Annotated in this window: 227 protein-coding genes, 1 tRNA gene, 1 other RNA gene, 1 pseudogene, 1 riboswitch and 6 other annotated features (2 of these 237 cut by a window edge); of the genes and pseudogenes, 39 read left to right on the top strand and 191 right to left on the bottom strand. The window is 44.6% G+C overall.

All coding sequences use genetic code 11. The features are described from left to right. The 16 genes from AC2EXB_RS08365 to AC2EXB_RS08290 form a co-directional block, all read left to right on the top strand. Positions 1 to 437: the 3' portion of a hypothetical protein gene (locus AC2EXB_RS08365; protein WP_483604385.1), read on the top strand. It extends 175 nt beyond the left edge of the window; the window shows 437 of its 612 coding nt (coding positions 176–612); the start codon falls outside the window, past its left edge; it ends in the stop codon at positions 435 to 437. Positions 438 to 536: 99 nt separating this feature from the next. Continuing rightward, the gene (locus AC2EXB_RS08360; protein ID WP_483604384.1) at positions 537 to 2,168 is read left to right on the top strand and encodes a phage tail tape measure protein; all 1,632 of its coding nucleotides are present in this window, start codon (positions 537 to 539) and stop codon (positions 2,166 to 2,168) included. Between the two features lie 933 nt (positions 2,169 to 3,101). After that, complete coding sequence (locus AC2EXB_RS08355) at positions 3,102 to 4,532, top strand: zinc-ribbon domain-containing protein (protein ID WP_483604383.1); 1,431 nt, start codon at positions 3,102 to 3,104, stop codon at positions 4,530 to 4,532. Between the two features lie 147 nt (positions 4,533 to 4,679). Next, complete coding sequence (locus AC2EXB_RS08350) at positions 4,680 to 11,318, top strand: transglycosylase SLT domain-containing protein (protein WP_483604382.1); 6,639 nt, start codon at positions 4,680 to 4,682, stop codon at positions 11,316 to 11,318. Further along, positions 11,318 to 12,097: a distal tail protein Dit gene (locus AC2EXB_RS08345; RefSeq protein ID WP_483604381.1), complete on the top strand. Its 780-nt coding sequence runs from the start codon at positions 11,318 to 11,320 to the stop codon at positions 12,095 to 12,097. The genes AC2EXB_RS08350 and AC2EXB_RS08345 overlap by 1 nt, the downstream gene beginning before the upstream one ends. A gap of 30 nt (positions 12,098 to 12,127) precedes the next feature. Beyond that, on the top strand, positions 12,128 to 15,151 hold the full coding sequence (locus tag AC2EXB_RS08340; RefSeq protein ID WP_483604380.1) for a phage tail spike protein: 3,024 nt from the start codon (positions 12,128 to 12,130) through the stop codon (positions 15,149 to 15,151). 24 nt (positions 15,152 to 15,175) lie between these two features. Further along, positions 15,176 to 15,367 carry a hypothetical protein gene (locus AC2EXB_RS08335; RefSeq protein WP_483604379.1) on the top strand — a complete coding sequence of 64 codons (192 nt, stop codon included), beginning with the start codon at positions 15,176 to 15,178 and terminating at the stop codon, positions 15,365 to 15,367. A gap of 45 nt (positions 15,368 to 15,412) precedes the next feature. After that, a complete protein-coding gene (locus tag AC2EXB_RS08330) occupies positions 15,413 to 15,799 on the top strand; it encodes a hypothetical protein (RefSeq protein ID WP_483604378.1) in 387 nt (128 codons plus the stop codon). Continuing rightward, on the top strand, positions 15,796 to 16,047 hold the full coding sequence (locus tag AC2EXB_RS08325; RefSeq protein WP_483604377.1) for a hypothetical protein: 252 nt from the start codon (positions 15,796 to 15,798) through the stop codon (positions 16,045 to 16,047). The genes AC2EXB_RS08330 and AC2EXB_RS08325 overlap by 4 nt, the downstream gene beginning before the upstream one ends. Further along, positions 16,040 to 17,152, top strand: coding sequence for a peptidoglycan-binding protein (locus tag AC2EXB_RS08320; RefSeq protein ID WP_483604376.1), 1,113 nt, complete (start codon positions 16,040 to 16,042; stop codon positions 17,150 to 17,152). The genes AC2EXB_RS08325 and AC2EXB_RS08320 overlap by 8 nt, the downstream gene beginning before the upstream one ends. A gap of 34 nt (positions 17,153 to 17,186) precedes the next feature. Beyond that, on the top strand, positions 17,187 to 17,630 hold the full coding sequence (locus tag AC2EXB_RS08315; protein ID WP_483604375.1) for a DUF1617 family protein: 444 nt from the start codon (positions 17,187 to 17,189) through the stop codon (positions 17,628 to 17,630). A gap of 81 nt (positions 17,631 to 17,711) precedes the next feature. Then, positions 17,712 to 18,107: a hypothetical protein gene (locus AC2EXB_RS08310; RefSeq protein ID WP_483604374.1), complete on the top strand. Its 396-nt coding sequence runs from the start codon at positions 17,712 to 17,714 to the stop codon at positions 18,105 to 18,107. Continuing rightward, positions 18,094 to 18,480, top strand: coding sequence for a hypothetical protein (locus AC2EXB_RS08305; protein ID WP_483604373.1), 387 nt, complete (start codon positions 18,094 to 18,096; stop codon positions 18,478 to 18,480). Before AC2EXB_RS08310 ends, AC2EXB_RS08305 begins: the two co-directional genes overlap by 14 nt. A 114-nt stretch (positions 18,481 to 18,594) precedes the next feature. Further along, positions 18,595 to 20,886: a tail fiber protein gene (locus AC2EXB_RS08300; protein ID WP_483604372.1), complete on the top strand. Its 2,292-nt coding sequence runs from the start codon at positions 18,595 to 18,597 to the stop codon at positions 20,884 to 20,886. Between the two features lie 12 nt (positions 20,887 to 20,898). After that, positions 20,899 to 21,159, top strand: coding sequence for a hypothetical protein (locus AC2EXB_RS08295; protein ID WP_483604371.1), 261 nt, complete (start codon positions 20,899 to 20,901; stop codon positions 21,157 to 21,159). A 1-nt stretch (position 21,160) separates the two neighbouring features. Then, positions 21,161 to 21,322 (top strand): hypothetical protein, encoded by a 162-nt coding sequence (locus AC2EXB_RS08290; RefSeq protein WP_483604370.1) that lies wholly within the window; start codon positions 21,161 to 21,163, stop codon positions 21,320 to 21,322. A gap of 345 nt (positions 21,323 to 21,667) precedes the next feature. Here AC2EXB_RS08290 and AC2EXB_RS08285 read toward each other — a convergent pair whose 3' ends face one another. From AC2EXB_RS08285 to comGA, 5 genes are read right to left on the bottom strand one after another with little or no spacing between them, the layout of a single operon-like run. Continuing rightward, a complete protein-coding gene (locus AC2EXB_RS08285; RefSeq protein WP_483604369.1) occupies positions 21,668 to 21,994 on the bottom strand; it encodes a recombinase zinc ribbon domain-containing protein in 327 nt (108 codons plus the stop codon). Then, positions 21,969 to 22,157: a hypothetical protein gene (locus AC2EXB_RS08280; RefSeq protein ID WP_483604368.1), complete on the bottom strand. Its 189-nt coding sequence runs from the start codon at positions 22,155 to 22,157 to the stop codon at positions 21,969 to 21,971. The genes AC2EXB_RS08285 and AC2EXB_RS08280 overlap by 26 nt, the downstream gene beginning before the upstream one ends. A gap of 33 nt (positions 22,158 to 22,190) precedes the next feature. Beyond that, positions 22,191 to 22,442: a competence type IV pilus major pilin ComGC gene (locus tag AC2EXB_RS08275; protein ID WP_483604367.1), complete on the bottom strand. Its 252-nt coding sequence runs from the start codon at positions 22,440 to 22,442 to the stop codon at positions 22,191 to 22,193. 11 nt (positions 22,443 to 22,453) lie between these two features. Then, positions 22,454 to 23,497 carry a competence type IV pilus assembly protein ComGB gene (gene comGB / locus AC2EXB_RS08270; protein ID WP_483604366.1) on the bottom strand — a complete coding sequence of 348 codons (1,044 nt, stop codon included), beginning with the start codon at positions 23,495 to 23,497 and terminating at the stop codon, positions 22,454 to 22,456. Continuing rightward, positions 23,451 to 24,494, bottom strand: a complete 1,044-nt coding sequence (gene comGA, locus AC2EXB_RS08265; RefSeq protein ID WP_483604365.1) for a competence type IV pilus ATPase ComGA — start codon at positions 24,492 to 24,494, stop codon at positions 23,451 to 23,453. The genes comGB and comGA overlap by 47 nt, the downstream gene beginning before the upstream one ends. Positions 24,495 to 24,873: 379 nt before the next feature. On the opposite strand from comGA, the gene AC2EXB_RS08260 reads away from it, so the two are divergent. Beyond that, positions 24,874 to 25,116 (top strand): DUF2626 domain-containing protein, encoded by a 243-nt coding sequence (locus AC2EXB_RS08260; protein ID WP_052651758.1) that lies wholly within the window; start codon positions 24,874 to 24,876, stop codon positions 25,114 to 25,116. A 66-nt stretch (positions 25,117 to 25,182) separates the two neighbouring features. Here the strand turns inward: AC2EXB_RS08260 and AC2EXB_RS08255 are convergent, their stop codons facing one another. Further along, the gene (locus AC2EXB_RS08255) at positions 25,183 to 25,815 is read right to left on the bottom strand and encodes an MBL fold metallo-hydrolase (protein ID WP_483604364.1); all 633 of its coding nucleotides are present in this window, start codon (positions 25,813 to 25,815) and stop codon (positions 25,183 to 25,185) included. 143 nt (positions 25,816 to 25,958) lie between these two features. Here AC2EXB_RS08255 and AC2EXB_RS08250 point away from each other — a divergent pair, with 143 nt between their 5' ends. Then, a complete protein-coding gene (locus AC2EXB_RS08250) occupies positions 25,959 to 26,138 on the top strand; it encodes a DUF2759 domain-containing protein (protein ID WP_052651760.1) in 180 nt (59 codons plus the stop codon). Positions 26,139 to 26,223: 85 nt separating this feature from the next. Here AC2EXB_RS08250 and AC2EXB_RS08245 read toward each other — a convergent pair whose 3' ends face one another. The 13 genes from AC2EXB_RS08245 to AC2EXB_RS08185 form a co-directional block, all read right to left on the bottom strand. Beyond that, positions 26,224 to 28,176 carry an LTA synthase family protein gene (locus AC2EXB_RS08245; protein WP_483604363.1) on the bottom strand — a complete coding sequence of 651 codons (1,953 nt, stop codon included), beginning with the start codon at positions 28,174 to 28,176 and terminating at the stop codon, positions 26,224 to 26,226. Between the two features lie 164 nt (positions 28,177 to 28,340). Beyond that, on the bottom strand, positions 28,341 to 28,532 hold the full coding sequence (locus AC2EXB_RS08240; RefSeq protein ID WP_052651762.1) for a YqgQ family protein: 192 nt from the start codon (positions 28,530 to 28,532) through the stop codon (positions 28,341 to 28,343). Next, on the bottom strand, positions 28,529 to 29,104 hold the full coding sequence (locus tag AC2EXB_RS08235) for a 5-formyltetrahydrofolate cyclo-ligase (RefSeq protein ID WP_483604362.1): 576 nt from the start codon (positions 29,102 to 29,104) through the stop codon (positions 28,529 to 28,531). The genes AC2EXB_RS08240 and AC2EXB_RS08235 overlap by 4 nt, the downstream gene beginning before the upstream one ends. A 64-nt stretch (positions 29,105 to 29,168) precedes the next feature. Beyond that, entirely contained in the window at positions 29,169 to 29,318 is a 150-nt protein-coding gene (rpmG, locus tag AC2EXB_RS08230; protein WP_036809376.1) for a 50S ribosomal protein L33, read from the bottom strand. Between the two features lie 162 nt (positions 29,319 to 29,480). Further along, on the bottom strand, positions 29,481 to 30,140 hold the full coding sequence (gene phoU / locus AC2EXB_RS08225; protein ID WP_235199076.1) for a phosphate signaling complex protein PhoU: 660 nt from the start codon (positions 30,138 to 30,140) through the stop codon (positions 29,481 to 29,483). A 16-nt stretch (positions 30,141 to 30,156) separates the two neighbouring features. Further along, complete coding sequence (gene pstB, locus AC2EXB_RS08220) at positions 30,157 to 30,975, bottom strand: phosphate ABC transporter ATP-binding protein PstB (protein WP_235199075.1); 819 nt, start codon at positions 30,973 to 30,975, stop codon at positions 30,157 to 30,159. A gap of 28 nt (positions 30,976 to 31,003) precedes the next feature. Continuing rightward, complete coding sequence (gene pstA / locus AC2EXB_RS08215) at positions 31,004 to 31,882, bottom strand: phosphate ABC transporter permease PstA (protein ID WP_483604361.1); 879 nt, start codon at positions 31,880 to 31,882, stop codon at positions 31,004 to 31,006. 1 nt (position 31,883) lies between these two features. Beyond that, positions 31,884 to 32,810: a phosphate ABC transporter permease subunit PstC gene (gene pstC, locus AC2EXB_RS08210; RefSeq protein WP_483604360.1), complete on the bottom strand. Its 927-nt coding sequence runs from the start codon at positions 32,808 to 32,810 to the stop codon at positions 31,884 to 31,886. Between the two features lie 70 nt (positions 32,811 to 32,880). Then, a complete protein-coding gene (locus AC2EXB_RS08205; RefSeq protein ID WP_483604359.1) occupies positions 32,881 to 33,855 on the bottom strand; it encodes a PstS family phosphate ABC transporter substrate-binding protein in 975 nt (324 codons plus the stop codon). A gap of 191 nt (positions 33,856 to 34,046) precedes the next feature. Continuing rightward, positions 34,047 to 36,239, bottom strand: a complete 2,193-nt coding sequence (locus AC2EXB_RS08200) for a peptidoglycan D,D-transpeptidase FtsI family protein (RefSeq protein ID WP_483604358.1) — start codon at positions 36,237 to 36,239, stop codon at positions 34,047 to 34,049. 111 nt (positions 36,240 to 36,350) lie between these two features. Beyond that, positions 36,351 to 36,959 carry a superoxide dismutase gene (locus tag AC2EXB_RS08195; RefSeq protein ID WP_483604357.1) on the bottom strand — a complete coding sequence of 203 codons (609 nt, stop codon included), beginning with the start codon at positions 36,957 to 36,959 and terminating at the stop codon, positions 36,351 to 36,353. 110 nt (positions 36,960 to 37,069) lie between these two features. Continuing rightward, positions 37,070 to 37,549 carry a DUF456 domain-containing protein gene (locus AC2EXB_RS08190; RefSeq protein ID WP_235199070.1) on the bottom strand — a complete coding sequence of 160 codons (480 nt, stop codon included), beginning with the start codon at positions 37,547 to 37,549 and terminating at the stop codon, positions 37,070 to 37,072. A gap of 191 nt (positions 37,550 to 37,740) precedes the next feature. Then, positions 37,741 to 39,372 (bottom strand): Na/Pi cotransporter family protein, encoded by a 1,632-nt coding sequence (locus tag AC2EXB_RS08185; RefSeq protein WP_483604356.1) that lies wholly within the window; start codon positions 39,370 to 39,372, stop codon positions 37,741 to 37,743. A 170-nt stretch (positions 39,373 to 39,542) separates the two neighbouring features. Between AC2EXB_RS08185 and AC2EXB_RS08180 the strand changes: the two genes are divergently transcribed. The 3 genes from AC2EXB_RS08180 (at position 39,543) to AC2EXB_RS08170 (ending at position 41,992) form a co-directional block, all read left to right on the top strand. Continuing rightward, a complete protein-coding gene (locus AC2EXB_RS08180) occupies positions 39,543 to 40,052 on the top strand; it encodes a DUF1189 family protein (RefSeq protein WP_483604355.1) in 510 nt (169 codons plus the stop codon). 215 nt (positions 40,053 to 40,267) lie between these two features. Continuing rightward, positions 40,268 to 41,389, top strand: a complete 1,122-nt coding sequence (gene ispG / locus AC2EXB_RS08175; protein WP_235199067.1) for a flavodoxin-dependent (E)-4-hydroxy-3-methylbut-2-enyl-diphosphate synthase — start codon at positions 40,268 to 40,270, stop codon at positions 41,387 to 41,389. 12 nt (positions 41,390 to 41,401) lie between these two features. Next, the gene (locus tag AC2EXB_RS08170; protein WP_483604354.1) at positions 41,402 to 41,992 is read left to right on the top strand and encodes a hypothetical protein; all 591 of its coding nucleotides are present in this window, start codon (positions 41,402 to 41,404) and stop codon (positions 41,990 to 41,992) included. Positions 41,993 to 42,166: 174 nt separating this feature from the next. Here the strand turns inward: AC2EXB_RS08170 and AC2EXB_RS08165 are convergent, their stop codons facing one another. From AC2EXB_RS08165 to AC2EXB_RS08140, 6 genes are all read right to left on the bottom strand, one after another. After that, the gene (locus tag AC2EXB_RS08165) at positions 42,167 to 42,346 is read right to left on the bottom strand and encodes a hypothetical protein (protein WP_483604353.1); all 180 of its coding nucleotides are present in this window, start codon (positions 42,344 to 42,346) and stop codon (positions 42,167 to 42,169) included. Positions 42,347 to 42,431: 85 nt separating this feature from the next. Beyond that, entirely contained in the window at positions 42,432 to 42,842 is a 411-nt protein-coding gene (locus AC2EXB_RS08160) for a Fur family transcriptional regulator (RefSeq protein WP_235199064.1), read from the bottom strand. Next, a complete protein-coding gene (locus AC2EXB_RS08155; RefSeq protein WP_235199063.1) occupies positions 42,839 to 43,693 on the bottom strand; it encodes a metal ABC transporter permease in 855 nt (284 codons plus the stop codon). Before AC2EXB_RS08155 ends, AC2EXB_RS08160 begins: the two co-directional genes overlap by 4 nt. After that, on the bottom strand, positions 43,686 to 44,459 hold the full coding sequence (locus AC2EXB_RS08150; protein WP_483604352.1) for a metal ABC transporter ATP-binding protein: 774 nt from the start codon (positions 44,457 to 44,459) through the stop codon (positions 43,686 to 43,688). The genes AC2EXB_RS08155 and AC2EXB_RS08150 overlap by 8 nt, the downstream gene beginning before the upstream one ends. Before the next feature lie 184 nt (positions 44,460 to 44,643). Continuing rightward, entirely contained in the window at positions 44,644 to 45,537 is an 894-nt protein-coding gene (locus tag AC2EXB_RS08145; RefSeq protein ID WP_483604351.1) for a deoxyribonuclease IV, read from the bottom strand. A gap of 13 nt (positions 45,538 to 45,550) precedes the next feature. Further along, positions 45,551 to 46,846, bottom strand: a complete 1,296-nt coding sequence (locus AC2EXB_RS08140; protein WP_483604350.1) for a DEAD/DEAH box helicase — start codon at positions 46,844 to 46,846, stop codon at positions 45,551 to 45,553. 125 nt (positions 46,847 to 46,971) lie between these two features. Between AC2EXB_RS08140 and AC2EXB_RS08135 the strand changes: the two genes are divergently transcribed. Together AC2EXB_RS08135 and AC2EXB_RS08130 are read left to right on the top strand one after the other, a co-directional pair. Next, a complete protein-coding gene (locus AC2EXB_RS08135) occupies positions 46,972 to 47,949 on the top strand; it encodes a 4-hydroxy-3-methylbut-2-enyl diphosphate reductase (protein ID WP_235199060.1) in 978 nt (325 codons plus the stop codon). A 95-nt stretch (positions 47,950 to 48,044) separates the two neighbouring features. Beyond that, positions 48,045 to 48,575 (top strand): DNA topology modulation protein, encoded by a 531-nt coding sequence (locus tag AC2EXB_RS08130; protein WP_483604349.1) that lies wholly within the window; start codon positions 48,045 to 48,047, stop codon positions 48,573 to 48,575. Positions 48,576 to 48,589: 14 nt separating this feature from the next. Here the strand turns inward: AC2EXB_RS08130 and AC2EXB_RS08125 are convergent, their stop codons facing one another. From AC2EXB_RS08125 to ccpN, 8 genes are all read right to left on the bottom strand, one after another. Next, a complete protein-coding gene (locus AC2EXB_RS08125; protein ID WP_483604348.1) occupies positions 48,590 to 49,699 on the bottom strand; it encodes a Nif3-like dinuclear metal center hexameric protein in 1,110 nt (369 codons plus the stop codon). Continuing rightward, complete coding sequence (locus AC2EXB_RS08120) at positions 49,659 to 50,399, bottom strand: tRNA (adenine(22)-N(1))-methyltransferase (protein ID WP_483604347.1); 741 nt, start codon at positions 50,397 to 50,399, stop codon at positions 49,659 to 49,661. Before AC2EXB_RS08120 ends, AC2EXB_RS08125 begins: the two co-directional genes overlap by 41 nt. Before the next feature lie 60 nt (positions 50,400 to 50,459). Next, the gene (gene cccA, locus AC2EXB_RS08115) at positions 50,460 to 50,855 is read right to left on the bottom strand and encodes a cytochrome c550 (protein WP_483604346.1); all 396 of its coding nucleotides are present in this window, start codon (positions 50,853 to 50,855) and stop codon (positions 50,460 to 50,462) included. 129 nt (positions 50,856 to 50,984) lie between these two features. Continuing rightward, positions 50,985 to 52,124: an acyl-CoA dehydrogenase gene (locus tag AC2EXB_RS08110; protein ID WP_483604345.1), complete on the bottom strand. Its 1,140-nt coding sequence runs from the start codon at positions 52,122 to 52,124 to the stop codon at positions 50,985 to 50,987. A 130-nt stretch (positions 52,125 to 52,254) separates the two neighbouring features. Then, positions 52,255 to 53,412 carry an RNA polymerase sigma factor RpoD gene (rpoD, locus tag AC2EXB_RS08105; protein ID WP_235199055.1) on the bottom strand — a complete coding sequence of 386 codons (1,158 nt, stop codon included), beginning with the start codon at positions 53,410 to 53,412 and terminating at the stop codon, positions 52,255 to 52,257. A gap of 33 nt (positions 53,413 to 53,445) precedes the next feature. Beyond that, complete coding sequence (gene dnaG, locus AC2EXB_RS08100; RefSeq protein ID WP_483604344.1) at positions 53,446 to 55,248, bottom strand: DNA primase; 1,803 nt, start codon at positions 55,246 to 55,248, stop codon at positions 53,446 to 53,448. Between the two features lie 252 nt (positions 55,249 to 55,500). Next, positions 55,501 to 56,304, bottom strand: coding sequence for a pyruvate, water dikinase regulatory protein (locus AC2EXB_RS08095; RefSeq protein ID WP_483604343.1), 804 nt, complete (start codon positions 56,302 to 56,304; stop codon positions 55,501 to 55,503). A gap of 10 nt (positions 56,305 to 56,314) precedes the next feature. After that, complete coding sequence (gene ccpN, locus AC2EXB_RS08090; protein ID WP_251472790.1) at positions 56,315 to 56,953, bottom strand: transcriptional regulator CcpN; 639 nt, start codon at positions 56,951 to 56,953, stop codon at positions 56,315 to 56,317. Positions 56,954 to 57,265: 312 nt separating this feature from the next. Here ccpN and AC2EXB_RS08085 point away from each other — a divergent pair, with 312 nt between their 5' ends. Beyond that, positions 57,266 to 58,642 carry a glycine--tRNA ligase gene (locus AC2EXB_RS08085; protein WP_235199054.1) on the top strand — a complete coding sequence of 459 codons (1,377 nt, stop codon included), beginning with the start codon at positions 57,266 to 57,268 and terminating at the stop codon, positions 58,640 to 58,642. A gap of 177 nt (positions 58,643 to 58,819) precedes the next feature. Here AC2EXB_RS08085 and recO read toward each other — a convergent pair whose 3' ends face one another. From recO to lepA, 21 genes are all read right to left on the bottom strand, one after another. Beyond that, positions 58,820 to 59,614 (bottom strand): DNA repair protein RecO, encoded by a 795-nt coding sequence (gene recO / locus AC2EXB_RS08080; protein WP_235199053.1) that lies wholly within the window; start codon positions 59,612 to 59,614, stop codon positions 58,820 to 58,822. Between the two features lie 12 nt (positions 59,615 to 59,626). Next, entirely contained in the window at positions 59,627 to 60,544 is a 918-nt protein-coding gene (era, locus tag AC2EXB_RS08075; protein WP_483604342.1) for a GTPase Era, read from the bottom strand. After that, entirely contained in the window at positions 60,528 to 60,938 is a 411-nt protein-coding gene (locus AC2EXB_RS08070) for a cytidine deaminase (protein ID WP_235199051.1), read from the bottom strand. The genes era and AC2EXB_RS08070 overlap by 17 nt, the downstream gene beginning before the upstream one ends. A gap of 19 nt (positions 60,939 to 60,957) precedes the next feature. Continuing rightward, positions 60,958 to 61,311 (bottom strand): diacylglycerol kinase family protein, encoded by a 354-nt coding sequence (locus tag AC2EXB_RS08065; RefSeq protein ID WP_483604341.1) that lies wholly within the window; start codon positions 61,309 to 61,311, stop codon positions 60,958 to 60,960. Next, a complete protein-coding gene (ybeY, locus tag AC2EXB_RS08060) occupies positions 61,298 to 61,780 on the bottom strand; it encodes an rRNA maturation RNase YbeY (protein ID WP_483604340.1) in 483 nt (160 codons plus the stop codon). Before ybeY ends, AC2EXB_RS08065 begins: the two co-directional genes overlap by 14 nt. A 14-nt stretch (positions 61,781 to 61,794) precedes the next feature. After that, complete coding sequence (locus AC2EXB_RS08055) at positions 61,795 to 63,921, bottom strand: HD family phosphohydrolase (protein WP_483604339.1); 2,127 nt, start codon at positions 63,919 to 63,921, stop codon at positions 61,795 to 61,797. 214 nt (positions 63,922 to 64,135) lie between these two features. Further along, positions 64,136 to 65,095 (bottom strand): PhoH family protein, encoded by a 960-nt coding sequence (locus AC2EXB_RS08050; protein WP_235199048.1) that lies wholly within the window; start codon positions 65,093 to 65,095, stop codon positions 64,136 to 64,138. A gap of 146 nt (positions 65,096 to 65,241) precedes the next feature. Next, positions 65,242 to 65,727 carry a hypothetical protein gene (locus AC2EXB_RS08045; RefSeq protein WP_235199047.1) on the bottom strand — a complete coding sequence of 162 codons (486 nt, stop codon included), beginning with the start codon at positions 65,725 to 65,727 and terminating at the stop codon, positions 65,242 to 65,244. A gap of 26 nt (positions 65,728 to 65,753) precedes the next feature. After that, positions 65,754 to 66,743, bottom strand: coding sequence for a flotillin-like protein FloA (gene floA / locus AC2EXB_RS08040; protein WP_235199046.1), 990 nt, complete (start codon positions 66,741 to 66,743; stop codon positions 65,754 to 65,756). 4 nt (positions 66,744 to 66,747) lie between these two features. Next, on the bottom strand, positions 66,748 to 67,515 hold the full coding sequence (locus AC2EXB_RS08035; RefSeq protein ID WP_483604338.1) for an NfeD family protein: 768 nt from the start codon (positions 67,513 to 67,515) through the stop codon (positions 66,748 to 66,750). Between the two features lie 300 nt (positions 67,516 to 67,815). Further along, positions 67,816 to 67,989 carry a 30S ribosomal protein S21 gene (rpsU, locus tag AC2EXB_RS08030; protein ID WP_052651799.1) on the bottom strand — a complete coding sequence of 58 codons (174 nt, stop codon included), beginning with the start codon at positions 67,987 to 67,989 and terminating at the stop codon, positions 67,816 to 67,818. Positions 67,990 to 68,083: 94 nt separating this feature from the next. After that, a complete protein-coding gene (deoC, locus tag AC2EXB_RS08025; RefSeq protein WP_251478775.1) occupies positions 68,084 to 68,752 on the bottom strand; it encodes a deoxyribose-phosphate aldolase in 669 nt (222 codons plus the stop codon). Positions 68,753 to 68,791: 39 nt separating this feature from the next. Next, complete coding sequence (gene mtaB / locus AC2EXB_RS08020; RefSeq protein ID WP_483604337.1) at positions 68,792 to 70,126, bottom strand: tRNA (N(6)-L-threonylcarbamoyladenosine(37)-C(2))-methylthiotransferase MtaB; 1,335 nt, start codon at positions 70,124 to 70,126, stop codon at positions 68,792 to 68,794. A gap of 15 nt (positions 70,127 to 70,141) precedes the next feature. After that, positions 70,142 to 70,879 (bottom strand): 16S rRNA (uracil(1498)-N(3))-methyltransferase, encoded by a 738-nt coding sequence (locus tag AC2EXB_RS08015; RefSeq protein ID WP_251478771.1) that lies wholly within the window; start codon positions 70,877 to 70,879, stop codon positions 70,142 to 70,144. 12 nt (positions 70,880 to 70,891) lie between these two features. Then, on the bottom strand, positions 70,892 to 71,833 hold the full coding sequence (prmA, locus tag AC2EXB_RS08010; RefSeq protein ID WP_483604336.1) for a 50S ribosomal protein L11 methyltransferase: 942 nt from the start codon (positions 71,831 to 71,833) through the stop codon (positions 70,892 to 70,894). Between the two features lie 15 nt (positions 71,834 to 71,848). Further along, complete coding sequence (gene dnaJ, locus AC2EXB_RS08005) at positions 71,849 to 72,967, bottom strand: molecular chaperone DnaJ (RefSeq protein WP_483604335.1); 1,119 nt, start codon at positions 72,965 to 72,967, stop codon at positions 71,849 to 71,851. Positions 72,968 to 73,085: 118 nt separating this feature from the next. Next, positions 73,086 to 74,918, bottom strand: a complete 1,833-nt coding sequence (gene dnaK / locus AC2EXB_RS08000) for a molecular chaperone DnaK (RefSeq protein WP_251478767.1) — start codon at positions 74,916 to 74,918, stop codon at positions 73,086 to 73,088. Between the two features lie 22 nt (positions 74,919 to 74,940). Continuing rightward, on the bottom strand, positions 74,941 to 75,543 hold the full coding sequence (gene grpE / locus AC2EXB_RS07995) for a nucleotide exchange factor GrpE (RefSeq protein ID WP_483604334.1): 603 nt from the start codon (positions 75,541 to 75,543) through the stop codon (positions 74,941 to 74,943). 19 nt (positions 75,544 to 75,562) lie between these two features. Continuing rightward, positions 75,563 to 76,594: a heat-inducible transcriptional repressor HrcA gene (hrcA, locus tag AC2EXB_RS07990; RefSeq protein WP_483604333.1), complete on the bottom strand. Its 1,032-nt coding sequence runs from the start codon at positions 76,592 to 76,594 to the stop codon at positions 75,563 to 75,565. Between the two features lie 167 nt (positions 76,595 to 76,761). Beyond that, the gene (gene hemW / locus AC2EXB_RS07985; protein ID WP_483604332.1) at positions 76,762 to 77,901 is read right to left on the bottom strand and encodes a radical SAM family heme chaperone HemW; all 1,140 of its coding nucleotides are present in this window, start codon (positions 77,899 to 77,901) and stop codon (positions 76,762 to 76,764) included. A 56-nt stretch (positions 77,902 to 77,957) separates the two neighbouring features. Then, positions 77,958 to 79,787, bottom strand: a complete 1,830-nt coding sequence (lepA, locus tag AC2EXB_RS07980) for a translation elongation factor 4 (protein WP_483604331.1) — start codon at positions 79,785 to 79,787, stop codon at positions 77,958 to 77,960. A gap of 220 nt (positions 79,788 to 80,007) precedes the next feature. Between lepA and rpsT the strand changes: the two genes are divergently transcribed. Next, complete coding sequence (rpsT, locus tag AC2EXB_RS07975) at positions 80,008 to 80,259, top strand: 30S ribosomal protein S20 (protein WP_235199037.1); 252 nt, start codon at positions 80,008 to 80,010, stop codon at positions 80,257 to 80,259. A gap of 46 nt (positions 80,260 to 80,305) precedes the next feature. Here the strand turns inward: rpsT and holA are convergent, their stop codons facing one another. Beyond that, a complete protein-coding gene (holA, locus tag AC2EXB_RS07970) occupies positions 80,306 to 81,337 on the bottom strand; it encodes a DNA polymerase III subunit delta (protein WP_483604330.1) in 1,032 nt (343 codons plus the stop codon). A gap of 156 nt (positions 81,338 to 81,493) precedes the next feature. On the opposite strand from holA, the gene AC2EXB_RS07965 reads away from it, so the two are divergent. Next, a complete protein-coding gene (locus AC2EXB_RS07965; protein WP_036806444.1) occupies positions 81,494 to 81,628 on the top strand; it encodes a YqzM family protein in 135 nt (44 codons plus the stop codon). A 20-nt stretch (positions 81,629 to 81,648) separates the two neighbouring features. Here the strand turns inward: AC2EXB_RS07965 and AC2EXB_RS07960 are convergent, their stop codons facing one another. The 12 genes from AC2EXB_RS07960 to AC2EXB_RS07905 all read right to left on the bottom strand — a co-directional run bounded on the left by AC2EXB_RS07960 (position 81,649) and on the right by AC2EXB_RS07905 (position 91,119). Continuing rightward, the gene (locus AC2EXB_RS07960; protein ID WP_483604329.1) at positions 81,649 to 83,862 is read right to left on the bottom strand and encodes a DNA internalization-related competence protein ComEC/Rec2; all 2,214 of its coding nucleotides are present in this window, start codon (positions 83,860 to 83,862) and stop codon (positions 81,649 to 81,651) included. Between the two features lie 83 nt (positions 83,863 to 83,945). Continuing rightward, positions 83,946 to 84,536: a ComE operon protein 2 gene (locus tag AC2EXB_RS07955; protein ID WP_235199034.1), complete on the bottom strand. Its 591-nt coding sequence runs from the start codon at positions 84,534 to 84,536 to the stop codon at positions 83,946 to 83,948. A gap of 82 nt (positions 84,537 to 84,618) precedes the next feature. Next, positions 84,619 to 85,218, bottom strand: a complete 600-nt coding sequence (locus AC2EXB_RS07950) for a helix-hairpin-helix domain-containing protein (protein WP_483604328.1) — start codon at positions 85,216 to 85,218, stop codon at positions 84,619 to 84,621. 158 nt (positions 85,219 to 85,376) lie between these two features. Further along, complete coding sequence (locus tag AC2EXB_RS07945; protein WP_483604327.1) at positions 85,377 to 86,102, bottom strand: class I SAM-dependent DNA methyltransferase; 726 nt, start codon at positions 86,100 to 86,102, stop codon at positions 85,377 to 85,379. Continuing rightward, on the bottom strand, positions 86,099 to 86,437 hold the full coding sequence (rsfS, locus tag AC2EXB_RS07940; protein WP_483604326.1) for a ribosome silencing factor: 339 nt from the start codon (positions 86,435 to 86,437) through the stop codon (positions 86,099 to 86,101). Before rsfS ends, AC2EXB_RS07945 begins: the two co-directional genes overlap by 4 nt. After that, complete coding sequence (gene yqeK, locus AC2EXB_RS07935) at positions 86,430 to 87,008, bottom strand: bis(5'-nucleosyl)-tetraphosphatase (symmetrical) YqeK (RefSeq protein ID WP_235199030.1); 579 nt, start codon at positions 87,006 to 87,008, stop codon at positions 86,430 to 86,432. Before yqeK ends, rsfS begins: the two co-directional genes overlap by 8 nt. Further along, on the bottom strand, positions 86,962 to 87,564 hold the full coding sequence (locus AC2EXB_RS07930) for a nicotinate-nucleotide adenylyltransferase (protein ID WP_483604325.1): 603 nt from the start codon (positions 87,562 to 87,564) through the stop codon (positions 86,962 to 86,964). Before AC2EXB_RS07930 ends, yqeK begins: the two co-directional genes overlap by 47 nt. Continuing rightward, entirely contained in the window at positions 87,561 to 87,860 is a 300-nt protein-coding gene (gene yhbY / locus AC2EXB_RS07925; RefSeq protein ID WP_483604324.1) for a ribosome assembly RNA-binding protein YhbY, read from the bottom strand. The genes AC2EXB_RS07930 and yhbY overlap by 4 nt, the downstream gene beginning before the upstream one ends. Further along, entirely contained in the window at positions 87,847 to 88,674 is an 828-nt protein-coding gene (gene aroE / locus AC2EXB_RS07920) for a shikimate dehydrogenase (RefSeq protein WP_483604323.1), read from the bottom strand. Before aroE ends, yhbY begins: the two co-directional genes overlap by 14 nt. A gap of 10 nt (positions 88,675 to 88,684) precedes the next feature. Next, a complete protein-coding gene (gene yqeH / locus AC2EXB_RS07915) occupies positions 88,685 to 89,788 on the bottom strand; it encodes a ribosome biogenesis GTPase YqeH (RefSeq protein WP_235199026.1) in 1,104 nt (367 codons plus the stop codon). Next, positions 89,785 to 90,315: a YqeG family HAD IIIA-type phosphatase gene (locus tag AC2EXB_RS07910; RefSeq protein WP_260107751.1), complete on the bottom strand. Its 531-nt coding sequence runs from the start codon at positions 90,313 to 90,315 to the stop codon at positions 89,785 to 89,787. Before AC2EXB_RS07910 ends, yqeH begins: the two co-directional genes overlap by 4 nt. A gap of 30 nt (positions 90,316 to 90,345) precedes the next feature. Then, positions 90,346 to 91,119, bottom strand: a complete 774-nt coding sequence (locus AC2EXB_RS07905) for a phosphatidylserine decarboxylase (protein ID WP_483604322.1) — start codon at positions 91,117 to 91,119, stop codon at positions 90,346 to 90,348. A gap of 247 nt (positions 91,120 to 91,366) precedes the next feature. On the opposite strand from AC2EXB_RS07905, the gene pssA reads away from it, so the two are divergent. Next, positions 91,367 to 91,906, top strand: a complete 540-nt coding sequence (gene pssA, locus AC2EXB_RS07900) for a CDP-diacylglycerol--serine O-phosphatidyltransferase (RefSeq protein WP_235199023.1) — start codon at positions 91,367 to 91,369, stop codon at positions 91,904 to 91,906. Between the two features lie 58 nt (positions 91,907 to 91,964). Here the strand turns inward: pssA and mtnN are convergent, their stop codons facing one another. From mtnN to cymR, 15 genes are all read right to left on the bottom strand, one after another. Further along, entirely contained in the window at positions 91,965 to 92,669 is a 705-nt protein-coding gene (mtnN, locus tag AC2EXB_RS07895) for a 5'-methylthioadenosine/S-adenosylhomocysteine nucleosidase (RefSeq protein WP_483604321.1), read from the bottom strand. Positions 92,670 to 92,720: 51 nt separating this feature from the next. Then, positions 92,721 to 93,437 (bottom strand): DUF1510 family protein, encoded by a 717-nt coding sequence (locus tag AC2EXB_RS07890; protein ID WP_483604320.1) that lies wholly within the window; start codon positions 93,435 to 93,437, stop codon positions 92,721 to 92,723. A gap of 132 nt (positions 93,438 to 93,569) precedes the next feature. Then, entirely contained in the window at positions 93,570 to 94,046 is a 477-nt protein-coding gene (greA, locus tag AC2EXB_RS07885; protein ID WP_235199022.1) for a transcription elongation factor GreA, read from the bottom strand. A 78-nt stretch (positions 94,047 to 94,124) separates the two neighbouring features. Further along, complete coding sequence (gene udk, locus AC2EXB_RS07880) at positions 94,125 to 94,748, bottom strand: uridine kinase (RefSeq protein ID WP_251478739.1); 624 nt, start codon at positions 94,746 to 94,748, stop codon at positions 94,125 to 94,127. Positions 94,749 to 94,773: 25 nt separating this feature from the next. Beyond that, positions 94,774 to 95,391 (bottom strand): O-methyltransferase, encoded by a 618-nt coding sequence (locus AC2EXB_RS07875; protein ID WP_483604319.1) that lies wholly within the window; start codon positions 95,389 to 95,391, stop codon positions 94,774 to 94,776. Between the two features lie 92 nt (positions 95,392 to 95,483). Further along, positions 95,484 to 96,608: an endolytic transglycosylase MltG gene (mltG, locus tag AC2EXB_RS07870; RefSeq protein ID WP_483604318.1), complete on the bottom strand. Its 1,125-nt coding sequence runs from the start codon at positions 96,606 to 96,608 to the stop codon at positions 95,484 to 95,486. A gap of 221 nt (positions 96,609 to 96,829) precedes the next feature. Next, a complete protein-coding gene (locus tag AC2EXB_RS07865) occupies positions 96,830 to 97,138 on the bottom strand; it encodes a DUF1292 domain-containing protein (protein WP_235199019.1) in 309 nt (102 codons plus the stop codon). Between the two features lie 13 nt (positions 97,139 to 97,151). Then, positions 97,152 to 97,568 (bottom strand): Holliday junction resolvase RuvX, encoded by a 417-nt coding sequence (gene ruvX, locus AC2EXB_RS07860; RefSeq protein ID WP_483604317.1) that lies wholly within the window; start codon positions 97,566 to 97,568, stop codon positions 97,152 to 97,154. Between the two features lies 1 nt (position 97,569). Further along, positions 97,570 to 97,836 carry an IreB family regulatory phosphoprotein gene (locus AC2EXB_RS07855; RefSeq protein ID WP_052651832.1) on the bottom strand — a complete coding sequence of 89 codons (267 nt, stop codon included), beginning with the start codon at positions 97,834 to 97,836 and terminating at the stop codon, positions 97,570 to 97,572. Between the two features lie 89 nt (positions 97,837 to 97,925). Continuing rightward, positions 97,926 to 100,550 (bottom strand): alanine--tRNA ligase, encoded by a 2,625-nt coding sequence (gene alaS / locus AC2EXB_RS07850; RefSeq protein WP_483604316.1) that lies wholly within the window; start codon positions 100,548 to 100,550, stop codon positions 97,926 to 97,928. A gap of 92 nt (positions 100,551 to 100,642) precedes the next feature. Then, positions 100,643 to 100,849 (bottom strand) — a binding site (T-box leader). A gap of 212 nt (positions 100,850 to 101,061) precedes the next feature. Continuing rightward, the gene (gene recD2, locus AC2EXB_RS07845) at positions 101,062 to 103,542 is read right to left on the bottom strand and encodes an SF1B family DNA helicase RecD2 (protein ID WP_483604315.1); all 2,481 of its coding nucleotides are present in this window, start codon (positions 103,540 to 103,542) and stop codon (positions 101,062 to 101,064) included. A gap of 25 nt (positions 103,543 to 103,567) precedes the next feature. After that, positions 103,568 to 104,227, bottom strand: a complete 660-nt coding sequence (locus tag AC2EXB_RS07840) for a tetratricopeptide repeat protein (RefSeq protein WP_483604314.1) — start codon at positions 104,225 to 104,227, stop codon at positions 103,568 to 103,570. 14 nt (positions 104,228 to 104,241) lie between these two features. Next, positions 104,242 to 105,360, bottom strand: a complete 1,119-nt coding sequence (mnmA, locus tag AC2EXB_RS07835; RefSeq protein ID WP_483604313.1) for a tRNA 2-thiouridine(34) synthase MnmA — start codon at positions 105,358 to 105,360, stop codon at positions 104,242 to 104,244. A 14-nt stretch (positions 105,361 to 105,374) separates the two neighbouring features. After that, positions 105,375 to 106,508, bottom strand: coding sequence for a cysteine desulfurase family protein (locus AC2EXB_RS07830; protein WP_483604312.1), 1,134 nt, complete (start codon positions 106,506 to 106,508; stop codon positions 105,375 to 105,377). Positions 106,509 to 106,521: 13 nt separating this feature from the next. Then, positions 106,522 to 106,938, bottom strand: a complete 417-nt coding sequence (cymR, locus tag AC2EXB_RS07825; RefSeq protein ID WP_251478705.1) for a cysteine metabolism transcriptional regulator CymR — start codon at positions 106,936 to 106,938, stop codon at positions 106,522 to 106,524. 133 nt (positions 106,939 to 107,071) lie between these two features. Between cymR and AC2EXB_RS07820 the strand changes: the two genes are divergently transcribed. Further along, complete coding sequence (locus AC2EXB_RS07820) at positions 107,072 to 108,361, top strand: replication-associated recombination protein A (RefSeq protein ID WP_483604311.1); 1,290 nt, start codon at positions 107,072 to 107,074, stop codon at positions 108,359 to 108,361. 179 nt (positions 108,362 to 108,540) lie between these two features. On the opposite strand, the gene AC2EXB_RS07815 is transcribed toward AC2EXB_RS07820, so the two are convergent. The 4 genes from AC2EXB_RS07815 to hisS form a co-directional block, all read right to left on the bottom strand. Next, entirely contained in the window at positions 108,541 to 109,305 is a 765-nt protein-coding gene (locus tag AC2EXB_RS07815; protein ID WP_235199012.1) for a tRNA threonylcarbamoyladenosine dehydratase, read from the bottom strand. 277 nt (positions 109,306 to 109,582) lie between these two features. After that, positions 109,583 to 109,767, bottom strand: a non-coding RNA gene (gene ssrS, locus AC2EXB_RS07810) — 6S RNA. Positions 109,768 to 109,812: 45 nt separating this feature from the next. Further along, positions 109,813 to 111,597 (bottom strand): aspartate--tRNA ligase, encoded by a 1,785-nt coding sequence (gene aspS, locus AC2EXB_RS07805; RefSeq protein ID WP_483604310.1) that lies wholly within the window; start codon positions 111,595 to 111,597, stop codon positions 109,813 to 109,815. 3 nt (positions 111,598 to 111,600) lie between these two features. Then, positions 111,601 to 112,881, bottom strand: coding sequence for a histidine--tRNA ligase (gene hisS, locus AC2EXB_RS07800; protein ID WP_483604309.1), 1,281 nt, complete (start codon positions 112,879 to 112,881; stop codon positions 111,601 to 111,603). Between the two features lie 53 nt (positions 112,882 to 112,934). Then, positions 112,935 to 113,183, bottom strand: a binding site (T-box leader). 167 nt (positions 113,184 to 113,350) lie between these two features. On the opposite strand from hisS, the gene AC2EXB_RS07795 reads away from it, so the two are divergent. After that, positions 113,351 to 114,898, top strand: coding sequence for an N-acetylmuramoyl-L-alanine amidase family protein (locus AC2EXB_RS07795; RefSeq protein ID WP_483604308.1), 1,548 nt, complete (start codon positions 113,351 to 113,353; stop codon positions 114,896 to 114,898). A gap of 192 nt (positions 114,899 to 115,090) precedes the next feature. On the opposite strand, the gene dtd is transcribed toward AC2EXB_RS07795, so the two are convergent. From dtd to ruvA, 13 genes are all read right to left on the bottom strand, one after another. Next, complete coding sequence (dtd, locus tag AC2EXB_RS07790; RefSeq protein ID WP_483604307.1) at positions 115,091 to 115,531, bottom strand: D-aminoacyl-tRNA deacylase; 441 nt, start codon at positions 115,529 to 115,531, stop codon at positions 115,091 to 115,093. 9 nt (positions 115,532 to 115,540) lie between these two features. Continuing rightward, a complete protein-coding gene (locus AC2EXB_RS07785) occupies positions 115,541 to 117,733 on the bottom strand; it encodes a RelA/SpoT family protein (protein ID WP_483604306.1) in 2,193 nt (730 codons plus the stop codon). Between the two features lie 102 nt (positions 117,734 to 117,835). Further along, complete coding sequence (locus AC2EXB_RS07780; protein ID WP_483604305.1) at positions 117,836 to 119,377, bottom strand: glycosyl hydrolase family 28-related protein; 1,542 nt, start codon at positions 119,375 to 119,377, stop codon at positions 117,836 to 117,838. Between the two features lie 73 nt (positions 119,378 to 119,450). Continuing rightward, positions 119,451 to 119,963, bottom strand: a complete 513-nt coding sequence (locus AC2EXB_RS07775) for an adenine phosphoribosyltransferase (RefSeq protein ID WP_251478686.1) — start codon at positions 119,961 to 119,963, stop codon at positions 119,451 to 119,453. Next, complete coding sequence (gene recJ, locus AC2EXB_RS07770; protein ID WP_483604304.1) at positions 119,954 to 122,299, bottom strand: single-stranded-DNA-specific exonuclease RecJ; 2,346 nt, start codon at positions 122,297 to 122,299, stop codon at positions 119,954 to 119,956. The genes AC2EXB_RS07775 and recJ overlap by 10 nt, the downstream gene beginning before the upstream one ends. A 204-nt stretch (positions 122,300 to 122,503) precedes the next feature. Further along, entirely contained in the window at positions 122,504 to 122,848 is a 345-nt protein-coding gene (locus AC2EXB_RS07765) for a LapA family protein (protein WP_483604303.1), read from the bottom strand. 89 nt (positions 122,849 to 122,937) lie between these two features. After that, positions 122,938 to 125,214 (bottom strand): protein translocase subunit SecDF, encoded by a 2,277-nt coding sequence (gene secDF / locus AC2EXB_RS07760; protein ID WP_483604302.1) that lies wholly within the window; start codon positions 125,212 to 125,214, stop codon positions 122,938 to 122,940. Positions 125,215 to 125,279: 65 nt separating this feature from the next. Beyond that, complete coding sequence (locus AC2EXB_RS07755; RefSeq protein ID WP_235199005.1) at positions 125,280 to 125,600, bottom strand: post-transcriptional regulator; 321 nt, start codon at positions 125,598 to 125,600, stop codon at positions 125,280 to 125,282. 138 nt (positions 125,601 to 125,738) lie between these two features. Then, a complete protein-coding gene (yajC, locus tag AC2EXB_RS07750; RefSeq protein ID WP_235199004.1) occupies positions 125,739 to 126,014 on the bottom strand; it encodes a preprotein translocase subunit YajC in 276 nt (91 codons plus the stop codon). A 34-nt stretch (positions 126,015 to 126,048) separates the two neighbouring features. Next, entirely contained in the window at positions 126,049 to 127,191 is a 1,143-nt protein-coding gene (gene tgt, locus AC2EXB_RS07745) for a tRNA guanosine(34) transglycosylase Tgt (RefSeq protein WP_235199003.1), read from the bottom strand. Continuing rightward, a complete protein-coding gene (gene queA / locus AC2EXB_RS07740) occupies positions 127,188 to 128,240 on the bottom strand; it encodes a tRNA preQ1(34) S-adenosylmethionine ribosyltransferase-isomerase QueA (protein ID WP_235199002.1) in 1,053 nt (350 codons plus the stop codon). Before queA ends, tgt begins: the two co-directional genes overlap by 4 nt. Before the next feature lie 25 nt (positions 128,241 to 128,265). Further along, on the bottom strand, positions 128,266 to 129,264 hold the full coding sequence (gene ruvB, locus AC2EXB_RS07735) for a Holliday junction branch migration DNA helicase RuvB (RefSeq protein WP_483604301.1): 999 nt from the start codon (positions 129,262 to 129,264) through the stop codon (positions 128,266 to 128,268). A gap of 19 nt (positions 129,265 to 129,283) precedes the next feature. After that, a complete protein-coding gene (ruvA, locus tag AC2EXB_RS07730; RefSeq protein WP_483604300.1) occupies positions 129,284 to 129,880 on the bottom strand; it encodes a Holliday junction branch migration protein RuvA in 597 nt (198 codons plus the stop codon). Positions 129,881 to 130,006: 126 nt separating this feature from the next. Here ruvA and AC2EXB_RS07725 point away from each other — a divergent pair, with 126 nt between their 5' ends. Then, complete coding sequence (locus AC2EXB_RS07725) at positions 130,007 to 130,540, top strand: transcription repressor NadR (RefSeq protein ID WP_251478669.1); 534 nt, start codon at positions 130,007 to 130,009, stop codon at positions 130,538 to 130,540. A 217-nt stretch (positions 130,541 to 130,757) separates the two neighbouring features. Here the strand turns inward: AC2EXB_RS07725 and pheA are convergent, their stop codons facing one another. From pheA to AC2EXB_RS07595, 26 genes and pseudogenes are all read right to left on the bottom strand, one after another. Then, the gene (gene pheA / locus AC2EXB_RS07720; RefSeq protein ID WP_483604299.1) at positions 130,758 to 131,627 is read right to left on the bottom strand and encodes a prephenate dehydratase; all 870 of its coding nucleotides are present in this window, start codon (positions 131,625 to 131,627) and stop codon (positions 130,758 to 130,760) included. A gap of 15 nt (positions 131,628 to 131,642) precedes the next feature. Beyond that, positions 131,643 to 132,095: an ACT domain-containing protein gene (locus tag AC2EXB_RS07715; RefSeq protein WP_285835964.1), complete on the bottom strand. Its 453-nt coding sequence runs from the start codon at positions 132,093 to 132,095 to the stop codon at positions 131,643 to 131,645. Positions 132,096 to 132,176: 81 nt separating this feature from the next. Then, positions 132,177 to 133,466 carry a GTPase ObgE gene (gene obgE / locus AC2EXB_RS07710; protein ID WP_483604298.1) on the bottom strand — a complete coding sequence of 430 codons (1,290 nt, stop codon included), beginning with the start codon at positions 133,464 to 133,466 and terminating at the stop codon, positions 132,177 to 132,179. A 1-nt stretch (position 133,467) separates the two neighbouring features. Further along, complete coding sequence (locus tag AC2EXB_RS07705; RefSeq protein ID WP_483604297.1) at positions 133,468 to 133,980, bottom strand: Spo0B domain-containing protein; 513 nt, start codon at positions 133,978 to 133,980, stop codon at positions 133,468 to 133,470. A 147-nt stretch (positions 133,981 to 134,127) separates the two neighbouring features. Continuing rightward, positions 134,128 to 134,418: a 50S ribosomal protein L27 gene (gene rpmA / locus AC2EXB_RS07700; RefSeq protein ID WP_008431505.1), complete on the bottom strand. Its 291-nt coding sequence runs from the start codon at positions 134,416 to 134,418 to the stop codon at positions 134,128 to 134,130. A 13-nt stretch (positions 134,419 to 134,431) separates the two neighbouring features. Further along, positions 134,432 to 134,761, bottom strand: coding sequence for a ribosomal-processing cysteine protease Prp (locus AC2EXB_RS07695; protein ID WP_483604296.1), 330 nt, complete (start codon positions 134,759 to 134,761; stop codon positions 134,432 to 134,434). Between the two features lie 3 nt (positions 134,762 to 134,764). After that, the gene (rplU, locus tag AC2EXB_RS07690; protein ID WP_235198996.1) at positions 134,765 to 135,073 is read right to left on the bottom strand and encodes a 50S ribosomal protein L21; all 309 of its coding nucleotides are present in this window, start codon (positions 135,071 to 135,073) and stop codon (positions 134,765 to 134,767) included. A 14-nt stretch (positions 135,074 to 135,087) separates the two neighbouring features. Then, positions 135,088 to 135,171: a sequence feature (ribosomal protein L21 leader region), on the bottom strand. Between the two features lie 170 nt (positions 135,172 to 135,341). After that, a pseudogene (locus AC2EXB_RS07685) lies at positions 135,342 to 136,052 on the bottom strand (nuclease-related domain-containing protein); the annotation flags it as partial. 12 nt (positions 136,053 to 136,064) lie between these two features. Then, positions 136,065 to 136,280 (bottom strand): hypothetical protein, encoded by a 216-nt coding sequence (locus AC2EXB_RS07680; RefSeq protein ID WP_483604295.1) that lies wholly within the window; start codon positions 136,278 to 136,280, stop codon positions 136,065 to 136,067. Positions 136,281 to 136,379: 99 nt separating this feature from the next. Next, positions 136,380 to 137,180: a septum site-determining protein MinD gene (gene minD, locus AC2EXB_RS07675; protein WP_235198994.1), complete on the bottom strand. Its 801-nt coding sequence runs from the start codon at positions 137,178 to 137,180 to the stop codon at positions 136,380 to 136,382. A gap of 1 nt (position 137,181) precedes the next feature. Next, positions 137,182 to 137,847 (bottom strand): septum site-determining protein MinC, encoded by a 666-nt coding sequence (gene minC, locus AC2EXB_RS07670; RefSeq protein ID WP_235198993.1) that lies wholly within the window; start codon positions 137,845 to 137,847, stop codon positions 137,182 to 137,184. Between the two features lie 34 nt (positions 137,848 to 137,881). Beyond that, the gene (mreD, locus tag AC2EXB_RS07665) at positions 137,882 to 138,427 is read right to left on the bottom strand and encodes a rod shape-determining protein MreD (RefSeq protein WP_483604294.1); all 546 of its coding nucleotides are present in this window, start codon (positions 138,425 to 138,427) and stop codon (positions 137,882 to 137,884) included. Continuing rightward, positions 138,424 to 139,308 (bottom strand): rod shape-determining protein MreC, encoded by an 885-nt coding sequence (gene mreC / locus AC2EXB_RS07660; protein WP_235198992.1) that lies wholly within the window; start codon positions 139,306 to 139,308, stop codon positions 138,424 to 138,426. Before mreC ends, mreD begins: the two co-directional genes overlap by 4 nt. 14 nt (positions 139,309 to 139,322) lie before the next feature. Beyond that, positions 139,323 to 140,351 (bottom strand): rod shape-determining protein, encoded by a 1,029-nt coding sequence (locus AC2EXB_RS07655; protein WP_052651868.1) that lies wholly within the window; start codon positions 140,349 to 140,351, stop codon positions 139,323 to 139,325. 89 nt (positions 140,352 to 140,440) lie between these two features. Further along, positions 140,441 to 141,136 carry a RadC family protein gene (radC, locus tag AC2EXB_RS07650; RefSeq protein ID WP_483604293.1) on the bottom strand — a complete coding sequence of 232 codons (696 nt, stop codon included), beginning with the start codon at positions 141,134 to 141,136 and terminating at the stop codon, positions 140,441 to 140,443. Next, positions 141,123 to 141,737, bottom strand: coding sequence for a Maf family protein (locus AC2EXB_RS07645; protein ID WP_483604292.1), 615 nt, complete (start codon positions 141,735 to 141,737; stop codon positions 141,123 to 141,125). Before AC2EXB_RS07645 ends, radC begins: the two co-directional genes overlap by 14 nt. A gap of 196 nt (positions 141,738 to 141,933) precedes the next feature. Then, positions 141,934 to 142,689, bottom strand: coding sequence for a prepilin peptidase (locus tag AC2EXB_RS07640; RefSeq protein ID WP_483604291.1), 756 nt, complete (start codon positions 142,687 to 142,689; stop codon positions 141,934 to 141,936). 149 nt (positions 142,690 to 142,838) lie between these two features. Beyond that, positions 142,839 to 143,801 carry a LysM peptidoglycan-binding domain-containing protein gene (locus AC2EXB_RS07635; protein WP_483604290.1) on the bottom strand — a complete coding sequence of 321 codons (963 nt, stop codon included), beginning with the start codon at positions 143,799 to 143,801 and terminating at the stop codon, positions 142,839 to 142,841. Beyond that, the gene (locus AC2EXB_RS07630; protein WP_483604289.1) at positions 143,798 to 144,562 is read right to left on the bottom strand and encodes a PilN domain-containing protein; all 765 of its coding nucleotides are present in this window, start codon (positions 144,560 to 144,562) and stop codon (positions 143,798 to 143,800) included. Before AC2EXB_RS07630 ends, AC2EXB_RS07635 begins: the two co-directional genes overlap by 4 nt. A 2-nt stretch (positions 144,563 to 144,564) precedes the next feature. Continuing rightward, a complete protein-coding gene (gene pilM, locus AC2EXB_RS07625) occupies positions 144,565 to 145,503 on the bottom strand; it encodes a type IV pilus biogenesis protein PilM (protein ID WP_483604288.1) in 939 nt (312 codons plus the stop codon). A 39-nt stretch (positions 145,504 to 145,542) separates the two neighbouring features. Next, complete coding sequence (locus AC2EXB_RS07620; protein ID WP_483604287.1) at positions 145,543 to 145,992, bottom strand: prepilin-type N-terminal cleavage/methylation domain-containing protein; 450 nt, start codon at positions 145,990 to 145,992, stop codon at positions 145,543 to 145,545. Positions 145,993 to 146,126: 134 nt separating this feature from the next. Continuing rightward, complete coding sequence (locus AC2EXB_RS07615; protein ID WP_483604286.1) at positions 146,127 to 147,338, bottom strand: type II secretion system F family protein; 1,212 nt, start codon at positions 147,336 to 147,338, stop codon at positions 146,127 to 146,129. 3 nt (positions 147,339 to 147,341) lie between these two features. Beyond that, positions 147,342 to 148,382, bottom strand: a complete 1,041-nt coding sequence (locus AC2EXB_RS07610; protein ID WP_483604285.1) for a type IV pilus twitching motility protein PilT — start codon at positions 148,380 to 148,382, stop codon at positions 147,342 to 147,344. A 2-nt stretch (positions 148,383 to 148,384) separates the two neighbouring features. Beyond that, positions 148,385 to 150,043, bottom strand: a complete 1,659-nt coding sequence (locus tag AC2EXB_RS07605) for a GspE/PulE family protein (RefSeq protein ID WP_235198981.1) — start codon at positions 150,041 to 150,043, stop codon at positions 148,385 to 148,387. Positions 150,044 to 150,065: 22 nt separating this feature from the next. Beyond that, positions 150,066 to 151,550: a VanW family protein gene (locus AC2EXB_RS07600; protein ID WP_483604284.1), complete on the bottom strand. Its 1,485-nt coding sequence runs from the start codon at positions 151,548 to 151,550 to the stop codon at positions 150,066 to 150,068. A 1-nt stretch (position 151,551) separates the two neighbouring features. Then, on the bottom strand, positions 151,552 to 151,941 hold the full coding sequence (locus AC2EXB_RS07595) for a hypothetical protein (RefSeq protein ID WP_483604283.1): 390 nt from the start codon (positions 151,939 to 151,941) through the stop codon (positions 151,552 to 151,554). Positions 151,942 to 152,282: 341 nt separating this feature from the next. Here AC2EXB_RS07595 and AC2EXB_RS07590 point away from each other — a divergent pair, with 341 nt between their 5' ends. Genes AC2EXB_RS07590 through AC2EXB_RS07580 form a run of 3 tightly spaced genes read left to right on the top strand, consistent with a single transcriptional unit; the run spans position 152,283 to position 155,086 of the window. Further along, positions 152,283 to 152,699 carry a prepilin-type N-terminal cleavage/methylation domain-containing protein gene (locus tag AC2EXB_RS07590; protein WP_235198978.1) on the top strand — a complete coding sequence of 139 codons (417 nt, stop codon included), beginning with the start codon at positions 152,283 to 152,285 and terminating at the stop codon, positions 152,697 to 152,699. Beyond that, the gene (locus AC2EXB_RS07585; RefSeq protein WP_483604282.1) at positions 152,686 to 153,225 is read left to right on the top strand and encodes a PulJ/GspJ family protein; all 540 of its coding nucleotides are present in this window, start codon (positions 152,686 to 152,688) and stop codon (positions 153,223 to 153,225) included. The genes AC2EXB_RS07590 and AC2EXB_RS07585 overlap by 14 nt, the downstream gene beginning before the upstream one ends. 46 nt (positions 153,226 to 153,271) lie before the next feature. Beyond that, positions 153,272 to 155,086, top strand: a complete 1,815-nt coding sequence (locus AC2EXB_RS07580; protein WP_483604281.1) for a DUF7305 domain-containing protein — start codon at positions 153,272 to 153,274, stop codon at positions 155,084 to 155,086. A 42-nt stretch (positions 155,087 to 155,128) separates the two neighbouring features. Here AC2EXB_RS07580 and AC2EXB_RS07575 read toward each other — a convergent pair whose 3' ends face one another. Together AC2EXB_RS07575 and AC2EXB_RS07570 are read right to left on the bottom strand one after the other, a co-directional pair. After that, positions 155,129 to 156,832, bottom strand: coding sequence for a sensor domain-containing diguanylate cyclase (locus AC2EXB_RS07575; RefSeq protein WP_483604280.1), 1,704 nt, complete (start codon positions 156,830 to 156,832; stop codon positions 155,129 to 155,131). A gap of 48 nt (positions 156,833 to 156,880) precedes the next feature. Then, complete coding sequence (locus tag AC2EXB_RS07570) at positions 156,881 to 158,077, bottom strand: bifunctional folylpolyglutamate synthase/dihydrofolate synthase (RefSeq protein WP_483604279.1); 1,197 nt, start codon at positions 158,075 to 158,077, stop codon at positions 156,881 to 156,883. Between the two features lie 73 nt (positions 158,078 to 158,150). Here AC2EXB_RS07570 and AC2EXB_RS07565 point away from each other — a divergent pair, with 73 nt between their 5' ends. The 3 genes from AC2EXB_RS07565 (at position 158,151) to AC2EXB_RS07555 (ending at position 161,048) form a co-directional block, all read left to right on the top strand. Further along, positions 158,151 to 159,014 (top strand): ATP-grasp domain-containing protein, encoded by an 864-nt coding sequence (locus AC2EXB_RS07565; protein WP_483604278.1) that lies wholly within the window; start codon positions 158,151 to 158,153, stop codon positions 159,012 to 159,014. Continuing rightward, positions 159,011 to 159,796: an ATP-grasp domain-containing protein gene (locus tag AC2EXB_RS07560; protein WP_483604277.1), complete on the top strand. Its 786-nt coding sequence runs from the start codon at positions 159,011 to 159,013 to the stop codon at positions 159,794 to 159,796. Before AC2EXB_RS07565 ends, AC2EXB_RS07560 begins: the two co-directional genes overlap by 4 nt. A gap of 160 nt (positions 159,797 to 159,956) precedes the next feature. Continuing rightward, positions 159,957 to 161,048, top strand: coding sequence for an NAD(P)-dependent alcohol dehydrogenase (locus AC2EXB_RS07555; RefSeq protein WP_483604276.1), 1,092 nt, complete (start codon positions 159,957 to 159,959; stop codon positions 161,046 to 161,048). Between the two features lie 603 nt (positions 161,049 to 161,651). On the opposite strand, the gene AC2EXB_RS07550 is transcribed toward AC2EXB_RS07555, so the two are convergent. The 25 genes from AC2EXB_RS07550 to AC2EXB_RS07430 all read right to left on the bottom strand — a co-directional run bounded on the left by AC2EXB_RS07550 (position 161,652) and on the right by AC2EXB_RS07430 (position 188,312). After that, a complete protein-coding gene (locus AC2EXB_RS07550) occupies positions 161,652 to 164,288 on the bottom strand; it encodes a valine--tRNA ligase (protein WP_483604275.1) in 2,637 nt (878 codons plus the stop codon). 542 nt (positions 164,289 to 164,830) lie between these two features. Then, positions 164,831 to 165,052, bottom strand: a binding site (T-box leader). 22 nt (positions 165,053 to 165,074) lie between these two features. Continuing rightward, positions 165,075 to 166,124, bottom strand: a complete 1,050-nt coding sequence (locus tag AC2EXB_RS07545; protein ID WP_483604274.1) for an AbrB family transcriptional regulator — start codon at positions 166,122 to 166,124, stop codon at positions 165,075 to 165,077. A 189-nt stretch (positions 166,125 to 166,313) separates the two neighbouring features. Beyond that, complete coding sequence (gene hemL / locus AC2EXB_RS07540) at positions 166,314 to 167,600, bottom strand: glutamate-1-semialdehyde 2,1-aminomutase (RefSeq protein WP_483604273.1); 1,287 nt, start codon at positions 167,598 to 167,600, stop codon at positions 166,314 to 166,316. Further along, positions 167,601 to 168,581, bottom strand: a complete 981-nt coding sequence (gene hemB, locus AC2EXB_RS07535) for a porphobilinogen synthase (RefSeq protein WP_235198968.1) — start codon at positions 168,579 to 168,581, stop codon at positions 167,601 to 167,603. Further along, the gene (locus AC2EXB_RS07530; RefSeq protein WP_483604272.1) at positions 168,562 to 169,281 is read right to left on the bottom strand and encodes a uroporphyrinogen-III synthase; all 720 of its coding nucleotides are present in this window, start codon (positions 169,279 to 169,281) and stop codon (positions 168,562 to 168,564) included. The genes hemB and AC2EXB_RS07530 overlap by 20 nt, the downstream gene beginning before the upstream one ends. Then, positions 169,274 to 170,203, bottom strand: coding sequence for a hydroxymethylbilane synthase (gene hemC, locus AC2EXB_RS07525; RefSeq protein ID WP_235198966.1), 930 nt, complete (start codon positions 170,201 to 170,203; stop codon positions 169,274 to 169,276). The genes AC2EXB_RS07530 and hemC overlap by 8 nt, the downstream gene beginning before the upstream one ends. 17 nt (positions 170,204 to 170,220) lie before the next feature. Beyond that, positions 170,221 to 171,051 carry a cytochrome c biogenesis protein CcsA gene (gene ccsA, locus AC2EXB_RS07520; RefSeq protein ID WP_235198965.1) on the bottom strand — a complete coding sequence of 277 codons (831 nt, stop codon included), beginning with the start codon at positions 171,049 to 171,051 and terminating at the stop codon, positions 170,221 to 170,223. Positions 171,052 to 171,135: 84 nt separating this feature from the next. Beyond that, positions 171,136 to 172,503 carry a glutamyl-tRNA reductase gene (hemA, locus tag AC2EXB_RS07515; RefSeq protein WP_483604271.1) on the bottom strand — a complete coding sequence of 456 codons (1,368 nt, stop codon included), beginning with the start codon at positions 172,501 to 172,503 and terminating at the stop codon, positions 171,136 to 171,138. Positions 172,504 to 172,917: 414 nt separating this feature from the next. Then, complete coding sequence (yihA, locus tag AC2EXB_RS07510; RefSeq protein ID WP_235198963.1) at positions 172,918 to 173,499, bottom strand: ribosome biogenesis GTP-binding protein YihA/YsxC; 582 nt, start codon at positions 173,497 to 173,499, stop codon at positions 172,918 to 172,920. Next, the gene (gene lon / locus AC2EXB_RS07505) at positions 173,496 to 175,823 is read right to left on the bottom strand and encodes an endopeptidase La (protein ID WP_483604270.1); all 2,328 of its coding nucleotides are present in this window, start codon (positions 175,821 to 175,823) and stop codon (positions 173,496 to 173,498) included. Before lon ends, yihA begins: the two co-directional genes overlap by 4 nt. Positions 175,824 to 175,959: 136 nt before the next feature. Then, positions 175,960 to 177,231 carry an ATP-dependent protease ATP-binding subunit ClpX gene (gene clpX, locus AC2EXB_RS07500; protein WP_251478603.1) on the bottom strand — a complete coding sequence of 424 codons (1,272 nt, stop codon included), beginning with the start codon at positions 177,229 to 177,231 and terminating at the stop codon, positions 175,960 to 175,962. A gap of 213 nt (positions 177,232 to 177,444) precedes the next feature. After that, on the bottom strand, positions 177,445 to 178,758 hold the full coding sequence (gene tig, locus AC2EXB_RS07495; RefSeq protein ID WP_235198961.1) for a trigger factor: 1,314 nt from the start codon (positions 178,756 to 178,758) through the stop codon (positions 177,445 to 177,447). 103 nt (positions 178,759 to 178,861) lie between these two features. Next, positions 178,862 to 179,842 (bottom strand): tetratricopeptide repeat protein, encoded by a 981-nt coding sequence (locus tag AC2EXB_RS07490; protein WP_483604269.1) that lies wholly within the window; start codon positions 179,840 to 179,842, stop codon positions 178,862 to 178,864. A gap of 92 nt (positions 179,843 to 179,934) precedes the next feature. Beyond that, entirely contained in the window at positions 179,935 to 180,339 is a 405-nt protein-coding gene (gene spx, locus AC2EXB_RS07485; RefSeq protein WP_483604268.1) for a transcriptional regulator Spx, read from the bottom strand. Further along, on the bottom strand, positions 180,339 to 180,992 hold the full coding sequence (locus AC2EXB_RS07480) for a TetR/AcrR family transcriptional regulator (RefSeq protein WP_483604267.1): 654 nt from the start codon (positions 180,990 to 180,992) through the stop codon (positions 180,339 to 180,341). The genes spx and AC2EXB_RS07480 overlap by 1 nt, the downstream gene beginning before the upstream one ends. 147 nt (positions 180,993 to 181,139) lie before the next feature. Next, positions 181,140 to 181,439, bottom strand: a complete 300-nt coding sequence (locus tag AC2EXB_RS07475; RefSeq protein ID WP_483604266.1) for a TIGR04104 family putative zinc finger protein — start codon at positions 181,437 to 181,439, stop codon at positions 181,140 to 181,142. 115 nt (positions 181,440 to 181,554) lie between these two features. Next, positions 181,555 to 181,628: transfer RNA gene (locus AC2EXB_RS07470), tRNA-Arg, on the bottom strand. Positions 181,629 to 181,767: 139 nt separating this feature from the next. Continuing rightward, positions 181,768 to 182,373 (bottom strand): XTP/dITP diphosphatase, encoded by a 606-nt coding sequence (locus tag AC2EXB_RS07465; protein ID WP_483604265.1) that lies wholly within the window; start codon positions 182,371 to 182,373, stop codon positions 181,768 to 181,770. After that, positions 182,370 to 183,119, bottom strand: a complete 750-nt coding sequence (gene rph / locus AC2EXB_RS07460) for a ribonuclease PH (protein ID WP_483604264.1) — start codon at positions 183,117 to 183,119, stop codon at positions 182,370 to 182,372. The genes AC2EXB_RS07465 and rph overlap by 4 nt, the downstream gene beginning before the upstream one ends. 76 nt (positions 183,120 to 183,195) lie before the next feature. Then, complete coding sequence (gene racE, locus AC2EXB_RS07455; protein WP_483604263.1) at positions 183,196 to 183,999, bottom strand: glutamate racemase; 804 nt, start codon at positions 183,997 to 183,999, stop codon at positions 183,196 to 183,198. Between the two features lie 16 nt (positions 184,000 to 184,015). Beyond that, the gene (locus tag AC2EXB_RS07450; protein WP_235199283.1) at positions 184,016 to 184,468 is read right to left on the bottom strand and encodes a MarR family winged helix-turn-helix transcriptional regulator; all 453 of its coding nucleotides are present in this window, start codon (positions 184,466 to 184,468) and stop codon (positions 184,016 to 184,018) included. Positions 184,469 to 184,543: 75 nt separating this feature from the next. Next, a complete protein-coding gene (locus tag AC2EXB_RS07445; RefSeq protein WP_483604262.1) occupies positions 184,544 to 185,008 on the bottom strand; it encodes an acyl-CoA thioesterase in 465 nt (154 codons plus the stop codon). A 130-nt stretch (positions 185,009 to 185,138) separates the two neighbouring features. After that, positions 185,139 to 185,909: a succinate dehydrogenase iron-sulfur subunit gene (gene sdhB, locus AC2EXB_RS07440; protein WP_235198953.1), complete on the bottom strand. Its 771-nt coding sequence runs from the start codon at positions 185,907 to 185,909 to the stop codon at positions 185,139 to 185,141. 18 nt (positions 185,910 to 185,927) lie between these two features. Then, the gene (sdhA, locus tag AC2EXB_RS07435; protein WP_235198952.1) at positions 185,928 to 187,676 is read right to left on the bottom strand and encodes a succinate dehydrogenase flavoprotein subunit; all 1,749 of its coding nucleotides are present in this window, start codon (positions 187,674 to 187,676) and stop codon (positions 185,928 to 185,930) included. 45 nt (positions 187,677 to 187,721) lie between these two features. Beyond that, entirely contained in the window at positions 187,722 to 188,312 is a 591-nt protein-coding gene (locus tag AC2EXB_RS07430) for a succinate dehydrogenase cytochrome b558 subunit (RefSeq protein WP_311195664.1), read from the bottom strand. A 222-nt stretch (positions 188,313 to 188,534) separates the two neighbouring features. Between AC2EXB_RS07430 and AC2EXB_RS07425 the strand changes: the two genes are divergently transcribed. After that, on the top strand, positions 188,535 to 188,936 hold the full coding sequence (locus tag AC2EXB_RS07425; protein WP_235198950.1) for a YslB family protein: 402 nt from the start codon (positions 188,535 to 188,537) through the stop codon (positions 188,934 to 188,936). Positions 188,937 to 189,007: 71 nt separating this feature from the next. Here the strand turns inward: AC2EXB_RS07425 and AC2EXB_RS07420 are convergent, their stop codons facing one another. From AC2EXB_RS07420 to zapA, 13 genes are all read right to left on the bottom strand, one after another. After that, complete coding sequence (locus tag AC2EXB_RS07420; protein ID WP_483604261.1) at positions 189,008 to 190,222, bottom strand: aspartate kinase; 1,215 nt, start codon at positions 190,220 to 190,222, stop codon at positions 189,008 to 189,010. Positions 190,223 to 190,367: 145 nt separating this feature from the next. Next, a riboswitch (Lysine riboswitch) is annotated at positions 190,368 to 190,541 on the bottom strand. 37 nt (positions 190,542 to 190,578) lie between these two features. After that, positions 190,579 to 192,375, bottom strand: a complete 1,797-nt coding sequence (uvrC, locus tag AC2EXB_RS07415) for an excinuclease ABC subunit UvrC (protein WP_235198948.1) — start codon at positions 192,373 to 192,375, stop codon at positions 190,579 to 190,581. Between the two features lie 49 nt (positions 192,376 to 192,424). After that, the gene (gene trxA / locus AC2EXB_RS07410; protein ID WP_483604260.1) at positions 192,425 to 192,739 is read right to left on the bottom strand and encodes a thioredoxin; all 315 of its coding nucleotides are present in this window, start codon (positions 192,737 to 192,739) and stop codon (positions 192,425 to 192,427) included. A gap of 398 nt (positions 192,740 to 193,137) precedes the next feature. Next, positions 193,138 to 194,103 carry an electron transfer flavoprotein subunit alpha/FixB family protein gene (locus tag AC2EXB_RS07405; RefSeq protein WP_235198947.1) on the bottom strand — a complete coding sequence of 322 codons (966 nt, stop codon included), beginning with the start codon at positions 194,101 to 194,103 and terminating at the stop codon, positions 193,138 to 193,140. 177 nt (positions 194,104 to 194,280) lie between these two features. Beyond that, the gene (locus AC2EXB_RS07400; protein ID WP_235198946.1) at positions 194,281 to 195,054 is read right to left on the bottom strand and encodes an electron transfer flavoprotein subunit beta/FixA family protein; all 774 of its coding nucleotides are present in this window, start codon (positions 195,052 to 195,054) and stop codon (positions 194,281 to 194,283) included. 20 nt (positions 195,055 to 195,074) lie between these two features. After that, positions 195,075 to 195,848 (bottom strand): enoyl-CoA hydratase, encoded by a 774-nt coding sequence (locus AC2EXB_RS07395; protein ID WP_235198945.1) that lies wholly within the window; start codon positions 195,846 to 195,848, stop codon positions 195,075 to 195,077. Positions 195,849 to 195,865: 17 nt separating this feature from the next. Beyond that, on the bottom strand, positions 195,866 to 196,450 hold the full coding sequence (locus tag AC2EXB_RS07390; protein ID WP_483604259.1) for a TetR/AcrR family transcriptional regulator: 585 nt from the start codon (positions 196,448 to 196,450) through the stop codon (positions 195,866 to 195,868). Between the two features lie 148 nt (positions 196,451 to 196,598). Beyond that, positions 196,599 to 198,290: an AMP-binding protein gene (locus AC2EXB_RS07385; RefSeq protein ID WP_483604258.1), complete on the bottom strand. Its 1,692-nt coding sequence runs from the start codon at positions 198,288 to 198,290 to the stop codon at positions 196,599 to 196,601. A gap of 240 nt (positions 198,291 to 198,530) precedes the next feature. Continuing rightward, on the bottom strand, positions 198,531 to 198,944 hold the full coding sequence (locus tag AC2EXB_RS07380) for a DUF350 domain-containing protein (protein WP_235198942.1): 414 nt from the start codon (positions 198,942 to 198,944) through the stop codon (positions 198,531 to 198,533). A 22-nt stretch (positions 198,945 to 198,966) separates the two neighbouring features. Continuing rightward, positions 198,967 to 201,327 carry an endonuclease MutS2 gene (locus AC2EXB_RS07375; protein WP_483604257.1) on the bottom strand — a complete coding sequence of 787 codons (2,361 nt, stop codon included), beginning with the start codon at positions 201,325 to 201,327 and terminating at the stop codon, positions 198,967 to 198,969. Positions 201,328 to 201,339: 12 nt separating this feature from the next. Continuing rightward, positions 201,340 to 203,043: a DNA polymerase/3'-5' exonuclease PolX gene (polX, locus tag AC2EXB_RS07370; RefSeq protein ID WP_483604256.1), complete on the bottom strand. Its 1,704-nt coding sequence runs from the start codon at positions 203,041 to 203,043 to the stop codon at positions 201,340 to 201,342. 62 nt (positions 203,044 to 203,105) lie between these two features. Beyond that, positions 203,106 to 203,642, bottom strand: coding sequence for a CvpA family protein (locus tag AC2EXB_RS07365; RefSeq protein WP_235198940.1), 537 nt, complete (start codon positions 203,640 to 203,642; stop codon positions 203,106 to 203,108). A 5-nt stretch (positions 203,643 to 203,647) separates the two neighbouring features. After that, on the bottom strand, positions 203,648 to 203,908 hold the full coding sequence (gene zapA / locus AC2EXB_RS07360; RefSeq protein ID WP_235198939.1) for a cell division protein ZapA: 261 nt from the start codon (positions 203,906 to 203,908) through the stop codon (positions 203,648 to 203,650). An 84-nt stretch (positions 203,909 to 203,992) separates the two neighbouring features. On the opposite strand from zapA, the gene rnhC reads away from it, so the two are divergent. Continuing rightward, positions 203,993 to 204,925 (top strand): ribonuclease HIII, encoded by a 933-nt coding sequence (gene rnhC / locus AC2EXB_RS07355; RefSeq protein WP_483604255.1) that lies wholly within the window; start codon positions 203,993 to 203,995, stop codon positions 204,923 to 204,925. A gap of 152 nt (positions 204,926 to 205,077) precedes the next feature. Here rnhC and pheT read toward each other — a convergent pair whose 3' ends face one another. The 8 genes from pheT to AC2EXB_RS07315 all read right to left on the bottom strand — a co-directional run bounded on the left by pheT (position 205,078) and on the right by AC2EXB_RS07315 (position 212,802). Continuing rightward, positions 205,078 to 207,480: a phenylalanine--tRNA ligase subunit beta gene (gene pheT, locus AC2EXB_RS07350; RefSeq protein WP_483604254.1), complete on the bottom strand. Its 2,403-nt coding sequence runs from the start codon at positions 207,478 to 207,480 to the stop codon at positions 205,078 to 205,080. A 14-nt stretch (positions 207,481 to 207,494) separates the two neighbouring features. Further along, positions 207,495 to 208,532 (bottom strand): phenylalanine--tRNA ligase subunit alpha, encoded by a 1,038-nt coding sequence (gene pheS, locus AC2EXB_RS07345; RefSeq protein ID WP_483604253.1) that lies wholly within the window; start codon positions 208,530 to 208,532, stop codon positions 207,495 to 207,497. A gap of 37 nt (positions 208,533 to 208,569) precedes the next feature. Continuing rightward, positions 208,570 to 208,797, bottom strand: a binding site (T-box leader). 43 nt (positions 208,798 to 208,840) lie between these two features. Further along, the gene (locus AC2EXB_RS07340; protein ID WP_483604252.1) at positions 208,841 to 209,608 is read right to left on the bottom strand and encodes a TrmH family RNA methyltransferase; all 768 of its coding nucleotides are present in this window, start codon (positions 209,606 to 209,608) and stop codon (positions 208,841 to 208,843) included. 190 nt (positions 209,609 to 209,798) lie between these two features. Further along, a complete protein-coding gene (locus AC2EXB_RS07335) occupies positions 209,799 to 210,248 on the bottom strand; it encodes a small multi-drug export protein (RefSeq protein ID WP_483604251.1) in 450 nt (149 codons plus the stop codon). Continuing rightward, a complete protein-coding gene (locus AC2EXB_RS07330) occupies positions 210,245 to 210,745 on the bottom strand; it encodes a hypothetical protein (protein ID WP_483604250.1) in 501 nt (166 codons plus the stop codon). Before AC2EXB_RS07330 ends, AC2EXB_RS07335 begins: the two co-directional genes overlap by 4 nt. Beyond that, positions 210,735 to 210,950 (bottom strand): helix-turn-helix transcriptional regulator, encoded by a 216-nt coding sequence (locus tag AC2EXB_RS07325; RefSeq protein ID WP_235198929.1) that lies wholly within the window; start codon positions 210,948 to 210,950, stop codon positions 210,735 to 210,737. The genes AC2EXB_RS07330 and AC2EXB_RS07325 overlap by 11 nt, the downstream gene beginning before the upstream one ends. Positions 210,951 to 211,156: 206 nt before the next feature. Next, on the bottom strand, positions 211,157 to 212,245 hold the full coding sequence (locus AC2EXB_RS07320; RefSeq protein WP_483604249.1) for a M42 family metallopeptidase: 1,089 nt from the start codon (positions 212,243 to 212,245) through the stop codon (positions 211,157 to 211,159). A gap of 71 nt (positions 212,246 to 212,316) precedes the next feature. Beyond that, positions 212,317 to 212,802 (bottom strand): dUTP diphosphatase, encoded by a 486-nt coding sequence (locus tag AC2EXB_RS07315; RefSeq protein ID WP_483604248.1) that lies wholly within the window; start codon positions 212,800 to 212,802, stop codon positions 212,317 to 212,319. A gap of 90 nt (positions 212,803 to 212,892) precedes the next feature. Between AC2EXB_RS07315 and AC2EXB_RS07310 the strand changes: the two genes are divergently transcribed. Next, on the top strand, positions 212,893 to 213,273 hold the full coding sequence (locus AC2EXB_RS07310; RefSeq protein WP_483604247.1) for a sigma-w pathway protein ysdB: 381 nt from the start codon (positions 212,893 to 212,895) through the stop codon (positions 213,271 to 213,273). 1 nt (position 213,274) lies between these two features. On the opposite strand, the gene AC2EXB_RS07305 is transcribed toward AC2EXB_RS07310, so the two are convergent. The 18 genes from AC2EXB_RS07305 to pnpS form a co-directional block, all read right to left on the bottom strand. Further along, a complete protein-coding gene (locus AC2EXB_RS07305) occupies positions 213,275 to 213,547 on the bottom strand; it encodes a DUF1294 domain-containing protein (RefSeq protein WP_235198924.1) in 273 nt (90 codons plus the stop codon). Positions 213,548 to 213,832: 285 nt separating this feature from the next. After that, a complete protein-coding gene (rplT, locus tag AC2EXB_RS07300; protein ID WP_052651989.1) occupies positions 213,833 to 214,192 on the bottom strand; it encodes a 50S ribosomal protein L20 in 360 nt (119 codons plus the stop codon). 180 nt (positions 214,193 to 214,372) lie between these two features. Beyond that, positions 214,373 to 214,573, bottom strand: coding sequence for a 50S ribosomal protein L35 (rpmI, locus tag AC2EXB_RS07295; protein WP_033541514.1), 201 nt, complete (start codon positions 214,571 to 214,573; stop codon positions 214,373 to 214,375). A gap of 28 nt (positions 214,574 to 214,601) precedes the next feature. Next, positions 214,602 to 215,108, bottom strand: a complete 507-nt coding sequence (gene infC / locus AC2EXB_RS07290; RefSeq protein ID WP_235199282.1) for a translation initiation factor IF-3 — start codon at positions 215,106 to 215,108, stop codon at positions 214,602 to 214,604. After that, positions 215,099 to 215,356 (bottom strand): hypothetical protein, encoded by a 258-nt coding sequence (locus AC2EXB_RS07285; RefSeq protein ID WP_483604246.1) that lies wholly within the window; start codon positions 215,354 to 215,356, stop codon positions 215,099 to 215,101. The genes infC and AC2EXB_RS07285 overlap by 10 nt, the downstream gene beginning before the upstream one ends. A 31-nt stretch (positions 215,357 to 215,387) precedes the next feature. Continuing rightward, positions 215,388 to 217,316: a threonine--tRNA ligase gene (thrS, locus tag AC2EXB_RS07280; RefSeq protein ID WP_483604245.1), complete on the bottom strand. Its 1,929-nt coding sequence runs from the start codon at positions 217,314 to 217,316 to the stop codon at positions 215,388 to 215,390. A gap of 103 nt (positions 217,317 to 217,419) precedes the next feature. Continuing rightward, positions 217,420 to 217,656, bottom strand: a binding site (T-box leader). A 58-nt stretch (positions 217,657 to 217,714) separates the two neighbouring features. Beyond that, complete coding sequence (gene dnaI, locus AC2EXB_RS07275; protein WP_483604244.1) at positions 217,715 to 218,650, bottom strand: primosomal protein DnaI; 936 nt, start codon at positions 218,648 to 218,650, stop codon at positions 217,715 to 217,717. Then, a complete protein-coding gene (locus tag AC2EXB_RS07270) occupies positions 218,651 to 220,012 on the bottom strand; it encodes a replication initiation and membrane attachment family protein (RefSeq protein WP_483604243.1) in 1,362 nt (453 codons plus the stop codon). A gap of 11 nt (positions 220,013 to 220,023) precedes the next feature. After that, on the bottom strand, positions 220,024 to 220,500 hold the full coding sequence (gene nrdR, locus AC2EXB_RS07265) for a transcriptional regulator NrdR (RefSeq protein WP_235198920.1): 477 nt from the start codon (positions 220,498 to 220,500) through the stop codon (positions 220,024 to 220,026). A 114-nt stretch (positions 220,501 to 220,614) separates the two neighbouring features. Further along, positions 220,615 to 220,998 carry an adenosylmethionine decarboxylase gene (gene speD, locus AC2EXB_RS07260; RefSeq protein WP_235198919.1) on the bottom strand — a complete coding sequence of 128 codons (384 nt, stop codon included), beginning with the start codon at positions 220,996 to 220,998 and terminating at the stop codon, positions 220,615 to 220,617. Positions 220,999 to 221,314: 316 nt separating this feature from the next. Beyond that, positions 221,315 to 222,334: a glyceraldehyde-3-phosphate dehydrogenase gene (locus AC2EXB_RS07255; RefSeq protein WP_483604242.1), complete on the bottom strand. Its 1,020-nt coding sequence runs from the start codon at positions 222,332 to 222,334 to the stop codon at positions 221,315 to 221,317. A 171-nt stretch (positions 222,335 to 222,505) separates the two neighbouring features. Further along, on the bottom strand, positions 222,506 to 223,111 hold the full coding sequence (coaE, locus tag AC2EXB_RS07250; RefSeq protein ID WP_235198918.1) for a dephospho-CoA kinase: 606 nt from the start codon (positions 223,109 to 223,111) through the stop codon (positions 222,506 to 222,508). Between the two features lie 10 nt (positions 223,112 to 223,121). Then, the gene (gene mutM / locus AC2EXB_RS07245; RefSeq protein WP_483604241.1) at positions 223,122 to 223,991 is read right to left on the bottom strand and encodes a bifunctional DNA-formamidopyrimidine glycosylase/DNA-(apurinic or apyrimidinic site) lyase; all 870 of its coding nucleotides are present in this window, start codon (positions 223,989 to 223,991) and stop codon (positions 223,122 to 223,124) included. Positions 223,992 to 224,005: 14 nt separating this feature from the next. After that, positions 224,006 to 226,627 carry a DNA polymerase I gene (polA, locus tag AC2EXB_RS07240; protein WP_483604727.1) on the bottom strand — a complete coding sequence of 874 codons (2,622 nt, stop codon included), beginning with the start codon at positions 226,625 to 226,627 and terminating at the stop codon, positions 224,006 to 224,008. 152 nt (positions 226,628 to 226,779) lie between these two features. Next, positions 226,780 to 227,760, bottom strand: a complete 981-nt coding sequence (hflC, locus tag AC2EXB_RS07235; RefSeq protein WP_483604240.1) for a protease modulator HflC — start codon at positions 227,758 to 227,760, stop codon at positions 226,780 to 226,782. Beyond that, positions 227,760 to 228,728, bottom strand: coding sequence for an FtsH protease activity modulator HflK (gene hflK, locus AC2EXB_RS07230; protein WP_483604239.1), 969 nt, complete (start codon positions 228,726 to 228,728; stop codon positions 227,760 to 227,762). Before hflK ends, hflC begins: the two co-directional genes overlap by 1 nt. A 221-nt stretch (positions 228,729 to 228,949) precedes the next feature. Then, on the bottom strand, positions 228,950 to 230,164 hold the full coding sequence (locus AC2EXB_RS07225) for a carboxylate--amine ligase (RefSeq protein WP_235198915.1): 1,215 nt from the start codon (positions 230,162 to 230,164) through the stop codon (positions 228,950 to 228,952). Positions 230,165 to 230,178: 14 nt separating this feature from the next. Next, positions 230,179 to 230,686, bottom strand: the 3' end of a protein-coding gene (gene pnpS, locus AC2EXB_RS07220) for a two-component system histidine kinase PnpS (protein WP_483604238.1). Its footprint extends 890 nt past the window's final position; only the last 508 of its 1,398 coding nucleotides appear in the window; the start codon falls outside the window, past its right edge; its stop codon occupies positions 230,179 to 230,181.

Here is a 230,686-nt window from a genome sequence, read left to right as displayed (position 1 = left end):
AAGATAAATCAGATCAGTTACCTTTAGCTGTAATGGATGGAACAGTTGATGAAGAGTTTTATGGTGAGTTGAAAAGATTTTGGGATGACTTTGAAACTTATAATTATGACAAACCTTATATCCAAAAACTTGGAGATATGAATAAATTCTCAAGAGATGATAAGTTGATTGAAGAATATGAAGACAAGCTTAGAGAACACGATGTTTACTTAGAAAGCTTCTACCTCTCCCCCTCTAATGATGTGGAACGAGAAGTAGCTAGTCATTTTAATAGCTTTGTGATGCACGTTCAGAATAAGAATTCCTACATGAAGAAGTATGTTGTCGATTTAGATAAGGTGTATCAGAAATTAGCTGCTGAAGAATTTGGAGAAGCTAGTATTTCATTAGAGGCTATGATTAATGCAATGGAAAAACATAATATGTATGTTGAATAAAAATCAATATAATTATTGAAACGACTCGTTAGCTAGGGGTCGTTTTTTATTTTGCTCATTTTTATTAATGAGTTATAAGATTTAGAAAGGAGCAATACGATGGCACTAACCGGAAACAATATAGAATTGCTCGTAAAATTAGGCGTAAACAGTGGCGAGTCACAGAAGAATTTAAATGTACAAATAGACGAAATTCAAAAGAAGCTCAAAGAAGTTAAGATTGATATCAAGATTGATCCACAAGCTATTAAATCCCTAAATCAGCTAGCCACTATGGATTTCAGCAAGTTAGTTAAGAGCGCTCAAGAAGTTAAAGCTGGAATGAAAGGCATTGGCGATGAGGCTAAAGAATCAGCTAAACTTTCTGAGAAAGAATTTAAGACATCCAGTAAAGAGATTGAAAAAGCTTTCGGTCATTTAGGTTCACATTTTAAGAAGTCTGTAGGAAAAGGTATTAAAGGCGACATCAACGAAATTAAAGATGCTTTTAAAGGCTTAAAAGATGTAAAAATAAATGTCGACTATAAGAACATTAAGAATGATGGAGCTGCAACTGCTACGAAAGAGATTGACGCTGTTACTGTAGCCTATAGAAATCTTCAAGGTCAAATGGAAAGAATGAAGATGCAAAAGGTTCAGATTGGTGATCGAAATGGTGGCTCTCCTGTTTTTATTCCAGTTCTTGATAGCAAAGCAGTAGACAGTAGTATTGCTAATGCTAGTAAACTAGAAAAAGCTACTACAGCTTCACTCACTAAATTGAGAAATGAAGGCAAAATTACAGAAAAACAATTTGGTGAATTAACTGCTGCAATGCTTAAAGCTTCTTCAGGAGGCAATGCAAACTCAATTGAAGCTGGTTACGCTAGATTAAATCAAAGAATAAGCGAATCTGTTCAAGCAACAAAGAGCCTAGGTACAGCTCAAAAAGAACAAGAAGCCAATCAAAGACGTTTAATTGATAATGAAAATAAGCGTAAAAACTTAATTATTGATATTGAACGTGCTATAAGAACTGCTGGAAAAGGTTATGACACAGATGGCGCTACTAAGCTATTAAGACAAACTCAAGCATTGGATGCTTCAAATAAAAAGTTTGGACAGACTATTGCTGAGAATAGAATAGCTTTGAGGCGTATGAGTGCCGAAGCAGCTAGCGCATCAAGGGATAGTATTGGTTTAATTGGCGCTATGCAGCAGGCTTTAACTAAGTTCCCAATTTGGATGGCTGCATCAACATTGTTTTTTGGCACGATACGTTCCGCCCGAGAAATGGGATCAATTATTCTTGATATAGACACCAAAATGACGAACCTAAGCAAGGTTATGGCGGAAGATACTGATTTTGAAGGTCTGTTTGATAGTGCAACTCAAGCTGCTGAAAGATTCGGTCAATCATTGAGTTCAGTGCTAGATTCATATACCGAATTTGCGAGACAAGGATTTAAAGGTGACGAATTAGCAGGATTAGCTGATGCAGGACTGGTTGCCTCTAACGTTGGTGAGATCACAGCACAACAAGCATCTGAGTATATGACAGCCTCTTTAGTTCAGTGGAAAATGGACGCAAAAGATGCGATGGGCATCATCGATAGTTGGAATAATATTTCCAATAATTATGCAACAACTACGGAAAAACTAGCTCAAGGACAAGCACGTGCAGGTGCGACAGCCAGAGCTATGGGATTGGACTTCGATAACAATTTTTTTGTTGAAGTAAAACTCTTCTAATTGTCTGGAATACCCTTAGAGCCAAATCAACTACAACGTGATCGGAAACGATGTGCGTGAATGTTTGAAAATGATTTGGATTGGGCAATCAGCAGCGAAGCACCTTAAACGGTGAACGTTCAACGACTAGTCGAAAGACGTAGGATTCAAGTGAATTCGAAACGGAGAGCATTCTGAATGGGATGAAGATATAGTCTGGTCTTATGAGAAATTATAAGAGGTACTATGGAAACGATAGTACTGAAACGCCAACGCAGTTAAACGCAGTAATTGGTACGGTAAGCATTTGCCGTAGTTAAATCGGGTAATATCGGTGAAACCTAAGTCTAATTAGATATGGCAATACCGAGATAATCCTATAAGGTAATACTTATAGGACATCGTAGAGCATAGAGATTGATCCTTACTTTTAAGGTAAGACTAGAATATCTCCAAGAGTATCCGACTACTAAATATAGTAGAAAATGTATGCCGAACTTATAAGAAATTATAAGAAGTAGAGGATAAAAAGCCTTTACGATAACAAAATTGAACTGCAAGCACCAAACAATCAGGTAACGAAGTGGGTAAAATTTGCCCCTATTCACAGCGATGTGCATAGCAAACGCTGAATATGCTGGAAACTCCTTAGAGCCTTTATTAGTAGTTTATATTGGAAACGATAGAAACATCTGAAAACATAAAGGATTGGACAATCAGCAGAGATAGACCTAACTCCCCTCTCGGATATGGTAAGCTCTCAACGACTACCAAGGCGAAACTTATATAAAATGAATTATATTCGACCAAATAATTGACATTAATAATTAAATAAACTATAATTATATTTAGGGATAGATAAGGAAGTCATGAGCCTTATTGACAAGTAGATACCCAATGTCTACTTCCCTATTGTTTATAAATTGGGACATTACTTATTGGGGGGTAATTAAAATGACAATGGAAATAAAGGAATTTGAAACGAATCTAGCTAATGGAAAAGTTTTAAATTTAAATAGAATGCAAAATCTTAAAGATAATTCTATGTTGAAATCAAAGCCTTCTCTATGGAAGATTTGGAATTTCAAAAAGAATGATGATATTAATTTAGATATTTACCAAATGACAAAAGGTTCTGGCAAAAAAGCTTGGTGGCTATGTCCTCAATGCAAAAGTAGTTATGACATGTCTATAAACAAAAAAGTGAATGATAGAGGATGTCCATATTGCTCCGGTTATAGGATTAACCATACCAATTCCCTTTCTTCAAGAAATCCACATCTTGCTGCTCAATGGCATCCTATCAAGAACGGTGAGTTGACTCCAGATCAAATCGTATGTGGGAACACAAAGAAAGTATGGTGGATTGGAGAATGTGGTCATGAGTGGCAAGCGACAACACACAATAGATTCCAAGGAGATACCTCTTGTCCTTATTGTGTCCACAACCCTAAAGCCCTAAGAGGTTTTAACGATTTATGGACAACGCACCCTCATATAGCTTCAATTCTTAAAGATTCCAACGAGGGTTATTTTAATACGTTTGGTAGCAGTAAAAAGGTTAAATGGGAATGTCTAGATTGTAAAAATGTCAATACTGACTCAATAAATTCTCTTTATAGACGAGGTATTAAATGCAAGAAGTGTTCTGATAGCTTGAGCTTAGGTGAAAAAGTGATCTATTCTATTCTTAAAAAACTGGAAATAGTATTCTCTCACGAAATTTCATTCTCTTGGTCTAAAGAAAGAAGATATGATTTCTATATTCCTTCTCTTAATATGATTATTGAAGCGCACGGAGAGCAACATTATTATCAATCAGCTAGAGGTAAAAGAACTCTTCAAGAAGAAAAAGAAAATGATGCTCTCAAAGAACGTTTAGCGAAAGAAAATGGTGTGACTCACTATATTGTTATTGATGCTAGAATCAGTGAAATGAACTGGATAGTAAATTCAATTATGAATAGTTATTTAAAAGAAAAGTTCTCCTTAACCAAAGAAACTTTTGATAAGCTGGATATTAGACATAATTTATTGACAGTTGAAACATGGAATCTTTGGAATTCAGGTTTTAGAGTAATGCAAATAACTGACAAACTAAAAATTAGTAAAAACGCTGTTAGAAGATACTTGAAAATGGGAAAAGAGCTAGGCTATTGTGAGTATAACCCTAAAGATAGATATGATAAAGTTAAAAAACCTGTTCTTCAAATCGACTTCTACGGAAATATCATTTGCAGATACGATAGTGTCAAATCAGCAAATGATGCATGTAAAAGCTATGTAAAAACCAGTAAAGCCCCTTTTCATAAACTAGTAAGAAGCAAAGGTTATTATTGGATTTATGAAGATGAATATGTAAACTTCAAAAGCGTTAAATTTTAACTTAATAAAACACTCAAACACACAGTATTTTGGTCGATACTGTGTGTTTTATTAATTCATTTTAAATATAAGTTTATGGTATAGTCTAGTCCCTTTTAAATATCAGGAAACTGAGGGTTCAAAAAATCGAACTTCGTGAAGGCAATTTTGCCAAGATTGACAAGCAATAAAGCACAAGGAATATTAGAGAGTCTTGGAATTTCTTTAGTTGATGATCAGAACAATATGCGTGATGTCATGCAAATTTATACAGAGGTTAGCGAGAAAATTAAAGGAATTTCTGATGTTAGTAAAATGGAAGTTTACGAAGGCTTAGCCGGAAAATATCACATAAGTCGACTTACTGCCCTACTCGATGATTTAGGTTCTGTAGACTCTATGTATAAATCCATGTATGAGTCATCTAAAGATTCAACTGGATCAGCTATGGATGAGAACGAAAAGTACATGAAATCTCTTCAAGCTAGAATCAATTTAGCAAGAGTTGAAGTTGAAAAATTGGCATTGGCTTTCGGAGACGCATTCCTGACTGAAGGTATGATTCAAGGTATTAAAGTATTTGGTCAGTTCCTCGGAGCTGTAACTAAATTCACTGAAACGTTTGGAGCTTTACCTCTTGTATTAGGAACAGCAAGTATTGCAGTTTCTTTATTATCAAAAGGATTCAGAGATTTAATGGTTTCAATTGGTACTAGCACGGTAGCGTTTGCTAAATTTGCTGCCACATCTAAAGCTTCAACAGCTACAGCAGCAGCACCAATAATTGCACAAGCTAAAGCCTATAATGTTTTATCTGCATCGTCTGCTACAGCAGTTTCAAGTATGGGTAGAATGACAGCAGCTACAGCAACTACTAGTACAGCTCATAGAGCCTTAGCAGCAAGCTTATCACAAAATGCTGTATCAAATAGAACTCTTGGAGCATCATTTGCTACCCTATCAGCAACTCAACAAGCTGCGATTCAAAATAATAATAGATTGTCTACTGCAATTGTTACTGGAACTGTTGCTTCTACAAAAGCCACCTCTTCCGTAATTGGCATGACTACAGCTCAAAGAGCGCAAGCACAAGCAGCAGTCAATTCAGCTATTGCCACTAGAAATGGCGCAACTGCTAATACACTAGCTGGAACAACAGCTCGAACAGCAGCAGGTGGATTTACTTTAATGAGCGCTTCTATGAGAACTCTGTTGATCTCAACAGGAGCTATTGGTGCAGCATTTATTGCACTAGGATTCATTACTGAAAAACTAATGTCTGCAACTGCAAAAGCTAGAGAGATACAAGAACAAATGGCTACTGAGAATAAAGCTTTAGTTGAGTCATTCACAAAGAATAAAGATGAAATTAATTCTCTTGTGACTGACTACGGTAAGCTACAAGAAGCTATGAAACAAAATCCAGATGATATAGATAAGAGAAATAAATTCTATGAAACATCTGAACGTTTAGCTGGTTTGATGCCTCACTTAGTTCTTGGCGAGGATTCATATGGACAGAGTATCTTAGGTAGCTCTTCTGCTATTGAGAGTAGAATAAAATTAATTGAGTCGCAAGTTGAGGCTGAACAAGCACTACTCGATATTCAAAACCAAGAAGATGTTAACGCTAAGATTGCTGAAAATGAGAAGTTATTGGAATCTCAAGCGGCTGCTAAAAAAATATATCTAGCTAACTTTAAAGATCAGGCTACGAATAGTTGGACTACTTCTAATGTATATGATGGTGAGATTAAAGGTATCAAAGATATGGAATCTGCCCTCATTCACTTCAATGAGGTTAAAAAACGTCTTGCGTCCGAAGGCAAGGGAAATACTCCTGAAGGAAAAGAAGTACAAGATACCATTGATGACTTATCTAAAGAGCTAGATAGCTATAGACAAGCTACCGCACAAATGAACTCTGCTCAAGCTTATCTTACAAGCCAATATACAGCTAATATGGAGAAAAGAATTCTAGCAAACAAAGACTTATCTGATTCTACAAAAGAAATGACTTCTAACATTGTCACTGACTTAGCAAACATTTCGGATAAAGCAAGCGATGTTAAACCAATTGCTAATTTGTTTGAGAATATGGATGGTAATCAAGACTTAGAAAATGCAATGGGTTCGCTTGACGGGGCTATTACTCAACTTACCAACAATGCTGAAACAGACTTCTCTAAACTTGAATCATCTGCTAAAAGAACATTTGCAGAATTGAAGAAAGCTATTCTAGATGCTAGTGGGTTACAAATAGATACCCCTGAGTGGAACACATTATCTTCAGGATTAGATACGTATATTAGTAATCTAATGGCACAAGAAAAAGCTATCAGAGATAGTGCGGAAGCCTCTGGTATGTCAGTTGAAGAGTCACGTGCAGCGGCAGCAGCATTTGATGAAGCAGGAGAATCAGCGAGTGATGAAGCTGAAGATATCTATGCTCTTAAAGATGCAATTGATCATCTGTCAGGTGTAAGTCAGCAATTAGTAGACGATTCAGATGAATTGATTTGGATGCATCAAATGCAATCAGACATCCTTAGCACTCTCAAAGAAGACACAGATGAATATGCGGCTGCTGAAGCTAATTTAAATTCAACTAAGCAATCATTAATTGATTTATACCCTCACCTCTTCAAAATGGATGCTACTTCTGTTGATTTAACTAAAGATAAAATTGAAGCTATCCAAGAAGAGTTAAACGCCAATGATGTACTTCGAGCAGCTTTAAAAGCTAGTCGTGATGGTCAATTAACTGCCAATGAAGATTCAGTGTTGTCTTCCCTAGTTTCAACCAAAGCTAAAATTCAGCATATCAATGAGCAAATCCGTGCATTAAATACTCTAGGTCAAGCAATGGCTGTTCAATCGAGTGGTATGCAAGCAGCAGCGGCGGCAGCGTCATTAGCAGGTCTGGGTGCAGCAGCGATTTCCTTCCAAGCTACATCGGTTGCATTCAAAGCATCATCAGATATGGCAGCTAGATCAGCTCACACTTATGATGCTCAACTTACAGGATTAACAGAAACTCAACGTAGCTACATCAATACTCTTGAAACTTCTGATGCAGTAATGGGAAATACAACCACCTCAGCGAACAAAAACACAGCAGCAACTAGAAAGCAAACTGAAGCTGAAGCTAAGAAGAACAAAGAAATGGAGAAATCTATTTTCCTTGCTGACAAATATAAGCGAGCTTTAGAACAATTAGAATTAGTCATCAAGAAGCAGAATTCTACGACTGCTAAGTTCCCTGAATATAGCAAAGAATATCAAGACAGCCTACAAAAAGAAATAAAGCTTCAACAGGATAAGAAGAAACTATTAGCTGACCAAGCTAAAGAGCTTCAGAAACAAATTGAAGCTGGTAAGATTATCGGAACCGGTGTAGTTTCAGCATCTCAAGCAAGTGGTGGTAGCTCAACTAAAAAACTATCTGGTTGGGGCGGGGCTATTTCTTCAAACTATGGCTGGAGAACTGATCCGTTTACCGGTAAGAAAACTTGGCACGCTGGAAATGATATAAAAGGTGCTACAGGTACTCGTCTAGATGCTAACGTTGCAGGTAAGGTTACATTTGCAGGAAATGCAGGTAATGGCTTCGGTAATTATGTAATGGTTCAAGCTGAAAACGGAATTAAGCATATCTATGCTCACCTATCTAAGGTTGCAGTTAAAATTGGTGACAAGGTAGCAACAGGTATGAAACTTGGAGAGATTGGAAGTACAGGAAAATCAACAGGTTCTCACCTGCACTATGAAACACGCAACGCCAATAATCAAAGTTTTAACTCTAGAAGCTATTTAGACCAAGCTAAAGCCGGTGGGACAGCTAGAACGGCAGTTGGAAGTTACTCTGGTCAATATGCTACTCAAATCAATGCTTCTGCTAAGAAATATGGCGTCGATCCCTTCCTAGTCGCTGCAATGATTAAGCAAGAATCTAACTTCAATCCTAATGCTAAATCTCATGCTGGAGCAAGAGGGCTAATGCAATTGATGCCTGCAACTGCTAAAGGATTGGGCGTTAAAAATTCTTATGACCCTGCTCAGAATATTGATGGCGGAACTAAGTATATTGCTCAACAACTTAAAGCATTTGGCGGAAACATTGAGAAAGCATTAGCTGCCTATAACGCTGGTCCCGGAAATGTTCGGAAATATGGTGGCATTCCCCCTTTCAGAGAAACTAAGAATTATGTTGCCAAAGTTACATCTACTTATAATTCAACAAAAGGTTCTGGTTCAACTAGCTCTACTGGTACGACTGCGGCTGAACAAAGTAAGATTATTGCTGATGGCGAAGCAGCAGTTGACAATGCACGTTCACAACTCCTCCAATTACAGGGAGATATTCTTGGCACTGAAGACCAAATCTATGCTTTACAAGCTGAATTAGTTGCAGCTCAAACAGCAGGATATGCCCAACGTGTAGGAACGTATCAGAAGAATATTGAAATTCAACAGGCTAAACGAGCTTCTGGAAACTTAGATTATGAAGATGAGCAGAAGTCCCTTAGAAATGAACGAATGAACATCAATCTTCAGATGCAAGTTCAGAAAGAAGAACAACGTAATATCGCTGCCCTTCTTAAATCTGGAATGCTTACGGCTAAGATGAAAGCTGAATTGACTGAACGCAACAAAGAGCTGATGGTTTCTGTTCAACAATTAAACAATGCCCAAAATCAAATCAAGTACGAAATCATCACTAGAGAATTAGAGCGTTATACAGATCGTGTACAGAAATACCAAGATGTCATCGACAAAGAAATTGCTAAGACTGACACACTTGATAAAACTTCTAGACGTTATCAGCAATCATTAGAGCGCCAAGCACAATTTATGGGTTATCAGAAACAGGTTCGTGAAGAGGAATTAGCTTATCTTAACAAACAAATTCGTTCTGGTAATTTAACTGTTGATGTTCTAAAAGAGATGCAAGAGAAAGCTAATGCTCTAACTAATGAAATAGCTGGTATGAACGTAGCTATGAAGAATCTTAAATTTGATCAGATTATGGTCACAATGGCTAGATTCGAAGAGCAAATAGATGATGTTGTATACGCATTAGATAGAAGCAAAGGTATCCTTAGCACACTTGAAGAAGGTACAGCCGAGTATACGAATGAGCTTAGAAATCAGATGCCATTCTTGGAACAGCAAAAAAATCTATTAATTGAACAACGTGATTCACTACAACGCTCTCTCCTACTTCATAGCTTAACTGCTGAGCAAGTTAAACAAATCAAAGAGCAGATTGAAGACTTAGGGATTGCAATTTGGGGAGTCGAAGGTTCAATCACAGATTTGAACAAATCGATTGCTGATTCTGCTAAAGCTATTGCTGATAAAGCTGCTGACGCTTTGATTGATGCTTATAAAGGATATTTACAAGAAAAGCAAAAGATGCATGAAAAATCACTTGATAAAGAACTGAAAGCTGAAAATGATCGTCATGAGAAAATGATGAAAAATTACTCTGAAGAGTTGGAAGCTTTCCGCAAGATTGTTCAAGAACGCATTGATGAAATTGATCGTCAAGAAACTACAGATGATTACAATAAAGAGATTGATAAATTAGAAGAATCTCGTCAAGAAATCTTGAATAAAATTAACCTTTTATCTTTAGATAATTCTCTCGAAGCTAAAGCTGAACGGAAATCTTTACAAGAAGAAATGGATGCAATTGATGAAGATATTTCTGAAAAGCGTCATCAACGTGAAATTGATTTGCGTAAAGAAAGCTTAAACGATAGCCTAACTGCCAAAGAAAAAGAAATTGCAGATAAAGAGGAATTAGAGAATAAGAATCATGAGGATTCGGTCAAGCGCATTGAAGATTTGAAAGAGTATTGGAATCAATTCTATGAAGATCAGTTAAATGATGAACGTCATTTTGCTAAAATCAAAGCAGATATTGTTTCTGGAAACTTCGATCAGCTATCTAATGAATTCCAAGGCTTTATGAATGAAATGAAGAATACAATGCCTGATTTGGAAAATACGCTAGATGGAACAATGAAAGCTGTCGGAACTTCTATTCGTCAAAACTTGATTGAGCAGATTCAAGAGGCATTAGATTTATTAGGCAAAGCTAAAGACTATGACACTGGAGTTAAAAATGGGACTGGCAATACTAAACCCGTTACTAATGCTCCGGCAATGGCTTCTGCTGATTTACAGGTAGCTTTGGCTAAGTTTATTAAACAAAAAGTAATGCCTGAAGAAAAGAATATTGTTAGAAAAAATTACCTCAAAGAAAAAGCTCACAATATGTCTGACGCAGGTAGAGCAGCAGGTTCTAAGTATGACAATGCAATTGAGTTCGATGCAATCATTGGTCAATTAAACGCAGATGAGCGTAGAACGCTTGCTGACTATTTGATGGTTGAAGGAACGAAAACGGTTCAAACCCCTGCTTTGCAACAAATCATCAGAGATTATGCTGAAAGATTGAGAATGAGTAGTCAAGGCTTTGCTACTGGTGGAGAAACTGGAAGTTGGTCTGGTAGTCATGGTAAATTAGCCACTCTTCATGAAGATGAATTAGTTTTGAATAAAAAAGATACAAAAGAATATTTCAAAGCTGCTTCAATGATTGAAAAGTTACAGCATCTTATTAGTCCACTTAGAATGACATCTATTAAACAACCTGCTCTGTCTGGTGCTGGCAACGGTGAACAAAATATCGAAATCAACTTCCATGTTGATAAGATGTACGGAACAGAAAAAGAAGCTCAAGGTTTTGTAAGCAAGATTCAGAATGACCTAAGAAGATTGAAGGGGATGAAATAATGAGAGAAGCAATCAACTTTTCTTTTGATGGAATCGCTTCAGAGGATATGGGGGTTATCATCGCTTCTCCAGATGGAGGATTGTTTGAAGAAGCCTTCCTCCCTGAACGAAGTATCGTGGAAACAAAAGTATCTAATAATAATAAGCCTTACTTTCAGAGAGTGGAATCAGAACCACTCTCTTTTTCTTTGACTTTTTTCATCCATGAATGGAGAGATAGATTAAATTTACGTCAAATAGCTAAGTGGTTAATGAAAGATTATTATGCTCCCCTTATCTTTGATACAAACTCAGATAGAATCTTCTATGCAATATTTGAAGGTTCTTCTTCTCTTTTTCACAATGGATGTAAAGACGGATACATCACTTTAAATGTTCGCTGCAACTCACCTTTCACCTATTCTCATCTTCAAGCATTTGAAACAATGGAGGTCAGAGATTTAGATAAAAAGAATCAGCGTTTCAGTGTATTAAATAGTGGTGATATGACAATTCAGCCTAAGATAAGAATTACCAAGCGTAACAGTAAAGGTGATATCTCAATTAAGAATGAAGATACAGGTCAGTTGTTTACATTAAAGAATTTAACATTAGATGAACAAGTTTTCATTGACATGGAACATGAAGAAATTGTATCGGATATGGAGTATCTAAATGTATATCGCTATGGAGATCATAATGGTGTTTGGATTGACTTCATAGAAGATGAAAATACATTAGTTTGTACAGGTGATTTTGATTTAGAAATTGAATACCAAAATGTCTATCTTGCAGATTAATAAACTATAAAAAGAGAAAGGAGGAAATATATGAAAAAACTTGGTGAAATTGATTTAAGTTTGAAACCTATTAAGCATTCCATGTTTCTGTGTAAACCGGATAGAACAGTTATTGCTCCACTTAAAGACGTATATGACACCACTTATTCAGTCAAATTGGGAAAAGTAAACGAATTAAACTTTACAATACCTGCTGTAATTGAACGCAATCATCAACAAGTCCCCAATCCTTTGATTAAAAAGATTAAGGATCGTTTCATAGTGAAATTGGTCTTAAATGGAATGACTGATTATCTCGTATTTCTTGAAGAGAATAAATCCTATGATGACAGTGGAGATACTATCTCTTATCGCCTATACAGTGAAGGCTATCTATTAGCTGACAAAACAATTCGTGATTACAATGTTGTATCTAAGATGTTAAGCACAATATTGGGCGAGATTCTTGAACCTACTATTTGGAAAGTCGGATATGTTGATTCCTATTTTGACACAATGTATAGAAGCCACGAGATTACATCGCAGACTATTCTTCAAGCTGTATATGAATTAGCTGAAAAGTTTAATGCAGTTATTGTGTGGGATACAGTTAATTTTACAATCAATCTATATAATCCTTCCCTAGTTGGAACAAATAGAGGATTGAAATTTAAAGAAGGTAAATATCTTGAGTCATTTAATGTAACAACAAATGCAGAAGAAATTGTTACTAGACTTAAAGTTTACGGTAAAGACAATCTAACTATTCGTAGTCTAACTCCTACTGGTGCTAACTATTTAGAAGATTTCAGTTGGTTCATCTATCCTTTCGAACGTGATTCAAATGGCAATGTTCTTCAATCATCGGACTACATGAGTGATTCATTATGTATCGCTTTAGATGACTATAATAAGAAGCTAGAGAACGCTCAGGGTGCTTTTAAGACTTACACTGAGCAATTAGCTATTAAACAAGATGAGCGTCAACAGCGTGAACAGAAACTCTCTGTAGCTATTGCTGAATTAAAGATTATTGAAGATAAATTAATTGTTTTAAATACTGCTGGATATTCTGGAACTCCTGAACATGCTCAAGCTATAGCTGACAAACAAGCTAAGGAATCTGAAATTGCCAATCATAATTCTTTGATTGCTGAATCTAAAGCTGCAATTGCTACACTTGACTCAAATTGGAGTACGTTACGAGCCACTTTAGTAATTGAAGCTAACCTCTCCCCTGATAATTTAATTGAGTTGAATAAATATATCATTGAAAAAGATCATTCCAATGACACAATCATAGATGTTGAGGATTTACTTAAAGAGAGTATGGATGCTTTTAATCAAGCTAGAACACCTAAAGTCAGTTTAAGTATGAATATTATTAACTTCCTCTCTGTTGTAGAAGCTCAGAATGATTGGAAAAAGTTGAATCTTGGCGATATTGTTACAACCGAATCCAAACGTCTAGATGTGAAAATCCAAGCTAAAATTATTGAGATTGAATATGATTTTGAGAATGATGGTATCAACTTAGTTATCGCAAACGAGCAGGATATTAAAGATGATAGTGCAAAATGGTTAGAGCAGCTTTATAACGCAGGACAAACTTCAACTCAAGTAAACATGAATAAGTTTAAATGGGACATGATTGAAGAAGCAAATGGAGTGGTTAGTGAACTACTTAATTCAGTCTGGGATGCTAATAAGAGAGCTATCGTAGCTGGATATAAACAAAATATCACAATTAATGATCGTGGTATTACTATTACTTCTCCTGATAATCCAATGGATATGTTGGTTATACAGTCTGGCATATTAAGTATTTCGAATGATGGCGGAAACACATGGAAACAAAGCATCAATACTGATGGTGTGGTTGGAGACAGAATTATTGGTCGTATAATTATGGGTACTCGCTTAATAATCGAAGACGAAAATGGAATTATACGCTTCACAGGTTCACTTCAAGAAGTATTCGATGCAGAAGGAAATGTACGTGTAGCCATCGGTGAATATGAAGATGGTAAATACGGTATCAAGATTGATAACGGTGCATTAGAAATTGTAGGTGGATTGAAGAATGGTCATCTTGATCCTGCTTTGGTTGCTGATTTAAAAGACGAATCTAAAATTCGTGGAGATTTAAGATTAACTGCCCCTCTTCCAAGTAACCTCTCACTTAATTCCAATGGGATAACAGCCACTCAATCAACCAACGCTAACAACTTTGCCAGAATGGATTATCGAGGATTGTACGTTCAAGGTGGAGCTGTTGATATACGTACAGGCGCTAACTCTAATCAAGGTGTTATTTTTAATGGTAACGGTATAAAAGGCTATAATTCAGCAGGAACTCAAACTTTCAGTTTAGATACGAATGGCTATCTTATTGCAAGCACAGGATCATTTGGTGGCTCGTTGAATGCAGCTAGTGGAACGTTCAGTGGTAATTTAAGTGCAGCAGGAGGTACATTTACTGGAACTCTAGTTGGTGTAGATGGTACTTTTAGTGGAACTATCACAGCAGGACAAATTGCAAGTGGAGGAACTATCACAGGTGTTACTGTTCAATCTTCCGCAACCGGAAATGGTACTGCAAAGCTCTCCAACGGAGCTGTCTCTTCAGTTAATGGTTCTGAAACAGCAACACTATCAAGAGGAGAACTATTGTTAAATAACGGAAACTACCAAATTGCATTAAAAAGCGCTGGCTTAGAGTTCTATGATCCTTTAAGAGATAACAGCACGTTTATTTCTATGACCACTTTCTCTACGAATTCTAACTATCAATTTTATACCAATGACAATGGAGTATTAGATTTTTCTGGAGCAACGGTAAGAGGTTTAACAGTCGGAAATGTTGCTACGGCAAACTATGCTACAACAGCAGGAAACGCAAATACTTTGAATGGTTACTCTTCTGGATATTTCAGTCTAAGTAGTCATAGTCACGGAAACGATTATGTGAAATCAAACGTTGGTCAAGATTTGAGATTACACAGAGACAATGCAACTGGACGATTGGTTGTTACTGTTGATGGAGTAAATAGAGGCTCTATCGCAGTTGGATAAACTATAGTTATAGAAGGTGAAAAAATGAAAGTAAGAATTATTTTACACGACAACACTAAATATGAAGCTCATATCGCTGATTTCGATTTAGCTGATTTTATTACGACTACTAATACCAGTCCAGATCAACTTATTCAATTCGGTGAGCGTGGACTAGCCAAGCATATGATTAAAGTAGTTGAACCCGTTTTACAAGAAGAAGCATCAACAGAATAAGTTATATTAATTTAATATATACCTTCGTATTGAGGAGGTGAAAATTTGAGTAAGAATAAAGATTCTAAAAAAGGAAAAACTTATCTCACAGATGGAATGATTACAGAAAAGGACTTCTTGATGACATTGTCAGCAGGAGTCTTTTTTCTATTCGTTTCAATTGGATTGGTAATTATACTTTTCCAAAAAACGTTTGATCCAATGTATCTCTCTTTATTAGATATGGTATCTGAAGTAGTTATGACTATTGTAATTTCAGTCTTCGGTGTTGATGGAATCGGTAAAGTTACATCCTATTTAGAGAAACGTAGCGACAATAAAACAGATAGTAAGACTTCCGCTAATACTATTCATGTCGAGAAAGCCGAAAACGTCTATGAAGCCAAGCCTTATGAAGAAGAAACAACAGTTAGAGAGGACGATATTATATGAAATTTGATTTAAATGTGTTGCTAATTAAGCTTTCATCACGTAAGTTTTGGGCATTACTAGCCGGATTGATTGGTTCAATTTTAATTGCTTTCAATGTTGATGAAAACTCAATTGCTCAAATCACAGCAATTATAGGTGGATTCTCAAGTATTTTTGTGTATGTTTTAAGTGAATCGCTGGTCGATCAAGCTAAAGCTAAAACTCCAGAAGTTGTTGTGGTTAAGGAAGAAGTTGATTTGAATGAGTAATCTTTCTGGAATTCACCCTACTTTAAGATGGAAAGCTGAGAAGTTAATCCGTATGGCTGATAACAAGGGAATTAAAATTACAATTTCTCAGGGCTTGCGTACAATCGCATATCAAAATTCCTTATATGCTCAAGGTAGAACTAAGTCAGGATCAATCGTTACTAATGCTCGTGGTGGATATTCTTATCACAACTTCGGACTAGCATTTGATTTCGCAATTCTTAATCCAGACGGCAAAACAATAAATTGGAATACTTCAGTCGATTTAAATAAAGATGGAGAAAAAGATTGGTTTCAAATTGCTAAAATGGGACAAACTATTGGATTAGAGTCGGGAGCTTTCTGGAAAGGATTCTTAGATGTTCCCCACTTTCAAATTACATTTGGCTTAACCACTGCTCAACTTAGAGCCGGAAAGAAACCTCCCTATCCTGCTGATTCTGAAGTTAAAGAACTACAAAATATGCTAATCAAAAAAGGCTATAAAGTTACGGCAGACGGTATATATGGAAATGAATCAATTAAAGCAATTGAGAATTTCCAAAAAGATAATGGTTTAAAAGTTGATGGATTATTAGGGAATGCAACCTATGGAAAGTTAATGGGAAATGATTCAACTCCTACAGTTAAACCAGCTACTTCTAATCCCGATAATCCTAAACTTAAAGGATATTTAGCTTACAATGATCGTGGAGAAGAAGTAGAAGCTATGCAACGCTATTTGACTAAAGTAGGATTCCCATGTGAAATCAATGGTCACTTCTCTGCTGCTACGAAACGTGCATTAATGAATTTCCAAGAAGCCAGAGGAATGAAAGCTGATGGAATTTACGGCATGGATTCCTTAGCTGAAATGAATAAAGCCTTAAAAGAATTGAACCAGCCTAAGCCAGCACCCCCTACTATTCCACAGAAAGAAGGCGTTAGAATGTTTAAGCCAACCAAAGATGTACTGACTCGTGAATTTATCCAACTTTTAGATAAAGCAAAAGAAGATGGTATTATTTCATCAGATGAATGGAAAGAGAAAGCTCAAAAAGGTGAACTACCATTAGACGATGCTGTTGGTCTAATTGGTTCTTATTTAAATCGGACACATAAGTAAACTATAACATTAATTGAGCAGAAGGAGAATAAGGATGAAATTAAAAAATTATGAGATTGAACCTTTTTTACAATTTCTATTTGAACTAAAACTAAAAGGCAAAGAATCCAGAATGAGAACGAGACTTCATAGAATGGTATCAGGATATTATGAAAATGTATTTATTCCTGAAAGGGATGAAATCGTTCAACAGTATGGAATGAAAGACGACATAGGCAACTTAGTGATTGATGAAAATCAAAATGGAATTAAGATTATTCCTGAATTTATTCCCGAATTCAATAAAGAATACAATGAGCTTCTTAATGAGGAATACATCATCGAGGAAAATGAGATTAATAAATCAATATTAACTTCAGTTGGTGATTCCCTATTAAGCTGTGACATTGAGCTAAGTGGTGAACTCGCACTCTTATTCGATGGTTGGTGTGAAAAATTTGAAGAAACAATAGAGAGATATATGTACAAGGAGGAGTAAGTATCGATCATCCTATGAAACAACATGTGTTTCTAGAAAGGTTTATTTGCTGATGAGTCACTGAAGAAAGGAGAAAATCAAATGAAAAAATTTATTAAATTCCAACCAGTAACAGTAGTTGAGTGGATGCTTACTTACGTTTCATTGGGATGGGCATATGTGTTATTTACTTCTCCTCACCTATTTGAAATGAATCCAAGTTTTTCTGAAATAGGTGCAATCGTAAATTCAGAATGGATTATGGGAGTCATTGTTACTATTTGTGCGCTTACTAAGATGATCGGAATGTTTATTGGTAGCGTAACAATTAGAAAGATTGGTTTATTAATGTCTACGTTTCTTTGGATTATGGTGGCTACCTCTATGTTAATAGCAACTGGAGGGTTCAATGCCTCAACTGGTTTTATAGTTTATTCGGCATTGGCAGTAATGTCTTTATGGACAAGTAAGGAAGTGACGAAGAGTGACAGAGTATAACGGCAACCAAGCCACTCACAGCAATGAAGTACTGTCTGAACAGATGAGGAATTTGCAAAAAGAATTTCGAGAGTTTAAAAAGGAAACAAAAATGGAAATTCGTGAATTAGAACAAGATGTTGAAACTGCTAGGAGAGTTGCTGAAAGTGCTGACAATTCTATGAAATATGTAAAAGAAACTGTTGGTAAAATGGAAGCTATGATGACTAGTTTTATCAATGTTGTTAATACCCAAAATGAAAAAATTGATGAGTTTATTAATTCGGATAAGCGCAGAGATGCTAAGAAGGAATTTGTTGTATCTGTACTTCAAGTTGTTTCAGGTATTGCCATTGCTTTGATTGGTTTTTGGGCATCTGGTCGAATCGGATAAAACATAAATTTTAATGGAATATCCACACTCTAAAAAGCCTTATTTAAAGGGGTTTTCGAGATGTTAATTTTTTAGTTCAAAATTAAATAAACTATACAAATAGGATGTGAATAAATGGCTAATATTTATCGTTTAAAAGTCGATATCAAGAAATCGATGACTGGTGCTATGCCTACCTTTGTCCAATTTGATGATGCCAGATTAGAATTCCAGATTTTTGATAATGGACAATCTATAGATTTAACAAAATATACTACAGTTGAATTTGCTCATAAAAAACCAAATGGTCAATCATTAATAGCAGACGGAAAAATTGAAGAAGATGACAAAGGTAATCTAATTGTTTCCTATGATTATCAAGGAAGTGAAATGAATGTAGTCGGAATGGTTGAGACTACATTCTCACTTCTAGATGAAAACCTTGAAAAAATATCTATCCTCCCCTTCAATGTCAACATTCGAAAAGACTTGCGTGATGAGGCTGTTGATCCTGCCAGCCAAGAATATGGGAAGCTTCAAGTATATATTGCTCAATTAGAAGCTTTGAAAATTGATATGAACTCTAAAATTGAGGAATCTGTTGCTTCAACTTTACAAGCAAATGAAACCATTGATTTAGCTAACTCAACTATTTCAGAAATGAATACGTTGAAAAGTGAAACCGAAACTGTCAAGAATGACACGGTTGCCATTAAAGATGAGGCTGTCTTAGCTACAGTTAACTCAATAGAAGCTACTGAGCAATCTATTTTAATAGCAGAGCAAACGTTGGCAGTAAAAGAAGCTTCTCAAGAAACACTTGAAGCTACTGAACTAGTTCGATTGAATACTGAAACTGAAAGAGCTGCTACTGAAACTGTGAGGATCGATACAGAAGCTGAAAGACTATCTACTGAGTCTGTTAAGAATACCACTCAATTAGTTCAAGAAGCTACTGAGACAGTAAGATTGGAAACTTTAGATGAGAAGAATGCCACTGAGCAAGTTCGTTTAGATACAGAAACCTTAAAGAATGAAACAGAAATTGTTAAGAATGATACTATCTTAGCGAAAGAAGAAGCTATTCAAGTTATCGCTGATACAAATACAGTTAAGGAGTCTACTGATCAAGCTAGACTTGATGCAATACAGGCTACCACTGAAGCTAATCAAGCTACTCAGAATACGAATGTTGCAATTAATAATGCCAATGAGTTATTGAATAATACAAACTATATTGGTGAATATGATTCTACTGTCTCCTACTTTAAGAATAATGTTGTTGGATTAGATGGATCGTCTTATATGGCTATTCGAAACACCACTAGTGAATCCCCTCTTTCTAGTACAAGCTGGAAGCTTCTCGCTAGAAAAGGTGTTGATGGGGAAGGTTCTGTATCAACTGTTAATGGAGTCTCCCCTGACGAAACTGGAAATGTGGCTTTAACTATTGCAAACGATTGGGAAGAAATCAAGAATAAACCAACTTTATTTGCCCCCTCCCCTCATACTCATGTAATTGATGATATTGGCGGATTATCTGAAGCATTGTCTAGTGTTGAGTCAAATGCTGCTACAAGTTCTAAAAATTATACAGATAACAAAGTGGCAGAATTGGTTGATTCATCTCCAGAAACATTAGATACATTGAATGAATTATCAGCAGCTCTAGGAAATGATCCTAATTTTGCTACTACAGTTTCAAATCAAATTGGAAACAAAGTTGATAAAGTAGCTGGAAAAGGATTATCGACTGAAGACTTTACAACAACAGAGAAAAACAAATTAGCTAAAGCAGCTACATTAGATGAGTCTGGTAAAGTACCTGCTGATCAATTAAATGTGGATTTGAGTCCGATTCAGCAGGAGATTGCTGCGCATCAGGCGGAAGATGCGACATTAACCAAAAAAGGACATGTCCAATTAAACAGTAGTGTAACCAGTACGAGTGAAACGTTAGCAGCGACTCCAAAAGCGGTTAAAACCGCAATGGACAGAGCAGATGCGGCTTTTCAGTCAGCCAGTGATGGGAAAACAGCAGTGGCGAATGCGATTACTGCAAAAGGTGTAACGGCAAGTCCGACCGATACATTTCCGGCATTGGCTGCCAAGATAGGACAAATCAATACGGGCAAGAAGTTCGCTAGTGGAACTTTCAGCACTAACAATACAATAAGTGTTACTACTTTGAATTTTAGACCCAGTAAAATATGGGTGATGGGCGACTTGTCAGGATACACGTATCAACGAGAACACCGCACAGGTGCGCCAAGCGGATTTAATAAAACTGTTATCTACTCCGATTTCAGCACCGCTTACAAAGGCGGCGAAGGAGCTTTTTTCTCAATTACAGACATCGGTTTTTCTTGTAACAACCTCGGCTTTGCAGCGGGTATGACAAATTTACGGTGGGAAGCCGTCGAATAGGAGGAGTTTGTATTGGAAACATTAATTATTTATGACAAAGAGGGTTATGTCGTATCTTCTCAAGTGGGTTCTCCTTCGCCAAAAGAACCTGTCGGAATCCCCTTCTTGTGGGTGGCTATACCTGAAAATAAATACGCAGCAGGTGTAGATGTTTCGACAAATCCACATAAAGCAATTATTCAAGATTTACCAAAGAGTGATATTCAACTATTAAAAGAACGCCAGGACGCAACGGAAAATGCGTTACTAGACTTACTAATTGGAGGAATGTAAAATGTACGGATTCTTATTAAATATGTGGATTATGAAGAAAATTGATGCGGTGTATCTAGGGAAAATGGTCACTCTCGGACGCATCACGCAAGCAGAATCGGATATGATTCAAGCAACGCCGCAATCGGATACAGGTGCTTTATCGGTAGTGCAGGAACTTTAAAAGCTGAACATCAGGAACATTATGTGTCTCAAAGAGAAATTTAACAAAAAAGCAAATGAAAAAAGAGACTAGATTTTTAGTCTCTTTCATACATATTAGATTAAATAAGCGGTTAAAATATAATGATTTGTCACCCTAAAACACCAGAAAATAACTGATTTTCAACTGATCTCATACTTTTTTAAACTAGAATGTCACCCTAAATCGTAATCACATAAAAGAGCGATTTTATAGGACAATTAACAAAAATGGACACCCTAAAAACCCTTATAAACAAGGCTTTTACGAGTATCCTAATTTTTACCAATTTATGAAATTCGGCTAAATTTTAACTTTTTACTGATTTTAGAATCTCAAATGGGTTTTAGACATCAAAATTGATTCTTGATCCTTAATTAGAATTTCAACTAGATTTTTATCCTCAACTAAGATTCCTTCAATATAACTCTCCACTAATTTTCTATCCACTTCCTGATTGAAGCGTTTATGAATTAATTCGATTAGGTAGTCTTCCTCTATAATTACTCTTTTGCACGTTCCCAAATTATCATAGGATGAACAACAGTATTTCGTCTTCCCTCTTTCATTTTTCTTCTTCATTCCTTTGTTACAATGTGAACAAAAAATCCTTTTATAGAATACTGATTTACTTCTGGTTGTTTTTGTCTGCATATGTTGTAAGTTCCTTATATTTCTCTTCAAGTAAGTCATACAGATCATCGTATCCATTGTTAGATTCATTGGTTGATCTTGCTAGTTCTCTTTCATTTATTACATCAGTGACCAACAATAAAGATACAGCTTTAAGCAAAACATCTTTAATATCTCTTTCCACTAAATGTCACCCTCTTCCCTACTTATGTACTCACTATAGCAATTTATGAAAATGAAAACAATTAGATAAAAATCCCCTCCTCTCAAACCCTTGGTATGACTGGTTTTTCAACAGGCTGTGTATGTATGCTTCCATATGGACGTAAGCTTTGCAGCCTTTATCTTCAACTGCAGAAGTCTGTTTTGTAACGTTCGGTATGGCAATCGCGATTAATACAGTGATGATCAGCATAACAATCAGCATTTCAATTAAGGTGAATCCTTTTTGATTTTTTAATCGTTTCATTGTTCTCCTCCTCAGATCGTATGGACTAAATTGTACATAGGCAATAAAATCGCTAAATAAGCGCCGACAATGCAGCATGCGATAATGACAAAAAAGGCAGGCTGAATAATTTTCAGCATCGCTTGGGATTTCTTCTCGATCCGCTCCATCAGCACTTCGCTATACAAAATCAATTCTTTCCCGAGGTGTCCAGTCAATTCCCCGTGCTGGACGAATGATGCCATGTCGCCGGCAAAAAAAGACTGGCGGGAAAGCGCAACCGATAGATTTTGGCCGCTGATGACTTCTTCGCGGCATGCATTAGCCATAAACTGGATGATCGAATGGTAAGTCTGTTCTTGAAGCAATTGCAAGGATTGCTGCAATGAGATGCCGCTATGCAATAAGGTTCCGAGTTCCCGGGCAAAGAGATGGGACCAGTAAAGCCTCATATAGCCTCGCAGCACAGGAAGCTTCAAGATCCAATGGATTTGGATCGGGACTTTCTGTTTGTTTAAGATCAGCCAAAAGCTGGTTGCCGCTAAACCAAACAAGGCAAAGAGGCCGATGAAAACATCCGGCAAATTCAGTAAATAAGTCGGCACTCCGGACGTTTCTTCACCGGATTGAAGCGATTCCATGAGTTCCGTTAAATTGGGCACATAGTTTGTCCGAAAAAACAAAAACAGCATAGAAGTGAAAAGCAGCAAAGACACCGGATAAATCAAGATATTCTTTAGTTTTTTCTGTACTTGTTCGGTCCGCGAAAAACTTTTGGCGATGCTTTCTATCGACTCAGGCAAGCGGCCATGGAATTCAGCAATTTCCACCGGAAACAGCACTTGGTCTTTGAAGCCAAGAAACTTCAATATCTCAGCTGCCGTACCTCCACCTTTTAAAATGGCGGTGATGCCAGATAGCGCCTCTTCCAGTTTTTTTGTATGCACTGGAAGCAGCAGCTGCAATGCCGTCGGCAGCAAGTAGCCTTCTTTCATTAACACGGAAAGCCGGCTGAGGAAATGTTCACGGTCATGAATAGGGATTGGTTTCGGCTTCAAGACTCGCTTCAATCGCACCGATCCTCACTCCTTCCCGGATTTGTCCGCTAAACGACAAATGTTCCGGCAGCCTATACGGTTTCTTTTCTTTTGCCGAATCCACCGCTTCCATCAGCCGTTCCCCGTGCAAAATTTCATATAATGCACGATACGACGTTTCCAATTGATCCATTTCACTAAAGACGGGAATGATTTTCTGCGCTGATATGGCAATCAGGGTCTGTGCCATATCTTCATAGGAAACACCGAGGTCATAAAGGCGATGCAGGCACCCGACAGAATGCCTGGCATGGATTGTCGATAGCACCAAATGGCCTGTCAAAGCCACGCGAACGGCAATTTGCGCAGTTTCAGCATCACGGATTTCGCCTATCATAATGATATCGGGATCATGCCTCAAAATTGCTTTCAGTCCTGCCGCATAACTTAGTCCCGCTTTTTCATTGACCTGGATTTGCAAAATCGACTGGTTTTTCCGCTCCACCGGATCTTCCAGCGTAATGATATTGCGGTTTAACTGCTCTGCGCAGTGCTTTAAGAGCGAATACAAGGTGGTTGATTTTCCGCATCCTGTTGGACCCGTAAACAACAATAGACCTTGAGGCGCTTCTGATAATTTCTCCAACAGAAAGGCGGAGTCTCGAAATGCGGCAAGCGAATGGATTGAATCTGCTACATCATCTGCCATAATCCGGATTACAATGCTTTCTTTTGTTAAAACCGATGGCAAAGTTGATATTCTAAAATAATAAGGATGGTTTTCAATTGGAAGTTGGAATGAGCCTGTTTGAGGTTTTCGCTTTTCACTCATATCCAGAAGGGAAAGGTATTTAAAATACGCAATCATGCGATTGCCTAATTCAAGGGGGATTTTGGTCACTTGCTTTAAAGCTTGGAACGAACGGAACGAAATGGAATAACTATCTTGCTCAGGTTTTATATGGATATCAGTTGTGGCACATTCCACTGCCTGGCTCAGCAGATCTGCACATCTGCGTTCGATTATCTCTTGCATAGCCACCTCCTATTAGTAGTTGAATAAAGGGCGCCTCTTCATTCCCCCACAGTATAACCGGCTGAATTTGCTTTGGGAATACTTTCTCTCAAAATAAATATTTGATCGCTCTATAGAGGGGAAATCTCATTTTTGAACACATTTAACCGATTTGATTTCAGTTGTTTTCCCTTTTCTTTTTGCTCGGCAATTGCAATAAATCATTTCTTGAGGTAAGCTCACTTTCATAGCGACCAGAGAAAACGCCGGTTGTTTGATCTGCTTGGCAACAATACACCTGTTTGTCACAAAGAAAGAACAACTCGCTGTTTACACACTCGCTCCCTTTCCTATATAATAAATAGGAGATTATTGTGTTGTGGCAAAGGAGGGATTACCCATGGATAAGATGTTCAAATTAATGGGATGGTGGACTGGGATATTCGCAGTTCTTTTTTACGTAGGTGATATGGTAGAGGTATCATTAATAATGGTAGCTAATACTGGATTTTTCGTTCTTCTTGGATTCTTAAACATTTCCGAACGCATGTACTTGTACATTTTCGGAGCTTACTTAACCGTATTCTTCGTAGGCTTCACTTACTACACAACGTTCATCCATATTCCCGGAGCTGGACATTAATCAAGAAATCAAAAAAGAAAAGCGGCCCATTGCGGCCGCTTTTTTAATTTCCTCTTTTCAACTCTGCTATTGCAAAAAAGGGTTCGACTTCTTTTCTTCTGACGGCGTCGTATCCGGTCCATGTCCCGGATACAAGATCATATGCTCAGGCATCGTCAGCAACGATTGTTTAATCGATTGAAGCAATTTCGCTTCAGAGCCATCGATTAAATCCGTTCTTCCGATGCTTCCCCGAAATAATGTATCTCCGACAATCGCAAATCCTTCTTTTCCAAAAGAAAAAGTGACGCTTCCCGGCGAATGGCCCGGCGTGTGGAACAACTCCATTTTAAAGCTGCCGATTTCAAGCGACTTTTCCTGATCCAGCAATCTATCTGCTTCCCGCATCCGGTAATCCGGCAAGGAAGGGTATTTTCCAGAACCATTGAGATTCGGACGTACGAGCCAGTCTTTTTCCAAGCGATGCAAGTAAACCGGAATGTCGAACTGGTCCCGCAAATCGTCAATCGCCCCGATATGATCGAAATGGGCATGCGTCAATAAGATCGCGAGCGGCTTCAACTTTTTCTTTTTCAGGAACTCAACCACTCTTTTGCTTTCTTCTCCTGGATCAAAAATCAAGCACTCATTCAAGTCGTTGGAAATGATATAGCAATTCGTTTGCACTGGCCCTAATTCCATTTGATTGATTTTCAACATGTGCTTTTCACCTCTTTCAAATTATAGCATCTCAAGTGTTCAACGGAATGACAATATTATCTCTCGACAAACATCCTGTTATTCATTACAATAATAAGAGAACACGGCGGCACTGGCTGTTAATGTTGAAGGGAGTGTCATAGATGAACTTGCTTATGGTTATATTTGGGCTGATTGCTATTTTAGCAGCAGTAGGCACTGTACAAACCTTGAAAAACAAACAATTTTTAGGATTAATTTTCAACTTCGGTACGTTTGTAATTTTCGGCGGCTTCACGATCGCGACGATCATTACACAAGGATATCCACCAAGCCTACATTAATCCAAAAAAGCTGATGCCTTCTGGCATCAGCTTTTTTTATTGCTTTAAAAATAAAAGCGGGAGCTGTAGTAGCAACCGCTTATTCTTATTGCTGGGGCACAACTTCAATGGCCTCATTTTCTTGCTGCTCTTTTTCTAATTTTTCCAGTTCTTTTTCTGAAAGGATCATTTGGCCATTGTCCTCATCGTAAAATCTTAAAAGATCTCCGTTGATAATCGACTCGGAATATTCAAGCTCGGTAAACGCAGGCTCGATATACGGTTCACAAGCGGTCTGGTCGATTTCTTCGCCGGTTTCGCTATCGTAGCAAGTATTTCCTGCATAAACGTGGTCCTTGGTGATGAAGCGTCCATCGCGGAACACAACAAACTCTTCATGTTCTTCCGAGAATAGATCGCCGCCGAACTGGATGTCTTCCTTCGTTTCCACACCCATCAAATGCATGATAGTTGGGCGGATATCCACTTGCCCGCCGATTTCTTCATCAACATGCCCCTCACCATAGCCCGGGATATGAATAAAGAAAGGCACTTTCTGCAGCTGCGCCGTCTCAAATGGTGTAATTTCTTTTCCAAGATACTGCTCCATCGCGGCATTATGGTTTTCTGAAATTCCATAATGGTCACCATACATCACAATAACCGAATTTTCATACAGCCCTTGCTGTTTCAATTCATCGAATAATAATTTTACCGATTCATCTAAATAACGGGCTGTTTGGAAATAGCGGTTCAAGGTGCCTGAATTGGAATCGAATTCATCGATCATTTTATCTTGCTCATCCAAATAGAAAGGATGGTGGTTCGTCAGCGTCAATAAACGGGTATAAAACGGCTCAGGCAATTTTGCCATATGCTCTACGGATTGCTCCATAAACGGGATGTCTTTCATTCCCCAGTTTACCGCTTCACCTTCCCCGATTTCATAGCTGTCGATGTCCAGAAATTCATCGATATTCAATGATTCATACATCATGTCGCGGTTCCAGAAACTCTTTGTGTTCGCGTGCTGGACGGAAGTATGATACCCATTCTTTCCAAGGCTTTCTGCCATTGAATTATAAGAATTTCCGCTATGCGTAAAAAATACCGCTCCGCCGCTTAATGGGTAAAGCGAATTTTCAAGCAGGAATTCAGAATCGGAAGTTTTTCCAAGCCCTGTTTGGTGATAGAAATTCGGGAAGTAAATAGTATCTTCATCTTCTGTCAAGTCATTCAGGAAAGGAGTGATCGTCTCTCCGTTCATATCATTATTGATCGTAAATGATTGCAGCGACTCCAATGTCACGACGATAAGATTCCGGCCTTCAGTGAGCCCAAACATTTCCGGATTGGGCTCTGATTGGTTTGAACTTACATAGTTATTGATTTCAACGAGCTGCGAGCCATCTGCGAGAGCACGCTGCGCTTGTGATTTTGATTGGATATAAACATCGTAAATATGGTAGTTGTACATCCCGATATTTTTCACTAACATTTCACGGTCGAAACTGCGTGTCAATAACTGTGGCCGTTCTGCTTCCGCAAGGCCTAAATTGAAAAACATCACTGCAGTGGAGAGGATGAAATAGGCTTTTCGCTGCCCTTTGCGGAATGCTGTCGATTCCGATTTGATTTTTAAGAACTTGATCGCAAGTGAAATTACGATGACATCGATAAAATAAGCAATGTCTGTCCAGTAAACACTTTCGGCAGCACTTGCTCCTAAATCCCCGAAATTATCTTTCTGGAACAACACCGGAAGCGTAATGAAATCGCTGAAAAACCGGTAAAAGGCAACATTGGCGTACAAAACGATAGACGAAATGACAGCGATTGCAAGAATGTACCGATTTTTGGCTTTATCGCTCTTAAAGAATAGCGATATGCCGTAAACGAACAGCAGCCAGCTAAGCGGATTGATAAAAAGGATAAATTCCTGTAAAGCGTTGTCGATTGTAATCGAGAAGCTGGTTTTGTAGATAATGTAGGTTTTTAGCCATGTAACGATGATTGCGATAGCCAGGATCGAATGTCTGGGCCACTCTTTTTTCATCATCCCGCGCATCCTCCTTTTCACAGGGGTAATTTACACATTCTTAACCCTCCGTCTACCTCTACTTTAACATAAGAATGTAAACTGGAAGTTTGCAGATTATAGCCTCAACATATTGAGTACCCTTATTAAGACGGATAAAACCTCAAATTGTTTCTTTCTAAGAACTATTTTCCTTCACTGCGCTTTTGGCGAAGAATCATCAAAGCGGTGGTATATTCTTTTGCCGTAATGAATTGCATGCGGTAAAGCTCCCGCACCTCATCTTCCATCAATGCCAGATCCGCTTGAAAATCAGCCGTGTAGATGATCGTGCCATATCGCTTCAATAATTGCATCACATCATATAAATTTTTCATTTTCGCCACCCCATCGTTTCGATCCATTCATTTTCCGTAATAAGTTGCTGCACAGGAATGTCGTGGTTTTCTACAGGCATCGATTCCACCATTTGGATTTCAAAGACAAGTGAAACAGTGTCCCCATTATAGGCAGAAAGATAACGGTCATAATAGCCGCCGCCGAAACCGATGCGATAACCGGATTTACTGAATACTACACCAGGTACAATCATTAAATCGATTTCATTTGGTGAAACGTAGCGGCTTTTGTCAATCCGTGGCTCCAGCAATTTCATATAGACATTTTCCAGTTCACTATAATCCGTCAAGATGTAAAAATCCATTCCTCTCGTACTCGGAATGCATTTAGGAACAGCCACTTTTTTGCCGACGCTCCAGCAATAGTCAATCAGTTGCGAGGTATCGACTTCCGGAAAAGCCGAAATGGTCATTCCGATAGTTGCTGCATTCACAAAAATAGGATCTTCAGCCAATCGCTGAATGATTTTTTCTGTTTTTTCTCTATGTACTTCTTCAGGCATCGCCTTTAATTTTGCAAGCATTTCTTTTCTGCTGGTGGATTTGTCCATATCAAAACATCTCCTTATATAAAGAAAAAAGCCAAAACCCGTGTAGGTTTTGGCAGTCAATGAATTACTTCGTTTCACGGTGTAGAGTCATTTTCTTTTCACGTGAGCAATATTTTTTCATTTCAAGACGCTCAGGGTTGTTGCGCTTATTTTTAACAGTGCTGTAGTTACGTTCGCTACATTCTGTACAAGCTAAAGTGATGTTAACACGCATCGGTATCCCTCCTAATTCTTTCAAAGATCATTTGTTAATAAGCGGTTGATCTATACGACTTAACTATTATAGCATATCTAGAGGCAAAGTCTACTGAAAATATTCATTATTTCTTCCGGAAATACAAGAAACTTCCCGGCAGTGAATGCTGCCGGGAAGCGGTTAGCTATTTAAGTCGTAATGGCGGCCTTTCACCAGATAAAATAATTGTTCTGCGATATTTGTGGCATGATCTGCTGAACGTTCCATATATCGGCTGACGAATGCCAATTGCGTGATTTGGCTGAGCTTTTCAGGATGCTCCCCGCCTGCATGCATCAATTTGCGGATGACATCGCCGTATAATTCATCGACTTGGTCGTCCAGTTCTGCAATCTCTTTTGCCTTCAAGACATCTTCTTCTACGAAAGCATCGATTACTTGATAAAGCATCGCTACGGCCAAGTCGTGCATCTGCTCGATTTGGCGAATTTGCGGAAGCAAATCCTCTTTGCCGATCCGGATGGTTTCTTTTGCAATATTCACCGCATAATCGCCGACGCGTTCCATATCACTTGCTACTTTGATCGTAACGATTAATCTCCGCAAGTCAGTTGCCACCGGCGATTGTTTAGCGATCATCAAAATTACCTGGTCGTTGATTTCTTCTTCTAATTTATTGATCTCGACATCATCTTCGATGACTTCAAGCGCCGCATCCACATCATGGGTCAGCAAGGCTTTTACCGATTTGCTTAAAGCTTCAACTGCCATTTTGCTGATTCCGATCAGCTGGTCTTGCGCAGAATTTAATTCATAATCAAATTTTTCGCGTACTGACATATTCTGTTCCGCTCCTTTATCCGAATCGCCCTGAAATATAATCTTCCGTCCGTTTATCGGAAGGATTTGAGAAAATGACATCCGTATCATCATATTCGATCACTTCGCCGTTCAAGAAGAAAGCGGTCTTATCCGAAATACGCGCTGCCTGCTGCATATTATGCGTAACGATGATGATGCTGTAGTCTTTTTTCAATTCCTGGACCAATTCTTCGATTTTCAATGTCGAGATGGGATCCAGTGCCGAAGTCGGTTCATCCATCAGGATGACATCCGGTTCGATCGCAAGTGCCCGGGCGATGCAGATCCGCTGCTGCTGCCCGCCTGAAATGCTGTAGGCATTTTCATTTAACCGGTCTTTCACTTCATCCCAAATGGCTGCTCCACGCAAACTTTTCTCGACAATCTCATCAAGGATCTTTTTGTTTTTGATGCCATGGATCCGCGGTCCATAAGCCACATTGTCATAAATCGATTTCGGAAATGGATTCGGCTTCTGGAATACCATGCCGACTTTCGTGCGCAATTCTTCGACAGCATAGTTTGAATCGAAAATATTCCGTTCGCGGTAAAGGATTTCTCCAGACGTTTTAACCGTCGGCACCAATTCCACCATGCGGTTCAAAGTCTTGATATATGTTGATTTTCCGCATCCTGACGGCCCGATTATGGCCGTTACTTCATGTTCTTTTATATCCAAGTCAATATTTTTCAAAGCATGCTTATCGCCGTACCAAAGATTCAATTGCTTCGTTAAATACACCGATTTTTTTATGTCGTGCTGCTCTTTCGGCTGAATTTCTTTTTTGATTTTTATCGGACTGATTGTTGTCATTTGTGAAACCCCTCTCACATAAATAGCATTAATAGCGTTTCTGGAACTTGTTGCGGATAAGTGCAGCGATTGAATTCATCGTTAAAAGTACGGCCATCAGCACAATGATTCCAGCTGCCGCGACTGCTTGGAATTCTTGCTGCGGGCGGCTTGACCAATCATAGATTTGCATCGGCAATGCGGTGAACGTGTCCATTACACCGGCAGGCAGGAACTGGATGATCACCGGCACCCCGATGACAATCAAAGGCGCCGTTTCCCCGATCGCACGTGACAAAGCCAAAATGCTACCCGTCAAGATTCCAGGAATGGCAGCCGGCAAAATGATCCTCACAATCGTTTGCCATTTAGTTGCACCCATTCCAAGCGAAGCATCCCGGAGTTCATTTGGCACCGCACGGATCGCTTCTTGTGCTGCTACGATAATGACCGGCAATATCAGCAGACTCATGGTGAATCCGGCTGCCAACACACTATTTCCAAGTGATAGGGCTCGGACAAAAATGGTTAACCCAAGCAAGCCGAACACGACTGACGGGACCCCCGCCAAGTTTGAGATATTGGTGCGGATAAAGGAAGTCATCCGGTTTTTCTTCGCATATTCCTCTAAATAGATGGCCGACCCAACACCTAAAATGATGGAAGTCGGAGCCACTACAGCCATTAGCCAAAGTGAGCCGATCAAAGCCGCTTTGATCCCCGCTTTTTCCGGGAACCGGGAAGCGAAGTTGTTCAGAAATTCCCACGAGAGATTTCCCGCTCCTTGGGTAATGATGCGATAAAGCAAAATTGCCAATGCGAGCAATGCAATGGTTGTTGCGAGCATGAAAAGGCCCTTGAACAGAAAATTGACGATTTTTCTGCTGCCCATCCGCTTCACTACTAAGTCGTGGTCTACATATCTCATCTCAATACTCCTCCTTGAAACGTTTTGAAACATAAGTGGCAAGGATATTCATAAGCATCGTAAAGATGAATAAGGTAAAACCGACGGCATAGATGGAGTAATAAATCGTCGTGCCATATCCTGCATCGCCTTTTGAAACTTGGACGATATACGAAGTCATGGTCTGGATGGAACCTGTGAAATCCCCGTCAAACCTTGGTGTAGATCCTGCCGCCAGTGACACGATCATCGTTTCGCCGATTGCACGGGAGACGGCAAGCACCACGGATGCGACAATCCCGGATAAAGCGGCTGGCAAAATGACCTTTATGGCCACTTCAAATTTCGTCGAACCCATTGCAAGAGCCCCGTCCCGGATCTGCCTAGGCACTGAAGACATCGCGTCTTCGGATAAGGAAGCGATCATGGGAATAATCATGATGCCTACTACAATTCCCGGCGAAATTGCATTGAAGATTTTGATTTCCGGAAATAAGCCTTGCAAGACAGGTGTCACAAATGTCAAAGCGAAAAAACCGTAAACGATTGTCGGAACTCCAGCGAGGATTTCCAGTACCGGCTTAACGATTCTTCGGACCGTTTCGCTAGCATATTCACTTAAATAGATGGCAGCCCCGATACCGATAGGGACAGCGACAATCACAGCGATCGCCGTTATTTTCAGCGTACCGATGATCAACGGCAAAATGCCGTACTGCGCTTCTTTATTCGAAAACGGCAGCCACGTGGTGCCGGTGATAAAATCGAAGAACGAAACACGCGAGAAGAACGTGATGGTTTCTACAATCAAAGTTAAAACAATGCCGATTGTCGTCAGTACCGAAACTGAAGCAATCAGGAATAATAGAATTGGAATGATTTTTTCAATGATCTTTTTACTTTTCTTGCCTTTCGACTGCGCGATCATTTCCTGCACAGATGGACGCATATGAAATCCCCTTTCAACCGCAAAAGGCGAGCAGCGGCTGCTCACCCTAAGACCCGATCTTTAACCCGTTTTATTTAAGTGCTTCTAAATCTGCAAGCCCTTTTTCATATTCCTCTTCTGGAAGTGATACATATCCGACTGCTTCAGCCATTTCACCTGCATTTTCTAATGCGTACTCCATGAAATCATAAACAGCTGGATCTTCTGAAATGGCTTTATTGCTCGCATAGGTGAACAACGGACGCGATAATGGTTCGTACTCGCCTGATTCGATCGTTTCATGCGTCGGCTCCACTCCGCCAATATTCACTACTTTCAATGTATCTTTGTTAGCGATGTAATAAGCAAATCCGAAGAATCCGATCGCGTTCGGATCAGCTTGGATCCCTTGAACCAACACGTTGTCATCTTCTGATAGCGTCGCACTGCTGACAATGTCTTCATCTTCTAGAATGACTTCATTGAAATAATCAAATGTCCCTGAATCAGTTCCTGGAGCGTAGAAGACCACTTCTTCATCCGGCCATTCAGGATTGATATCCGACCATTTTTTCGTAGAGCCATCTTCGACCCACAGTTTTTTCAAATCTTCTACCGTCAAATCTTCCACCCAGTCATTGTCTTGGCTGACAACGACTGATAAGCCGTCGTAAGCGAGTAGGAACTCTGTGTATTCAATGCCTGCTTCTTCCAGGCTTGCCGCTTCTTCTTCTTTAATCGGACGTGATGCATTTGAGAAATCCGTTTCACCTTGGATGAACTTTTCGAATCCGCCGCCAGTACCGGAAACCCCAACTGTTACTTGGACCTTCGGCTGGTCTCCTGCATATTCTTCAACAATTCCTTCCATGATAGGTGCAACTGTCGAAGATCCATCACCTGAAACAGCGCCTTCTACTTCAGCTGACTCTTCACCTGCTGTGTCAGATGTTGTTTCTTCAACGTCAGAATTCGAATCCGCAGATCCTTCTTCACCGCCGCATGCCCCTAAAATTAACGCTGAACCTAGAATTGTCGATGCCATTGCGAACTTCCAATTTCTCATTTCTCATTTCCTCCTAAGGTTTGTGTTATTTACATTCTTAACTATAAAGACCGATTGTTGAGGAAGTATAAAGCGAATGTTAAGAAAATGTAAATCGGGTTTATTTCCATGTAGTTTGGTTCATAAACGGTTTGAAGACGTAGAAAAAAAGCGATAGACCCGGGCTTAAAGCCTGTGTCCATCGCTTTTGATCAGTTTTCTTCCCCTTCTTCAACTGCGGTATCAGTGGCAGGTGATTTGATAACGGAAGGTGATTCATTTACTTCTTTGTTTTTCAGTTCGTAGTATTTATCCAGAGCGGCACGCGCAATCTCATTGCTCGCTGGCGGAACGTTGCGCGGATCGGTCGTAATATAAGGAATTACCACCGCATAGGCGACTTCAGGATTTTCATAAGGTGCAAACCCGACATGCGTCGTATTGACCGAAGCTTTTGTATAGAACGGGCTTTCTTTATCATCGTAATAATTGATTTCCGCTGTACCTGTCTTGCCGGCAGCAGAATATTTAAGGTCGTTAAAGTATTTGCGGGCAGTTCCGTTGCTGCCTGTGTAAACCATGCGCATGCCTTGTTTCACCCGGTCGATTTCAGCCTGGCTATTGTTGATGCGATTCAAGATTTTGGGTTCAACCACCGTTTCGACCGCACCTAAAGTTTTGCCGTCGCTTGAAGGCTGGCGGATTTCTTTGACAACATGCGGCTGCATACGGTAGCCGTCATTGGCGATTGTCGATACATATTGAAGCAATTGTAGCGGCGTATACGTATCATATTGTCCGATGGCAAAGTCAAGGAATGTACCGGGCTCCGTCCGAATGAAACGGCCGGTAACCCCTTTTCCTTCATTCGGCAAATCGATGCCTGTGCGGACGCCAAGACCGAATTCCGCAAAGGAGTTGCGCATCGTATCCCAATCTTCTTGCGCTACGCTGAATCCTCTATAGCGTTCATAGGCATTCCCGGAAATTGCCAGTGCAATTTTGAACATATAAACGTTGGACGAACGTTCCAGTGCAGTCTGGTCATTGACCGCTACTCTATTGCCGATCGTTCTGTTGAAAAGGGAAGCTTTCATCAAGCCGCCAGGTAGCAGCATCGGCTCATCGATCATCGTTTGGCCCATGGCAATGGCATCATTGCTGTAACCCGCAAGCACTGTCGCCCCTTTGACGACCGAACCTGTCGGATAAGCTGCCGTGATGGTTCCGAATGAGTAATCGCGGACGATCCGTTTGCCGTCTTCATCCCGGTCCAATTGTTTGCCCACTAGCGAAATGATTTCCCCGGTCCGCGGATCCATCATGACTAAATAAGCATCTTTCACCAATTGGGAGTTGGGGCCAGCTTTCAGCTCCAATAATTTCTTTTCGACAATATCTTCCATTGCATTTTGAATTTCTGAATCGATGGTTAGAACCACATCTTTCCCTGGCTCCCCTTCATCGACAGTCACTGTCTCAACAACACGGCCCCGTCCATCTGTTACGTTTTTCACGATGGATTTCTGGCCTTGCAGCACTTCTTCATATTCCGCTTCCAGGAAACTGATGCCGACGCGGTCATTGCGTGAATAATCGCGTGCCAAGTAATAATCGATTTTATCTGCTGGCAGCCCTTGTTCAGGCGTCGTCGTATTCCCTAAAATGGTCAAATCCGATGTTTTTACCCGTTTCCAGTCCGTGATCGTGTTGACTCCTTTTAAATCAGGATCGGTCAAACGTTCAGATACCCGGGCAAACTCTTCATCGGTTACGCCTTCATTTTTAATGATTTGGGGAGAAAGCGCATAGCCAGATGTCATTTCGCGATAAATCGCCAATACTTCCAGTTGCTGGTCTGTCAGGCTCGCCAGCTCTGCATCTGTAATTCTTTCGCGGATCAACGTGTCGATTTCACGCTGCTTTTCTTTTTCCTGAATGTCTTTATTGTTGATCTCAAGGCGTTCTTCGTCTGTGACTTTTGCTGTCGCTTTTTCGGTATTCAATGAAATATAGAAATCCTGTTTATCGCGCAGCGTCACTTTTTTTGGGTCTTTTTCAATCAAAGATGCCAGTTTTTCAGCAACTCGCATCATTTCTTCTCTTTTGGTCGTCTGCATGGCCGTGTATGTAATGGCGTTGACAGGATTATTATCAACTTGCACGCGGCCTTCGCTATCAAAAATACGTCCCCGCGGCACGCTGGTGTTGACCGGAACTTCTTCTGTCCGGGCCAAAGCGCGCGTGAAATCTTCGCCTTTAACGATCTGCAAATAGCCTAGCCGAAGAATCAATACAGAAAACAGCAAGAAAATGGAGAAAAAGAGGATATTCATCCGAAAGACGGTATGTGACTTCAGCTTCGCTTTCGCAAGCGATACACGCCTTTTCTGAGGGGTATTCATTTTTGTGCACTCCTTTCACCAAAATAGGCAATTGCTAGTATAGCATTTTACATAAAAAAACACACACTTTTTCTGACGAAAAAGTGTGTGTAAAGTTGCGTTGGATTTGAATTATTTTGCTGCTTCGTAGCGTTTTGAAACTTCATCCCAGTTTACTACGTTCCAGAATGCCGCCAAGTAATCAGGGCGTTTGTTCTGGTATTTCAAGTAGTAAGCATGTTCCCAAACGTCTACTCCAAGGATCGGCGTTTTGCCTTCCATCAATGGAGAGTCCTGGTTAGGAGTTGAAGTTACTTCCAACTCACCGTTTGAAACTGCTAGCCAAGCCCAGCCTGAACCGAAGCGTGTTTTACCAGCGTTTTCGAGTTTAGTTTTGAACTCGTCAAAGCTGCCGAATTTAGCATCGATCGCTTCAGCAAGAGCACCTGATGGAGCGCCAGTGCCATTTGGCGTAAGCAATTGCCAGAACAATGAGTGGTTAGCGTGTCCGCCGCCATTGTTGCGCACTGCTGTACGGATATCTTCAGGAACTGCGTTCAAGTCAGAGATTAGTTCTTCCACTGATTTTGAAGCAAGGTCTTCGTGGCCTTCTAAAGCCGCATTTACGTTTGTTACATAAGTGTTATGGTGCTTCGTGTGGTGAATGTTCATCGTTTCTTTGTCGATGTGTGGTTCAAGTGCGTCATACGCGTAAGGTAATTCTGGTAATTCATAAGCCATGATTAAATTCCTCCTTGAGTCTATTGTTCTACTTTCTTAGCGTATCAAAGTTTTTCGAGCGATACAATTAAAATGCCCAGACAATTCATTTAATCAGTCTTTTGACTGAATCAAATTACGATAAAGAATAGGACGACCATGATTATTTGGATGATCCCTTTAGTGAAGACCGACGTGATGAACCCGACTACAGAACCGATGCCGGACTTTACCGATTGTTTGATCGTCGATTTATTGAAAATCAATTCTGCAAGAATCGCCCCAAGGAACGGCCCGATTAAAATACCGGCAATCGGGATGACGAATGGGCCAATGATCAACCCGATTGTGCTGCCCCATAAACCCGCTTTTGAACCGCCGAATTTCTTAACGCCGAAAGCATTGGCCAGCGCATCCGCTCCGAACAGCAAAATAACAAACAAGCTTTCAATCAGCCAGAACCACCAAGGCAAATCGCTGAACTCGAAGAACAGCCCATAAACGACAAATCCGCCGAAGATAAATAGGACCGCTGGAATAATCGGATAAATCAAGCCGATGAATCCAACAGCAAAAAACAGCAAAATGACAATCCAAGCGAAAATTTCCATTTCTTCATCCTCCTAGTAAAAAACTCCTTTTCATCGTGCCCTACATTTTTTGAAATGTAAAGTAATGAAAAGGAGCTGTTTTATCTATTCTACTGGAATGGACAGCAAGAGTTCCAGTTTAACTCCCGGGTTCTTGCTGCTGCCGGTTAAAGAGCAACGAAAATCCGTTTTTCTCCACCCGCCATTATGTTTTATGCCCGGTTGCCAAGAATGGCTTCTGCGATGTTGACGGAGTGGTCGCCGACCCGTTCTAAATTGCTGACGATGTCGACAAAAACGATTCCCGCTTGAGCAGAACACTGGCCTTCCGTTAAGCGCATAATATGCTTTTTGCGGAATTTGCGTTCCATCTTATCAATCAGATCTTCTTGCTCAGCTACTTCACGCGCCAATTCGTGGCTCGTTGTATCCAGAGCATCCAAGGCTTTTTTCACAGTGGCAATCGTCAATGTGAACATTTCACGTAAATCTTCCATTGCATCTTCTGTGATTTTCACTCGGTTATTTTCCTGATAATCCACCAATTCAATGATGTTTTCAAAATGGTCTCCGATCCGTTCAATATCCCGCACCGTTTCCATCAACATTGTATGGCGTGTCGAATCTGTAGCGGAAATCGATTCAGCAGAAATCAACACAAGGTAATCCGTAATTTTGCTGTCAAGATTATTGATGGCATCTTCCAGCTGATAAGCCATCTCCGCACTTTTCTTACTTTTCGTTTTCAAGTATTCGTAAGTTTCTTCAAGACCCTGCACCGCATATCCGCCCATTCGCAAAACTTCTTCTTTCGCTTGGCCTAACGCAATCGAAGGAGATTGTTCGATAAAATGGACATCCAAATGCTTCGGCTTGAATTCGATCAAAACTTCTTCGCCCGGTATAAATTTCGTTACCAGATAAGCCCAGAAGCCGATCAATGGAAACTGAATAATTGTATTTGCTACGTTGAATGAACCGTGTGCAAAAGCGATCTGCATTTTCGCTTCCAGATTAAGTATGCCTGCTATCCATTCGACATATGCAGTAAACGGCACCAATAAAATCATGAAAATAATAGTCCCGAGAATATTGAACAGAACGTGAACTGCTGCAGCTCTGCGCGCAGCAATTGAAGTCCCTAATGCTGCGAGTACAGCCGTGATCGTTGTACCGATATTATCTCCGAAAAGTACCGGCAGCGATGCGCCCAACGACAAGACATTCTCTGCGTAAAGGCCCTGCAAAATCGCAACAGTCGCACTTGAACTTTGTACGATCAAGGTAAATACCGTCCCGACAACTACTCCTAGAATCGGCAGATCACTTAAACTGACTGTCAAATCGATAAAAGCGGAAGATTCGCGCAAAGGCTTCATCCCGTCGCTCATCAATTCGAGCCCGAAGAACAGGCCGCCGAAACCGAACACCACTTGTCCGAAGTTCTGGATTTGATTTTTCTTAAAGAAGAAAATCAGCGCGGCACCGACTGCCATAATCGGCAATGCATACGCCCCTACATCCAGCCCGATGATAAATGCCGTTACGGTTGTCCCGATATTGGCACCCATGATAACTCCGATAGCCTGTCTTAAAGTCATAAATCCTGCACTTACTAATCCGACAACAATAACGGTTGTACCCGAACTCGATTGAATCAGCACAGTAACGATAATCCCTACGAGGACTCCCATGAAAGGGTTAGTCGTAAAGCGGTCTAAAATTCCCCGCAATCTGTCGCCCGCAGCTTTTTGCAAGGCATCCCCCATATACTTAATAGAAAATAGGAATATTCCCAAACCGCCAAAGAAAGTAAAAAGCATTTCTTGCCAATTCGTTTCCACGATGTACATTCAACTCCTAAATTTACGATTTCACACCTAGTCTATTATGAAGAGTTCGATAAGGCATTGTAAATACCTTTAATTAAAATTTACATTCCCGTAACAAAGCACCCCAATTTCTACCTGCTCTCCATGTTAGGATATAATTATTAGCTGAAAGGAAGATGGATGTGAATCTTTATCAATTATTTAAAGCCAGTTTAATGGAACCAAAAAAGCAGGCAGCCGTCCGTATTATGACAATAGGAAAGATTATGCGCTTTGTTTTCGTGTTCATCCTGTTTATGACGGTAATTTCCTTCATTGAATTATCACTCGGCTTGAGCGATACGACCAGTGATGTGGATGGCCTTCTCCAGTTTGTCGAAGAAATCGAATTTCTGCTCTATCCTTTTGCTTTCGTATTTTTATTTGTTTCGACGACACTTTATCATTTTTTGAAAATCAGTTTTTTCGCTTTAGTCGGCTTGTTATTTATTAAAATGAAAAAACGCAAAGGCGAATATCGCCACCTTTGGCGCACTACTGCTTTAGCAGTCACAATTCCGACACTTGTGTCCTTTGCCTTCAGTTTTATCGGAGCTGATTTATGGGTTTCAGCCGGAACAAGTTTGTTGACGGTCCTCTATTTGTATTTGGCCACGAATTATTATCCAAAACAACCGGTTAAAAAAGCTTGAAATATGCTTTAAACCGAAATCTGCACAAGAACAGATCCCGATCTCGCAATGGAGTCTTGCCATTATTCAAAAAATGGCAGCATAACCGTTCTTTCTTGTCTTTTCGGTTGTCAGACTGCTAAAATGGCAATAGGTAACTGAAACAAACTAGTCAACTAGTTGGAAAAAGCGGTAGGCCGAGTGAAGCCTATCCTGCTAAAAAGGAGAGAATTTTAATGAGTGAAAGCATTCACCGTACGAAAACACGCCCCGTTAAAGTTGGTGATCTGACGGTTGGCGGAAGCAATGAATTATTCATTCAAAGTATGGCAACAACAAAAACCCACGATGTGGAAGCGACAGTTGCAGAAATTCTGCGCCTTGAAGAAGCAGGCTGCCAAATTGTCCGCGTCGCTTGTCCGGATGAACGCGCAGCTTATTCAATCGGTGCAATCAAAGCACGCATCAATATCCCGCTTGTTGTTGATATTCATTTTGACTATAAATTGGCTTTGATCGCTATTGAACAAGGCGCTGACAAAATCCGCATCAACCCAGGCAATATCGGACGCCGCGAAAAAGTGGAAGCTGTTGTAAACGCAGCAAAAGCGAAAGGCATTCCGATCCGCATCGGGGTTAACGCCGGTTCTTTGGAACGCAAAATCCTTGAAAAATACGGCTACCCAACTGCAGATGGCATGGTTGAAAGTGCACTTCACCACATTAAGATCCTGGAAGACTTGGATTTCCATGACATTATCGTTTCGATGAAGGCATCAGATGTAAGTTTGGCGATTGAAGCTTATGAAAAAGCTTCGAAAGCTTTCGACTATCCGCTTCACCTCGGCATCACAGAATCCGGTACTTTGTTCTCTGGAACTGTGAAAAGTGCTGCCGGCATCGGGGCACTGCTTGCAAAAGGCATCGGCAATACTTTGCGCATCTCGCTAAGTGCTGACCCGGTTGAAGAAGTAAAAGTGGCCCGTGAATTATTGAAAGTCTTTGGCTTGTCTTCAAACGCTGCGACATTGATTTCTTGCCCGACTTGCGGACGCATTGAAATCGATTTGATCAAAATCGCAAATGAAGTGGAAGAATACATCTCCCACATCAAAGCTCCACTTAAAGTAGCAGTCCTTGGCTGTGCGGTAAACGGCCCAGGTGAAGCTCGTGAAGCCGATATCGGCATCGCTGGTGCCCGCGGCGAAGGTTTGCTGTTCATGAAAGGCAAAACGGTCCGTAAAGTACCGGAAGAAACAATGGTTGAAGAATTGAAAGTTGAAATCGATAAGCTCGCAAAGGAATACTTTGAAAAGCAAGCTGCTGAAAAAGCGGAATTGGAACAACAACAAGTATAAGGTCGTGAAGCTATGAGAAGCCGTTTTGGCATTGACATCGATGGTACGGTGACATCACCTACCTCATTGATTCCACATATTAATGAAGCATTCAACAGCACCCTGACTTTAGATGACATAAAGGAATACGATTTGACTGCAGCTCTTCCCCACCTTCCCAAAAGCGAGTTTTTTGACTGGTTCCGGGGAGCTGAACCAAAAATCTATGCCACTTCGCCCATTTCGGAAAACGCAAAGAATATTTTGGATAAATGGAAAGAGCAATACGAATTGTATTTCATCTCAGCACGCGGCGAAAATGTCCGCGATGTTACGTACGATTGGTTTGCAGAGCACGCCATCGCTTATGATCATATCGAATTGATCGGAACCCATAAGAAAATCGAAACAGCAAAACGCCATCAAGTGGATCTCTTCTTTGAAGACAAACATGATAACGCTGTTGAAATTTCTGAGGAGCTGGACATTCCTGTCATTTTGTTCGACACTCCTTATAACCGCTTGCCGACACCTAAAAATGTGGTCCGCGTTTATAACTGGCTAGAAGCCGAGCAATGGGTGGAAAAAGAATTTGCTCTTCAGCAAACCATTCGGTCAAAATAAATGAAAACCATCAGCGGAACTGAACCGCTGATGGTTTTTTGTTTGGTTCTTTGCAATTGAAGGAAGTTTATTTGCGCTTGGCGGCGGTTTATTTGCGCTTAAAATTTTTTATTTGCATTCAGCAGTAAGTTATTTGCATTCGGTGAATAAATACATGAAAAAACGCAAGCGGCATCAGACCGCTTGCGTTTTCTTATTGTCCAGACTCCAGCGCCTAGCTTCTCGGGTCATAAGCCGTCTCGCCTGTGCGGCAAGATGCGCCGCTTCGGCAATCCGTCTTATGCCTTTCGAAGCTGGACAGGCACTTCCGCTTTTCTTATTGTCCAGACTCCAGTGCCTAGCTTCTCGGGTCATAAGCCGTCTCGCCTGTGCGGCAAGATGCGCCGCTTCGGCAATCCGTCTTATACCTTTCGAAGCTGAACAGGCACTTCCGCTTTTCTTATTGGCATTCTGGGCATTTGCCGTAAATTTCGAATTTGTGGTTGGCAATTTCATAAGCCGGCAATGCCGCACCCAGCATATCCATCGGACAAACTGGAATTTCTTTGATCTTCCCGCAGTCCAAACAGATAAAGTGGTGATGATGATGCTCGCTTTCGCATTGCATCCGGAAATGGCGCTCTCCCGACAATTCCGTCTCTTCTAAAATGCCAAGCGAAACAAATGTCGCCAAGTTGCGGTACACGGTATCATAGCTCATGCTCGGATAATCTTTTTGCATGACGTCGAGCAAATCACGAGCCGTCAAATAGCGGTCATCGTCTGCAAATAACTCAAGGATTTGCGAACGTTTCGTCGTTTCCTTATAGCCATTTTCTTTTAAAATGTCCCACGCTTTTGAGATGTTCATGCGACAGCCCCCTTCTTCATTGAAACAGAGATCTTTTTGAAGCCAATGACCAGCAATAACAAGAAAATTGAAGTGACAACAATAGTGCCTCCCGGCGCTAAATTAAAGTAGAATGCGGTGACCAACCCTGTGATGACAGAAAATTCACCAAAAAAGATGGACAACAGGATGGTCTGCTTGAAGCTTTTCGCTACCCGCATTGCTGCAGCTACGGGAATTGTCATCAGTGATGACACCAATAAAATCCCGACAATTCGCATTGAGCCCGCGATAACAAGCGCTGTGACGATCATAAATAGGAAATGTATCCACTTAGCCGGCAAACCGGAAGCTTTGGCGTACTCATCATCAAACGACAATACGAATAATTCTTTGAAGAATAATAAGATAAAGACCAAGACAACGATCGCAATTCCAGCTACAATCATCAGGTCTTCCCGGCTGACTGCCGAAACGGAACCGAATAGATAGCCGAATAAATCATTGGAAAAGCCTTGCGCCAGCGAAATGAAAATGGCCCCGAAGCCAATCCCCGCTGACATGATAATCGGAATCGCGAGTTCTTCGTAATGCTTATAAAGGCTTCTCAAACGTTCGATTAGAATCGATCCACCGACAGATGCGGCTATACCCAGAAATAACGGATTCAATAAAGCGAAAGCGGCTACACTTTGGCTCAAAAACAAGCTTCCGGCTATTCCCGCTAAGGTGACATGGCTCAGGGCATCCGCTATTAGCGAAAGGCGGCGAACCACGATAAACACGCCTAGAAGCGGCGCAATCACGCCGATAATCAACCCTGCTGCAAAGGCGTTTTGCAGAAATTCATACGTTAATATAGCATCAATCATGGCTATGGCTTCCTCCGATATGGTGAATTTTACGGACAGAATGGCCATACCAAGCTTCGCGCTGGGCGTCGCTCATTGTATGAAGCTGTTCTTTAAATCCGTGGAAATGGATGGTCTGGTTTAGACAGGCTACATGCGTGATGCGATCTGTCACCGTATCCACGTCATGGGTCACCAGCACCAACGTAATGTTTTGATCGCGGTTAAGCGAAGCCAGCATATTATAGAAAGATTGGACGTTCTGGTGGTCGATGCCGACGGTCGGTTCATCCAAGATGAGCACTTTCGGCTTCGCAACCAAAGCCCTAGCGATAAAAACACGCTGCTGCTGTCCGCCGGATAGCTCACTGACGCTGCGGCCGCTAAAAGCTTCCATGCCGACCGACAGGAGCGCTTCTTTTACATGCTGTTTGTAATTTTTCGGAAGCCGGTGGAACAAGCCAGCTTTTTTGGCCAGTCCCCCAGCGACCACTTCTTCAACTGTTGCCGGAAAACCGGAATTGAAGGAATTGGATTTCTGGGAAACATAGCCGATCCATTCACGGTGTTTGAAGTTTTTTGAATCGACGCCGAAAAGTTCAATCTTTCCTTTTGTCGGCTTGATCAAGCCAAGCATGACTTTCAGCAAAGTGGATTTACCTGATCCGTTTGGTCCGAGTATGGCCAGAAAATCGCCTTCTTCCACTTTCAAGGAGATGTTCTCAAGTGCTTTTGTCTGTTCGTATTCATAACTGATTTCTTTAATGTTGATTAATGGCGCGTCCATAAAGCCGCCTCTTTTCTAATTAATAATGATTACGATTTACATCATTAAATCAGTATAGATGACTCCAGCTCCCTTGTAAATAGATTGGGCTCAGAAAATCAGGCGCTTTCAACCATTTCAGTAAAAACAAAAACCGCAGGCTTGCCGGAACTTCCGGGTTTACCTGCGGTTTCTAATTCGTCTTTTAAAGCGGTGTTTTCATTTCTTCGATGACGCCGGGAGTGAAAATCCCGTTTTTGAACATTTCGATTTCAAAAGCGTACGGCGGCTTTTTATTTTTTGCATCGCTTCCGACATACGGCGTTTCAAGAATTTTCGGCACATGTTTCAAGTCGCGGTGGTGCACAATGCCATTCAAAGCTTCAAATCCGATTTCACCGAAGCCGATGTTTTCATGGCGGTCTTTCCCGGCACCCTGGACATTTTTGCTGTCATTGATATGGAGCACTTGCAAACGGTCGATTCCGACAATCCGATCGAATTTCTCAAGCACTCCGTCAAAATCTTCTTTGATGTTGTAGCCGGCATCATGCGTATGGCAGGTATCGAAGCAAACCGACAAACGCTCATTATGGGTTACGCCATCAATGATCGCTGCGATTTCTTCAAAGCTGCGGCCGCATTCCGTGCCTTTGCCAGCCATCGTTTCAAGCGCGATATTGACAGCATAATCTTCTGTCAGCACTTCGTTCAACCCTTCAATGATCTTCGCGATTCCCGCTCCTGCACCAGCTCCCACGTGAGCTCCCGGATGAAGGACGATCTGTTTTGCGCCAAGCGCTGCAGTCCGTTCGATTTCTTTTTGGAGAAATTCAACGCCAAGTTCAAAAGTTTCAGGTTTTACGGTATTCGCCAAATTAATGATATAAGGTGCATGAACCACGATATTGCTCAAATTATGGGCAGCCATATGGGCTTGTCCCGCTTCGATATTCAGATCTTCAATCGGTTTGCGCCGCGTATTCTGCGGTGCCCCGGTGTAGATCATGAATGTACTCGCTCCGTAGGAAGCCGCTTCTTCACTTGCTGCAAGAAGCATTTTCTTTCCGCTCATGGATACGTGTGAACCTATTAACATCTAAAAAATCTCCTTACTTTTTGCGGTTTTTGCGGCGTTCGACTTTTTTGATTTCGTCCATTTTCCATTTCATTTTCTTTTTGTACATTGGTTTTACAGCTTTTGGTTTATGGACCATGGTCTTCGCTTTCGCATCCGCTTCATTTGTCTGTCTAACCCGCGTTTTGCGGCTGTGGCGGTCTTTCAAATCAACAAACTCGCCTTTAACGATATCTTTTTGCTGGAATGGAATGCCCATTTTCTCGACGCGGTTGATCGCATCTTCCTCTTCCGGATTGAAAATCGTGATGGCAATCCCTTTTAATCCGGCACGTGCCGTACGGCCGACGCGGTGAATAAAGAACTCCAGGTCTTCCGGCAGCTCATAATTGATGACATGGCTGACGCCTTGGATGTCAATTCCGCGCGCAGCAAGATCCGTTGCGACAATGTATTGATATTCCAAGTCGCGGATTTGCTTCATCATTTTCACGCGTTCGCGAGGAGCCAAATCACCATGGACACGGCCAACACGGATGCCCGCTTTTGCCAGTTCATCTGCCACATAGTCTGCATTTGTTTTCGTATTGACGAAAATAATGGCTAGATATGGATTGATGATGCCCATGATTTCTTTCAGGCGCTCTACTTTCCGTTTGCTTCGTGCAGGCACCAAGTAGAAGTCCAAGCCTTCCGCAGTCGGTCGTTTGTCGCCAATTTTAATATGGACCGGCGATTCCATGTATTTTTTAAGGAATGGCTTTAATTTTTCCGGAATGGTCGCAGAAAATACATACATCTCCAATTTTTCTTGCATTTTGCCCGCCACCTGGTCGATTTCTTCGATAAAGCCAAGGTCAAAAGCCAGATCCGCTTCGTCGACTACAAGAATTTTTCCTGTATGGACCAGAAGCGCATTTTCATTCACCAAGTCCTTTAATCGCCCCGGTGTTCCGATGACAATATGCGGCTGCGTTTTCAGCTTATTAATCGAACGCTTTTTGTCGGTCCCTCCGATAAAGCTTTTCACTTCGATATCGGAACCTTCTACCAGTTTCATCATTTCTGCATAAATTTGCGTGCCGAGTTCACGTGTCGGGGCACAGATGACTGCCTGAACTTCTTGGCGGCTTGTGTCGATGCGCTCTGCAATCGGAATGATGAAGCTATGGGTCTTCCCTGTTCCTGTGTGGGATTGTCCGATGGCTGAGTTGCCTTTCAATATGTGGGGCATCATCTCTTTTTGAATCGGGGTCGGTTCTTTAAAACCGAGTTTTTCCACCGCTTCTAATAGGAACGGCTTGAATGGATAGTCATTAAATTTTGTCATGGGATTATATTCCCTCCTTACGCTCTTGACATTATAGCATGAATTCCCTTTTTTCGTATTGCAACTTTTGTAAAGACAGGCCGTCTCGTTTATAATGAAGGTATGATTTTGAAAGGAGTGCGGTTATGAAGGTAATGAAAATATCGCCAAGAGGGTATTGTTACGGCGTAGTTGATGCAATGGTCATTGCGAAAAATGCTGCAATGGACGAAACTCTGCCCCGCCCTATTTATATATTAGGCATGATAGTCCACAATAAACATGTTACAGACGCATTTGAAGAAGACGGGATCATCACATTGGATGGCAAAAACCGGCTTGAAATTTTGGAGAAAGTGGAATCCGGTACCGTTATTTTTACCGCACACGGCGTTTCTCCACAAGTCCGTGAACTTGCCAGAAGAAAGGGCTTGGTGTCTATCGACGCAACTTGCCCAGATGTAACAGTTACCCATGATTTGATCCGGGAAAAGACAGCAGAAGGCTACCACATCATCTACATCGGGAAAAATGGCCATCCGGAGCCTGAAGGGGCAATCGGCGTGGCGCCTGACTTGGTTCACTTGGTTGAAAGCGTTGAAGATGTCGACCAATTGCAATTAACAGCAGATAAAATCATTGTGACCAACCAGACGACCATGAGCCAATGGGATGTTGTAGACATGATGAAGCGCCTGAAAGAGAAATACCCGCATTCAGAAGTCCATAAAGAAATTTGCTTGGCTACACAAGTTCGCCAGGAAGCGGTGGCCACCCAAGCAGGCGAAGCGGATTTATTGATCGTCATCGGCGACCCGATGAGCAACAACTCGAATCGCTTGGCGCAAGTGTCACAAGATATCGCTGGAACTCCGGCTTACCGCATTTCGGATCTTTCGGAACTGAAATTGGAATGGCTCGATGGCGTTGAAACAGTCGGCATCACTGCCGGTGCTTCGACTCCGACTCCGATCGTTAAAGAAGTGATGAACTTCCTTGATAAATACGATCCGGAAAATCCGGAAACGCACGAATTGACGCGCAGCGTACCATTAAATAAAATCTTGCCGAAGATCAAACACCCGAAACCTTCGGAACGCATTGAACCTTATCCAGTTGAATAGTTTGACATGTCCTGTGGGCCATTAAAATAAACCGTGAGCTTTCTACAAAGTCTCACGGTTTTTCGTTACATATGATTAAAGTGAGGTGAAAAAACATGAAAAAGATTGCAATCATCGGCTCGGGAGGGTCCGGAAAATCCACTTTCGCACGCCACTTGGGTGAAAAATTGCAGCTAAACGTTTACCATCTTGACGCCATCCTTTGGAAACCGGACTGGACAGCTGTCTCCCGGGAGCAACAAGAAGCAATCCAGCTTCAATTGGTCAATAATGAGAATTGGATCATCGATGGCAATTACAATGGTACGCTGGACCTTCGCTTAGAAGCGGCTGATTGCATCATTTTCATGGATATGCCGAGAATATTATGCGTTTACCGGATATTGAAGCGCAACTTCCTATACCGGAACAAGCAGCGTCCTGATATGGCTGCCGGCTGCAAGGAACGCTTCGATTTGAATTTTTTAAAGTGGGTTTGGAATTACCCGCGTGATAAACGCCCGAGTGTCTTGCTGAAATTGCAAAAGCTTTCACCTGAAAAAGAAATTGTCATTTTGACTTCCCAAAAAGAAGCAAAAGACTTTATCGAACAACTAAAAACAGAGAATCCAGTTACCGTGAAGTAAACTGGATTCTCTGTTTATTTGAATGTAAACGGTTCTGTGCTGACTTCGGATGGCAGGAATTCACATTGCCAGTTCTGCGTTTTTGACATGTGGTTGACCACGCCTTTGATCATCACTTTTTCAACATGGTGACCAGGGTCTACAACAGCAAGGCCCATCGCATCAGCGTCCTGCGCCACGTGGAAATAAAGATCCCCCGTGACGTAGACATCGGCCCCTGCACGTTTTGCTGCATGGATGTATTTATTGCCATCTCCACCGAGTACCGCCACTTTTTTGACCGGTTTTGTGAGATCGCCGACAATTCGTACAGCCGGGACATCGAGCCGCCCTTTTACGTGTTCCGCAAAGTCCTCAAGGCTCATTTCTTCGTCAAGCATTCCGACGCGCCCTAATCCCATTGGCAGCTCTTTGTTTTCCAATGTAAAAACATCGTAGGCTACTTCTTCGTAGGGATGTGCCGCTATCATTGCTTTGATCGCACGGTCTTTTTCGGTTTTGCGAATGACCACTTCGATTTTCGATTCTGCCGTCATCTCCATTTTGCCCGCTTCTCCGATATACGGATCGGCATCTGCGGTGGGCTTGAATCGTCCAGTGCCGCTCAGCGTGTAGCTGCAATATTCATAGTCTCCGATTGCTCCAGCTCCAGCCTTTCCGAGCGCTTCACGAACTTCTTGTTCGTGGGTTTCCGGCACGAAAACAGCAATTTTAACCAGTTCCGCTTCATATGTAGGAACTAGGATTTTCGTATCGCTAAGTCCAAGCGCATCTGCCAGCAAGTCATTGACGCCGCCTTCTGCCACATCCAAATTGGTATGGGCCGCATAGACGGCGATATCGTGCTTGATCAGTTTTTCCATTAAGCGCCCTTGCGGAAAATCGGTCTGCAAATTCTTGAGCGGCCGGAATATCGGCGGATGATGGGCAATGATCAACGCTGCCCCTTTTACAATCGCTTCATCCACCACTTCTTCGTTGACATCCAAAGTCACCAATACCCGTTCGATTTTCTTATTTAAGGTTCCGACATGAAGGCCAATCGGGTCACCTTCCATCGCCAAGTATTTTGGCGACCATTTTTCAAACTCCTCGATGATCTGCTGTCCATTCGGTATTTTCACTGTTCAGCACCTCTTCTACTAGTTGGATTTTATGCACTAAATCATTTTTCCGCGAAAGGATCTCCACGGTTTGTTCAGTGGATTCCATGGAAGCGACGATTTTCTTCCATTGGGTACTTTCGCGCTGCCATTTTTCAATGAATATCGGAGAACGCTGTGTCATCAAATAAGGTCCCATCAAGAGTTCCGTTTCCGATAAGCCCGAAACTGCATCAACAGGTTCCAACACTAAAATTTCATAAATTTTATCGTTTTCTTTTAAGATTTCTTCCGTTTGGATGGTCCAGCTATTTTGCTGAGCCCAGTCGCGGATGGCTTTGGCATGGACATTCGGCTGTAGAATCAAGCGTTTGACTCCTTCTAGCCGCTCCATCCCCTCATTTAAAATGGAGGTAATCAACGGACCGCCCATTCCCGCAATAGTGACTGCTGTCACACCATCTTCAGGGTGGATGGCCAAAAGTCCGCTCGCTAGCCTCACCGTAATCTGTTCATCAAGCTGCTCTAAGCGAACTTGTTTTTTTGCCGATTCAAAGGGACCTTTTACTACTTCCCCGGCAACCGCTTTTTTAACCATCCCATTTAATATTAAGTAACATGGCAGGTAAGCATGGTCGCTGCCGATATCTGCAACGATGGCGCCTTCCGGTACATGGCTTGCCACCCGTTCTAATCGCAGCGATAATTGTTGAGCATTCATCCGTTATCCTCCTATCAACAAAAACCCCTTAGCTCAAGAAGAACTAAGGGGGTTTTCAAACTATTCGAGAGATAAAATCCACTCAGCCATAGCTGGAATATTCTCTTCTTCGATGAGTCCGCCTGGCATTGCGCCTTTACCATTTGCAATAATATCTTCGATTCCTGCTTGATCCAATTCAGTATCAACCAATGATGGACCTACTCCGCCTTCATAGCTTGAACCGTGGCATGATACACAGCTTTGCTGTGCTTGTGCTTCTGGATCGAATTCAGCAGAATCCGTGCTGCCGCCGTCGTTGCCTTGCTCTTCGCCGCCTGTGCCGCCTTCTTCTTCTTCTGCGTGTTCTGCAGCAATCTCTTCTTGGTTATTGGCGCCTTCTAATGATAAGAAGAAAATCAGACCAATACCGAACGCCATGATTAAGATATAAGGTACAATTGCATTTTTTTGCATCCGTTACCCCTCCCTCTATAAAGTTCTGCTTGATGATAGTGTTCGTATCATTCATTATTGTACTGTATTATTTGCAAAACGAAAAGTCTTATGGGAGAAGTTTTAAGTTATTGTGACAAATTCAGTAATTTAACAGCCGATTTGTCGTGCAATCACCATTTTTTGCACTTCAGATGTCCCTTCGCCGATTTCCAGCAATTTCGCATCGCGCATATAACGCTCCACTTCATATTCCTTCATATAACCGTAGCCGCCGTGGATCTGAATGGCTTCATCCGCCACTTCCATTGAAATTTCCGAAGCATAAAGCTTTGCCATCGAAGCTTCTTTCGTAAACGGGCGCCCTTGGTCTTTCAGCCATGCTGCCTTGTATACCATATTGCGTGCCAATTCAATTTTGAGGGCCATATCTGCCAGCTTGAACTGCGTGATTTGGAATTCGGATAGGCTCTTGCCGAATTGCTTGCGCTCTTTAGAATAGTTTAATGCACGGTTAAACGCCGCCTGAGCGATTCCAACAGCCATTGCAGCGATGCCAATGCGGCCGCCGTCCAAAGTCACCAGGAATTGCTTGAAGCCTTCTCCGCGCTTGCCAAGCAAGTTTTCTTTCGGCACGCGGACATTTTCCAGTACCAGTTCCGTCGTGTTCGATGCATGGAGCCCCATCTTTTCATAATTGTCGATGATTGTGAAGCCTTCTGCATCTGTCGGCACGATAATGGCACTGATTTCTTTCTTGCCATTTTCCACTCCTGTGATTGCGGTAATCGCCAAATGCTTTGCATAGCTTGCATTCGTGATATAAACTTTCGAACCGTTGATGACCCAGTCATCGCCGTCTTCGATTGCACGTGTTTCCGTACCGCCTGCATCCGACCCTGCGTTCGGTTCTGTCAATCCGAAAGCGCCGAACGATTCGCCTGAACAAATCGGAGCCAAGTATTTTTCTTTTTGTTCGTCCGTGCCGAAAAGATTCAACGGTGCACCGCCGAGTGAGATATGCGCTGAATACGTAATGCCTGTAGAAGCACATGCGCGGCTCAATTCTTCTGTTACGATAGCGAAACTTGTCGTGTCAGCGCCCGCGCCGCCGTATTTCTCATCAAACGGCAATCCCATCATCCCCATGTCGGAAAGCTGTTTGAAAATTTCTTTTGGAAACTCATTTGTGCGGTCACGGTCGATTGCTCCGGGCGCCACCACTTTATCCGCAAATTCTTTAATCGTTTTCTTAATCATTTGCTGTTCTTGCGTCAAATCAAAATTCATCTCATTACATCCCCTTTGTTATGGATACGCTTACAACTTTCATTATATAGGAAAAATTTAGACAAACTCAACTCTAAAGGGGAAATTCATAAAAAAACAAGCTGCCGAAAATTTCGGCAACCTGCATTTTTTATTCGAGGAAATCTTTCAAACGCTTGCTGCGTGACGGATGGCGCAGTTTGCGAAGCGCTTTGGCTTCGATTTGGCGAATCCGTTCACGTGTAACGCCGAAGACTTTCCCTACTTCTTCCAAAGTGCGCGTACGCCCATCATCCAAGCCGAAGCGAAGGCGCAATACATTTTCTTCACGGTCAGTCAATGTATCTAAAACGTCTTCCAGCTGCTCTTTCAATAATTCATAGGCAGCATGGTCAGATGGTGATTGCGCATCCGAATCTTCGATGAAATCGCCCAAATGGGAATCATCTTCTTCGCCAATCGGTGTTTCCAATGATACTGGCTCTTGAGCAATTTTCAGGATTTCCCGGACTTTTTCCGGCAATAGATCCATTTCTTCTCCGATTTCTTCCGGTGAAGGTTCACGTCCAAGGTCTTGCAGAAGCTGGCGCTGGACACGGATCAATTTATTGATGGTTTCCACCATATGCACCGGGATACGGATTGTACGCGCTTGGTCGGCAATCGCACGAGTGATCGCTTGGCGAATCCACCAAGTTGCATACGTACTGAATTTAAAGCCTTTCGAGTAATCGAATTTCTCAACTGCTTTGATCAAGCCCATATTCCCTTCCTGGATCAAATCAAGGAAAAGCATGCCTCGTCCAACATAGCGTTTGGCAATACTGACAACAAGACGCAAGTTCGCTTCAGCTAAGCGCTTTTTCGCTTCTTCGTCGCCTTGTTCAATCAATTTGGCCAACCTTACTTCTTCTTCCGCTTTTAAGAGGTCCACCCGGCCGATTTCTTTCAAGTACATTCTGACAGGGTCATTGATTTTGACGCCTGGCGGCACACTTAAATCATTCAAATCGAATTTCTCTTCAGTCGGCTTCATGAGACGGTCCAAATGCTCTTCATCATCTGATTTCCGTTCCAATTCAATGCCATGCCCCTCAAGTTGATCGATGAATTCTTCAACGGCATCCGATTCCATTTCAAAAACAGCTAATTTATCGGCAATCTGTTCATAGTTCAGTTCTCCCGTTTTTTTACCTGTTTCGATCAATTGTTTTTTCGCTTCTTCTACAGTCGCTTCAGGACCTTCTGTAGTACTTAATGAGACATTGCTTGCTTCAACTTCGTTTGGACGTTCTGATTTCTCAGCCATACGATTTTCCTCCTTTAAAAAAACGGGATTAACCTATAATGATTTCTTCAAAGCAATCACTTCTTGTGCCAAAACTAAGGCACGCTTCATATCATGCTGTTTTTCAGCTTCTTTTGACTGCTGAATTTTCAGCTTGATCTGCTGTTCGATCCGATGCTTTTGCAGATGCGTCAAGCAATCGGCAATTTCTTCATCTGCATGTTCAGGATCGCGTTCAGTCAAAGCTGTTTCCATAACCAGCTTCCGAAGTTCCGGGTCACGCAGCGTTTCCAGAAATTTATGGAAATCCGCTTTTTCCCATTCTTCGTAAAAACCGAGCAGTTGAACGTACAGCGCTGTAAATTCTTCGCTGACAAACGGCATGCCATCTGGTGCTTGGGCTAACTTTTCCATGGTTCTAGCATTCGCTAACGCATGGGAAAACAGCAGCCTTTCAGCACGGTGGAGAGAAGTCACCCGTTTCGGATCCCGCTTCGGCGCTTTTTCTTGAACTGGTGCGCTTGGACGGCTTCTTTCGATTGTCTTGTTTTCAAGTTTCCGGTATTGCTGAAGAATCGCTTCCTCTGACAGGCCGGTTTCATTAGACAATTGCTTGATGTAAAGATCACGTTCAATCGGTGACGACCGCCCTGCTAAGAGCTGCAGCACTTCTTGAATGTATTGCAGAAGGTCATTTTCGTATTGAAAATTTTTATGTCTGCGGGCATGCATCATCGCAAATGCAATAAACGCATGCGGTTTGCCGATGATCTGCTCTTTAAAAGCTTCATTGCCGTGTTCCCGGACAAAATCATCAGGATCCATTTTGCCTGGGAGGACAGCAACTTCCACTTTGAACTTTTCTTCATTTAATGCAATGGCCGCTCTTTTAGCAGCTTCCCATCCGGCATCATCCCCATCAAAGCAGATGACAATTTCCTGTGCGAAACGCTTCATCGCTTTAATATGCTGCGACGTAAGAGAAGTGCCCATCGTTGCAAGCGCATTATCTACACCTGCTTTGCCGGCAGCAATAACATCCATAAATCCTTCAAATAAAACGATTTTCCGATTTTTCCGGATTGCATTTCGGGCCAGATGCACATTATAAAGCACTTGGCTTTTTTGGAAAATCGGCGACTCGGGACTATTAAGGTACTTTGCCTCTTCCTTGCTTTTTACTAAGATCCTGCCGGAAAATGCAATGACTTTACCAGATTCGTTCGTGATTGGAAACATGATTCTACCGCGGAAACGATCAAAAAATCCATTTTTTTGCTCTCGCTGGATACCGAGCCCGCTAGACACCAATTCCTCTTCACTGAAGCCTTTTCGCTGCAATGCGGTAGCCATGTAATTCCATTCGGGCAATGACCAGCCAATCCGGTATTTTTCAATCATTTCCTTTGTGAACCCTCTGTTTTCCAAATAGTCGAGCGCTTCTTGCCCTTCTTCTGTATTCATGAGGATATGGTGGTACATGTCTGCTGCAAATTCATGCATCAAAATAAGCTGATGGTCTGTTTTTGTAGGTGCTGGGCCGGAATCGTTCGGGACTGTGATGTCTACGTCGATTCCTGCCCGGCTGCCGAGGCGAGCCAATGCGTCTTGAAATGTAATGTTTTCAATGTCCATCAGGAAAGTGATGACATTTCCGCCCGCTCCGCAGCCGAAGCAATGGAAAATCTGCTTGTCGGATGTTACCGAGAACGATGGCGTGCTTTCACCATGAAATGGACAGAGCCCGAACCAATTGCGCCCTCTTTTTGTTAATTGAACATATTCACCGACGACGTCTACAATATCCGTAGAAGTACGGATTTGTTCGATCACTTCTTCTGGAACTCGATTTGACACATTATCACCATCTTTTTTTGCTTAACATACTTAATTCGTGATATTTTAAGGAATTCCTTCATCTTTCATCAAAAAGATCGAGACAATTTATTGGCCATTATATTTGTTTTAGCCACAATTCTTCATTATAAAACGTTTTGGACAAAAAATCCACAATTTAAATAGAAAAACCACCTGTTGAGGAGGTTTTTCTTTGTTGTTTACTATTTTCCACTCAACTGGGTTTCATAGCCTGCAGGTGAATGGTCGCTATTACTTGCGTTTGCTCAAAATTAAATTAGCAGTTTCTTCTACCGCGCGGTTTGTCACATCGATGACTTCACAGCCGATTCTGCTGACAACTTTCTCGAAATGGGCAATCTCTTCGTGGATTCGGTTGATTTTCGCGTAATTTGCATCATCGCTTAATCCTAATGCAATCAACCGCTCTTTGCGGATGGAATTCAATTTCTCGGGAGAAATGACCAATCCGTAGCATTTGGCTGGATCGACTTTATAAAGTTCTTCAGGAGGATCCACTTCTGGCACGAGCGGTACGTTCGCCACTTTCAAACGCTTATGCGCCAGATATTGCGATAACGGCGTTTTAGACGTTCTCGAAATTCCGACCAGAACAATATCGGCCATCAATATCCCGCGCGGGTCCCGTCCATCGTCATATTTAACAGCAAATTCGATGGCTTCCACTTTTTTAAAGTAATCATCATCCAATTTGCGAACCAACCCCGCTTCTTCTAAAGGAATGGAATCCAGTTCATTTTCCAATGCGTCCATCAGCGGCCCCATTAAATCAACAGCTGTTACATTGAATTTCGGCGTTTCCGATTGGATATACCGCCGCAATTCTTTTGACACCAATGTGTAGACGATAAAGGCCTGCTGCTGTGCTGCCAGTTTTATGATTTCCTCAAGATGTTCAACGGAATCAATATAGGGGAACCGCTTTAATACTGCATTTTGATCGGCATATAAATATTGGCTAATAGCCGCTTTTGCAACCAGTTCGCCAGTCTCTCCTACAGAGTCAGAGACTATGAACATACGGAGTTGTTTCATTTCGTGCACCTCACAATTCGTGGTTTTCCGACAATGATAAAAACGCCCGGGTGATATTCGTTTTTGTCAACCGCCCGACGACTTTAAAGCCTTCCGGCTGTTCTTCTACGACCGGCAAAGCATCAATCTGCTGATTGATCAACCGGTGAGCAGCCTGAATTAGCGACTCGTTTTTCACGCAGTAGGTAATATTCGGCATTCTTGTCATGATGATATGTACCGGGATTGCAGTTAAATTTTGGCTTCCGAGGCTTGTCCGTAATAAATCTTTGCGGGACAACACACCCGTCAGAAACGAATTCTTGTCGACGACGAACAAGGTCCCGACATCGTCAAGGAACATCTGGCTGATCGCGTCATAGACACTGACATCTTCCCTTACCACAACCGGAATCGACTGAAAGTCTTTCACTTTCATATTGTTCATCGTATCCGTGATGTCCTGGCCAGGTTTTTTGCCGGAATAGAAATAGCCGACACGCGGACGGGCATCTAAAAACCCAGCCATCGTCAAAATTGCCAAATCTGGCCTTAATGTAGCTCTTGTCAAATGCAGGCGTTCAGCAATTTGTTCCCCCGTTATCGGGCCATTGCCTTTCACGATCTGCAGGATTTCCTCTTGTCTCTTATTGAGTTCGATCGGACTCACCGCCTCAAAATATGTTATACTCAATGATGATTATTATATACTAATGGATGCGATATTGCGAAGAAAACTTTCCCGTGATACAATACTAAAGAATTGAATATCAGGCAATGATGGAGTTATAAGTACTGTCGCAATCAGCGAGCGGGGATAGTGGAAGCCTGCAAAGACGGGAAAAGGCGCTCTGGAGCCAGTTTCTTTTAAGAGGGTTGCATTGATGCAGCCAATCGAGGTGGAACCGCGGGTCTTAACGTACTCGTCCTCGGACATTATGTCCGGGACGTGTACGATTTTTTATTTTATGGAGGTTTTTTTATGTCAATGGAAGAAGTAGTATCGTTAGCGAAACACAGAGGCTTTGTATTTCCGGGTTCTGAAATTTACGGCGGCCTTGCCAACACATGGGATTACGGTCCCCTTGGCGTAGAACTTAAAAATAATATCAAAAAAGCATGGTGGAAAAAATTCGTCCAGGAATCGGCGCATAACGTCGGCCTTGACGCTGCAATTTTGATGAACCCGAAAACTTGGGTGGCATCCGGGCATGTCGGCAACTTCAACGATCCGATGATCGATTGCAAGAGCTGCAAAACACGCCACCGTGCCGATAAATTAATTGAAGATGCTTTAGATGCAAAAGGCATCGAAATGATCGTAGACGGTCTGTCTTTTGAAAGAATGGCTGAATTGATCAAAGAACACGAAATCAAATGCCCGACTTGCGGCAAAGAGGATTTCACAGACATCCGCCAATTCAATTTGATGTTCAAGACTTTCCAAGGCGTAACCGAATCTTCGACAAACGAGATTTTTCTTCGCCCTGAAACAGCACAAGGGATTTTCGTGAACTACAAAAATGTTCAGCGTTCAATGCGTAAAAAGATGCCGTTCGGTATTGCTCAAATCGGTAAAAGTTTCCGAAATGAAATCACACCAGGGAATTTCACGTTCCGTACACGCGAATTTGAACAAATGGAACTTGAATTTTTCTGCAAGCCCGGCGAAGATTTGGAATGGTACGCTTACTGGCGCGATTTCTGCAAAAACTGGCTGTTGAATTTGAACATGTCCGAAGACAATATGCGCCTTCGTGAACACGACGAAGACGAATTGTCGCATTACTCCAATGCAACCGTCGACATCGAATACAAATTCCCATTCGGCTGGGGCGAGCTATGGGGCATTGCTGACCGCACAGATTTCGATTTGAAGCGCCATATGGAACATTCAGGCGAAGACTTCAATTACATCGATCCGATTACGAACGAGCGCTATGTGCCTTATTGCATCGAGCCATCTCTTGGTGCCGACCGCGTCACTTTAGCTTTCCTAGTAGATGCTTTCCACGAAGAAGCGCTTGAAAACGACGACAAACGCACAGTCTTGAAGTTCCACCCGGCTCTTGCTCCGTATAAAGCAGCCGTTCTTCCGCTATCGAAGAAATTGGCTGAAGGCGCAACGGAAGTATTTGCTGATTTGGCGAAGCATTTCATGGTCGACTACGACGAATCCCAATCAATTGGTAAACGCTACCGCCGCCAAGACGAAATCGGTACGCCATTCTGCATCACGTACGACTTTGATTCAGTAGAAGACGGCCAAGTGACTGTCCGCCACCGCGATTCTATGGAACAAGTCCGTATGCCGATTGCCGAAGTACAGGCTTATATCGAAAAACACATTCAATTTTAATTAAGATTTTACAAAAGGGAGACTTGCATTTCGATGCAGGTCCCCTTTTTTAAGTTGCAGAAAGTATTTACGCTCGCAGAAACAGTATTCGGGAGCGGACAGACAGTAAATGGCCGTGCAAAGGAAGAATTTCAAGCTGGAAGGAAGGTAAATGAAAAATCATTAAAAAAGACCCGCTCAGGTGATTTCATCCTGCTGCGGGTCTTGCTCTTCTTTTCGGGGTAAAAATTCAGGTGTCCGTTCCAACTGTTCCAAGAATTTACGTGATTTCAGGCGAATTCCCGCCTGTTCTTCGTAGATGGTGCGGACAATCCCTTTTAAAAGCGATTTCGATTCTTTTTTCAGTTTCAAGGACCCGACGCGTTCGATTGGCACGAAATAAAAAGTGCGGATCAATTTCACGAGTGCCGGGCTTAGCCGGATAATGTAACGGTCGACTTCAAAACAGCGATGGCACAGGAAGCCGAGTTCCTGAAACGAAAACGCGAACTCGCCTTCAGTCGCCCCACAATTCGCACATTCATGCAAAGTCGGCGTTAGTCCAGCTAGCGGCAGCATCTTCCATTCAACAAACAGCGAAATCGCTTCCGGATCATACCCTTCTTCAATTGCATGTAAGGCCTGGTAAAGCATATCGTAGATCGACGGCTGCGGTTCATCTTGTTCCGTCAGCCGGTCGATCAATTCTGTAATATAACTGGCGTAGGCCGTTTTCATGATATCTTCCCGGATATGGCGAAGCGACTCGAGCGGATCCCCGCTTTGGAGTGTGCCCATCCCGCGCCCTTTGAAGACGGAATAGCTACCATGGGTAAATTGCTGGGTCACCGCAGCTAATCGGCTCGAAGGCTTTTTAGCACCTCTCGCCATGCAAGTGATTTTGCCGGCTTCACGGGTGAAAAGCGTAACGATTTTATTGTTTTCCCCATAAGCCTGCGTCCGGATCACAATTCCCTCTAATTGATTCAGCATGGAACCGACTCCTTAATATTCGTCGTCTCTAAAACCGAAGTCGCGCAAATGCATAGCTTTATTGCGCCAATCTTTTTGCACTTTCACCCAAAGTTCCAGATAGACTTTTGAGCCAAGGAGATTTTCGATATCCTTGCGAGCGCGTGAACCGATTTCCTTTAAAAGCACGCCTTTTTTGCCGATGACAATCCCTTTTTGGGAATCGCGCTCGACCATGATCGTTGCCTGGACGCGGATCATGTTTTCATTTTCACTGTCCGGTGCAATTTTCTCGATGACCACAGCAATCGAATGCGGAATTTCTTCACGCGTCAAATGCAAGGCCTTCTCCCGGATCAGTTCCGAAATGATAAACCGTTCCGGATGGTCTGTTACTTGGTCCGCCGGGTAGTACTGCGGGCCTTCCGGAAGGTATTCGCTGATTTTCGAAAGCAGGTTTTCAACATTATTGCCCTGCAGCGCCGAAATCGGAATCGCTTCTTTAAAATCGAATTCCTTTTTAAACGATTCGATCAGCTTCGGCAAATCATCCGGGTGTACTTGATCGATTTTATTCAACACTAAAAAGACCGGCACATCAAGGCCTTTGATCATTTCAAGGACGAAGCGATCCTGTTTGCCGATCCGCTCATCTGCACTGGCAACGAATAGCAGCACGTCCACTTCACGGAACGTGTTTTTTGCCACTTTCAGCATGAAATCCCCCAGCTTATGGCGCGGTTCGTTGATCCCTGGTGTATCGATGAAAATCATTTGGCTGTCAGTATTCGTAACGACGCCTTGCACTTTATTGCGCGTCGTTTGTGGTTTGTCGCTCATGATCGCAATCTTTTGGCCGACAACGCGGTTTAAAAACGTCGATTTCCCAACATTCGGTCGTCCGATGATTGAGATAAAGCCTGATTTGAATCCATTATTTCCCTGCTGCATACTCTAAATCCTCCGTTGAAAATGCTCCGGGCAACAGTTCGCTGACTGTCGTTTCCTGGACATCTCCATTTAAATTTGTTAAATAAACCGGCATGTTTGGCGAGCAGAATTCTGCAATCACCTGTCGGCATGCACCGCACGGCGACACCGGGCCTTTTGTATCTGCCACAACAGCGAGAGCTGTAAAGTTTCTTTCGCCTTCGGATACCGCTTTGAACATCGCTGTACGCTCTGCACAATTTGTCATGGAATAGCCGGCATTTTCAATATTGCAGCCATGGTAAACCTTGCCGTCAGCTGTAAGAAGCGCTGCCCCTACCTTGAACTTTGAATACGGCACATATGCCCGTTCGCGTGCAGTTTTTGATTCTGTCATCAATTGTTCTTTCTCCATTGCGAGTCACCTCTGTGAGTTATAGCCATTTGGGCAAGAATATTAGTAATCCAATTATAGCACTAGCTGCTGCAAATACCAAAACGGCGCCTGCTGCCATATCCTTCGCTTGTTTAGCGAGTGGATGGACCCCAGGAGAAGCAAGATCCACGACACGTTCCATTGCCGTATTGACGAGCTCTAATGCGAGCATGCCGCCAATCAGCAAGATCACGATGAGCCATTCCGTTTTCGAAAGGCCGGTCAGCCATCCGGAAATGCCTACGACAACCGCCGCCATCAAATGAAAGCGGATATTCTGTTCTTTTCGGACAGCCGCAACAATCCCTTGTGCCGCAAAACTGAAAGATCGGAAAAACCTACTCAGCTTCATGCGCGTCACGGGTAATGCCAAGCGAAGATAAAATCGCTTCCTGTTTTCCGAACATTTCCTTTTCATCCGTTTCGTTCATGTGGTCATATCCTAGAAGATGCAAGAATCCATGGACGGCAAGAAAGCCCAATTCACGTTCAAATGAATGCCCGTAATCGGCAGCCTGTTCTTTTGTCCGGTCCAGTGAAATGATGATATCCCCTAGAACCCTCGTTTCAGGTGAACCGACGATTTCAAGTTCCCCTTCGCCCAATTCTTCCATCGCAAAAGAGATCACATCGGTTGGCGTGTCTTTGCCGCGGTATTCCTTATTGATCGCTTGGATCATATCGTTCGTCACAAAAGTCACCGATACTTCCGAATCCCCCACTCGTTCCTCTTCTGCTGCATGTTTCAGGATTTTCTCTACAAATTGCAGCTCCTGTTCTTTTAAAGTCGCTGTTTCATCAATTAAATCAATGGCTAACATATTTTTTCCTCCTCTCATTTTGGATCTTGCGGATACTCGATCCGCGAATGGAAAATCCCATTCAATGTTTCACACATTACGTGTTTAACGGTCTTCAACTCTTTCATCGTCAAATCACATTCATCAAATTGCCCATCTTTAAGTTTATCCTCAACTATTGCATCAACCAATTTTTTTATTTTTTCTGATGTTGGCTCTTTCATCGAACGGACTGCTGCTTCGATGCTGTCTGCCACGCTGATGATTGCAATTTCTTTTGTCTGTGGTTTTGGCCCGACATACCGGTAGTCCTCTTCACGGATCTCCGGATTTTCTTCTTTCGCTTTATAATAGAAAAACTTCAATAAGCTAGTGCCGTGATGCTGTTCAGCGACATCGATGATTTCTTTCGGCATTTTATGCTTTCTCAAAAGATCCGCTCCTTGCGTGCCATGCGCCAAAATGATGTCGCGGCTCTTTTCAGGCGGCAAGGAATCATGCGGGTTTTTAATGCTCACCTGGTTTTCGATAAAATACTGCGGACGCTTCGTTTTGCCGATATCGTGGTAATAGCAGCCCACTCTCGCTAAAAGCCCATTAGCACCAATCGCTTCACAAGATGCATCCGCGAGATTTGCCACCATGACGCTGTGATGGTACGTCCCTGGTGTTTCTGTTAAAATCTTCTTCAGCAATGGATGGTTCGGATTCGACAGTTCAATCAAGCGCATAGTCGACAATAAGCCGAAAATCGACTCGAAAAACGGCAATAACCCAATCGTCAAAGCCCCTGATAACAATCCCGAGATGACTGCAGCTGCAAAATAGAAGCCGATTTCTGTCCAGTCATACTGGCTTTGGCCTACCAATAAGTAGAAGCCAATAAAGAAAGCATTCACTACAGCTACAGCTAAGCTCGTCTGCAGCAAATGAGATCGGCGGTCTTGCTGCGCAATCAAATAAACGCCGGCAAGCCCTCCAAAAATGATATACAATGCAATATCCATCTGCAGCGTAGAGGCATTCTCCCCTTGCAGCATCATGCCGCCGACCGCGCCGATCAACAAGGTAACATAGACAGCAATGCGTTCATTCAACAGCATGCGAACGAGCATTCCTGCTAAAGCAGTTGGGAAAAGAAAGGCGATGGCTACGTCAAAGTTACCGCTGACCAGGCTCAATAGCTGCATTAAAGTCAACGAAATAAGAACAACCGCTAGAATAACAGAGAATTTGATAAGCTTCTGCTGCTTTGAAGATTTCGAACGAATCGTTAAGATGACAAGAATTCCCATTGTGATAACGACAAACAACAATAAACCTGCCAAAGGCTTGAAATCTTCCCTTTCTTGCGTCATTCCTGCAAGTTCCAGTTGTCGATAAACTTCACGGTCGATTATTTGCCCTTCCTGAACCAATACCTGGCCTTGCAAAATGCGGGTTGGTTCGACACTTGCCCGTGCTGATTCTGCTTGGGCTTCCGTTAATTCCTCGTCAATGACTTCGTTCGGTTCAATAGCAAAACGCCCAATTACGACGGCCGCCTGTAAAGCGGAAGCAGGAATTCGTGTACTTCCCCGGATTTCCTGTTCGATTTCGTTTTGAACTCCAGCGACGTCTTCCTCTCTTAGCGGTTCGCTTAATCTGGATTTCACCAGTTCCGTCAATTCCTGTTCCATTTTTGCTAGATTTTCATCCGGCACTAAGAGCAGCGCACGAAGCATTTCATCCGTTAAGCGGAGATTGCTTTCAGTAGTATCCAATAATTGGATGTTTTTTCTTACGTCTTCAATCATTTTGTTGACAGCTTGCGGCTTGAGCGTCTCTTCATTTTCAGGAATTTCTTTTACATCGGTTATATACCCGAAAATCGATTTGATCAATGCAGCCTGATTGTCAGCATTTTCAGCTGAAAATTGATAGCTCGGCCCCAGTTCAGCCGCTGCCCGTTGGCGTTCCAACTCTGTTTTCACTGGATCTTCAACCGTTTTAGCAGATCGTATGGTTTCTTCAGAGAGCTGGAAAAGCTCAACTTTATATGTATCGCCGTTTACAGACGTATAGAGGAAAGCATAAATAACTGCGCCGATCAGAAAAATCAACGTGGCCGCAATCATCCGGTAGCCCATCCTGTCGTAGACTTGTTTCGCCCAATTGCGCATTGAAACACCTCTCTTCTTGTACTCTCATCATATCAATTTAAAGAAAGTATTTCATTGTCTATTTGTAATTTTTTGAAATTCGCTATGTATTATTACTGTCAATTCCCTTTCTTCATTTATAATTCGTAAACGAATCTTTAAAACAACGAAAAACCGATGAGGAAAAGTAAGGCTTTTCCTCATCGGCTGTAAATGAAAACTTATTGGCTAATAATCAGGAAGGCTGGTCTTCATAAGCTGCAATGATTTTCGCAACAAGCGGATGGCGCACGACATCTCCGCGTTCTAAGTACTGGAAATGCAGTCCCCGCACTTTAGATAAAGTGGTTTCTGCCGCTATTAATCCAGATTCTGCCCCTCTCGGCAAATCAATCTGGGTTTTGTCGCCTGTAATAATCATTTTCGAACCAAATCCGAGGCGGGTCAGGAACATCTTCATTTGGGCTTTAGTCGTATTCTGAGCTTCATCGAGTATGACAAATGCCTCGTCAAGCGTCCGCCCTCTCATATAGGCGAGAGGCGCGATTTCTATGGTCCCTCGCTCGATAAAACGGTTCGTCTGTTCGAGTCCGAGAACATCATGAAGCGCGTCGTATAAAGGACGCAAATAAGGATCCACTTTTTCCTTTAAATCGCCCGGCAGAAATCCGAGGCTTTCTCCTGCTTCAACGGCTGGACGGGTGAGAATGATTTTTTTGACATGGCCATTTTTTAATGCCTGGACCGCCATAACCACGGCCAGGTAAGTTTTACCGGTTCCGGCAGGTCCGATGCCGAAAACCAGATCATTGCTCCGTACGGCTTGAATGTAATGCCGTTGTCCGATTGTTTTTGCTCGTATCGCTTTCCCGCCGGCATTCCGCGCAACTTCTTCATCATATAGTTCCGCAAAATATTCAATCGTTCCGGCGCGGGCCATCTCAATTGCTGAGACAATATCCCGTTGGTCAATATTGATATTTTTGCGGATGACTTTCAATAATTGTTCGATTAGTAATTTCCCTGTCTGTTTGCCTTCTTCAGAGCCTGATAATTTGATAACGTCTCCACGTGTGATGATTTGAATTTGAAATGCTTCTTCGATTAAAGTCATGTGACTATCAGAAATCCCGAGCAGCTGCACCGCTTCATTTGGATCTTTCACATGCAGTTCTAATAGTTGGTTTTCTGTCATGTAGACGCTCCTTGGAATCGAATATTTAGTACAATTTCACTGTATCATTATTCATTTGGAATTGTAAAACATTTTAATCATTTTTGTTTACATAATAATATTATAAGTATAATAAAACCGACCAGAAGAATCTGATCGGTTAAAAATCATCTTTTCGATTTAGGCGGCATTAACACTTCCGCTAAAATGATGCCTTTTCGGATATCGTCGGCATCCAGCGGGAAGATGTCTTCTTCCTGTTTTGCTTTCGCAACAACGGCTGGACGAGCATTTTGATGTGCAGAAAGCCTGCCGGTAGGCTGCCGTTCTTGAATTTCACGCTGTATTTCTTGGCGAGTTTCACGAAGAGGCGTCCGGTCTATTGCTTTTTCGACTCTCTGCTGCACCTGTTTCGCTTTTTCCGGCTGTTCTTTCATTTGAGTCTGCAAATCGCCATAGATTTCCCTGGCATAATCTTCAACTCGCTTAAATGCTTTCTGTCCGGTTTCACGCGTTTGGGTTTGCCGAGTTTGACGGGTCTGAGGGCTCTTCGGAACCGGCGGACTTGCCGGATCCTTGTCTTCGCCGCCTTTTTTATTGCCGAATATCGCTCCGAGCGCCATCACCACAAGAGCGAAGATAAAACCTTCCATTCAATAACCTCCCTTGCTATCGACGGTTATTGTTTATCGTCGGATTTTTCCATGCCGGTCTTGGCAATCGAATCACGCATGCCAGTATCCGCTTGGACGTTCTTATAATTTACGTAGTCCATGACACCGATATTGCCAGAACGAAGCGCTTCGGACATCGCAAGCGGCACTTCCGCTTCCGCTTCCACAACTTTCGATCTCATTTCGACAACTTTCGCTTTCATTTCCTGTTCGCTGGCAACAGCCATTGCGCGGCGTTCTTCCGCTTTGGCCTGTGCAATCTTCTTATCCGCTTCCGCTTGTTCCGTTTGAAGTTCGGCACCAATGTTCTTGCCGATATCAACGTCCGCGATATCAATGGATAAGATTTCAAATGCCGTACCAGAATCCAAACCTTTCGCTAAAACAGTCTGCGAAATCAAATCAGGATTTTCCAATACCTTTTTATGGCTTGTGCTTGAACCGAGTGTCGAGACAATCCCTTCACCTACACGGGCAACGATCGTTTCTTCACCTGCACCACCGACTAAGCGATCGATGTTTGCACGAACTGTAATACGCGCTTTTGCTTTTACTTCGATCCCGTCCATTGCCACACCTGCAATAAATGGTGTTTCAATAACTTTCGGGTTAACGGACATTTGAACCGCTTCTAAAACGTCACGGCCTGCCAAGTCAATGGCTGCTGCACGTTCAAATGGAAGTTCGATGTTCGCACGGTGTGCTGCAATCAATGCATTTACGACGCGGTCAACGTTACCGCCTGCTAAGTAATGGCTTTCCAATTGGTTGATGGATACAGTCAATCCCGCTTTTGACGCTTTGATCAACGGGTTAACGATGCGCGACGGAATAACGCGGCGCAATCTCATCCCGATTAATGTGAAGATGCTGACTTTAACACCTGCTGCCAGCGCAGATATCCATAATGTAATCGGAACAAACGTGAAGAATATTGCCAGAACGATGATGACACCGATTATTGCTGCGGCTAAACCTATAAGACCTAATTCCATGCTTTTATTCCTCCTCCTCTTTTTCCACTTCTCGAACTACGATCCGTGAACCTTCGACTTTGATGATTTTCACTTCTTTTCCAGCATCGATAAACCGCCCGTCAGAAACGGCGTCTATCCGTTCATCCATCAACTTAATCGTACCTGATGGACGGAGTGCTGTGGCCGTCTTGGCAGTTTGGCCAACCAATTCATAGCGGTTTACATTCGATACATATCCGCTTTCCGTATTGGTTGAATCCGTCAAGACCACTCGTTTGAACAAATGAAGCCTCTTGCCAAAAAATTTCACAATAATCACCATCCCTGCAGTTGCTACAATCAATGCGATCAAAATGGCGATGGCAGTGGTTTTAAGGTCTCCACCTGCCAATAACACACTGCCAAGAATAGCTAACAACCCGAGAAAACCAATCAGCCCGATTGGTATTATCAGTTCAACTAAAAGGAGAGTGACGCCAAGAATCAACAGAAACAAAGTATCCCAGCCGGCCAGATCAGCTGCCCAGTGGCCGTAAAAGTAAACGGCCAACGCGGTAAACCCGATCAATCCCGGTACGCCCATACCCGGAGTAAACATTTCCAGAAGAATGCCAAGCGCTGCAATAGACAACAGAACCGGCACCACAATCGGATGAGTGATGAATTCTATCAATTGGCTGCCGAATGTTCCGCTCGCTTCAGCAGATTCTGCCGCCAATGCACCAGGCATGAGAAATACTGACAACGCAAATAGAATCATAAGTGCAGAAAAAATCCTAAACGGATGCAAACGAATCTCTCCTTTCGTTTTACTGCTACCTTTTATACGGACCAAAAGAGAAAAGGTTTCATTTTTTGTAGCTAATTACATTATAAATGAATAATTTTGAAACACGAAGGAATGCGCTTACAAATATAGAAAAGCGGAAGCGGACGGTTAACTTCGATCGGCATACCTCTGGCACTGTTAAAAACATATCGGGAAACTCATTTATTATTAGGCATAGAAAAACCGGGTACACGATGATACGTGTACCCGGCCATGGCTGATCGTTCATATTTTTTAATGTCTTTTATAAAGTAAGGTCAATTAAAATTTACGTTTACGCGCAGCTTCTGATTTCAATTTACGTTTAACACTTGGCTTATCATAATACTCGCGCTTTCTTACCTCTTGCATTGTTCCAGATTTAGAAACAGTGCGTTTGAAGCGGCGAAGAGCATCTTCAATCGATTCGTTTTTACGAACTACAGTTTTTGACATCTCTTTTTCCCTCCCTCCGAACACACGTTGAAACATATAACAATACGTGTTATATATCAAAAATTATAACGTATATATCTACCTAGGTCAATACTTAATAATCGGAATTTGAAATTAATCCCTGCATGATTTGTACGCCTGAACTAGCGCCAATGCGAGTTGCTCCAGCTTCTACCATTGCGTTTAGATCTTCTAGGCTTCTCACGCCGCCCGAAGCTTTAACGCCCAGATCTGGACCTACTGTTTCGCGCATGATTTTTACATCAGCCACAGTCGCTCCGCCTGTCGAGAAACCAGTTGAAGTTTTAACAAAATCCGCCCCCGCTTCTTTTGAAAGACGCGACGCTACCGCTTTTTCTTCATCAGACAATAGGCAAGTTTCGATAATGACTTTAACGATTGCTTTGCCTTTTGCAGCTTCCACTACAGCAGCAATATCATTTTTCACAAGTTCCATATCTCCGCTTTTCAAAGCGCCGATGTTGATGACCATATCAATTTCGTCAGCACCTTTTGAAATTGCATCAGTGGTTTCAAAAGCCTTTGTTTCAGAAGTTGATGCACCTAATGGGAACCCGATAACGGTACAGACTTTTGCCGTGCTGTCAGCAAGTTCTTTTGCAGCAGTAGCTACCCAAGCAGGGTTAACACAAACAGAAGCGAATTGATATTCTGCAGCCTCTTTGCAAAGTTGAACGATCTGTTCTTTTGTAGCCTCAGGCTTTAATAAAGTGTGGTCGATATAAGAAGCGATGTTAGTCATGTTAAAATTACTCCATTCTCTTTTTGATTCGGTTTGGCGCTAAGCCAGCTGTTCTTCCATCACTCGGACAAACTGCCCTTCGTTATATGGATAGCCGGCTTTTACGATTTTCACTTTGACAATTTTCCCGATCAGCGAGTCATCCCCAGGGATGACCACTTTCAAGTAATTGTCCGTGTATCCTTCAAGCAATCCGGTTTCCTCGTTTTGCTTGAAGCGTTCTTCAGGAATGATTTCCAACAATTCCCCTTCGAAATTCGAAGCATATTCCTTAGCCAATTGATCGTTTAACGCAATCAGGCGGTGAACCCGTTCGTTTTTAACTTCTTCATCAATTTGGTCTTCCATCCGGGCAGCGGGTGTTCCTGTTCGCTGCGAGTATGGGAAAACGTGGAGTTCAGAAAACTTATACTCTTGGATGAATCGATAGGTCTCCATGAATTCCTCTTCGGTCTCTCCAGGAAATCCGACAATGACATCTGAAGTAATCGCAAGATCCGGTAAAGCTTTGCGCAATTGCACAAGCCGGTCTGCAAAAAATTCCATTGTATACTTCCGGCGCATGCGTTTCAATACCGTATCCGATCCCGATTGGATTGGGATATGAAGATGGCGGACCACAATCTCCGAATTCCGGAGTACTTCAATGACTTCATCCGTCAACTGGCTTGCTTCAATTGAAGAAATTCGCAGCCGCTTCAAACCAACGACTTGCTGTTCCAAATCACGCAAAAGCTGGGCTAAATTGTAATTCTTTAAATCTTCTCCGTAGCCGCCAGTATGGATTCCAGTCAAGACGATTTCCTGATAACCCGCATTTATTAATTGCTGCGCCTGCCTTACTACTTCTTTTGGGTCTCTGGAACGCATCAATCCACGGGCCCATGGAATGATGCAGAAAGTACAGAAGTTGTTGCAGCCTTCTTGAATCTTCAATGAAGCACGTGTGCGGTCAGTGAAAGCAGGTACGTCCAACTCTTCATACACCCGATTTTTCATGATATTCCCAACCGCGTTGATCGGCTTTCGCTCATTGCGGTACTGGTCAATATACCCAAGCAATTTAGTGCGGTCTTGAGTGCCAACAACAATATCAACGCCGGGAATCGCCATAATTTCAGCAGGCGAAGTCTGTGCATAGCATCCGGTTACACATATGACTGCGTCCGGATTTTTCCGCACGGCTTTGCGTATTACTTGGCGGCTCTTTTTATCTCCTGTATTCGTAACAGTGCATGTATTAATGACGTAGACATCGGAATGATGTTCGAACTCCACACGGTTATAGCCTTGTTCTTTAAACAATTGCCAAATCGCTTCGGTTTCATAATGATTCACTTTACAACCTAGGGTATGAAATGCAACCGTTGGCATAAGTGTCCACCTCTCTCATTCGAATTCATAAGACATTGCAGATAACGCATAAAGCGGAGCTGTTTCCGTACGTAAAATACGCGGACCTAAAGCAGTAAACAACGCCCCGGCTTCCTTCAGCCGTTCGACTTCAGAAACTGAAATTCCACCTTCCGGACCGAAGATAAGGATTATTGAATCTTTATCATACATTGATTTTAAAATTTCGGCAAACCGCTTTCCGCCATCGGCACGGGCTTCTTCTTCGTAGGCGACAATGATGGCATCATACGATTTCGCCGTTTCGAGCAATTGTTTGAACGTATGGATTTTATGTATCTCGGGTATTTTCACCCGATGGGATTGCTCTGCTGCTTCTTTGGCGATTTTTTGAAGGCGGACCCGTTTCTTTTCGCCTTTTCCAGCATCCCATTTTACGATCGACCGTTCAGCTTCGAACGGAATCATGGCATGCATGCCGAGTTCAGTAGCTTTTTGGACAATGAGTTCCAATTTATCGCCTTTTGGCAATCCGCAAGCAATCGTTACATTTTTCGGCATTTCCACATCCGCCTGCAGCTCATCTGCCAACCGGAGCTCAATATCAAATTCAGCGCTTTCAATAATTGCTAAAAAAGATTTCCCTTCCATCACGACGATGACTTCGTCCCCCGCGCCTTGCCGCATAACTTTGGCGATGTGCTTCGCATCATCGCCAGTTATCGCCACTTTTTGGTTGTCGGGAACTTTGCCTTCAATGAAATATCTCTGCATCGTTACACCCCGTTATTCCGGTTTTTTAGAAATGATCGTGACCCAGTCTTCCATCATCATGACATCTTCCACGACAAATCCAGAAGCCTCAAGTGCATCTCGCACATCATTTTTCTTTGCAGAAATGATGCCTGAAGTGATATAAATACCTCCCGGCTTCACTGCTTGGAAAGCATCGTCTGTAAACGACATGATAATTTCCGCCAAAATATTGGCGACCACGACATCCCCTGGTTCATCTATCGTATCCAGGAGATTTCCATGCACTACATTGATTTTATTCTGGACTTTGTTTAATTTGACATTAATGCGGGCTGCCGTCACAGCAACATCATCCAAATCGAGCGCATGGACTTCTTTCGCATCCAATAAAGCGGCTCCGATTGCCAAGACACCCGACCCAGTTCCCACATCGATCACGCGATTCCCAGGCTTCACCGTTTTTTCCAGCGCCTGTAGACTCATGACGGTCGTTGGATGGGTGCCCGTTCCAAAAGCCATCCCGGGATCGAGTTCGATAATCAATTCATCGCTTGAAACAGGTTCATACGTTTCCCATGTCGGCACAATGGTAAAACGTTTTGAAATTTTTACCGGATGGTAATACTTTTTCCACGCGGTCGCCCACTCTTCTTCGTTCACTTCGCTAATTGTTACCAGATTGGCGCCAAGGTTGATGTCGAAAGTCACCAAATTATTAATCGCCAATTTAATCGCTTCTACGGTTTCGCCGAGGAAACTATTCACTGGCAAATACGCTTTTAAAATGACGCCTTCGGTTGGAAAATCTTCTGGGTCCAGCGACCAAATTTCCCCAAATTCATCTGCTCGTTCTTTCGTCAAATCATCGGAGTCTTCAATGACAACTCCACTAGCGCCTGCCTCATGCATAATATTCGAAACAGCTTCAATCGCTTCGTTTGTCGTGTGAATTGACAGTTCTGACCATTTCATCTAAAACCTGCTCCTTTACTCACCTTTGATGGTGCGCTTGATTTTATCAAACAGCGAACTGCTATGTTCTTCCGGAATATCTCCGCTGATTTCTGCAAACTCACGGAGCAGCTGCTTTTGTTTTTCGTTCAATTTCGTTGGCGTTTTAACTTGGATGATAATGTGCTGGTCGCCCGTGCCGTAGCCATGAACGTTCTTGACGCCTTTGCCTTTCAAACGGAAACGCGCTCCGCTCTGCGTACCTGCCGGGATTTTCAATTTCACTTTGCCCGATACAGTCGGCACTTCAATCTCGTCGCCAAGTGCTGCTTGTGCAATGGAAATGGCCAAATCCATGTAAATATCATCGCCGTCGCGCTCGAACGTTTTATGCGGTCTGACGCGGAAGACTACATACAAATCTCCAGTTGGCCCACCGTTTACACCTGGGCCGCCTTGTCCCGTAACACGCAATTGCTGGCCATCATCGACGCCTGCAGGGATGGTAACTTTGATTTTCTTGACTTTGCGGACTTTTCCTTCACCGTGGCATGTTGTACATTTTTCTGGAATGATTTGTCCAGTGCCTTGGCAATGTTGGCAAGCACGGCGATTGACCATACGGCCAAACGGTGTGTCCTGCGTTACATTCACTTGGCCAGACCCTTCACAATAAGGGCAAGTTTTCGGTTTTGTCCCAGGCTTTGCACCTGATCCATGACACGTTGAGCAAGTTTCGTCTTTCGGCAATTCGATTTCTTCTTCTTTGCCGAAAACGGCGTCCATGAAATCAATCGTCATCGAATATTGCAGATCGTCGCCTTTGCGCGGCGCATTCGGATCCCGGCGTCTTGAACCGCCCCCGAAGAACGTACTGAAGATATCATCAAATCCGAATCCTTCAGCACCGCTGCCAAATCCACCAAATCCTTGATTAGGGTCTTGGTGGCCATATTGATCATATTGAGCACGTTTTTGCTCATCACTTAAAACTTCATAAGCTTCTTTTACTTCTTGGAACTTTTCAGAAGCATCCGCTTCTTTATTGATATCCGGGTGGAATTGTTTCGATAATTTCCGGTAGGCTTTTTTGATTTCTTCTTTCGAAGCGTCTTTTGAAACGCCGAGCACTTCGTAATAATCTCGTTTATTCATATGTCACTCTCCCTATTGCAATCACCTGTAATTGTACACGGTTTAAATTGTGGTTGCAAAGACATTGAAAAAGCCAAAGCATGTTGCTTTGCTTTGACTTTTCCAGGCCCCGCTTATCTTACTTGTCTTTGTCGTCGTTTACTTCTTCGTACTCAGCGTCCATGATATCGTCGTTTCCTGGAGCTGCACCTTCTTCGCCGCCGGCTGCTTGTTGAGCTGCTGCTGCTTGCTCATAAGCTTTCATCGCCAGACCTTGAAGGATTTCGTTCAATTTATCTTTTTTCTCGCGGATTGTGTCGATATTGTCGCTTTCTAGAGCCGCTTTCAACTCATCGCGCGCTTCTTCAGCTTGTTTCTTTTCATCTTCAGTGACAACTTCGCCAAGGTCAGCGATTGTTTTGTCTGTTTGGAAAACTGCTTGATCTGCTTCGTTGCGAAGTTCAACTTCTTCTTTCACTTTCGCATCCGCTTCTGCATTTTCTTCTGCTTCTTTGATCATGCGTTCGATTTCATCATCACTTAATGAAGTATTTGACTGGATCGTGATCGTCTGCTCTTTTTGTGTTCCAAGATCTTTCGCTTTAACGCTTACGATACCGTTTTTATCGATATCAAATGTTACTTCGATTTGTGGAATTCCGCGTGGTGCCGGCGGAATATCCGCTAATTGGAAACGGCCAAGCGTTTTGTTGGCAGCAGCCATCGGACGCTCACCTTGCAATACATGGATATCTACAGCTGGCTGATTGTCAGCAGCCGTTGAGAATGTTTGCGATTTTGATGTTGGGATAGTTGTATTGCGGTCGATCAATTTCGTGAACACGCCGCCCATTGTTTCAATCCCTAGAGATAGTGGAGTTACGTCAAGCAAGACTACGTCTTTAACGTCGCCTGTCAATACGCCGCCTTGTACAGCTGCACCCATTGCTACAACTTCATCCGGGTTAACGCCTTTATGCGGATCTTTGCCTGTTTCTTTCTTCACTGCTTCTTGAACGGCAGGAATGCGTGTAGACCCACCTACTAAGATTACGCGGTCAAGTTCAGAAGCAGAGATGCCTGCATCTTTTAACGCTTGGCGAGTTGGCCCCATAGTGCGTTCCACTAATGAAGAAGTCAATTCGTCGAATTTTGCACGGCTCATTGTTACTTCCAAGTGAAGCGGTCCAGCTTCTCCTGCAGTGATAAATGGCAATGAAATTTGAGTAGAAGAAACGCCAGAAAGGTCTTTTTTCGCTTTTTCGGCTGCATCTTTCAAACGCTGAGTCGCCATTTTGTCCTGAGACAAGTCAATGCCGTTCTCTTTTTTGAATTCCTGTACCAAATAGTCGATGATCACTTTATCGAAGTCATCTCCACCAAGACGGTTGTCGCCCGCTGTTGATTTAACTTCGAAAACGCCATCGCCAAGTTCCAAGATGGAAACGTCAAACGTACCGCCGCCTAAATCGTAGACAAGTACAGTTTCGTCTGTTTCCATTTTATCAAGTCCGTATGCAAGCGCTGCTGCAGTCGGTTCGTTGATGATACGCTCCACTTCAAGTCCAGCAATACGGCCAGCATCTTTTGTTGCTTGGCGTTCTGCGTCATTAAAGTAAGCTGGAACTGTAATTACGGCTCTTGTTACTTTTTCGCCTAAGTATTCTTCTGCATACCCTTTAAGATATTGTAGAATCATGGCAGAAACTTCTTGCGGTGTATACTCTTTGCCTTCAGCACTTACTTTTTGCTGCGTACCCATCAAACGTTTTACAGATTGGATCGTATTCGGGTTAGTGATGGATTGGCGTTTTGCCACTTCACCGACTTGGCGCTCGCCGTTTTTAAACGCTACGACAGAAGGAGTTGTACGGTTGCCCTCTGGGTTTGGAATGATTTTTGGTTCGCCGCCTTCTAATACTGCGACAGCTGAGTTTGTAGTTCCTAAGTCAATACCGATAATTTTGCTCATTGAAATTCCTCCATTATCTGTTTTATTCGTTTACTTTAACCATTGCCGGGCGTAAGACTCTGCCTTTTAACGTATAGCCTTTTTGAAGTTCCATTAATACGATGCCCGGTTCGGCTGTTTCGTCTTTTTCTTGCATCACTGCTTGGTGGAAATTCGGATCGAATGGCTCACCAAGTGCCTTGATTTCTTCTAAGCCTTCGCGTTTTACCGCTTCAAGCAATGATTTCTGGACCATTTCCACACCTTTTAATAAAGACGCAGATTCTTCGCTTTTTGTTTCAACAGATAAAGCGCGGTCAAAATTGTCCAATACCGGAAGCAAGTCCACCAGCAAAGACTGAGAACGGAATTTCTCCGCATCTTGCCGGTCTTTTTGGGAGCGGCGCTTGAAATTGTCATAATCAGCCAACAAACGCAGGTATTTGTTCTGCTCGGCTTCCAATTCCTCTTTCAATGCGGCAGCTTCATCCACTTCAACCTGTGCATCATCGGATTCTTCAGCAGGTCCGGCAGCTTCATCTAGAACTAGCTCTTCTTGCTGTTCCACAGCGTCCCCTGCCGCTTCAGTTTGGACTTCCTGTTCTACTTCTTCTGTTGATTTTTGAGGTTCTTTTTCATTAGACAAATCCTGTTCCTCCTTTTGTTCACTTGCCCCTGATCATTCGGGTCAGTTCTTTCGATAAATCACCGCTAAGTGTGTCGAGTAACGTGACAACGCGTTTATAATCCATGCGTTTTGGACCGACGATAGCAATTGATCCCGTCTGTTCTTCCCCGATATCGTATGAAACGGTGATCACTGAGCAATCTTCCATTGCTGAAAGCGCATTTTCCGAACCGATCCGTATGTGGAGCCCTTGGTTGCCTACAGGAAGAATCATTGGAATATGTTTGGACTCTTCCATCACATCCATGAGATTCCTGATTTTATGCAAATCGTGGAAATCCGGCTGATTCAGGATGTTCAGCTTTCCGCCATAATAGACATTGTCTTCGTGCGGAAGGATAACCGCTTTTCTAAAGGTAGAAAAAAGTTCTCCGTAGCGGTTAACATGCTGTTTGAAAATCGTCAAAGTTTCCTGTTCCAAACGGCGGTGCAAGTCGTTCAATGAAACGCCGACTAGCCGTTCGTTTAAGATATTGACCATCTTTTCAATATCCGAAGGATCTAGCCCTTGCGGAATTGTAAAGACCCGGTTTTCTACGTGGCCGTTATCCGTTACAATAATGGCCACTGCAGTATCCATCGTCAATGGGACAATCGATAGCTTTTTAACCGTATGCTTCCGCACATCGGGACCAAGCAGAATGGCCGTATAGTTCGTCAATTCCGACAGAATCATCGCAGACCGTTTGATCACTTCTTCGGTTTCTGCAATCTTATCGTCGAAAATGGAACGAAGCTGTACGATATCCTCTTTCGGCAATGGCCGTGGCGTCAACATATGGTCGACGTAGTAACGATATCCTTTTTCTGAAGGCACCCTGCCGGAAGAAGTGTGGGTCTTCTCTAAGAAGCCCAACCCTTCCAAATCAGCCATCTCATTACGGATCGTTGCCGGACTAAATGGGATTTCGGATTTTTTTGAGAGTTGGTTCGATCCGACCGGCTGAGCTGATTGAATGTAATCATCTACTGTTACTTTTAAAATGAGCAACTGCCGTTCTGTTAACATGATCATCACCTCTGTTAGCACTCTATAGGTGTGAGTGCTAAGACTACTTTAAAATTATCAAATTCTAATAGCCTTGTCAACGAATGCGATTTTGTTTTTGTCAAAGAAAGACAAATTTTAAAATTAATTTTTGCCGACTGCTTCGATTTATTTCTTCTCCGCAAATATTAAGCGAGAAGGAATTTCTCAAAAACTTCGTTGCCGACAAATCGGCCATGCTTCGTTAATTTGATGCAGCCATCTTCAATGGCTAAATTCTCTTTGCCGATTTCCACTCCGATAATTTCGCCGTAGACTTCTTCGAGTGAACGGCCGAATTTTTCTTGGAAATGCGCGAGTGATACACCTGCCGTCTTCCGAAGCCCTAGGAACATTTCTTCTTCCATTTGTTCATTGACTGGCACCTCATGCGTGCTCAGCAGTGGACGTTCCCCTTCATCAAGCGGTCCCATGTATTTCTTTAATGGTCCGGCATTTGAATAGCGGATGCCTTTTACGTAGCCGTGGGCACCGGCACCGGCGCCAATGTATTCTTCGTTGTCCCAGTAGATGAGATTATGCCGGGATTCGAATCCCGGCTTTCCGAAATTTGAAATTTCGTATTGCTTCAACCCACGCTGTTCCATTTCATTCATAAGCTTTTCATACATATCCGCTTCCAAATCTTCGGTCACGGTGTTGAGTTTGCCTTTGGTCATCAGATTATAAAATACCGTTTTAGGTTCGATGATCAATGAGTAGGCAGAAAAATGCGGCAAGTCGAATTCAAAAGCCTGTTTTAGCGTATCTTCCCATTGCGCCATCGTTTGCCCTGGCAAACCATACATCAAATCGAAGCTGATGTTCGTAAAGCCCACTTCGCGCGCTTCTTTTACAGCACGGTGGACGTCATCATTGCTATGGGTGCGTCCAAGGCGCTTCAGTAGATCGGCATCGAATGTCTGGACGCCCATGCTAAGCCGGTTGACCCCGCCCGCAAACAGCACTTCCATTTTCTCTTTCGTCAGTTCATCGGGATTCGCTTCTGAAGTCCATTCCAGATTTTCTGCCATCGGCACGTATTCATGGATGTAAGCCAATAACTTTCTTAATTGGTCCGGATCTAGCGATGTTGGAGTTCCGCCTCCAAGAAAAATGGTTTCTAGCGGCTGGTCGAGTGCTCCTTCCTGCTTCCATAGCGCAAGCTCTTTCCCCAATGAATCGATATACGCATCCACAGGCTGATCTTTGAAAAAGACTTTATTGAAATCACAGTAATGGCAGATCTGGTGGCAAAAGGGGATATGGATATACAATCCCTTGACCATAGTATTCCTTCTTTCTAATAGGAAAAGGAGGCACAAAATCGGCCTCCTTTTTTTGTTTATTTTGATTGGTCGTCCATTTTCAGGATGGCCATGAAAGCTTCTTGAGGCACTTCGACAGAACCGACTTGTTTCATGCGCTTCTTACCTTCTTTTTGCTTATCCAAAAGTTTGCGTTTACGCGAGATGTCTCCCCCGTAACATTTCGCCAAAACGTTTTTGCGCATTGCGCTGATTGTTTGGCGAGCGACGATTTTCTGGCCGATCGCAGCTTGGATCGGCACTTCAAACTGCTGGCGTGGAATCAAAGTCTTCAATTTGTCGACGATGACTTTCCCGCGTTCATAAGCGAAATCGCGATGGACAATAAAGCTAAGGGCATCGACTTGTTCACTGTTCAACAGGATATCCATTTTCACCAGTTTCGATTCTTTATAGCCGATCAATTCATAATCAAATGAAGCGTAGCCTTTCGTGCCCGATTTCAATTGGTCAAAGAAATCATAGACAATTTCAGCCAATGGCAATTCATAAATGATGCTGACGCGAGTTGCGTCGATATAATCCATTGTCAGGAAATTCCCGCGTTTCTTCTGGCAAATTTCCATAACTGCGCCGACGTAATCATTCGGCACCATAACGGTCGCTTTTACATACGGCTCTTCTACGACTTGAATTTTCTGTGCATCTGGCATCATGGCAGGGTTATCAACTTTCAAGACTTCCCCGTCCGTCATGTGGACATCGTAGATTACACTTGGCGCAGTCGTAATCAAATCAATATTGAATTCACGCTCAATGCGTTCCTGGATGATCTCCATATGCAATAAGCCCAGGAAACCGCACCGATAGCCAAAGCCAAGCGCTTGCGAAGATTCCGGTTCGAATTGCAAAGCGGCATCATTCAATTCCAATTTTTCAAGAGCGTCCCGAAGGTCATTGTATTTCGATGTATCAATCGGATACAAGCCGCAATAGACCATCGGATTCAGGCGGCGATAGCCTGGAAGTGCTTCTGTTGCCGGATTGTCTGCAAGCGTGATTGTATCTCCAACCGTTGAATCTCCAACGTTTTTGATGGCTGCGGTCAAAAATCCGACATCGCCTACGGTCAATTCCTTTTGCAAAGAAACGTGCGGTGTGAAAACGCCTGCTTCGATGACATCGAACTCTTTGCCTGATGCCATCATTTTAATGCGGTCTCCCGGCTTGACTGTCCCTTCCATAATCCGGATATAGGCGACAACGCCGCGATACGGATCATAGATTGAATCGAAAATCAGCGCTTTTAACGGCGCACTCGGGTCGCCGGTCGGAGCCGGCACTTTTTCAACTACCTGTTCAAGGATCTCTTCGATGCCGATGTTCGCCTTGGCTGAAGCCAAGACCGCTTCTGACGCATCCAGTCCGATCACATCTTCGATTTCTCCCCGGACCCGTTCAGGATCGGCAGCTGGCAAATCGATTTTGTTGATGACTGGCAAGATTTCAAGTTCGTTATCAAGTGCCAAATAGACATTCGCCAAAGTTTGCGCTTCAATGCCTTGCGCAGCATCGACAACCAGAACAGCTCCTTCACAAGCTGCCAGACTGCGCGACACCTCATAAGTGAAATCGACATGTCCCGGTGTATCTATTAAGTGCATGATGTAGGTTTCCCCATCTTTTGCTTTATAATTCAACTGGACAGCATTCAATTTGATCGTAATGCCGCGCTCGCGTTCGAGGTCCATGGAATCAAGCGATTGTGCTTTCATTTCTCGGGAAGTCAAGGCTTCCGTTTTCTCCAAGATACGGTCAGCAAGCGTCGACTTGCCGTGATCTATGTGCGCGATAATGGAAAAGTTTCGTATTTTGCTTTGCCGGGATAATCTTTCCTCATGATTCATTCTCTTCACTCCTATATAAACTACTATGAATTATAGCAGTACAGCCTGTATTCAGCAATGTATGACTGTCGAAATGATTTCAGTGTCAAGGTAAACTTCTTTGCACATATCTATTGCAATCCCTTCCGCGATTTGATAAAATAACTCATGTTGTATAGAGACATAAAAGATACATGAGATGATTCCATCTCTGTTCCTATTTGTCTAGGAGGTGAAATACATGCCAAACATTAAATCTGCAATCAAACGTGTTCGCACGAATGAAACGAAAAATGCTCAGAACTCACACGTGAGATCGACAATGCGTTCTTCAGTTAAAAAAGCTGAAACAGCTTTGCTTAACAAAGATGAAAACGCAAGCGATTCTGTAAAAGCAGCTATCAAACAAGTGGAAAAAGCAGCTTCTAAAGGTCTTATCCACAAAAACACAGCAGCTCGTAAAAAATCTAGCTTGATGAAAAAACAAGCGTAACAGCAAAAGGCCGATTCCCTACGGGGAGTCGGCCTTTTTACTTTATTCAGCGTGCCGCTGCCGGCACTGCTTTGCGTTTCATCAAAAAGAATTCCAAAATCCGTTCCCGGTTCCCGCTTTGCGTTTTTAATTGCAGATCGATTTCCGCCAAATCGTGCAGCACTTCCAGTAAACGCTGTTCGGAAATCTGCTGGCGCTTTTCAACAAGCAATTTGACGCGGTACGGATGCGCTTTTAACTGCTTTGAAATGGCTTGGGCGTGATAACCCTTTTTCTGCAAATAAAACACATGCACCATGAAACGAATTTGCGAAGCAAGCAAAGCCGTAAGCGCTACAGGCTCTTCTTTCTGCCGGATCAAATCGTAATAGACGCTGAGCGCTCCACTGACATCTCCATCCAAATAGGACTGGAGCATCTTAAAAGCATCCTGTTCCAAGGTCCGTGCCGTCATCTGCTCAATCAAGCCGCCCGTAATCTCTTCTTCATCCGCCCCCAAATAAAGCGACATCTTCTCCAGTTCAGAAGACAGCAGGGTTAAATTGGTCCCTGCCATTTCGACAAGCTTCTGAGCCGATTGCTTCTCCAAAATCTTGTCGTATGTTTTGGCTTCATGCGTCAGCCATGTCTCCAAATCATTCGCTTGCAGCGATTTCGCTTCCACCATGATCGCCCGCTGTTTCATCAGCTTCGTGATTTTCTTGCGCTCATCCAATTTCTCATATGGCGCCACAAATACAGTCACGGAACTGGAAGGAGGATTTTCAAGCCACGCTTCCAACGCTTTTAAATTATGGTTGATTTTTTCTTTGCCGCGTTCTGCCGCTTTAAGGAACGAAGCATTCTTCGCGATGATCAATTTCCGGTCACTGAAAAAAGGGATCGTATCCGCTTCTTCTATTACATAATCGACAGGCACTTCGTCCAGATCAAAATGGATGAACTCCGGTTCCCCGTCCGTCAATTTCGTTTTCAATAAATCCAGCGTTTTTTCGATGAAATAACTTTCCGTCCCTGTAACGATGTATACAGGATCGATTTGTCCACTGCGTATCGCTTTCCATACTGAAGTGATCATAAACCGCACCTCCTCTTTCTACTATATCGGAAATTCAGCCGTTTTGGTATTTTGACATTTTTGTGTCTGCCGCTAAATTCCTTTAGATTAATCTTCTTCAATCTAGATTTTTCCACACCCATCGCTTATAATAAGAGGGAATTAGGAGGGATAGCAATGAATGAATTTGAACAGAACGTACAGTCGAAGCGCAATGACGCGATCGACGCAGGAATGGGATTTGTTGTATCATTCGTATTTTTTGCAGCTATCTTCATTATTGCGGCAGTAGTGCAATTTGTAGCTCGCTAAATAGAAAAAAGGTTCCGCCATCATGGGCTGGAACCTTTTTTTATTGGGCGCATCGCATCCAAGCGCATTTCGCCATCGCTGAATGTGAATTCAAGCGTTCCATGCTCAGCCGTATTCAAGGTTTTCAACCCAAGATCTTCAAAACGGCTAACCACTTCTGTTGCTGGATGCCCGTACCGATTGTCCTTGCCTGTCGAAAAAATGGATAAAGCCGGATTCACCGTTTCCAGAAAAGCTTCGCTGCTCGACGACTTGCTGCCATGATGGCCGACTTTCAACAAAGACAGATTGGCAATCAAACTCCCGTATTTCTCTACGACTTCCCGCTCACCTTCCGCCTCCAAATCACCGGTAAACAAAATCCGCGCCCCGGCCGCTTCAAGCAAAAGCACAAGCGAATCGTTATTCCCTTCATACACATTCTCTGCAGGCGACAAGTATGAAAAGTTTATCTCTCCAGAACGCCAAGAAGAGCCGGCATAAGGGAAAGCAACAGCCGCTTCTTTTGCAAAAGGCGCAAGTGCCTGCATCAAATCCGTTTCAGCGGAGCCTGGCGATAAATGGAGAGCCTCGATTGACAAGAGCTTGAACAGTTCTTCCGCCCCTTGGGCATGATCGGCATCGGCATGCGAAAGGACGAGAATATCGACTGCTGAAATACCCTTGCCTTTCAAATAAGGCACAACCACTTGGCGTCCAATTTCATAAGGCTTTTCGCGCTCCTGGAAAGCTTCCTGCTCAAAGCGCAGCAAGCCCCCTGTATCAATGACGTAAACTGCTTTCCGGTGCGGCAGTTCAATGACTGCACTGTCTCCTTGCCCCACATCCAAAAAGGTGACTTTCAAGCTGCTGTCTGTATACGGCAACAGCGTAAAAAGAATGGCTGGAACGAGCAAGACAAACAATTGCCGATAGCGGAATCGCCTCTCAGCGAGCAAGTAAAAGACGATAACACTTGCGAGCAGCAAAACGAGGATGAACGGCTCAGGCTTTCCTGGATTCCACATTTGATGCGGTACCGCTGCGAGTGATTCCATAAACCCAGCGACGAAGCCCCTAGCCGGCTCGTAGATTCGGAAGAGGATTTCTGCACCGGGCGGCCAAATAAAAGTAAGTGCCAGAAAAATTAGATTCACCGGCAAGATAATCAATGTATATAGCGGCACAAACAAGCTATTCACCAAAAAAGACGATAATGAAATTTCATAAAAATGGTATAGCAGCAAAGGATACAAACTTAATTGGGAAACACAAGTGATAATCAAGCCGTTTTTGAACGCTGAAGCAGACTGTGATAAAAATCGGCTGGAATAGATGATTGCAAACGTTGCGCCGTAAGAAAGCTGGAATCCGATATTGTTTAGCAGTGTCGGATTCCATAAAACAAAGAAAATCAAACTTACGGCTAAAACATGTGCAATCGGCCATTTTAGTTTCAACAAACTCCCCGCTAAGACGAGGCACACCATACTGACAGAACGCCAGATGGAAGGTGCTCCTCCGGCAAGCAAAGCATACAACGGCAATATAGCTAGCATCAGCAAAATCACGGTTTCTTTGCGGAAATGCAAGCGAATCAGCAGGAAATAGATGATGCCGGCAATGATCGCAACATGAAGCCCGGAAATCGCAAACAAATGGGTGATGCCGAGCGTCTGGAACACTTGCCGATCTTCAAGGCTCATACGGTCCTGTTCACCGATCAAGAGCGCTTCTGCCTCCGTCGACAAACTGTCCGGGAAACTTCCGCGAATATGTTTTTTCAACGATTCGCGCCGGCTTGCCATCCAGCTCTTAAATGTCCGATTTTCAGAAAGCGCTTGAATGGTTTCAATTTTAAATAAGCCGCTGGCGCCGTTATGCTCCAAATAATTCTTCATATTGAATGAATAACGGTGCGACGGTTCACTGGCTTCTTCAAAAGCCCCGGTTACACGGAGCGTCGATTTATAGAGCCTGTTTTCATAAAGCGCTTTTTCTTCAGCCGATTCAAACCGGTATTTGGCATAGACCAGCTTATCTCCGCCGAGCCGGGCAAATCCGCGCAATCCGTCTCCGTCGATTGTATAATTTGGCAGGAATAACAGTTCTCCAGAAAAAATCGGAGCTAAGGTTTCGTTATCCTGTTCCCTGATTTCCTGTACCATATAAATTGCACAAGCAGAAAAAGCGATAAACCCCATCAATAGAAGGGTTTCCCGTTTCCAAGCCATCCAGAAAAAAAGCAGCGCCATGAAACCAAGCATCCTCGGTGATTCATGCGCTGCAAAGCTCGCGAGCATTGTTGCCGCCGCTAAATAAATGAAGAAATTCGAACTTACACTTCGGCTCCCTCTACTTCTTCCACGTCTCCGAATAATTGTTTCACCCGTTCGTTGTAATGGGCCAATTCTTCTTCGCTGCCGCCTTTTTCCCGCAATTTTTCAAGCAATTCCATGTACAAAGCGGTTTTCTCTACACTTAAGAAATCGATTTTGCGTTCATCAAATGGCACTTGTACCACTTCGACACCCGCTTGTTCAAGCAGTTCAATCGCATATTCATGGTTTCTGTAATCCGCTGCATAATACAGCCTCGAAATGCCGGCTTGAATGATCGATTTTGTGCATTGAAGACACGGAAAATGGCTAACATACATATCCGCACCGCCGACATTGATGCCGTATTTTGCGCATTGCAACAATGCGTTCATTTCGGCATGTATGGTCCGGACGCAATGCCCATCCACGACGTAGCAGCCTTTGTCGATGCAATGGTCGCCGCCTGAAATTGAGCCGTTGTAGCCGCCTGCCATAATCCGGCGGTCCCGGACAATTGTCGCTCCGACAGATAGCCTTGTACATGTGCTTCTAAGTGCTAGTAAATGGCTTTGAGCCATGAAGAATTGATCCCAAGTTATTCGCTTCATCTGATTGCCTCCTGCTGGTTTAGTTAAAATAAGTGTAGCAGAGGCGAAATTTTCGTCAACCGTTCTTTTGGCTCACGCCTGGTTAATTTACGGTAATGGCCTCTTTCAGTTTTTCAAAAGTTTTGTCACCGATGCCGGTAACTTTCGTCAAGTCTTCGATGCTTTGAAAATTTCCGTTCTCTGTCCTGTAGGAAAGGATCGCTTCAGCTTTCGATGGTCCAATGCCTGTCAATGTCATCAGTTCTTCTGCCGTAGCCGTATTTAAATTTACGAGGCTGCCGGCTTCTGCAGCGGCAGGCTGCTGTGCCTGAATTGCCGGAACGGCCGCTTCTTCTCCGATTTCCGGAACGTAAAGAACCATTTCATCTTGAATGACCATCGCTAAATTGATGGATAAAGTTTCAGCCGTTTCTAAAAATCCGCCAGCAGCCTGGATCGCATCTTTTGCACGCGCTCCTGTCTGCAGTTCATATACGCCTGGATTGGCAACTTGGCCTTTAATGTCGACCATGATCACTTCAGGTATGGGATTGCTTTCGATGGGGGTTTCTATTTGCGGTGGGGGCTCAGTTTGGATCAGTTCGAGCGTTGCTTCCGGGTCATCTTGAGGAGCTAAAAAATAGATGGCTGCGGCTGCGAAGGCGATTGCTGGGATCAACAGCCAGCCGATTTTGACTTTCAACTGTGAAAAGTTCAGTAGGTTCCCCTCTTTTCCACAATCAGCAATCAGATAGAAGCTGTCTGAATTATATATTAACTTTTATCGGATGTCGAATTTATTTTTTAGCAGGTCTGCTCGCACAACAAAAAAACCATCCGCTTGTTTGCGGATGGCGTATTTTACTTTTTGCATGCATGGAAAAAAATGCGTTCGCTGTCATCAACAGGGTTTTCATCAGTAAAATCAGCTGTGACTTCCATTACTTCAAAGCCTGCATCACTTAGCCAAGCACTGTATTGCGCAATTGGAAACGTCCGTTGTTCATGCGTTTCTTCAAATCGCTCGAAAAATTCCCCGTTGCGGATGAAGAAAGTCAAATCATGGATCACACTATGTTCAGAGTCGCCTTCAGCTGTATGCCAAATATACGAAATATCTTCTCCATCATAAACAAACGGGCTGTCCATATAAATATGGTCCACTTTATGGAGGGAATGGACATCAAAGAAAAAATGTCCGCCTTCATTCAATGCAGTATGCACTTCTTTGAAGGTTTCCCGAATTTGCTGTTCGGTTTCCAAGTAATTCAATGAATCGATGGCAATCGTAATGGCATCGAAGCCAGCTAGCCCTTCCAGATTATCCATCGATAATTGGAGGAGCGGCACTTGCAGCTGTGCATCTTGGAAACGCTGGCTAGCGATAGCCAACATTTCTTCCGACAGGTCGCTTGCAGTGACCTGATAGCCCATTTCAGCAAAAAGCTGCGAAAGGGTTCCTGTCCCGCACGCCAAATCCAGCAAAGCGCCGGATTTTACATGGGCAGCAACCCATTCCACATATTTTTCGTACGGAATATCTTCCATCAGTTCATCGTACACTGATGCAAATTTTCCATATCTCATATTTCCATTTGAGGAGCTTCTCTCCACAAGCGCTCCAAGTTATAGTATGAACGTTCATCTTTATGGAACACATGGGCAACCACGTCTCCTAGGTCGATCAAGATCCAACGCGCTGCATCAAATCCTTCAACGCTCTTCACTTCATTCCCCGCTTTGTTCGACTGCTCGATCAATTCACGCGCAATCGCTTGGACTTGGCGGTCAGAGTTCCCGCTGCAGATGACAAAATAATCTGCAAGAAGCGAGATGCCTTCCATATTTAAAACCACGATATCCTCGGCTTTTTTATCCTCCGCGGCATCATATGCCATTTGTAGTAATGTGTGTCTAGTCATTCTTCACTTTCCCTTTCTGTTGCACGAAGTATTCATAACACTTCAGTGAATCCGGATAAACCGGCTGATTTTTTGATTCTAAAAAGTCGATCGTATGCTTGACGCTGGCTTCCATCATAACATCCAATCCTTGATCTTTTAATTGTCGCAATTCTTCAACACCTGAAAATTTGCGGTTTGGTTCTACCAGATCGGCAATATAAATCACTTTTTCCAAATCTGACATTCCTGGACGGCCTGTCGTATGGTAACGGATCGCGTTCAAGATGTCTTCGTCGTTGACGCCGAATTCATAGGATGCCACGTAAGCGCCGACTGGGGCATGCCATAATTCAGAATGGTATTCGAGCAATAAAGGATCCATCTGCTGTTTTTCAATAATGGACTTCATCCAATCCCGATCGGAAAATTTAGCGACATCGTGCAAGATGGCCGCAATCTGTGCTTTTTCTTCTGATACATTGAACGTTTGGGCTAATGCCATTGCCGTCTTCATGACCCCGAGTATATGATTAAACCGGTTTTCAGGAACGCGTTTCTTCACTCGCTGAAGCATTGTACTCCGATCCATATAACCGCTCCTTTCGAATATAAGCTTCCACTTTTTCCGGAACCAGGAAGCGAATTGTGCCTCCATCAGAAGCCCGGCTGCGAATCATCGTTGACGATAGATGGATTTCCGGCGTATCAATCATTTGTACCGGGTATGGGCTTGAATGTGAGTAGCCTGGCCGCTTAATGCCGATAAAACGGATCATCTCTGCCAGTTCATCGATTCGATGCCAGCTGGCCAAACCTTCCACCATGTCCCCACCAATGATGAAATAAAATTCACTGTCGGGTTCTTTCTTCCGCAATTTCGATAAGGTATCAAAACTGTAGGAGACTCCGCCTTGCTTGATTTCAAAATCTTCAACGCAGAAATACGGAATGTTTTCAACCGCAAGTGCCGTCATTGCCAACCGCTGTTTAGCACCTGCCCCACTGACTTCTTTATGAGGCGCGATGAAATTCGGCATAAAGCGCACTTCGTCCAAACCGACGGCGTGAAGCGCTTCATTGGCCATGATCAAATGGCCGAGATGAGGTGGATTGAAAGTTCCGCCTAATATCCCGACTTTTTTCATCTGCTCACCGGCAGCTCGATCCGTTTTTTATTGACTGATGGTTTGTAAAGGACTACTGTATGGCCGATTAATTGGACCAACTCCGCATAAGTGCCTTCAGCCAGTTGGTTCGCAACATCGGGCTTGTCGTCTTCGTTGTTTTGCAAGATGCTGATTTTCACTAATTCTCTTGCTTCGAGCGCTTCTTCGATCTGGCGCAGCATCGTTCCGCTGACGCCTGCTTTGCCGACTTGGAAAATCGGGTCTAAATGATGGGCTTCGCTTCTCAAAAAGCGTTTTTGTTTACCTGTTAACATAATTTCCTCCTAGTTTATCCGTGATGATTTTGATCATTTTTTCTGTGTCCGGGCTAATCCCTGTCCATTTTTCAAATGCGATGGCGCCTTGATAGACAAACATGCCAACGCCGTTCAAAATCGTACAGTTTTTCTCTTTTGCCGCTTTTAGAAACTGGGTTTCCAGCGGCGTATAAATAATATCCGCTACCAATGCTCCCGGTTGAACCGAATCCAGAGATAGCGGCAAGGCTTCATCTTCCGCAAGCCCGACCGAAGTCGTCTGGATGATGATGCTAAAATCCCCTAATGAATCCTCGGCATCCTTCAATGTAATCGGTGCACTTCCCGTAGCTGCTGCCAATTCTTCGGCCCGCTGAAAAGTCCGGTTGGCAATCGTGACATCCTGGAAGCGAGCTCGCTTCAAAGCAAAAGCGATGCCTCGAGCCGCTCCTCCTGCCCCAATGATCAGCACTTTTTCATTTAATGTAATCGGCTCGGACATGAGCGAACGGACAAATCCGTCCCCGTCCGTATTCCAGCCTTTATATTTTTGGCCATCGAATGTCACTGTATTGACAGCATCCATAATAACAGCCGTTTCATCCAATTCATCCAAATAAGGAACGATTGCCTGCTTATGCGGCAAAGTGATATTGAATCCACCCACTCCAAGCGTCTTCAAAGCATCGAATGCTTCTTTTAATCGCGCTGGTTTTACATGGACCGGGATATAGCTGGCATCAACTCCGTGTTCATCCATCCACAAATCGTGCATATATGGCGATAGTGAATGGCCGATCGGATCTCCTATTACGGCATACCATTTCTTCATTCGAATCCTCCTAGATCAACGATGGGCGCAAAATCACTTCGACGCCTTTTGGCGCATAGGCAGCGATAACCACATTCGGATGCTGGACGGTAATCCATCCGAGGCCTGAAAATACGATATCTGTTTTACTGTCTTTTACCCGGAATTCATGGCGCACTAACTCTGGGAAATCTTCCTTGTATTCAGCAGACGGCGGAGAAAGCATATCGCCCAGGTGCTGTTCATACAAAGCGTCTGCATTTTCCAGTTTTGTCCGGTGAATCCCAAGATCATTGGCTACGTGGACAGTAAACGAAGACCGGTCCCCCTTGATAAAGTCAAAACGGGCAAGGCCGCCGATATAAAGCGTTTGTTCCGCATTCAATTGGAAAACGCGCGGCTTCAGCTCTTTTTTCGGCATGATCATTTTCAAATCAGCCGGATTCAAATAATGCGCAAGCTGATGGTGGTTGATGATCCCCGGTGTGTCGTATAAGGAACGTTTGTCATCAAGTGGAATTTCAATAATATCCAGTGTCGTTCCCGGGAAATGGGAAGTCGTGATAATATCGGACTGTCCGGTCGCCTGTTTGATGATGCGGTTGATGAACGTCGATTTCCCGACATTTGTAGAGCCGACAACGTAAACGTCCTGGCCTTTACGGTATTTGTCGATCAGCGCCATCGCTTCTTCCACGCCCGTGCCTTTATGGGCACTGACTGTCAATACGTCAATCGGCTTCAAGCCAAGTTTTTTCGCTTCCTGCTTCATCCAGTTGATGAGCTTTTGCTGTTTGACTGATTTCGGCAATAAATCCGCTTTATTGGCAATCAACAGGATGTCGTTGTTGCCGACAAAACGGTGGAGGCCCGGCAGCCAGCTGCCATTAAAGTCAAAGATATCGACGATTTTAACAATCAGTCCTTTGCGTTCCCCAAGTCCATTTAGGATTTTCAGGAAATCATCATCCGTCAATGAAACCGGCTGCAGTTCGTTGTAATTTTTCAGACGGAAACAGCGTTGGCAAATAATTTCTTCTTTATCTAAAGATGACACAGGAGCATATCCAAGTTCGCCGGGGCGATCTGTCTGGATTTGCGCTCCGCATCCGATGCATGTAGGCATTTCGTTCAATTTTCTTCCTCCCAAGTAAGTTGACCTTTTTGTTTTAATTTTTTCATGATGCGGCGTTCGACCATGCGGTTAAAACGCGTAAAGAAACCATCCGACTGCGCAACCGGCAGTACAAGAATGGTATGGAATTTGTTCAAATTGCCGCCAAAAATATCGGTCAGCATCTGGTCTCCAATCACCACGACATTTTCACGCTTCACATGCATGATTGCCAATGCTTTACGGAAAGCGCGTCCCATCGGCTTTCTAGCCTGGAAAATAAATGGGATGCCGAGCGGATCTGCAAAAGACTTCACGCGAAGTTCATTATTATTAGAAACAATCACTACTTGGATGCCGGCATCCTTCATGCCCTTCAGCCAATCAATCAGCATCGGTGTAGCATCTGCCCGGTCCCATTCCACTAAAGTATTGTCCAAATCAGTAATGATTCCCGTTACGTTCTGCTCTAAAAGCATCTCAGGCGAAATGTCATAGACTTTTCTCACGTATTGGCTTGGTATAAAATATTGATACACTGCAAACAACTCCTGTTTCTCCGAACTTAATGCTATTGATTATACCATATATGCGAGCGCTTCTCCCATATTGATACGTTTTCCAGATTTCACATTATCGCTGAATTCAATCTTGTCTTTTTCAAAGAAAAGCACCACAGTAGAACCGAAGCTGAAATAACCGACTTCGTCTCCTTTTTTCCAATTATCCGTAAGATTCGTCAATTGGATGGAATTTACGAACATAGCGCCGACTTTTACTGACAGCATGTGTCCAAATGACGTTTCAAGTTCCGATATTAATCGATAATTTCCACTTAGAGGCGATTTGCCGAAGCTCAGACCCCAGTCATTAACCGGATACGATTTTTTGCCAAGCACGTATTGTTTGATGACCATCCCGTTTGCAGGACTGTGTATTCGGTGGTAGTCTGCCGGAGAAAGGTAGAGAACGATGTATTTTCCATTCTGATACCGATCCGCCAGTTCTTTGTTTCCGAGCAGATCTGAAAGAGAATAATGCTGGTCTTTCACGAGAAATTGAATACCTTCATGCAAATCCCCTGTAATTTCGATTTTAGCATCAACAGGTGAAACGACCTCTGCGGAAGCAATTGGCCGGCTTTCCGGTTTCAGCGTACGAATGAAAAAATTATGCAAAGTGGGGAAAGATTCGAGCGGGTTTTCAATATCAGCTGTATCAATTTTATAAGTTTTAATATAGCCGGGAATGAATCTCCGGCTTATCGATGATTCAGCAAATTTCCTGACCAGCCCAGAGGTGATGGGGCCATTCGTCAATTCAATTGATTGCTGATAAAGTTTTTTCTTCACAGGGACACCTCCATCGCTTAAAATAGTCTACCATTTTTTGGCCTTTCACAGTATAATGAAATGAATAAGTATACTATAAATATACAATCCTCACTAAATTTTTTTAGATTCAGTTGGTTTGCAGGCTGGAATATGCCATACTGAATGATCCATCATCTCTTTAATCCATGAGAATGTACGTTGATAAAAGCGCAAGCATTGGTATTTCACTTATGCTGTAGACTAGACAAAAAAGGAGTGTTTTCCATTGCTGATAATCGAACGAATGGATAGCACAATCAAAAAACTGAGATCTCAAACCGCAAATATGATCACCATTGGCAATATGGCATTTGGCGGTGCTTCTTTAATGGCTTCGCTGAATGGCTTTTATAGCTATAGTGTACTTTTTATTTTCATCGCTGCATTTTTGGACCGTTTTGATGGAATGGTCGCAAGAAAGTTCAACCAGGAATCGGAACTTGGCAAACAGCTCGATTCAATGAGCGATATCATATCATTCGGTGTAGCGCCCGCGATTCTAATCTATGAATTGGTGCTAACGGATTTCGGCATAACCGGTATGGTCTTCACCGTGATTTATATTGCCAGCGGCGCGTTCAGGCTCGCCCGCTTCAATATCTCTGAATCGAACGGCTATTTTGTCGGTTTGCCGATTACGGCAGCTGGAACAGTTGTCACCTTATCCTTTTTCGGAATATCCGTATTCCCGCCTGTTGCATTCATGTTTCTTTTCATTATCTGCGCCATCTTGATGATCAGCACATTTACCTTAAGAAAAGTTTAAAAGCTGGAAGCGTTGTGAAAAACGCCTCCAGCTTTTTCTTTTTGCCTATCTATTCAAACTAAATTCGGTCTGCAAGGCGCTCGATTACATGAAGGACGATTTGCGTCGAATGTTTGGCCGCTACCGGAAGGAATTCGTCAAAAGAGATATTCGATTCTTTGCCGGCAATATCGGACAAGGCACGGATGACGACAAAAGCAACGTTGAATTGATAGCAAACTTGTGCAACGGCTGCCGCTTCCATTTCAGAAGCTTTCATAGCCGGGAAAGATTCCCGCACTTTCGCTACGCGTTCTGGGTCGTTCATGAACGAATCACCTGTTGCAATCAAGCCAACAGCGTGAGCGTGCTCTCCGATCTCCTCTACCGCTTTTACCGCTAATTCGATCAATTCCTCATTGGATGTAAAAGCAGCCGGCATTTGAGGCACCTGGCCCATTTCATAGCCGAAAATCGTAACATCTACATCGTGGTGGCGGACTTCATCCGAAATGACAATCGCACCAACTTCCAATTCTTCATCAAATCCGCCTGCTGATCCCGTATTGATGACAATATCCGGTTTGAAGTGATGCAGTAAAAGAGTCGTCGACATCGCAGCATTCACTTTGCCGATGCCGCTTTTAAGCAAAACCACTTCCTGGCCTTTATAGGTACCGGAAGTGAATTCACAATTTGCAATCGTTTCTGTCTCCGCATTTTCCAAACTGCTCCGCAGCAGCTCCACTTCTTCTTCCATTGCTCCGATTACGCCAATCTTCATTTTATGATCATCCTTTCATCCACAAATCATTTCGTAAAAAAAGACGCCTTATTAATAGGCGCCATCAAGCGTTTTTAATACATCCATTTTAACAGGTTTCCAACCTTCGCTGTCAACCCATTCCAGATGGACGCGGTATTTCTGGGATTGGTCTTTCGACTGTACGACGCCGATGGATTTTTGTGGCCCACCGCCGTTTTTGATCATCATGATGTACATATTGCCTTCATCAAGACCCGTGGCATAAGAAATCGCTTTGATTTTTTCATTCCAGTCCACTGAACCTTTGTCATAGACCGAAACGTGATTTCCGGATTGAGATGTGCCGACCGGTTCCCAGCTTGTGTTGATGACAGTTTCTTCAACGATCGGATCATTTGACTCCTCACGCGTGATTTTCCCGCCAACCGTCACAGTGCCTTCTTCCGTTTCTTCTGCTTCACTGTCTTCTTCAGTTGCTTCCACTTCTGCGTCGCCAGTTGCTGCATCAGTTTCTGAGTCCGCTTCTGTATCCGTACCCGCAGTTTCATCTGTTGCAGTTTCGTCTTCTGTGGCATTCGTATCTTCTTCGCTCGTTTGCTGTTCAGTATCTGATGCGATTTCCACCTTTTCAGGTTCCGCCGCATTTTCTTCTCCATTATCCAGGAAGATAAAAGCCCCTGTAATCAGGATTAATGTAAATACCAAACCGATCATCATATTCAAAATAGAATTCGATCGGTTTTTCTTTTTCAAACGAGAAGGATACGGTTTTTCTTCATTCGACATTCAATTGCCTCCTCTTCACATTATTTTAGCATAATGCGCTGTAACAAATTTGACGATTTGACGAAAAGAATGTTTCATTTTCGATTAAATTTTAATAAAAACAGCCATTCTTACTAAGAATGGCCCCACGCATTAGGTAATTGAAACGATTTTAATTTCCATTTCGCCGCCTGGCGTCAATACTTTCACATTCTCTCCGATTGTCCGGCCGATCATGCTTTTTGCGATAGGCGAGTCATTTGAAATGCGCCCTTCCAACGGATCTGCTTCCGCTGATCCGACGATTGTGTACGATTCTTCATCACCATCCGGAACTTCTACGAAAGTAACCGTTGTCCCTAAACGGACAATATCCTTGTTCAATTCGTTTTCATTGATGATTACCGCGTTGCGGATCATCGATTCTAATGTTGAAATTCGACCTTCTACAAATGCCTGGTCTTCTTTAGCCGAATCGTACTCAGAGTTCTCGGAAAGATCTCCGAAACTGCGTGCTATTTTAATCCGTTCAACGACTTCTTTGCGTTTTACGGTTTTTAAGAAATCCAGTTCTTCTTCCAACTTCTGCTTTCCTGCAGCTGTCATCGGAAATTGTTTTTCGTTCGCCATTGTTCCCACTCCTTCAACTGCTGACTTTGGATATTTCCTATCCGTCAGTCTCGTATCATCATATTATAAACTGTCAATCTATTCAAGAATTGTTTTAATTTTTGTAACCATCAAGTCAATTGCAACTTCGTTCTGCCCGCCTTCAGGGATAATCACATCTGCATAGCGCTTTGTCGGCTCGATAAATTGATTGTGCATCGGACGCACAACGGTCAAATACTGCTCGATGACAGAATCGATTGTCCGTCCCCGTTCGTTGATATCGCGCAGCAGGCGGCGGATAATCCGCAAGTCGGCATCGGTATCAACAAATAGCTTAATATCCATCAAATCACGCAGGCGTTGATCTTCAAGCACGAGAATGCCTTCTAAAATGATGACATCTTTCGGTTCAATCACGACCGTCTCTTCAGCACGGGTATGTAAGGCATAGTTATAGACAGGTTTTTCTATCGGTTTTCTGGCTAATAATTCATTGATATGGTCAATCAGCAAATCCGTATCGAATGCCAATGGATGATCATAGTTCGTTTCCAGCCGTTCCTCAAATGCCAAATGGCTTTGGTCTTTGTAATAATAATCCTGTTCGATCACTACTACTGAATTTTCTTTGAATACTTCATAAATGGAATTTGTCACGCTCGTTTTGCCTGAGCCTGATCCTCCTGCAATTCCAATTACGACTGGACGGTTTTTAGACATACTTCCAAGCTCCTTGCAAACTATATTATTTTTTGAATGGCTTTTTCCGGCAAATCATGATGCCGTCTCCTACGGACAGCAATTCTACTTCATAGGAGGGGTGATTCATCATATGTTCTTTAAAGGCCTTCAGATTTCGGATCATTGTCCGTTTTCTTCTCGGAATTTCCGAGATATCCATTTCAGCCATGCCGTGCATATGCATATTATCACAATAAATCAAGCCGTTGTCTGCCAACAGGCTTTCGTATTTAGTGAAAAACTTTTCATATTGCCCTTTGGCTGCATCGATGAAAATTGCGTCATAAGAGGTTTTTAGCTCCGCTAGATCCATTTCCAATGCATCTGCATGGAAAATGCGGATGGCCTCACTAAAGCCAGCCAGTGAAATGAATTCAACCGCCTTTTCGAAGCGTGTATCATCCCGCTCAATCGTATCGACTCGGCATCCCGGCATTCCAGCAGCCATTTTAATGGCTGAAAACCCGATGGCCGAACCGATCTCCAGGATATGGTGCGGCTGCTGCTTTTTTAATAAAGCCAGCAATTCATCAATTCCGGTTTCTTCCATGATCGGCACATGATGCTCTTCTGCGTAACTTCTGACCAATGCCAAAGCAGCGGATAATTTCTGTTGTTCCATCGTTAATAGCTCCTTTTTACCGCAGCAAAAATTACTACCTATAATAACATAAAACAAGAAGGAATGCGAGGTCGCCTCCTTCTTGCCCATCATCAGTTGCCGATGTATTCAGCCTGATTCTTCAAATGTTCGTCATATGTCTTAGCAAAATGATTGACTCCTTCGGAATCGGCTAAGAAATAATAGTATTCAGTCGTTGCAGGATCTAAAACAGCCTGAATCGATGAAGCTCCTGCTCCAGCAATCGGCCCTGGCGGCAAGCCTTTGTTTTGATAGGTACTGTACGGATCTTCGAATTCATAATCCTTATTGAACAGACGTTCCTTGTGTTCACCCATCGCGTAGATCACGGTCGGGTCTGTCTGCAGCGGCATATCATCGTTCAGACGGTTGTAGAAGACACTGGCAATCGTCTCGCGGTCGGCCTGAGCTGTCGCTTCTTCCTCGAGAAGGGAAGCGAAAGTCAAAAGCCAATGCGGCGTCTTTTCCATTTCTTCCAATACCGTCTGATATTGGGAGACAACCGAGTTTGTGGCATCCAACATCTGTTTAATGATCAGTTCCAAGGATGGATCCTCTTCATAAAACGGATAGGTCGCAGGGAATAAATAGCCTTCCAATGCAAACTTGATATTTTCGCCTTTGATTTCTTCTGTCAACAGCATAGGATATTCATTCATCAATTGGTCGATATAAGCTTCATCCGTAACACGCGCCATAAATTCTTCGGCTGTGTAATCGGTTTTTTCTTCAATGACCCGCGTTGCAATTTCTTCGAGCGTGAGCCCTTCTGGGACAGTGATTGAAAACAGCGGTTCCCGGTAGACTTTACCGGTTTTCAAGCTTTCGGTGATTTCATCCAGCGTCATCGACGGAAGCAACCCGTAGGTTCCCGCTTGGAAATCAGAATGGTTATTGAATTTCACGTAATATTTATAAACGCGCGCATCTTCAATCAACCCTTTTTCTTCAAGCAACTCCGCGATGCTGTCTAGATTCGAACCGATCGGCACTTCAACTTCGATCACTTTTTCAGAATCTGGATCGACCGGTTCCAATGCACCTTTCACAAAATTATACATCAGGAAGCCAGCGACCCCGACAATAAGCAGCAATACTAACGCAATGATCGCTACGATTCGGCGGACGATCTTCGTTTCTTTCTTCTTTTCGTTCATCCGTTCGAACATGATCTGTTTCTTTGACGGCTTGTCCATGGGTTCCCCCCTTAGCTTTTTCTTCACTCCATTTTAATGGCCAGCAAGACTCTGCCCATTCAAGCAGAAAATCACTGGCCACTATCATTAGTTCCATACCATTGAAACGCAGCAGGAATGAAGAAGTTCCATGTCTTAAACTTTCTCTCTATCAGTATACAGAAGTCGCTGCAAAAGAAAAAGACGGAATCAGCAATCAATTCCGTCCCTTTCCAATTAGATTAGAATTCTTCGTTTTCTTCTTCTTCATCAAGGAACGTGTTCAACATTTCTTCGATCATGTCCCACTCTTCGTCTGTTTCAACTGGGCGAAGTTCGCCGCCAGCGATTTTTCCATCTGCATCTTCGTTTTCTGTGAATGAAGAAGCTTGGATTTCAATTTCACCTTCGTCATCTTCTTCAGCGCCTACCGGGAAATACAATACATATGATTTTCCGAAATCCTCTGATTCAAATGTAAATAATACCTCAAATAGTTGCTCGTTGCCGTTTTCATCTACGACCGTAATATGTTCTTGTCCATGTTCCATTTGGGTCACCTCATCATTTTTTAAAATCAAGATAGCCTTGCAAAATCATTACTGCCGCCATCTTGTCGATCACTTTCTTGCGGTTCTTTCGGCTGACATCCGCTGAAATCAGCATTTTCTCTGCAGCCATCGTTGTCAACCGTTCATCCCATAGCACTACGGGTATGGAATACGCTTCTTCAAGCATCGCTGCAAATTTCTCGGATGCTTCGGCGCGCGGACCAATTGAGTTGTTCATGTTTTTCGGATAACCGACAACAATATGGCTGACTTCATACTGCTCGATCAATTCACCTAACCGCTCTAAGCCGAATTCACCTATCGCTTCATTGATTTTGACAGTTTCAATGCCTTGGGCTGTCCACCCAAGCACATCACTGATGGCAACGCCAATTGTTTTCGAACCGACATCCAGTCCCATTGTTCTCATGTTATTCCTCGTTATTCTTTTTGATGTAGAATTTCACAAGCTCTTCCAGAATTTCATCCCGTTCAAGTTTGCGAATCATATTGCGTGCATCCTGGTGGCGAGGAATATAAGCCGGATCACCTGATAATAAATAGCCGACAATCTGATTGATCGGGTTATACCCTTTTTCTTCGAGTGCAGCATGGACTTGAAGCATCACATGCTTCACTTCCTGCTCCATCGATTCATCAGACGGATTGAATTTCATAGTTTGATCAAATGAACTCACGACAAGCACCTCGCTTTCGGATTTAGATAGGAGATAAACGTTCTCGCTGCCTGAATCTCATTATAAACGATATCTTCCATTTATTAAACCTATTTGAGCAAGTTGTAGACAGATTCTAACGCTTCATCGAGTTTGCCTGGATTTTTTGCACCGGCCATCGCCATGTCCGGACGGCCGCCGCCTTTGCCTCCGCAAAGTTCAGCTACGTGTTTGACGATCTGTCCAGCGTGATAGTTCCCGCCTGCCAATTCTTTTGTCACGCCTGCAACTAACATGACTTTTTCACCGTCTGTCGCACCTAAAACTATTACGGCTTTCTCGAACTTCTGTTTCAAATCATCCATCATTTGGCGTAATTGGTTGTTGTCTTTCGCCTCGACTCTTGCAGAAAGCACCGTGATATCGTCAACCTGGCGTGCAGCTGCCATAATTTCAGAAGACTGGGCATTCGACATTTTTGCCATCAGCGATTCGTTCTCACGTTGGAGATTTTTCATTTCCTGCTGGAACGATTGGACTTTCTGGATCAGATCTTTCGTTGAAGATTTCATCAAGGCCGCTGTTTCTTCAAGCAAGTTTTCGCTTTCTTTCAAGTTTTCATAAGCGCCTTTGCCTGTTACCGCTTCAATACGGCGGATGCCTGCTCCGATTCCGCTTTCCGAAACAATTTTGAAGACGCCGATTTCAGCTGTATTTGTTACATGGACACCGCCGCAAAGTTCAAGCGAATAGCCGCCAATTTCAACGACGCGAACGACATCTCCGTATTTTTCACCAAATAAAGCCATAGCTCCCATGTTTTTTGCTTCTTGCAGATTATGGTAGCCGGTCTGAACCGAAATGCCTTCCCAGACTTTTTCGTTGACGATTCGTTCAATCTTTTCCAGTTCCTCACTTGTCACTTGCCCGAAATGGGAGAAGTCGAAACGCAGGCGATCTGGACCGACATATGAACCTGCCTGATTGACGTGTGTTCCTAATGTATCTTTTAATGCCTGGTGCAATAGGTGGGTTGCCGTATGGTTTTTGACCGTATGGCGACGTTCACTTGAATCCACTTGGGCGTGGACCGATGCTTTCGTCAATTCACCGGTTTCCACTCGAACTGAATGGAGGTTTTGGCCATTTGGCGCCTTTTTCACATCGAGAACCACCGCTTTCACTAAGTCGTTCGTCAATTTTCCGTGGTCGGCAATCTGCCCGCCGCTTTCTGCATAGAAAGGCGTCTGGTCCAGAATGACTTGCACTTCTTCCCCTTCATGCGCACTTTCAGCTAACTCACCGTCTTTGATAATGACGAGAACTTTTGCATCCGCTACTGTTTGTGTATAGCCGATAAATTCGCTCGCTTCTTTAATATTCCCGAGTACTTCCGATTGCGTCTGCATCGAGTTGACGTTCTGACGCGCACTGCGTGCACGGTCGCGCTGCGCTTGCATCGCTGCTTCAAATCCAGCATGGTCAATCGACATGCCTTCTTCTTCCGCATATTCTTCTGTCAATTCAACAGGGAATCCGTACGTATCATACAAACGGAATGCATCTTCGCCAGGAATTTCAGAATGGCCCGCTGCTTTTTGCTGCTCGACGACTGTCGAAAGAATCGCTAAGCCATCATGCAAAGTTTCGTGGAAACGCTCTTCTTCCAATTTCATGACGCGGATAATGAAATCCTGTTTATCCGTCACTTCAGGGTAGAAATCGTTCATGATTTCACCGACAACCGGCACAAGTTCATACATGAACGGCTTTTCGATGCCCAATTTTTTCGCATAGCGGACAGCCCGTCGAAGTAGGCGGCGCAGAACGTATCCGCGTCCTTCATTGGACGGAAGCGCTCCGTCTCCGATTGCAAATGCGACTGTACGGACATGGTCAGCGATGACTTTGAATGCCATATCAGCATCCCCGTCTTCGCCGTATTTCTTGCCTGAAATTTCTTCCGTTTTAGCAATGATCGGCGTGAAAAGATCTGTATCGTAGTTTGTTGGAACGTCTTGAACGACAGAAGCCATGCGTTCAAGCCCCATTCCGGTATCGATGTTCTGTTTCGGAAGCGGCGTATACGTATGGTCCGGATTATGGTTGAACTGGGAGAATACCAGGTTCCATACTTCCAGGTAACGGTCGTTTTCCCCGCCTGGATACAATTCCGGGTCATTCATGTCGCTGCCGTATTTCTCGCCGCGGTCATAAAAGATTTCCGAGTTCGGGCCGCTTGGGCCTTCTCCGATATCCCAGAAATTCCCTTCCAACCGAATGATGCGTTCAGCCGGCACACCGACTTCATTTAGCCAGATGCTGTAAGCTTCTTCATCTTCCGGGTGGATCGTTACAGAAAGCTTTTCAGCGTCAAAGCCCATCCATCTTTCGTCCGTCAGAAATTCCCATGCCCAGTGGATCGCTTCTTTTTTGAAGTAATCACCGATCGAGAAATTTCCGAGCATTTCAAAGAAAGTATGGTGGCGCGCCGTTTTCCCGACATTTTCGATATCGTTTGTCCGGATCGATTTTTGTGCATTGACGATTCTCGGATTTTCCGGAATCACGCGTCCGTCAAAATATTTTTTCAAAGTTGCTACACCGCTGTTGATCCACAATAAGGAAGGATCTTCGAACGGGACTAAAGGTGCACTCGGTTCTTGATCGTGGCCTTTTTCTTTAAAGAATTCGATATACAATCTTCTGATGTCTGCAGCTTTCATGTTTTTCATCTTAATTCCTCCTCGATTCTTTTGGCTAAAGCTAGGTAGGCTGCAAGCGCTAGGCGAGGGCACAATAAAAAGCCTCCATCTCTTGCGCTTGCGCAAGGGACGAAGGCTTTAATTCGCGGTACCACCCTAATTACACGGAAAACATCCGTGTCTCTCATTATGCCTTAACGCGGCGTGACGGCAGGGATTAGCTGCACTCCGGAGTAGCTTTCTAAAATCGCAAGCAGAAGGTTCTTCCAGCCTATGGAACCTTTTTCTGGTCAACTGCAAAATTATACTGTCTCCATCAATGTGTTGTTTACTATAAATTGAATTATATAGAAAAAGGTTTAGGTGTGTCAATAGCAGCGATTATCCGCAAAATTTTGAAATACGCCTGGTAATGGCCGAAATACGCCCGGTTAAAGTGGAAATACGCACAGTTATCCAGAAAATACGCCCAGAAGCTAAAGAAATATGCTTCTATCCGGAAATCTTCAAGAAAAAAACGCTCGCCGTAAGCGAACGCCCCTTACACTTCCATGAAATCTTTCGGTGTGACGCCTTGCATGCCGACGAGCGGATGGATGACGTGGACATTTTCATTCGTCAAACTTGCCGGGCCTTTTGACTTTGCCGCAGCCGTTTTAGCTTCGGCAATCGCAGGTTCTGTTTTAGCGACAGGCACTGATTCAACCATCGCCGCCTTTTCAGCAACAGCCGTTTCCTGCACAGGTTCTTCCGCAGACAATTGAAGCCGTTTCTTCAGTGTCGTCATTCGCTGCACATCATCAGTCCGTTCGACTCCGTAGCGGAACACTTGCGGATCTCCGCAAAGAATCAAAAAATCTTTGCTGCGGGTGATGCCCGTATAAAGAAGGTTGCGCCGCAGCATTTTCATATAGCCGCGGACGACCGGCATAATGACTGTCGGGAATTCCGATCCTTGTGCTTTATGGATCGAACAGCAATACGCGAGCGTCAACTGGTTCAAGTCGCTGCGCTGGTAGGTCACTTCAATGCCGTCAAATGACGCGACGAGCATGTCTTGCTTCTCCACCGTTTCTTTCGCTTTTAGAATCGCAATCACTTCACCCATATCCCCGTTGAAGACATTGCTTTCCGGTTGGTTTACTAGCTGCAGGATTTTGTCGCCGATCCGGTACGTGATGTCGCCGAAGACCAGTTCTTTTCGTGAACCATCCGGGTTCGGGTTGACCATTTCCTGGATCATGCGGTTCAAGGCATCGATTCCAGCCGGACCCCGGTACATCGGCGCAAGCACCTGGATGTCTTTGATCGAATGCCCTTTTGATAAGGCGCTCTTGACCACTTTCTCGACGACAGAAGCTATTTGATCCGCACCTGCTTTGATAAACGAACGGTCTGATGTTTTTGCTGTAATATCTGCAGGCAATTGGCCTTTTTTCATTTGGTGGGCAAGTTCAATGATCGACGATCCGGAAGTCTGGCGGTAAATGTCTTTCAACTCGACCGTCGGAATGCGTTTTGATTCAAGCAGGTCGCGCAGCACTTGGCCCGGTCCGACTGGCGGCAGTTGGTCCTGATCTCCGACAAAAATGATCTGGGCATCGTCCGGAACAGCTTTCAGCAATTGATGCGCAAGCCACGTATCAACCATCGACATTTCATCGATGATGATCAAACGCCCTTCGATTTCCTTTTCCGTTTCTTCTTCTTTTTCCTGGCCGTTAAAGCCGAGCAAGCGATGGATCGTCATGGCGGGAAGTTCCGTCGATTCACTCAGGCGCTTTGCAGCGCGGCCGGTCGGAGCAGCGAGAATGATGGGAAACGGCTCTTTTTTCTTCGCGTAGTCTTTCGGATCGAGCGATAAGCCGTGCAGTTCCGCATACACTTCGACGAGGCCGCGGACTACCGTCGTCTTCCCAGTACCCGGTCCCCCAGTCAATATCATGACAGAAGAATTGATGCTGCCGTCTATCGCTTCAATCTGCGTTTCGGCATAATTCACCCCGAGCCGCTCTTCCGCTTCACCGAGCGCACGCCGTACTTCTGACGCCGGAAAACGGTCCCGGTTTGCCTGCGAGCCAAGCAAAGTTTCGAGTTTTGTCGCAATGCCGACTTCCGAATAATACAAGGACGGCAAATAGAGGCGGGTTTCTTCGCCCGCCACTTTGCTTTCTTCATTCAGCTCGATCATCGCTTTGGAAATTGCTTCCATGGATATCTCGTCGCGCTGGCTCGATTCAAGCATCCCTTTCACGAGCGGGATCAAGGTTTTCGCATCCATATAAACGTGGCCTTCAGACAGCGACGCCTGGTTCAATAAATGCAGAACAGACGCTTTGATGCGGTCGGGATGTGCGCCAGTGATGCCGAGTTTTGCTCCCAATTCATCTGCCCGCTGAAAACCGATGCCTTCAATTTCTTCAATCAATCGGAACGGGTTTTTCGTAAGTACGTCAATCGTTTCTTCACGGTACGCCTGATAAATCCGCATGCCGACTTGCGGACCGAAACCCCAATCGTTCAATTGGATCATCACGCGCTCTAGTCCGAGATTCATCTGCAGCGTGGAGCGGATGGTGTCTTTCTTGTCATCTGAAAGGCGCGGTACGGCATTAAGCGCTTCCGGATCTTCCAAAATCTTTTTAATGGCATCTTTCCCGAGCTTTTTGACAATCGTTTCCGCCGTTTTACGGCCGATGCCATTGAACATATCGCTCGATAAATAGTGGACGATGCCTTGTTCTGTTTCAGGCACTTCTTTTGTGAAGGTCTCCACTTGGAATTGCACGCCGTATTTCGGATGGTTTTTTACCGAGCCTGTAAATCGGTACTGCTCTTCCAGTGACAATTTCGGGAAATAGCCCGAGACAATAATTTCTTTTTCGGTATAGGAGGTGTTCGTCTCTTGGATTTTCACTTTCGCGATGGAAAACAGATTCTGGGGATTGTGAAAAATCGAGACGACGGGCCTGCCCAGTACAAATTGCACTTCTTCCTGGAATAAATCGATTTGTCCGGTCATGTCTGTCGTCTCCTTTCTTCCGTGGTTACTGCAGTTTCGTTGCGATCATATCATAGGCATAACGCGCCATTTCGTTTCGTTCATCCAATGTGTAAGCTTCCTTCAAATGATGCATGGCATCAGCTGTACGGTCAGTCGATACGGCATACAGGACGCCAAGATTGTAATGGGCATCTGCATGGTCCGGCTCATGTTCTAACACCTGCAGAAATTGCGGTTCTGCAAGGTCAAACAATTCCATCGAAGCAAGTGTGATGCCGTAGCTTAAGCGCGCCTGGACGTCTTCCGGGTCCAGTTCAATGGCACGCTGAAGATACGGAAGCGCCAATTTCGGCTGTTCCAGCTTTTCAAAGCATTTGCCGATCATGTAGTGGGCATCTGCCTCTTCAAGACCGTATTGAACTGCTTTTTCGTATAATTTCAAGGCTTCTGCAAAACGCTCCACATTGAAATAAAGGTTCGCTAACCCGTAATAAGCGGTCGCCGAAGTTTCATCCAACGTGATCGCTTTCTGGAAAAAGCGTTCAGCGCGCTCGACGTCATCCATCGAAGTCAGCACGTGGCCGAAATTGATGTAGCCAAGGGCGTTGTCCGGTTCTTCTTCGATCGCTTTCGTGAAAGCTTTGATCGCTTCTTCTGTATTGCCTTCTTGCAAGGCTTGAATTCCGATTTCATTGTAATTCATGTTCGTCTCTCCCATTAACCTACATATTCCAAACGTGCGCCGTTTTTGAACACACGGTCGATTGTTCCCCCGCCAAGGCATTCTTCGCCGTCATAGAAAACGACCGCTTGTCCTGGTGTGATGGCACGTACCGGCTCGTCGAATGTCACAATCGCTTCTTCACCTTTGAATTCCACTGTTACGCCGACATCAGCCTGGCGGTAACGGAATTTCGCCGTGCATTTCAAAATTCCCGTCGGTGCTGTATCTGAAGTGAAGCTTAAGTTTACCGCAGACAAGCTGTCTGAGAAAAGGGCTTCATGGTTAATATTTTGGCCGACATAAAGGATGTTCTTCTCTAAATCTTTGCCGATGACGAACCACGGGTCTCCGGCGCCGCCGATTCCCAGTCCTTGGCGCTGGCCGATTGTGTAATACATCAAGCCGTCATGCGAGCCTTTTTTAACGCCTTCAAGCGTTTCCATCGATCCTGGCTGCGCTGGCAAATATTGGCCAAGGAATTCCTTGAAATTGCGTTCGCCGATAAAGCAGATGCCTGTCGAATCTTTTTTCGTGGCTGTCGCAAGTCCTGCTTCAAGTGCAACTTCACGCACTTTTTTCTTTTCCATATGGCCGATCGGGAACATCACTTTCGACAATTGCTCTTGATTCAATTGGTTCAAGAAATAGGTTTGGTCTTTGTTATTGTCTTTGCCGCGAAGCATTTTCGTTTCGCCGTTTTCTGCATGGGCTACTTGAGCGTAGTGGCCTGTCGCTAAATAATCCGCACCGAGGCTAAGTGCATGCTCCAGGAATGCTTTGAATTTAATTTCTTTATTGCACATGACGTCCGGGTTCGGCGTTCTGCCGGCTTTGTATTCTTCAAGGAAATACGTGAAAACCTTATCCCAATATTGCTGTTCGAAATTCACGGCATAATACGGAATGCCGATCTGGTTGCAGACACGGATAACGTCTTCGTAATCTTCCGTCGCTGTGCAGACGCCGTTTTCATCGGTGTCATCCCAGTTTTTCATGAAAATCCCGATTACGTCATAGCCTTGTTCTTTCAATAAATGCGCGGCCACCGAAGAATCGACTCCTCCGGACATGCCGACGACAACGCGTGTATCTTGTGGAGCTTTTACCGTCATTTTTTATCACCTTTTCATAGCAGCGCTAAACGCTTGCTGATTTGTGCTGTCATTTCTGCAGCTTCTGTTATTTGTTGTTCCGTCAGGCCGATGCCGAAACTGAAACGGATGGAATTGCGCAATTGCTCCGCTTTCTCCCCGAACATTGCAACGAGCACATGCGATGGATCGATGGAACCGGCTGTGCAAGCCGATCCGCTTGAAGCGGCGACTCCGGCGATATCCAAATTAACGAGGAATGATTCGATATCGATTCCTGGCAAGCTTAGGTTCAGAACATGCGGCATCTGATTGCCGCCGTTTTCCGAGAACTCGATGCCTTCATTCGTCAAAACGCTTTTGAAAATCTGTTTGTAGTTTGAATAGGCCGCTGCCCGCTCGTCCATCGTCGCAAGCGAAATTTCAACCGCTTTTGCGAACGCTGCAATCGCCGGTACATTTTCCGTTCCGGCACGGCGCTTCCGTTCCTGTTCGCCGCCAAATAAAATCGGCGACAGCGGTGTGCCTTTTCGCTGGTAAAGGAAACCGATGCCTTTTGGCCCGTTGAGTTTATGCGCGGATACCGACAATAGGTCGACATTCAGCGCTTCCACGTCAATCGGCAAAACGCCGTATGCTTGGACGGCATCTGTGTGGAATGTGACGTCCGTATCTTTTAACAGCTCACCGATTTCAGCAATCGGCTGAACCGTTCCGACTTCATTATTGCCTAGCATGATAGTCACTAGAATTGTATCGTCCCGCAGCGCTTTTTTCACGTCTTCTGCTCGGACTTGGCCTTTTTCGTCAACCGGCAAGTAAGTGACCTCGTAGCCTTCCCGTTCCAATTTCTCGCAAGCGTGCAAAACGGCGTGGTGTTCAATCTGCGACGTGATGATATGTTTGCCGTCTTTTTTGGCTGCTGTGCCGAAGATCGCCATATTGTCCGCTTCGGTGCCGCCGCTTGTGAAAATGATTTCCGGGTCGTCTGCATGGATGCTCGCAGCGAATACACGGCGTGCGTCGTCCAATGTCTTGCGCGCAGTACGTCCGGTGCCGTGGATGCTTGATGGATTGCCGAATACAGTGAGAAGCGCTTCGGAAAAGGTTTCAGCCACTTCCGGATGCATCGGAGAAGTGGCTGCATGGTCTAAATAAATTCGATTCATTTTAACTGTCTCCTTATATATAAAACATATAATTTTCGTTATTATCGTCTTTTTGATTGGCTAAATCGTCTATGCTCGTCGTCTCAAGCACGTTTTTGACTGCGTCGCGGATGCGAATCCACAATTCGCGCTGCGGCTGAGCTTCGTCTTCGATGCCTTCAACCGGCTGGATCGGGCCTTCAAGCACTTTGATGACGTCTCCAGCGGAAATTTCTTTCGGGTCGCGCGTCAGCATATAGCCGCCGTATGCGCCTCGTACACTTTTAACTAATCCTGAATTGCGAAGCGGACCTACTAATTGTTCCAGATACGCTTCAGATAAATCATATTCTGCCGCAATTTTCCGGAGCGGAATCGGCCCTTCTCCGTAATGTTTGGCGAGTGAAATCATAATCGTCAAGCCGTAGCGGCCTTTTGTTGAAATTTTCATGCTTACACCTCTGAGTCAGATTCCAATTATTCTTCAAAATAGTATAGCATATTTGTCGGGAATGGACTTGCAATGACTTTTATTTGGCAAAACGATATACTAATAGAACGAATGTACGGAAGGAGTTTTTTGATTGCAGAACGAACCTTTAGCATTCCGTATGCGTCCGCGCACCATTGACGAAGTGGTCGGCCAGCAGGATGTCATCGGCCCGCATACGGCGTTATATAAAATGATCCAGAACGGCCATATTCCGTCGATGCTGTTGTACGGCGAACCGGGCATCGGAAAAACTTCGATCGCCCACGCCATCGCCGGCACGTCGAAATTGCCGTTCATCGCGCTGAATGCCACGACTTCCGGCAAAAAAGATGTCGAAGACGTGGTCAAAGAATCGCGCATGACTGGGAAAGTTTTATTATTCCTGGACGAAATCCATCGCTTCAATAAACTCCAGCAAGATGCATTGTTGCCGCATGTGGAAAGCGGCGCGATCGTTTTAATCGGTGCCACGACGGAAAATCCGTTCCATGACGTGAACCCCGCGATCCGTTCCCGCTGCGGTGAAATCAAACAGCTTAAGCGGTTGACGCATGACGATATCGTGAACTTGCTGAATACGGCGTTGAGTGATCCAAAACGCGGACTCGGCAATTTAAAAATCGAGATTTCACCAGCGCAAGTGGAGCGCATCGCAGACGGCACAAACGGCGATGCCCGAAAGGCATTGACGATGCTCGAGTCCATCATCATCGCATCTGACGAAATCGACGATAAATTTATTGTCGAAGACCAAATGGTGGAACAGATGATCAAGCGCGTCGGCGTGTTTGGCGATAAAAAAGGTTCCCATTTCTTTAATTTGCTGTCAGCGCTCCAAAAATCCGTGCGCGGCAGCGACGTCAATGCAGCGATGTATTATTTGGCGCATTTATTGGAAAACGGCGATTTGACCGCCGTCACCCGCCGCTTGCTCGTTATGGCATATGAGGACATCGGCCTTGCGAATCCGGAAGTCGGCGGCCACGTGCTCGCTGCCTGCCAGGCGGCTGACCGCCTTGGTTTGCCGGAAGCGCGCATCCCGCTCGCACAAGCGGTCGCCGAGATGTGCTTGTCCGAAAAATCGAACTCCGCTTACCGGGCGATCGACGCTGCCATCTCAGCCATCAATAAAGGCGAGACGGGCGACATCCCGATGCATCTTCGCGACACGCATTATGCCGGCAGTGCCGAACTTGGCCACGGCGGCTATCGATATCCGCATGACACACCCCTCGGCTCATTCGGCGGCTGGGTCGATCAGGATTATTTGCCGAAAGAAGTGCAAAAAGCCGAATACTACAAGCCGGTGATTGCCGGAGCCGAGAAAAAGTATGCCGGCATCTATGAAAAACTGAAATCATTCCGGAAAAATAAAAAATAAGTTATCGAAAGCCATTTCCAAATGCGGAAATGGCTTTTATTTGCGTTCAAAATTTTTTATTTGCGCTTAGAACGTTTTATTTGTGGTTAGCGGAATTTATTTGCGTTCACTCCCGGTTTATTTGCGTTCAGCAAAATTCTCCATAAAAAATCCGGCTCAAACCTCGAGCCGGATCGTTTTTAATTATTGCGTACGCGGTTGATATGGATCGATTTCGTCATATCGTTGATGACCCAGCTCGCACAGATCAAGCCGACCGTCGACGGCGTAAATGCATTCGAGGAAGGCGGCATCTGCGCTTTGCGGATCGGCGCATTCGGCTTTCCTACCGTTTCGACGACGTCTTCACGGACAATAATCGGACTTTCATCGGAAAAGACGACGGGGATTCCTTTTTTAATGCCGGCTGCTCGCAATTTCCGGCGGATCACTTTCGCTAGTGGATCGGTATGCGTTTTTGAAATATCGGCGATTTGGAAGCGAGTCGGGTCTGTTTTATTGGCAGCACCCATGCTTGAAATGATTTTTACGCCGCGCTTGTAGCATTCCATCATCAAATGCACTTTATAGATCATCGTATCTGATGCGTCAATGACATAGTCGGGTTCGTAGCTGAAAAACTCTTCATACGTTTCTTCCGTATAGAACATATGTAAAGAAATCACTTCACACTCTGTATTGATGTCTGCAATGCGCTTTTTCATGACTTCCGCTTTGGACTGGCCGACCGTCGAAAGATTCGCCACCAATTGGCGGTTGACGTTGGTGATGTCGACATTGTCTTTATCCACTAAAATGATGCGACCGACACCGCTGCGCGCGCATGCTTCTGCAGCAAACGATCCAACACCGCCTACCCCTAAAATGGCCACAGTTGAATTTTTAACAAGATCCATGCCTTCTTTGCCTATTGCTAATTCATTTCTTGAAAATTGATGTAACATAAGTTCCCTGCCCTTCAAAGTTGATCATTCTACTAGGAATTATACACGAAGAAAAGCGCAAGCGCTCGTGTAGCCCCGACAAGCGCTGGAAGCCTTGCCGATAATGGCGTTCTTTGCCATTGGCGGAAAGGCTGAAGCGACTCGAGGGGCTGGGCGCTGGAGTCTGGACATGAAATACGCCCACTATAAATTCTTCGCACCTTTAAAAAGTATACCTATTCTTCTCAAAATAAAACCCCCCGACAAATTGCCGGAGGGCGAAAGTTTAAAATAATAGGAGAATCCCAATCGTGCCGTCCTTGGTGTTGCGCATCGTTTTTGAACCCGCTTCTAGCAGGTGGGTGACCTCTCCACCACTTATAACTTCCCGTTAAGGCATGTTAGCCATGATGAAATTTGGTCTCCCGACGACAAAATGTTGGGTCAAAACTGAATTGCTCGTAACGAACACATCAGGATTCTCTACTAATTGTATGTTAGCACACTCTTTTTAATTGCACAAGAAATTTACTCTGGTTCTTTTTCAGTATTCTGAACATTCAGCAATAGGCTTAAGTCATCAAGCTGTGCCTGGGAAACTGGACTCGGCGCATCCGTCAACAAGTCGCTCGCACTTGCTGTTTTCGGGAAGGCAATCGTGTCGCGCAAGTTTGTGCGGCCTGAAAGCAGCATCACCAAACGGTCTAAGCCGAACGCGATTCCACCATGCGGCGGCGTGCCGTATTCAAACGCATCCATCAAAAAGCCGAACTGTGCGCGTGCTTCTTCTTCCGTAAAGCCAAGGACACTGAACATTTTCTCCTGGATATCCCGGCGGTAAATTCGAAGGGATCCTCCGCCAAGCTCATAGCCGTTCAATACTAAGTCATACGCTTGTGCACGGACGTTTTGCGGCTCTGTCTCCAATTTATCGACGTCTTCTTCAAAAGGCATGGTAAACGGATGGTGAGCTGCAAAATAGCGGCCTTCTTTTTCATCGTATTCGAATAGCGGCCAGTCTGTGATCCATAGGAATTTGTAAACCGAGCTGTCGATCAAGCCAAGCTCTTTGCCGAATTTCGAACGCAACGCGCCTAGTGTATCTGCCACAACAGATGCGGAATCTGCAACGAATAAAAGAAGGTCTCCTGCTTCCGCTTCTGCACGTTCTGTCAAAGCCTCTGCCGCTTCGCCTTCAAAGAACTTCGCGATTGGGCCTTTAATGCCATCTGCTTCCACTTTCAGCCAAGCAAGGCCTTTCGCTCCGTAGACAGCCGCAAATGAACCCAATGCGTCGATGTCTTTGCGTGAATAATTCGCCGCTTGCCCTTTAACATTGATCAATTTCACTTGGCCGCCAGTTTCAATCGCGCCTGTAAACACTTTGAAAGAAGAATCTTTCACAAGGTCTGAAACATTGACAAGTTCAAGGCCAAAGCGAACGTCCGGTTTATCCGATCCGAAACGGTCCATCGCTTCTGTATAGCTCATGCGCTGGAATGTCGGCTCGATGTCGACATTTTTCACTTCTTTCATCATCTGGACCATCAAGCGCTCATTCATGCCGATAATGTCTTCCATTGACTGGAAGCTCATTTCCATATCGATTTGCGTGAATTCCGGCTGGCGGTCAGCACGCAAATCTTCATCGCGGAAGCAGCGGGCAATCTGGTAATATTTATCGAATCCGGAAACCATCAGCATCTGCTTAAAGAGCTGCGGTGATTGCGGAAGCGCGTAGAATTCGCCGTCATGCACACGGCTTGGCACCAAATAATCGCGGGCGCCTTCCGGTGTTGATTTCGTTAAAATCGGTGTTTCCACTTCCAGGAATCCTTCTGTGTCCAAGAATCTGCGGATCGATTTTGTGATATCCGAACGCATTTTGAAGGTTTCGAACATAGCTGGACGTCTCAAGTCGAGGTAGCGGTATTTCAAACGCAAGTCTTCACTGACGTCTGTATTGTCCTCAATCGCAAAAGGTGGGTTTTTCGCAGCGTTGATGATCGAAGCGTGGTCCACTTGCACTTCCACTTTTCCTGTTTTCATCGCTGTATTGACTTGGCCATCCGCTCTCGCAACAACCAATCCGTCGATGTGTACGACGAATTCGTTGCGCAAAGATTCACCGATCGCTGCCGCTGCTTCTGAGATTTCAGGGTTGAAAACAACTTGGACGATGCCGCTGCGGTCGCGCACATCCACGAAAATCAAACCGCCTAAATCCCGGCGTTTTTGTACCCATCCTTTTAATGTTATACGTTGTCCGATAACAGTTTCATTTACTTCACCACAATAATGCGATCTCGACATGTTTTATTCCTCCAATGATTTCTTATTGTTGATCGTTTCAGCCATTTCGGAGAATAAAAGCTCTTGCTGTTCGCCGGTAGCCATTTCTTTCAACCCGGCTTTGCCGCTTTCCATTTCCGTTTCTCCGATGACGATGACGTAGTTTGCGCCTTTGCGGTCAGCTGACTTCATCTGGGCTTTCAATTTGCGTCCGGTATAATCCATATCTGCAGAAATGCCATTCGACCGGAAATCTTTGAGCAAGCTGAACGCTTGTTTCTTCGCTGATTCGTCCATCGCAATCACGTAGACTTCCAGATTCTGCGATTGGCCGATTTCCACTCGTTCCATTTCCAATGCCAATAATAAACGCTCAATGCTCATCGCAAAACCGATTCCCGGTGATTCCGGTCCACCAAGATCTTCAACAAGGCCGTTATAGCGTCCGCCTCCGCAAAGTGTCGTGATAGCGCCAAATCCTTCAGCGTCGCTCATGATTTCAAACGCGGTGTGGTTGTAATAATCAAGGCCGCGAACCAGGTTCGGATCGACGACATAATCGATGCCAAGCGCTTCAAGATACATTTTCACCTCATCAAAATACGCTTGCGAATCTTCATTTAAATAATCAGCAAGTGACGGTGCTGTACCCATCAATGGGTGATCGCGGTCGACTTTGCAATCAAGGATGCGAAGCGGATTTTTTTCCAAGCGCGTTTGACAGTCGGTGCAGAATTCATCGATGCGTGGGGCGAAATGTGCCACAAGCGCTTCTTTGTGCGAAAGCCGGCTTTCGGTATCGCCAAGCGAGTTGATGACTAAGCGCAGCTTTTTCAATCCGACCGAACGGTAAAGTTCCATCGCCAGTGAAATCACTTCTGCATCAATCGCAGGATCTTTCGACCCGATCGCTTCCACCCCGAATTGCACAAATTGGCGCATGCGGCCAGCTTGCGGTCGCTCGTAGCGGAACATCGGGCCTGTATAGAATAATTTGACCGGCTGGTCCGGCAAGCCGAATAATTTATTTTCCACAAACGAACGGACAACAGAAGCTGTCCCTTCCGGACGAAGCGTCAAACTGCGATTTCCGCGGTCTTGGAATGTGTACATTTCTTTTTGAACAATATCAGTTGTGTCGCCTACGCCACGCTGGAATAATTCGGTGTGCTCAAATACAGGTGTCCGAATTTCCTTGTATTGATAAAGCCGGCATAGTTCGTTGATTTTTTGTTCGATTTCCTGCCATTTCTCCGATTGGCCAGGCAGAATATCGTATGTGCCACGTGGTGCTTGAATGCCCATTTTCTTCACTCCCTTATTTTTTCCAAACAAAAAAGCCCTCGCCCCTTGCTTACGCAAGGGACGAGAGCTTTGTTTTTAAGCTTCCGCGGTTCCACCCTAGTTGATGCACAAAACGCTGCACATCCTCTCATTCCGGGTAACGGCCGGTTCCGTTCTTTCCTAATAAGCCCGAATTTCAGCCTTTCAGAAAAAAGCCTCTGAAGTGTTTTTCATCACAGATCCCTGCAGGAAAGTTTACAGCCCAGGACTTTCCCTCTCTTTTCAGCCAATCATGCAATTACTTTCTTCGTCATCAGCAAATCTAAATATATGAGTATAATGATTAATCTTAAGGACTCCCTGAATCCTTGTCAACCTTTTTTGACAAACGCCGTTTTTTTTACAATAATACAAAGTAGGTGAAAAGAATTTCCATGCCGCTTTTCTTTTTCTCACGAATCCAATTAAATAAGTTCCAAGGAGGTGCTACATGAACCGCAAATGGCCAATCGTTCTTATTTTATTTATTTTATTGGCCGCCGGCAGCCTGCCTGCCGCAAAAGTTCCGGCTGCCTATGCCGCTGGTACGGATATGAAAATATCCGCTTCCACCGTCAATATCCGAAGCGGTCCGGGCTTATCGTATAGCGTCACCGGTTCCTTGTCTAAAGGTGAAACCGTTAACGTCGTTTCGCAGTCGGATGAATGGTATGAAGTAAATATCGACGGCGAAACCGGCTGGATCGCCTCTTGGCTGACGACTTCTGCTGGCAATTCTTCCGAAAGTGGCGCGTCGGGCGAGACCGCCGTTTCGACTGTAGACCGGCTGAATGTCCGCGCACAACCGGATTTATCGTCATCCGTCTTGACGCAAATGAATGCAGGGGAACAAGCGACAATCGTCCAACAAACCGGTGATTGGGTTGAAATCGACTTCCATAATACACGCGGCTTTGTTTCCAAACAATACATAAGCGTTTCCGAAAGCTCGGTCAGCAGCCCTTCGCCTGAAGCGGCGGCAGTATCTTCTTTTGAGATTGCTGTAGATGCATTGAATGTCCGCACGAAACCGGATCTGAATTCCGACGTGAAAGATTTAGTGCGCAAAGGCAAAGTCTTCCCGATCAAGTCGATGGAAGGCAATTGGGTCGAAATTGAACTGAGCGCGAATGACAGCGGATGGGTATATGCGTTTCATGGCCATTTATCCGATCAAAGCGCAAACGCTGTTTCCGGCACCGATACGGAAGTGGTGACTGTCTTGACAGATGGCACCAATCTCCGCTCGAAGCCTTCAACTTCTTCTGAAGTCGTCAGCCGCACAAATGCCGGAGAACGTTTGTCGGTCATCGGCCAAGACGGCGACTGGTATAAAGTTTCCTTGCCTGGCGGACAAGATGCCTATATCGCGACTTGGGTCGTGACGAGCGGCGAAACGGAAACTGTCCAGCAAGAAAAGAAAGAAAAACCTGACCGAAAAGCTGGCACATTAGACGGCTTGACAATTGTCATCGACCCCGGGCATGGCGGAAATGATGGCGGTACAGTCGGTGCACGGGATACCGAAGAAAAAGACTTGACCTTGAAAACGGCTGAAACTTTGACGCACCATCTCCGTTCTGCTGGAGCGGAAGTGGTGCTGACCCGGCAGTCCGATGTCTACGTCGATTTGAGAAAACGCGTTTCCACAGGGCACCAGGTGGCGGCGGACGCCTTTATCTCGCTTCACTACGATGCGACAAATGACAGCAGCGTCTCTGGATTCACCACGTATTATTTGCATGATTACCAAGAACCGCTTGCTGAATACATCAACGCAGGGCTCGGCAAGAAAATTGATCTGCGCGACCGCGGCGTCCAGCCCGGAAATTATTTAGTGCTGCGCGAAAACCGCCAGCCCGCTGTTCTCGTTGAACTGGGCTTCCTCAGCAATTACAACGACGAACGCATCGTTTCGACCGGCAAATTCCGCGACCAAGCCGCACTTGGCTTGTACAACGGCATTATCCAATATTTCGATGCACAATTAGAAGAATAGAAAAACAATGCGGAGCTTTTCTTCCGCATTGTTTTTTTGTGCATTTTGGGTATTCTGCAAACAAACTGGATGATTCCGCAAAGAAAGTCCGATATTCCGCAAATAAACTCTTTTATTCTGCAAACAACGCGGCTTTTCCCGCAAATAAAACAAAAAACCGGTTCGAAGGATCTCCCCTCCGAGCCGATTTTGTCATTTTGATTCTACTACGATCGTTACAGGGCCGTCATTGACGAGTTCCACATCCATCATCGCACCAAAAACCCCGGTTTCGACTTTCAAACCGTTGTTCCGGAGTGCATCGTTGAACGCTTCCCAGATCGGTTCAGCCGTTTCCGGACGCGCCGCTTGGATAAAGCTTGGGCGCCGCCCTTTTTTCACATCGCCATAAAGCGTGAACTGTGAAATCGATAAGATGTCTCCGCCATTTTCCAAAATCGAACGGTTCATCTTGCCATCTTCGTCTTCAAACAACCGCAATTGGGCAATTTTCCCTGCTACGTAGTCAACATCTTTTTGTGTATCTTCATGCGTAACGCCGACGAGCAGGACGTAGCCCGATTCGATCGAACCCGTCACTTCCCCGTCAACGGTTACGGATGCTTCTTTTGAACGCTGCAAAACAACTCTCATAGTTCCTCCTTAGTTCGTGACGCGGCGAACGGAATAGACATCCGGAATCTGTTTGATGCGTTCCACTACCCGGTTCAGATGCGTAATATGCGGAATCAGGATCGTCATGTTGATCGTCGCGATTTTATTCGAATCGGCTCGGCCGCTGACGGCAGCGATGGTCGTTTTCGCTTCGCTGACCATCTGCATCACTTCGTTGATGAGGCCGGTGCGATCGTAAGCTTCCACTTCGATATCGATTTGGTAGTCTTTCTTTTCCGGAAGCCCCGAATTGTCCCATTCAACCGGGATCAAGCGGTCCATCTGATCGGCATGGATATTCGGGCAATCGGCACGGTGCACAGAAACCCCGCGCCCTTTCGTAATAAACCCGATGATGCTGTCGCCTGGAACCGGGTTGCAGCATTTGGACAAGCGGATCATCATATTGTCGATGCCACGCACGATGACACCGGATTCCGTTTGTTTCCGCGGCGTATGGGATTTCATTTCCACGGTCAATTTCTCGATCGCTTCTTCCTGCTCACGTTTTTTGCGCTCGCGTTCAGCCAACCGGTTGACGACTTGCTGCGCAGTCATGCCGTTAAAGCCGACTGCCGCATACATATCTTCTTCGCCGGCGAAATTGAATTTCTCGCAAACCCGTTTGATGTTTTCGTTCGTCAACACATCTTTTGGAATGAAATCCTGCGCTTTGATTTCTTTTTCGACGAGTTCTTTTCCTTTTTGGACATTATCAACCCGCAATTGCTTTTTGAAGAATTGCTTGATCTTATTTTTCGTCTGCGTCGACTTGGCGATTTTCAGCCAGTCGCGGCTAGGGCCGAACGATTGCTTCGAAGTGAGAATTTCCACGATGTCGCCCGTTTTCAATTCAGTATCAAGCGGGACCATTTTCCCATTCACTTTTGCGCCGATGGTTTTATTGCCGATTTCCGAATGGACACGGTACGCGAAATCAATCGGCACCGACCCAGCCGGCATTTCGATTACGTCGCCTTTTGGTGAGAAAACATAGACCATATCCGAGAACAGGTCGAATTTCAAGGATTCCATAAACTCTTCCGCGTTGTCCGCTTCGTTCTGGAAATCCAGGATTTCACGGAACCACGTCAGACGCGAATCGACGGTATTCTTTGGCATGTCGACTTTTTTGCCTTCTTTATAGGCCCAGTGGGCAGCGACCCCGTATTCTGCGATGCGGTGCATCTCTTCTGTCCGGATCTGCACTTCCAACGGATCCCCTTGCGGCCCGATTACCGTTGTATGAAGCGATTGGTAAAGATTCTGTTTCGGCATGGCAATATAATCTTTGAAACGGCCGGGCATCGGCTTCCATGTCGAGTGGATGATGCCGAGCACCGCGTAGCAGTCCTTGATGCTTTCAACGGTTACCCGGACAGCGAGTAGATCATAGATTTCGTTAAACTGCTTGTTTTGAATCGCCATTTTGCGGTAGATGCTGTAAATATGTTTTGGACGTCCAAAAAGATCCGCCTTTATCTCAACTTCATTGAGCTGCTTGCGGATTTCATCCATGACATTATTCAAGTATTCTTCGCGTTCGGTGCGTTTCTTTTTCATCAGGTTGACGATGCGGTAATATTGCTGCGGATTTAAATAACGAAGGGCTGTGTCTTCTAATTCCCATTTTATGGTATTGATTCCGAGACGATGTGCAATCGGCGCGAAAATCTCTAATGTCTCGTTCGCTTTCATGCGCTGTTTTTCGACAGACTGGTATTTCAAAGTCCGCAGATTATGCAGACGGTCCGCTAGTTTGATCAAGATGACGCGGATATCCTGCGCCATAGCGACGAACATTTTGCGGTGATTTTCTGCTTGCTGCTCTTCTTTGGACATGTATTTAATCTTGCTTAATTTTGTCACGCCATCTACAAGCATTGCGACTTCTTCGTCAAAATCACGGACAATGTCTTCGCGGCTGACTGTCGTGTCTTCAACGACATCATGCAAAAAGCCTGCTGCGACAGTTGCTGGGTCCATTTGAAGTTCTGCGAGTATGCCAGCCACTTGCACCGGGTGGACGATATACGGTTCACCGGATTTACGGAGCTGTCCTTCATGGGCTTTAAGCGCTACTTCATAAGCTCGTTTAATTGTTTTTACATGATCGGCATTCATATAAGACGCAACCATCTCGAATACGTCTTCAGGTGTCCTTACTAAATCTTTCGCCATAATTGCCCACCTTGCTTTTAATTTTTCGAAAAGTATATCTTTCTATTATAAAAACCAACAGGTGTAAAAGTAAAGCTTTGTTGCAATTATCCTTTAATTGTTTCACAAATCCGCCTTAATTTTGTCAACAATGGCCGTCTTGTTTCCTTTTCCGATAGAAACAGACTTTTTAGCTGAAGCAATGCAATGGATATTTTCCACTTTTACATTTACTGCTGGCTGCTTTCCGCCTGCAATCGAAATGTCTGCCGAAGCGGTGCAGAAACCGGAAACTTTCCCGTTTGCAAGAGAGACATTTGCCGCTTTATACTGGATGGCCGCAACTGGATTATTTGCGTAATCATAGCCCGGATCCCCGATAAAGCGGAAACGGTTGATGGCGACGTTTCGGAAACCCGATACGACTAATGCGCGCGGAGACGATCCCGCATACATATCCGCGAAAACCGGCGCTATGGAGACGAGATTTTGCGCAGCAATATTATAGGCACTGAGAGAATCCGGATCTTCCGCTTTATGATGCCCAATATGGCGGAAATTGAACGACCGGTTGTCGTGAACCGATAGATGCCCGGAAATAAAAACACCGGTTGCAGCTGATGAAGTGGCGTGGGCTTTGATTTCCAGTCCGCCGAAGCAGCGCGCTGTTGAATTGTTCGACAGCCAGACAAAACGGGAGCCATCATCAATTTCGATGCCGTTTGAATTGGAAAAGCCTTTTTTATGGGAGCGGCCGCTTGGGTCGCAGAAATGTGAATTGGATATGAAAATATAATCGCTGTGGTGGGTTGTGATGCCGTCATCTCCAAATCCATAGCCGCTCGCCCGGTCGAGCCAAATAAACTTGCTGCCGCCTCTCGCCCGGATGCCGTCGCCGCCGTAGTTATAGGTAGGAGACGAAATATCGAAGCAGTGCAGCCCCGGGTTATATGCTGCGACGTTTTTCACCCAGCCATATGTCAGATGGGCATAAGTCAGACAGCTGGAATGATTGAGGCCGGCGCTTGTGTTTTCAACATTGCCGAGGCGTTCCACATTCCAATCCAAACTTAAATTTTCAACAGAAATGTGGTGGTTGCCCTTCACATAATTTCTATTGGTTACGAGCCGCTGTTTTTTCAGCGCTTCATCGTGGAGCCGGATCACCGTCGCCCCTTTTCCTGCTCCGCGGAGCCTGGTCCAAGAAGGCAGTTCGATTTTCCGTACGATGAATATGCCAGCAGGGACTAAAACATCTACATAGCCGCTGCCGATCGCTTTACGGAAGGCCTCTGTAGAGTCGGTCATTCCGTCTCCAACTGCGCCGAAAGATTCCACATTGACGATTCGTTGAAAAGAACGTTCGAGATTCGCATATTCCCTGTCTAATCCGCCTTTCCATTCGGGTACAGCTTCATCAGCAACCACTTTAACGGAATAATTGTGTGGATCCAGCGTTGAATGTTTTTTGCCAGTCATTGCCCATAAACGCTCCATCCATGATTTCCGGTACTGGCTGTTGAGGGGAAGCGGCTTTGAATTTTTTAAGGACCTAAAATATTCGATCGTTTCTTTTGTGGTCTCCGCTAACGACTGTGGACTGTCTAAAATAGCCGCTATCAATTCTTTATTTTTTCCAGGATCGTGGTATTTGCTTAATTCCATTTCCATCACCTCTCCTTTCCATACCCCGGCATCTATAAAAAAATCCCTCTGCCATAAGGCAGAGAGAAATCGATTAATATTGAAGCAAAGTCATGACGTCGTAGCCGTCTAAGTTTTTGCGTCCATCCAGATACGTCAATTCGATCAAGAATGCACAGCCGACAACAACGCCGCCAAGCTGTTCAACCAAGTTGATCGTAGCGCCGATCGTACCGCCAGTCGCTAAAAGATCATCGGTGATCAATACTTTTTGGCCAGGTTTAATGGCATCTTTGTGCATCGTCAAAATATCTTTTCCGTATTCAAGGCCGTATTCAGCGCGAATCACTTCACGCGGCAATTTTCCTTCTTTGCGGACCGGCGCAAAGCCGATTCCAAGCGCATAGGCTACCGGGCAGCCAATGATGAATCCACGGGCTTCAGGGCCGACGATAATGTCTGCGCCTACAGTTTTAGCGTATTCCACCATTTGGTCTGTCGCGTATTTATACGCTTCGCCGTTATCCATGATTGTCGTGATGTCTTTGAAGCTGATGCCAGGTTTCGGCCAATCTTCAACAATTGTTACGTACTGCTTTAAATCCATATCTGTTCTTCCTCCTTGGCTGATACTTTCGCATCAAACCACTCTTTTAAGTCTTTATAAGATGCATACAAAAGCTTTTGTTCCAATGCAATCTGCTGTTCCCGCTTCTTGTAGATCGGCGCTTCCGACAAATCACGTTTTCCTGGAGATTCAGCAAGCTCTGTAAGTCCATTGTTAAGTGTAACAAAACCGAGTTCAAAAAACACCTGCAGCATGAAAAATATTGACTCCCGGCTCCAGCCTTTATGCTTTGCCAGTTCATCGCCATGCTTTTTGAAATCGAACGTCCCCCGCTTTTTAAGAAACGCAAACAGCCATTTAAATTGCTCGCGCGTAGGGATCTGCTCGAAATACTGCGATTCCTTTGCATAGAAATGAGCATAGATTCGCTGCGGTTTTAAAATCGACAATATTGTGGCTAATTGCTCTTCCGTGTCCGGCATATCGAGCAGCACCAGATGGTGTTTCGGCTCATCCAATCCACCCAAAGCTTCCGGGCTATAGATGGGCTCATCGATCAGCGTTCGGAAAACCGCTGCTGTATCCGGCTTAAAGGCAAGGAAAACCTGCCCCTTCTCAGGAATCAGCTTCGACCAGCGCGATACCTGGCGGATGCCCCGTATATCGAATAATTGCCACTGATCTGTCCGCACATCTTCTACCATTAATTGCGGTTTCTTGCGGCCGTTCCATTCATTGATCTGCAAGTCGCCAATTACGTCAATTTTCACATCCGGCGTCAATTCATCGCCTATCGGCCCGATGCCAAAACCTACCGCATCCAGGGTTCCCGAGTTTTGTGCAAGCTCCATCTTCAAATGATTCTGTGCGGCACCGATCTTCCGGATGGACGAAACCGTCACGCCTTCCAAGAAAAACTTCGGCTTCGCAAAGCCCATCCCAAAAGGAGCAAGGTAGCGCATCGATTCAATCGTCTCAATATCGATTTCATCCAGTCTGACCGGAATGTCAATTTCCACGACCGGAATCAAATCTTCCGCCGTCAAGCTGTCTTTTGCTTGGCGATTCAATCGCTCACGCAGTTCATCGACATGCGCCATTTGGAGCGTCATGCCGGCTGCCATCGGGTGTCCCCCGAAATGCGGCAAAATATCCCGGTTAACCGCAAGCTCGTTATAGAGATGGAAGCCGTCGATGCTTCGGGCAGAACCTTTCGCTTTTCCGGTTTCCGGATTCAGCGACAAGACAATGGACGGACGGTAATATTTTTCCGTCAGTTTGGATGCAACGATCCCGACCACTCCCGGATTCCATCCTTCCTGTGCCACCACAATGACATAGGGCGGCTCGTCCGGATAACGCTGGTCCACTTGAGCTATGGCTTCATCTGTTATTTTCTTTACGATCGCCTGGCGTTCTTTATTCAAGACATCAAGGCCGCCTGCCAAGTTCCGCGCTTCTCCTGGATCGTCTGTCATGAACAATTTTACGGCAGGGTCTGCATCTTGCAGCCGTCCAATTGCGTTAATACGAGGACCGAACATAAAGCCGATCGTTTCTTCTGTGATTTCACGCTGCTTGACGCCTGACACTTCTGCCAAAGCTTCGATAGCAGGACGCGGTGAATTTTGAAGCGCCGAAAGTCCTTCTTTGACGAACAAACGGTTCTCATCATGCAGCGGTACAAGATCCGCGATGGTACCGATCGCAACGAGTTCAAGCAAATGATCCGGCACATCTTCGTACAAGGCTTGAGCCATTTTAAAAGCCACACCGACTCCTGCCAGTTCACCAAAAGGATATTGCCCTTCCGGATGCCGCGGATGGACGATAGCGAGTGCGTCCGGCATCGTGTCGCCGATGTCATGGTGGTCACTGATAATGACTTCCATGCCTAAATCATTGGCAAATGCCACTTCGTCAATGCCCGATATGCCATTATCGACTGTAACGATCAATTTAACGCCTTCGTCAAATGCTTGCTGGAACAATTCCTTATTCGGACCATAGCCATGCTTGAACCGGTTCGGAATCTTGAATATGGCATCTGCTCCCAAATCTTCTAAAACCGTCATCATGACTGTTGTGCTTGTCACTCCATCGGCGTCGTAATCGCCGTAAACCATAATTTTTTCCTGGGATTCAATGGCCTGGCGTATCCGCTCGACAGCTATATCCATATCTTTCATCAAATAAGGATTATGTATGCCGCTTGGGTCCAAGGCCATAAACTTTTTGGCTGTGTCGGCGCTTGTAATGCCGCGCGTCACCAGAATTTTTGCCAAGACGGACGAAATTGATAATTCCTTTTGAATTTCTTCTACTAAATTTTCATCAGGCGTCGTTAAGCGCCATCTTTTTTTCGACTCAATCATCCTCATTCACTTCCTTACCCGTTCATTATACAGAAATTTTCCTAAGACAAAAAGGAACAGTCCCAAATTACTTTTGGGACTGTTCCTTTTGCGACGAAGCTAGCGCAGCGATGCAGGAGCAATGGTATAATTACATACTCTATTAGAAGCAGCGGGGGCTCCCCAATAAGTCGAGTAATGACTTATTGGGAAGCCCCCTTTGGATTAAAGCCGTGCTTTTTCGTCTGTGATGATCATCGCTTCCGGCTCCACGCCGGCTTTCTGGTATTCCGCGATTTCATTTTGCTGAGTGGCGATCAAGGATTCCTTCACAGCCATTTCTTTTTGAAGCGCCTTTACTTTCCGCTGCAAAGTGAATGTCCGGATAATGCCGACCACTCCGCTTAACAGGAACCCGAGCAGCGCAGAAGCTAAAATGACGAGGATCAACGGCCATTCCGCTTCCCCAAATACATAATTGACCGGAACAGGGTCTACGTTTACCGTCGCAAAAATGGCAATAATTACAGCGAATAAGAGTCCTAACAATACGAGCCATTGATATTTCATATGGGTTATCCCCTTTCGAATAAATAAAAAAATGGAACAAGGTCATATTATCTATACCCTGTTCCATTTCCTTTATAAACTTATCCTGCTTATACGACAGGCTCGTCAGAACCCCATTTGCTTTTCTCTTCCAATTTCTCGATGTCGATTGGCCCTTTTTTATTCAGTTCACGTTTCTTCAACACAAGCCATAATTGAGCTGCGATGAAAATAGAAGAATACGTACCGGCAATTAAACCGATCAATAACGCGATCGAGAAGTTTGTGATCGATGGTGCCCCAAAAATCAATAGCGCGATTACAACCAATACAACGGTCAACACCGTATTCACTGAACGCCCAAGCGTCTGGCGAAGCGATTTGTTGACAACTTCTTCTAGAGCATGGAGCGATTCAATTTTCTTCATGCGTTTCATATTCTCGCGGATACGGTCGAATGTGACAATCGTATCGTTGATCGAATAACCGACGATGGTCAATACGGCCGCGATGAAAGTAATGTCTACTTCCAGTCGAAGCAAACTGAACACGGCAATGATGAAGAATGCATCGTGCAGCAATGCGACGATAGAAGCGACACCCATGCGCCATTCAAATCGGAATGCGACATAGATAATGATTCCAATTGCGGCATAAGCCAATGCTTGAATAGCGTTTTTAGCCAATTCGATTCCGACAGTAGGAGAAACGGTTGAAATATTCGGCTCTGCACCGTATTCTTCCATCGCTACAGCTTTCAGATCATTGATCTGTTCTTGGCTAAAATCATCTGTATAACGGGCAACTCCGATATTGTTATCATCACCGGAAATAACAACGCCTTCTGTTTCGTATCCAGCTTCATCCAAGAAGCTTTCAACTTCCTCTTTCGTCAGCGCTGAATCCGCAGTGATTTCAACACGTGTACCGCTTGAGAAATCGATTCCCAGATTAAGCCTGAATATACCGATTACAACCATTCCGGCTACAATCAAAGCAATAGAGGCGATAAAGAATTTATTGCGGTTGCGGGCAAAGTCGAAACGGTCGAAACGAGTCGACAAATCCAGAATTTCAAGATTTTCTTCCGGTTTATGGACAAGCGATTTACGCAAACCGAATAATCCGTATTTGCCATCCAGCACGCCGCTGTGAACCCATAAGCCAAGAAGCAAACGAGAACCCCAAACAGCGGTCAAGAAGCTGACCAAAATCGAGATGATCAATAGTGTCGCGAATCCTTTAACTGAGCTCGTCCCGAAAATGAAGAGCACGATCGCTGCAATCAAAGTCGTGACGTTTGCATCCAGAATTGCCGAGAACGAACTAGCAGCTCCCGCTTTAAACGAATCTTTGATCGAACGGCCAGTACGCATTTCTTCGCGAATCCGCTCGTACGTGATGATATTGGCATCGACTGCCATCCCGACACCGAGCATGATTGCCGCAATCCCTGGGAGCGTCAAAACGCCGCCGATCATTTCGAATACCAGAAGGATCAGGTAAACGTAGACCGATAAGGTGATGACTGCAATAAGGCCTGGCAAACGATAATAAACCAGCATGAACAGCAGGACAAGCGCAATACCGACTGCTGCTGCAAATACCGTTTGATCCAATGCTTGAGCGCCGAATTGTGCACCTACGGAAGTCGAGTAGATTTCCTCAAGGGCTACAGGAAGCGCTCCGGCATTTAAAATACCGGCTAAGTTTTGAGTTTCCTCAACAGTGAAAGCACCAGAAATTTCGACTGAAGGTGAATTGATGCGCTGTGAAACGCGCGGTGCTGAAACGAATTTCGGATCAGGCTTCGCCATTTCAGCTGCGTAAGAATCCACGCCTTCTTCAAAATCCAACCAGATGACCAAGACGTTGCTTGGCGGCGGCATTTGAGAAATTTCGCTCGTGATTTCAGCGAATTTGCCAGGATCATTCAATTCAAGCGTTACAACCGGCTGGCCATTTTCATCGAAGTTAGCAGCTGCTCCGCCTTGCTTCAAATCATTGCCGGCAAGCATGACTTCATCTTCCGCATTGCGGAAAGTCAAGTTTGCTTCTGTGGATAAAAGTTCCCGGGCAGTCGCCTGGTCCTCCACTCCAGCAAGCTGGACACGAATACGGTCATCCCCTTCAATTTGGATGACAGGCTCGCTGACGCCGAGTACGTTGATCCGGCTAAGCAAAGCATCCGTCGTGTCTGCTAAAACATCTTGAGTGATTTCCTGTCCGTCTTCAAGGTCAGTCACTTCATAAAGAACTTCAAATCCACCTTGAAGATCCAGACCTAATTTAATGTCTTTTGCGATGGGTAAACTCGTGGTGCCAATCATTCCTATCAGTACGATGACCAGTAAGAAAAAGGCTATAATACGACCTCTTGCTTTCATATGTAACTTTCCTCCTCAGTGTGAAAAACACAGCACTATCATTATGAAACAGGTGCTGAACCGTGTCAAATCGAAGTTGGTTTTTTGTTCGATGGACGAAGCAGCTGTTCTAAGTCCTCTTGTCCGCTTTCCGTAAACCAATTTCCGCCCTTCAAACCTTCAACTTGATGATAGGCAACGAATTCGGAGGCGGTCATCTCCATAATGTCATTAACCATTTCGTGCAGGCGCATCGTTTCAACTTCTTTTTTCCGCCATTTTTTCTTTACACAATATTGCCACAAATCTTCAGGCGTGAAAGTATCGTATTGGAAATAATGAAATTCCGAACATTTGCTTTCGAGCGCAGGCAAAACCATTTCGTATTGTTCGGTAAATTTTAACATATTAGATCTCCTTTCAGCCGTTCTTTTCCATTGTATACGAATGAAGGAAAGTTTAGAACAATCTTTTGTTGTATTTGGAACATCTTCAGCTTAAATTATTCAAAAAAAATCGCCTTCTAGTCGAAGGCGAAATTTTTATTAGATCGTCGATTTAGCAGATTCAACAACGCGAGCGATTGCTTGGCGTTCGAATTGCATACGCGTTCCGTCAGCAACTGTGATGTAGACAGTTGCATCGTCAACAGCGTCGACTAGGCCATGAAGGCCGCCGATCGTGACAATGCGGTCTCCACGGCGCAATTCCGACTGCATATTCGCTGTTGCTTTCTGGCGTTTTTGAGCAGGACGGATGATGAAAAACCACATTAACAAGAACATCAATAGTAATGGTGATAAGGCTATTAAAGTATCCATTTTTCAATTTCCCCCTTTCACTTTCTATCTGTGTTTAGAAATTTTTAGCGTTTGGCTTATTGAAACCGTAAGCTTCAAAAAATTCTTCGCGGAAATCTCCCAGGCGGTCCTCACGAATCGCTTGGCGCACCTGTTCCATTAAGTTTAACAGAAAATGAAGATTATGATAACTAGTAAGTCGGATTCCGAAGGTTTCATCTGTACGGATCAAATGATGGACATATGCACGTGTGTAATTTGTGCATGTGTAGCAGTCGCATTTTTCATCAATCGGACCGAAATCACGTTTAAACGCCGCGTTTTTCACATTCAAGCGGCCTGTGCTCGTCATCAATGTACCGTTGCGTGCAATGCGCGTCGGCAATACGCAGTCGAACATGTCAATGCCGCGGATGGCCCCGTCAATCAATGAATCCGGTGAGCCAACGCCCATCAAATAGCGCGGCTTGTTTTCCGGAAGCAATGGCGTTGTGAATTCAAGGGCACGGTTCATGACATCTTTCGGTTCGCCTACAGACAACCCGCCGATTGCGTAACCCGGGAAATCAAGCGATACCAAATCGCGTGCGCTTTGCTGGCGCAAGTCTTCGTATTCGCCGCCTTGCACGATTCCGAACAAACCTTGGTCGTTTTTGCGGGCATGCGCTTCTAAGCAGCGTTCTGCCCAACGGGACGTCCGTTCCACACTCGACTTCATATATTCATGAGAGGCTGGATACGGCGGACATTCGTCGAAAGCCATCATGATGTCGGATCCCAGATCATTTTGGATCTCCATCGCTTTTTCCGGGCTCAAGAACAATTTATCGCCGTTCATGTGATTGCGGAAGTGAACGCCTTCTTCTTTGATATTGCGGAATTCACTTAATGAGAATACTTGGAAACCGCCTGAATCCGTTAAAATCGGGCGATCCCAGTTCATGAATTTATGCAGGCCGCCTGCTTCTTTGATGACGTCATTCCCTGGGCGCAGCCATAGGTGATACGTATTGCTCAAGATGATTCCAGCGTTCATCGCTTTCAATTCTTCCGGCGACATCGTTTTCACTGTCGCTTGCGTTCCGACTGGCATAAAGGCAGGCGTTTCAAAAGAACCGTGCGGTGTGTGGACGATCCCTAAGCGGGCACCTGTCTGTTTGCATGTTTTTATATGTTCATACCATACTGCTTGCGTCATTGATGAGTCTCCTTTTTCTGTGGTTCAATGAACATCGCGTCTCCGAAACTGAAAAAGCGGTAGCGTTCATTAACAGCTTCATTATAAGCATTTAAAATATTTTCACGGTTCGACAAGGCGCTGACAAGCATGACCAAGGTCGATTTCGGCAAATGGAAATTCGTGATTAAACCGTCGATCGCTTTAAACTCAAAGCCCGGGAAAATGAAGATATCGGTCCAGCCGCTGTCTTCTTTCAATTCACCGCCAAATTTGCTCGCGACGGTTTCAAGCGTCCGCGTTGACGTCGTTCCGACTGAAACCACGCGATTGCCGCGTTTTTTCGTTTCATTGATCAGTTCAGCTGTTTCCTGATTGATGCGGTAAAACTCCGCATGCATCGTATGCTCTTCGATCGAATCGACCGACACCGGACGGAACGTGCCGAGGCCGACATGCAGTGTAATAAAAGCAATATTGACGCCTTTCGCACGGATTTCATCTAGAAGCTCATCCGTGAAGTGAAGGCCTGCTGTCGGAGCCGCAGCGCTTCCCCGCTCTTTTGCAAAAACGGTTTGGTAGCGTTCCTGATCTTCAAGCTTTTCACGGATATAAGGCGGCAAAGGCATTTCGCCTAATTGCTCCAAAATCTCGTAGAAAATGCCGTCATAGACCATTTTAAAATGGCGTCCGCCATGATCAAGGATGCCGGTGCATTCCGCTTTTAAAAGCCCGTCTCCGAACGAAATCACCGTTCCGATTTTCACTTTCTTCGCAGGCTTCACAAGCGTTTCCCACACATCGTCTTCAATTTGCTTCAGCAGCAATAATTCGATATGGGCACCTGTCTCTTCTTTGACGCCCATTAAACGGGCCGGCAGTACGCGTGTGTCATTCAATACTAAGGTGTCGCCCGCTTCTAAATGCTCGGTGATATCCCGGAAATGGCGGTGCGTGATGGCGCCAGTTTCTTTATCCATTACTAAGAGCCGGCTCGAAGTCCGGTCAAGCAAAGGCGTTTGGGCAATCAATTCTTCTGGCAAGTGGAAATCAAAATCATTAACATTCATGTCAAAAAACTTCCTTCATTTGGAGTCATTCAGGCATTTCCATATTGAAATGCTCATATGCTGTATGGGTCACGACGCGGCCTCTTGGGGTCCGTTGGATAAAACCGATTTGCAGCAAGTAGGGTTCATAGACATCTTCGATCGTCGTCGATTCTTCCCCGATGCTTGCGGCAATCGTATCCAATCCAACCGGGCCTCCCCGGAAGCGCGTAATCATGCCCATCATTAATTTATGGTCGATATGGTCGAGGCCAAGCGGATCAACCTGCAGCATCTCAAGTGCTTGAGATGCCATTTCTTCTGTAATCGTCCCGTTGCCGCGCACTTGCGCAAAATCACGGACCCGTTTCAATAAACGGTTTGCAATACGCGGAGTTCCACGGGAGCGCCGTGCAATTTCAACAGCCGCATGCGGATCGATCTCCGCTTCGAATAGCTGCGAACTCCGAATCACAATATCCGTGAGTGATTCGGTATCGTAATAGTCAAGGCGCGCATGCACCCCGAAACGATCTCGAAGCGGCGCAGATAAAGCACCAGCCCGAGTTGTCGCACCAATCAAAGTGAAAGGCGGCAAATCAAGGCGCACAGACCGTGCAGTCGGCCCTTTTCCGACGACGATATCGAGGCAGAAATCCTCCATTGCCGGATACAGCACTTCTTCGATCGACCGGTTCAAGCGGTGGATCTCATCAATGAATAAGACGTCGCCCGGTTCTAAAGACGACACAATCGCCGCCAAATCCCCAGGACGTTCAATCGCAGGCCCGCTCGTCATTTTGACGTTGACCGCCATTTCATTGGCGATTACAGCAGCAAGCGTTGTTTTACCGAGTCCGGGAGGCCCGTACAACAATACATGGTCCAGACTTTCTTCGCGCATTTTCGCCGCTTCGATAAATATCTCCAAGCTATGTTTTACTTTTTGCTGGCCGATATACTGGGATAAAAACTGCGGCCGCAGCGACTGTTCAAAGCGTTCGTCAAATTCGGAAATTTCACCGCCAATTACGCGTTCTTCCATGCCGTTCGCCTCCTTTTCATCAGTTTTGTTTCAATAATAATTGCAAAGCTTTCTTCATATAGCCTTCCGTATCCAGATCCAAGTCTTTCAGCTTCGGCTTCACTTTCGCAATTTCGCGTTCAGAATAGCCGAGTGCGCCCAGTGCAAGCATCGCTTCTTCAAGTTCCATATCGTCATTTGACAATAAGCCTTGGAAGTTATCCGATTCAAGCGGCTCGCCGAAGAATTCCGCGAGCTTCCCTTTTAAATCGAGGATCATCTGGCGGGCCGTTTTCTTTCCGACGCCCGGGAATTTCACCAAATACGATTCATCTTCCCGTTCGATCGCTTCAATGACGTGCTGCGGCTGACCGCTTGCTAGGATCGCTAAAGCACCTTTAGGACCGATGCCGGAGACAGAAATCAATTTACGGAATAATTCACGCTGCTCCAAGGTCGGGAAACCGAATAATAATTGCGCATCTTCACGGACATGGTGATGCAGGAAAACCTGCAGCTCTTCCGATCCGAACGAATACGGATTCGGCGCAAAAATCTGCCAGCCGATGCCTTGCTGTTCCACTACCAAATATTCAGGAGTCACTCGCGTAACCGTCCCTTTTATGTAATCGTACATTCTATTCGCCCCTTCAATTTAACCTATTGATTATAGCATATTTGTTCCCCTTTTACGAAACAAACCCGTTCCGAAAACGTCCGTGGTAAAATAGAAGAAATCATTTAAAAAAGCTGGAGGATTCCCATGAAAAAACTTTACGGCGAACAGCGGCGCCAAATCCTGCTGGAAAAATTAAAAACAGCCGAAGAACCATTGACCGGCGGCGAACTCGCAGCTTTTGCAAATGTTTCGCGGCAAGTGATCGTTGGAGACATGACGCTGTTAAAAGCAAAGAATGAACCGATCATTGCGACCAGCCAGGGTTACCTCTATATGAATAACCAGCCGAATCCCGAAATCAGCCGGACCATCGCCTGCCACCACCAGCCGGATGACACGGAACGCGAATTGAAAGTTCTCGTTTCCACCGGCGTAACGGTTAAAGACGTATCCGTCGAACATCCAGTCTATGGTGAACTCACTGCCGGCATCCATGTATCGAACCATCAAGAAGTCGACGCCTTCATGCAGCGCGTCCGTGAGACCGGCGCAAGTTATTTGTTGGAGCTGACCGGCGGCACCCACCTCCATACGATTACTGCCCCGAATGTTGCGATGCTTGAACAAGCGATTGCGGCGATGCGCGAAAACGGCTTTTTGCTGGAGGAAAATGAATAAATTCATGCTGGAAATCCTGAAACCGTTCGCCGGTTTCAGGATTTTTTCTTTTATTTGCGGAAATGGTGTTGTTGTTTGCGGAATACCTTAGTTTATTTGCGGAATCTGCATTGTTGTTTGCGGGATAAGCGAGTTTATTTGCGCAATCCTCTATTTTATTTGCAGAAACCGCTGCTAGGCAGAAAAAATCCCACGGCGCCATCGCCGCGGGATTCTGTCACTCGCTCTTATACGTATAATACGACCCCAGACTTTTCACTTCGCAGCCAAGCGCTGTAAGTTCCTCGAACGCCCCTCTCATCATCGGTGCCTGTTCGTCTTCTAAGACGTCAGTGATGAAGAAATAATTGCCGAGGCCGGTTTTAAGCGGACGTGATTCGATTTTGCTCAAGTTAAGCTGGCGCCATGCAAAGACGGAAAGTACCTGGTGAAGCACGCCGGAACGGTCGTCTTTCGGCGGCGAAATCATCAAGGTCGTTTTCACTTGGCCTTCGTGGCTCGGATCTTCCAGGCGGTGATTGGTTTTCGACAACACAAAAAAGCGGGTATGGTTGAAATGGAAATCATGGATATCGCGCTGCAGAATCGTCAAGCCGTATTTCTCGGCTGAAAATTCATTGCCGATCGCCGCAATATTGCGTTCCGGTATCTCGCTGACCATTTTCGCTGCAGCGGCCGTCGAGCTGTATTGTTCAAGCGGTGTGTTTTTATATGTATAGTAAAGAAATTTATGGCATTGCGCCAACGCATGCGGGTGTGAATAGATCGCTTCCAATGATTCTGCCCCTGCATTTTCCGGATGCACCAATAAATGCTGGCTGATCGGTGAAAGCACTTCAGCCACCACGTATAATTGCGCTTCATGGAATAAATAATCGACCGTCAACGGAACAGATCCTTCTAATGCATTTTCCAGCGGCACGACAGCATACTCGACGCTGCCTTCTGCCACTGCTTCTATGCATTCAGGAATGGAAGTGAATGGAACTAATGTGCTGCTCGGAAAGACACGTGAAGCTGCCAAATGCGTAAAAGACGCTTCCGGCCCTAAAAAAGAAATTCGGTTTTTCAAACTTTTTTCAGCCATCCAACCACTCCTCTATTAAGATAATCCACTTGAAACCACATCAGCCGACTCGACAAAATCAAGTTTTTTCAGCTGCTGCAGGAAAGTTTCCAACTCCAACTCCATCGCCGTTACATCCAAGGAAAGCGTGACATTGGCACGGCCTTGGATCGGAATGGTTTGATGAATGGTCAAAATATTGCACCGGGCTTCCGCAACCGACTGCAATAATGTCGCAAGCGTTCCCGACCGGTCCTCAAGCTGCAAGAACACTGTCAAGATCCGCTCTTTGACAATTGAGTGGAACGGGAATACAGCGTCCCGGTATTTATAGAACGCGGAACGCGAAAGGCCTGTTTTATTGACTGCGTCTAATATGGACATGTGTTCGCGCTGCAGCAGTCTTTTCACTTCAAGCGTTTTTTGCATCGCTTCCGTCAAAACGTCTTCGCGCACCAAATAATACCGTTGTTCTGATATATCCTTCATCCATTAACCCTCCATCTAAAGAGAAACTAAACCCAGCCGGCACAAGTGGCCAGCTGAGCTCTATCCGGACTGATCCTCCGATCAATCCATAAATTCAAATTCAAATTCCAACAATCGAACCGTGTCGCCGTTTTCAGCGCCGCGTTCGCGAAGTGCATCATCAATCCCCATGCCGCGCATTTGGCGGGCAAATCGGCGGATTGAATCTTCACGCGAGAAGTCGGTCATCTTGAAAAGACGCTCGATTGCGTAGCCTGAAAGAACAAACGAACCATCCGAATCGCGTGTAATTTCAAAGCCGTCGCCTTGCGCTTCGTGCTTGTACAATACAGAGCTTTCAGACTCGTCTGCCGCTTCGTCGATCAATGGGAATTCTGGAGTGACTTCTACTAGATCCGTCACTGCGAATAAAAGATTAGACAAACCTTGGCGAGATAGCGCTGAAATCGGGAAGATTTGTGCATCTTCCGGCATTTTCTCGCGGAATTTCTTCAAATTCTCTTCCGAATCCGGCATATCCATCTTGTTCGCCACAATGACTTGCGGACGTTCTGTCAGACGCATATTGTACTGCTTCAACTCTTCATTGATGGTCACGTAATCCTCATACGGATCACGGCCTTCCATCCCCGACATATCGATTACGTGGATGATAACCCGCGTACGTTCTATATGGCGCAGGAATTGATGCCCAAGGCCAACACCTTCATGCGCGCCTTCAATCAATCCTGGCAAATCGGCCATAACGAAACTGCGGTGGTCATCTGTTTCAACCATTCCGAGATTCGGTACGATCGTTGTAAAGTGGTATTCAGCGATTTTCGGTTTTGCAGCCGAAACGACTGACAATAAAGTAGATTTCCCGACACTCGGGAATCCGACTAAACCGGCATCTGCCAATACTTTCAATTCCAATATAACATTGCGCTCAAATCCAGGTTCCCCTTTTTCCGATAATTCCGGAGCCGGGTTCTGCGGCGTCGCAAAACGGGAATTTCCGCGTCCGCCGCGTCCACCGCGAGCAATGACAGCTGTCTGTCCGTGTTCTACTAAATCGGCGATCGTTTCGCCTGTATCTGCATCTTTTACAACCGTGCCAGGCGGAACTTTGATGATCAAATCCGAAGCTTTCGCACCGTGTTTATTGGCGCTCATGCCGTGTGTACCGCGGTCTGCCTTGAAAATCCGTTTATAGCGGAAATCCATCAATGTGCGCAAGCCTTCTTCAACGATAAAGACAACATCCGCGCCTTTACCGCCGTCGCCGCCTGCAGGCCCCCCGTTCGGTACATATTTTTCGCGGCGGAATGCGACCATTCCATCTCCGCCGTCCCCACCTCTAACATAAACTTTTACGTGATCGACAAACATATTATCCCTCCATCTGTGCGCGTATGGCGATTTTCAAGCCATCCGGTCCGCACGCTTTCACTATCTCAAGCTCCGTTTCCGGAACCGCTAATTCTGTCCATTCACCAGTCAACCGAATCTCTGCAATAAAAAAAGAATCTTCGTTCGAAAACGTGATGAAGCATTCGTACTCCTCGTAAGGATCCGTCTGTTCAAGCGCCGCTCTGATAAGCGCTTCAATCGTTTTCGAATAGGTTTCATCCAAATGGACTGGTGCCTTTGCCGCCAGGCAGCTCAGATGAAAACGGATTTCCGGAAAGCGCCATTGCGCTAGCAGCAGCCACTCTTCCGTCTTTTCCATTTTCAATCCCGAGAGCCGGCTCATCTGCACAGCCGCTTCGCCATGCGAGCGAATAATCGCCTGGACCTCATCAAGGCGCCCAAGATCCAAATTCATTTTGATCAACTGCAATTCATTCAAGAAATCATGGCGCGCATGCCGAAGCGATTGTGCCACTGTCATTGGTGTTTTCATAAGTCACGTCCCGTTCGTCTTCTTTTTTCAGTATACCAATTTTTTCGATGGATTTCCCGGAAAAAGAAGCGGCGAAACCAATTTACAAAACGCCACCATAGTTTTTCAAAATAAAAAGGACTGCATGCGCAGCCCTTTCGTTTTGTATTAAGCTTCTTGTGCTACTGGGTACACGCTCACTTTTTTCTTATCGCGTCCGTAACGTTCGAAACGTACGACTCCGTCGATTTTAGCAAAAAGAGTATCGTCTCCACCGCGTCCAACGTTTTCACCTGGATAAATTTTAGTACCGCGTTGACGGTATAAAATTGAACCACCAGTTACTTCTTGGCCGTCTGCACGTTTAGCGCCAAGGCGTTTAGATTCTGAGTCACGTCCGTTTCTCGTTGAACCTACACCTTTTTTAGATGCGAAAAACTGAAGATCTAATCTTAACATTCTGTCCCACCTCCTAAGCTGTGAAGGTTATTTTAATATATTCTTCATAGTCTTGTTCAATCGTTTTTAATGAAACAATCATGCTGCGAACAAGCAATTGAACCTGTCCATCTGTTTTCTCGTCGAGGCCATCCGGGAAACCGACTTTTAAATAGCCGCTTTCAGATTGCGTAATATCCGGTTCGATTCCGGTAAGTTCCATGATGGCGTTCACCGCTCCAAAAGAAACAGCTGATGCTCCGGCACATACCAAATCTTGCCCGTGTTCTGCAAAGTCCGCATGACCCGACATTTCGAAAGAAGAAATGCGGCCTGACGCTTCTTTAATTTTTACATTAATCATGTCTTACAGGTTGATCGCGTCGACAGTCAATTTCGTGTATGGCTGACGATGACCTTGTTTTTTACGGTAGTTCTTTTTCGCTTTGTATTTGAAAACAGTAATCTTTTTAGCGCGGCCGTTTTTAACAACAGTTGCCGATACAGTAGCTCCTTCAACAAAAGGAACACCCACTTTAGAATCGTCTCCACCTACAAATAGAACTTTATCAAATGTGATCACGTCACCAGCTTCACCGTTCAATTTCTCAACGTAGATTTCTTGGCCCGCTTCAACTTTGATTTGTTTACCACCAGTTTCAATAATTGCGTACATATCCTTGCACCTCCTCTTAGACTAAGACTCGCCTATTCAGGTGATCGGCATTGCTGCTGATTCTTAAAGTAACCTGATTCGAGCGGTTGTAGCACAGGTGCGCTACAAACATAACATTAGAATAATACCACGGCAGCGCATGACCCGTCAATGGTTTTATTAAATACCGTGCGTTGAGGTGCGAACTTTCAGCTGCGAGGTGTGAAAATTTTCGTTTGAGGTGCGGAAAAATTGCCCTGAGGTGCGAAACAATCGCAGCGAGGTGCGTTCAGCTCCAAATTGACCCAAAATACGTCTCCAATAACTCCCGCCTCGGAACAATCCATCGTTTGCCGCGTTCATTTCCCTGCAGCGCAGAGTTTTCCAATAACCGGTAAAGCAAATGTTTGTCTTCGACACCAAAGAGCCGATAAGCAAAATTCGTCGGCAGCTCCGCTCCGAATAAAACCGCATATTCCTGTAGCGTAACTTCATGTGCATCACGGAAATAGCCGCCGCAGCCACCACAATGCCATTTTCGATTTTTTCTTATCAAAGCAGAATTTCTGCACTGCGGACAAGATACGCCGAGACGCAATGAGCCGACATCAAGGGCATAGCGCTCCAATAAATTCTGCTGGAAACTTTTCTTAGGCAACGCCCGCACTTTCTCCGACACCTTATGCTCATCAAGCAGCATTCTCCCACTAACCAAACTTTCCAAGTAAAACGGCAAGTAATCCAGAGACACGGCCGGGTAGTTTTTCGGCCCCTCTACCACTCTTCCTGAGCGGCTCGCCAGTACAATGACGCCAGTGACAGGAATTCCCAAAAACCTTTCTGTCGCTTTCACTGCACGATGCAGTTGAGACTCTGGGCTTTTCATCCCTTCAGTACGCCCGTCCACTGTCCGATGGAATTGGAAATTTTCCGAGTCAAAGTAAAAATCGCCTTTCATGTTTTTCACTTCAAGAACGCAGACAAATTTCCGATTCACTACGAGAAGATCTACTTAAGCATAACCGTCTTTATGCGGAATCGATAAATCCGTCAGAATAATTGTCTGCCCTGGAAGAACCAATTCCCTTTTCAAAAGGGAGAATGTCCGACTTTCTCCTCCTGCTCCAGCCAGCGAATTTTTTAATTCGCTGAAAATAGAAATCCAGGCAGGATGGTTTTTCGAAACTCTTTCCGCCAAAATCATTCGAGCCAACAACCGTTCGTTCATTTTACACCTCCCAATCCAAATAAAAACCCCCGTTTCCAAACTGTCTCTCCTCGTTAACAAGCAGAAACAATTCGGATGCGGGGGCATCGTCATTGTAAATTATTTAGAAAAAATGGCTTTGATTTTTGAGAACACGCCGCCGCTCTTCTGGTCCATCGTCATGAGTGGCACAGATTCGCCTAAAATACGGCGAGCGATGTTGCGGTAACCCATTGCTGCGCGGTTGTTCGGATCCATCACGACAGGTTCGCCGCGGTTTGAACTCGAGATAACCGTTTCGTCATCAGCAACGATTCCGAGTAAATCGATTGACAGATGCGTCGTAATTTCATTGACATCCAACGCTTCGCCGGCTTTCATCAAATGCTGGCGGATGCGGTTGATGATCAATTTCGGCGGCTCGATGTTTTCTTCGAGCTCAAGGAGACCGATGATCCGGTCAGCATCGCGCACCGCTGAAATTTCAGGGGTCGTTACGACGATCGCTTTATCGGCACCCGCTACGGCATTTTTATAGCCTTGCTCGATGCCGGCCGGGCAATCGATAATGACAAAATCATAGTCTTCTTTCAGTTTCGTTACCAATTCTTTCATTTGCTCCGGATTGATTGCGTTCTTATCCGTTGTTTGAGCAGCTGGCAATAAATACAGCATGTCATCAAAACGCTTGTCTTTGACAAGCGCCTGGTGGACTTTGCAGCGGCCATCGAGAACGTCGACCAAATCGTAGATGATCCGGTTTTCAAGTCCCAATATAACGTCTAAATTCCGCAAACCGATATCGGTATCGATTAAGCATACTTTTTTGCCTTGAAGAGCCAATGCAGTGCCGAGATTGGCGGTCGTCGTCGTTTTACCGACGCCTCCCTTACCTGACGTTATGACTATTGCTTCTCCCACATTAGCTTCCTCCTTTAAACGTTGAAATTTGCGGCCGTATAAATCGCAATTCCTGCAAGCGGTCGATGATGATATGGCCATTTGTATGTAAATAAGCACATTCCATTTCCGGCTGCTCGGAAAGCACCGTCAATTCATCGGTCATCGTTTCCAGCGCGTCATCGATTTTCAGATGCGTCGCTTCCAGCCATGAAGCTGCAATGACCGCTTCACGGTTGCCGTTTGCTCCGGCATGAGCCATCCCTTTTAAGCGGCCCAACACATATATATTGCCTCCAGCGACCACTTTCGCGTTCGGATTGACATCCCCGACCACGACAAGATCGCCTTCCGCTTTGACCACCTGTCCAGAACGCACAATGCCGACATAAGTTTCGGATTGGCGTTCCATGATCCGGCGGTTGCTTTCTTCGACAGTGATGACATCGCTTCTCACGCTCGACACCCGAAGATGCGAATTGCTTTGCGTGATCGCAATGACTTCTTTTGTCTGCGCTTCCGTGCAATACCGGTTCCCCAGATGAATCTGCACTTCCGCACTGCCATCAAGCGCAGGATCCGACACCTTTGCCTGCAGCTCCGTCAGCAGATCGGTGTAAGAACACTGGTCGTCGAGCTGCAGAACGAGCCCTTGTTTCGTCCCTTTGATATAGACAAGATTCCTCAAAAATGTGTCACCTGCGCTTTCATTAAAATAAGCCTTACTGGCCGTTGTAGCCGGATAATCCCGGACTGTTCTGGCGTTCGATAAAACGGGCCACGATCACCGATCTGAAAGCCCAACCCAAGATGAATAAAAACAGCGAATTCGCAATCATCGTTGGAAGCAAACGGCTTTCCAAAAAGGCTTTAATCGGCATCGAAGCAAGTCCGATCAACGAAAAGAATTGAAACAGGACAAATTCGAAAAGCGCCGTCAAGACCAAAGTCAAAACAGTCGTGATGAATAAATTCCGGTGGATTGATTTTACGGTGTAGCCGGCGATTACACAAACGGCCGGATACAGAAAAGAATATAAACCAATAATATCAATGAAAAAGACATCGTACAAGAGTCCGAAAAATAATCCGTAGTACATTGAACGTTTTGTATCGTAATAAACGGACACAAATATCAGAAACATGATCAAAAAGCGCGGGACGATGTAATAATAATCGCCATTCATCTGCAGCGGTGAGAAAAGTCCGAAAACAGGTTCAAGGAAAAACAGGACCAGGCCGATAAGCGGGATCAGATAACGGATCATGATTCACCGTCTCCTGTCTCCCCATTATCTTCCCCGTCCACTTCCGGCGTCAGCCGATCAGCTATGACGACATGGTTCAGCAATGTGAAGTCTGCCGCCGGTTTGATGTAAGCAAGTTTTGTCAAACCGAATTCATCGATGGCCACTTCCGTAATTTCCCCGATCACGATGCCTTTCGGGAAAATCCCGCCAAGCCCGCTGGAAACGACTTTCTGCCCTTCTTTGAGTTCGATTTCTGCATCAATTCGCTTCAAGAGCAATTCGCGGCGATCGGCGTCATAGCCTTCAATCAAGCCGAATACCGCTTTATCGCCCCCGAGCACCATCGCGGATACGCGGTAGTTCGGGTTTTGAGTGGAAATCAATTCAACCGTTGAAGACAATTTGGTCACTAACGTCACCTTGCCGATCAAACCTCGCGCTGTCATGACGGCCATATTCGGTTTCACGCCGCTCGTCTCGCCTTTATTGATGACGATTTTCTCTTCCCATTGATCCGGGTTCCGTGCAATGACGGTTGCCTGGATTGGATTATAATCCCGTAAATCCTCTTCTTTGCCGACCAGTTCTTTCAGTTCCGCGTTTTCAGAACGAAGATCCGTGACTTCCGCCTGGACCGTTGCAAATTCTTCCAGACGTGATTTCAGGTATTTGTTTTCTTCATATGTATTCAAAAGCGAATCCACGTTATCGAAAACCCCTGTGACAAAATGTGCGGGCCCTGAAAAGACCGATTGCCCAGCACCAACGGCATCTTTGATGATCTGCTCCGGCAATGACACATTATCCCGATCGCGCAAAGAAAAAGAAATTAATGCGACGAGCAGGATAACGCCCAACAGCAGCAAGATAAGCCGTTTATTCGAAAAAAACTGTGGCATTAGTGCAATCCTCCTTATTTATGCGATTGCTGGCGTCGGATCTGATCCATATTATCTAAAGCTTTACCAGTTCCAATTGCGACACAATCCAATGGATCATCTGCAATTATAACAGGCATCATTGTAACATCTGAAATAACTTTGTCCAGGTTTTTTAGAAGCGCTCCGCCTCCGGTCAAGACGATTCCGCGTTCCATAACATCCGCTGATAATTCAGGCGGCGTCGTTTCGAGCGTTTTCTTCACGCCGTCGATGATTGCGGCAATTGACTCTTTCAATGCTTCCGCAATTTCATCCGCTGAAATTTCAATTGTTTTTGGAAGGCCTGTCAAAAGATCGCGTCCGCGGATCTCCATTTTCAAATTCTTCTCAGCTTCTGTTGCTGCACGAGCTGAACCAATTTCCATTTTAACGGCTTCTGCTGTCCGTTCACCGATTGTTAAGTTATACGTTTTACGGATGTATTGGGTAATTGCCTGGTCCATTGAATCGCCGGCAACCCGAACCGATTCACTTGTTACAATGCCGCCAAGTGAAATGACTGCAACTTCAGTAGTACCGCCACCAATATCGACGACCATACTGCCCGTAGGTTCCCATACCGGAAGATTTGCTCCGATTGCAGCTGCAAAAGGCTCTTCGATTGTGAAAGCTTCCCGAGCTCCCGCTTGGCGAGATGCATCGATAATCGCACGGCGCTCAACTGAAGTGATGCCATAAGGCACACAAATCATGACGTTCGACTTTTTCCAAGTCCCGCCTGCCACTTTCATTGCTTCTTTCAAGTAATATTGAATCATTGCGGTGGTTGTATCATAGTCAGCGATAACGCCGTCTCTCATCGGACGGATCGCTACGATGGACCCAGGAGTCCGTCCGATCATATTGCGCGCATCGTTTCCGACAGCGACGATCTCACCTGTGCTTGTGTTTTTCGCGACAACTGAAGGTTCACGAAGAACAATCCCTTTATTTTTTACAAAAACTAACGTATTAGCAGTACCTAAGTCTATTCCTACATCTTTTGATCCGATTCCAAACAAGTCAAATCTTCCCTTCTTTATATGCCAAAAAGCCATAGTGTTAACACAATACCTTTCATTATAGCTGAAAAGTAAAGAAAACAACAGTGTTACATATAGCCCTTTTCATTCAAAGAAATGAATTGATGGTCACCGATGATGATATGATCCAATAGTTCGATTCCGACAATGCTGCCAGCCTCCATCAGGCGCTTTGTGACGGCGATATCTTCCGGTGAAGGCGCCGGGTTGCCGGAAGGGTGATTATGCGCACAGACGATGGATGCAGCCGATCTTCGCACCGCTTCCCGGAAAATTTCACGCGGATGGACGATGCTCGCATTCAAGCTGCCGACGAAAATGGTTTGCTTATGCATGACTTGATTTTTGATGTTGAGAAAAAGAACCACGAAATGTTCTTGTTTGAGGGAAGTCATATCCGCCATCAAATAAGAGGCGGCATCTTTCGGGGAACGGATCGTATATTTCGTGTCAGTCTGTTTAGAGGATAAACGGCGGCCAAGTTCGATTGCAGCGAGCAGCTGGACAGCCTTCGCTTGGCCGATGCCTTTAATGGAAGTTATTTCTTCGATCGTCGCATCTTTTAAATGATGGAGATGCTCGAAATGGTGAAGCACTTGGTTGGATAGATGCAGGACCGATTCCTGTTTCGTCCCGGTGCGGAGTAAAATGGCAATGAGTTCCTGGTTTGATAAACTCGTAGCGCCTTGGTTGACCAGCCGCTCACGCGGCCGGTCCTGTGCATGGACGTCCCGGATCATCAACGGCTGTTCAGAAGTCAGCATGGACATGGCTCCCTTCCAATGAAATATAGCCGGATTGTTCCAGTTTCCGGGCAAGGCTCGCAACCGGCAAGCCGACAACGGTTTGGTAATCCCCTTTAATTTCTTTAACAAATAAGCCGGACGCCGTTTGGATCCCGTATGCACCTGCCTTATCATATGGATCGCTCGTTTTGATATATGCTTCTATCCACGCTGAGTCAAGCTCATAGAAAGCCACTTCAGTTTCTTCATAAAATGTTTGCTCGTTATCTCCTTGTATAATCGCTAGCGCCGTAACCACTTCATGTGTGTTGCCGGACAAACGCTCCAAAAAATCCCGTGCCTGCTCTTTGTCTTTCGGCTTCAGCAAAATTTCTCCGCCAAGGACTACAACGGTATCCGAACCGATGACAACGGACTCCGGCGCCTGTTTGGCAACTTCCTTCGCTTTTTGAAGTGCACATTCGATTACATATTCCACAGCCGTATTAAAATTTTCAGGCGCAGGTTCCGCTTTCTTACTCGGGATAATTTTAAAGTCAATGCCTAGCCCTTCCAGTAATTCTTTTCGACGCGGCGATGCCGATGCCAAGACAACCGGCTGATTTGCTTTGAATTTCATTTCGTATTCCTCCCTTTTTTAGCATCATACCGAAAATTTTCCGGTTTGAAAAATTTCTCCGGAATGCGAAAAATGATTTTTAAAGCGATTGGCGGAATCAAAAATAGGATTTGCCTCTCTATTTTTGATTATTCGCATATCCAACAGCTTTCAAATATTTATTTTGGTGCAAAGAAAAAAGGACGAAGCCTATGCTTCATCCTAAAAATCCGAAATACCAATCAAGCAGCGGCTCACCCCAGAAATAGACAATCAACGCGCCTAGCGCAATCGAAGGACCAAATGGAACCGGCGTTTTTCTGCCAGCTTTTTTTATTCTTAATTGGAAAATTCCCGCAATCGCACCGATCAAAGAAGCTAAGAACAGCGTCAGCAAAGTACCCGTCGTCCCAAGCACGAGGCCGATGACAAAAAACAATTTGATGTCGCCGCCGCCCATGCCGCCTTTTGATACGACCGCAATCAAGAACAATAGAAGGAAGCCAACTAAGGCACCTAAAATCGAATCCCACCACGGGTCAAGCGGGATGAAGAAACGGAGCACAAGCAAGAGAAGCGCAAACGGCAGTAATACTTTATCCGGAATCAGCATATACGCGATATCCGAAACCGTGATAATCACGAGAAGCGACACAAAAAGAATCGCAATGAGAAGTTCCGGCGTAAACCCGAAGACCCAAAATGAGAACGCAAATAATACCGCAGTGAAGAATTCCATCAGCGGATAAACCCAGTGGATCTTCTCGCCGCACGACCGGCATTTGCCGCGCAGGAAGAGATAAGAAAATACCGGTATGAGATCAAGCGCCGTCAGCTGGCGGTTGCAGTTCGTGCAATGGGAAGGCGGATAAGCGATCGATTCCTTTTTCGGCACCCGAAGGCCGACCACATTAAAGAAAGAACCAAAAACCAGTCCGAAAATAAACGAAAACACTGTATAGGTGATTGTCATAGCGGCTCCTTTTCATCCGTTTTTTTGAATGGCAAATAAGCTGAATCCACTTTTTTTTTGGAAACAACGGTCTTCCTTTGATTTTGAGAATAAACTTAAGAGCCCTTAAATACGAAGCATCAGCCCAGCGCTAGGCCAATAATCATTTATTATGTAAGTGCAGGAATAACTAAACTGTCTCCTGTAAAAATCATCGTGCTGTCCAGTCCATTCGCTTCTTGCAATTCAGCTACTCTATCAGCATCACCGAAATATTCGAGTGAAATCGCAGAAAGCGTGTCGCCGGCCTGGATCTGATGAATTTGTTCAGAAAGGCCGGCAACTTGGAAGCTGTCTTTTGTATCAATTTTTGAAACGTCCACGTTTTCCTCGTCCGCATCTGCCGAAGGTGTCGAATCCGCTGCTGGTACTTCCACAGCTTCAGGCGTTGTCGTCTCTAATTCTAGGTCCGTCCCGTCATTCTGCGGCAAAGGATTGCTTTTCCCAGCAGGTGCCGGTACCGCAACTTTTGGCATTGTATCTTGCAAAGCGATCAAATCCGGGCGGTAAAATGCGGAGAAAGTGAGTGACGCTGTTAAAGTTTCATCTTCTTCCGATACTTGCGTCACTTCCGGATTTGCCCCGAAATCGATTGCATCAATAATCATGATCCGGTCCATCGATTCGATTTCACGGATAAAACGAAGGATGCTGCCGTAATCAGCGGCTTCGATCTCAACTGTCGTCAGCACTTCCTGAATATTCTCAACGCCTTCAACCGGCTGCAATAATTCAAGCGGCCCTTCCGTAAATGCGATCGATAATGCAAGCGTATCGGAAATCAATTCCGCTTGTTCCACTTGCAAAAGGATCAGATCCGTCAGCGGTTCCACTGAAACTTTCTGCTGCAGGTCTGAAATGCTGATTTTTTCACCAACCGGCTTTGATTTCACTTGCGTCTCAAGCGCCATCAGTACTTCCCGTTCAGAGGATAATAACTGCTCTGCCTGCAATTTAGCGTCGCGGGCAGGTGTATAGATGCCAAAATACGAATAAGCAGCTAAACCTAAAAGGAATAAAACAGCCAGGACCACGAGCCCCATTTCTTTTTGTCTCCGAGTCAAACTGCTCATCGCAAATCCCCCTCCGTTTCAGCCGGAACAGCATCTGCGTCAGTTGCCGGTGCTTCTTCTACTGGTGTTTCTTCTACAGGAGTTTCTTCTACGGGCGCTGTTTCTGCCGGAACTTCTTCAGCTGGCGGGGCAACGACTTCTCCGTCCACCACTTCGCCTTCTGCAGTTCCTTCTGCCGGAATGCGTTCATCTACAAAAACAATCGAATAAGTTGCCAAATAACGCGGATTTTCAAGCATCGCGTCTTCCGGGATTTCTTCCCCTTCGACAACCGCTGTATCCACGGCTTGATTTGCTACAGAATCCAAGGTCGCAGAAGCGATCAAGTCAGATGCTTTTAACTGCGTCAAATAATACGCGGCTTCCCGCGTCGTATCAAATTGCAAAGTCAATGTCGCCTGGTTAGGCGCTATGTAAGAAAAACTATTGAAAAATCCGCGTTCAGGCAAGATCGACACCATTTCGTTCAATAAAGGAACGGTATCGTATTGGTAGTTCACAGCCCAATCGACTGTCGCCTGCAATTGCTGTTCTTCGTTCAACCCGGAAGTCTGCTCGATTTCAGCACGCAAAATCGCTTGTTCCGCTGCAATCTGTTCGGACTGCGCCAAATAATCATTTTGTTCCGCTGTATTGGCGCGAGCCATGAAAAAGAGAACCGCCCAAATAATGACAGCTACCAATAAAATCGAAAGTGCCGCAATCAGGAAAGCGGGACGGTCCCGTTCCTTTTGCGGCAATAAATTAATATCAACCAGCATACTTACACCTCTTTCAACGCAAGACCGATAGCACGATTGAAGCGTACAGGTACACTTTTCACTTGATCGGACGGAATGGGATCAATAACAAGTGGAGTGACAGGCACCGCAAACCGCTCTTCGAGGCGAGACTGGAACGTAAACCAGTCTTCAAACTCCCCGTTGCAGACGATATGCGTAATGCCGGCTTCTCCGCCGTTCATGTTGTAGCGATAAAAATTAGCTAACTTTTCAGATTCAGTTTCAATCGTAGACGTGATTGTTTCGGTGTCTAAAACTAAACCGCCGAATGCATCAAATTCCACAGGACGCATGAATAACGGATAATGTTCATGGAAAATCGAGACGGTCATTTTTGTCGACTGGATATCGATCAACATGATGTGCTCGTCTTTCTGGAAATCATGCTGCAAAAAGCCGAGGCGGTATAGCGCAAGCGGCGTAATATCCGCTACAACCGGATCGAGTTTTGCCCGGTCAAATACGCGTTCATAATCGGAAATCACTGATTCTTTTGAGGCAATAATGATCGCTTCCGGTTCTTCCGAATCCGATTCGTAAGGTACGACATCGAATACAGGATCTTCGAACGGAAGGTAAAGCGTAGAGCCGATTTCAATGAAAAAGTGGCCTTTCAATTCATCGGCTTCAATATCTTCGGGGTAATTCACTTTGCGGATAATAACGAATTCGTCAGGGGCGAGGAATCGGACTGACTTCTTAGAGAGACCCCACTGATCAACAGCCTTATCGAGAATCGATTCGAGCGCTTCGCTATCCACAATTTTGCCGTCTTCGATGATGCCTTGCGGAAGATCCATCTCTTCCGCACAGCTCAACTCCAGTGGCGAAGCCGACTTGATATCCACATGCCGGATTGCGTCTTCTTCTATAGTAATGGTTGCGACTCGCGCTTTCCTCGACAAAAACGATAAGGCCATTTTTTCAGCTCCTAGGGTTTGATTTAAAAAAATAAAAACTTAAGGTGCAATTGTAGTACCTGTAAAGTCTTTATTCTTTTTAGCAGTAATTTGTGCATTTGTCATTGCAGTTTTGATTTCATATTTACCATCTGTGGTAGCACCACTTATTTTATTTCCTCCAACAGCTTTTGTAATAGTCACACCATCAGCTAGAGAACCTTTATCTTCCAAATAAGAAGTAGTGGCTCCCGCAGTTGTACCTGCCAATACTCCTACAGTAACTGTTGCTCCTGTAGCACTATTGTTTTCAGTGAAATAAATATTTGCTGCGGCCAGTGCATTTTGGTAATCGGCTTTAACTGCTCCGTTACGGCTATTTTCAATTAGATTTCCAATCGCCGGAATTGCAATTGCAGCAATAATAGCGATAATTACGATTACTGCTAAAAGCTCGATTAATGTCAAACCTTTTTGCTCTTTTAATTTGTTTTGGATGAATTTTTTCATCGGTGTTTGCCCCCGTATTCGGTTAATTTAGCACTTTTTCAAGCACATTCTTATTATATCAATAGAACTAAAATACTCAATAGTAAAATCATAAAAATTTATAAAAAATTTACATCAAAAAACAACTTTTGTCCCTACATATTGTCTACATTTTCAAACATACCGAACATCGGCATCATAATTGCTAGGACTATAGTGCCGACTAGAAGCGCGAGAAATACAATCATTAACGGTTCAATCAATGCCTTTAAACGATCCGTTTCTTGCTCAACTTCCTTTTCATAGAACTCTGCCACTTTTTCCAACATATGATCCAAAGAACCCGTTTGTTCTCCAATTGAAATCATGTGAGGGATTAATGGAGGAAATGCCCAGTGATTCTTCATTGGCTCAGTTAGAGACCCTCCACGTTCTAAGGAATCTCTAGCTGAAAGAAGCACTTTCGACATAACAGCATTCCCTACTACTTTCTCAGTCATGGTCATGGCTTGAAGAATTGGTACTGAGCTTGAGAATAAGGAACTTAAAGTTCTCGTCAATCTAGCTAATGCAGATTTTTTCATAATGTTTCCAAAGATTGGCACTTTTAGGACTGCTTTATCTAGCAACATATTGCCTGCTTCACTTTTTCTCATCAGCCAATAAGTTGCGATTACTAGTACCACAGCAAGTATGAGAATATACCAATAGCCGATAACAAAATCACTGCCTGCCATTACAAACTGCGTAATCCACGGCAATTCGCCTCCAAAACTCGCAAACATATCGACAAACATCGGGACGATGGATGACAATAGGAAAATTACGACCCCGACCGCCAGAAATCCTACTACCGCAGGATAAGTCATTGCTGAAATTACCTTTTGTCTTGTTTGATAGGCTTTATCGTAATGCGTTGCTAGCCGGTCAAGAGACTCATCGATATTCCCCGACATCTCCCCCGCCCGGACCAAGTTAATCGTCAGCGGCTCAAAAATCTTCGGATATTTTGCTAAAGAGTCTGATAAGGTATTCCCTTTTCGCAGCTCTTCATCAACTTCCACCAATGTTTTCCGAAGCGGCTTTGAATCCACTTGCTTCGAAAGGATGCGAACTGCGTCGACGATTGTAACTCCCGCTCTCATAAGCGTAGAAAATTGACGGAGAAACATAATAAACTGGTCCCTTTTTACCGGGTTCCCGATAACAATATCTTTTTGAAGAGCGGTCGCTTCAACTTCACGGATATCAATAACTTTGATGCCTTCATCGCGTAAGCGCTCAACTGCATCTCGCCGGCTTGTTGCGACAACAACTCCGGTACGGATCTTTTTCTTGTCGCGGCCTTCATATTTAAAACGCGCCATCTCTTATTCCTCTCCTTCCAGGAAAGGCTGCGCTGTCTGGCGGGAAATTTTCCCTTGGGAAAGCAAGCTTTGAATTGTCGTAAGCATCATGTGCATACCTGCCGAACGGTTCGTCAAAATGACATTCGGAATCTGATGGACTTTTTCGGTGCGAATCAAATTGGCAATGGCAGTATTATTGATCATGATTTCTGTTGCTGCTACTCGCCCTTTATTGTCTGCAGTCGGCAGCAAACGCTGGGCAACTACCGCTTTTAAAACTCCACCCAGCTGAGTACGCACTTGAGACTGCTGTTCCGGCGGGAAAACATCGATAATCCGTTCGATGGTCGAAGCTGCGCTTGACGTATGGAGCGTCGCCATAACCAAATGGCCTGTTTCTGCAGCTGTAATAGCGGTTGAAATAGTCTCCAGGTCTCGCATTTCTCCGACTAAAATTACGTCTGGATCTTGACGCAGCGCTGCCCGCAAACCGTTTGCGAAGCTATCCGTGTCAAAACCGACTTCTCGCTGATCAATGATTGACGTCCCGTGCTGATGCAAATATTCAATCGGGTCTTCAAGCGTAATAATGTGCTTGTTCATTTTTTCGTTTATATGGCGAATCATCGCAGCGAGCGTAGTCGATTTACCGGATCCGGTCGGTCCAGTCACCAAAATCAATCCTTGATTGATTTCCGCTAAATTCTTTAAAGTCGGCGGCATGTTCAAATCCTCAATTGTTGGAATGCCAGTAGGAATCATTCGGAACGCATGTGAAATTGAGCCTCGCTGCTGAAATGAGTTGACTCGGAATCTGGCAACACCAGGCAAAGAGTAGGAGTAGTCCATTTCGCCTTTTTCTAGAAAAATGTCCCATAATTTTTCTGGAATTAATGCCTTGCCTATTTCTCTTGAAAGTTCCGGCGTGATGCTTTCGTCCCCGAACCGCTGAAGCGTTCCATGCATCCGGAATACCGGTGGAATCCCTACTGTGATATGAATATCGGATACATTTTTTTCCTGGGCTGCTGTTAATACTTTGTTGATATAATCATTTGGCATAATTAGTCAATCATGGCAACGCGCATTACTTCCTCTGTCGTTGTCATGCCCTCCTTTACTTTCATTAGGCCATCATCGATAAGAAAAATTGTTTTGTTCTTATTGGCAATTTCACGAATTTCTGCTGCGGTACCGCCTCTGTTGATGACATCCTTGATCGCCTCGTCCACGACAAGTACTTCGTGAATTGCCATACGTCCCCGGTAGCCGGTCATATTGCACTGGGAACATCCACGGCCCCTTGCGATAATATCGATATCCAATCCGCGCTTTTCAAAAATTTCTTTTTCACGTACAGTTGCCGGCTGGATTTCTCGGCAGTCGCGGCAAACGCGGCGAATCAAACGCTGGGCTACAACCGCATTTAGTGAAGCAGTAACAAGAAATGGCTCTACTCCCATATCCATTAAACGGGAAATGGACGCGATGGAATCGTTCGTATGGATTGTGCTCAAAACTAAGTGACCTGTCAAAGAAGCGCGGATCGAAATGTCCGCTGTTTCTTTATCCCGGATTTCCCCAACCATGACGATATCGGGATCTTGACGAAGGATCGATCGAAGACCTGCGGCAAATGTCAAACCGACGTTCGTATTTACTTGAATTTGGTTAATCCCTTCTAATTGGTACTCGACTGGATCTTCAACAGTAATGATGTTTACTTCTTCTGCGTTCAATTTATTCAACGCCGCATATAATGTAGAAGATTTACCTGAACCTGTCGGACCGGATATTAGGATGATGCCGTTCGGTTTTTCGATTGCTTGCATAAAACGTTCCATATTTGTCTGGTTAAAACCAAGCTTCGATATATCTGTTAAGTTGTTGCTTAAATCCAAAATCCGCATAACCACTTTTTCGCCGTAAACTGTGGGCAGAGATGAAACACGTAAATCGATCGGACGGAAGTCGACAGTCGACTTGATCCGTCCATCTTGCGGAATGCGGCTTTCTGTAATATCCAGATTGGCTAAGATTTTGATGCGGGCAGTAATCATTCCCTGCATCTGTTTCGGCAATGTCCGAACCGTACGAAGCGCCCCGTCAATGCGGTAGCGGACCAAAATCCGGCTTTCCTGCGGATCAAAATGGATATCACTTGCTTTTTGTGCCACTGCGCTGGAAAGAATTTGGTTTACTAACCGGACAATCGGCGCATCCAGATCGCTTAGTTCTTCTTGTTGCTGCTGGGTAACTTGCGGCATTTCTCCAAGCATTTCATCGTACGACTCTTCATCGTAGTATTTCGCAATTGTCTTCAAGATATCATCTTTCGAAGCGATGGCTGGTTCTATTTGGAAACCAGTCGTCAAGCGAAGATCGTCGATCGTAATGAAATCCATTGGGTCCGTCATCGCGACAAATAATTTATCGCCTTCGGTTTTTAAAGGCACCAATAGATTGCGCTTTGCGAATTCCTTTGGCACTACATTGAAAAGATTTGGATCAAATGGATAGCGGAACAAGGTGACATGCGGAATGCCGAGCTGAACTTCGAGCGTTTCGATCAATTGCTGTTCGGTCACGAGACCGCGCTGCAAAAGAGCATCCCCTAATTTTTGGTCGCCTTGCTTCGCTTTTAATGTTTCTTTTAAGTCTTCATCTGTGAGCAAACCTTGCTCGATTAAAATATCGCCTAACCTTCTACGTACTGCCGCCAAGTTTAGTCCCCCTCAAAAACTGTTAAGGATTAATGATGTTTCCGCCTTTATCATAAGTTGGATCAGATCCTTTATTTCCCGATCCAGTTGAATTATCTTTTCCTGAACCGCCAGCGTTATTGTTATTACCGGCATTCCCTGTTCCACTATTATTGTTTTCAGGACCATTCGTAGTTCCACTACCAGGTTGACTGCCTTCTGTCGAAGACCCAGTTCCGTTAGATCCTGAATTTCCTGAAGATGAACCCGTTCCATCAGTTCCTGTAGAAGGATCTACTGTATCGCCTGTAGTCGATTCAGCCCCTCCTGGATTAGTTACTTCGCCAGTAGCTGGATCTATAATTTCTCCGCCTTCCGGAACCACTTCTGTTGAAGTTAACGGATAAACTTCAATCCGATGAGCCGGTGGATAGAAATCAGTTGAGATCGGTTCAATTTCAAGCTCTTCGCCTTGAGCTAGGATCAAACGGCCAACATTTAAGCGGACACCATCCGCTCCTGTTTCTTTTACTGTAGAACCATTCGATACGAACGCACTGTATTGTTTAATCAATCGAGGTTTTACTTCTTCCTGCTCACCAATTTGAACTGAATACGTGTAGACAAATGGCAATCCTGTCATTGAAGCTTCTATTGCTGTTCCGTTTGTTCCAATATTCAAGATAAAACTGCTGTCATTCGGATTGGTAAATACGAAATCGACATTTAAAGCACGATTAATTGCTGCTTCCTGGCCCAAAGGTATAGAAGAAGGAATCTTTGTACCGATACTCCGTTCATCGATAATAAAATTGGACTGCAGGATTACGCCATAGATAGCGGATGCAATTTCTGTAAGTTCCTGGTCTGAAACTTGCTGGAGGTCTTGTTCATCTAAAAAACCAATAAATGAGAACTGGGCATTCGGCGCAATTTGGAAACCGTTCAATGCAGCCAATGCTGCCTGTGCACCTTTACTTTGTAAATTATGATTGAACGACACGGAAGAAACGACTTCGCGTTCAACACTTAAATTGTCATCACTAATCGTTACACGCGTTTCTGCTTGTCCGTTATGAAGGCTTTCTTCTAATTTAGCCGTAACGCTTTGAATTTGTTCAGTGGAAAATACCGCTGCTGGAAACTGTTCCGCCAAAAAGGTCTGAGTTGTTGCATCCGATAATTGGAAGACGAAATTATTCTGCGAACCGTTTTGAGCTTGCTGAACTGTTTCATCCAAAAGGATCTGTGCATTGTCTAATGGATAATTAGCTGTTGCGTCTTGGTACGTGACAATGAGCTGCGCAGACTGTTTCCATGATTCCACTCGGCCTGCAAATAGTTGTTTGGCTTCAGTAACTTCCATATTTGAAACATCCGTTGCACCGATATACGTATTATCGCCAAATTTTTCGACGGGGAAAAACCATTTGTCTACGGCCAAAGCCCCTGCATTTGCAACGCCGAAGAATAAAAAGGCTGAAAGGATGATCGCTAAAAATGTCGTTCCAAAAACTTTATTGTCCATCTTACGACTCCCTCCGCTTCGGATTCATGCTGTCCATCCCAGACGCTTTGGCAAGATCTTGATTATCATCCTTAACCAAATTCACTTTACTTTGACGAGATAGAAATTTCTGGCGAGCTGCCCGGCGTTCTTCAGATTGTTTGACCTTCTCCATTTGCGCTTTTTCTAACTGCTTCATATAAATTAATGACGCCATCAAAGAAATTGCCACTATCGCAAGCAGCGACATATAAAACGGCATGTAATTTTGCATGATCAATCCGATTGTTGCCGCTGCCACTGCTCCCCCTATAATTGTCATTTTCTTTTTCATAGGAATTGTTTTAAAAAGTGTATAAGCAAGTGCAAAAACTATTGCAGCAAAGATAACTAAAATTAAAATACGAACCATAACGAACCTCCTGTATAAGTTGAAAAAAATTGAAATTATTTTAAAACCACTATATCAACGATTATATTAATAAAACTCGCTATTCACCCGATAAAATGTAAAATGAAGTAAAGGGATTAGGTTGAGTTTACCACTTATCACTTGTTATCATACAAGATAATTGTTATAGATGAAAGTAGTTCTTGCCTCCTAGACGAAAATATTTTTATTGCAAAATAAAGTAAGGTGTTATAGATTACCGGATGAAAAAATGTTATATATATCTGTAGAAGCAAAAAAAAATAACGGAATTGGGTATTTAGTTCCATTTTTTGATGGCTTAATGATTAATGAGGTGTTTTATGAAGAATGAAAAGGGTTTAACATTAGTAGAAGTTTTAGCAGCAGTAGTATTAATTTCAATCGTCTTAATGGGATTTATGGCTCTATTCGGGACTACGAATAAATTTGCCGTGACAAACAGTGAAAAACTAGTTGTTATTAACCTAGCCGATGCTAATTTAGAGCGGATGAAAGCTGATCCTGTTCTTTATTTTAAAAATACAGGTTATGCGTTTCCACCAACTACATTAAAAAGCGGCATCGATATAACTCGTACAGATACCATAAACGGTAAGAATTATCTTATAAATATTGATTTTACTCAAAATACATCGGAATCAAATTTGTCATTATATAACGTAACTGTAACCGCCAAATCTCCAACTTCAAATTTATCCAGTACTGTGGAAGGATATCTGCCTTATGTTAAACCGTAAAATTAATAATGAATATGGAATCACATTAGTCGAAGTTCTAGCCACTTTAGTGATTATGAGTATTATTGGAGCATTAGCTTATTCAATCCTTTTCCAAGGTTATAATAATTACAATCGGGTCAAAGTTGAAACCGAACTTCGAGACGAAGCTGATTTAATCATGGCGAATTACATTTCAGATTTCTATGTGATGAAAAAAACGGAAGCGAAGTTGGTCAATTCTTGCACTAATGGATTCATAAATTCAGAAGTCAGTGTAACGAAAAGCAATGGAACTTCTTATAAAACAGGTGTTATAAATAAAGATGTTATTGTACGTGGTCAACCAGTAAGGTTAAATAATACAAACGTGAAATTTGTTCCTATACCTTGCACTACTTCAAGTAACCTTTCAAATATAGCTAATATTAATTCCAGAGATGGTGTTGAATTTACGATTAAGTTCACTCTAGAAACTACTGTAAAAGGAAGAGTCCACCAAATGGATTTTAAAAACACTATCTCAATTATTGAGGATAAATTATAATGGCCACAAAAAATGGATTTCATTTAATTAGTAGGGGGAGTCATTGATGAAATACCTAAAACAACAGAATGGTTATGCTTTACTGGTTACATTGTTGATTTTGGTTGTATTTAGCGTTTTAGGTACTACCCTCATGATGTTCACTTTGAATGGCGGAAGCAAAAACGAAGTGCGAGAAGATATTACGCAATCCGCGGATCTGTCTCAAAAAGGCATTGATCTAATCACTACTCAAATAAATTCTGAATTGACTACGTACTTAGGTATCAATGGAAGACCTCGCACAGAATTTGTTTATCAATTAGAAAATTATTTAAATAATTATTTATGTAGTAAAAATTCTCCAACTACTTTAAGTATTACTGGAGAATACAAAGTCTGCATTGAATCTTACGTTAATAGTTTTGATGAAAATAATGAAGTCAACGAGTTAAAGAAACTCGTTACCTTTAAAAGTGTAGGTACATCTGGCAATTCCAATCGAACTTTAACTAGTAAAATAGAAATTGGGGCAGAAACTGCACCTGAAGCTTTAAGATATGCAGTTGGCACAAACATAGATTCTGCAGATGGCTTACAAGATGGGGAAGGTAATCTTTTGATGCATGGTGGAGTTGAGATTAAAGGAGATATTAAAGTCGACGGAAATATTGTTACCTCTTCAAGTGGATATGCCTATCTAGGCGGACAACGTTGGATTCCTAGCTTGTTTCCATCAGCCCTTCCACTCGATGGTGTTGAATCTTCTAGGCTTTTCCTTGGAAAGAAAGCATATACTATAAATAATGTTGTTGATTATGATAGTCATTTAATTAGAAATAGTTTTCCTTCCACTTCATATACAGAGAAAACAAATATTGATGAATTATTCAGGACTGATGCTTCCCCTTTACTTGTTTCAAGAGAACCTGTAAGGAGCCCGATTGGGATAACAGCTCAAAAACCTAACTTTCAATATATATCCACAGCCGCTGGGGTAAGAGAGATAAACTCTGGGTCTGATCTAACATTTAGTAGCGAAGATAGAATAAATGATAAAGTCTTTCTGATGCATGACTATACTCAAAGAGTTTGTGTAGATGAAGGATGGCTTAGTTGTCGAAAATACGAAAACAAACGGTTCGCTGGCGACAATCAAACATATATATTTGAAGGGACTAATTCTTTTAAACAAGCTTCCACAAATGGAAGCGTGGAATTTAAAAATACAGTTTCAAGCTTTAAAAATGGCCTGTATATTGAAGGGAATTTAAATATAGGAAATAACAGTACATCTGAGAATGTAGACAACTATTCAGATGTTATATTAGATGGTCCGATATATGTAAATGGAAATGTAAATATTAAGGGAGCTGACCTATTAAGTAACGTTTTATTATATGTAAATGGAAATGTCACTATTGAATACTCCAGAATAAATGGTAAAAATTTGCCAAATAATAAAAAAGGTTCTTTAATTATACTTTCTAAAGGAAATATTAAAATTTCCAATAACTCAGTTAATCAAGACACCCCAAGTTATATCAAAGGTTTTTTCTACAGTGAGAGTGATTTTGAAATGTTTGGGGTTGGATCAAATATTAAAATTGATGGCGGTATTTCAGCTAGAAAAATAGTATTAAATGCAATACGTGGTAGAGCTTCAAATTCAAAATTCACCGACGCTCATATAATAAGCTATAGAAATGGGTGGAGTACAAATTATGATTATTTTGAAGGAACTACAGAACAAGCTAAAAGAGGTTCTCGACTTCAGGTTATCTACGACGACGAAATCATCTCCACCTATTCCGATTTAAAACAACAAGAGCCAGTCATCTATAAAGTTGACCCCCCTCTCGAAAAAGATCGAAGCTATTAAAAAAGAGTGGAAATCCTACAATCTAGGATTTCCACTCTTTTTCTATTTCACATAAGCCGCAACCTTATTCCGTCCCGCTTGCTTCGCGCCGATATACAGCGCTCTGTCCGCATTGCGGATCAAGGCATTCGGTTCGTCGCTGTCGTCTGGTGCGGTTGAGACACCGATGCTTAAGGTGATATGGACGTCTTGGATGCCGCGATCGACACCTAGATCGGTTTTGATTTTGAATGCGTGCTTTTCGATTTTCTTGCGCAAAGATTCTGCAAATAACATCGATAGGTCTTTGCCGTAGTTCGGGAAGAGAACGACAAATTCTTCGCCGCCGTAGCGGGCAACAGTCCCTTCCTCCCCTACTTCCGCTTCGAGCAGCCTTGCGAGTTCGATCAGGATATCGTTACCGCTTTGGTGACCATACGTATCATTGATGCTCTTGAAGTGGTCGATGTCCATCATGACGAGCGACAGGTTTTCGAGCTCGCCGGATTTGACTTTGTTCATGCATTTTTCAAGTGCTTCATCTAAATAACGGTAATTGTATAATTTCGTTAATCCACAGCGTTCGCTCTTCGCAATCGCTTTTTGGACATATCCCGCTTTTTCGAGCGATACGGCAAAATACGTACTCAAGATATCGAGTATCTGCAGCTGGTGGCTGACGTATGCGTATTTTTTCTTGGATGCGAGAACGAGCACCCCTTCGATTTTATTGTTCCGGGCAATCGGTGTGCACATGATGCTTTCGGCATCGACTGGAATATAGCCGGTGACGATTTCTTTCCATTGTGACTTTTTCTGATAGACGACCGGTGTATTTGTTACGATGACGTTTCCGGCAATCCCCTTGTTATATCGGACAGCTGGTATATTAAGTTCAATGAATTCACTATTTTCAAACATCCGCAACATCAGTAATTCGCCGCCGCGGTAGTCAATGACATAGGCATAATCAGTTTTGAACATATCGGCTACGTGGAGAACGAATTGATCAAGCACTTCCTCAGATGAAAGCCGGGCTGCCAATTGATGGCCGATCTCCCCCGCTTTTTTCAAATCGATATTGACTTGTTCGGAGCTATTGTACATTTTCATAACAGCTGTCATGATGAAAAACGGAATTCCGAGAAGGAGCAGTGCAGCACTTCCGATATAGGCCTCTGTTATATAGAGCGCGATGGCATAAGGGAATACGCATAGCGTCAACGCAAAATCCCAGATGGCATCGATGGAAAAGAATTTATTCGGCGTGCCCGTGATTTTATCATAAATGTAGAAAATGGTTTGATTCGCTACAACTGATACAACTTGAAAAATTAAGCCAAATAAGATGATGTGCATCAAATTAAGCGAACCGATCTCTCCCCCCGCTCCTATGAAAGCCAAACCAGCAAAAGTCGAGATGAGGAAAAACATTGTTGAGTTAAATGGAATGCGAATCGACTGTGATTCATCTGTGCGGCTTCTGAATAATACGACCAACATTGTCAATTGAGAAATTATCATCTCGACAACGATGCCGTATTTCAGGAATACGGCAACGGTCATCCATTGAACAAGAAATGTCGAAGCGCCGTTGATGTTCATCGGCATTAAGCATGTTAAGACGAAAAATAGAATGAACGGCAGAAGATTCCAAGGATCGATTTCAGGCGGAGGAAAATACTGGTATATGAAGTAGAATCCCGGCGGCACAATGAGCAGCCAAACTAACCAAAGAACTACTTTTCTATTTTTTATGTCCGACATAGCATCATCTTCTCCCCGGATATTTTCGCACAAATTGACAATAAACCTTTAGCTGGCGGCGCTTTTATAATTAGCAAAAATCTTGAAATCTTCGTTTTTAAGAATTGACAATAAATTCATCGAACCTGTGACTATTGTCATGACGTCTTTACCTTGTACAGGTAATATATCACATTGATTTTGAATTGTCTTTATTTTACTTCTACTTTCTTTAAATAAAATATTTCCAGCTAACGCACGCTCGCTTTCAAATTCAATAAACGTGAACCGATCACTGATACGCTCGAGTTTCCGCAAGATTTCCGGGTAATTTTTGTCTTTTAAAATGCCCACGACTAAATGGATTTCTTTAGTTGGATATTGTTCTTTTACTGTCGAGATCAATGCTTCGATGCTTTCAACATTATGCGCCGCATCTAAAATTAGCCCCGGGTAGAGTTGTTCAAAGCGAAACGGAATAGTGGCTTTAGAAAGGCCGGCATTCGCTTTCTCTTGATCGAACGTCAGCAGCAATAATTCTTTCGCTGCCTCTACCGCAAGTTGGGCGTTTCGGATTTGATGCTGCCCTTTCAGTTTTAATTCCACCGTAATCGGCTCTTTTGCCTTGATGACTTCGGAATGGAGCTTGTCAGATGTTTCATTTACTACTGCCATTGCGGCTTCTGGGAGAGCGCCTACAACGACTGGCTTCCACTTTTTGATAATCCCAGCTTTATGCCAAGCAATTTCTTCCAGTGTATCACCGAGAAAAGCCGTATGTTCCATCGAAATGGACGGAATGATCGAAAGGAATGGATCGATGACATTCGTGCTGTCGAAGCGCCCGCCCATCCCTGCTTCAATGATCACAGCATCAAGCGGATGTTCACTAAATACCAGGAATGCCGCCGCAGTCAGCAATTCAAAATCCGTAAGCTGCGTCCGGAGCGACGCTAGCCGGTTCATCGTGCGGTCCATTTCTTCTGCTGGAATCGGCTCGCCGTTGATCTGGATTTGGTCATGGAGATCTTCAATTTCCGGGGAGAAGAAATTGCCGACCGATAAACCGTGCTCACGTAAGATGCTTGCCAGGAAAGTGGCGGTCGAGCCTTTGCCGTTGGTACCGGCAATATGTATGAAAGTCCCTTTTTGATGAGGGTTGTCTAATTCTTTTAAAGCAGCCGTGATGGCATGCAGCCCGGGTTTGATAGCAGCTTCCGTCTGGATGTTCCATTTCTTCTTGTAGGTGTCGAGTCCATTTATCATTTTTACCCTTCTTTCTCCGTTAAACGTGATACACTTTTTTTAAGATTAATTATACCATGAAGGAGAACTGGAAATGACAACATGTTGGGTGATTTATAACGGAAGTCTCGTCTCTGATAAATTCGCTGACCAAGCCCGCTTAACAGCTGATGCGGCTGAACGGGCTGGCGTTTCGGCAAGGATGATGAAAAACTACGAGGCGATGATGGATCTGTCTGCCGAACCGGATCTCCCCGATTTTGCGGTGCTCCTCGATAAAGACATTTTGCTTGGCTATTTTCTGAAAAGCCAAGGGGTTCCCGTCTACAATGACCCGTCCATCATTGACCTTTGCGACAATAAAGCAAAACAATATATTCAATTGGCGGCACATGGTCTGCCTATGCCCCGGACCATCGTTGCACCGAAAGTCTATCCGAATTTCTCGATACTAGAGTCCGGCTATTTTGAACGGGTAATCGATACATTGAAACTGCCGATGATCATTAAAGAAGGACATGGCTCATTCGGCATGAAAGTTTATTTGATTGAAACGGAAGAGCAATTTTACGAAAAGGTGGAATCGCTTCGCGGCATCGATTTTGTCTTCCAGGAATTTATTGCATCAAGCCGCGGACGCGACATCCGTGTCAATATTGTCGGCGGCGAAATCGTTGCAGCAATGTACCGCCATTCCGAGACGGATTTCCGGGCAAACATCACCAATGGCGGAACCGCTTCCCCTATTGAACTGACGGAAGCCCAGCGGACGCTTGCGCTGAAGGCTGCTGAGGCAGTCGGAACTGTGTTTGCCGGGGTCGATCTGTTGTTTGATGAACAGGAACAGCCGCTCGTCTGTGAAGTGAATGCCGCTGCCCATATCCGCAATATCTTGAATGTCACGGGCATCAATGTCGCGGATGCTATGATCGAATTCATACTGGAGGACTTGAAATGATCCTATTGTACGAGACGGCGGACGCTCATCGCAATAAAGAATTTATCGACGAACTGCAGAAGTTCGGCAGTTTTAAACTGCTGTGCTGGGACGATTGGTCGGATGAGGGATTGGGTGCGCTTGCTGAGAATTTGAAAGGTTCACTCGTTTTGTTCCGTGTCCGCCGCCCTGCTGCCGCACGTTTTTTGGAAGACCAGCGGATCCACTTGGTGAACCGCGCCGAAGTGAATCGCATTGCCAATGACAAATGGCAAAGCTTTCAGTTTATGCAATTAATGGGGGTGCCTATGATTCCGACATACCGGGAAGCGAAAGAACTTCCTTGTGTCGCTAAAACAGCGGACGGACACGGGGGAAACGGCGTTGAATTGGTCCACTCGGCTGCCGAGATCCCGACAAATGCTTCTATTTTTCAGCCCGTTGTCGACCATGTGGCGGATGTTCGTGCTTATGTAATTGGCACCGAAGTGGTCGGTGCAGTAAAGCGGAGTTCTGCCGATTCATTCAAAGCGAATTACTCGCTCGGCGGCAAAGCGGAGAAATACATCCTCTCTGCTGCGCAAGAGCAAGACGTCTTGAAAATTGCCCGTGCGCTGAAAAGCGATTATATTGGTGTTGATTTTCTTTTATTGCCTGATGGGCGTCATTTATTCAACGAAATTGAAGATCCGGTCGGAGCACGATCATTTTATAAGACGCACGAAGAAAATATTGCCGAATTGTTGGCAGTGCATTTGAAGAAGATTGAAAAAGAACGGCCTTTTCGCCTGAAGGAAGAGTAAATTGATCCAGCCTGCTTTTGCGGGCTGGATTTTTTATTAATGATTTTAAAGACAAGTTTGATTATCTTTCAGCAATTTCGATAATTTCCATTCACTGACTATTCCTCTATGAAAGCGGGTATCTTACTAATTGAGCAGAAAAAATAACAGGAGGGATTCAATGAAGATTCAAGCAGCAGTGACGCACGGATTGGGTGAGGATTTTAAATTTGAAGAAGTGGAACTTGGCGAACCGAAAGACCATGAGGTACTCGTGAAAATTGTAGCGACCGGCGTTTGCCATACAGATGCCGTAGCCCGGGATTTAGGATTGTCGCCTTTTCCAGCGGTGCTTGGCCATGAAGGCGCCGGTGTTGTTGAAAAAGTCGGGTCGGCGGTTACCTCGATTGAGGCCGGCGATCATGTCGTTTTGTCGTTTGCCTATTGCGGCCATTGCGAGAATTGCCTGACCGGCCATCCGACGGTTTGCCTGAACTTTAACGATTTGAACTTTGGCGGAAAGATGCAGGACGGCACAAACCGGATTCACCATCACGACCATGCTGTTTCAACGTTTTTCGGCCAGTCGTCGTTCGGCACTTTCGCGGTTACAAACGAGCGAAATGTCGTCAAAGTTGATAAAGAAGTGGATTTAACCCTGCTTGGGCCGCTTGGATGCGGTATTCAGACAGGTGCCGGGACGGTATTGAACCGCTTGAAACCGGAATTCGGCTCTTCTATTGCTGTTTTTGGCAGTGGCGCTGTTGGATTGAGTGCAGTAATGGCTGCGAAAATTGCAGGCTGCCTCAATATCATTGCCGTCGATATACACGACAACCGGCTGGAATTAGCAAAGGAACTCGGTGCAACCCATATTCTGAATGGCAAAAATGTAGATGTGGTACAAGAAATCAAGGCAATTACGGGTGGCGGCCTTCATTATGCAGTAGAGACGACAGGCGTTCCCCCGGTCGTTAAACAGGCAATCCATTCGCTTCGCCCACTCGGCTCCTGTGCAATCGTCGGTGTGACGCCAGAAATGACTTTTGATGTCCATAACGACATCATGGCGGAAGGAAAAACAGTGATGGGCGTTATCGAAGGCGACTCGATTCCTCAGGTGTTCATTCCGCAGCTCGTGAATTATTTCAAACGGGGCATGTTCCCGTTCGACAAACTGACGAAAGTATATGAGTTTGAACAGATCAACGAAGCCTTTGAGGATTCGAAAAACGGCTCGACCATCAAACCGATTGTCAAAATCGCTGAATAACAAAACGCTCCTGAACTTTTTCAGGAGCGTTTTAATTTTATGTGGGATTCGGCTGCAGCTAATTCATCGCCATTGATCCCCTCTTCTTTAGTTTCAAAATTGTCGCATGGCTGTATTATTAAACGCATGAAGAGAATATTGTGGAATTGTTGATGCAGCATCTTCAGAAATTGGAGAAAGACGCCCCATTTCGTGTGTGATGGAAGTTCGCTGATAAAGCGGGCTTTTTTATTTCGCTTTTCTGGCAAAGGCAGACACAATTGAAGTTGAAACTCGATTAGTGTCAGAAGGAAACTCCCATAGTGTCAAAAGAACTCCGATGAGTGTCGAAAGAATTCCTTTTAGTGTCGATAAAAACTCGGGTAGTGTCGATAAAGAGTCGAGTAGTGTCAATAGAACATGGAAATCGGGTGTGGATGGCTAACTAAGCACCCCTCACTTCCGTTTTTGATGAAAACTTGCTGCTTGCAGGCTTTTTTTATTTGTTCGGATTGGATCAGTGTCGATAGAAAGTGATTTAGTGTCGATAATGAGCCGAGTAGTGTCAATAGAACACAAAAAAGTCGGCCACCCTCAAATTCGAGAATGGCCGGCTTTCAACTTTTATAGATTCTTTAATTCTTCCATGCGTTTTTCAACGGTTGCGTGTTTTTCGAGGTAGTCGGCTTCTTTTTTGCGTTCTTCGGCCACTACTGCTTCAGGCGCTTTGGAAACGAAGCGTTCGTTCGACAGCTTGCCTTGAACGAGTTTGACTTCCTTCGCCCATTTCTCAAGTTCCTTTTGAAGGCGCGCAAGTTCTGCGTCAACATCGATCAAACCTTCAAGCGGCATGAACAATTCCGCTCCAGATACAACAGCGGACATTGATTTTTCCGGTGCTGCGATGTTTTGGCCGATCGTCAATGTTTCCGGGTTGCAGAAACGTTCGATGTACGCGGCATTTGTCGTCAACACATTATGCGTGTTTTCGTCTTTAGCAGAAATCGTCAATGGCACTTTCTTGCTCATCGGCGACTGTACTTCTGCACGGATTGTACGAACAGCTGTGATGATGTCCATCAATAATTTCATGTTCGTCGACTCACTTTGTTCAGACAAGGATTCGTCAACTACCGGCCATGCTGCAACGGTAATCGATTCGCCTTGGTGCGGCAAGTTCTGCCAGATTTCTTCTGTGATGAACGGCATGAATGGGTGCAATAGGCGCATTGTGTTGTCGAGTACGTACGCAAGAACCGAACGCGTCATTTTCTTCGCTTCTTCGTCTTCCCCGTACAATGGCAATTTCGCCATCTCGATATACCAGTCACAGAAATCATCCCAGATGAAGTTGTAAAGCGAACGGCCCACTTCACCGAATTCATAGCGTTCCGCAAGATGCGTCACTTGTTCGATGGTTTCATTCAAACGAGTCAAAATCCATGAATCGGCTACTGAACGTTTGCCGGAAAGATCGATTTCATCGTACGTCATGCCTTCCATATTCATCAAAGCGAAACGGGAAGCATTCCAGATTTTATTCGCAAAGTTCCAAACCGATTCCACTTTTTCCATCGAGAAGCGGAGATCCTGCCCTGGGCTTGAAGCCGTCGCCAGGAAGTAGCGAAGCGAATCCGCGCCGTATTCAGAAATTACGTCCATCGGATCAACGCCGTTGCCAAGGGATTTCGACATTTTGCGTCCTTCCGCATCGCGAACCAGTCCGTGGATCAATACGTCTTTAAACGGTTTTTCTTCCGTGAATTCAAGCGCTTGGAAAATCATGCGCGAAACCCAGAAGTTGATGATGTCATAGCCCGTTACAAGTGCGTCTGTCGGGTAGTAGCGTTTCAACTCTTCATTATCTGCGTCCGGCCAGCCAAGCGTAGAGAACGGCCATAGAGCTGATGAGAACCAAGTATCCAGAACGTCTTCGTCCTGTGTCCAGTTTTCAGCATCTTCTGGTGCGTCCATGCCTACGTAAATTTCGCCAGTTTCGTTGTGGTACCAAGCTGGAATCTGATGGCCCCACCATAATTGACGGGAAATGCACCAGTCGCGGATGTTCTCCATCCAGTGAAGATAAGTTTTTTCAAAACGGTCCGGCACGAAATTCACACCGTCTTCGCCTTTTTGAAGATCCACCGATTTTTGCGCAAGTGGCTTCATATCCACGAACCATTGCGTCGATAGATACGGCTCAACTACGGCACCGCTGCGCTCGGAATGTCCAACCGAATGCATATGCTCTTCAATTTTGAATAAAACATCCATGTCCTGTAGGTCTTTAACGATCTGCTTGCGGCATTCGAAGCGGTCCATGCCTTCGTATTTGCCGGCGTTTTCGTTCATCGTGCCGTCTTCGTGCATGATCAAGACGCGCTCAAGATTGTGGCGATTGCCGATTTCAAAGTCATTCGGGTCGTGAGCAGGCGTAATTTTCACCGCACCGCTTCCGAATTCCATATCCACGTAATCGTCCGCAACGATTTCCATTTCGCGCCCAACAATCGGAAGTATGATTTTCTTGCCGATCAAGTGCTGGTAGCGCTCGTCTTTCGGGTGAACCGCAACGGCTGTATCGCCAAGCATCGTTTCCGGACGCGTTGTCGCAATTTCGATGTGCCCGCTGCCGTCAGCCAATGGATAGCGCATATGATAGAATGCACCTTGCACATCTTTGTAGATAACTTCGATATCGGAAATAGCGGTTTTCGTCGCTGGATCCCAGTTGATGATGTATTTGCCGCGGTAGATGAGTTTTTTCTCATACAATTTAACGAATACTTCTTTAACAGCATCCGATAAGCCTGCATCCAACGTGAAGCGCTCACGGGAGTAATCAAGTCCAAGGCCGAGCTTCGACCATTGTTCACGGATATGCCCAGCGTATTCCTCTTTCCATTTCCACGATTCTTCAAGGAATTTTTCGCGGCCAAGGTCATAGCGGGATTTGCCTTCTTCACGCAATTTCCCCTCCACTTTCGCCTGCGTCGCAATTCCGGCATGGTCCATTCCTGGAAGCCATAAGGCATCGTATCCTTGCATGCGTTTCATGCGCGTCATGATATCTTGGAGCGTCGTATCCCATGCGTGCCCTAAGTGCAATTTCCCTGTTACGTTCGGCGGCGGAATCACAATCGTATACGGCGTCTTGCCGCTTTCCGGCTTCGCTTCAAAAAACTTGTTGTCAATCCACCACTCGTAGCGGCCTTTTTCAATCGCCTGCGGATCATACTTTGTCGGCATTTGTTCAGTCATTGCAATTCCTCCTTTTTTTACTAAAGTACGAACTTGAGCGTGGTGCGTTGTTTTCATAACTAATAATGAAAGAACTATTAACATTCATGACCACATATGTTGAACTAAAGAATTAGCTTTTACAAATCGCTTCGGCGCTTTGGGCAGTGCAAAGATTATGCTCCTGCGCACTGCTCGTCGCAAAGGAGGCGACAAGTCGCTCCTTGCCTCACACAATAAGCCGAGAAGAGCACTCGTCTTATTGCTCCGCCTAGCCCCTGGACGCGCCGGCGCTAAGGGATGCCTTGATATGGAGCAAACAGCGGAGACTCCTGCGGGACCAGCGAAGTGCTGAGATCCACTCGGGCTTTTAGCCCGAGTTAGCTTAGCGCGAGCCCGCGGAAAGCGTAGCTGTTTTGCGGAATATCATTTTGTAAAACAATTTATTTCAACATATGGTAGTAAGTTATGCAGTAAAGCAATGAATGCTCTCGCAGAAAAGTAGAGCTGCTTTGCGTAATATCCTTCCACTCCTTTAGAAAACAAAAAAACCCCTTCGTCTGTAAAAGGACGAAGGAGTTGTTCGCGGTACCACCTTTATGCGCAAGTCAAAAAGAACCTGGCTCTCAAGTTCGATAACGGATTTCACATCCGGTCCCCGCTACTCGAATTTCACGGAAACTGCTCCGAGGTGACATTCAAATGCTTGTTCATGAAAGCCTTTCACCAAGCGGCCTTCTCTCTGAAATGTACGCACATTTTACTATCCTCATCAACGCATTAATTATTTACTTGAATCCATTGTACTCAATTTGCGCTTTTACCGTCAAGCTTTTTCACGATAACGGCCACAATCGGCGAGGCGACGAGCAGGATAAAGAAGAGGCGGAATAAATGAAAGCTTGTGATCAAGGCCACATCCGCTCCGGCATCAAGCGCAGTAATTGCCATTTCAGCCATGCCCCCTGGCGCTGCACTCAAGAAGAAATCGAGGAATAAATAGCCCGGCAGCCAGCTCGTTAAGAGATACGCGATGCCAGTCGAGAAGACAATCAGCAAAATATTATTTACGACGATGGCTGTACCAAGACGGATATTCATCTTTTCACGAACTTGTTCCATCTGCAGCCCCAAATTTGCCCCGATGAAAATCTGCGCCATGGCAATGAGCCAGTACGGCATTTCAACTAATACTTCCCCAGTGATTGTTTGCATGCCGGCCATTGTGAGGATTGGTGCGAGCACTTCCGCCGCTGGGAATCCGATTTTTTTCATTCCGAAGTAAACGAGGATCCCGGCAGCAATCGCCAAGAAGAAATGGCCAGGAGCAAACGAAAATTCCTGCGACAGGATTTCGCCAGCTTCTCGCCCATCCAGGAATACGGTTAAAAACGGCACAATCGTTACGACTAGTAAGATACGGAAAGTCTGCATCATCGTCACGACTGTGACATTCGCAGACTTAACATCTTCCGAAATGACGACCATCTGCGACAAGCCACCAGGCATCGAGCCGAGTAGACTTGTCGCCAAGCTTTCATCGGCCATCTTTCGGAAAAGCAAGCCTAGAAGCAAGGATAAGGCGACGACGGAAAATGTCAGAAAGGCCATGAACGGCAAATCGAGCCACATCAAAAACACCGCTTCACGCGAAAATGAGGAGCCGATTTGCACTCCTAGAAGCACAAGGCCAGCGACTTTCAAAAATTTCGGCCAGTAGAATTTCAGTTTTGTAAATTGATTCAGGATCAATAGCACGAACATCGGCCCAAGCAGCCAAGGCAAAAACATACCGACGGCTTCAAATAAAGCACCTGAAGCAATAGCGATCAACGCAGTTAAGATAAACGGTCTCACAAAATTTCCTACTTTCACAACTTAAGCTAATGTCCATGATACACCAAAATAGAAGCGCTATGAACTCTATGAGCGCTTTTTGAAGTTCTAAGAGAGGAAAACCCGATTCTATAGTCATCCGCACTCTTTTATTCCACAAAAAAACGGACGGATAAACTTACTATCCGCCCGCTCACTTATCTTCTTTTATTAACGTGCTAATTTAGCGAATACGTTATGGAAAGCTTCCACCGTTTTCGCAATATGCTCTTCTGTATGGGCAGTTGATAAGAACATGCCTTCAAACTGGGATGGCGGCAGGAAAATGCCTTCTTCCGCCATCAAGCGGTAGTAATCGGCAAATAATGCCGTATCGGATGTTTTTGCTGTTTCAAAATCCACCACTTCTTCATTCGTGAAGAAAAAGCCGATCATGGAACCCGCACGGTTCACCGTATGCGGGATGTTGTATTTCTCAGCTGCCGCACGGAAACCGGCTTCCAGCTGATCCCCGCGTTCAATGAAGGTTTCGTAGCTCGCTTCATTTAAACGGCTTAAGGTTTCAAATCCTGCAGTCATCGCAAGCGGATTGCCTGAAAGCGTCCCTGCTTGGTAGATTGAACCGCTTGGCGCCACTTGTTCCATGATTTCGCGTTTGCCGCCGAATGCGCCGACAGGAAGTCCGCCGCCGATCACTTTGCCTAGGCATGTCATATCCGGCGTTACGCCGAAATAGCCTTGTGCGCAGTTATAGCCGACGCGGAATCCGGTCATGACTTCGTCAAAAATCAAGATTGTGCCATTTTCAGTCGTCAAATTGCGAAGCTCCTGCAAGAAACCGTCTTTCGGCGGGACAACACCCATATTGCCGGCAACCGGCTCAACAATGACAGCAGCGAGATCGTTGCCGAATTCACGGAATGCGTGTCTTACGCTTTCCAAATCATTGTAAGGAACGGTGATCGTGTTTTGCGCAATCGATGCCGGCACTCCCGGTGAATCCGGCAAGCCAAGCGTTGCAACACCTGAGCCCGCTTTGATCAAAAGGCTGTCGCCGTGGCCGTGGTAGCAGCCTTCGAATTTCAAGATTTTATTGCGTCCGGTATAGCCGCGCGCTACGCGCAATGCACTCATCGTCGCTTCCGTTCCTGAAGAAACCATGCGCACCATTTCAATCGATGGTACACGCTCCATTACAAGTTTAGCAAGTTCATTTTCAAGCAAAGTCGGCGCACCGAAACTTGTGCCGGACATCGCAGTTGCCTGAATCGCTTTGACTACTTCCGGATGCGTATGACCTAGGATCAGCGGACCCCAAGACAACACATAGTCGATATACGTATTGCCATCGATATCCGTAATCGTCGCACCGCTGCCGGAAGCCATGAAAATCGGATCCATATTGACCGATTTAAACGCACGCACCGGGCTATTGACGCCGCCCGGCATTAAGTTTTTTGCTTCGTTAAATGCTGCAATTGAATTTTCGTATCCCATTTACTTCTCCTCCAGCCAGCGTGCCGCATCTTTTGCATGATACGTCATCAAGATATCCGCTCCAGCGCGTTTCATGCTGAGCAAAGTTTCAAGAACGATCTGTTTTTCGTCAACCCAGCCATTCAATGCCGCAGCTTTGACCATTGCATACTCGCCGCTGACGTTGTAGGCAACAATCGGCACATCAAAGTTGTCGCGTACTTCACGGATGATGTCCAAATAAGAAAGAGCCGGTTTCACGATCATGAAATCCGCACCTTCTTCAATATCTGATCCTGCTTCGCGTAAAGCTTCCAAGCGGTTCGCCGGATCCATCTGATAAGTCTTGCGGTCACCGAACTGCGGTGTTGAATGCGCCGCTTCACGGAACGGGCCGTAGTAAGCGGAAGAATATTTCACGCCGTAGGACATAATCGGCGTATTTTCAAATCCAGCCTGGTCCAAACCGTAGCGGATTGCTGCGACAAAGCCGTCCATCATGTTCGACGGCGCAATAATGTCCGCTCCTGCTTTCGCTTGGGACACCGCTGTACGGGCAAGCAAATCAAGCGATTCGTCGTTCAAGATGACACCATTTTCGATCACGCCGCAATGGCCGTGGTCTGTATATTGGCAAAGGCATGTATCGGCAATCACCACTAATTCCGGATGGCGATTTTTTGCGAAGCGGATCGCTTCCTGCGTGATGCCGTGGTCGTGGTAAGCTTGCGACCCGACAGCGTCTTTTTCATTCGGCACACCGAACAAAATGACAGAAGGAATTCCTAAAGAAACCACTTCGTCCAATTCTTCGCCTAGTCTATCCAATGAAAAATGGAATACGCCCGGCATTGATGAAATTTCCTCTTTTACATTTTCGCCTTCCACAACAAAAATCGGGTAAATAAAATCTTCTTTCTGTACGCTCGTTTCGCGAACCATCGAACGGATATTAGCCGATCCGCGCAGGCGGCGATGGCGTCTAAAATTCAATTCTGTCATCATTGCAACTCCCTTTCGCTATTTCGTTGATCACTTCTAAATACGTATACTTTTTCGGGCGGTAATCGACATGGCCGCCATTCTGTTTGATGGCGTTTTCCGTAATGTGGCCAATGGCCGCCGTCCGGATACCCGACCAATCCCCTCCTGCTTCCCGGTAAGCCGAGACAGCTGAAGGACTGGCAAATATCACAATCAATTCTTTCATTTCCATCAATGTGCGTGCATTGCCGATTTTAAGGGAAGTCTCATAAATTGTCCATTCATCAACATGGAGCGGCATCGATGCAATCGTGCTCTTCGCAAGCGTCCCTTTCACAAACAGGCATTTCACATCGCTCCCGACTAATGCCGGGAATTCCTTCACAAAAACATCTGCACTATAGACGGTGGGAATAAAATCCACACGGTAGCCATGCTGCTCTAAAGTTTCAGCCGTCTTTTCCCCAACGGCGGCGATTTTCGCTTGAGTCGGAACGTGCAGTTGGCAAAAAGCCTCCGCACTCGTGCCGCTCGTGAAAATCAGCCAATCGTATAGTTGGACCTTCGGCATTTCGCTTTGGCGAATGGAAGTTTCAATAAGCGGCAAATACAAAGCTTTGCCGCCCAATTGTTCTACTTTTAAGACCGCTTCTTCCGGCTTTCTTGAACCGGTAAAAACAATGGTCTCACCCTTTAAAGCGTTTATCTTCTCAGACATTGCTCTCAGCTTTTACTTTTTGGATCAACTCATAGCCGCCTTGTGAACTGATTTTTTCAGCTACCGTACGGCCTGCTTCGATCGGATCGCGGCTGATAGCTGTTTCTTTGAACACTTGCTCAGCATCAGGCGATGAAATCAAACCAGTAAATGAAATTTCTCCTTCAGAAACCGTTGCATAGCCGGCAATCGGCACTTGGCAGCTGCCGTCCATATCTTTCAAGAATTTGCGTTCTGCATTAACTGCAAGCGCTGTGTTCTCATCATTAAGTTTTGCCAATTCCGCAAGCAATTCCGTATCTTCTTCGCGGCATTCGATAGCAAGCGCCCCTTGGCCGATTGCAGGAAGGCATTCTTCAACTTCCAAAAATTCCGTCACGATGTCTTCTTTCCAGCCCATGCGCTTCAGTCCGGCAGCAGCAAGCAAGATTGCATCGAAATCGCCTGAATGCAATTTCGCCAGGCGTGTATCAATGTTTCCGCGGATCCACTGGATATCAAGGTCCGGACGCAGCAATAGCAATTGGGAACTGCGGCGCAGGCTGCTAGTTCCGACAACTGCTCCAATTGGAAGGTCCATAAACTTCACGTGATCGTTTGAAATGAAAGCATCACGTGGATCTTCACGTTCCGGGATACAGCCAATGACAAGGCCTTCCGGAAGAACAGATGGCATATCCTTCATGCTGTGGACTGCAAAGTCGATTTCTTTATTGTAGAGCGCTTGTTCAATTTCTTTAACAAACAAGCCTTTGCCTCCAACTTTAGAAAGCGTCACGTCAAGAATTCGGTCGCCTTTTGTCACGATTTCTTTTATTTCAAATTCAAACGGCGCACCTGCCGCTTTTAATTTTTCGATAAACTGATTCGTTTGCGTCAACGCAAGTTTACTTCTTCTTGAACCTACAATAATTTTTCTCATTTGAATCCTACCCTTCTTTAATACCAGAAATGAAATTCAGATAACCGACTTCCTAAAAAGAAATTGATCAATAATAATAAAAATGCATAAATATGGGCCATCGCATACGGCATGCCGCTAAGTGAACCTTTGCGGTTGCGGTATAGAATCCAGCTGTAGACGAGCAGCAAAATGAAGGACCCGACGATCTTCATATCGAAGAGCGAGAACTCATTCAGCGAAATGACTGCCCATTGAAGCCCAAGCACGAGCGATACGAACAGCAAGGAAATTCCGACCAGTATTGAAATCGTCATGCCGAGCTCCGCTTGCCCAAGCGACGGCAGATTGCTCCACTGTTTCGTCCATTTTTTCTTTTTCAGCAAGCGGTACAAAATCATGTAAAGCGCTGAAAAAACGAAGGATAGCGAAAACGCCACATAAGACAAAATGGCAAACGTGATGTGAATCAGCAACAGCTCCGAAACGAGCGATTCCCCTACCGGCGACCGTTCAATCTGAACCGGCGCGAATGTATGGATGGTCATAAAGATAAATCCGATGATGTTAATGAAAAATACCGCAAAATCGAAGCGGTAAAATATGCGAAGGACAAGTGACAAGGTCACGAGCAGCCAAGCATAAAAATAGATCCCTTCGAAAAGGGTCAATATTGGAAAGCGCTGCGTTTCAATAATATACAGCACTAAAAACACAGTCTGCAAAACCCAAACAATTCCAAGCAACGTCATGGCAATGCGGCTGGCTTTTTTCTCTTTATATAAATAATCGATAAAATAAAAAACAAGGCTGACAGCATATAGAATAACCATAGCTTCATGCAGCCTTGCCATTGTTATATCAGCCATCCTATTCCCCTTCGTTTCCATAGTTAAAGGCGCTTCGTATCTACATTTTAACATATAGATTCGAAAACGCCTCTTTCAGAAAGCTTAAAATGAATATCCGGGAATTTCCTGTTGCTCTGCCTGTTTTGAAGATGTGGCCGCTTTTGGTTTAACAGCTGCCGTCTGCTTCTGGATTTCTGCTTCGACTTCCTCTTCAATTCCGAAAATCTTTTGGAACAGTTCGAGCTGCTCACGCGCTTTTGGCGCACCAGCCATTTCTTTCGCCTGCAAAATCGGGTCTTTCAATAATTGATTGATGATCGATTTTGTGTGTTTGTTGAGGATTTTCTTTTCACGGTCTGTCAGATCCGGCATTTTGTTTTCAATGCTCGCCATAGTTTCCGACTGGATCGCCAATGCTTTTTGGCGCAATGCCGAAATCACTGGAACTACACCAAGCGTCGCCAGCCAATCATTGAACTGATTCGACTCCTGCCCAATCATCGCCATGATTTGCCCAGCTGCGCGTTCACGCTCAGCCAAATTCGCTTCAACTATTCCTTGCATATCATCGATGTCGTATAAAAAGACATTGGACAAATCACCGATGCGCGGATCGATATCACGCGGCACCGCAATGTCGACGATGAATAATGGCTTGCCTTTGCGAAGCTTCTCTACGTATTGCATCAATTCGAAATCGATGACAAAATCCGTTGCGCCTGTAGAAGAAATCAGAATGTCCGCATCTAAGAGTGCACATTGCAATTGATTCATCGGCAACGCTTTGCCTTCAAACTTCTCTGCTACAGCTTCCGCTTTCTCGAACGTACGGTTGATGACCGTCACGTGGTTAGCTCCGCTGCCCTGCAAGTTCTTAATCGCCAGTTCGCCCATTTTCCCGGCACCTAAAATCACGACATGCTTGTTTTTCAAGCTGCCGAAGATTTTCTTGCCGAGTTCCACCGCTGCATATGAAACCGATACGGCATTCTCGCCGATCGCTGTTTCTGAATGCGCACGTTTCGCCAGCGTCACTGCTTGCTTGAACAATTGGTTGAAAACCGTTCCAGTCGTCCCATACTCTTGGCCAGCCAGGAAACTGTTACGGACCTGTCCAAGGATCTGAGTTTCTCCAAGCACCATCGAATCGATGCCGGCAGTTACACGGAACAAATGCTCAACCGCTTCTTCTTGTTCATAGACAAATAAATATTGGGAAAATGACTCTTGCGGAAGTCCGAAATAATCCGCCAAGAATTGCTTCACGTAATAACGGCCGGTGTGAAGCTGATCGACAACTGCATAGATCTCTGTCCGGTTGCAGGTCGATACGATGACATCTTCCAATATGCTTTTTTGCTCTTTTAACGCTTGCATCGCTTGTGGAAGTTCAGTCTCGATAAACGACAGTTTTTCTCTGATTTCCACTGGTGCAGAGCGATAATTCACCCCGACTACTAATGTATGCATGGGATCAAAACACCTTTCACGTTCAATATTTCCTATCTATAAGTATACCACTATTATAGTTTCAGAAGCCTTTCAAAATGTGAACAAGCCATGAAACTATTACATTTTGCTGTACAGTGGGAGTTAATATTATTACTTTATAATTATTATAATGTAAGTTTAGCAAAGCATCCTTCCGACAACAAGTATAACGCTCTTAGTCGAAATAGTGCATTAACTTTCGGCATATTAAAGAAGGGAATTGGAGTTGTTTGCGGGATAACCGCGTTTGTTTGCGGAATACGGGCGTTTATTTGCGCAATAAACGAGTTGTTTGCGGAATTTCTTATTATATTTGTGGAATAGCGGGCTTTATTTGCAGAAAGCTGTTTCCCCATATAAAAAGAGTACAGCTCATAGCTGCACTCTTCCCAATTACATTCTTTTTTCGATTTCAGCCCAAGCTGCATCTTTGCCAAGCCCGGTTTCAGATGAAAAGACGATTAACGGATCGCCTTTTTCCATTTCCAAGGTTTCACGGACAATTTTCTTATGCTTGTCCCATTTGCCTTTTGGAATCTTATCCGCTTTTGTCGCAATGATGATGCACGGAATATCGTAATGCTTCATGAAATCGTACATCGCGATATCGTCGCGGCTTGGCGGATGGCGAAGATCGACGATTTGGATAACCGCTTTTAACTCATCGCGCCCCGTAATATACCGCTCGATCATTTTGCCCCATGCTTCGCGCTCCGTCTTTGCCACTTTTGCGTAGCCATAGCCCGGTACATCCACATAGAACAATTTCTCTTCGATTTTGTAAAAGTTCAAGGTCTGCGTTTTCCCCGGTTTTGAGGAAATGCGCGCCATGCTTTTACGCCCGATCATTTTGTTAATGAAAGACGATTTCCCGACATTTGAACGTCCCGCTAAGGCAAATTCCGGCAAGCCGTCTTCCGGATACTGATCCGGACGGACGGCGCTGATTACAAGTTCTACATTATTGACTATCATTCATTTTCTCCTTCTAATGCGATTTCGAGTGCCTCTTCCGCTTGAGAAACAAGTTTGAACGTCAATTCTTCACGTACACTTTCCGGAATGTCTTCGATATCCCGCTCGTTATCTATCGGCAAGATGATCGTTTTCAATCCGGCACGGTGTGCGCTTAATGTTTTCTCTTTCACGCCGCCAATCGGCAAGACGCGTCCACGCAGCGTAATTTCACCGGTCATACCGACTTCGCGGCGAATCGGGCGTTTAGACAGCGCAGATACCAGTGCAGTCGCAATCGTAATCCCGGCAGATGGACCGTCTTTTGGCACCGCTCCTTCAGGTACGTGGATATGGATATCCTGCGATTCATGGAAAGACGGGTCAATGCCAAGTGATTCGGCATTTGCTCGGACAAACGAAAGGGCCGTCTGTGCCGACTCTTTCATGACGTCTCCCAGTTTACCAGTCAATTGGAGTTTGCCTTTGCCAGCCGATAACGAAACTTCGATCTGAAGCGTGTCTCCGCCAACTGTCGTGTAGGCAAGGCCTGTCGCCACGCCGACTTGGTTGACCGTTTCAGCCATACCGTAACGGAATTTGCGCTTCCCTAAATACTCTTCCACTAAATCAGCCGTTACTGCCACCGATTCTTTTTCACCGCTGACAATCTGTTTCGTCACTTTGCGGCAAATGGAAGCAATTTGGCGCTCAAGGCCACGGACTCCCGCTTCCCGAGTGTAATAACGGACAACGGAAAGCAATGCAGCGTCATCGAAAGTCAATTGGTCTTCTTCCAACCCATGTTCTTTCAATTGCTTCGGCGCTAAATGGTTTTTCGCGATCATTTGTTTTTCCGCTTCTGTGTAGCCCGCAATCGTAATGACTTCCATCCGGTCGCGAAGCGGTCCTGGAATCGATCCAAGATCATTTGCCGTCGCGATGAATAAAACATTCGAAAGATCGTAGGTTTCTTCTATATAATGGTCGCTGAATGAATTGTTCTGTTCCGGATCCAATACTTCAAGCATAGCTGATGAAGGATCTCCGCGGAAATCATTCGACATCTTATCGATTTCATCGAGTAAAAACACTGGATTTACAGTAGATGCCTTTTTCATTCCTTGGATAATGCGTCCTGGCATCGCGCCGACATACGTGCGGCGGTGTCCACGGATTTCCGATTCGTCGCGCACGCCGCCAAGGGATACACGGACAAATTTGCGGTCAAGCGATTCAGCAATCGATTTCGCTAGAGAAGTTTTCCCGACTCCGGGAGGCCCTACTAAACAAAGGATCGGCCCACGAAGCGATTTCGTCATCTGCTGTACGGCTAAATACTCCAATACACGCTCTTTGACGCTTTCCAAGCCGTCATGGTCACGGTCAAGGACTTCTTCGGCGTATTTGATATCCAAACGGTCTTCAGTCGAATTCGACCATGGAATCGTCACAAGCCACTCGATGTAATTGCGGATAATGCCGCTTTCAGCTGCTGCTGACGGCAATTTTTCGTAACGGTCCAATTCTTTCAGAGCTGTTTTTTCCGTAGATTCCGGCATGCCAGCTTCTTCGATGCGTTTCTTCAGATCAACGATTTCAGCTGATTTACCGTCTTTATCGCCAAGCTCTGTTTGGATCGCCTTCATCTGTTCACGAAGGTAAAACTCTTTTTGCGTCTGTTCCATCGATTTTTTAACGCGCTGGCTGATGCGTTTTTCCAGATCGATCACTTCTTGCTCATTATGCAAGCGTGTAATCAGCATTTCCAATCGCTTATCGATATTGAAGGTTTCAAGAATCTCCTGTTTGCCAGCCACTTTGATCGGCAAATGCGAGGCCACCATATCTGCTAAACGGCCCGGCTCTTCGATATCAGCCACAGTGTTGTAAGTTTCAGTCGTAATTTTCTTCGAAGCTTTTGCATATTTTTCGAAATGCTCCAGCAGCAAGCGCATTAATGCATCTTGCTCTGCTGTCCGTTCCGTTTCATCCGGGAACGTCGTCACTTCAACCATCGTCAAGTTTTCTTCTTCTGTATATTGCTTCCACTGCGCACGTTCCTGCCCTTCTACAAGGACACGGATAGTGCCGTTCGGCAATTTCAACATCTGTTTAATGTATGCGAGTGTACCAATTTTATGCAGATCGTCTTTTTCCGGCTGCTCTGTACTCATTTCTTTCTGAGTTGCAAGGAAAATGATATTGTCTTCAAGCATTGCCTGCTCTAGAGCCGCAATGGACCGCTCCCGGCCTACATCAATATGCAAGACCATCGTCGGAAATACGAGGAGCCCTCGCAGCGGCAATAAAGGCACGCGTTTCGTTATTTTTTTCTTAGCCATTCGGGAGAACACCTCCGGTTATTTTCGTCAAAAAAACAAGCTGACCCTAAACGCGCGGATGTGCACGATCAGAGTCAGCCCGTATCATCCTATATTCCGCTTGCTTGCAGCGGCTTCCCGCTGAAAGCAGTTTTACTTAGGCGGATGTTTTCTCGTTATTGTCGCCTTTATATTCTGAGCCGTCTTCTAGCAATAGTTTCGGCTGAGCGCTATCAGTGACGGTTTCTTTTGTAATGACGCATTCCACGATATCTTCGCGGGACGGCAGGTCGAACATGACTTCAAGCATGATATTCTCAATGATTGAACGAAGTCCTCGGGCACCTGTCTTGCGTTCAATCGCCAATTTCGCGATTTCCACTAAGGCATCGTCTTCAAATGTCAATTCGACATCATCAAGCTCCATCATTTTCTGGTATTGCTTGATCAATGCATTTTTCGGTTCAGTCAAGATCTGCACCAATGCGTTTTCATCCAATTGCTCCAGGCTTGCCAATACCGGCAAACGCCCGATGAACTCTGGAATCAAACCGAATTTCAATAAATCTTCAGGAATCAATTGGCTAAGCAATGATTTCTCATCCAATTCCTCTTTGTTCGGGTCTGCACCGAAACCGATGACTTTATTGCCCAAACGGCGTTTGATGATTTGGTCTACACCGTCAAAAGCACCGCCGACAATGAATAATACATTCGTCGTATCGATTTGGATGAATTCTTGATGAGGGTGCTTGCGTCCGCCTTGCGGTGGCACGCTTGCAGTCGTTCCTTCAAGAATTTTCAATAAAGCTTGCTGAACGCCTTCACCGGAAACATCGCGTGTAATCGATGGGTTTTCCGATTTACGGGCCACTTTATCGATTTCATCGATATAGATGATGCCTTTTTCTGCGCGTTCTACGTCATAATCCGCAGCTTGGATCAGTTTCAATAGAATGTTTTCAACGTCCTCACCTACGTAGCCTGCTTCTGTTAAAGAAGTAGCATCTGCGATTGCGAAAGGAACGTTCAGGATGCGGGCCAAAGTTTGAGCAAGCAAGGTTTTCCCGCTCCCTGTTGGTCCAATCAAAACGATATTCGATTTCGACAGCTCGACATCGTCGATCTTGCTGTTCGAGTTCACACGTTTATAGTGGTTATACACAGCGACAGCAAGCGACTTCTTCGCTTTTTCCTGTCCGATTACATAACCGTTTAAAATGTCCAAAATCTCTTTCGGTTTTGGAACTTCTTTGAATTCTACTGCTTCTTCTGTACCAAGCTCTTCTTCTACGATTTCCGTGCAAAGCTCAATACATTCGTCGCAAATATATACACCTGGTCCTGCAACCAGTTTACGGACCTGCTCTTGCGGTTTACCGCAAAATGAACATTTAAGATGGTCTTTTTCGTCATTGAATTTGAACAATGTATTCACCCCTATTCAAGCCATTATCTTACAAGATATTCGTTATTGTATCAACTAATTAGAATTAAACCAAAAGGAAAGCATTATGTAGGGTATTAAATTGATGTTAGTTGATTTCTTTTATATAGGCTATGTCTGTTTTATTGGTTTTATGTAGAAGAAAACAAGGCACGATGCCGTGCCTTGTTTTCGGTTGTAAATTATAGGCTTTAATTATTCAGCGTCTTCAGCATTTGCAATTTCAGTTGTGATTTTAGCGTTTTCCACTAAGAATTCAACTGTGTTTTGCATACGGATGTCATTTTCAAGCATTTCAGTACCGCCTAAAGCAGCTTTGATCTGTTCTGCATCCATGTTGAATTGGCCAGACATTTTTTCAAGTTCTTTGTTGATGTCTTCAGCTGTTACTTCCATGTTTTCTGCAGCAGCAATTGCTTCAAGAACTAGCGATACACGTACGCGTGTTTCAGCGTCATCGTGCATTTGAGCGCGAAGTGCCTGCTCGTCTTGTCCAGAGAATTGGTAGTAAAGGTCAAGGTTCATGCCTTGTTGAGTCAAACGCTGTTCGAAATCTTGCATCATGCGGTCCATTTCAGTGTGGATCATTGCATGTGGAAGGTCGATTGTTGCGTTTTCTGCAACTTTTTGTACCAACTCATCGCGAAGTTGAGCATCTGAAGCTGATTGTTTTTCAGCTGACAATGTTTCTTTCATTTTTGTGCGCAATTCATCTAAAGAAGCGACTTCCGCATCGATTTCTTTTGCAAATTCATCGTTAAGTTCAGGAAGTTCTTTTGCTTTCACTTCGTTTACTTTCACTTTGAAAGTTGCAGCTTTTCCTGCAAGCTCAGCCGCGTGGTATTCTTCAGGGAAAGTGACTTCAACGTCTTTTTCTTCTCCTGCTTTCACGCCAACCAATTGCTCTTCGAATCCAGGGATGAATGAGTTTGAACCGATTTCAAGAGAATAATCTTCTCCTTTGCCGCCTTCAAACGCTTCTCCATCAACAAACCCTTCGAAATCGATAACAGCTGTATCGCCTTCAACGATTGCTTCGTCTTCTTTAACAGCAAGTTCAGCAAAACGCTCTTGGTTTTCTTTCAATTGGTTTTCGATTTCTTCGTCTGTTACTTCTGTATCTTGCTTTGTTACTTCGATGCCTTTGTATTCGCCAAGCTGAACTTCAGGTTTAACGATCACTTTAGCAGTGAATACCAATGGCTTGTTTTTCTCCATTGTGTCGATATCGATTTCCGGGCGGTCAACTGGGTTGATTCCGGCTTCTTCAACAGCGTTCGCATAAGCGTCCGGCAAGATGAAATCCAAAGCATCTTGGTACAATGATTCAACACCAAAACGTTTTTCGAACATTTGGCGAGGCATTTTCCCTTTACGGAAACCTGGCACGTTAATTTCTTTTACAACTTTCTTGAATGCTTGATCCAATCCTGCATTTACTACTTCTACAGGCACTTCTACTGTTAACGTTCCTGTGTTACCTTCTTGTTTTTCCCATTTTGCTGACATATATTAGCCCTCCAAACATTTTCTACAAAGTCATATTACGTGTATTATACGAATTTTGACAACCTCCATATTATAGCATAGATGGCGTCATGTTCAACTATTTCTACCCATTCCGAAACTCGAACCAAGCTTCAGCCTGAATTATCAGCTTGAGCAGCTCTTCATCCACCCCATTTGATGCTTCTCCGGTAAACAAACTATCCAGATAACCCATATAGGCTTCTGCAACTTCCCGCCCTTCAAATTCATCCCACGCAAAAGGATAGATCAAGTAAATATGGCGTTCAAACAGTTCAATCGCCATTTCCAGGCGGGTCGGGTCTTTCGATAAAGCTTCTTCCAAATAACTGCGGATCATTTTAATGCGTTTATTGTTTATAGGGTCCGGCAAGGCGGCGGCTGAAAATTCACCTTCGTAATGGAACTTCTTGATTTTGAGCCGGCCAGCCACTTTTTCCTGGTGGAGCGTAAATAATATGTATGTTTTGGTGAGCAGATCGGTATCTGGGTGTTCAGCAAGCGCAAACAACTTCTCTTTCAGCGGCTCGTAATATGCCGGCTGCAGTTCCATAATGAGATGCTCCTGTTCACTCGGCCGAAGCGCGGTAAAATGTTCAGCTTCGTATAAACGGATATCCACTTTTTCTTTGGATACATTCGCTGCAATCCGTTCGTTCAGCTCACGCAATTGCTGAAATTGCTCAAGCCGCTCTTCCGGCAAGATTTTTTCTTCAATCAGCATTTCGATCATTTGCTCAGCTTCTTCAAATTCCCTCACTTGCATCAACAAACTTATGTATAATTCCATCGTCTCCAAATAATGGATCGGACCCACTTTTAACAGCTCGCGGCAGACGTCGAGCGCCTCTTCATAATCCCCCAACTCAAATAAGCAATAAGCGTAGGCTCCAAGCGCTCCCGCATGTTCAGGTTCATACGCCAGCACTTGGTATAGCTTATCGCGGGCTTCGGTGTACTGCTCGTCTTTCAGGAGATTCATGCCGTCTGTCAACAAGCGGTTGATCGTGGTCGGAAATACGATGACATTGCCTTTCCGTTTGAGCTCCCTATATTTCTTCCGCATTTTTACCACCCCATTTATTGCCTCTATCATAACATAAGGGGATTTATCGGGAAAATAAAACCATGGATTTTTTTCATTTCCTGGGAGCTGTATTAAATATTGCCTGACAAGCTAATTAAATTTTTGAATTGGTCTAACCGGAACCATCGTGGCAAGAATTGGCGGATTTCATCGTCATTATAGCCCACCTGCAATTTTCTGCCGTCATGAATAATCGGCAAGCGAAGAACGCCCGGGTTGTCCTGGATGACTTTATAAAGCTGAGACAAAGACAAAGCATCGAAATCGATTTTCAGCTTTTTGATTGCATAAGCTTTTTTCGAAATGATTTCTTCTGTTCCTTCATTTGTCAGGGAGAGAATTTCTTGAATCTCTTCTATGGTGATGGGTGTCGTGGAGAGGTTTTTTTCTTCGTATGGAATTTCATACTCATCTAACCAAGCGATCGCTTTTCGGCATGAGGTATTGCTCGTTGCAGTGAATAATTTAGCTTTCATCATTTCACATTCCTTTCATAAATCTTTCCTGTGCGCATTTTCTGGAGACTTTCCGGAGGGAACAGCGTACGGCAAAATATTTTCGCGAATTGCTGGTAATCCACGTCCTCCCCTTTACTGACCCGATTTTGCAGCTTTTCTAATAAGGACTCCAAACACCAGGTTAAAGTTTCAATCTCAATGTCCGGCCAGAGATACCCTTTCTTCTGCAAAACGGTTAAATCTTTTACAAACTTCTGATGCATCCGGTCTTTTGCGTTATTGATGATTTCTGCCAGCTCAGCGTCACGCAGCAGCAACTCAGGCATCAATTTTTGGAGATTGGATTCATTTATCTTGTGGTAATGGATTTCAAGGCGTCCTGCGAGCAGCTTTTCCGGATCTCCGCTTTTCCATTCCAGCTCGAGCGGCATCATTGAATCCAATTGGTTTTCGATCAAGGACATCAGGAGTTGGCGTTTATCGGAAAAGTAGCGATAAAAAGTTCCAGTCGCGACACGTGCATGGGCCGCAATTTCTTTTGCAGTGGTTTGGTCGAACCCTTTTCGGCTGAATAATTCCTTGCCACTGGCAATTAAGGCTTCTTTTTTTTGTTTTGACCGTGATTGTTTAGGAGAAGTCGGAAAACTTCCAACAAGGTCTTCGTGTGGCATTTTCTCACCTCTTTATACAGAATAACACGTTTCACCCAATAACATGAACTCGAGTTCATGTTATTCATCATTTTTTTGAATGCGGATTCACATTATGGACAAATAAATGAAAAATCCGGAGCATAGGCTCCGGACAGATAAATTAATTCAATTTAGAAATACTTCCTCATTTTGTACTTTCATCCAAAATGGCAATAGAACAATAGCAAGGAGGAAAAATCCTAACATTAAGCTGATGGTTACCCATCCTTCTATATCAAAAAAAGCTTGGATCAATAATGGCAAAGGAATTAGCATATTAAGAAGCAAGATCTGTTTTCTGGATTTCGGAGTTGTGTATTGTTTTTTGCTGCAATATGGGCATTTCATGCTTGTCGTCAAAACAAAAGAACTCTTTAAAGTCTGTTTCCATGTCCACCCGGTTTTGCAGTTTTCACATATCGGCAAATTTCTTCCCTCCAATTACTATTAAGAAGATAATGGTTGTATTTATATTTATAATAAAAGAGGCCTGAAGCAATTTGCTTCAGGCCTCTTCCTATGTATCATTTCGATAAGTTTACGTCCCAGGAGCGATTCGAACGCCCGACCGACGCCTTAGAAGGGCGTTGCTCTATCCAGCTGAGCTACTGGGACATGGCTTTCTTCGTTTCCAAACTTCAACACCACTGGGTGGGCTGCGTTTTTCAACTGAAAGACAATTTTAATTATAGAAATGATTTCAAGAAAAGTCAATGCTATTTTAAAAAAACATTAAAATTTATTTCTTTTTATTTTATTGGCCATTATCCAGCCATTCCGGCATCGCTTTTTCCAATTCGCGGAGTGCGTTGCCCCGGTGGGAAATCGCTGCTTTTTCTTCTGGCAGAAGTTCCGCCATTGCTTTTCCTTCGTTAGGCACAAAGAAAATCGGATCGTAGCCGAACCCGTGGTCGCCTCTTCGTTCAGAAAGGATCATTCCTTCGCACGACCCTGAATAAGTAACAGTTTCCTTATTTGGCGAAGCGATTGCGAGAACGCAGCGGAAGCGTGCTGTACGTTGTTCTTCAGATACACCTTCCAATTTCGCTAACACTTTTTCAATATTGGCTTCATCGCTTTTTGCTTCACCGGCATAACGGGCCGAATAGACCCCAGGTTCGCCGTTTAACACATCAATTTCAAGCCCGCTGTCATCTGCAATAACAGTAGTTTGAAGGGCTTCAGCCACCGCTTCCGCTTTAAGGATGGCATTTTCTTCGAACGTTACGCCTGTTTCTTCAACGTCCATGTCTTTTGCTACATCACGAAGCGTTAACACCTCGTATCCGAGCGGTCCGAAAAGGGCTTCAAAATCCTTCGCTTTGCCTTTGTTTTGAGTCGCAATGATTACTTGTTTCATAAGTTCGATTCCACCTCTTCCCCGATTTTCTGCGCCAAGCTTCCAAGTACCTCTTTTTGTTTTTCAATCAATTGCTGGATTCCGCTTTCACCAAGGTCCAGAAGTTCATTGAGTTGAGTCCGCGTAAACGTCGACTCTTCCCCAGTTCCCTGCAGTTCCACAAAATGGCCGGCTCCAGTCATCACAAGATTCATATCGACTTGTGCGGAAGAATCTTCTACATAGTTCAAGTCCAGGATAGCTCCAAGTTCACTGTCGATGCCCACGCTAGTCGCTGCTAAAAAGTCGGTAACCGGAAATGCAGGAAGCTCCAATTTTCCAATGGCCATTACCATTGCCACAAACGCTCCCGTGATTGAAGCTGTTCGTGTTCCGCCATCCGCTTGGATAACGTCGCAATCGATCCATAAAGTCCGTTCACCCAGCTTTTCCAAATCTACGACAGCACGCAAGGCACGGCCGATTAAACGTTGGATTTCCATCGTCCGTCCACTGATTTTCCCAGCAGAAGCTTCCCGCCGGTTTCGGCTATTGGTGGCACGCGGCAGCATCGAATACTCCGCCGTGATCCATCCTTTCCCTTGGCCGCGCAAAAATGGCGGCACTTTGTCTTCAATGGTCGCTGTACAAATCACTTTTGTCTGGCCAACCGTAATCAATACAGAGCCTTCCGGATGGATTAAATAATCCGCTTCCATCTGCACCGGGCGCAGTTCATTTATTGCTCTTTCATCAATTCTTGTCATGAGAATCCTCCTTGTATTTGCTCAAATAGCTTACCATATTTCCTTTACTACAGCCAAAAACCCGATAGCTAAGCCATCAGGTTTTTGGAAATCGGATAGAGTGGATCAACGGATGATCAATGCTTAGCCATTTTTCAATAATCGAAGTAAAGATCGGTGTGGAACCGGATGTGTAAAAGTGATGGATTGGCGGCTTTTGCCGGTCAGCGAGCTGTTTTTTGTATCTCAGGTGCCGCTCGACGTCTTTTGCCGTTTCTTCAGCAGAAGACAATACTTTTACGCCGTCCCCGAAAACTTCCTCGATAAATCCTTGCAGCAACGGATAATGGGTACACCCCAAAATTGCCGTATCAAATTCTTCTTCTTCAATCTGGGAAAGGGTATCCTGCACCATTGTCCGGGCAAATTCCCCTTCATATTCATCACTTTCCACAAGCGGCACAAACCGCGGACATGCCAATTGGACAACATGCGCAGAAGAGACCAATGACTTGATCGCTTTTTCATAAGCGCCGCTTTTCACCGTCCCCAATGTTCCAAGAACTGCGATATTTTTGCTATGGGATGTTTTAATTGCAGCTCTCGCCCCTGGGAAAATCACACCGATGACAGGGATCGGCAGTTTTTTCTGCAGTGAATTCAATGCAGCAGCCGTTGCTGTATTGCAAGCGATCACCAGCATCTTAATTTTCTTTTTCATTAAAGCTTCGGCCATTTGCCATGTGAATTTACGGACTTCTTGGAGAGAACGGGGTCCATACGGGCATCTGGCATTATCCCCTATGTAATAAATCTGTTCGTTCGGCAAAAGTTTGATGATCTCTTTTGCCACCGTCAGTCCGCCTACTCCTGAATCAATAACTCCGATTGGCGCATTCAAATTAGTTACCTCAATTCTATTTCATGTTTGTATGCAGTTTTTCAAGCAAGAACGAAAACCGCTCAACTTCATCGGCACTGAAATCTTCAAGCACCGTCTCTAAATAATCTTGTCTCTTTTTAATCACTTCTTCAATGATCCGTTCGCCCTCTTTTAATAATTTGATCCGAACGACACGGCGGTCTTGTTCCTCCCGCACTCGGACCACTAACTCATTTTTTTCCATTCGGTCGACAAGGTCGGTCGTCGTACTGAAAGCCAAATACATTTTGTTGGAAAGGTCTCCAATTGTCATATCGCCATGTTCGAAAAGCCATTGCAGCGCCACAAATTGGGGAGGTGTGATCGTATAGGAATTCAAGATCTCTCTCCCTTTTTGCTTGATCAAACCGGATATATAGCGCAATTCTTTTTCCATAAATGCTACTTTATCGGAATTGTGTGGAATATGGTTATTGGTGTTTGTCATTACAATCATCCACTCCTCGGTTACGTATCTTCTCTTCTATAGTGAAGGTTTTTTATGGTTATGGCAAGAACCCAGTCAGTTTTCCATCGAAATGGCTTGGTTGCTAGTTAGCAATTCCCGCTCTTCCGGGCTCCAAGGAAATCCTTTTCCGGTTTCCTTGGAAATCTGCACCATCGCGCCTCTACCTGTAAAGCAGGTTTCTTCTTTTTCATTGACTGCCCAGTAATGGACATCTATCGAAGAATTTCCGACTGATGCAACTTTAACGTAAATATCCATTTTTTCGTCAAAGAAAACTTGTTTTACGTAGTCGACTTGCATATCTGCTACGACGGGAAACAAATCACTGCCTTTTAGCCAACGCTGCATAAGCCCCAGTTCTTTCATATACTCGATGCGTGCAAATTCAAAATACGTAATTGGCACCGTATTATTCACATGCCCGAACATATCCGTTTCTGAAAAACGCACTTGGACCGGCGCAGAAAAGCGAAACTCTTCTTTCCATTTATTAAAATTTTCAATGTACTTGGCTTTCATCTAAAATCCTCCAGTATGTAATACAAGGTCATATTTTATTAGTATAGCAAAACTTAGACCTTTACCTGAAATCATATATCTAAATCAAAAGAAAAAACCCCCGCCGCAGCAGGGATTTTTTTCAATAAGACTAATCAACCATTCTGTCGCTTCCGAAGAAGTTGCGGAACATTTGAACTGTTGTGTCGCGGTTCAACGCTGCGATTGATGTTGTCAAAGGAATTCCTTTTGGACAAGATTCAACACAGTTTTGAGAGTTACCGCAGCTGCCTAGACCGCCATCGCCCATGATTGCATTTAAGCGCTCATCGCGAGTCATAGATCCAGTTGGGTGCGCGTTCATCAAGCGAACTTGTGAAAGTGGTGCCGGTCCGATGAAATCGGATTTATCATTGACGTTCGGGCATGCTTCTAAGCATACGCCGCAAGTCATACATTTTGAAAGTTCGTAAGCCCATTGGCGTTTGCGTTCTGGCATACGAGGTCCGTCGCCAAGGTCATGAGTTCCATCGATTGGCACCCAAGCTTTGACTTTTTTCAGTGAATCGAACATGCGGCTGCGGTCTACGATCAAGTCGCGGACTACAGGGAATGTCTTCATCGGCTGAAGGCGGATTGGCTGTTCCAATTGATCGACAAGAGCTGTACACGACTGGCGTGCTTTGCCGTTGATGACCATTGAACAAGCTCCACATACTTCCTCAAGACAGTTCATGTCCCAAGTGACCGGAGTTGTTTTTTTGCCGTCCATTGTAACTGGATTCCGGCGGATTTCCATCAACGCCGAAATGACGTTCATGTTCAAGCGATATGGCAATTCGAACTTCTCGAAATACGGTGCTTCATCCGTAGAGTTTCGGCGTTCGATTTCAAATATAACCGTTTTTGCTGCTTCACCCATGGTAAATTAGCTCCCTTCTTAGTGTGCTGATGAGTAATCTCGAATTCGAGGTTCAACCAGCGATGTATCGACTTCTTCGTAAGTGAAGATCGGCTCATCGTAGCCATTGAATTTGGCCATTGTTGTTTTCAAGAATTCTTCGTCATTGCGTTCCGGGAAGTCCGGTTTGTAATGAGCTCCACGGCTTTCATTGCGATAATAAGCCCCAAGCGTGATCACTCGTGCTAAATGTAGCATATTTTTCAACTGGCGTGCGAACATTGCGCCTTGGTTGCTCCAAAGCTGAGTATCCGTGATGCTGATGTGATTGAAACGTTCAAGCAGCTCTTGGATTTTCTCATCTGTCGCTTTCAAGCGGTCGTTATAGCGAACAACTGTTACGTTGTCTGTCATCCATTCGCCAAGTTCTTTGTGAAGAACGTAAGCATTTTCAGTTCCATCAAGTGCTAGGATTTCATCCCATTTGCGCTGCTCTTCAGCAACCGCACGGTCAAAAATGTCCGAAGGAAGATCTTCAGCCAATACATCCAAACCTTGAACGTATTCCATTGCATTCGGGCCTGCCACCATTCCGCCGTAGATGGCAGAAAGCAATGAGTTAGCGCCTAAGCGGTTTGCTCCGTGCTGCGAATAATCACATTCTCCTGCTGCAAGAACGCCAGGAATGCTTGTCATTTGGTGGTCATCAACCCATAGTCCGCCCATCGAATAGTGGACAGCCGGGAAGATTTTCATTGGAACTTTACGAGGATCGTCCCCAGTAAATTTCTCATAGATTTCAATGATTCCGCCAAGTTTGATATCCAATTCTTTAGCATCTTTATGGGAAAGGTCAAGATAAACCATGTTTTCGCCGTTGATGCCCAGTTTCTGGTTTACACAAACATCGAAGATTTCGCGTGTCGCGATATCACGTGGAACCAAGTTTCCGTATGCCGGATATTTTTCTTCCAAGAAATACCAAGGCTTACCATCTTTATATGTCCAGATACGTCCGCCTTCACCGCGAGCCGATTCAGACATCAAACGAAGCTTGTCGTCTCCTGGAATCGCTGTCGGGTGAATTTGGATGAACTCGCCATTTGCATAATACGCGCCTTGCTGATAAACGATCGAAGCAGCAGACCCTGTATTGATGACAGAGTTTGTCGACTTGCCGAAAATGATCCCAGGTCCGCCAGTTGCCATAATAACCGCATCTGCACGGAACGCACGGATTTCCATTGTCGTCATGTTCTGGGCAGTGATCCCTTTGCCGACGCCGTTGTCATCTAAAACTAAGCCAAGGAATTCCCAGCCTTCGTATTTTGTGATCAAGCCAGCCACTTCGTGGCGGCGAACTTGCTCATCTAGTGCATAAAGCAATTGCTGGCCAGTTGTTGCACCGGCAAAAGCCGTTCTATGGTGCATCGTTCCGCCGAAACGACGGAAATCCAGAAGACCTTCTGGCGTACGGTTGAACATAACGCCCATGCGGTCGAACATGCGAATAATTCCTGGTGCCGCATCTGTCATTGCTTTAACAGGTTTTTGGTTCGCCAGGAAGTCACCGCCGTAAACGGTGTCATCAAGGTGAATTGCCGGGGAATCCCCTTCGCCTTTTGTATTTACCGCTCCGTTGATCCCGCCCTGTGCACAAACTGAGTGAGATCTTTTAACTGGAACGATTGAAAACAGGTCGACAGGTGAGCCAGCTTCAGCAGCTTTAATTGCTGCCATCAAACCGGCAAGGCCGCCGCCTACGATAGAAATTTTGCCTCTCGCCATTTTGGTATTCACTCCTCTTTTAGTTCACCAATAATCAAAACGTTCTTAAACGAACGCAAACAAAGCTCTGATACCAATAATCGAAAGCACCACAAACACTAGAAGCGTGAAATAAGATGCCATTCGCTGAGATTTTTCAGATTGTGTAATTCCCCAAGTGACTAAGAATGACCAGAAGCCGTTAGCCAAGTGGAACGTCGCTGCTAAAACACCTACAATGTAAAACGCTAACATTAATGGGTTGCTCAAGATATTTTCCATCATATTGAAATCTGCTTCCGCTGCATTGCCGATCGCAACTTGGAAACGAGTTTCAAAGACGTGCCATGCAATGAAGATGACTAGGAAAACACCTGTGTAGCGCTGTGCAACGAATAAAATGTTGCGCATGTAGCTATACTTACCTGGGTTATGCTTAGACGTGAACGCTATGTATACACCGTAGAACGCATGATACATCAACGGCAAATAAATAACGAAGATCTCTAAGAAAATAACAAACGGCAAGTTCGCCATGAAGTGAGAAGCTTTGTTGAAAGAAGCTTCACCTTGTGTAGCAAAATGGTTGACGATTAGATGCTGCGTCAAGAACAGCCCTACTGGAATGATTCCTAGTAATGAGTGTAACCTGCGCATTAAAAATTCACGATTGTCCAAAACTTTTACCTCCCTCAAGCAATAATACGCAGAAAAAAGAGCAAACGATATGTTACGAAAGCATCCATTGACTGCAACCAACATCATGATACAATAATATGACATATTTATTGTACTCCGCCCCAATTGGAGCGTCAAGGCAACTAGCATATTTCTAAGTGATTCTTACTATTAATTTATTATACTGAAAGTGGGTTCGACATGACTGTAAAAGAAGCTGAAACCGATCAGGAGTTCGGTTATGAAATTATACGGGACTATGTATTATCAGAAGTTCTAGGCCAGCACGAAGCTGATATCCTTTACTGGGCTGGGAAATCGCTTGCCCGCAAATTCCCTCTTTTCGCGATGGAAGAAGCACCTGATTTTTTTAGCCAAGCAAATTTTGGCCAATTGTCCCTGGAAAAGGCTGGCAAAGATGAAACCATCTATACACTTCACCCCTACAAAATCGAAAATCGCTGCTTTAAGCTTGAAGCCGGATTTCTGGCTGAACAAAAACAGAAATTGAGCGGTTTTTTGACAGAAGCCTACGAAGAAGTCCTTCCGAAAAAGAATTTAGTGCGGATCACCTTGAAAACGGATCTGCGGGAAAAAGCATAAATCCACTTTTTGAGCATTCATTTATTCCTTCCATTGAAAAACCCCGATTTCATTTATCGGGGTTTTCTTTTTTATTCATCTAAACCAAAGGCTCTGTGCAAGGCATCCGCTGATTTTTGCATGTCAACAAACGGCACAACGACCGATACTTTAATCTCTGAGGTGCTGACCATCTTTACCGGAATTTCTTCCATGCGGAGAATATCGAACATTTGCGCTGCAACCCCCGGATTTGAAACCATTCCGGAACCGACGATGGAGACTTTCGAGAGGCCTACTTCGAATTCACAGGAAACAAAACCGATCTCTTCTTTGTGTTGTTCAAGCACCCGGCGCGCTTCCTCTAAACTTTCTTCTTTAATGGAAAAAGAAACGGACGGCGGGAACGCATCCGTGATGCTTTGGACGATGATGTCCACATCGATGTGGTTTTCAGCAAGCTTTGTAAAGATATTTGCCAATGAACCATTGAACGGTTTTTTATATGTGACTGTCACACGTGCAATTCCTTTTTCAAATGCGACGCCTCTGACAATAAGATTTTTTTCCACAGTGACCACCTCTTGTATGATTGTGCCGGGTTCATCGGAATAACTTGCTCTGACCGATAGGGAAACCTGGTTATTTTTCGCAAATTCAACTGCCCGGGGATGCAGGACGCCAGCCCCGAGATTGGCCAATTCCAGCATTTCATCATATGAAATCTGCTCGAGCTTCCGTGCGCCGCTGACAAAACGCGGATCAGATGTGTAAACGCCATCGACATCTGTGTATATATCGCAGCGGTCTGCCTTTAATGCAGCTGCCAGCGCCACCGCTGTCGTATCCGATCCTCCGCGTCCGAGTGTCGTGATATTGCCGATTTTATCAACGCCTTGGAACCCGGCAACTACACAGAAATAGCCATTGTCCAACACCTTTTCCAACCTTTCTGTATGGATTTGTTCAATGCGTGCATTGCGCGGCACTGATTCTGTTTCAATGCCTGCTTGCCAACCGGTAAACGACAAAGCTTCATGGCCGAGCGCTTTAAATGCCATGGCGAGCAATGAAATAGTCACCTGTTCTCCTGTCGCTAGCAGCATATCCATCTCCCGTTTCGGCGGCTCAGCAGAGATTTCGTTAGCCAAGCCAAGCAATGTATCCGTTGTTTTTCCCATCGCCGAAACAACAATCACGACTCTTCTGCCTTTTTCTTTTTCAGTAATGGCTCTTTTCGCGACACCGATAATTTTCTCCGGTGTTGCAACTGATGTTCCGCCAAATTTCATGACTACCGTTTTCATTCCATCCACTCCCACATTTTTTCGATGTGGCCCTCAACATGAAAAGCAAAGACTGAATATGGCTTTGCCTGCCAATAAAAAAAAGGCAGCTCACCGAGTTACCGGCAAACTACCTCTTTAGCATGTACGAATACGAAAAACGTCCATGTGAGATAGCCCTCCAGAGATAAACTCTGACAGCCCTGCACTTATTAAATGCAGGACCAGCATGCGTATTGCAAATTACAGCACACTTCGGCGGGCGCCCCTTTCACCATCCTTCATCGATTCTGCAAATCTCCGAATGGCTACTATTGACGTCCGCACCTCTATCATCACTTTTCCAAGTGATTCAATTATTCTTCTACGATAACATGTTACTGCTCAGTTGACAATGTGTCATTTTGAAAATGCTGAAAAATGGTTTGAGACAAACTTTCCGGCATTCCTGCATCTTTTAACTCGTCGATTGACGCTTCTTTGATGCGTTTGACGGAGCCGAAATGCTTCAGCAATTGCTGTTTGCGCTTAGGCCCGACGCCTTGCAGCCCATCAAGCGCCGACTGGATCGAGTTTTTGCCGCGCAGCTGCCGGTGGAAAGTTATGACGAAACGGTGAACTTCATCTTGAATTCGCTGCAGCAGATAAAAAGCTTCGCTCGTCCGTTTCAACGGCACGACTTCAACTGGATTTCCATAAAGAAGCTGTGAAGTTTGGTGTTTTGCATCTTTTGCAAGGCCCGCAATTGGAATGGACAAGCCCAGTTCGTCTTCGATAATTTCCCTAGCGGACTCCATCTGCCCTTTCCCACCATCGATCACGATCAAATCAGGAAGAGGCAAATTATCCCGTAACACACGCGTATAGCGCCGGCGGATAACTTCACGCATGGCTGCGTAATCATCCGGTTTTGAAGCACTGCGCGTTTTATATTTGCGGTAATCTTTTTTGGACGGTTTTCCGTCCACAAACGCGACCATCGCAGAAACCGCATCAGCCCCTTGGATATGGGAGTTATCGAATGCCTCAATGCGCAGCGGCGTTTCGATATTCATTGCTTCTCCAAGTTCCACGCATGCACCAACTGTGCGTTCTTCTTGGCGTTCAAGCAATTGGAATTTCTCTTTGATGGCGATTTCCGCATTTTTCTTTGCCAAAGCCACCAAATCTTTTTTCTTGCCGCGCTGCGGAATAAGCACGCGCATATCCAGCCATTCACGCACCAATTCAGCATCTTCGCCTTCCGGCAATAAAATTTCATTCGGCTTTACATGGTTCGATTGTTCATAAAATTGTCCGAGGAACGTCATGAACTCTTCTTTAGGGTCCCGGTAAAGCGGGAATAAGGAAACATCCCGTTCAATCAGCTTGCCTTGGCGGACAAAAAAGACCTGTACACACATCCAGCCTTTATCAATTGCATAGCCGAAAACATCCCGGTTCGTAAAGTCATTCATGGTCATTTTCTGTTTTTCCATGACTGTTTCAATATGGGAAATTTGATCACGGTATTCCTTAGCACGCTCAAACTCCAAGTTTTCAGCGGCTTCGGACATTTTTTCAACAAGGTCTTGTTTCACTTCGCGGAAACCGCCATTTAAAAACCGTGAAATATCATCGATCATTTCCTGGTAAGTTTCTTTTTCGACCGGTTTTACACAAGGCGCCAAGCATTGACCCATGTGATAGTAGAGGCAGGCACGGTCCGGCATCGTATGGCATTTGCGAAGCGGATACAGCCGGTCGAGCAATTTCTTTGTTGCACTCGCTGCATAGGCATTCGGATAAGGGCCAAAGTACTTTCCTTTATCGCGTTTTACTTGCCGCGTAATAATCAATTTCGGATGCCGCTCACTTGTAATTTTTAAATACGGATAAGTTTTGTCGTCTTTTAACATGATATTGTATTTCGGATCATGCTTTTTGATCAAATTTAACTCCAAGATCAACGCTTCTTTTTCCGAGTTCGTTACAATGTATTCGAAGTCGACAATTTCTCCGACTAAGCGCTGGGTTTTCGCATCGTGGCTTCCAGTAAAGTAAGAACGCACACGATTTTTCAATACTTTCGCTTTTCCCACGTAAATGATCGTGTCTTGCCGGTCTTTCATTAAGTAACAGCCCGGCTGATCGGGAAGAATTGCTAATTTATGTTGGATCAATTCATTTGCCATTATCTCACCCTATTAAAAAACCGGGGCCATCACTGGACCCGGTTAAGAATTATGCGTGTTGGTTAACTAATTCAGCCAAAGCTTCTTTCGGTCTGAAGCCAACAACTTTATCAACTGTTTCCCCGTCTTTCAACAATAGAAGAGTCGGGATTGACATGATGCCGTATTTACCTGCAGTTTCTTGGTTTTCATCAACGTCTACTTTTACGATTTTAACTTTATCGCTCATTTCAGCGTCTAATTCTTCAAGAACTGGAGCAATCATTTTACAAGGCCCGCACCAAGTAGCCCAAAAATCTACTAATACTAAACCTTCTGAGATTTCTTGTGAAAAGTTCTGATCTGTACCGTGTACTATTGCCATGAATAATTCCTCCTTATAATGTAACCAAACTATGTTTTGATTATAGCATGCGTGAAAAACTGTAGCTATTTATTTGCCTACTTCCTATCTACCCCTTACTCGGAAGAATAAACGGTCGATAAATGCTGCTTCTTTTGTTCAACTTAATACGAAATTTTACGAGGTGCGGAAAAATCGATTTTGGGTGCGAAACTTTCACATCGAGGTGCTTTCGCGTTAATTCCCATTAAAAAACGGCCCTTTCTATTACAAGGGCCGTTGCTTTCGCTTTTCTTTGTCCAGACTCCAGCGGGCAACTCCTCGGGTCATAAGCCAGCCCAGCTATGCGGCCAAGTGCGCCGCTTCGCTGTTCTGTCTTATGCCTTTCGGAGCTGTACGCCCGCTTTCGCTTTTCTTAATTACATTACTTTCTTGAATTCTTCTGTCAGCATCGGGATGACTTCGAACAAGTCTCCGACAATGCCGTAATCCGCTACTTTGAAAATGTTCGCTTCTGGGTCTTTGTTGATCGCAACAATGACTTTCGAGTTGGACATACCCGCTAAGTGCTGGATCGCTCCTGAAATTCCTGCTGCGATATAAAGGTCAGGTGTTACAACTTTACCTGTTTGTCCGATCTGCAAGGAATAATCGCAATAATCCGCATCACATGCTCCACGAGAAGCACCAACAGCGCCTCCAAGAAGATTCGCTAATTCTTGCAAAGGTTCGAAGCCTTCTGTGCTCTTCACGCCGCGTCCGCCAGCAACGATCACTTTCGCTTCTGAAAGGTCAACGCCTTCAGCAGATTTGCGGACCACATCTTTGATGATCGTGCGCAAGTTTGTAATATCCACTGAAAGTGAACTTACATCGCCTGAACGCTCTTCTTTTGCTAATGGCGGAATGTTGTTCGGACGAACTGTGATAAATGAAAGGCCTTCTTTTGATTTCACTTTTTCGAATGCTTTACCAGAATAGATCGGGCGGACAAATACAGCGTCATCGCCTTCCCCTTCGATATTTGTCACATCAGAAATCAAACCGGATTGCAATTTCGATGCGATTTTAGGCGATAAATCTTTTCCGACCGCTGTGTGGCCGAAAACGATGCCTTCCGGGCTTTCTTGTTCGATGACAGCCATGAATGCTTGCCCGTAGCCATCTGAAGTGTAAGACTTCAAATGAGGGTGCTCTACCGTAATGACACGGTCAGCTCCGTAATTTACAAGTTCTGCGCCAAAGTCAGCGACTGAATCGCCAATCAAAACGCCTACTACTTCTCCACCGCCAGAGATTTTCTTCGCAGCGGCAATTGCTTCAAACGTTACATTACGTAAAGCGCCTTCACGCGTTTCGCCCAATACCAATACTTTTTTCGACATAGTCTGTTTACCCCCTAAGTAGATGTGAAAATTAATGTTCGGTTTTGTTCTTTGTCCAGACTCCGGCTGCCAGCTCCTCGAGTCGCTTCAGAATTACCGGAAATGGCAAAGTTCGCCATTCACGGTAATTCCTCCGGCGCTTGTCGGAGCTAAACGGCAACCTCCGCTTTTCTTGCTTTATATAACTTTCGCTTCGTTGCGCAATAATCCGACCAATTCCGATACTTGTGCTGAAATGTCCCCTTCTAGCACGCGGCCCGCTTCTTTTTTCGGCGGCAAGTAAATTTCGATTGTTTCCGTTTTCGCTTCAACGTCGTCTTCTTCGATATCCAAATCATCGAGTTCCAACTCTTCAAGCGGTTTTTTCTTCGCTTTCATGATTCCTGGAAGTGATGGGTAACGAGGTTCGTTTAAACCTTGCTGAGCTGTTACAAGCAACGGCAATGACGTTTCAAGCTCTTCTGCATCCCCTTCGATGTCTCTCACGATTGTAGCAGTTGTGCCATCGATTTTAAGGCTCGTAATCGTTGTTACATAGTTGATGCCTAGCAAATCAGCAACACGCGGCCCTACTTGGCCAGATCCGCCATCGATTGCGACGTTCCCTGCTAAAATCAAGTCCGCATCTTTGTCTTTCAAGTATTCCGCTAATATGTAGGAAGTCGTGAACTCATCCATTTCTTCCAAATCGTCTTCTGTGTTGATCAATACTGCTTTATCCGCGCCCATTGCAAGAGCTGTACGAAGTTGCTTTTCAGCTTCTTCTCCGCCGATTGTGATAACGGTTACTTCCCCGCCATGTTCGTCACGGACAGTGATCGCTTCTTCAATCGCATACTCATCATATGGATTAATGATGAATTCTGCGCCGTCGTCCTGGATTTTGCCACCAGAGATGACTAATTTTTCTTCTGTGTCAAAAGTACGTTTTACCAATACATAAATGTTCATGAACGTAAACCTCCCAAGTATTATTTCCCTTTAAATTGTGCTTCGCGTTTTTCCAGGAAAGCCTGGATTCCTTCTTTTGCGTCTTCTGAAACAAAAACCGTTCCAAAGGAAGCCGCTTCTGCTTTCACGCCGTCATGATAGCTTGCAGACTTTGAATACTGCAGCATATCAATGGCCGCTTTAACCGACACCGGACTTTTCTTCGCAATTTTCTTTGCAATTGAAAGCGTTTCCGAAAGTAGGTCCGCTTCTGCATAAGCACGGTTGGCTAATCCCAACTGAGCTGCTTCTGCTCCCGTAATCGGATCGCTTGTCAAAAGCATTTCTGCTGCTTTTGCGACACCTACATACCGCGGCAAGCGTTGCGTTCCTGCAAATCCTGGAATCAAGCCAAGCTGAAGTTCCGGCAATCCTAGTTTAGCATTTTCAGAAACAAAACGCATATGGCAGCTCATCGCCAATTCCAAACCGCCGCCTAAAGCTGCTCCGTGGATGGCTGCGATTACAGGTTTATGAAATGTTTCGACTCGTTCAAATACGGCCTGTCCGCTTGCTGAGAGTTTTGAAAACTCTTCGCCGCTTGTCACTTCTGTAAATTCCTTGATATCGGCTCCTGCAGAAAAGAATCTTCCTTCGCCATGCAAGACGATTGCACGGACTTCTTCATCATGTTCCACTTCATCAAGCAGACTGTTCACTTCCATGATCAATGCACGAGATAACGCATTTGCTGGCGGACGATTGATTGTTGCAACCGCAACACCATCTTCTTTTTTCCAACTGATAAATTCCATTTGAAGAGCCCCTTCCCCTATGCGCGAATTCCCTTCATCAAAAGACGGTGGACTTTCGGCGCCAATTCGACTAAATCATATTTATGATCGTTCATCACCCAAGTGGTGATGGTCTCATCCATTGTACCAAAAACCATTTGCCGAGCTAAACGGATATCCATTTTTCCATCGAATTCTCCGTCTTCCATCCCTTTTACAAGGATTTTATCAAGCAGCAATAAATATTCTCTTAACACGCCATTTATTTTCATTCGGATCTCAGTATTCGATTGTCTGAGCTCCAACTGGGTCACTATGGCGAGATGCAGATCACTTGCCAGCAAACTAAAATGGCTTTCGATCATCAAGCCTAATTTATCCACTGCCGGAATATCCCGAACCAAAATATGTTCGAGTTTCTCGACAAAGACTGCCATCTTTTCTTCGAAAACAGAAATCAGAATATCTTCTTTGTTTTTGAAGTAGAGATAAATTGTGCCGTCAGCCACTCCTGCCTGCTTTGCAATTTTAGATACTTGCGCTTGATGGTAACCATTTTCTGCAATTACCACGACCGCAGCATCTACGATCTGTTTGTATTTTGGTTTATCCTTTTTTACCAAATCATCACCACCCAAAAAAAATATGAAAATATGAATGGCGCTTCATTCATATTTTCATATTATAGTTTATCTATTAATGTGTCAAGCTTTTATCAACTGCCAGCTCAGCCTCTGCAGCGATAGGCAATATTTTGGTCGCTCTTAAAAGTTAAGACGGCACCGCTTCGTTTTGTTTCGCGACTTCTTCGTCCACTAAAGAGCGGCGAAGGATTTTTCCGACTGCGGTTTTCGGCAGCTCTTTGCGGAATTCATAAATGCGCGGAACTTTAAATGCTGCCAAGTGTTCACGGCAATATTTATTAAACTCTTCCTCAGAAACAGTATACCCTTCTTTTTGCACAATGTATGCCTTTACTGTTTCACCGCGGTAAGGATCCGGTATTCCAGCAACAACACATTCCTGGACAGCTTCGTGCTCATACAGGACTTCTTCTATTTCACGAGGGTAGATATTGAATCCACCTGCAATGATCATGTCTTTTTCGCGGTCGACGATAAAGAAATGGCCTTTTTCATCCATATAGCCGAGATCTCCAGTCAACAGCCAGCCATTAACGATGGTTGCAGCGGTATCATCCGGCCGGTTCCAGTAGCCTTTCATCACTTGAGGACCTGAAATCGCAATTTCGCCGATCTCTCCTGCCGGCACTTCATCTGTCGTCCCGGGAAGGAAAATTTTGCAGTCCGTGTCGGGATACGGGAAGCCGATAGAGCCTTTAACGCGTTCTCCCCAAATCAGATTCGAATGGGTAACCGGGGACGTTTCCGTTAAACCGTAGCCTTCAACCAGTTTGCCTCCTGTAATCTCCTCGAATTTCTCTTGGACATCAACAGGCAGCGGCGCAGATCCGCTCAAGCAGGCATCAATGGAAGATAAATCGTATTTCCCGATGTCCGGATGATTCATGAGACCAATATAAAGGGTCGGAGCTCCAGGGAATAAAGTCGGCTTTTGTTTATTGATCGTTTTCAAGGCTGTTTCTGCATCAAATTTCGGCAGCAGCACCATTCGGTTGCCTTGCATCACGGATAGGATCAACACTGTCGTCAAGCCATATACATGGAAAAGCGGAATGATGCCAAGAACCGTCTCTTCGCCGTCCTTGCATTTGTAAAGCCATGAATCACACATCGTCGCATTCGAGATCAAGTTCTTATGGGTCAGCATAACCCCTTTAGGCGAACCTGTCGTCCCTCCAGTATATTGTAGCAATGCGAGGTCTTCATTGAAATCGAATTCAGTTGGCTCCACTTCTTTTGATGCGGTTTTCATCACTTCTGTAAACAAATGATTGACGCCGCGATGCTCCACTTTCACTGATAATCCGGTCTGGCGTTTTTGGATAAATGGATAAATCATATTTTTCGGGAAAGGAAGATAGTCTTTGATCCCGGTAATAATGACATTTTCCAGTTTCGTATCTTTCACGACTTTTGAAATCCGAGGGAATAAAATATCTAATGAGACAATGGCTTTTGCACCGGAATCGTTCATTTGGTACGCGATTTCCCGTTCTGTATAAAGCGGATTCGTCATGACCACTACGCCGCCTGCATAGAGGACGCCATAAAAACTGATGACTGCCTGCGGACAGTTCGGCAGCATGACGGACACCCGGTCACCCTTTTCAATGCCGAGCCCTTGCAAATAATTGGCGAACTTCATCGAGGAATCATACAGCTCTTCGTAGCTCACATCTCTTCCCATGAAATGGATAGCTGTTTTCTTCGGGAATTGTTCGTAGGCATGCGTCAAATATTCCTGCACGGGCATACTTTTGTACTCCAAAGTTTTTGGGACTTCAGGCGGATAATGGGCAAGCCATGGCTTTTCTGTCATTCTTTATTCCTCCTTTTGATTTTCAAATCGTGTGAATATTCCTATTTTTAATTATATCGGTAAATGATAACGCTTTCAACAGCAAATAAAATCACAACTACACAAGGAATAAAAAAACAGCCTGCCTTATTGGCAGACTGCTCAGTTTTAAATAATAAACAGAAAAACGATTCCTACGATGATGAACAATGCACAGCATACGAATAGGATCTTGATCAGATTCTCCATAGTTTACAACTCCTAAGAAATACTTGCACCGATGACGAAAGACAGTCCGACTGAGATGGTCAACGAAACGAAGCCGACGGAACGGTTGTCATTTTCAATTTCTTCATCCACTTTGAATTTCGGAGTAAGAAATTCAAATAAGAGATAAGCAAAAATCAATAAAGCAAATCCATACAATCCCCAGCCGATCATTTCCAGCAAAGTATTATGGCGTTCAATGGAAAACCGGAAAATATTCGTGACACCGAAAATTTTCCCGCCGGTCGCCATCGCTACCGCCAGATTCCCTTTTTTGATTTCTTCCCAGTTTTTATACTTCGTCACCAATTCAAAAATCACCATTGAGACGATTAAACATAAAACGACAACGCTGAAATATCCCGCCGTTTCCACTAACGGATGTGTCCAAAACCCAGTCTCTGACATGTCAATTCTCCCCTATACGAAATCACTTTAGCTCAGCGACCGTTACGCCTGAGCCGCCTTCCCCTGCTTCCCCGAAGCGATAGCTTTTGACTCTCGGATGTTTTTTCAAATACTGCTGGACACCTGTGCGCAGTGCGCCGGTTCCTTTGCCGTGAATGATTGAAACTTGATGATAATTAGATAGTAACGCATCATCGATATACTTTTCAACACGGGCAAGTGCATCTTCGTAACGTTCCCCGCGTAAATCGAGTTCCAATTTCACGTGGCTGTCCCGATTTTTCAAGGTGGCCATCGCACGTGTTTCTTTTTGTTTTTCCGGTTTTGTATAAGACAAATCGGATTCCGGCAGCTTCATCTTCAAAATGCCGATTTGGACGATCCATTCATCTTTGGATACTTTTTCAATCAGCGTACCTTTTTGGCCAAATGAAATCACTTTGACTTCATCATTCGGTTTCAACGGCTTCGCTTGGCTGGCTTTTGCCGCTCGTTTCAAAATGCGGTTTTCAGGCATCGCTGCCTCCAGCCGTTTTTTCGCATCGATCAACTGATGCTCTTTGACCGATGAAGCTTGATCCATCTGCATTTTACGAAGTTCAGACATGACGCCTTCTGCTTCACGGGTTGCTTGTTCCACAATTTTCCGTGCTTTTTCCTTCGCCTTTTCCTGCAGCTTCTCTTTTTGCTCTTCGTATTCTTTCAGTTGGTTTTGCAGTTCTTTTTTCAAACGCTCGGATTCTTCTAACACTTCGCTCGAACGTTCCGCATCTTTCTCAGCTTCCCGGCGGCTCGTTTCAAGAGAAGCAATCATCGAATCCACTTCACGCCGGTCAGTGCCGGTGAAACTTTTCGCGTGGCTGATAATGTGCTCCGGCAATCCAAGGCGTTTCGAAATTTCAAATGCGTTGCTTCGCCCTGGAACACCGATCAATAACCGGTAAGTAGGGCTTAAGGTTTCCACATTAAATTCTACGCTTGCGTTTGCTACACCTGGCCGGTTATAGCCGTAGGCCTTCAATTCCGGATAGTGGGTCGTCGCAATAACTCGTGCGCCGCGTCCGTGGACTTCGTCCAATAACGAAATCGCAAGGGCTGCCCCTTCTTGAGGGTCTGTTCCTGCACCCAACTCATCAAAAATCACCAACGAATTTTCATCGAATTTCGTCAGGATATCGACAATATTGACCATATGGGAAGAGAACGTACTTAAGCTTTGTTCGATCGACTGCTCATCGCCGATATCGGCAAATACTTGATCAAACACCGCCAACTCAGAACCTTCCAGCGCTGGAACCGGCAAGCCCGATTGAGCCATTAACGTGCTTAGCCCGACCGTTTTCAAGGTCACCGTCTTCCCGCCGGTATTCGGGCCGGTAATGACGATCGCCGTGATGTCACGACCAAACTCGATATCATTCGGCACCACTTCGTCAATTGGAATCAGTGGATGGCGTGCTTTCTTTAAATTGATATAGCCTTCTGTGTTCATTTCAGGTTTCGTGCATTTATTGGCTGCGCCGTATTTCGCTTTCGCAAAAATCATATCGATTTCTCCGAGCACTTCGACCAACAAAAACAGATCATGCGCCACTTCCTGCACCTGGGCAGAAAGCATTTGGAGAATGCGGTCGATTTCTTCTTTTTCCTTCATCTTCAAGCGGCGAACTTCATTGTTTGCTTGGACGACTGCATCCGGTTCAATGAATAAAGTTTGGCCAGAAGACGACTGATCGTGCACGATGCCGCCGTAATGGCTGCGGTATTCCTGCTTTACGGGAATAACGAAACGGTCATTGCGGATTGTTACAATGGAATCTGACAGCATTTTGGATGCATTTTTGCCGCGCACTAAACTTTCCAACCGTTCGCGCACTCGGCTTTCCTGCGCCCGGAGCTGCTGGCGGATAGTGCGAAGTGCGGAACTCGCACTATCCAAGACGCCCCCGTTGTCATCGATGCACATATTGATGTCGTGTTCGAGCTGCGTCAAAATCGGCATCGATTCTTTCATTTCCAGGAAAAGAGGGATCTGGATTGTCCCTTCTTCCCGAATGCCTTCAAAAAATTGGCGGAGAATCCGGCTCGCCCGGATGGTCGATGACACTTCCATCAATTCCATCGGGCTAAGAGAACCGCCGATTTGTGCGCGCTTCGCATGCATGCGGATATCGAAAATGCCGCCCATCGGCACATTCCCTTTTACCCGTATGATGCTTGCCCCTTCGTCCATCTGTTCCAATAAACGGTTGACTTCGTTGATATCTGTTGAAGGAAGCAATTTTTCAATATGGGCTTTCCCGAGCGAAGAAGTGCAATAGCGAGCCACTTCTTCGCGGATTTTATAATATTCAAGTGTTCTCAATGCGCGTTCTGCGATCAAACGAGACACCTCCTACTTTTTCAAAAATTCTTTAAAGCGTTCAAGCGGCCATGTATTGACCACATGATCCTTTTTCAGCCAAGCTTTTTGGGCATGCTTGACCCCTGTTTCCATAACATCCAATCCTTCAATGGCATGGGCGTCCGTATTAATGGCAACCGGCACGCCTTTTTCCTGCGCCATTTCCAAATGTTCCACTGCCAAATCAAGCCGGTAAGGACTTGCATTCAATTCGACGATTTTGCCGTATTCTTTTGCCCAGTCCAATAGCTGTTCGATATCCGGGTCGTAGCCGCTCCGTTGGCCAATGATGCGGCCGGTCGGATGGGCAATCATATCCACATGCGGATTTTTCATTGCGGTTAACAGGCGTTCCATGATTTGCTCTTGCGGCTGCTGGAAACTGGAATGGATGCTCGCAATGACAAAATCCAACTGTTCGAGTACTTCATCGTCAAAATCAAGCGAACCATCCGGCAATATATCCATTTCTGTGCCGGATAGGACTTCAATATCCTTGTAATTTTTATTCAGCTCACGGATTTCCGCATTTTGTTTTAATAGGCGTTCAGGCGTCAAGCCATTCGCCACTTTCAAGTATTCGGAATGGTCGGTGATGACCATATATTCATAGCCTTTTGCGCGGCAGCCATCGATCATTTCAGGCAGTGAATGCGCGCCGTCCGACCAAGTGGTGTGCATATGCAAATCCGATTTGATGTCCTTTAGCTCAACAAGATCCGGCAATTCTTCGAGGCGATCCAATTCCCGGCCGTCTTCCCGGACGGAAGGCGGAATGAAAGGCAAACCGAAATGAGCATAGAAATCCGTTTCGGAAGTGAAGGTCGCGATTGAACCGTCTTCCTGCTCAACGCCGTACTCACTGATTTTCTTGTTCTGTGATTTTGCCAGTTGGCGCATTTTCACGTTATGGTCTTTCGATCCGGTGAAATGGTGCAACGCAGTAGTGAATTCTTCCGGCGCTACCAAACGGAAATCGATATCGATCAAATCCTGGAATTCCACTGTCACCGACACTTTTGTGTCTCCAGACGCAATGGTTTCCTGGACCGGCAAAGCTTCAAGCAATTGCTCTTTGACGATCAACGGAGCAGATGTTGCTACGATGAAGTCCAGATCCTTGCTTGTTTCTTTCGTCCGGCGAAAACTTCCTGCCACGGAGAATTCCGTGACTTCCTGGATTTTCGACAAAATATCCTGGATAAATTCGACGGCTTCCTCCGTTTTCCAGATCGGATGTCTGCCTGGACGCGATTCAAAATCGGTCAATTCTTTCAGGATCTTCTCTTCCGATTTCGGCCCAAAACCCGGAAGCTTCTGGATTTCATGGTCCAGGCATGCCTGTTTCAAGCTTTCTGCTGAATCGATGCCCAGTTCTTTATAGAGCTTCGCGATTTTCTTGCCGCCCAAGCCCTGCAATTTCATCAACGGAATCAGCCCTTTTGGCACCTCTTCCTGCAATTCTTCAAGAACCGTGGATTTTCCAGTGTCCATCAATTCCAAAATGACATCCCCTGTCCCTTTGCCGATGCCTTTCAGTTTCGTTACGTCTTCTAACTCATCCAAGCTCCGTTGGTCGAGCTCAAGCGCTTGCGCGGCTTTTCTGAAAGCCGATACTTTAAACGGGTTTTCCCCTTTTAATTCCATATTTAACGCTATTTTTTCGAGTGTTCTGATGATGATTTTCTTATTCATGCAGACAGACCTCCAGATTTAGACTTAAAAAAACTTCCCTCCAGTAAGAGAGAAGTTACTGCTTACATATAAATATACCACCATTCCTTTACTTTCTCAGAGAAATAAGGCGTATGCTCCAGCATCATTTGAGCGAGGCTGGAATTCTCGAGCTGGTTTTGGACCGCATCCATCGGAAGCAGTGCAAACACATAGATAAAGATAAATAGGAGTATGTATACTTCAATAAATCCAAGTACCGCGCCGAGCACCTTGCTGATAAAGCCGAGCACCGGCAAGTACTTCAAGAAATCGAACATGGAAGCAAGCAGCTGCAGGCCGAATTTCACTACGAAGAAAATCAAGGCAAAAGCAAATAGCTGATAGAAAGTCTGATCCAGGTCCAGCTGTTCGATGGCCATCGTGAAACGGGATTCATCGTTGACAGCCGGATACGGGATCCACAGCACAAAATATTCCGAGAGCGGTTTATAATAGAGATAAGCGACAACGAGCGCCACGACAAATCCAACCATATGGATCAGCTGAAGAACCAGCCCTCGTTTTGCGCCTACAATTATGCCGCCAATCAATAAAATCAATAAAATAATATCAAGCATCTACGTCAACCCTTCAACTTTCTCAATTCATTTTCTAATTGTTCTACCCGCTCTTTCAGTTTAAGATATTCATGTGCCGTATTTACGGCGGTCAAAACTGCCAGCTTCGAACTATCGAGAGATGGATTCATTGCATGGAACTCACGCATACTTTCATCCACCATCGAGGCCACTTGCCGCATATGACCGGATGTTTCCGTACCGACAATTTTATAGGTATAGCCGTAGATTTCGACTGAAGTCGTTATTTTATGTTCATCCGACAATGCTCCACCCCTCCTTAGAAATGCTATAGATAATCATAACATGAACACGCGTACAATGTGAATCATAAGAAAGGAGGCGCCTTCATGTCAAATATTGTGTTGAAACTGCCGGAGGAAAGTCTCCTCCAAATCATTGCCCATTATAAGCCGAAACAAGTAGCCGCGAAAGCGCCTTACGTCCGCTTTACAGCCAAATTAACGGATGCAGTCGTCACGGTCTACACATCCGGAAAAGTGATGTTCCAAGGCGGTGGTGCCGAACGGGAAGCAGCGCGTTGGGGAGAAGTTGAAGCCGGTGCCGCAAAAACTTCCACCGCTAAAGGCAATCAGCTGCCAACCAATTTCGCCAAACTTTCCGTACTCGGTTCAGATGAAACCGGTACCGGCGATTTCTTTGGTCCGATCACCGTCGCTGCCTGCTACGTTCCGGCGGATAAAGTGGCGCTTGCGCACGAACTCGGAGTAAAAGATTCCAAACAGCTGACTGACGCCTGGATGCGCAGCGTCGCTCCGGACTTAAAAGCGGCTTTCGCCCATAGCGTCCTGACCTTAAAAAATGAAAAATACAACCGCGTGCAGGAACAAGGCTGGTCGCAAGGAAAAATCAAAGCCTTGATGCACAACCAAGCATTAAAGCATGTACTCCGCAAAATGGCACCGGTAAAGCCGGACGCCATTTTGATCGACCAATTCGCTGAACGCGGCATTTATTATAAACACATTAAAGATGAAAAAGAAATCATCCAGGAAAATGTCCTGTTCTCGACAAAAGCGGAAGGCCTCCACGTTTCCGTTGCCTGCGCATCCATCATTGCGCGTGTCGCTTTCTTGGAAGAAATGGACCGCATGAGCAGCGAAACCGGTATCACCTTGCCAAAAGGCGCCGGAAAAATCGTGGATGAAGCGGCCGCCAAGATTTTATTGAAGCACGGCGAGAGCTATTTAAAAAACATCACAAAAGCCCATTTTGCCAATACGAAAAAAGCTCAAGCATTGGCGAATAAAAAACGCTACTAAGATTCTTTTGGAATATTCTTATTTTATCATTCTTAGAAAAGATTACTAGCACATTTTGATTACAAAATGATTACTTGCATCCTTATAAAGATGGACAGAAAAAAGCAGAATCCCGGGATTCTGCTTTTTTAGCCTGCTATTTTACTAGTTTCTTAACTCCGAAGTTCCGCTCCAACTTCTGTCAAAGCCTTCAATACTTTATCATGGACGGCTACGACTTCTTCGTCCGTCAAGGTTTTCTCTGGATCAAAGTACGTTAAAGTGAACGCTACTGATTTTTTGCCTTCTTCCATCTTGTCGCCTTCATACAAGTCAAAGACACGGACATCTTTCAGCAATTTGCCGCCAGCGCCTCGGATGACTTTTTCAATCGTGCCCGCTTCCACAATCTTCGACAATACAAGTGCTACGTCGCGTGTGATGGATGGATAGCGCGGTACCGGCGTGTAAAGCAATGGATCCGGTGCTAAATTCAATAGTGCAGCTAAATTCAATTCGAGAACGACAGTGGTTTTCAAATCACGTTCTTTTTGTTCTGTCGGATGCAATTGGCCAATGACGCCGATCCGCTGTCCGTCATGAATGATGAATGCCGTTCTTCCCGGATGGAGGTCGTCCATTTGCCCACGTTCGAAGGACAATTCAACACCCAATTTTTCACCAAGCCCTTCAACGATGCCTTTTAGCACGAAGAAATCGACTGGTTTCTTCTCGCCTTGCCAGCTATTATCGAGCCATAAGCCCGTCATGGCAATTGCCAGATGCTCTTCTTCGTTCAATAATTCATCCTCTGTTTTCAAGAACACAGCGCCTGTTTCATACAGCGCCACTGAATCGATACGGCGAGCTGTATTATGTGTCACTGAATCCAATAAATGCGGCAACAAGCTCTGGCGCAGAATGCTGCGTTCTTCGCTCATCGGCATCAATAATCTTGTCGTATCCGTTTCCGTCAAAGCAAATTGTTTCGCCGACTTCTCAGATGTCAATGAATACGTCGTCGCTTGCAATAACCCTGCACCTTCAAGGAAATGGCGGACCATGCGGCGCTTCGCTTGATACGGCGTCAAACCGCCTGGGCGTGCTTCCGTTTGAGGCAAAGTGGCAGGAATTTCGTCGTAGCCGTAAAGACGCGCGATTTCTTCTACAACATCTTCCTCAATTTGAATATCCTGGCGTCGAGTCGGCACTGAAATAATCAATTGGTTGTTTGCCGCTTCCGTTTTAAACTTCAAGCGCTCCAAAATCTCAAGCATGTCTTCAAATGGAATTTTCATTCCAAGACGGGTGTTAATGAAATCCGGGCTTACTTTCACGATTTTCTCTTCGCGCTCAAGCTCATCAAAAATGACGGATCCTGCGAGCACTTCCCCGCCTGCAAGTTCTGCGATCAAGCTTGCAGCACGTTCTGCTGCAGGAATGACACGGTTCGGGTCAACGCCTTTTTCATAGCGTGAGCTCGCATCGCTGCGCAATCCATGGTCTTTCGAAGTTTGACGAATCGATCCTGATGCGAAATAAGCAGATTCGATGACAATCGTTGTTGTTGAATCGCTCACCTCTGAATTCGCGCCGCCCATAACCCCTGCTAAGGCAACCGGCTCTTCGCCGTTTGTAATCACTAAATGATGAGGCGATAATTTGCGTTCTGCATCATCCAAAGTCGTAATCAATTCGTCCTGCTTCGCATGGCGAACTGTGATATTTCCAGTCTTCAAAGAATCATAGTCAAACGCATGAAGCGGCTGGCCGTATTCCATCAAGACAAAGTTCGTCACGTCGACGACGTTATTATGCGGACGGACGCCTGCTGCCATTAACCGCTGCTGCAGCCACATCGGCGACTCTTTCACTTCGATGTTGCGGATGACTTTTGCGACATAAAGCGGATTCGCTTCCGGAGCATCGATGTTCAATGTCAGCATTGACGCTGCTGTTTCCGCTGCTTCTGTGTATGTTGCTTCCGGCAGTTTTACTTCTTCCGATAAAATAGCGCCGACTTCATAAGCCACACCCAGCATGCTCATCGCATCTGCACGGTTTGGCGTCAAGCCAAGTTCAAGTACGGTGTCATCCAGGTCAAAATTCGTTACAACATCAGAACCGATTTCTGCGTTTTCCGGAAGCACGTAAATGCCTTCCGCATATGCTTTAGGAACCAATTTTCCTTCAATGCCCAGTTCTTGAAGTGAGCAGATCATCCCGTTTGAAACTTCTCCACGCAGCTTCGCTTTTTTGATTTTCACGCCGCCTGGCAATTTAGCGCCAGGACGGGCAACGATGACTTTTTGGCCAGCCGCAATATTCGGTGCGCCGCAGATGATTTGTTCAATGCCGTCTTCTCCGACGTTTACTTGGCAAATCGATAATTTATCCGCTTCCGGATGTTTCTCGCATGATTCAACGTAACCGACTACGACGTTAGTCATGCCATGTGAACGATCGATGACTGCGTCCACTTCGATGCCGGAACGGGTAATTTTCTCGCCCAGTTCAGCCGGGTCTAACTCTTGTGTATTTACATATTCTTTCAACCATTTAATGGATACGAGCATGTTTTATTTCCTCCTTAAACTTCAGTGCGCTGGAATTGAGATAAAAAGCGGACATCATTGGTATAGAAATGGCGGATGTCTTCTACGCCGTATTTCAGCATTGCAATACGCTCCGGCCCCATGCCGAAAGCAAATCCTGTCAGGCGTTTTGAATCATAGCCGGCCATTTCAAGTACGTTCGGATGCACCATTCCGGCTCCAAGAATTTCAATCCATCCGGTTTTTTTGCAGACGTTGCAGCCAGATCCTCCGCATTTAAAGCACGAGATATCCATTTCAACAGAAGGCTCTGTGAACGGGAAGAAACTTGGGCGAAGGCGGATTTCACGGTCGTCTCCGAACATTTTCTTCGCGAATACGGATAGTGTTCCTTTAAGATCACTCATGCGGATGTCTTCACCGATGACCAATCCTTCGATTTGCGTGAATTGGTGGGAATGCGTCGCATCGTCATTATCGCGGCGGTATACTTTCCCTGGGCAGATGATTTTAATCGGTTCGCCGCCTTTCGCTTCCATCGTACGGGCTTGTACCGGCGATGTATGCGTACGAAGCAGAATGTCTTCCGTAATATAGAAAGAATCCTGCATATCACGGGCTGGATGGCCTTTCGGCAAATTTAAAGCTTCGAAGTTGTAATAATCTTTTTCCACTTCCGGTCCTTCAGCGATCTCATAACCCATCGATACGAATAAATCCTCGATTTCTTCGATAACGCGCGTTAATGGATGCGGGTTCCCTGTACGAACAGGACGCCCTGGCAATGTGATATCGATCGTTTCACTTTGCAACTTCAGATTGATCGCTTCTTCTTCCAGGATCATCATGCGTTCTTCAAGCGAAGTCGTGACTTCTTCACGGACTACGTTGACTAGTGCGCCCATTTTCGGACGTTCTTCAGCCGGTAATTTCCCCATGCCTTTTAATAGATCGGTAATTGGCCCTTTTTTCCCTAAATAAGCGACACGGACGTCATTCAATTCTTTTACATTCGCCGCTGATGCAATTTTTTCAAGCGCTTCTGTTTTCAATGCCTGCAATTGTGCTTCCATTTTTTCTCCTCCTTAAACGTAAAAAAGCCCCGTCCCAAAAAGGGACGAGGCATTATTCGCGGTACCACCCTAGTTATCGCCAAAATAGGCAATCACTCATTTACGTAACGGCTCTTCACCGGCCCATCTTTACAGCATTTGCTGGTCCCGACAGGCAGCTCGCGGGGTGAACTTCTGAAGTTTCTCGCATATCCGCGCTTCCAGCCAAGGCGCAGACTCTCTTGATGCAACGGCACAACATACTTTTCCCGGTCACAGCTTTTCTTATTTACCCTTTAAGTATACGAAATTGCGTTCATTTAATCAAATTAGTTTTTTGGCACTAAACTATAAAGCAGGATTCCAGTGGCAACAGCAACGTTCAGCGATTCCGCTTCGCCGTATAACGGCACCATTAAATTGCGGTCCGTCTTCTGCAGCAAAACCGGATCTACACCGCTTCCTTCATTGCCGACGATCAAAGCGAACGCTTCTTGGCTTTCCACTTCGTGCACCGGCGTTGAATTGATTAGCGCTGTGCCGTATAAAGGAATATTGCGTTCTTTTAGCTCTGTGGTCCATTCTTCCAATTCGCCTCTGACAACCGGAATTTGGAAATGGGAGCCTTGCGCTGAACGAACCGTTTTCGGATTGAACGGATCCGCACAGCCTTTCCCTAAAACGACCACGTCGATGCCACTTGCAGAAGCTGTACGGATCATCGTTCCGATATTGCCGGGATCTTGGACGGCATCGACCAACAACAGTTTACTCCATTGCTGCTGGTCTGCTTCTGTGAATTCCGGCTGCGCACAATGCGCGAAAATCCCTTGGGAATGCTCCGTTTCGGAAATTTCTTTCGCTACCGCTGCCGTCACGGAATACATCGGCACATCGTCGACATTCCAGCCAGCGGGAATATCGACGCCTTCCCGGACAATCAAGGATTTGATGGATTCTTTTTTCTTCAACGCCTCTTCCGTCAAATGAAAGCCTTCCACTAGAAATTCCGTGAATTTATCCCGTTCTTTACGGGTAGTGACTAATTTTTTCCAATGCTTCACAAGCGAGTTTTGTGTTGATTCAATTCTTTTCATTTGCAGTTCACGCCTTTATTTCAGAATAGCTCAAGTATAGCATAATGAGAAAAGCGGAGGCGGCCGTTTAGATTCGACAGGCATAAGATGAGCTGGCAAAGCGGCGTCCTTTGCCGTGTAGCCAACTCGGCTTATGTCCCGAGAATCTGGCCGCTGGAGTCTGGACACCAGAAAAGCGGAGGCGGCCGGGTCAAAGTTCACGTGTGAAAAAGTCGAAACCGAAAGCTGTCGCAAGACCAAAAACAAGTGTCCACAAGCCGATGCTGATGGTAAGCCAAATGGTCGTGTTTCGTTTTGTTGCGCCGAGTGTCATGCCGATAAATGCCGCAATATGTGTACCGATGAGAATCGGACCTAAAAGAGCAAGTCCAGGCAATCCGTATTTATTCCATATATTCTTTGCCCGTTCGTTTTTCTTCGACTCGGCTTTGCCTTTTGCTTCTTGGCGCTTTATATACCAATCCTTGAATTTATCAAAGCCGATGATCAAGGCGAGCACCGTCAGCATATTGCCGACAAACGCCATGACCATCACCCAAAAAGGCGACAAGCCCCAGACGATGCCGAGCGGAATGACCAATGCGATTTCGAACCAGGGTATGGCTGCTCCTAGGAAAACAAGAAAGTATTCATAAATCATTCAGTTTCCTCCTTGAAATGTTTTCGGACTTCGAGGTAATAAATCAAGTATTGTCCGAAAGCGATAGCCAAAATTCCATAGATGATGGCAAGTTTCGGCAACGGAAATACAATGACGACCGTCGCTAAAAATGGCAGCGCTAACGTGATAAAGCTATAGACTTTCTGAACCGCTTTTCGCGTGATGTATGTCATGCCTTCGTCCTGTTCCAAATACTCGGGAGGGCGAATAGCGAGCGGCGAAATCTTCTGTGTCGGATTTTCCTTATTGTGCTTTTTGAGCTGTGCCATGAAAATCACAAGAAAAGCGAAGTAGAGGATGATCGAACAAAACACGATAAAGCCTTCCAGCGCCTCTAATTTAATGGTAACACTCGTTTCAGTCTCGGTATTGACGAATTCCGTTATCGGCGAATTCAAACCGAACGCCAATACCCCTAACAATAAAATAAATGCCATCATCCATAGCGGATAGTTTAAACGGAAATCATTTTTCATTGTGCTCCTCCCCTTCGAGCCAAAATAAGTCGTCCACCTTTGTTTCCAATGTGCTAGCGAGTTTTAATGCGAGCGTAATCGAAGGCGAAAATTCCCCTTTCTCAATAAACGCAATCGTCTGCCGCGTCACATCCACCCGTTTGCCGAGATCGCTTTGCGTAAATCCATAGCGCGCCCGCAATTCCTTCACACGGTTTCTAAGCATCCACTTCATCCTCCCTGTGCAGATGTTCGGTTTATATAACATAATGTACAGTATGCTTAACATTTAGTCAAGTATAGTTAACATTGTGTTTTGTGCTTAATTTAAGATTTAACGGATTTTATGGGTTTGTTTGCGGAATAAACCCTTTTATTTGCAAAACCACAAAAAAAAATCCCCTCCCGCGATATGCGGAAGGGGAAAATCATTTATTCAAACGTAATGCGCGCTACTGTGTCTTTGTCTAATTTCTTGATGACTTCAACAATCAATTTCACCGCGTTCTCGTAGTCGTCGCGGTGCAGGATGCCAGCGTGTGAGTGAATGTAGCGCGTTGCCACACCAATCGACAATGCCGGTACGCCGTTTGCCGTCAAGTGGATGGATCCGGCATCGGTTCCGCCGCCTGCAATCGTTTCGAATTGGTAAGGGATGCCGGCTTCTTCTGCGGTATCGACCACCAATTCACGCAAGCCGCGGTGCGAAACCATCGACGCGTCGAATAAAAGAATTTGCGGGCCAGCACCCATTTTGCTTGCGGATTCCTGCTGCGTGATTCCCGGTGTGTCGCCAGCAATGCCGACATCGACAGCAAAACCGATATCCGGCTGGATTTTAGCGGTCGCCGTTTTTGCTCCGCGGAGGCCCACTTCTTCTTGAACAGTGCCGACTCCGTAAACGACGTTCGGGTGTTCTTGCCCTTTTAACCCTTTTAGGACATCGATGGCGATCGCACAGCCAATGCGGTTGTCCCATGCTTTCGCTAAAAGCATTTTTTCATTGTTCATAACAGTGAATTCGAAATACGGCGTAACCATATCTCCGGGAGCTACGCCCCACTCTTTTACTTCGTCGCGTGAAGACGCACCGATATCAATGAACATGTCTTTGATTTCAACCGGTTTCTTGCGGGCTTCCGGCGATAGAATATGCGGCGGTTTCGAGCCGATGACGCCGGTCACTTCTTTTCCGCTGCGCGTTGTGATCGTCACACGCTGCGCAAGCATCACTTGGTTCCACCAGCCGCCCAGCGGTTGGAATTTCAAAAAGCCTTTATCGTCGATTTGAGAAATCATGAAGCCGACTTCATCCAAATGTCCGGCAACCATGATTTTGGGTCCGTCTGCCAACCCTTCTTTACGTGCGATCAAGCTCCCCAGACCATCTGTTTCAATCGAGTCAGCGTAAGGCTCTATGTATTTTTTCATCACTTCGCGGGATTGGCGTTCATTGCCTGGCACCCCGTTAGCGTCAGTTAGTTCTTTCAGCATCAATACGGTTTCATCCATTTTAGCCATTATTTCGACCTCCTAAATAATTTGTACTTGTTTATTATAATAGATGAGCTTTCATTTATCAAAAAATTCGTTTAATACCCTTCTCTCTGCCGGCGGTAATTCTTTTCGTTTTTTGCAAAATATGCTTCTAACACATCCTCGTAGCTAAAGCCGAGTGCTGAAGCAATCCCGCCATACCAGCTCCAAACTTCCTGATACGCCGACACCGAATGGTTGTCCATGAACTTCAGAATTTTTTCTTGCGTACCCAAAAAAAGCTCTGTTAAATCTTTGTGGTTCACGGCACTTGGCCAAGTTTCCAACATATTCAGGTTCTTTTCGATGCCAAGGGATAAAAGGAAATGGATGGAATCCACATATTCTTCCAATAGCACTTCTTGAGCTGAAGGCCCTTTTGTGCTCCAGAACTTAAAACAGCGCGTTTCATTTGCCAGCTCCGCCAATTCGATCAAGAGCGCCAACCCTTTTTTGCGGAATACATCTTCTTCGATTCCGTGGTTAGACTGGATAAAACGGTCCAACTCTTCCTGCATTTCGAATAATTGATGCAAGTTCATAAAAACCCTCCTTTTTTCAATAAAATCTTGAAACCAAAGTACTTTTCGTCCGTATTATATAATAGAACCTATAGAGATGGGGGATTTCTCATGGCTTTTTTTATACGCCTCATTGTCATCGTACTTATCATTTATTTATTTTATCGATTGATCCGCTATGTAGTAGACCCAAAACGGAAGTTAGACGCTGCCATTGAAGCGAACACGTATTACTTCTACGATGATGTAAAAAATGTCCGCAAGAATTTTTTCATCACGCTTAGAGGCGCGGTGTTTGAAGGCGAAAAATATTTAGGGACGACCGAAGATGCTTTTGAAGTCGTTTCCATTTTCGTATGGGCTGAAAACCCCGACATGCTGCAGGGCTTTACGAAAGAAGACTTTTACTTCCTGGAAAAAGAAATTCAGATGAATTACCCTGCTGCCAAGATCAATTGGAAAAACCCGATCGAACAGCTGATGAAACAGTGAATCAAACGAAATTTAGGTAGCTCCAAATTAATGCGGCTGCATCAATCACAGCCAGCATCAGGAAGCCTACGCGGAAATTGGTATGTTTTGTTTTATGGCGGAACATCATCATGCCGATATAGGCGCCGATGCCGCCGCCAAGAATGGCGACTGACCATAAATTTTTCTCAGGTATCCGCTGGCCGCGCCGCTGTGCCTGCGATTTATCCACTTTCATCATGATGAGTGCAAGCAGTGACAGCACAGTGAAATACCCGGCTATTATCAAGAACAAAAGAATCCCTCCATGAAAAAAAGACTGACGAAATTCGTCAGTCTTTTTTATTGTCTAGCTGCAGCGCCTAGCTCCTCGGGATCTTAAGTCAGTCCACTCCGGAAATCAGGATTTCCTATGTGTTCTGCCTTAAGCCTGTCGGAGCTGTACAGGCGCTTTCGCTTTTCTTGTCTAGCTGCAATGGCCAGATTCTCGGGTCATAAGCCGGCTCGGCTGTGCGGCATAAACGCCGCTTCGCCAAACCGTCTTATGCCTATCGAATCTTAACGGCCATTTTCGCTTTTCTTATTTAGCTACTGCTTTTTTTGCAGCATCTACTAATGCTGTGAAAGCAGCTGCATCAGATACAGCGATTTCAGCTAGCATTTTGCGGTTGATGTCGATTCCAGCAACTTTAAGACCGTGCATTAGACGGCTGTATGAAATGTCGTTCATACGAGCTGCTGCGTTGATGCGCGTGATCCATAGTTTACGGAAATCACGTTTTTTATTGCGACGGTCACGGTAAGCATAGTTACCTGACTTCATTACCTGCTGGTTTGCTACTTTGAAAAGGATGTGCTTTGCACCATAATAACCTTTTGCTAATTTAATGACCTTTTTACGACGCTGGCGCGTCACTGTTCCACCTTTTACGCGTGGCATATCACATTACCTCCTGCTTGAATATATAAAATTCGATTTTTTGTTCGTGTGTTGGTCTTGTCCAGACTCCAACGGCCAGCTCCTCGGTCTTAAGCTGTCCTTCCTGTGCGGCAAAGAACGCCGCTTCGGAAGATCATCTTAAGTCTGCCGGAGCTGAACGGCCGTTTACGCTTTTCAATATTACTTCATGTTATAGATAAGAGATTTGATGCGTTTCAAGTCGCCTGCAGAAACAAGTTTCCCTTTACGTAGGTGACGTTTTTGCTTAGTCGATTTGTTTGCAAATAAGTGGCTTGTGTGTGAACGGTTGCGTTTTACTTTACCAGTTCCAGTTTTCTTGAAACGTTTCATCGCACCGCGGTGGCTTTTCATTTTCGGCATTTCGAATTCCTCCTAAACAATTGATCTGTTATTCTTTTTCGTTAACTGGCGCAAGCATCAAGAACATGCTGCGGCCATCCATTTTAGGGCGCTGTTCAACCGTCGCAACTTCCTTGCATGCTTCTGCGAAGCGTTCAAGGACGCGCTGTCCGATTTCTTTGTGCGTGATCGCACGGCCTTTAAAGCGGATTGAAGCTTTGACTTTGTCCCCTTTTTCAAGGAACTTAATCGCATTGCGAAGTTTCGTGTTAAAATCGTGTTCGTCGATTGAAGGGCTCAAACGCACTTCTTTCACTACGATCACTTTTTGATTTTTACGAATTTCACGGTCTTTCTTTTGCTGTTCGAACTTGAATTTACCATGGTCCATGATACGTGCGACCGGCGGCTTAGCTTGAGGAGCCACTAGTACAAGATCCAAGTTGACACGTGCAGCAATTTCAAGTGCTTCGTTACGTGTTTTAATACCGAGTTGCTCACCGTTCTGATCAATAACCCGTAACTCACGTGCACGAATACCTTCATTTACATTGATGTCTTTGCTAATATTAATCCACCTCCGGATAGTGTCGCGAATAGCTTAACATGTGTAACCGACCATGTCGGCTTACAGGTCCGATCCAAAACAAAAGCGGATGGGCCTCGTTCGGCCCACCCGCAATTTATGACAGCACGCCGCAGCGTGATAAAGTCAAAATCGTGTCTACCTGCCAACAACTGGTCGATCAGGTGAGAAGCGGGTGCTCCTGCTTGCACATATAAGTATTCTATAACCTTATTCATAATACCATGCACCTAAGGGCATGTCAACCCTTTAGCGAAGTTCGCCTTGAATCATTTTCAAGAAATCGTCAAACGGCATGCTTTCGGATTTCTGTTCTCCGTATTTACGGACGTTGACCGAACCGTTTTCAACTTCCTGGTCTCCAAGAACCAGCATATACGGAACTTTCTGCATCTGCGCTTCGCGGATTTTGTAGCCAAGCTTCTCATCGCGTTCGTCGATATCGACGCGCAATCGATGAGATTGCAATTTCTCTTGGACGTTTTTCGCGTAGTCGCTGTGTGCATCGAGCGATACCGGAATCACTTCCACTTGAACTGGAGCCAGCCAAGTCGGGAATGCCCCTTTGTATTCTTCGATCAAGAAAGCAACAAAACGTTCCATAGTCGAAACAACGCCGCGGTGGATGACGACTGGACGGTGCTGTTTGCCGTCTTCTCCGATATAAGTCAGGTCGAAACGCTCAGGAAGCAAGAAATCCAGCTGGACAGTTGAAAGTGTTTCTTCTTTGCCTAGAGCTGTTTTGACTTGGACATCGAGTTTCGGTCCGTAGAATGCCGCTTCGCCTTCTACTTCCACGTAATCCAATCCAAGATCGTCCATTGCTTCTTTCAGCATGGATTGTGCACGTTCCCACATTGCATCGTCGTCAAAGTATTTCTCTTTGTCTGCCGGGTCGCGGTAGGAAACGCGGAAAGAATAATCTTTAAGATCAAAGTCTTTATACACATCGATCACTAAGTTGACCACGCGTTTAAATTCTTCTTTGATTTGGTCCGGGCGTACGAAAATGTGTGCGTCGTTCAATGTCATGCCGCGAACACGCTGCAGTCCAGACAATGCACCAGACATTTCGTAGCGGTGCATCAAACCTAGTTCTGCGATGCGGATCGGCAGCTGGCGATATGAATGGATGCCTTGTTTGAAGATCATCATATGGTGCGGGCAGTTCATCGGACGAAGAACCAATTCCTCGTTGTCCATCTGCATGACCGGGAACATATCTTCCTGGTAATGATCCCAGTGGCCGCTTGTTTTATAAAGGTCCACGCTTCCCATAACCGGAGTATACACATGGTCATATCCTAGGCTTTCTTCTTTATCAACGATATAGCGTTCGATGATGCGGCGGATAGTCGCGCCTTTTGGCAGCCACATCGGCAAGCCTTGGCCCACTTTTTGGGAGTTCATGAATAGATTCAATTCTTTCCCGATTTTGCGGTGGTCGCGTTCTTTCGCTTCTTCAAGCATTTCAAGATGCGCTTTTAAATCCTCTTTTTTGAAGAAAGCAGTGCCGTAGATGCGCTGCAGCATTTTATTGTCACTGTCGCCTCTCCAGTATGCACCCGCCACGCTCAGCAATTTGAATTCTTTTAATTTGCCAGTTGATGGCACGTGGATTCCACGGCAAAGGTCGAAAAATTCGCCTTGCTCATAGATCGATACTTGCTCGTCTTCTGGAATCGCTTCTAAAAGTTCCAATTTATATGGATCTTCGATCGCTGCAAACCGTTTTTGAGCTTCTGCACGCGAAACGTCGTGGCGAACGATTTCAATATTTTCGTTGATGATCTTCTTCATTTCTTTTTCGATGGCAGGCAAGTCTTCTGCTGAAATCGATTCTGCTGTATCGATGTCGTAGTAGAAGCCGTTTTCAATGACCGGGCCGACTCCAAGTTTCGCATCTTTGTAAATGCGTTTGATCGCTTGTGCCAATAGATGAGCAGATGAATGGCGAAGGATTTCCAACGCTTCATCTGATTCCGGCGTAATGATTGCAATGCTGCCGTCTTCTGCAATCGGTGATTTCAAATCAACCAAATGCTCGCCTACTTTACCGGCAAGTGCTTTCTTGCGAAGGCCTGGGCTGATCGACTGGGCAATCTCTTCAGTTGTTGTGCCTTTCGGAAACTCCTTTACTGCACCGTCTGGGAATGTTAATTGAATCATGTCTGACATTCTGCTCTCTCCTTTTTTTATGTTCTAGGCCGAACATCTAGCCTTAGTTCTCGGCTTCCAAGATGTCTGCCCTAAATGAAACCAATAAAAAAAAGCCTCATCCCAAAGGGACGAAGCTTAAGTTCGTGGTTCCACCCTTCTTCTATCTTGAACGGACGAATCCAATTCAAAATGAAGCTCTGCATCGGCTAACGGGCCGGTACCGTCAATTGCTACTGAAAGATTTCACAATTGCTGCTCAAAGGTGGTAAGTGTGTTTGCCGTACTAAGAAGCTTTCAGCCGGGGCTTCTCTCTCTATAAGCCGTACAAATCCACTCTTGTCCTTGTCAACGCATTATATTGTATCGATTGTTTTTACTATACGACGAAAACTTTAAAAAGACAACACCTTGTGTGATTAAATTCGTCGGTTTTGCCCGTCCAACATAACCGGAGCCGTCAAGGCACGGATGCGTTCCATTACGCGCGCCGCTTTTAAATCTTCTTTTTCGCCGCGCTGTGAATACGTCAAATGATGCTGAAGTTCCGAATAACTGAAATTCGATGTCATGAAAGTCGGCAGCTTTTCAGCCATCCGGTAATGGAGAATCGTTCCGAGCACTTCATCGCGCGTCCAGCTCGACATCGCTTCTGCTCCGATATCATCCAACATCAAGACATCCGCTTTTTTGACATAATCCACTTTTTCCTGCAAGGTTTGGTCGCCGATTGCCTGTTTCATTTCACGCATGAATTCAGGGACGAATACCAAAACCGATTTAATGTTCTTTTCGGCCAACGCATTTGCTACAGCACTAAGCAAATAAGATTTGCCAATGCCGAACTTGCCGTAAAGGTATAAGCCTTTTTCCGGCATCTCCCCTGGACCCTTAGTGGCGTCCAGGAACGAATCGACGGCATTAAACGCTTCTAAGCGGCTCGCATCCAATTCAAAACCGGACAACGTCGCTTCCATGACTTCTTTCGGCATATACATGCTGTGGATCAATGACGACGCCCGGCGTTTGTTGTCGTGCTCGTTTTTCAGGCGGCACGGAGTATACGAAATTCCGATATTGCTGCGTTCAAGAACCAAATTCGGTTCAAACCCTTTTAAGTGGTTGATGCAGGCACCAAGGCTCGGGCATTTATTGCAGTCATGGGATTGGTCGATGTATTCATAGAGTTTCCCCATCCCCCTGTCGACAATGTTTTTATCAATTTCCGAAGAATGTTCATCTAAAAAATGCTGAACGCCTGGATGCTCCAGTACTTCCTGCCGCATCGCATTATAGCGTTCGGAAAAAGCAGGGGCATTCACGACACGTTTTAAGGTCTCCCGGATCGGTTCCATTTAATCACCCTTACCTTTCTTCATCGCATATTTCGCTAATAATTTTTGTTTTGCCGCTTCGAGGTCTTCCGTGTTGTCCGCCTCTTTCGCTGGCTGAACATCGTCTTTCTTATAAAACCATTCCGGCAGTTTCTCTTCCCTCACCGGTTTCCGGCTGGAAGAAGAACTTCTCGTTTTTGCTGTCGGAGATCCTTCCGATTTCCATTTTAAATACTGTTCGTGCTCGATCCGCGCAAGATCCATCGCTTCCTTCGCCGTTTTGACGTTCTTACGAAGCCAATGGGATGCGAGTTTTTCAACATAAGCCTTTGTCAACTTCATATCCGTCCGCAGCAAGACATACTGCAGGAGGACATTGACGACAGCAGGCTCCATGCCGTGCTGGATAACCAGTTGATTCGCTAGCTGGACATCTGCCGGCAACGGCTCCTTCCCATTCGCAATGTCTCTTAACACTTCAACCGGAGAAGCCGATTCGAGGTAATCGATCAATTCATCTTCTTTTGTTTTCGGCGCTTCCTTTTTCGGCGTTTCTTTTTTCTTCACTTGAACCAATTGAGGGGCTGTCGTGGCTACGGTCAATTTATAATAATCAGCTGCCGCTTTCTTTAAACTCTCAAGCGTCAATTTGTAATCATCGTCAATTGCGAGCAAAATGACTTTCTGCATTTCGAGGGGACCCCAGCTATACAGGAACGCGAGTTTTGCGATGAGTTCCCGGATGCTCGCCGTCAGCACTTTATGCGGCACCAACTGTTCAGACAAACCTTGGCGCAATAATGAAAAATCAAATTCCCCTTCAGCTTCATAAGAGCCCTTTTTGCGTTCCTGCAAATTATCGGTTTGGGACGGATAGCCCGCTTTCGCATGGACCGGCTGGAAAATATCCGTAAATGTCCGGGATACTTCCGCATAGCCTTCCAGGATTTCACGATGGACCACAAAACGGTCTCTTACTTTCCGGTACGTCGTTTCCCCCACTTTGCTAAAAAGGAACATCGACAGCAGCGGATCCGCAAAAAAACTTTTCGGATCGAGCGGCGGACAAAGCTCATAGACAAACGAACGGTTTTCTTGGTCTTTGCGGTACGTTTTCAATAAGCCGATCGCTTCCAATTGGATCCGCGATTCGAAAATCCGGGAAATGGAGACGCCAAGCGTATTCATTAACATATAATGCGTCGCTTCATCTGTGCCTTCTTCCCCTTCCGCCCAAAGCGTCAAGTAAAAAGCGATGGCTTCTGCACCGACAAGCGGCTGATAGAGAAGCGTCAACAGCTGGCGGTCGTAGTTCGAAAAAGGATATGGCATAACAATTCGGAAAGAATCTGCAGGCTGGAGTTCCTTATACAAAGCTGTCATGATTCACCGCCTTACTCGGACTTCTTATCATCCGGACTCTTTTTCAATAAATCCTTCAATTCATCGATAAATACAGTAATGTCTTTAAACTGGCGGTAGACTGATGCAAATCGAACATAAGCGACTTCATCGATGCCAGCTAAACGGTCCATGACCAACTCACCGACTTCTTCAGATTTTACTTCGGCATTCCCTTGGCGCCGAAGATCTTTTTCAATATCGAATACAACGCTTTCAAGAACCTCGAGCGGCACAGGGCGTTTTTCACAAGCACGGATCAAGCCTCGCAAAACTTTCTCGCGGCTAAATTCTTCACGGGACCCGTCTTTTTTCACCACAATCAACGGCATCTCTTCCACTTTTTCGAACGTCGTATAACGATAGCCGCAAGCTTCACATTCCCTGCGCCTTCTTATGGACTTCATATCATCAACTGGGCGCGAATCAACTACGCGTGTACCATTGTGCTGGCAAGCCGGACATTTCATTTCGACATCTCCCTAAACTTTCTATCTGTTTTTTCTAGTATAACAAAATTTCTTTGGGAAAATAGAAAAAGCAGAGGAATTTATCCCCTGCTTGATGTTTTTCAAAATAATGGATTATACAGTTACTGAAACTTTTGTTTCTCCAGTACCAACTGGACCCATGCCGCGTGGCAATTCGGTAACTTCACTCGCTTGTGAGTTAAGCGCCTTAGCGATATACTCCGCTGCAATAGTCGGATCAAGATCGCCGCAAGTATAAACATCTACACTTGCATAACCGTGTTCCGGAAAACTGTGGATTGTCAAATGCGATTCAGAAATGATTACAACTCCGCTTACACCTTGAGGTGCAAATTTGTGAAAAGCTACTTCTCTAATTTCCGCTCCGGATTTCAGTGCTGCATCAACAAAAGTTTGTTCGATATAATCCATATCGTTTAATTTGTCAAAATCACACTGCCAAAGTTCTGCAATTACGTGACGTCCCATTGTTTCCATGGTTCGTTTCCCCCTTTGATATCATTTTGTTTTCGTGCTCAAAATATTCAAAGTTGACTACCACGGGGGAAAGTTAGTCCAAAGAGGTCCTAACCCTTTAAGCAGTCATGTGAATAAAACACATGCTCCCTGAATGCCTTCATCAAGTTTCCTGAAAACATAGAAGCTGGTAGTTAATTTTTCAACTACGAATGTTAGTATAAGGTGTATCTGTGCTAAATGCAATAAATTTAACGCAAGTTTTTTTCTGTGATTCCAAGACTGGCTAAAGACAAAGAAATACCGCGTTCCTCAAGCAGAAACGCGGCATTTGCAATTAAGCTTCAGCGAAGACCAATGCATCCGCCACTTTTTTTGTTAAGTCGATGACGCGGGCTGAATAGCCCCATTCATTATCGTACCAAGCCAAAACCTTCACTTTTCGTTTGCCGATGACCATTGTGGAAAGGCCATCAATCACAGCAGATTTCGGGTTCGTGTTGAAATCCACGGATACTAATGGTTCCATCGTCAAAGCCAAAATCCCTTCCAAACCTTCTTCTGAAGCTTTGATAAAGGCTTCGTTCACTTCGTCCACCGTCACATCACGCTCTAAATCTACGACTAAATCCACGAGCGAAACGTTTGGAGTCGGCACACGAAGCGCCATTCCATGAAGTTTCCCTTCAAGTTCCGGCAACACCAATGACAGCGCTTTCGCAGCGCCCGTAGAAGTAGGGATGATCGACTGGCTGCACGCACGCGCTCGTCTCAAATCCTTATGCGGATTGTCTAAATTTTTCTGGTCATTCGTAAAAGAATGGACGGTAGTCATTAGGCCATTTTCGATGCCAAAAGCATCGTTCAGTACTTTTGCGACAGGCGCAAGGCAATTGGTTGTGCAACTCGCATTGGAGATGATGCTATGCTCGTCGACGTTGAATTTGTCTTCATTGACCCCCATCACGATGGTGATGTCTTCATCTTTTCCCGGTGCAGTCAATATGACTTTACGGGCTCCCGCATCTAAATGAAGTGCCGCTTTTTCACGGGAATTGAATTTTCCAGTTGCTTCGATTACGATGTCGATGTCCATTTCTTTCCACGGGAGATTTAAAGGATCTCTTTCGTTAACGAGTTGAACTCGTTTGCCGTTAACGATTAATGCGTCTTCCTCGGAAGAGACGTCACCCGCGAAGGTGCCGTGATTTGTGTCATACTTAATGAGATGCGCGAGAGTTTCAGCAGGGTAACCAGCGTTTACAGCACTGATTTTAATGTCATCCATCAAAATTGCCTGTCTGAAAACCATGCGGCCAATACGGCCAAATCCGTTAATCGCAATAGAAATTGTCATTTTATGAGACCCCCATTTAAATAAGTCATACTGTTAATTTTTAATTTCTTATATAGTATAACACATTTGCTGTTTTATGGAACCTTTAAATCTATCCCAATAAAAAAAGCCGGGCAACAGGTGCCCGGCTTAGATCTTTCACGCTTTACGCAAAACCAATCTGTTTCCGCACTACTCTCCCGACAGTTCCTCACGCCATTTGTCTAAGATGCGGTTCAGCTGCCATTTTGTTTCATCGAAGGTGCCGTTATTATAAATTACGGCATCGGCCCCTTCTTCTTTCACTGACATCGGCAACTGAGAAGCGATGCGTGCACGCGCTTCTTTTTCGCTCAACTCATTTCGTTCCATTAAGCGGTTCAGCTGGTTTTCTTCTGTGACACTGACGACCAGAATCTTATCAACGAAATGCTGGAGCCTGCTTTCAAACAGCAAAGGGATGTCCATGATGATGGTTTCATGCCCTTGCTCCAGGAGTTCACTGCGCTGCCGAAGCATTTCTTGCCGGATAGCTGGATGGATGACATCGTTCAAACTTTTGCGGCTAGCCGGGTCGTTGAAAATCAATTCACCGACTTTAGCCCGGTCCATAGTCCCATCTTCTTTGATCACACCTTCTCCGAATAAAGCAGCGATCTTCACCAAGGTCTCTTGCCCTGGCTCCACCACTAAGCGCGCCACTTGATCGGCATCAATAATAGGATACCCTAATTCTTCGAGCATTTTCGAGACGGTGCTTTTTCCACTCGCAATACTGCCAGTCAGTCCTATAATCATCTTCTTGCCCTCACTTTTGGCAGGTCGGACAGTAGACCGAAGTTCTTCCGCCAATTTGCAGAGATTTGGTCATACTGCCGCATTCCATGCATTGTTTTTTGCCGTACATGCCGAACCGGTTCTGCATATTGCCAGATTCCCCGTTGACATTGCGATAGTCGGAAATCGTGCTTCCACCTGCTTCGATGCTTTCAAGCAAAATCGCGACAATCGTTTGGAACAGCTCCACTTTACGCGTTCTGCTGATTCGCTTTGCTGCCCGATTGGGATGGATTTTCATTTTAAACAAGGCTTCAGTTGCGTATATATTGCCGCAGCCTGATATCACTTGTCCGTCCATGATCACTTCTTTGATCGGTTTGTTCTGGTATTTCGGACTTTCGGCCATTTGAAGAAAATGCGCCAATGCACTTTCTTCAAATGGTTCCGGAGCCATTAAAAGCAGCGGAGGAAAATCCGCTTCTTCCTTTAATACCCGCATTTCGCCAAAGCGGCGAATATCGGAGAAAGCCAGTAAATTGCCGTCGCTCAAGCTCAGCACCACATGGACGTGCTTGCGGAATTTCTCTTCGCCGATTGACAGCAGGCTATCCACATAAAACCATGCCCCAGACATGCCAAGGTGGTTGACCAGTAAAAATTCGCCTTCTTTTTTTAATGTGAAATAAATGTATTTGCTGCGCCGTTCTACACTGATGATCTGTGCGCCCAACAAACGGCTGATGAACATGTCGGTCTCCATCCGTTTGATGATCGCTTCCTTGCCGCTCGTCTTTGACACCCGAATCGTATCTGAAACAAAGACTTCTTCAATTTTCTTGCCGATTGCGGCAGGACGGATCTGGCGGACGACGCCTTCAACTTCTGGAAGTTCAGGCATTCATAAGCCTCCTGTTATTTTGTATCGTACCATGTATCGCCAAATGCAAAATCCACTTTCAATGGAACATTCAGCTCTACTGCATGTTCCATTACTTGTGGAACCAATCTTTTCAATTTCTCCAATTCTTCCGGCGGTGCTTCAAAAATCAGCTCATCGTGCACTTGCAGCAGCATACGCGTTTTCAGCCCTTCGCGCTCCAAGGCATCGGCCATATCAATCATCGCTTTTTTAATGATGTCAGCAGCACTGCCTTGGATCGGCGTATTCATCGCTGTGCGTTCTGCAAAACTGCGCAAATTGAAATTCGAGCTTGTTATATCCGGCAAATAGCGCCGGCGGTTCATGAGTGTTGTCACAAAACCGTTTTTCTTGGCACCCGCTACGATATCGTTCATATACCCTTTAACTCCCGGGAAGCTTGCAAAATACCGGTCAATAAATGCTTGTGCTTCTTTACGGGTGATGTTCAAGTTCTGGGAAAGGCCATAATCGCTGATGCCATAGACAATGCCGAAGTTAACCGCTTTTGCTGCACGGCGCATATCACCGGTCACTTCCTCAGCTGGAACATGGAACACATCCATAGCCGTCGTTGTATGGATATCCCGGTCGTTTTTGAAAGCCTCGATCAGCCGCTCGTCTTTCGACATTTCAGCCAGGACGCGCAATTCAATCTGTGAATAATCGGCCGCTACCATTACCCAGTCAGGGAAGGAAGGAATGAAGGCTTTGCGGATTTTCCGGCCTTCTTCCAAACGTACAGGGATGTTCTGGAGGTTCGGGTTAATGGAACTCAAACGCCCGGTCGTTGTCAAGGCTTGCTGGAAGCGTGTATGCACTTTGCCGTCTTCATGGATTTCTTTTAATAGCCCTTCAATATAAGTAGAAAGGATTTTCCCAAGCTGGCGGTATAAAAGGATATGTGAAATGATTTCATGCTGGCCATTCAGCTTCTCTAACACATCGGCAGCTGTCGAATAGCCGGTTTTTGTTTTCTTAAGAACCGGCAGCCCCAGTTTTTCAAAAAGGACCACACCTAATTGCTTTGGTGAATTGATGTTGAATTCTTCTCCAGCCAAACTGTGGATCTCCGATTCGATTTTCACGAGTTTACCGGATAGCTCCTCGCCCATCGCCACTAATTGCTCTTTATCCACGGTGACGCCAAGCGATTCCATTGCGCCTAGAATGGTTGCAAGCGGCAATTCCAAATTGCGGTATAAATCGTATTGCTCGTTTTCTTTTAATTTATTCAGCACCAAGGGCCGCACTGCCCAGATCGTACGGGCTTTTCTCGCAATGTGCTCATACAGGATCGCGTCATTCGGCACGGCTTTTTTTGCGCCTTTTCCGTAAATCTGTTCGTTTTGCGAGACCTCCGTATAGCCGTATTCTTGAACGATATTCGCCAAATCGGTATAGGTCAGCGAAGGATTGACGATGTAAGCACCCAGCATCAAATCAAAGTCGACGCCGTCCACTTCGACGCCGCAGCGGAAAAAGGCGGCAGTAGACGCTTTAGAATCGGACATGTATTTCTTCTTCGTATCATCTTTGAACCAATCTTTGAACGTTTGCGATTCTTTGATGACATCCATTGGAATCACGTACGTTTTTTCGGCTGTTGCCAAAGAAACGCCGAGCAAGTCGCATGTATGGTACTGTTCATCGTACAGCTCCAGATGGACAGCCATTTCATCTTCAAGAATAGACGGATCGATTTCACTCAGCACTTCAAAGACCAATTCTTCTTTTTCGGTTTCTTCAGCGGTGTATTCCATCTTTTCCAGCAAAGATTTAAACGCTAACTCATTCCAGACTTTCACCAATTCATCCTGGTCCGGTCCATCATAAGAAAGTTCATCAATCGCTATTTCAATCGGTGCTTGGCGTTCAATAGTAGCCAGTTTTTTACTGATCAATGCCAAATCCTCATTGGCTTCCAGCTTTTCCTTCAACTTGCCTTTTTGCTGGTCAATGGCTTCATAGACACCTTCTACTGAACCGTGGGCAGCAAGCAATTTAATCGCTGTTTTTTCACCTACGCCCGGTACGCCTGGGATATTATCTGAAGCATCTCCCATCAAGCCTTTCATATCAATGATCTGCGCTGGTGTCAGCCCATACTTTTCTTTAATGTGTTCAACCGTGTATTTTTCAATATCTGTAATGCCTTTACGGGTGATGTAAACAGTCGTCGACGGAGAAGCAAGCTGCGTCAAATCCTTATCGCCGGAAATCACGATCACTTTATCGCCTGCTTGTTCAGCTTCTAAGCTCAATGTGCCAATAATGTCATCCGCCTCATAGTTCGGCAATTCATACCGTTTAATGCGGTAGGCATCGATCAACTTTCTCAAATAAGGGAATTGCTCGGATAACTCAGGCGGCGTCTTTTGGCGCCCTCCTTTGTAATCGCTGAACGTCTCATGCCGGAACGTCGTTTTCCCTGCATCGAATGCTACGATCATATGCGTCGGCTGCTCTTCTTCAAGGATTTTCTGCAGCATCATCGTAAACCCATAAACTGCGTTTGTGTGGATGCCGTGTTCGTTCGTAAGCAATGGCAGCGCAAAAAACGCGCGGTACGCCAAACTGTTTCCATCCAATAAAAGAATTTTCTTCGCCACAATATTACCCCTCTCACTACTGACGATCTTCAAAAGAATCGTTCTCTGCTTCGCCAAAACATTTGGCGGCTTCAATGTCTTCGATGAAAATAAATAAGCCATCATTCCTATCATTTTACCATGCAGGCAAAAAGAATAGAAATGACGGCTCTGTTTTATTCCAAATTCCCTGTTAAGATATTTGCGTAAGGGGAATCTGATGGCAAGATGATGACTGTATCCTCGCCAATAGTTTTCGTATAGGACTCCAAAGACCGGTACAGCTGATAAAAATCAGGGTCTTTCGAGAACGACTGATTGTAGATTTTAGCCGCTTCAGATTCGCCTTCTGCCTGGATCAATGCTGCTTCTTTACGGGCAGTTGCGATCAATTCTTGGGCTTCGCGGTCTGCCTGGGCTTCGATTTCGCGTTTTTTCGCATCGCCTTGCGACAAATAGTCCTGGGCTGTGGAATCGCGTTCAGAAATCATCCGCGTATAGACGGACTGCTCGTTTTCTTCCGGCAAGTCGGTGCGTTTAATGCGAACGTCGATGACTTGTATGCCGTATTTGTCTTTCTCTAACAATTCATTCACTTTTTTTGTGACATTGTCATTCACGCTGCCGCGTGATGAGTTTTCATCGTTGATGATATCCTCGTAATTCAATTGGCCAAGTTCCGCTCGGACAACTGAGTAGATAAACTCTTCCATACGGGATTCTGCGTTAATGATCGTTCCGGCATTGGAGATCAGATCGATCGGATTTACAACTTCCCATACCGCGTAATTATCGATAATAATTCGTTTTTTATCTTTTGTATTGATCTCGGCTTCTGAAACATCATAGGTCATTTGGTAATTCGGCAAAGTAGTCACGCTTTGAATAAAAGGAATCTTCATTTTTATGCCGGGTTCTTCATGAATATCGACGACTTCACCGAATTGGCGCACTACGCGGTATTCGTTTTCTTTTACAACATATACATTTGTCAAGATGATGAGCAATGCCGCGAGTACGACAACTGCGCCGACAATAAGTTTCCAATGCTTTTTAAAATTGATCGGTTCTTTCGGCTCTTTTTTCTTTTTTGGCCTTTTGGGGTTTTCCCATGGATTCGGCTTCGGAGATCCCGATATCGGTTTGTTCGGCTCCATTAGTTTCCGCTCCCTTCTTCTTCAGTTTCAGCCGCTGGCGGCACGACAGACTGCATACTCTCAAGCGGCAAATATTTCATTGTTCCGCCTTCATCATTCATAATATAAAGTTTCGCGTTCGGCAAAACCGTTTCCAATGTTTCAATGATCAGGCGCTGTTGCGTTACTTCAGGATTTGTACGGTATTCAGCATAAAGTTTATCGAATACTGCGACGTCACCCCGCGCTTGTTCAACACGCGACACTTTTTGCCCTTCAGCGCGTGAATTAATAGCCGCTTTTTCACCTAGCGCTTCATTGCGTTTCTGATTTTCATATTTTTTAGCTTCATTAATTTTTGTGTTCATCGTTTCTCTGGCATCCGTCACATTGGTGAATGCAGCACGCACTTCTTCATTCGGCAATTCCACGTCTTGGAGTTTAACTGCCAAAACAGATATGCCGATATCGTATTTATCGATGAGCGATGCCAACAAATCACGTGTTTCCGATTCGATTTCTGCTTTCCCTGAAGTCAGGGCATCGTCGATCAATGAGCTGCCGATGATGGAACGGATGGAAGCGGAAGTGGCATCATGGAGAATTTCCCGAGGCGCTTCTGAACTGAACAAGTATTTTTTAGGATCTGTAATTTTCCACTGGACAATCAAATCCGCAAGGACGATATTTTCATCTCCGGTAATCATTTTGGTCTCTGCATCGTAAGAAGTGATTTCCCCTTGTTCGTTCTGGTTATAGCCGAATTGCAAGCTGTAGGTTTCTTTTGAAAGGACTTCAGCTTTTTGGATTGGCCATGGCAATTTAAAATGCAGCCCCGATTCTGTAACGGTTTCATTCGCTACCCCGAATGTGATGATGACAGCTTGTTCGGATTCATCTACTGTATACCATGAAGTAAAAATTGCGATTAATAGGATGATTCCTAAGACAGCTAAACCGATGACGCTTAGCACTTTTTTCGTAGTCATGTAATGACCCCCTTTTTTATTATGTATACTTATTCTACGAAGCAATATTAAAATAGTTTCATAAAATTAGGCAAGCTCCCATAAATCTCTTTTGCTTTTTTGAATTGGACACGAAAAAGAGCCCCGGGTTAGAGGGCTCTTTTTCTATTTATGCGGTTTAAAGGGGGTTCTTAGTAACCATAACATTCTATTGTGAAGTCAGTATTAATGTTTTGTAAATATTACCACTGATTATTTTTATACTTCTTATAGTAGTTGATTTGCCGTGCAAACAAATACAGCTTCCGTTTTAAATGCGTATCCTTTTTATAGAATAGCGGATTACCGTATTTGCCTTTTTTCAATAATTCTTTGATATCACGCTGTACGGCTTTATTGTCCACAAATTTTTTCAAGACGATTTTCGGCACTACCGTGAATAGGAAATCTTCATTTAAATAAGTGACCGGTTTTTCAACATGGTAAATGAGGTCGTCGACGAAATAAGAAGCCATATTATGACCGAGCGCTGTGACGTAATAACTCGAACGCCCTTGACGGATATTCACTTCAAAGACTTTGAATTTCCCGTCCCGTTCATCGTATTTTAAATCGAAATTCGCAAATCCTGTATAGCCAACCGCTTCAAGGAAATTCTGGAGCTTCACCATCATTTCTTTATCAAAGCGGGTAATCAATGCTGTATAATTGCCGATTGCCGTAACCGTATGTTCTTGCAGCACCACTTGGGCAAATGTTACAAGCTGTGTTTTGCCTTTTGAACTAGCATAAATAACTGAATCCCACATATACGTATCATCGCCAGGAATGAAATCTTGGATGATCAGCTCGTCATCATAGCCGCTCGCAATAATCGTATCGATGACGTTCTTCAGCTCTTGCGGCGTTTCAACTTTATACACTTTTTGCTGGCCCGCAAATTTATTGAGATTGTATTGGATTCCGTTGCTCGGTTTGACAATGACCGGATACATCATCTGTTCTTCAAACGGCACACCTGAACGGCAATCATAGAAGAACGTAGTCGGCGTTTCAATGCCATGTTCTTTACAAAGCTTATAGAAATTCGCTTTTACTTGAAGTTGATTCATCAAATCTTCATTGATGTAATTGAAAACAAAATGTTCTTTTAAAACGGAAGCATTCTCGATGATCAGCCGAACATATAAATCGTTCGTACCGATCAGCAATAATGTTTTGCCCGGCGTTCGGTATTTACGGGCAATATCGGTAAGAATTGATGCAAATTGAGCAGAATCAGCCAAGCCGGAGCGCAATTCGATCGTCTCTGTAATATTGCTCATTGATGTAAATGATAATGGTTCTTTTCCGACTAAAATCGGTTTAATCCCATAAGCTTCGTGAAATGAAATCGCCATATTGTAAGCGTTCATATCTGTTCCTACAATGATTGGCAAAAAAGGTAATGTATCCATGCTTTCCTCCTAAATTAACTCCCTAAAGGCAATTGAACAGTAAATTTGGTTCCCACTCCTACGGTGCTTTCCACTTCTACTTTTCCATGATGTGCCTCTATTAAATGTTTTACAATTGATAACCCTAATCCCGTGCCGCCGGAATTCCGGCTTCTTGCCCGGTCAACCCGGTAAAAACGTTCGAACAAGCGTCCAATTTCAGAAGCTTCAATCCCGATTCCCTGATCTTCCACTTCAATCAAGGCAGACTTGCCTTTTGCATATAACCTAACTGTGACGGTAGTTTCAGAAGATGAGTAAGTGATCGCGTTGACTAAAAGATTCATCATGACCTGCAGCAGGCGGTCCGGATCTCCTAACAGAGTAACCGGCTCCAGTTGAAGATCCAATTTGATATGCTTTTCTTCGATTCTTCTGCTCACCATTTCTTCTGCCCGTTTAATCACTTTTTCCATATCTGTTGGGAGCGCATTGACTTGGAATCCGGCTTGTTCCACTTTCGACAGATCCAATAAATCGTTG

The organism is Planococcus alkaliphilus (assembly GCF_057031095.1).
Note: the sequence above shows the minus strand (reverse complement) of the source record. Positions and strands in the feature narration are given on the sequence as shown.

Excerpts from the sequence above, each read along its gene's own strand:
- AC2EXB_RS08360 (WP_483604384.1), top strand. The coding sequence starts at position 537 with ATGGCACTAACCGGAAACAATATAGAATTGCTCGTAAAATTAGGCGTA.
- AC2EXB_RS08355 (WP_483604383.1), top strand. The coding sequence starts at position 3,102 with ATGACAATGGAAATAAAGGAATTTGAAACGAATCTAGCTAATGGAAAA.
- AC2EXB_RS08345 (WP_483604381.1), top strand. The coding sequence starts at position 11,318 with ATGAGAGAAGCAATCAACTTTTCTTTTGATGGAATCGCTTCAGAGGAT.
- AC2EXB_RS08340 (WP_483604380.1), top strand. The coding sequence starts at position 12,128 with ATGAAAAAACTTGGTGAAATTGATTTAAGTTTGAAACCTATTAAGCAT.
- AC2EXB_RS08335 (WP_483604379.1), top strand. The coding sequence starts at position 15,176 with ATGAAAGTAAGAATTATTTTACACGACAACACTAAATATGAAGCTCAT.
- AC2EXB_RS08325 (WP_483604377.1), top strand. The coding sequence starts at position 15,796 with ATGAAATTTGATTTAAATGTGTTGCTAATTAAGCTTTCATCACGTAAG.
- AC2EXB_RS08320 (WP_483604376.1), top strand. The coding sequence starts at position 16,040 with ATGAGTAATCTTTCTGGAATTCACCCTACTTTAAGATGGAAAGCTGAG.
- AC2EXB_RS08315 (WP_483604375.1), top strand. The coding sequence starts at position 17,187 with ATGAAATTAAAAAATTATGAGATTGAACCTTTTTTACAATTTCTATTT.
- AC2EXB_RS08310 (WP_483604374.1), top strand. The coding sequence starts at position 17,712 with ATGAAAAAATTTATTAAATTCCAACCAGTAACAGTAGTTGAGTGGATG.
- AC2EXB_RS08300 (WP_483604372.1), top strand. The coding sequence starts at position 18,595 with ATGGCTAATATTTATCGTTTAAAAGTCGATATCAAGAAATCGATGACT.
- AC2EXB_RS08290 (WP_483604370.1), top strand. The coding sequence starts at position 21,161 with ATGTACGGATTCTTATTAAATATGTGGATTATGAAGAAAATTGATGCG.
- AC2EXB_RS08285 (WP_483604369.1), bottom strand. The coding sequence starts at position 21,994 with ATGCAGACAAAAACAACCAGAAGTAAATCAGTATTCTATAAAAGGATT.
- AC2EXB_RS08275 (WP_483604367.1), bottom strand. The coding sequence starts at position 22,442 with ATGAAACGATTAAAAAATCAAAAAGGATTCACCTTAATTGAAATGCTG.
- comGA (WP_483604365.1), bottom strand. The coding sequence starts at position 24,494 with ATGCAAGAGATAATCGAACGCAGATGTGCAGATCTGCTGAGCCAGGCA.
- AC2EXB_RS08260 (WP_052651758.1), top strand. The coding sequence starts at position 24,874 with ATGGATAAGATGTTCAAATTAATGGGATGGTGGACTGGGATATTCGCA.
- AC2EXB_RS08255 (WP_483604364.1), bottom strand. The coding sequence starts at position 25,815 with ATGTTGAAAATCAATCAAATGGAATTAGGGCCAGTGCAAACGAATTGC.
- AC2EXB_RS08250 (WP_052651760.1), top strand. The coding sequence starts at position 25,959 with ATGAACTTGCTTATGGTTATATTTGGGCTGATTGCTATTTTAGCAGCA.
- AC2EXB_RS08245 (WP_483604363.1), bottom strand. The coding sequence starts at position 28,176 with ATGATGAAAAAAGAGTGGCCCAGACATTCGATCCTGGCTATCGCAATC.
- AC2EXB_RS08240 (WP_052651762.1), bottom strand. The coding sequence starts at position 28,532 with ATGAAAAATTTATATGATGTGATGCAATTATTGAAGCGATATGGCACG.
- AC2EXB_RS08235 (WP_483604362.1), bottom strand. The coding sequence starts at position 29,104 with ATGGACAAATCCACCAGCAGAAAAGAAATGCTTGCAAAATTAAAGGCG.
- rpmG (WP_036809376.1), bottom strand. The coding sequence starts at position 29,318 with ATGCGTGTTAACATCACTTTAGCTTGTACAGAATGTAGCGAACGTAAC.
- phoU (WP_235199076.1), bottom strand. The coding sequence starts at position 30,140 with ATGTCAGTACGCGAAAAATTTGATTATGAATTAAATTCTGCGCAAGAC.
- pstB (WP_235199075.1), bottom strand. The coding sequence starts at position 30,975 with ATGACAACAATCAGTCCGATAAAAATCAAAAAAGAAATTCAGCCGAAA.
- pstA (WP_483604361.1), bottom strand. The coding sequence starts at position 31,882 with ATGAGATATGTAGACCACGACTTAGTAGTGAAGCGGATGGGCAGCAGA.
- pstC (WP_483604360.1), bottom strand. The coding sequence starts at position 32,810 with ATGCGTCCATCTGTGCAGGAAATGATCGCGCAGTCGAAAGGCAAGAAA.
- AC2EXB_RS08205 (WP_483604359.1), bottom strand. The coding sequence starts at position 33,855 with ATGAGAAATTGGAAGTTCGCAATGGCATCGACAATTCTAGGTTCAGCG.
- AC2EXB_RS08200 (WP_483604358.1), bottom strand. The coding sequence starts at position 36,239 with ATGAATACCCCTCAGAAAAGGCGTGTATCGCTTGCGAAAGCGAAGCTG.
- AC2EXB_RS08195 (WP_483604357.1), bottom strand. The coding sequence starts at position 36,959 with ATGGCTTATGAATTACCAGAATTACCTTACGCGTATGACGCACTTGAA.
- AC2EXB_RS08190 (WP_235199070.1), bottom strand. The coding sequence starts at position 37,549 with ATGGAAATTTTCGCTTGGATTGTCATTTTGCTGTTTTTTGCTGTTGGA.
- ispG (WP_235199067.1), top strand. The coding sequence starts at position 40,268 with ATGAGTGAAAGCATTCACCGTACGAAAACACGCCCCGTTAAAGTTGGT.
- AC2EXB_RS08170 (WP_483604354.1), top strand. The coding sequence starts at position 41,402 with ATGAGAAGCCGTTTTGGCATTGACATCGATGGTACGGTGACATCACCT.
- AC2EXB_RS08165 (WP_483604353.1), bottom strand. The coding sequence starts at position 42,346 with ATGACCCGAGAAGCTAGGCACTGGAGTCTGGACAATAAGAAAAGCGGA.
- AC2EXB_RS08160 (WP_235199064.1), bottom strand. The coding sequence starts at position 42,842 with ATGAACATCTCAAAAGCGTGGGACATTTTAAAAGAAAATGGCTATAAG.
- AC2EXB_RS08155 (WP_235199063.1), bottom strand. The coding sequence starts at position 43,693 with ATGATTGATGCTATATTAACGTATGAATTTCTGCAAAACGCCTTTGCA.
- AC2EXB_RS08150 (WP_483604352.1), bottom strand. The coding sequence starts at position 44,459 with ATGGACGCGCCATTAATCAACATTAAAGAAATCAGTTATGAATACGAA.
- AC2EXB_RS08145 (WP_483604351.1), bottom strand. The coding sequence starts at position 45,537 with ATGTTAATAGGTTCACACGTATCCATGAGCGGAAAGAAAATGCTTCTT.
- AC2EXB_RS08140 (WP_483604350.1), bottom strand. The coding sequence starts at position 46,846 with ATGACAAAATTTAATGACTATCCATTCAAGCCGTTCCTATTAGAAGCG.
- AC2EXB_RS08135 (WP_235199060.1), top strand. The coding sequence starts at position 46,972 with ATGAAGGTAATGAAAATATCGCCAAGAGGGTATTGTTACGGCGTAGTT.
- AC2EXB_RS08130 (WP_483604349.1), top strand. The coding sequence starts at position 48,045 with ATGAAAAAGATTGCAATCATCGGCTCGGGAGGGTCCGGAAAATCCACT.
- AC2EXB_RS08120 (WP_483604347.1), bottom strand. The coding sequence starts at position 50,399 with ATGAATGCTCAACAATTATCGCTGCGATTAGAACGGGTGGCAAGCCAT.
- cccA (WP_483604346.1), bottom strand. The coding sequence starts at position 50,855 with ATGCAAAAAAATGCAATTGTACCTTATATCTTAATCATGGCGTTCGGT.
- AC2EXB_RS08110 (WP_483604345.1), bottom strand. The coding sequence starts at position 52,124 with ATGAATTTTGATTTGACGCAAGAACAGCAAATGATTAAGAAAACGATT.
- rpoD (WP_235199055.1), bottom strand. The coding sequence starts at position 53,412 with ATGGCTGAGAAATCAGAACGTCCAAACGAAGTTGAAGCAAGCAATGTC.
- AC2EXB_RS08095 (WP_483604343.1), bottom strand. The coding sequence starts at position 56,304 with ATGAAACAACTCCGTATGTTCATAGTCTCTGACTCTGTAGGAGAGACT.
- AC2EXB_RS08085 (WP_235199054.1), top strand. The coding sequence starts at position 57,266 with ATGTCAATGGAAGAAGTAGTATCGTTAGCGAAACACAGAGGCTTTGTA.
- recO (WP_235199053.1), bottom strand. The coding sequence starts at position 59,614 with ATGCTGAATCAATTAGAGGGAATTGTGATCCGGACGCAGGCTTATGGG.
- era (WP_483604342.1), bottom strand. The coding sequence starts at position 60,544 with ATGCAGCAGGGAAATAATGGATTCAAATCAGGCTTTATCTCAATCATC.
- AC2EXB_RS08070 (WP_235199051.1), bottom strand. The coding sequence starts at position 60,938 with ATGGAGAAAGAACAATTGATGACAGAATCAAAAACTGCACGCGAACGG.
- AC2EXB_RS08065 (WP_483604341.1), bottom strand. The coding sequence starts at position 61,311 with ATGAAGCTGAGTAGGTTTTTCCGATCTTTCAGTTTTGCGGCACAAGGG.
- ybeY (WP_483604340.1), bottom strand. The coding sequence starts at position 61,780 with ATGTTAGCCATTGATTTAATTGATGAAACAGCGACTTTAAAAGAACAG.
- AC2EXB_RS08055 (WP_483604339.1), bottom strand. The coding sequence starts at position 63,921 with ATGCGCAATTGGGCGAAACAAGTCTACGACAGGATGGGCTACCGGATG.
- AC2EXB_RS08050 (WP_235199048.1), bottom strand. The coding sequence starts at position 65,095 with ATGACAGAAAACCAACTATTAGAACTGCATGTGAAAGATCCAAATGAA.
- AC2EXB_RS08045 (WP_235199047.1), bottom strand. The coding sequence starts at position 65,727 with ATGGAAGGTTTTATCTTCGCTCTTGTGGTGATGGCGCTCGGAGCGATA.
- floA (WP_235199046.1), bottom strand. The coding sequence starts at position 66,743 with ATGGAATTAGGTCTTATAGGTTTAGCCGCAGCAATAATCGGTGTCATC.
- rpsU (WP_052651799.1), bottom strand. The coding sequence starts at position 67,989 with ATGTCAAAAACTGTAGTTCGTAAAAACGAATCGATTGAAGATGCTCTT.
- deoC (WP_251478775.1), bottom strand. The coding sequence starts at position 68,752 with ATGACTAACATCGCTTCTTATATCGACCACACTTTATTAAAGCCTGAG.
- mtaB (WP_483604337.1), bottom strand. The coding sequence starts at position 70,126 with ATGCCAACGGTTGCATTTCATACCCTAGGTTGTAAAGTGAATCATTAT.
- AC2EXB_RS08015 (WP_251478771.1), bottom strand. The coding sequence starts at position 70,879 with ATGCAGAGATATTTCATTGAAGGCAAAGTTCCCGACAACCAAAAAGTG.
- prmA (WP_483604336.1), bottom strand. The coding sequence starts at position 71,833 with ATGAAATGGTCAGAACTGTCAATTCACACGACAAACGAAGCGATTGAA.
- dnaJ (WP_483604335.1), bottom strand. The coding sequence starts at position 72,967 with ATGAATAAACGAGATTATTACGAAGTGCTCGGCGTTTCAAAAGACGCT.
- dnaK (WP_251478767.1), bottom strand. The coding sequence starts at position 74,918 with ATGAGCAAAATTATCGGTATTGACTTAGGAACTACAAACTCAGCTGTC.
- hrcA (WP_483604333.1), bottom strand. The coding sequence starts at position 76,594 with ATGTTAACAGAACGGCAGTTGCTCATTTTAAAAGTAACAGTAGATGAT.
- hemW (WP_483604332.1), bottom strand. The coding sequence starts at position 77,901 with ATGGTCAAGGGATTGTATATCCATATCCCCTTTTGCCACCAGATCTGC.
- lepA (WP_483604331.1), bottom strand. The coding sequence starts at position 79,787 with ATGAATCATGAGGAAAGATTATCCCGGCAAAGCAAAATACGAAACTTT.
- rpsT (WP_235199037.1), top strand. The coding sequence starts at position 80,008 with ATGCCAAACATTAAATCTGCAATCAAACGTGTTCGCACGAATGAAACG.
- holA (WP_483604330.1), bottom strand. The coding sequence starts at position 81,337 with ATGATCACTTCAGTATGGAAAGCGATACGCAGTGGACAAATCGATCCT.
- AC2EXB_RS07965 (WP_036806444.1), top strand. The coding sequence starts at position 81,494 with ATGAATGAATTTGAACAGAACGTACAGTCGAAGCGCAATGACGCGATC.
- AC2EXB_RS07960 (WP_483604329.1), bottom strand. The coding sequence starts at position 83,862 with ATGGCGCTGCTTTTTTTCTGGATGGCTTGGAAACGGGAAACCCTTCTA.
- AC2EXB_RS07955 (WP_235199034.1), bottom strand. The coding sequence starts at position 84,536 with ATGAAGCGAATAACTTGGGATCAATTCTTCATGGCTCAAAGCCATTTA.
- AC2EXB_RS07945 (WP_483604327.1), bottom strand. The coding sequence starts at position 86,102 with ATGAGATATGGAAAATTTGCATCAGTGTACGATGAACTGATGGAAGAT.
- rsfS (WP_483604326.1), bottom strand. The coding sequence starts at position 86,437 with ATGACTAGACACACATTACTACAAATGGCATATGATGCCGCGGAGGAT.
- yqeK (WP_235199030.1), bottom strand. The coding sequence starts at position 87,008 with ATGGATCGGAGTACAATGCTTCAGCGAGTGAAGAAACGCGTTCCTGAA.
- AC2EXB_RS07930 (WP_483604325.1), bottom strand. The coding sequence starts at position 87,564 with ATGAAAAAAGTCGGGATATTAGGCGGAACTTTCAATCCACCTCATCTC.
- yhbY (WP_483604324.1), bottom strand. The coding sequence starts at position 87,860 with ATGTTAACAGGTAAACAAAAACGCTTTTTGAGAAGCGAAGCCCATCAT.
- aroE (WP_483604323.1), bottom strand. The coding sequence starts at position 88,674 with ATGAAGAAATGGTATGCCGTAATAGGAGATCCGATCGGCCATTCACTA.
- mtnN (WP_483604321.1), bottom strand. The coding sequence starts at position 92,669 with ATGAAGATTGGCGTAATCGGAGCAATGGAAGAAGAAGTGGAGCTGCTG.
- AC2EXB_RS07890 (WP_483604320.1), bottom strand. The coding sequence starts at position 93,437 with ATGTCGAATGAAGAAAAACCGTATCCTTCTCGTTTGAAAAAGAAAAAC.
- greA (WP_235199022.1), bottom strand. The coding sequence starts at position 94,046 with ATGGCGAACGAAAAACAATTTCCGATGACAGCTGCAGGAAAGCAGAAG.
- udk (WP_251478739.1), bottom strand. The coding sequence starts at position 94,748 with ATGTCTAAAAACCGTCCAGTCGTAATTGGAATTGCAGGAGGATCAGGC.
- AC2EXB_RS07875 (WP_483604319.1), bottom strand. The coding sequence starts at position 95,391 with ATGGAACAACAGAAATTATCCGCTGCTTTGGCATTGGTCAGAAGTTAC.
- mltG (WP_483604318.1), bottom strand. The coding sequence starts at position 96,608 with ATGGACAAGCCGTCAAAGAAACAGATCATGTTCGAACGGATGAACGAA.
- AC2EXB_RS07865 (WP_235199019.1), bottom strand. The coding sequence starts at position 97,138 with ATGGAACATGGACAAGAACATATTACGGTCGTAGATGAAAACGGCAAC.
- ruvX (WP_483604317.1), bottom strand. The coding sequence starts at position 97,568 with ATGAGAACAATGGGACTGGATGTCGGTTCGAAAACAATTGGCGTTGCC.
- alaS (WP_483604316.1), bottom strand. The coding sequence starts at position 100,550 with ATGAAAAACATGAAAGCTGCAGACATCAGAAGATTGTATATCGAATTC.
- recD2 (WP_483604315.1), bottom strand. The coding sequence starts at position 103,542 with ATGACCGGACAAATCGATTTATTCCAGGAAGAAGTGCAATTTGTACTG.
- AC2EXB_RS07840 (WP_483604314.1), bottom strand. The coding sequence starts at position 104,227 with ATGAATTACAATGAAATCGGAATTCAAGCCTTGCAAGAAGGCAATACA.
- mnmA (WP_483604313.1), bottom strand. The coding sequence starts at position 105,360 with ATGACGGTAAAAGCTCCACAAGATACACGCGTTGTCGTCGGCATGTCC.
- AC2EXB_RS07830 (WP_483604312.1), bottom strand. The coding sequence starts at position 106,508 with ATGAATCGAATTTATTTAGACCATGCAGCCACTTCTCCGATGCATCCG.
- cymR (WP_251478705.1), bottom strand. The coding sequence starts at position 106,938 with ATGAAAATTTCAACAAAAGGCCGCTACGGCTTGACGATTATGATTTCA.
- AC2EXB_RS07815 (WP_235199012.1), bottom strand. The coding sequence starts at position 109,305 with ATGTTACATCAATTTTCAAGAAATGAATTAGCAATAGGCAAAGAAGGC.
- aspS (WP_483604310.1), bottom strand. The coding sequence starts at position 111,597 with ATGTCGAGATCGCATTATTGTGGTGAAGTAAATGAAACTGTTATCGGA.
- hisS (WP_483604309.1), bottom strand. The coding sequence starts at position 112,881 with ATGGGCATTCAAGCACCACGTGGCACATACGATATTCTGCCTGGCCAA.
- AC2EXB_RS07795 (WP_483604308.1), top strand. The coding sequence starts at position 113,351 with ATGAACCGCAAATGGCCAATCGTTCTTATTTTATTTATTTTATTGGCC.
- dtd (WP_483604307.1), bottom strand. The coding sequence starts at position 115,531 with ATGAGAGTTGTTTTGCAGCGTTCAAAAGAAGCATCCGTAACCGTTGAC.
- AC2EXB_RS07785 (WP_483604306.1), bottom strand. The coding sequence starts at position 117,733 with ATGGCGAAAGATTTAGTAAGGACACCTGAAGACGTATTCGAGATGGTT.
- AC2EXB_RS07780 (WP_483604305.1), bottom strand. The coding sequence starts at position 119,377 with ATGGAATTAAGCAAATACCACGATCCTGGAAAAAATAAAGAATTGATA.
- AC2EXB_RS07775 (WP_251478686.1), bottom strand. The coding sequence starts at position 119,963 with ATGGATTTAAAGCAGTACGTAACAATTGTTGAAGATTGGCCGAAACCT.
- recJ (WP_483604304.1), bottom strand. The coding sequence starts at position 122,299 with ATGATTGAGTCGAAAAAAAGATGGCGCTTAACGACGCCTGATGAAAAT.
- AC2EXB_RS07765 (WP_483604303.1), bottom strand. The coding sequence starts at position 122,848 with ATGAAATATCAATGGCTCGTATTGTTAGGACTCTTATTCGCTGTAATT.
- secDF (WP_483604302.1), bottom strand. The coding sequence starts at position 125,214 with ATGAAAGCAAGAGGTCGTATTATAGCCTTTTTCTTACTGGTCATCGTA.
- AC2EXB_RS07755 (WP_235199005.1), bottom strand. The coding sequence starts at position 125,600 with ATGTTAAAATTTACCGAACAATACGAAATGGTTTTGCCTGCGCTCGAA.
- yajC (WP_235199004.1), bottom strand. The coding sequence starts at position 126,014 with ATGGATACTTTAATAGCCTTATCACCATTACTATTGATGTTCTTGTTA.
- tgt (WP_235199003.1), bottom strand. The coding sequence starts at position 127,191 with ATGACGCAAGCAGTATGGTATGAACATATAAAAACATGCAAACAGACA.
- queA (WP_235199002.1), bottom strand. The coding sequence starts at position 128,240 with ATGAATGTTAATGATTTTGATTTCCACTTGCCAGAAGAATTGATTGCC.
- ruvB (WP_483604301.1), bottom strand. The coding sequence starts at position 129,264 with ATGGAAGAACGCGTAATTGGCGGTGAAATTTCCGAATTTGACGAACGC.
- ruvA (WP_483604300.1), bottom strand. The coding sequence starts at position 129,880 with ATGTACGATTACATAAAAGGGACGGTTACGCGAGTGACTCCTGAATAT.
- AC2EXB_RS07725 (WP_251478669.1), top strand. The coding sequence starts at position 130,007 with ATGAAAAAACTTTACGGCGAACAGCGGCGCCAAATCCTGCTGGAAAAA.
- pheA (WP_483604299.1), bottom strand. The coding sequence starts at position 131,627 with ATGGCTGAAAAAAGTTTGAAAAACCGAATTTCTTTTTTAGGGCCGGAA.
- AC2EXB_RS07715 (WP_285835964.1), bottom strand. The coding sequence starts at position 132,095 with ATGAAGGATATATCAGAACAACGGTATTATTTGGTGCGCGAAGACGTT.
- obgE (WP_483604298.1), bottom strand. The coding sequence starts at position 133,466 with ATGTTTGTCGATCACGTAAAAGTTTATGTTAGAGGTGGGGACGGCGGA.
- AC2EXB_RS07705 (WP_483604297.1), bottom strand. The coding sequence starts at position 133,980 with ATGAAAACACCAATGACAGTGGCACAATCGCTTCGGCATGCGCGCCAT.
- rpmA (WP_008431505.1), bottom strand. The coding sequence starts at position 134,418 with ATGTTAAGATTAGATCTTCAGTTTTTCGCATCTAAAAAAGGTGTAGGT.
- AC2EXB_RS07695 (WP_483604296.1), bottom strand. The coding sequence starts at position 134,761 with ATGATTAATGTAAAAATTAAAGAAGCGTCAGGCCGCATTTCTTCTTTC.
- rplU (WP_235198996.1), bottom strand. The coding sequence starts at position 135,073 with ATGTACGCAATTATTGAAACTGGTGGTAAACAAATCAAAGTTGAAGCG.
- AC2EXB_RS07680 (WP_483604295.1), bottom strand. The coding sequence starts at position 136,280 with ATGAACGAACGGTTGTTGGCTCGAATGATTTTGGCGGAAAGAGTTTCG.
- mreD (WP_483604294.1), bottom strand. The coding sequence starts at position 138,427 with ATGATCCGTTATCTGATCCCGCTTATCGGCCTGGTCCTGTTTTTCCTT.
- mreC (WP_235198992.1), bottom strand. The coding sequence starts at position 139,308 with ATGCCACAGTTTTTTTCGAATAAACGGCTTATCTTGCTGCTGTTGGGC.
- radC (WP_483604293.1), bottom strand. The coding sequence starts at position 141,136 with ATGCTGACTTCTGAACAGCCGTTGATGATCCGGGACGTCCATGCACAG.
- AC2EXB_RS07645 (WP_483604292.1), bottom strand. The coding sequence starts at position 141,737 with ATGAAATTCAAAGCAAATCAGCCGGTTGTCTTGGCATCGGCATCGCCG.
- AC2EXB_RS07640 (WP_483604291.1), bottom strand. The coding sequence starts at position 142,689 with ATGACAATCACCTATACAGTGTTTTCGTTTATTTTCGGACTGGTTTTT.
- AC2EXB_RS07635 (WP_483604290.1), bottom strand. The coding sequence starts at position 143,801 with ATGAGCAGTTTGACTCGGAGACAAAAAGAAATGGGGCTCGTGGTCCTG.
- AC2EXB_RS07630 (WP_483604289.1), bottom strand. The coding sequence starts at position 144,562 with ATGCTGGTTGATATTAATTTATTGCCGCAAAAGGAACGGGACCGTCCC.
- pilM (WP_483604288.1), bottom strand. The coding sequence starts at position 145,503 with ATGGCCTTATCGTTTTTGTCGAGGAAAGCGCGAGTCGCAACCATTACT.
- AC2EXB_RS07620 (WP_483604287.1), bottom strand. The coding sequence starts at position 145,992 with ATGAAAAAATTCATCCAAAACAAATTAAAAGAGCAAAAAGGTTTGACA.
- AC2EXB_RS07615 (WP_483604286.1), bottom strand. The coding sequence starts at position 147,338 with ATGGCGCGTTTTAAATATGAAGGCCGCGACAAGAAAAAGATCCGTACC.
- AC2EXB_RS07610 (WP_483604285.1), bottom strand. The coding sequence starts at position 148,382 with ATGCCAAATGATTATATCAACAAAGTATTAACAGCAGCCCAGGAAAAA.
- AC2EXB_RS07600 (WP_483604284.1), bottom strand. The coding sequence starts at position 151,550 with ATGGACAATAAAGTTTTTGGAACGACATTTTTAGCGATCATCCTTTCA.
- AC2EXB_RS07595 (WP_483604283.1), bottom strand. The coding sequence starts at position 151,941 with ATGGTTCGTATTTTAATTTTAGTTATCTTTGCTGCAATAGTTTTTGCA.
- AC2EXB_RS07590 (WP_235198978.1), top strand. The coding sequence starts at position 152,283 with ATGAAGAATGAAAAGGGTTTAACATTAGTAGAAGTTTTAGCAGCAGTA.
- AC2EXB_RS07585 (WP_483604282.1), top strand. The coding sequence starts at position 152,686 with ATGTTAAACCGTAAAATTAATAATGAATATGGAATCACATTAGTCGAA.
- AC2EXB_RS07580 (WP_483604281.1), top strand. The coding sequence starts at position 153,272 with ATGAAATACCTAAAACAACAGAATGGTTATGCTTTACTGGTTACATTG.
- AC2EXB_RS07575 (WP_483604280.1), bottom strand. The coding sequence starts at position 156,832 with ATGTCGGACATAAAAAATAGAAAAGTAGTTCTTTGGTTAGTTTGGCTG.
- AC2EXB_RS07570 (WP_483604279.1), bottom strand. The coding sequence starts at position 158,077 with ATGATAAATGGACTCGACACCTACAAGAAGAAATGGAACATCCAGACG.
- AC2EXB_RS07565 (WP_483604278.1), top strand. The coding sequence starts at position 158,151 with ATGACAACATGTTGGGTGATTTATAACGGAAGTCTCGTCTCTGATAAA.
- AC2EXB_RS07560 (WP_483604277.1), top strand. The coding sequence starts at position 159,011 with ATGATCCTATTGTACGAGACGGCGGACGCTCATCGCAATAAAGAATTT.
- AC2EXB_RS07555 (WP_483604276.1), top strand. The coding sequence starts at position 159,957 with ATGAAGATTCAAGCAGCAGTGACGCACGGATTGGGTGAGGATTTTAAA.
- AC2EXB_RS07550 (WP_483604275.1), bottom strand. The coding sequence starts at position 164,288 with ATGACTGAACAAATGCCGACAAAGTATGATCCGCAGGCGATTGAAAAA.
- hemL (WP_483604273.1), bottom strand. The coding sequence starts at position 167,600 with ATGGGATACGAAAATTCAATTGCAGCATTTAACGAAGCAAAAAACTTA.
- hemB (WP_235198968.1), bottom strand. The coding sequence starts at position 168,581 with ATGACAGAATTGAATTTTAGACGCCATCGCCGCCTGCGCGGATCGGCT.
- AC2EXB_RS07530 (WP_483604272.1), bottom strand. The coding sequence starts at position 169,281 with ATGTCTGAGAAGATAAACGCTTTAAAGGGTGAGACCATTGTTTTTACC.
- hemC (WP_235198966.1), bottom strand. The coding sequence starts at position 170,203 with ATGAGAAAAATTATTGTAGGTTCAAGAAGAAGTAAACTTGCGTTGACG.
- ccsA (WP_235198965.1), bottom strand. The coding sequence starts at position 171,051 with ATGGCTGATATAACAATGGCAAGGCTGCATGAAGCTATGGTTATTCTA.
- hemA (WP_483604271.1), bottom strand. The coding sequence starts at position 172,503 with ATGCATACATTAGTAGTCGGGGTGAATTATCGCTCTGCACCAGTGGAA.
- yihA (WP_235198963.1), bottom strand. The coding sequence starts at position 173,499 with ATGATAGTCAATAATGTAGAACTTGTAATCAGCGCCGTCCGTCCGGAT.
- lon (WP_483604270.1), bottom strand. The coding sequence starts at position 175,823 with ATGGCTAAGAAAAAAATAACGAAACGCGTGCCTTTATTGCCGCTGCGA.
- tig (WP_235198961.1), bottom strand. The coding sequence starts at position 178,758 with ATGTCAGCAAAATGGGAAAAACAAGAAGGTAACACAGGAACGTTAACA.
- AC2EXB_RS07490 (WP_483604269.1), bottom strand. The coding sequence starts at position 179,842 with ATGCGGAAGAAATATAGGGAGCTCAAACGGAAAGGCAATGTCATCGTA.
- spx (WP_483604268.1), bottom strand. The coding sequence starts at position 180,339 with ATGAAAGCTAAATTATTCACTGCAACGAGCAATACCTCATGCCGAAAA.
- AC2EXB_RS07480 (WP_483604267.1), bottom strand. The coding sequence starts at position 180,992 with ATGCCACACGAAGACCTTGTTGGAAGTTTTCCGACTTCTCCTAAACAA.
- AC2EXB_RS07465 (WP_483604265.1), bottom strand. The coding sequence starts at position 182,373 with ATGAAACAAGTAATCATTGCGACTCAAAACAAAGGCAAAGCGAAGGAT.
- rph (WP_483604264.1), bottom strand. The coding sequence starts at position 183,119 with ATGACAAGAATTGATGAAAGAGCAATAAATGAACTGCGCCCGGTGCAG.
- AC2EXB_RS07450 (WP_235199283.1), bottom strand. The coding sequence starts at position 184,468 with ATGACAAACACCAATAACCATATTCCACACAATTCCGATAAAGTAGCA.
- AC2EXB_RS07445 (WP_483604262.1), bottom strand. The coding sequence starts at position 185,008 with ATGAAAGCCAAGTACATTGAAAATTTTAATAAATGGAAAGAAGAGTTT.
- sdhB (WP_235198953.1), bottom strand. The coding sequence starts at position 185,909 with ATGGGTGAAGCAGCAAAAACGGTTATATTTGAAATCGAACGCCGAAAC.
- sdhA (WP_235198952.1), bottom strand. The coding sequence starts at position 187,676 with ATGGCGAGAGGCAAAATTTCTATCGTAGGCGGCGGCCTTGCCGGTTTG.
- AC2EXB_RS07430 (WP_311195664.1), bottom strand. The coding sequence starts at position 188,312 with ATGCGCAGGTTACACTCATTACTAGGAATCATTCCAGTAGGGCTGTTC.
- AC2EXB_RS07425 (WP_235198950.1), top strand. The coding sequence starts at position 188,535 with ATGACTGTAAAAGAAGCTGAAACCGATCAGGAGTTCGGTTATGAAATT.
- AC2EXB_RS07420 (WP_483604261.1), bottom strand. The coding sequence starts at position 190,222 with ATGAAAACGGTAGTCATGAAATTTGGCGGAACATCAGTTGCAACACCG.
- uvrC (WP_235198948.1), bottom strand. The coding sequence starts at position 192,375 with ATGGCAAATGAATTGATCCAACATAAATTAGCAATTCTTCCCGATCAG.
- trxA (WP_483604260.1), bottom strand. The coding sequence starts at position 192,739 with ATGGCAATAGTACACGGTACAGATCAGAACTTTTCACAAGAAATCTCA.
- AC2EXB_RS07405 (WP_235198947.1), bottom strand. The coding sequence starts at position 194,103 with ATGTCGAAAAAAGTATTGGTATTGGGCGAAACGCGTGAAGGCGCTTTA.
- AC2EXB_RS07400 (WP_235198946.1), bottom strand. The coding sequence starts at position 195,054 with ATGAACATTTATGTATTGGTAAAACGTACTTTTGACACAGAAGAAAAA.
- AC2EXB_RS07395 (WP_235198945.1), bottom strand. The coding sequence starts at position 195,848 with ATGGAATTTATCAGTTGGAAAAAAGAAGATGGTGTTGCGGTTGCAACA.
- AC2EXB_RS07385 (WP_483604258.1), bottom strand. The coding sequence starts at position 198,290 with ATGACAGAAAAGCCATGGCTTGCCCATTATCCGCCTGAAGTCCCAAAA.
- AC2EXB_RS07380 (WP_235198942.1), bottom strand. The coding sequence starts at position 198,944 with ATGTCAGAGACTGGGTTTTGGACACATCCGTTAGTGGAAACGGCGGGA.
- polX (WP_483604256.1), bottom strand. The coding sequence starts at position 203,043 with ATGAATAAGAAAATCATCATCAGAACACTCGAAAAAATAGCGTTAAAT.
- AC2EXB_RS07365 (WP_235198940.1), bottom strand. The coding sequence starts at position 203,642 with ATGCTTGATATTATTTTATTGATTTTATTGATTGGCGGCATAATTGTA.
- rnhC (WP_483604255.1), top strand. The coding sequence starts at position 203,993 with ATGTCAAATATTGTGTTGAAACTGCCGGAGGAAAGTCTCCTCCAAATC.
- pheT (WP_483604254.1), bottom strand. The coding sequence starts at position 207,480 with ATGCTCGTATCCATTAAATGGTTGAAAGAATATGTAAATACACAAGAG.
- pheS (WP_483604253.1), bottom strand. The coding sequence starts at position 208,532 with ATGGAAGCACAATTGCAGGCATTGAAAACAGAAGCGCTTGAAAAAATT.
- AC2EXB_RS07340 (WP_483604252.1), bottom strand. The coding sequence starts at position 209,608 with ATGAAAAGAATTGAATCAACACAAAACTCGCTTGTGAAGCATTGGAAA.
- AC2EXB_RS07335 (WP_483604251.1), bottom strand. The coding sequence starts at position 210,248 with ATGATTTATGAATACTTTCTTGTTTTCCTAGGAGCAGCCATACCCTGG.
- AC2EXB_RS07330 (WP_483604250.1), bottom strand. The coding sequence starts at position 210,745 with ATGAAAAATGATTTCCGTTTAAACTATCCGCTATGGATGATGGCATTT.
- AC2EXB_RS07325 (WP_235198929.1), bottom strand. The coding sequence starts at position 210,950 with ATGCTTAGAAACCGTGTGAAGGAATTGCGGGCGCGCTATGGATTTACG.
- AC2EXB_RS07320 (WP_483604249.1), bottom strand. The coding sequence starts at position 212,245 with ATGGCTAAAATGGATGAAACCGTATTGATGCTGAAAGAACTAACTGAC.
- AC2EXB_RS07315 (WP_483604248.1), bottom strand. The coding sequence starts at position 212,802 with ATGAACTTGCATCAATTATTCGAAATGCAGGAAGAGTTGGACCGTTTT.
- AC2EXB_RS07310 (WP_483604247.1), top strand. The coding sequence starts at position 212,893 with ATGGCTTTTTTTATACGCCTCATTGTCATCGTACTTATCATTTATTTA.
- rplT (WP_052651989.1), bottom strand. The coding sequence starts at position 214,192 with ATGCCACGCGTAAAAGGTGGAACAGTGACGCGCCAGCGTCGTAAAAAG.
- rpmI (WP_033541514.1), bottom strand. The coding sequence starts at position 214,573 with ATGCCGAAAATGAAAAGCCACCGCGGTGCGATGAAACGTTTCAAGAAA.
- AC2EXB_RS07285 (WP_483604246.1), bottom strand. The coding sequence starts at position 215,356 with ATGAATAAGGTTATAGAATACTTATATGTGCAAGCAGGAGCACCCGCT.
- thrS (WP_483604245.1), bottom strand. The coding sequence starts at position 217,316 with ATGTCAGACATGATTCAATTAACATTCCCAGACGGTGCAGTAAAGGAG.
- dnaI (WP_483604244.1), bottom strand. The coding sequence starts at position 218,650 with ATGGAACCGATCCGGGAGACCTTAAAACGTGTCGTGAATGCCCCTGCT.
- AC2EXB_RS07270 (WP_483604243.1), bottom strand. The coding sequence starts at position 220,012 with ATGACAGCTTTGTATAAGGAACTCCAGCCTGCAGATTCTTTCCGAATT.
- nrdR (WP_235198920.1), bottom strand. The coding sequence starts at position 220,500 with ATGAAATGTCCGGCTTGCCAGCACAATGGTACACGCGTAGTTGATTCG.
- speD (WP_235198919.1), bottom strand. The coding sequence starts at position 220,998 with ATGGAAACAATGGGACGTCACGTAATTGCAGAACTTTGGCAGTGTGAT.
- AC2EXB_RS07255 (WP_483604242.1), bottom strand. The coding sequence starts at position 222,334 with ATGACAATTTCTATTGCGATTAACGGATTTGGCCGTATTGGCCGCATG.
- coaE (WP_235198918.1), bottom strand. The coding sequence starts at position 223,111 with ATGATTATAGGACTGACTGGCAGTATTGCGAGTGGAAAAAGCACCGTC.
- mutM (WP_483604241.1), bottom strand. The coding sequence starts at position 223,991 with ATGCCTGAACTTCCAGAAGTTGAAGGCGTCGTCCGCCAGATCCGTCCT.
- hflC (WP_483604240.1), bottom strand. The coding sequence starts at position 227,760 with ATGGAGCCGAACAAACCGATATCGGGATCTCCGAAGCCGAATCCATGG.
- hflK (WP_483604239.1), bottom strand. The coding sequence starts at position 228,728 with ATGACTACGAAAAAAGTGCTAAGCGTCATCGGTTTAGCTGTCTTAGGA.
- AC2EXB_RS07225 (WP_235198915.1), bottom strand. The coding sequence starts at position 230,164 with ATGGATACATTACCTTTTTTGCCAATCATTGTAGGAACAGATATGAAC.